Raw genomic sequence first — 227,547 nt, forward strand, 5'->3', positions numbered from 1 at the left:
ATCGGTGGACGCGCTGTTCCATTCCGCGGTCCCGTTCGCACCGCATATAACAGCTGCACTCCTCACTGGGATGGGCAGAGACGGCGCCGAAGGTATCACAGCACTACGCGCCGCGGGGGCGCGCACTTTTGGGCAGGATGAGGCGACCTGCGTGGTCTACGGCATGCCGCGCGTCGCCAAGGCATTAGGAGGTATCGAAACCGAACTACCGATCAACCAAATCGGCCCCGGCTTGCTGCGGACGGCTCTGCAAAGGCAGCGCGCATGACCGACCTAAACGCGACAGGCACCAAGATGTTAACCATCGTGCAGGGCGATTTCGCCGTATCGGCCGATCCGCAAGTGGTCATGTCCACAATTCTGGGGTCTTGCGTCGCCGTCTGCATCTTCGACTTGCCGGGAAAGGTTGGCGGCATGAACCATTTCTTGCTGGCAAGTGGCGGCGACACGAACACTTCGGACCTGAAATATGGCGTGAACGCGATGGAATTGCTGATCAACAAGATATTGCGTGCCGGTGGTGACCGGCGCAGACTACAGGCCAAGATTTTCGGAGGTGCACGTATGACGGTCCATGCCCGCGACATCGGCCAGTCAAATGGTACCTTTGCCCTTTCGTTTCTGGAACGTGAAGGCATCCCCTGCCTGTCCCAGAGCATCGGCGGAACCATGGCCCGACGGGTCCAGTTCACGCCCACGACAGGGGCGGCGCGGCAGATGCAGATCGCCGGCTCACCTCCACCAGAAGCACAGGTTGTGCGGCCGCGCCCCGCGCCAGAGATCACGCTGTTCTGATGCGGGGGCGCAATCGGTCAGCATACGGGCCTATTTGCCCTCCAAGTCCCAGGGAATGGTGTATGCACCAAGCGCTTTGCCGATCTTGTCAGAAAGCTCTGCATCGGCGTTGATGCGCGCGACAAGTCCACGCTTCTTGTCCTCGACGACGGCGCTGACTTCAGCGGCGATGTCAGCCAGCGCGGCGTTATAGACGCGCATAATCGCACGCTTGCGCAAGTCAGGCTTGAAAATCTTGCCAACGGCAGTCTTTGGCAGCTCGGCAAGTATCTCGAGGTGTTTTGGATGGGCCGCACGTTCGTGAATATGCTCTTTGGCGTATTCCAGAAGGGCTTCTTCGGTGACATCGGCACCGGCGACCAGTTCAAGGTAGACGCACGGGACCTCGCCCGCATGCGCGTCGGGTTGGCCGATCGCCCCCGCAAATGCGACAGCTGGGTGTCCGGCGAGGGCTTCTTCGATTTCGGCAGGGTCGATATTGTGCCCCCCCCGGATGATCAGGTCCTTTGCACGGCCCGTGATCCACAGATACCCGTCAGCATCGATGCGGCCCAGATCGCCGGTACGCAGGTGATCGACGTAGAACATGTCACGGTTCTTTTCGGCCTCGGTATAGGTCTGGCCACTGAAGACGCCCGGGCTGGCCACGCAGATTTCGCCGATTTCATCGACCCCGCATTCCATCCCCGTGGCTGCAGACACGATCTTCACATCTGTGTAGGGGAAGGGCATGCCAATGGAACCTACCCGCTTTTCCCCGTCAGGCGGGTTGATCGACACAAGGCAGGTCGCCTCGGTCAGGCCATAACCTTCGCAGATGGTGACGCCCGCCGCCGCCTCGAATTTCTTGTATAGTTCAAGCGGCAAAGGCGCGGACCCGCAAAACGCGAGGCGCAACGACGAGATATCGGCATCGACCTTGCGCTGCATCAGCGCCGACATCGCTGTCGGCACCGTGATCATGAAAGTGACCTTGTGCTTGGCGACCAGTTTCCAGAAATTGTCGAACACGCCTTCGCCGCGATACCCCTGCGGTGTAGGAAACACGACCTGCGCCCCCGACCCCAGAGAGGCGCCAAGCGACACGATCGTCGCAAACACATGGAACAACGGCAGGGGGCAGATCTGCACGTCTTGTTCCGTGAACAACAGCCGCGCGCCCAGCCAGGCGTTATAGACAATGCCGGAATAGCGATGCTGCACGACTTTGGGCATGCCCGTGGTGCCGCCGGTATGGAAATAGGCGGCAACCCTGTCCCTGTCCGAATCCGCGAACGTCAGCGTGGTAGGCCGCTTGGTAAGTTCCGCGTTGAAATCCAAGACCTTGGCCTTGTGCGCGACAGGATTTTTGGGCCGGATCAGCGGCACGATCAGCCGTTTCAGTCCTGTCAGATAGCGGAGCAAATCCACTTCGAGGACGGTGGTGACATTGGGCGCAAGGCGCACGGCCTCGGCGGTTTTTTGGGCAACGTCGGTCTTGGGAAAGGCGCGCAGGGTCACGACAACCTTGGCCTTGGTTTCACGCAGGATCGCACCGATTTGTTCTGCGTCCAGCAGCGGATTGATCGGGTTGACGATCCCCGCGACCTGCCCGCCCAAGTACGTCAGGATGGTCTCGGTCGCATTTGGCAGAACGAAGGCCACAACATCCTTTTCGCCGACACCGAGGTCGCGGAACAGGTTGGCCGCTTGTGCTGTCTTGGCTTGCAATTCCGCCCAAGTCAGCGTTTCGCAAAAGGCATCGGGGTCGGACAGTAGGCTGAAACTGACCGCCTTGCGCGGGCCATGCGCGGCAGCCGTCTGCGACAGAAGCGCAAAGGTCGTCACGGGCAGGCTGCGGTCGGCCCACGGCATTTCGTTATGAATCGCGTCGCGATCCGCCATCGTTGCAAATGCCATGCTGCATTCCTCCCCAGTAATTCCTTTCCGCGACTTGTCGACGCGGCCCCTCAGGGCGGCAGGTTGGTCAATCTGCCCAGGGCTTGCAAGACTGACGCTGCGAAAGTCGCGCTATTCGGCGGCCACACCTTCGGTGAACTGCAGGCGCGCCAGACGCGCGTAAAGCCCGCCTTGCGCGACCAACGCGTCATGCGTGCCCTGCGCCACGATGCGGCCTGCGTCGAAAACGACGATCCGGTCGGCCTTTTTGACCGTGGCCAGACGGTGCGCGACGATCAGGGTGGTGCGTGTCTTGGCGAGATCTTCGACGGCGCGCTGCACGGCATATTCGCTTTCGGCGTCAAGCGCGCTGGTCGCTTCGTCCAGCAACAGAACGGGTGCGTCTCGCAGGATGGCGCGCGCAATCGCGATGCGCTGCTTTTGCCCGCCTGACAGCATCACACCGCGTTCGCCAACATAGCTTTCATAGCCATCAGGCAAGGCCGTCAGGAAATCATGCGCGGCAGCGGCCTTGGCGGCGGCTTCAACCTCGGCGTCGGTGGCGTCGGGGCGACCAAAGCGGATGTTTTCGCGCGCGGTATCGGCAAAGATCACCGGGTCCTGCGGCACAAGCGCGATATGCTTGCGGAAATCGGCACGGGTCAGGTCGCGCAGGTCGATCCCGTCGAGTTTTACAGCCCCTTCCTGCGGGTCATAGAACCGCTGGACAAGCTGGATGATCGTGCTTTTGCCCGCACCGGACGGGCCGACCAACGCCACGGTTTCCCCCGGCGCGATGTGCAGGTCGATCCCGTCAAGCGCGGAAATCGACATCCGCGACGGATAGCTGAACCGCAGGTTTTCAAAGCGCAACTCGCCCCGGACGGGCGCAGGCAACTGGCGCGGCTGCGCGGGATCAGTCACGCTGTCCTCGATCGTCAGCAATTCGATCAGCCGTTCGGTGGCGCCAGCCGCGCGCTGCAATTCGCCCCAGACCTCGGACAAGGCGGCGACGGCGCCGCCGACCATGATCGTGTAAATCATGAACTGCACCAGCCCGCCTTCGGTGATCTCGCCCGCGACGACATCTTCCGACCCCATCTGCAAGAACAGGACGATGGCCGCAAAGACCATGAAGATCACGATGGCCGTCAGAAAGGCGCGTGTCAGGATGCGCCGCCGTGCCGAACGATAGCTCTGCTCGGTCACTTCATCGAACTTGGCGCGGCTCAGGTCCTCGTGGGTAAAGGCCTGCACGGTCTGCGCCGATGTCAAAAGCTCGGAGGCATCGCCGCTCGATTCCGCGATCAGGTCCTGATTTTCGCGCGACAGGCTGCGCACGCGGCGGCCCAGAAACATGATCGGAAACAGCACGACGGGGATCGGCCACAGCACCATGATGCTCATCTTGACAGAAGTCAGCAGCATCAGGATGACGCCGCCGATAAAGATCAGGATATTGCGCAGCGCGATTGATGCGGAACTGCCGATCACCGACAGGATCAGCGTGGTATCGGTGGTGATCCGGCTCAACACCTCGCCCGTCATGATCTTTTCATAGAACGCGGGGCTCATGCTGATCATGCGGTTGAACACGGCCTTGCGGATATCGGCCACGACCCGTTCGCCCAGACGCGTGACCAGATAATACCGCAGCGCCGTCCCGAAGGCGAGAAGCACAGCAACCGCCAGCAGCGATACAAAATGGCGCCGGATCTCGACACTGTCGAGCCCGAACGTATCGACGACCAGCCGCGCAACCAGCGGCAGGCTAAGCGCCACCATCGCCGTGAAGACAAGCGCAAAACCCGCGCCGATCAGGTTCCATTTATAGGGTTTGATAAAGGGCCAGAGCGCCTGCAGCGCGCCGATCTTTTTGCCGACTGGCCGGTCTTCTGCTTTGGTCTGCACAGTGTCGGCCATCGGGCGTCCTTTGTCTCTCAGGGCCTGATGTAAAGCGGGGCCGCCAGTTGCACAAGTCAGGACCCATCCGTGGTCCGCAATTGTCGCAGGAGTGGAGCGGGCGGCGGGAATCGAACCCGCGTCTCTTGCTTGGAAGGCAAGGGTCTTACCATTACACAACGCCCGCGCAGGAGTTGGATTAAGTCACGCGGCCCGCCCCGTCAAGGAACAGCCCGCATCTTCGAAGCATAAATATCCCCCGCGCGGGGCGGACCTGACATCACATTGCGCGCCGCCGCTGAGTGCGGCGCGCAACGCGTTTGCATCAGTTCACAGTGATCCGCCCGTCGGTATAGGGCGTCACGGGACCATTGGCCGCCATATACTCAGCCAGCACATCGGCCAGATCAGGTCCGAAGTCATAGGCATTGGCCGCATCCTCGAACATGGAATAGCCGTCACCGCCATTGCGGACATAGTTGTTGGACACGACACCATAGACCGCAGCAGGATCAAGCGGCGCATCGCCGACCATCACGTCGGAGATCCGCTCGCCCGCCGGGGCGGTGCTGTTGACGGTAAAGCTCATGCCCGCGACCTGCGGGAAACGGCCTGCGCCTTCCTCGATCTGGCCCACGCCGTTTTCAAGGGCGGCAAGGATGTCGGCACCTGTCACCTCGAAGGTGGACAGCGTGTTCTGGAACGGCAAAACGCTCAGGACTTCGCCCATCGTCACCTCGCCCGCGTCGATGCTGGCACGGATACCGCCCCCGTTCTGGATCGCGATCTGGATGCCCTGATCGCGCACACGGTCCAGCATCGCATCAGCGATCAGCGACCCCATCGGGCATTCCACCGCGCGGCAGACGGTCCGGTCGCCTTCGATTGCATCGGTCGTTTCGGCGACAACGCGGGTTTTCATCTCTTCGATCGGCCCGGCGAGTTCGGCGATCCGCGCAAGGGCGGCTTCATCTTCGGCCACGCTGGCATCCAGAAGCATCGTGTCGCCGGTGGCCGAGGTCACGTTGCCTTCATCATCAAAGACCAGCGTCAGGTGGCCCACATATTTGGAATAGGCATAGGCCTGCACGACCGGCACATCGCCCGCCATCTGCGGATAGGGCAGCGCGCCTTCTTCGGTATTGGACATCAGCGTGTGTGAATGGCCGCCCACGATGGCGTCAATCCCGTCAACGGCGGCGGCGATGTCCATGTCCTTGGAGAAACCGACATGGGTCAGCGCGATGATCTTGGTGACACCTTCTTCCTGCAACGCGGCGACATCGGCGCTCAGGCTTTCGATCTCGGGGGTGAAGATTACGGCATCCGACGGGCTGGAGGTTTCGACCGTATCACTGGCCAAGGCCGAGATGATGCCGATACGCTCTCCACCGATTTCAAGGACGATGTGGTTTTCAACCTGTCCGGCCAGCACGTTGGAACTGGACACGTCGATATTGCCGGAAATCACCGGGAAGGACACCAGATCGACCAGCTTGCGCAGCCCTTCGTCGCCATCGTCGAATTCGTGGTTGCCCACGGCCATGACGTCATAGCCGATCACGTTCATGAATTCGGCTTCGACCTCGCCCTTGTAGGTCGTGTACATCAGGCTGCCCTGATACTGGTCGCCCGCATCGACGACGATGACGTTCTGGCCCGCCAATTCCTCGCGCAGGGCGTTGATCTGGGTGATGACACGTGCGACGCCGCCAAAGCATTCGCCCGCGGCATTCGCCTCTGCGCCGCAAGTCGAATCGGACCCGCTGATCGGCTCGATCCGGCTGTGCAGGTCGTTGGTGTGGATGATGTGCAGGGTGTAATCGGCATAGGCCGACCCCGCGATCAGCGCCAGCGCGCAGCTTGTCGTCATCAATCGCAATGTCATGGCGTTTTCCCTTCAGGTTTCGCTGTGCAAGATTGGCCGCGACAGCGACACAGAGTCAAACACAACGGCCAGTTGTCGGCACCTTCCCGCAACGTCAACTGCCACAGCCAAGACACTTGACCATTTTTTGCGCAGGCCCCATGACGCTGCCCATGTTGATTTACAAGATATTCCGCGCCGATGAATGGGCCGACCTGCAACGCGATGGCGCGACGGCGGGCGCGCCTGTCGATCTGGCCGATGGCTATATCCATTTTTCGACCGCAGCGACCGTGGCCGAGACTGTAGCCAAATATTTCGCTGGCGAAACCGGCCTTGTTTTACTGGGGGTCGAGGCGGATGGTCTGGACCCGCTGAAATGGGAACCTGCCCGCGGTGGCGTGCTGTTTCCGCATCTGTACCGTGACCTGACGCTGGCCGATGTCGTCTGGGTCCGCGACCTGCCGCTGTCAGGCGGCGCGCATATCCTGCCGGAGCTTGCATGAAAGCGCTCGAGCGGGTCGGGCTGGCGGCGCTGCGCCGGATTGATCCCGAAACCGCGCATGGGCTGGCGATCACGGCCTTGCGCGCGGGGCTTGGCCCCAAGATCGCGCCGTTCACCTCACCGCGTCTGCGTTGCGATCTGGCGGGGCTGGCCTTGCCCAACCCTATCGGCCTTGCCGCCGGTTTCGACAAGAACGCGACCGCCCTTGCGCCGCTGGCGCGCGCGGGTTTCGGTTTTCTCGAGGTCGGTGCCGCGACCCCGCGCCCGCAACCCGGCAACCCCAAGCCGCGCCTGTTCCGGCTGGCACAGGACCGTGCCGCGATCAACCGGTTCGGGTTCAACAACGACGGGATGCAGGTGATTGGCGACCGGTTGGCGCAGCGCCCTGCGGGCGCCGCGATCGGGTTGAACCTTGGCGCGAACAAGGACAGCACCGACAAAGCCGCCGATTTCGCGACTGTACTCGCCCATTGCGGCCCGCATGTGGATTTCGCGACGGTCAATGTGTCGTCCCCCAACACCGAAAAACTGCGTGACCTGCAAGGCAAGGCGGCGCTGGCAGCTTTGCTCGCGGGTGTGATGGACACCCGCGCAGGGATGGCGCGGCCGATCCCCGTGTTTCTCAAGGTCGCACCCGATCTGACGGTGGAGGAAATCGCCGAGATTGCCGAGGTCGCGCAGGCGGCGGGGATTGCGGGCATCATCGCCACCAACACCACGCTGGACCGCAGCGGATTGCATGGCCCCCATGCGCAGGAAAAAGGCGGGCTGTCCGGCCAGCCCTTGTTCGAGAAATCGACGCGCGTGTTGGCGCAGCTGTCGGCCCTGACCGATCTGCCGATCATCGGGGTGGGCGGTGTCGCCTCGGCGGACCAAGCCTATCAGAAAATCCGCGCAGGCGCGTCAGCTGTGCAGCTTTACACCGCGCTGGTATATGGCGGCTTGTCCTTGGTCGATGAAATAGCGCGCGGTTTGGATGCGCTGTTGCTGCGCGACGGGTTTGCCACCCTTGGCGATGCCGTCGGATCAGGCCGCGCGGACTGGACCTGAGGCAGCAGCCTCGAGCGCCGGATACTTCAGCCCCAGTGTCACGCCACGCACCACAAAGCTGATCAGCATCCCCATCCACAGCCCGTGGTTGCCAAAAGCCGCCATCAGGGGAATGACGCTTGCGAAATAGACCGCAGCCGACACGATCATCATGTTGCGCATATCCGCTGTCCGCGTTGCGCCGATGAAGATACCGTCCAGCATCCATGCAGCGACACCCACCAAGGGGGCCGCGACCATATAGGGCAGATAGATGCGCGCGGCCTCGCGCACCTCGGGCGCGGTGGTCATGACGTCAATCACGACCCCGCCCAGCAGCGCGAAGCAGACCGCCATCAGCGCACAGGCCCCCAGCCCCCAAAGGCTGCTGATGATCGCCGCACGGCGCAGCACGCCGCGCGCGCGCGCCCCCATCGCCTTGCCGACCAGCGCCTCGGCGGCGAATGCGAAACCGTCCAGCGCATAGGCCGTGACGTGCAGAAACTGGATCAGGATCTGGTTTGCAGCCAAGGGTACGTCACCGAAGCCCGCGCCATAGAACAGGAAGCTGACAAAAATCGCCTGTACCAGCACCGACCGGATCATGATGTCGCTGTTCACGACCGCCATCCGCCGCAGGCGGATCAGGTCAAAGACCCGCGCCATCGACCGCCATGCCGTCCCGGCAAAGGCATCGCGGCAGTACCACAACCCCAGCGCAAGCCCCGCCCAAACAGCGATGAACGTGGCCCAGGCCACGCCGGCCACACCCCAGTCAAAGCCCAGCACGAAGACAAGGTCCAGACCGATGTTCAGACCGTTCATCAAAAGCTGGATCACCAGCACCGCGCCCGTGCGTTCCTGCGCGATCAGCCAGCCGGTGATGCCATATAGCGCGATGGCCGCAGGCGCAGACCAGATGCGGATCGCCATATACTCGCGGGCAAGGCTTTCGACCTGGGCGCTTGCGGGGGCAAGGCGGAACGCGCCGTCAAAAATCAGCCATTGCAGCGCGATCATCACCGCCCCCGCGCCGAAACCGATCAGCAGCGCGCGCGACAAAAGGGCCGCAACTTCGTCGGTGTCGCCCGCGCCGCTGGCCTGCGCTGCAAGGCCCGTGGTGCCCATCCGCAGAAAACCGAAAATCCAGAAAACGGCAGACAGGATCACCGCGCCAAGGCCGACCGCGCCAATCGGGGCCGCCTCGCCCAACTGCCCGACAACGCCGGTATCGACCAAGCCCAGCAGCGGCACCGTTGCATTGGCCAGCACGATCGGCAGCGCGATCCGCAGCACGCGCCGGTGCGTCAGTGCATCAGCCATCCCGCGGGGGCATCAGGAAATGCCCCGTAGCCTGTGCAAAGAGCCGCGCGCGGTTGTCCTGCCAAGTCTCCACATGCACGGAGGCATAGCGCCGACCGGACCTGTTCACGCGCGCCCGCGCATAGGCATCGCGCGGCAGACCGGTGCGCAGGTAATCCACGGTGAAATCAATTGTCTTGGGCAGGGTGATCGCGGGGGTATCACCGGTGATGCGGCCTGCCTCCATATCTTCCCAGATCATCGCCCATGTCAGTTCCATAATGGCTGTGACTTCAAGAAACGCCGCCGTCGCACCGCCATGCAATGCTGGCAGCATCGGGTTGCCGATCAGCCGATCCGCATAAGGCAGGATCGCGGTCAGCTCGTCCCCGCGCCGGTCGATCTGGATACCGAGGAATTGCATGTAGGGCACCCGCGCCACCAGTTTCTGCAACATCGCATCGCGGCGTTGCTTGATCACCTGTACGGGTTCGGGACGCTGGATCATTCTTGCGGCCTTTCGATGGTGAACGCACCTGTCGCCGATGCAACGGGCCGCGCGGGGTCACTGTCCACCGCTGTCGCCCGCACGAAAGCGACAGACCGCGTGACGTGATAACATTCCGCCGTGGCCGTGATCCGGTCGCCGGGGGTGGCGGGGCGCATATAGTCGATCCGCAGATCCAGCGTCGCCGTAGCGAGCGCCGCCGCCGGATGCGCCATCACCGCAGCCCCGGCGCAGGTATCCATCAGCGCGGACACTGCGCCGCCATGGATCACGCCTGTCTCGGGGTCGCCGATAAAGCGTGCGTCGTAGTCCATCGCGATGGTCGCGCGCCCGTCGCCCACCTCGGTCAGCACCATGCCCAGCGCCTGTGCATGCGGGATCGACGCAATGAACTGCGCGGCGATCTTGTCGCGGCGACGGGCCTGATCCTCGGACATGACGACTCCTGCAAAAGGGAACTCACCCTTTGCAGTAGCGTTACCCGATTGTCATTGCAAACGTGATTGATCCATATGTTGCCGCGTCACAATGTTGGCGATAGGCTGACGAGGAGGAGAAACCGATGACCGAAAAGCGCCTGTCGTTCAAAGAGATGTGTGCGAAGTACGACGTCACTCCGCGGACGTTGCGCTATTACGAATACATCGAGCTTTTGACGCCCGAAAAAGAAGGGCGGTCGCGGTTTTATGGCCCGCGCGAACTGGCGCGGATGACGCTGATCCTGCGCGGGCGGCGGTTCGGATTCGCGCTCGAAGACATCCGGCAATGGCTGTTGATCTACGAAAAGGAAGGCACCCATGCGCAGATGCGTGAATGGGTAGCGCTGGCGGATCGTCAGATGGAAGAGCTGCGCCAGCAGCGCGCGCAGCTGGATGAAACGATGGCGGAATTGCAACGACTGCGCGACGATACGGCGAAAACACTGGCCTGAGGCCGCTGCGCCAATACGCCCGACGCGTCAGAAAATTACACCAAAATCGCTGAAAATTTGCTGACCTTTCGTCACCCTGATTGTGACGCCACGTTCCGTTTACGTTAACGTCACCTTTGCTTGTAAGCTGGCCTTGTGATCCGCAATTGCGTGGCAACCGCCATCCGCATGAGGAAAAGCCATGACGACCGACACAATGAACATCCGCGATATGTGCGAGGCTTTCGATGTCACGCCGCGCACGTTGCGTTTCTATGAAGCCAAGGAACTGCTGTTCCCGATCCGGCAGGGCCAAAAGCGCCTGTTCACCAAGCGCGACCGCGCCCGCCTGAAGCTGATCCTGCGCGGCAAGCGCTTTGGCTTCTCGCTCGAGGAAATCCGGCAGTTGCTGGACCTCTATCACATGGACGACGGGCAAGAGACCCAGCTGTCCAAGACCTATGAGCTGGCCGAACGCCATCTGGCCGACATGGAAGCCCAGAAAGCCGAGCTTGATGAAGCGATCGGCGAATTGAAAGCCCAGATGGCCTGGGGCGCCGAAAAGCTCGCCGCCCTCGCCAAGAAGAAAACGGTCGCTGCCTGAGGCCGCGACGATCCACGACACGACCTTAGGGAGAGAGACCACATGCCAATCTACAACGCACCCGTCAAAGACATCCAGTTCGTCCTGCATGATCTGCTGAAAGTCAGCGAACAGGACATTCCGGGGTTCGAGGACCTAGACCGCGATTTCACCGGCGCGGTGGTTGAAGAGGCCGGCAAGGTCGCGACAGCTGTGCTGCACCCGTTGAACGCCGTCGGCGACCGCGAAGGCTGCGTGCTGGAAAACGGTGTCGTGCGCACGCCCACAGGTTTCAAGGAAGCCTTCGAGGCGATGAAAGACGGCGGCTGGACCGCGATGGATTGCGACCCCGCATACGGCGGTCAGGGCCTTCCTTACGTCATGCACACCGCAGCACAGGAACCTTTTGTATCGGCCAACATGGCCTTCAACATGTATCAGGGTCTGACGCATGGTGCCTATTCCGCGATCTATGCGCATGGCTCGGACGAGCAGAAGCAGAAATATCTGCCCAAGCTCACGACCTGCGAATGGACCGGCACGATGAACCTGACGGAACCGCATTGCGGCACCGATCTGGGCCTGATGCGCACCAAGGCCGTCCCGCAGGACGATGGCAGCTACAAAATCAGCGGCCAGAAGATCTTTATCTCGGCGGGCGATCACGATCTGGCCGATAACATCATCCATCTGGTGCTGGCGAAAATCCAGGGTGGCCCCGAAGGGATCAAGGGCGTGTCCTTGTTCATCGTCCCCAAGTTCATGGTCAATGACGATGGCAGCCTTGGCGCGCGCAACGGCGTCAGCGTCGGCAAGATCGAAGAGAAGATGGGAATCCACGGCAATTCGACCTGCGTGATGAACTATGACGAGGCGACAGGTTTCCTTGTGGGCGAAGAACACAAAGGCATGCGCGCCATGTTCACAATGATGAACGAGGCCCGTCTGGGTGTCGGTCTTCAAGGTTATGCCCAGGCCGAAAGCGCCTATCAGAACGCTGTCGCCTATGCCAACGACCGCCTGCAAGGGCGCGCCGTCACTGGTGCGGAAAACCCGAACGGCCCTGCCGACCCGCTGATCGTGCATCCCGATATCCGCCGCAACCTGATGGACCAGAAATCCTTTGTCGAAGGGGCGCGCGCCTTTACCTTTTGGGGTGCCTATCTGATCGACCGCGCGCATCGCAACAACGACAAAGACGCCGATGGCCTGATCTCCTTGATGACCCCCGTGGTCAAAGGTTTCCTGACCGACAAGGGCTTTGAATATGCCACGGCCGCGCAGCAGGTTTATGGCGGGCATGGTTATATCGAAGAATGGGGCATGTCCCAATATGCCCGCGACGCGCGCATCGCCATGATCTACGAAGGGGCCAACGGCATTCAGGCGCTGGACCTCGTGGGTCGCAAGCTGGCGCTGGACGGCGGCAAGCACGTCATGGCGTTTTTCGAGATGATTAAAACCTTCATCAAGGACAACGAAGGCAATGAGGCGCTGAACAAGGACTTCCTTGTCCCGCTGAAAGCCGCCAGCAAGGACCTGCAGGCGGCGGGGATGTATTTCATGCAGAACGGCATGAAGAACCCCAACAACGCGCTGTCGGGGTCTTATGACTTCATGCACATGATGGGCCATGTCTGTCTGGGTCTGATGTGGGCACGCATGGCAAAGGCCGCGATGGAAGCCTTGGACAGCGGTGCATCCGACACCGAATTCTATGAAACCAAGATCGCGACCGGCCGATACTACATGGCGCGCCAACTGCCCGCGACCGCGATGCATCTGGCCCGGATCAACACCGGGGCGGATACGGTCATGGCGCTGAAGGCCGCAAACTTCTAGGGTTCTTGTGGGTGCCGCGATCCTGCGGCGCCCACATTCGATTCCCCAGAGAATCCGACCAAAGGTTGGGAGGCCTGTACCATGCCCATGAAACTCCATTGTTTTGCCGAAAGCGGTAACGCCTACAAGGTCGCCCTGACCTTGACCCTGACCGATCAGGAATGGGACCCTGTCCATGTCGATTTCTTCAACGGTGCGACGCGCAGCGCCGAGTTCCGCGCGCTCAACGTCATGGGCGAAATTCCCGTGCTCGAAGACGGCGACCTGATCCTGACGCAGTCGGCGGTCATTCAGGATTACATTAGCTCCAAATCGGGCAAGCTCGGGGGGCGCTCTGCCGCCGAACGCCGCGAGGTTTTGCGCTGGATGTTCTTTGACACCCACAAGGTCAGCGGCGTGGCGGGCCCTTTGCGGTTCAACATGAACTTTCTGCCCGAAGCCAAGCGCAACGCCGATGTGAACGCCTTTATGGCGATGCGTCTGGCCTCGGCGCTCAAGGTGATGGAAACCCACCTGACGGGCCGCAACTGGCTGGCGGGCGAGGATATGACCATCGCCGATATCGCCTGTGCCGGTTACCTGTTCTACACCGAACCCTTTACCTTTGCGCGGGCCGACTACCCGCAGATCGACCGCTGGCTGGACGCAATCGCTGCCCGCCCCGGTTGGAAACACCCCTATGACTTGATGCCGCGTGCCTTACCTGACGCGGCCTGAACGGAGGAAACGATGACCGAAGCCTATATCTATGACGCGATCCGCACGCCGCGCGGCAAAGGCCGTGCCGACGGCAGCCTGCACGAGGTGACATCCGCCCGCCTGTCCGCCGGTGTGCTGAACGCGCTGAAAGAGCGCAACAACCTTGAAGGCCACGCGGTCGAGGATGTGATCTGGGGCAACGTCACCCAAGTCGGCGAACAGGGTGGCTGCCTTGCGCGCACGGCGGTGCTGGCATCCGATCTGGACCAGTCGATCCCCGGGCTTGCGATCAACCGTTTCTGCGCTTCGGGCATGGAAGCCGTGAACCTTGCCGCCAATCAGGTGCGCGGCGGGGCGGGTCAGGCCTATATCGCGGGCGGTGTGGAAATGATGGGCCGCGTTGCGATGGGCTCCGACGGCGCGGCGATTGCCGTCGATCCGTCGATTGCAATGGACAGCTATTTCGTCCCGCAGGGCATTTCCGCCGATATCATCGCGACCGAGTACGGCTTTACCCGCGACGATGCCGACCAGCTTGCCGTCGCCAGCCAGCAGCGCGCCAAGGCCGCGTGGGATGACAACCGCTTTGCCAAATCCGTCGTCACCGTGCGCGATATCAACGGCTTGGCCATTCTGGACCACGACGAATATATACGCCCAGAGACGAATATGCAGACTCTGGGGTCACTGAACCCCGCGTTTCAGGCCATGGGAGAGGTGATGCCCGGTTTCGACAAGATCGCGCTGATGAAATACCCCCATCTGGAACGGATCAACCACATCCACCACGCAGGCAATTCGTCGGGCATCGTGGATGGCGCCGCAGGTGTGCTGGTCGCGTCCAAAGAATGGGGCGAGGCGATGGGTCTCAAACCCCGCGCCGTGATCCGTGCCACCGCCAAAATCGGCACCGATCCGACCATCATGCTGACCGGCCCCGTGCCTGTGACCGAGAAAATTCTGCGCGATTCCGGCATGGCGATCAGCGACATTGACCTGTTCGAGGTGAACGAAGCCTTCGCATCCGTTGTGTTGCGTTTCATGCAGGCGTTCAACGTCGACCACGACCGCGTCAACGTGAACGGCGGGTCTATCGCCATGGGTCACCCCTTGGGTGCCACCGGTGCCATCATCATCGGCACCCTGCTGGATGAATTGGAACGCACGGGCAAATCCACCGGCCTGGCGACGCTGTGCATCGCATCCGGCATGGGTGCGGCAACTATTATCGAACGCGTGTAAGGGGGATCAACATGACTGATTTCACACTCAAAACCGATGCCGATGGCGTGGCCATCATCACATGGGACACGGTCGGCAAATCGATGAACGTGATGAACCAGCAAGGGTTCACCGATCTGGACGCGCTGATCGATCAGGCGCTGGCCGACGAGAGCGTCAAGGGCGTCATCATCACCTCGGGTAAGCCTGACAGTTTCGCAGGCGGCATGGACCTGAACATCATCGCCAAGATGAAGGACAGCGCCGGCGACGACCCCGCGCGCGGGCTGTTCGAAGGCGTGATGGCAATGCATGGCGTGCTGCGCAAGATCGAACGCGCGGGCATGGACCCCAAGACCAACAAAGGCGGCAAACCGATTGCCGCCGCCCTGCCCGGCACGGCGCTGGGCATCGGGCTGGAAATCCCGCTCGCCTGTCACCGCATCTTTGCCGCCGATAACCCCAAGGCGAAAATCGGCCTGCCCGAAATCATGGTCGGCATTTTCCCCGGTGCCGGTGGCACGACGCGTCTGGTGCGCAAGCTGGGTGCGATGGCCGCATCGCCGCTGCTGCTCGAAGGCAAGCTGAACGATCCGCAGGCCGCCAAGCGTGCAGGCGTGATAGACGAAGTTGTGGCTGACCCTGTCGCCGCCGCCAAGGAATGGATCCTGTCGAACCCTGCCATCGTCAAACCATGGGATGAAAAAGGCTACAAAATGCCCGGTGGCGCGCCGTATCACCCTGCCGGTTTCATGACCTTCGTCGGCGCATCCGCCATGGTCAATGGCAAGACGATGGGTGTCTATCCTGCCGCGAAAGCCCTGCTCTCGGCGGTCTATGAAGGTGCCTTGGTGCCTTTCGATACCGCGCTCAAGATCGAGGCGCGCTGGTTCACCAACATCCTGATGAACCCAAGCTCCTCGGCCATGATCCGCAGCCTGTTCATCAATAAGGAAGCCTTGGAAAAAGGCGCCAACCGCCCCGACGCGCCTGACCAGAAGGTCAAGCAGGTCGGTGTCATCGGCGCTGGCATGATGGGTGCTGGTATCGCGCTGGTGTCCGCCCTTGCAGGCATCAAGGTCGTGCTGATCGACGCGAAACAGGAAGCCGCCGACAAAGGCAAATCCTATACCGCGGATTACATGGACAAAGGCATCGCCCGCAAAAAGGTGACCGAGGACAAGAAAACCGCCGTGCTGGGGCTGATCAACGCCACGACCGATTACGCCGCGCTGAAAGACTGCGACCTGATCGTCGAGGCCGTGTTTGAGGATGTGGGCGTCAAGGCCGAGGTCACCAAGAAGGTGCAGGCGGTTACTGGCCCCGATTGCATCTTTGCCACCAACACATCGACCCTGCCGATCACCGAACTGGCCAAGGCCAGCAACGATCAGGCGAATTTCATCGGCATCCACTTCTTTTCCCCCGTGGACAAGATGATGCTGGTCGAGATCATCAAGGGCGAGGCGACAGGTGATGTCGCCGTGGCCAAAGCGCTCGACTTTGTGCGCCAAATCCGCAAGACGCCGATCGTGGTCAATGACGCGCGGTTCTTCTACGCCAACCGCTGCATCATTCCCTACATCAACGAAGGCATCCGTATGGTGAAGGAAGGGGTTTCCCCCGCCCTGATCGAAAACGCGGCCAAGCTGGTCGGCATGCCGCTGGGTCCGCTGCAACTGGTCGATGAGACCAGCATCGATCTGGGCGTGAAAATCGCCAAGGCCACCCGCGCCGCGATGGGCGATGCCTATCCCGATGGCGAAGTGGACGAGGTGTTGTTCTGGATGGCCGACCAGACCCGTCTGGGCCGCAAATCCAATTCCGGTTTCTATGCCTATGACGACAAGGGCAAGCGCCTTGGTCTGTGGGACGGTTTGGCCGCGCAATACCCTGTCGCGGATGAGCAGCCCGATCTGGTCACCGTCCAGCACCGTCTGCTGTTCGCGCAGGTTCTGGAAGCGGTTCGCGCATTGGAAGACGGCGTGCTGACCGACATCCGCGAAGGCGACGTGGGTGCCATCCTCGGCTGGGGCTTTGCGCCGTGGTCGGGCGGGCCGTTCAGCTGGCTTGACATCATCGGCGCGCCTTATGCCGCCGAACGCTGTGACCAGTTGACCGCACAGTTCGGGGACCGTTTCACCACACCCGACCTGCTGCGCGACATGGCCGGTAAAGGGCAAGAGTTCTACAAACGCTTTGGCACCGGCGCGAAAGCGGCCTAAACAACTTGGCGCATCCCTTCACAGGGGTGCGCCACCCCTTACGCGCTGCGGCGTGACACAATGATGATGCCCGCAAGCGCGATCAGCGCCATGCCCGCCATCGCCACGGGGCTGACAAGATCCCCCCACAGATACCACGCCCAGCCGCTGGCGAAGATCAGCAGCGAATATTCGTAGACGGCGACCTGACTGGCCTCTCCAATCTGATAGCCACGGAACAGGCAGAAGATGCCGACCAGCGCCAAGGCGGTCTGCACCGATATCCAGAACATCAGGTCAGCGGTCAGCGGCATCCAACCGCGCTGTGCGAAGCCTTCTGCCCCCGTCGCGGCGGCTGGCAGCAGCAGGCAACCCGCGGCGCCACAGACCGCCAGCATCGCAAAAAACCCCGCGCTCAGCGTCAGGGTGGTTTCGCCTTCGCACCACGCACGGGTGGCGATGGCTCCGATGGCGTAAAGCAGCCCCGCAAGGATCGGCAGGAACACCACCCAATCCAGCGCCGCCGGATCAGGCCGGATTACCAAGAGCGCACCCGCGAACCCTGTGACGATAGCAAGACTGCGGAGCCAGCCGACACGCTTGCCTTGGAAAATCACGGCAATCAGCAGCACGAAGATCGGCGATGTGAACAGCCCCGCAACAACGATCCCGATAGGCAGAATGGCCAGACAGCCGAAATAGATCAGCATCGAGGCGGCTTGAAAAAAGCTGCGCCCGAACACCGCCCACGGGCGTTTCGGCCGCAAGGTCCCCCAGCCCAGCAGCGCGATCAGGCACAATGCGCCCAGCGCCAGCGTGCCGCGCAGCAGGTGGAACTGCCAAAGCGATCCGTCCGGCGCAATATGGGGGATGAAATTGTCGTTCAGCCCCAAGGTCGCCATCCCCGCGACGATGTAAAGCGCGGCGCGCGGCGACGCGATCTGGACGGGCAAGGCGATCTGGGATGTCATCGGGCGGCTTTCGTCAGGATTCCGCTTTCAAACTCGCTGATGCACCGCAATACTCTGTCCAGATAGCGACCCAGAAAGCGGGAGGGCGACATGGGCTGGATGCGCGACGAGACGGGCCTTGGCAAACGGGCGGCCAATCATGTGCCGTTGACGCCCCTGTCCCACCTGCAACGCGCGGCACTGGTCTTTGCCAACCGCGACGCGCTGGTCTATGGCAGCCACCGGCTGACCTATGCGCAATATTACCGCCGCGTCACGCGGCTGGCCTCGGCGCTGGTCAAGGCAGGCGTGCAGCCCGGCGATGTGGTCGCCACAATCCTGCCCAATATCCCCGCCCAGTCCGAGGCGGCCTTCGGCGTGCCCGCCTGTGGCGCGGTCGTGAACACGATCAACATCCGGCTGGATGTAGACACCATCGCCTATATCCTCGACCACGGCGAGGCCAAGGTCTTGCTGGTCGACAGCCAGTTCTTGCCGCAGGCGATGGCGGCCATCGACCAGATGCAGGGGCCCGCGCCATTGGTGATTGAAGTGCCCGACGATCAGGCAGGCGTGCATGCCATCGGCACCCAGCAGAATTACGAGGATTTTCTGGTCACAGGCGATCCCGATTTCGCGTGGATCCTGCCGCTGGATGAATGGGAAAGCCTTGCGCTGAATTACACCTCTGGCACGACGGGGCGGCCCAAGGGGGTCGTCTATCACCATCGCGGATCGTATCTGATCACGCTCGGGAACGCGATCAAATGGAACATGCCGCTGTTCGCGCGCTATCTGCAAATCGTGCCGCTGTTTCACTGTAACGGTTGGAACCATACATGGATGCTGCCCGCCCTTGGCGGCACAGCGATCTGCTGCCGCGATATCACGGCACGCGCGATCTATGCCGCCATCGCCGATCACGGGGCCACGCATTTCGGCGGTGCGCCCATCGTGTTGAACATGCTGGTCAATGCGAAGTCCGAGGACAGGCGCAGCTTTGACCACATCGTGCACGTCTTCACCGCAGGCGCACCCCCTGCCCCTGCCACGCTTTCGGCAATCGGCAAACTGGGCTTTGATGTCAAACAGGTCTACGGCCTGACGGAAACCTATGGCCATGTCACCGAATGCATCTGGGATACGGCATGGGATGACCTGCCCGAAGACCAGCAAGCCGCGATCAAGGCGCGGCAAGGCGTGGGATCGCCGATCATGGAAGACGTGACCGTCGTCAACGAACACATGACCCCCGTGCCGTGGGACGGCAAAACGCAGGGCGAGATTGTCATGCGCGGCAATGCGGTGATGAAAGGCTATCTGAAAAACCCCGAAGCCACGGAAAAAGCCTTTGCAGGCGGCTATTTCCATTCCGAGGATCTGGCGATCCAGCATCCGGACGGGTCGATCCAGATTTCGGACCGCGCCAAGGACATCATTATTTCTGGCGGCGAAAACATCAGCTCGGTCGAGGTGGAGGCGGCGCTGATGAACCATCCGGCCGTCAACCTGTGCGCGGTCGTGGCGCAACCGGATGAAAAATGGGGCGAGACACCTTGCGCCTTTGTCGAGTTGAAAGACGGCGCCACCGCGACCGAGGCAGAGATCATCGCCTTTGCGCGCGAACGGCTCGCGGGCTTCAAATGCCCCAAGCACGTGGTGTTTCAGGACCTTCCCAAGACCTCGACCGGCAAGATCCAGAAATTCGAACTGCGTCTGATCGCCAAGGCATTCTGATCGCGGGGCGCAGGGCCCTTTCGGGCATGACAACTTGGGCCTGTGGGCGTAAGGTAGCTGCAAAAAAGGCAGTATGGGCAGATGACAGCGCTGGATCGATATGTGCGGCTGGAAAGCGACGGGCTCTGGCGGCCTGCGCCCGACCAGCAGCGACGGCAGGTCACGATCTCTTTTGGCGATGCGACGCTAGTCATTGCAGACGGGGCCGCACGCCCGCTGGCGCATTGGTCACTGCCGGCAGTCATCCGGCTGAACCCAGGTGATCATCCCGCTCTTTACAGCCCCGATATCGAGGCCAGCGAAGAGCTGGAAATCGCCGACGAGACGATGATCGACGCCATCGAAGAGGTGCGCAAGGCGCTGGCCAAGGCGCGCCCACAACCCGGCAAGCTGCGGCACTGGATCACCGCAGGGATCGTGGCCGCGACACTGGCGCTGGCTGTGTTCTGGCTGCCCGGCGCGCTGATGCGACAAACGCTGGCGGTGGTGCCCACGGCCAAACGGGTCGAGATCGGCGCGATCATCCTTGCCCATGTGCAGACCAAGACTGGCACGGTCTGTCGTGACGCAGCCGCACAGGCCGCGGCGGGCACGCTGGCCACACGGGTTTTCGGGGCGGGAACGCCACTGAACATCGTTGTTGTGCCAAAGCTCGCGCAAGGGGCGCTGGCGATGCCGGGGGGGTTGATCGTTCTGGATGCCGAATTGTTGCAGGCAGCGGATGATCCGGTCGCCGTGGCGGGATTCGTGCTGGCCAGCCGTGTGGCCATCGCGGGGCAGGACCCTCTTGAACCCGTGCTGCGCGAGGCAGGAATGGCCACGACCTTTGGCCTGCTTACCACCGGCGACATCCCGCGCGAGGTATTGCAGCGCCACGCCGACGACCGCCTTGCCGAACCGGCACCACAAGCAGCTAATGGCGATCTGCGCCGCGCCTTTGCGACAGCGAACCTGCCGCACCGGCCCTATCAGGTGCTGGCGGATGCCCGCACCGGCACGATGCCCGATCTGGGGCGCGACCCGCTGGACGGCCAGCCGACCCCGCCGATTATGACCGACAGCGAATGGATCAGCCTGCAGAACATCTGCAACCGCTGACGGCTATTTGGTGCCGAACATCCGGTCGCCCGCATCGCCCAGACCCGGCACAATATAGCCGTGCTCGTTCAGATGACTATCGATGGCAGCGGTGACGATGGGCACATCGGGATGCGCTTCCTTCATCCGCGCGATGCCTTCGGGAGCGGCGAGCAGGCAGAGGAAACGGATATTCGTCGCCCCTGCGTTTTTCAAAAGATCAATCGCCGCGACGGATGAATTGCCCGTCGCCAGCATCGGATCGACGGCGATGACCAGCCGGTCCTCGAGCTCAGTCGGGACCTTGAAATAGTATTGCACGGGTTGCAGCGTTTTTTCGTCGCGGTAAAGACCCACGAACCCCACGCGCGCCGAAGGGATCAGTTCCAGCACGCCATCAAGCAGCCCGTTACCGGCGCGCAGAATCGACACAAGCGCGAGTTTCTTGCCGTCGATCACCGGCGCATCCATCGGTTCCAGCGGCGTGTCGATCCGGCGGGTGGTCATCGGCAGGCCGCGCGTCACCTCATAGGCGAGCAGCTGGCTGATCTCACGCAGCAATTGGCGAAAGAGGGCTGTGGACGTTTCCTTTTGCCGCATCAGTGTCAGTTTGTGCTGCACCAAAGGATGGGTGACATGGGTGACATGGTCGTTCATCGGGCAGGCTCCAGTCGTTTGGCCACACGGGCGCGGGTCGCGTCATCGCAGAAAGCGGCGGCAAGGGCGGTCTGGTTCAGCGCCGCGAAATCGGTCTCGTCCCAGCCAAAGGTCTTGTGCAGCATGTCGCATTCGGCGGTCATCGTGGTGTGAAAGAACGGCGGATCATCGGTGGATACCGTGACCTTGACGCCCGCGTCGCGCAGGCGGGCGATGGGGTGGCTGGCCCAGTCGGTCACCGCCTTGAGCACGACGTTGGACCCCGGGCAGACCTCCAGCACGATGTCTTTTTCGACGATCTCGCGCAGCAAGGCGGGATCGTCGATGGCCCCGATCCCGTGGCCGATGCGGGACACCTTCAGATCGCGGATGGTCTCAGTCACCATCGCCGCCCCGCCCCATTCACCGGCATGACAGGTCAGCGGGATACCCGCCTCGCGCGCGATGTCGAAAGAATAGGCGTAATCGGCAGGCCGGCCTGCCATTTCGCCCCCTGCCATGCCGTAGCCCACGACAAAGCCGCCAAAGGTTTCCGCCGCACAGCGCGCAGCCGGCTTGCAGGCCTCTGGCCCGAAATGGCGGATGCCGGTGACGATCCCGCGCATGGTGATGCCGAACCGCGCCTCGCCTTCGTTGGCGGCGTCGGACATGGCGGCAAGGTAATCCTTCCACGCTGCCAGATCACCGCCACCGCAGAAATCGGGCGAGACGAAGGTTTCCATATAGACCACACCATGCGCTGCCGTTTCTTCCAGCACCGCCAGCGTCAGGCGGCGGAAATCATCGGGCGTTTGCAGGGTCGTGCAGGCAGCCTCGTAGACCTTCAGGAAATGGTCGAAGTCGCGGAAATCGTAGCCGCATTCGGGGGTGAAGATGCCGCTGATGTCGATCTTTTTCTCGGCCGCCAGCATGCGGATGAAATCGGGCGGCGCGCAGCCTTCCAGATGGGTGTGCAGTTCGACCTTGGGAAGTGACCCGAAATTCATAGAAAGCTCTTTCCTGCGCCGCGATAGGGCACTGACAAATGATCCGCGATGCTGGCCGCAACGTCCGAAAACGCGAGATGCCCCAAGGGTCCATCCCCGATTCCGTGCACCAGCACCGGCACCCGTTCGCGGGTATGGTCGGTGCCGGGCCATGTCGGGTCATTGCCATGGTCGGCGGTGACGATCAACAGGTCATCGGCGTCCAGACGCGGCAAAAGCGCGCCCAATGCTGCGTCGAACCACGCCAGATGCGCGGCATAGCCTGCGGCGTCGCGCCGGTGGCCATAGTCGCTGTCGAACTCGACCAGATTGACGAAAATGAAATCGCCATCGGTTGCTTCGTCCAGCAGATCGCGCAGATGATCCATCAGCACGGCATCCCTGCCCTTGCGCAAAGTGTCGATGCCCTGCATCGAAAAGATATCCCCGATCTTGCCCACGGCATGCACCCTGCCGCCCGCCGCCTGCACGTCGTCGCAGATCGAGGGGCCGGGCAGCGGGATCGCGTAATCCTTGCGGTTGGCGGTGCGGGAAAAGGCCCCCACCTCGCCCACGAATGGCCGCGCGATCACGCGCCCGACTTTCATTGCGTGCAGCATCGGCGCAAGTTCGGCGCAAAGCTGGTACAGCCGGTCCAGCCCGAAATGATCCTCGTGTGCGGCGATCTGCAAGACGCTGTCGGCAGAGGTATAGCAGATGGGCCAGCCAGTGCGGATATGCGCCGCGCCTTCGCGGTCGATGATCGCGGTGCCCGAGGCGTGGCAGTTGCCCAAGATGCCGTCGGTGCCTGCCGCCTTGCAGATAGCAGCGGTCAGATCGGCGGGAAAGGCAGGCGTCGCATCGGGGAAATGGTGCCAGTCCCACGGCACCGGCACACCGGCCAGTTCCCAATGTCCGGACGGTGTGTCCTTACCGCGCGAGACTTCGGTCGCGGCCCCCCATGCACCGGTTGGCACGGCACCCAACCCCGGCGCCTCCAGCCCCGAGGCCAGTTGCACCGCCGCCCCCAGCCCCAGCGCATCCAGATAGGGCAGATGCAGCGGCACGGCCTGCGCGATATGGCCCACGGTATTCGCGCCGGTATCGGGCAGATCGCCGTTGAAGTATTGCGCGGCATCTGGCGCGCCGCCGATACCCACACTGTCGATCACGATCAGGATTGCGCGCGGCATCAGCCGATCCTTTCCAGAACAAGCGGGCCGGGCACGGCCGCGTCGCCAATGGTGATCGCCGCCCGCACAGCGCGCGCGGCCTCGCCCGCGGCTTCTTCGGTTGCGGCATGAAGCGTGCAAAGCGGCTGGCCGCGCGTCACCGGCGCACCCAGCCCGATCATGTCGGTCAGCCCGACGGATGGGTCGATCCTGTCGGTTTCGACCCGCCGCCCGCCGCCCAAGCCCACGACAACCAGCCCCAGCGCTTCGCCATCAATGGCGGTGATATGGCCGCTGTCAGAGGCCATGACCTCGCCCACCACGGGGGCGGCGGGCAGATGCGTGCGCCAGTCCTCGGCCATGTCGGGTGGTCCGCCCATCGCGGCGATCATGCTGGCAAAGCGTTCCATCGCCTCGCCCGAGGACAGGGCAAGGGCGACCTGCGCGCTGGCCTCGGCCACGCTGCGGCCTTGCAAGGTCAGCAGATGCACGCAAAGCGCCTTGGACAGATCCGCAAGGCGGGGGGCGGCGGCGCTGTTGCCTTCAAGCACTTCCATGCAGACCGCAACCTCGACCGCATTGCCCAGCGCGGGTGCAAGTGGCGCGTTCATATCGGTGATCAGCGCCGCCGTGCGGCACCCCGCCCCATTGGCCGCACTGACCAGCGCCTGCGCCAATGCGCGCGCGTCATCCGGCGTTTTCATGAAAGCGCCCGACCCGCATTTGACGTCGAGCATCAGGCCATCGAGCCCCGCCGCCAGTTTCTTGGACAGGATCGACGCGGTAATCAGGTCGATGGATTCGACCGTCGCCGTCACATCGCGGATCGCATAAAGCCTGCGGTCGGCGGGTGCGATCTGGCCTGTCGCGCTGACGATGGCACAACCCACCTCGCGCGTGATCTGGCGCAGGCGCGATTCCGTGACTTGCGTGGACAGGCCGGGGATCGCTTCGAGCTTGTCGAGCGTGCCGCCCGTATGCCCCAAGCCCCGCCCCGAGATCATCGGCACATAGGCCCCACAAGCTGCGAGCACGGGTGCCGCGATCAGCGACACGCAATCGCCGACACCGCCTGTGGAATGTTTGTCCAGGACCGGCCCCGGCAGGTCCCATGCCAAAACGTCGCCGCTGTCGCGCATCGCTTCGGTCAGCGCGACGCGGCCTTGATCGGACAACCCGTTCAGACAGACCGCCATCGCAAAGGCCCCCGCCTGCGCGTCGCTGACGGCACCGCTGGCCAAGCCTTGCGCGAACCACGCGAGCGCGTCCGCATCAGGCGTCTGGCGATTGCGGATCGCGGCTATGATCGCGCGGGCATCCAAGGGTCAGACGCGGCTCATGTAATCGGCGTCAAAACTGCCGGGCAGCAGGTCCGCGACCGTGGTGTGGTGCTGGGTCCCGTCCATCGTGGCGAGCGTGACGACCACATCACCATCCGCGAATTCCGCGATTTTCTGGCGGCAGCCGCCGCAAGGGCTGACAGGCTTGGGGCTGTCGGCGATCACCGCAACCTCTGCAATGCGGGTGTCCCCGCCTGCAATCATCGCGGCGATGGCCCCCGCCTCGGCACAGGTGCCTTCGGGATAGGCCACGTTTTCGACGTTGCAGCCGGTGTAGATCGCGCCGGAGGCCGACCGGATCGCGGCGCCCACCTTGAACTTGGAATAGGGGGCATAGGCGTTTTCGCGCACGGCGCGGGCATCGTCGATCAGCGACATGGAAACCTCCGTTTGGGTCCGGTCAGATTGGTGCGGCCCGCGGCGCAATGCAAGACCCGTAGGCCGGGGGTCAGCCCGGCAACGTGACCTCGAGCAATTCCAGATCATCGCTTGGCTTGGTGTAGCGCGTCCGCATGCCGGGCGGGATCACAAAGGCATCGCCTGCGGTCAGAATGAACGGCTCTTTGCCCTCGCCTTCAAGCAGCATTTCGCCCGCCATGACAAAGGTGAAATGGATATCCGCGTCATGCGTCGTCCATTCCGGATCACCCGTCCCGCGCTGGATCACCTGCACACCGGCGACACCTTTGGTATTGGCGGCAATCGTGGTGTCGCGCGCGATATAGCCGGGCAAGCGCGCAGGCTGCCAATCGGCATCTGCCGCCTTGTTATAGACGAACCTTTGCCCCTGCCATTCACGGTCAGAGCGCATATGCGGTGTCGGCAAGGTCATGTCGTGGTCGATCTCGGTCACATGTTCGGCGGGCACGCCGATCTCGATCACCTCGATCCCGTCGGAGGCTTCGAGCACGCGGTGGCGGATTTCGGGCGGCTGGATGAAACAATCGCCCGCGGTCAGGCGGATCGGGCCGCCCTGATCCTCGTACACCACATCAACCCAGCCCTTGATGCAGAAAATCAGCTGAAACCCGACCTTGTGGAAATGCACCATGTCGGGGACAGGGCCGCCGTCGGGGATACGGATGTGGCTGGCGATGATCGACCCGCCCAGCCGTGTCGGGATCAGGTCGCGATAATGCATCCCCGCCCGCCCGATCACCCACGGGGCCTGATCCGCCAGACGCCGCACGACAAAGGCGTGATCGGTCTGCGGCAGCACCAAGGGCGGGTTCAGCGGATGCACGCTGACGGGCGTGCCACCGGGCGATGTCATCACGGTCTGGCCATCCGCAAAGGCGGGATTATCGGTCAGTATCCGCAGGCCGGGGTTCACCCCGTCCCCCTGTTCCAGCCGCACCCGCAGCCCGTGGCCGGAATAAACCGCAACGCTGGGGTCATCGGCGGGATAGATCATATCCAGCCGCATCCCCAGCACCTTGCCGAAGAACGCCAGATCGGCGCGCAGGTCCGTTGTCGGCAGGCGGATTTCAGCGCGGATTTCATGTGTCTGTGTCATGGATCGCAGATTGTGCCCGTCGCGAAAGATTTGCAAGATTGCGCAAAGCGTGATTAACCGCGCGGCAGGCTTTCCCTTGCGGCAGGAAGATGGTTTAATATTAAACCATATTGAACGGAGACTTCGATGGTTGATGAAACAGCGAACAGCCAGCGTCAGGCGGCACTTGATTACCACAAGTTTCCCAAGCCCGGAAAACTCGAAATCCGCGCGACCAAGCCACTGGCCAACGGCCGCGATCTGGCCCGCGCCTATTCGCCCGGCGTCGCCGAAGCCTGTCTGGAGATCAAGGCAGACCCAGACACCGCCCGCGATTACACCGCGCGCGGCAATCTGGTCGCCGTCGTCACCAACGGCACCGCCGTGCTGGGGCTGGGCAATATCGGCGCGCTCGCGTCCAAGCCCGTGATGGAAGGCAAGGCCGTCCTGTTCAAGAAATTCGCCAATATCGACTGCTTCGACATCGAATTGAACGAGGCCGACCCCTACAAGCTGGCCGATATCGTCTGCGCGCTGGAACCGACCTTTGGCGCGATCAATCTGGAAGATATCAAAGCCCCCGATTGTTTCATCGTCGAAAAACTGTGCCGCGAACGGATGAACATCCCCGTATTCCACGACGACCAGCACGGCACCGCGATTGTCGTCGGCGCGGCGGCGGTCAACGCGCTGCATGTGGCGGGCAAAAGGTTCGAGGATATCAAGATCGTCAGCACCGGCGGCGGGGCGGCGGGGATCGCCTGTCTCAATATGCTGCTGAAGCTGGGCGTGAAGCGCGAAAATGTGTGGTTATGTGATATCGAAGGTCTGGTCCATCATGGCCGCGAAAAGGACATGACCCCGCAAAAGGCGGAATATGCCCAAGGCACCACACCCGCAACGCTGGCCGATGTGATCGAAGGGGCGGACCTGTTTCTAGGCCTGTCCGGTCCGGGCGTGCTCAAGCCCGAGATGGTGGCGCGGATGGCGCAGCGCCCGATCATCTTTGCGCTGGCCAACCCCAATCCCGAAATCGACCCCGATGCCGCCCGTGCCGTGACGCCGGACGCAATCATCGCGACGGGGCGCAGCGATTACCCCAATCAAGTCAATAACGTCCTGTGCTTTCCGTTCATCTTTCGCGGCGCGCTGGATGCGGGCGCGACCGAGATCAACGACGAGATGAAGATCGCCTGTATCGAAGGCATCGCGGCCCTTGCCCGCGCCACCACCAGCGCCGAGGCAGCGGCGGCCTATAGCGGCGAGAAACTGACCTTCGGGGCGGATTACCTGATCCCCAAACCCTTCGATCCGCGTCTGATGGGTGTCGTCGCCTGCGCCGTGGCCAAGGCCGCGATGGAAACGGGTGTCGCCAAGCGCCCGATTGCGGATCTGAAGGCCTATAAGGAAAAACTCGACGGGTCGGTGTTCAAATCCGCGCTGATCATGCGTCCGGTGTTCGAGGCCGCGCGCACCGCATCCCGCCGCATCGTCTTTGCCGAAGGCGAGGATGAACGCGTCTTGCGTGCGGCGCAGGCCATCATGGAGGATACGACGGAAACCCCGATCCTGATCGGCCGCCCCGATGTCATCGAAAGCCGCTGCGAGCGCGCCGGTCTGAAAATCCGCCCCGGTGTGGATTTCAACGTCGTGAACCCCGAAAACGACCCCCGCTACCGCGATTATTGGGAAACCTATCACGGTCTGATGGCGCGGCGTGGCGTGACCCCCGACCTTGCCAAGGCGATCATGCGCACCAACACAACCGCCATCGGCGCAGTCATGGTCCAGCGCGACGAGGCCGACAGCCTGATCTGCGGCACCTTTGGCCAGTTCCTGTGGCATCTGAAATATGTGACAGAGATTCTTGGCACGCCTGCGCTGCACCCCGTGGGCGCATTGTCGCTGATGATCCTCGAGGATGGGCCATTGTTCATCGCCGATACGCAGGTCCACCCCGAACCCACACCCGAACAGATCGCGGAAACGGTGATCGGGGCGGCGCGCCATGTCCGCCGCTTTGGCCTTGAACCCAAGATCGCGCTGTGTTCGCACAGCCAGTTCGGCAATCTGGATTGCGACACGGGCCGGCGGATGCGCGCGGCGATGGCGATTCTTGACAGCGCACCGCGCGACTTCGCCTACGAGGGCGAGATGCATATCGACTCTGCGCTCGACGTGGACCTGCGCAGCCGGATCTTCCCCGGCGCGCATCTGCCGGGGCCTGCCAATACGCTGATCTTTGCCAATACCGATGCCGCAGGCGGCGTGCGCAACATCCTGAAGATGAAAGGTGGCGGGCTCGAGGTCGGGCCGATCCTGATGGGCATGGGCAACCGCTGCCATATCGTCACGCCCTCGATCACCGCGCGGGGCTTGCTCAACATGTCCGCCATCGCAGGCACGCCGGTGGCGCATTATGGGTGACGTGACCTGTTCAAAAAAGTAACTTCTGGCCTCCGGCGGGGATATTTGGGCCCGAACGATGGGACGGTCCACGGGTTTGTCAATTCATTGACTATTTGCCACGCGGTCCGTCCTGCCGTGTTGCCTGACATGCAGCCCGGGCGTAACAAGACCCTGTCATCGGTTTTGGGAGGAACGCGGGATGGGTTACGCAGAGGTTTACGCAGGCTGGCAACAGGACCCCGAGGGGTTCTGGATGGAACAGGCCAAGGCCATCGACTGGGTGACGCCGCCAGTCAGGGCGCTGGATTCCAGCAAGGCCCCGATCTACAGCTGGTTCGCAGATACGCAGGTCAACACCTGCTATAACGCGGTCGACCGCCATGTGGCGGCGGGACGTGGCGATCAGGCGGCGATCATCTATGACAGCCCCGTCACGGATACCAAGCGCACCATCACCTATGCGCAATTGCTCGACAACGTCTCGTCGCTGGCGGGGGCCTTGCGCGCCAAAGGCGTCGAAAAAGGCGACCGCGTCATCATCTACATGCCGATGGTGCCCGAAGCGCTGGAGGCGATGCTGGCCTGCGCGAGGCTGGGGGCGGTGCATTCGGTCGTCTTTGGCGGGTTCGCGGCGCATGAACTGGCGGTGCGGATCAATGACGCCACGCCCAAGGCGATTATCGCGGGGTCCTGCGGGATCGAACCGGGGCGGGTGGTAAAATACAAACCCTTGCTGGATGCCGCCATCGCGGAAGCCACGCACAAGCCCGATTTCTGCGTGATCCTGCAACGCGAACAGGGGCGTGCCGATCTGGTCGCAGGGCGCGACCATGACTGGCACGCGATGCAGAAAGGCGCCGTGCCCGCCGAATGTGTCCCCGTTGCGGGCGACCATCCGGCCTATATCCTCTATACTTCCGGCACAACGGGCGCGCCCAAAGGCGTTGTGCGCGCAACGGCTGGCCATCTGGTCGCGCTAAACTGGACGATGAAGGCGATCTATAACGTCGATCCGGGCGATGTGTTCTGGGCGGCCTCCGACGTGGGCTGGGTCGTGGGGCATTCCTATATCTGCTACGCGCCACTGATCCACGGCAACACCACCGTCGTGTTTGAAGGCAAGCCTATCGGCACGCCCGACGCGGGCACATTCTGGCGGGTGATCTCGGAGTATAATGTCCGGTCCTTCTTTACCGCCCCCACCGCATTCCGCGCGATCAAGCGCGAAGACCCCAAGGGCGAGATGATCAAGGACTACGACATCTCTTGCCTGCGCGCGCTGTATCTGGCGGGCGAACGCGCTGATCCGGACACGGTACAATGGGCGCAGCGCGTCATGAATGTGCCGGTGTTCGACCATTGGTGGCAGACCGAAACAGGCTGGCCTATCGCCGCAAACCCTGCAGGGATCGAGGCTCTGCCCGTCAAGATCGGGTCGCCCACCGTCGCGATGCCCGGCTATGACGTGCAGGTGCTGGACGAGGCGGGCCATCCTGTCGCCCCCGGCACACTGGGGGCTATCGCGATCAAGCTGCCGTTGCCGCCCGGCACGCTGCCCACGCTCTGGAATGCAGAGGAGCGTTTCAAGAAGGCCTATCTCGCCACCTTCCCCGGTTATTACGAGACCGGCGATGCGGGGATGATCGACGACGACGGCTATCTTTATATCATGGCGCGCACCGATGACGTCATCAACGTCGCGGGGCATCGGCTGTCCACGGGTGCGATGGAGGAAATCCTCGCCGGTCACGCGGATGTCGGCGAATGCGCCGTGATCGGCGTGGGGGATGAACTCAAAGGGCAGTTGCCGCTGGGTCTGGTCTGCCTGAACAAAGGCTGCGACCGGCCCCATGCGGATATCGTCAAGGAAGTCATCACCGCCGTGCGCGACACGATCGGCCCTGTCGCCGCGTTCAAGCTGGTTGCGGTTGTGGACCGCCTGCCCAAAACGCGGTCGGGCAAGATCCTGCGCGCCACCATGGTCAAAATCGCGGACGGGCAGGATTTCAAGATGCCTGCCACCATCGACGACCCCGCGATCCTTGATGAAATCCGCGCGGCGCTGCAACCGTTGGGCTACGCCAAAGGCTGACAGGGCTGCGACGGCGCGGCCTCTTGCCAATCACGCACGGCGCGGCCCATAACAGGGCGCGCCTCCCAACGGCGTGAAACCGGAGCCTGTGATGCCTATCGAAACCTTCGCCAAGTCGGGCGAGACGAAACACACGACCAGCTATTACGCCGCCAGCGCCAATCCGTCACCCGAACGGCCCAAGCTGAAAGGCGACCAGCTGATCGACATCTGCGTGGTCGGTGCGGGCTATAGCGGGCTGTCGGCGGCGCTGCATCTGGCGGAAAAAGGCTTCAAGGTCGCGATCATCGAAGGCGCGCGGGTCGGCTGGGGCGCATCGGGGCGCAACGGCGGGCAGATCGTGAACGGGCTGAACGCCAGCCTGCAGACGATCAAACGCCGCTACGGGCAGGACACCGCGAATTTCGTCGCCGGTCTGGTGCAGGAAGGCGGCGAGATCATCCGCGAACGTGTCGCCACCTATGACATCAAATGCGATCTCAAACATGGCAATATCTTCACCGGTCTGACGGCGGCCCATATGCGCGAGCTGGAAGAACGCCGCGCGCTCTGGGCCAGCTATGGCTTGCACAATCAGGACATGCTCAGCAAATCCGAACTGCGCGACCATATCGGGTCGGACGTTTACGCAGGCGGCATGATCGACCACACGGGCGGGCATATGCACCCGCTAAACCTGTGTCTGGGCGAGGCTGCGGCGTTCGAGAAACTGGGCGGCGTGATCTATGAACAATCCCCCGTCATCAGCTGCGATACCGAGGCTGACAAACCCGTCGTGCGCACCCGTGAAGGGACGATGACCTGCAACACGCTGCTGCTGTGTGGCAACGCCTACCTCGGCCATGTGGTCCCTGCCCTGACCGCGCGGGTGATGCCGGTATCGACGCAGATGATGGCGACCGTCCCCTTGGGCGACAAGGCGGATGAACTGCTGCCGACCGACAAATGTGTGGAGGATGTCCGCTATATCCTCGACTATTTCCGCCTGTCCGCCGACAAACGGCTGATCTTTGGCGGCGGCACCGTCTATGGCGGCACTGATCCGGCGGATGTGGTGGCCAAACTGCGCCCCGCGATGGAAAAGGTCTATCCGCAGCTCAAAGGCGTGAAGATCGACCACGCATGGAGCGGGAATTTCGCCCTGTCCTTCAGCCGCGTCCCGCAGATGGGGCGGCTGGGGAACAACACCTATTTCGCGCATGGCTATAGCGGGCACGGGGTGACGGGGTCGCACACCTTTGGCCGCATCCTGTCCGAAGCCGTCGCCGGCGACCGCGCCCGTTTCGACGTGTTTGCCAAAGTGCCGTGGTATCCGTTCCCGGGTGGCCGCATGTTCCGCGTGCCCTATTCGATGATGGGGTCGTGGTATTATGCGCTAAGGGATCGGTTGGGGGTTTGAGGGTTTAGCCGGAGACCCCTTCGCACATAATTTATTGAAGAAACATACTCAACAGAGCGAGAGCCTACTTCATAGGTAGAAAAAGATTTGACTAACCCATCTATCAGCGGCAGACTTTTTGCTTAAATGTAGTGGAAAGTTTTTAGTATGACTGACAATAACGAAGCGAGTTTCTTTTTTCTTCCTCCTGAAAATACTGTTTGTACTGAAACATTTTTTCTCTTCTTGTCTGACTACAAAATAACGATTGATTCATTTTTCTTTATGGTCAACTTGGCTCATAGGGCTGATACTGCGTCACTTGCTGTTTCGAAGGCACTATTGGCGTTTGCAGAGACTGATGAAGAACGAAGTGAACTCCAAGCGGGAATAGATAATCCAAATACACTTGCGTCAAAATTAAATAAGTTTAGTGAAGTTACGTCCAAAAATATTGTGCAAAACACCGTTGACGGTTTTCTCTGGTATGTTTCCAATATAGTACAACAGTCCATGCGGAGAAGGCCGGAAATGATCAAGTCTGGCGAGACCGTAAAAATTGAAGAAATTCTGGAGTTCTCAAGTAAGCGTGAGCTTACAAACTATTTGATTGACAAAAAAATCAACTCGCTTTCTTACGGCGGACTTAAACAGGTACAGAGGTACCTACAAGATACCCTTGGAATTAATCCGTTTCGCGAACAACTTGACAATGATTTGTTAAGAACCTTTGTGGAAGTGCGCAATATTCATTCACACAACAGGGGTATTGTAAATAAGGTGTTTCTTGATCGCGTAAGTGACATTTTAGGAAAAAACGGCATACGATTCAAAATAGGAAAGAAAGCGCATTTAGATTATGACGATCTAACAGATTTTACCAAATGCTGCATTGAGACGGCCCTTTATATTGATCAACAGGCATCAATAAAGTTCAAAGTAAAACGAAAGAAGCTTTCAACTTGGCGCGGCACTACAAAGGTCTAAGGTTCTGAATCGCTTTCGCCATCACCTAAGCAACATGTTCTGACACGCCCCCCTCACGCAAACTGCTCCCTGATCAACCGCTCCTCCAACCCATGCCCCGGATCGAACAGGATCCGATGCCTGATCCCCGGTTCCGACCGGATCTCCACGCTGACCACATCGCGCACGGATTTGCCGTCGGCATCCGCCATCACGGGCCGTTTCGCGGGGTCGATCACATCAAACCGCACCACCGCCTTTTTCGGCAACAGCGCCCCCCGCCAGCGTCGCGGGCGGAAGGCGGCCATCGCGGTCAGGGTCAGCACGTCGGACCCGATGGGCAGGATCGGGCCGTGGGCGGAATAGTTATAGGCCGTGGACCCCGCCGGTGTCGCCAGCAGCGCGCCGTCGCAGACCAGTTCGGGCATCCGCAGCTTGCCATCCACGGTGATGCGCAGCTTGGCGGCCTGCGGGCCTGCGCGCAGCAGGCTGACCTCGTTGATCGCCAGCGCTTCGTGCATCTTGCCGTCCACGGTCAGGGCGGTCATGTGCAGGGGGTTGATGACCTCTTCCTCGGCCACGGCCAGACGCGCCAGCAGGTCGGTGTCGTGGTATTCGTTCATCAGGAACCCCACCGTGCCGCGGTTCATCCCGTAAACCGGCACGTCGAGCCCTTGGGTCGCGTGCAGGGTCTGCAACATGAACCCGTCACCGCCCAAGGCCACGATCACATCGGCCTTGGCCTGCGGCACATCGCCATAAGCCTGCGCCAATGCGCGCATGGCGGATTGCGCGATGGGCACGGAACTGGCGACAAAGGCGATCTTGACGGCTGGCATGGGCATTTTCCCCCTAGTTTCCCCAAACTTGTGGGGCGATCACACCCGAAACGCAAGCCGCCGATACGAAACATGCATGACGCGCTCATAAAGATCATGGTCGTTTTGATGCTTCTGATGCTGGGGTTTCTGGGGTAAACGGGGCGCAATCACCCTGTCTGGCGCCAGCAAAGAGGATGCACCCCATGAATATCACGATCCGCGACCAAGGCTTTTTCACCGAAACGCTCGCCACGCGCGACCCTGTGCTGCACGCCGCGATGCAGGCCGAACTCAAGCGCCAGCGCAAGGAGATCGAGCTGATTGCATCCGAAAACATCGTCTCTGCCGCCGTGATGGAAGCGCAGGGCGGCGTGATGACGAACAAATACGCCGAAGGCTACCCGGGCCGCCGCTATTACGGTGGCTGCGAGCATGTGGACGTGGCCGAAAACCTTGCCATCGAACGTGCCTGCCAGCTGTTTGATTGCGGTTTCGTCAATGTGCAGCCCAATTCGGGAAGCCAGGCGAACCAGGGCGTGTTCCAAGCGCTATTGCAGCCCGGCGATACGATCCTTGGCATGTCGCTGGATGCGGGCGGCCACCTGACGCACGGGGCCAAGCCCAACCAGTCCGGCAAATGGTTCAACGCGATCCAGTATGGCGTGCGCCGTCAGGACAACCTGCTGGATTATGACGAGGTCGCGCGTCTGGCGACCGAACACCAGCCCAAGATGATTATCGCGGGCGGGTCCGCGATACCCCGCATCATCGATTTCGCCAAAATGCGCGAGATTGCGGATAGCGTCGGCGCCTATCTGCTGGTCGATATGGCGCATTTCGCGGGTCTGGTCGCGGCGGGGCTGTATCCCTCGCCCTTCCCGCATGCGCATGTCGCCACGACGACAACGCATAAAACCCTGCGCGGTCCGCGCGGCGGCATGATCCTGACCAATGACGAGGATCTGGCGAAGAAATTCAATTCCGCCATTTTCCCCGGCATTCAGGGCGGCCCCCTGATGCATGTGATCGCAGGCAAGGCCGTGGCCTTTGGCGAGGCGCTGCGGCCAGAGTTCAAGACCTATCAGGCGCAGGTCATCAAGAACGCACAGGCGCTGGCAGATCAGCTGATGAAAGGTGGTCTGGATATCGTGACCGGCGGCACCGATACGCATGTGATGCTGGTCGACCTGCGCCCCAAGGGTGTGAAGGGCAACGCGACCGAAAAGGCACTGGGCCGCGCCCATATCACCTGCAACAAGAACGGCATCCCCTTTGACCCCGAAAAACCGATGGTCACGTCCGGCATCCGTCTGGGCACACCAGCAGGCACGACGCGTGGCTTTGGCGAGGCCGAGTTCCGCCAGATCGGCGACTGGATCGTCGAAGTGACCGAAGGTCTGGCCGCGAATGGCGAGGACGGCAATGGCGAGGTCGAGGCGAAGGTCCGTGCCGAGGTCGAAGCACTTTGTGACCGGTTCCCGATCTATACCAACCTTTAGGAACTTTATATGGGGCGGGTCATTGACCCGCCCTGTTGCCTCAGATCAGGTCGCGCTGCACCAGCACGACCAGCACCAATATCCCCGTCACCAGCAGACCGAACGCGATCGACGCCGCAAGGTTGAGCGCGGCAGTCCTGCGGCGTTCCTTCACGTCGATCCGCTGCAGGTGATAGACAGCATTGCGATAGGCAGCGTCCAGCCGCTGGTGATCGATCATGCGCTGCAACTTGGGGTTATCGACAAGCGCCTGCGCCTGCGCGACATAGATCAGCTCCCGCCGCAGGCCGCGCGGCAGAAAGCGGCGGGCCTTGCGGACCTGCGCCTCGAAGGTGCGCGCGCGGACACCCAGCTTCTGGTCAATCAACGCACGGATTTCTTCGATCTGTATGTGTATGTCGGATCCCATGTCCCTGCGGTAAATCCTTATCGGGGGCGGCTCAATCCCTCTGGCCTCTGCGGGCGAGGAAGGATAGCAACAGATGCATGTTGAACACGGTCCTTCATGACGGCCCCGGCGCCGTTCCCCTTCTGATCGCCCACGGCCTGTTCGGGTCCGCGCGCAACTGGGGGGTGATCGCCAAACGGCTGTCCGAAACCCGCCCCGTCATTACGGTCGACATGCGCAACCACGCTGACAGCCCGTGGTTCGACAGCCACAGCTACCCCGAAATGGCCGCCGATCTGGTCGAGGTGATGGACCGCCCGATGGATGTGTTGGGCCATTCGATGGGAGGCAAGGCCGCGATGGTGCTGGCGGTGAAGCGGCCTGATCTGGTGCGCAAACTGATCGTCGCCGATATTGCGCCTGTCGCCTATACCCACGACCAGCATGGCCCGCTGGATGCGATGCGGCGGGTGCGGCTGGAGGAGATCACGAGCAGGGCCGAGGCCAAGGCACAGATGGGCGAACTGGGCGCGGGCGTGGCGGATTTCCTGCTGCAAAGTCTGGACATGAAGGACAGGTGCTGGCGGCTGAACCTTGATGTGCTGGCCGCCGAGATGGACACGATCATCGGCTTTCCACAGCTTGCGGGGCAGTTCGACGGGCCGGCCTTCTTTCTGTCGGGGGGCAAGTCGGATTACGTCACCGCCGCCCATCGCGCGCCGATCAAGGCGCTGTTTCCCAACGCGGTTTTCGCCAAGATCCCCGATGCGGGGCACTGGCTGCATGCGGAAAAACCGCGCGAATTCGTGGGCGCGGTCGCGGCCTTTCTGGGCTAGGGCGCAATCTTGCGCGCGGCGGGCCGGTCCATTAGGATTGCCGCATCAACAGCGAAAGAGTTTCCGATGATCCGTCTGCTTGCCCTCGTCGCCATCCTTGGCCTGACCGCCTGCAACACCGTGCAGGGCGTCGGGCGCGATATCACCAGCGCCGGACAAGCCGTCGAAAACGCCTTCTGATCTACCAGAGCTGGGCCGAGGTCCAGATCACGGCCAGACAGGCGCCGCCAAGAAAGACCGCAAAGCCGTGGGGCAGGTAATGCATCGTCACCTCCATCAGGTTGATGCATCCTTAACGCGCGAAGGTGACATTTTGATCGGGCCGCTCAGCGAATATTTTGCGTGATCGCGCGGGCGACGTACCAACTGGCGGGAATCCCCAGTATCGCACCCGCCGTCGCCGCGATGATGATCGGCCCCAGCGTGTCATATCCGGTCGCCAGCGCCGCGATCACGAAACTGCCCGCGAAACTGGTCCCGATGATGCTGTAGAGCATGGATGCAAGACGAAACATGAATGACCCCTCTGGAATGCACTGTCGCGAGAAGGGGTAGCCGAGGCGGCAGGGGTATGCCTTGATGTGGGTCAAGTGGGGGGGGTGTGCCTTTGGCGCACCGATGGAGCGCCGGGTGGATATGGTGCGCAGCAAGTGCGCACCCTACACTTGCTTATGGCAGATAAGGCGATCCTGCTATTGGCACAAGAAGTCGGCTAGCTGAGCAACGCCGCTAAGAAATTTGATAATTCCGTCATAGCCCCAGAAAAATGTGCTGTCATAACGATAAAAGCCGTTTTGCTGCCGATAGTTTTTCCGGCTTCTTTAGCGAATTCGGTTGCAAAGTTATTGGCCTGCCATGCTATCCAATCCATCGCGGTGCGAGCTAGAAACCTGACCTTTTCAATTGCTCGTTTTAGCTTAGTTTCGTCTTTTTCACCCGAACTGATAGTGTCTCGCGCGTCCTCTAGTGCTTTTTTTACCTCTTGGAGGTATTGAGGATCAATTGCAAACTCCAGAGGAGGCTGATTGTGACCAATCTGCGCTCTCCCCCTATCGTAATCCGCGACTTCACTAAAGTTATCAAGGTTGCGCAACCCTTCATCAATCGCCCGCAACGCAACTAGCGAAACTTGATCTAGACCGACTTCATCGTGAGGTTTCTCGACGCGCTTGAATAGCGTGCTGCGTCGAAGGTCATAGTACTTGAATGCAGCTTCTTTCAGGTAAAGCCTTAAGGCCTTAACTCCCTCAAAGTTTGTTTCTTCGTTGACAATGGTTTCAGTAAAATCACAACCTTCATCAATAGTGCTTCCACGAAAGTCTGCGAACTCAAGATTAGCTCTGTGAAATCTCGAAGATATAACAAAGCAGTCTATTCTGGTCGACTTCAGGCTCGCAAAGGAAAAATCTACGTCGGGCATCGCGTCCGTAAAATTACTTCCAGCGAGATTTGCAGCCCTAAACGAAGCGTACGCTAATTTTGCTTCCGCAAAGTTACAACCCTCAAGGTCGGAGCCAGAGAAATCTGCATTCTTTAGATTTGCACGCCCAAAGTCGCGGCCACGTAAATCGAAACCCCTTAGATCTGCGCCATCTAAGACACTCCCTACCAAGTCTCTAGCGCCCGATTTTAGGTCTGCTAAATCTTCAGTATCGGCCACGTTTCAACTATCCATCTTCAGCGCAGAAATAAACGCCTCCTGCGGGATGTCCACTTTCCCGAACTGCCGCATCTTCTTTTTCCCGGCCTTCTGCTTGTCCAGCAGCTTGCGTTTGCGCGTGGCATCGCCGCCATAGCATTTCGCGGTTACGTCCTTGCGCAGCGCGGACAGGGTTTCGCGGGCGATGACCTTGCCGCCGATGGCCGCCTGAATCGGGATCTTGAACATGTGGCGGGGGATCAGGTCTTTGAGCTTTTCCACCATCGCGCGGCCGCGCATCTCGGCCCGGTCGCGGTGCACCATCATCGACAGCGCGTCGACGGGTTCGTCGTTGACCAGCACGGACATCTTGACCAGATGATCCTCCTGATATCCGGTCAGGACATAGTCGAAGGACGCATAGCCCTTGGTCACGGATTTCAGGCGGTCGTAGAAGTCGAACACCACCTCGTTCAGCGGCAGATCGTACACCACCATCGCGCGGCTGCCCGCATAGGTCAGGTCCAGCTGCACGCCGCGGCGGTCTTGGCAGAGTTTCAGCACATCGCCGAGGTATTCGTCGGGCACCAGAATCGTCGCCTTGATGCGCGGTTCTTCCAGATGGTCGACATGGGTCAGGTCGGGCATGTCGGCGGGGTTGTGCAATTCGCGCATCTCGCCGTCGCGCATGTAAAGGTGGTACACCACCGACGGTGCGGTCGTGATGAGGTCGATGTCATATTCCCGCTCGATCCGGTCGCGGATGACTTCGAGGTGCAGCAGCCCAAGGAACCCGCAGCGGAAGCCAAAGCCGAGGGCGGCGGAGGTTTCCATCTCGAAGCTGAAAGAAGCATCGTTCAGCGCCAGTTTTTCGATCGCGTCGCGCAGATCCTCGAACTGCGAGGAATCGACGGGGAAGAGGCCGCAGAACACCACGGGCTGCGCGGGCTTGAAGCCCGGCAGCGCCTGATCGGTGCCCTTTTTCTCGGACGTGATCGTGTCGCCGACGCGGGTGTCGCGGACCTGTTTGATCGATGCGGTGATGAACCCGATTTCACCGGGGCCAAGGATTTCGACATCCTGCATCTTGGGCCGGAAGACGCCGATCTTGTCGATCTGGTGGACGGTGCCGTTGGACATGAACCGCACGCGGTCGTTTTTCTTCATCGTGCCGTCGATGATCCGCACCAGCACGACAACGCCCAGATAGCTGTCATACCAGCTGTCCACCAGCATCGCCTTGAGCGGCGCATCGCGGTCGCCCTGCGGGGCGGGCAGCAGGTTGACGATGGCTTCCAGCGTCTCGTGGATGCCAATGCCGGTTTTCGCCGACACGCGGATCGCGCCCGATGCGTCCAGCCCGATCACATCCTCGATCTGGGCTGCGACCTGATCGCATTCCGAGGCGGGCAGGTCGATCTTGTTCAGCACAGGCACAATTTCATGGCCCGCGTCCAGCGCGTGATACACGTTGGCCAGCGTCTGCGCCTCGACCCCTTGGGTGCTGTCAACGACCAGGAGCGAGCCTTCGACGGCGCGCATGGAGCGGGAGACCTCATAGGCGAAATCGACGTGGCCGGGGGTGTCGATCAGATTCAGGACGTATGCCTTGCCATTGTCGGCGGTATAATCGATCCGCACGGTGTTGGCCTTGATCGTGATGCCACGCTCACGCTCGATATCCATGCTGTCGAGCATCTGTTCTTTCATCTCGCGCGCGGACACGGTGTTGGTCGACTGGATCAGGCGGTCAGCCAGCGTCGATTTACCGTGGTCGATATGCGCCACGATCGAGAAATTGCGGATATGCGAAAGGTCTGTCATGGCTGGGATATGGTGCGGATTTCGGCTCCCGTCAATCTCGATGTTGCCGCAGGGAATGCGCCTCTGCGCGGGTCAGTTCGCCTTCGTGAATTGCAATGCGCGGACCAAGGCTGCATATTGCCGCAAAAGGCAAGATGCGGGCAGAGGACAGGCAGGATGCGGATTTTTCTGGTGATGGGTGCGGTCGCGACACTGGCCGCCTGTGGTGGCGGGCGCGTGTCCGGCGATATCAGTGCTGCATGCAACAGCGCGGGCCGTGTCGCGGCATCGCCGCAACTGTGTTCCTGCGTCCAGCAGGTCGCCAACCAGTCGCTGTCAAGCCGTGATCAGGCGCGTGCCGCGACCTTCTTTGCCGATCCGCAGCGCGCGCAGGACACCCGCCAGTCAAGCGACCCCAACGACCGTGCATTCTGGGGCCGCTACCGCGCCTTCACCGATCTTGCGACACAGGTCTGCCGTCCGGTCACGGCCTAGGCCCAACACACTGGACAGCGCCGCCCTGCCCGATATGAAGGCAGTATGACCCGGAACCCGCCCCCCGATGATCTGGCCCAGCGCATCCGTGCGGGCGACAGGCGTGCGCTGGCCAAGGGGATCACGCTGGTCGAAAGCGGGCGCGCTGATGACCGCGCCGCTGCCGTGGCCTTACTGAGCGCCCTTGGCACCGACCGGCAGGCGCTGCGCATCGGGCTATCGGGGACGCCCGGCGTGGGCAAATCGACCTTCATCGAAAGTTTCGGCCTGATGCTGACCGCGCAGGGCAAACGTGTCGCGGTGCTGGCGGTCGATCCGTCCTCGGCGCGCACAGGCGGGTCGATCTTGGGCGACAAGACGCGGATGGATCATCTGGCGCGCGATCCGATGGCGTTCATCCGCCCCTCCCCCAGCCAGACCCAGCTTGGCGGTGTTGCCCGCCGCACCCGCGAGGCTGTGGCCCTGTGCGAGGCGGCGGGGTTCGACATCGTGCTGATCGAGACCGTGGGCGTCGGCCAGTCCGAAACCGTGGTGGCGCAAATGGCCGATCTGTTCGTCCTACTGCTCGCCCCTGCGGGGGGTGATGAATTGCAGGGCGTCAAGCGCGGTATCATGGAAATGGCCGATCTGATTCTGGTGAACAAAGCCGACGGCGATCTGAAATCGCAGGCCACGCGCACCTGTGCTGATTATGCCGGTGCCCTGCGCCTGCTGCGCAAACGCCCGCAAGACCCCAAAGGTTTCCCGAAGGCCATAACGGTGTCCGCGCTGGAACAGCACGGGATCGCTGCCGCATGGGACGATATGCAACATCTGGCGGAATGGCGCCGCGCGCAGGGGCTTTGGGACCAGATCCGCAAGGATCAGGCCAACCACTGGTTCACCGAGGATCTGCGCCAAGGTCTGCTGCAACTGCAACTCGACGATCCCGCAACCCGCGCACGGATCGAGGCGGCGCAGGATGCCGTGGCATCGGGAGCCCTGTCACCGACCGCCGCCGCCGCCCAAGTGCTTGGCCCGCTGCGCCGCAACTGAATTGATGCGACGCCTTGGCAAAGCGGGTTGACGCTGTCGGGGAATCCGCCTATTTCGCGCTGATCTTATGCCGACCCTGCATTGCGGGGTTCCAACCCGTATGCAGGATGTCCCGCCAGTCTGGCCGGCGATATCCCTCAGAACAAGGAAAACGCCCATGTCGCGCCGTTGCGAATTGACTGGAAAAGGCCCGATGTCTGGCAACAACGTCAGCCACGCCAAGAACCACACCCGCCGCCGGTTCCTGCCGAACCTTCAGGACGTCACGCTGCAGTCCGACGTGCTGGGCCGTTCGTTCAAGCTGAAAATCTCGAACGCAGCACTGCGCACCGTCGATCACCGCGGTGGTCTGGACGCCTTTATGGCCAAGGCGAAAGAGGCAGAACTGTCGCCAGACGCGCTGAAGATCAAAAAAGAAATCGCCAAGGCGACTGCAGCGGCATAAGCCAGCAGCCCAAGGCGGATGCTTTGAACGCGGTCGTGCAAACGGCCGCGTTTTTCGTTCTGCAGCCGAGCTTGACCGCGCCTGCCGCCCGCGTCAGACCGTCACCATGACCGACCTGCCCATCGATACAATCCTGCCCGATCTGGTCGCAGCCCTTGGCCAGCACGGCCGTGCCGTTTTGCAGGCGCCCCCCGGTGCGGGCAAGACCACGCGCGTCCCGCTGGCCATGCTGGAGGCCGGGCTGACCACGGGCAAGATCGTCATGCTCGAACCCCGCCGCCTTGCCGCGCGGGCCGCCGCCGAACGGCTGGCAGAATCGCTGGGCGAGGTGCCGGGCCAGACCGTCGGCTACCGGATGCGCGGCGAAAGCCAGCCCGGTGACCGCATCGAGGTGGTGACCGAAGGCATCCTGACCCGCATGATCCAGTCCGACCCTGCGCTGACAGGCGTCGGTGCCGTGATCTTCGACGAATTCCACGAACGGTCGCTGAACGCCGATCTGGGGCTGGCGCTGGCCTGGGAATCCCGCGGCGTGCTGCGCCCAGATCTGATCTTGCTGGTGATGTCGGCCACATTGGACGCCGCCCCTGTCGCCGTGATGCTGGATGACGCGCCGATTATCACCTCGCAGGGGCAATCCTACCCCGTCACCGCGCATTTTCTGGACACCGCCCTGCCCAAAACCACCCGCCTGCCGCAAGCCACCGCCGATCTGGTGGTCCGTGCTGTGCAGGAAACCACTGGCGGCGTGCTGGTCTTTCTGCCCGGAGAAGGCGAGATCAGGGCGACCATGGCCGCCCTGTCAGGCCGCCTGCCCCATGACTGCGTGATCCGCCCGCTCTACGGCGCGCTACCGTTCAAAGACCAGCGCGCAGCGCTTGCACCTGTCACGTCGGGCCGCAAGGTCGTGCTATCCACATCCATCGCCGAAACCTCGCTGACGATCCCCGATATCCGCGTCGTCGTTGATGCAGGGCGCGCACGGCGCGCGCGGTTCGACCCCGGCTCCGGCATGTCGCGCCTTGTAACCGAACGGGTCAGCCGCGCCGAGGCCACCCAACGCGCAGGGCGCGCAGGCCGTGTCGCCCCCGGTGACGCCTACAAGCTTTGGACCAAGGGCGAGGATGGCGCGCTGCCCGCCTTTGCCCCTGCGGAAATCGAGGCCGCCGATCTGGCAAGCCTTGCGCTGGAACTCGCGGTCTGGGGCAGCGATGATCTGGGCTTTCTGACCCCGCCACCCCCCGCCGCCCTGGCCGAGGCGCGCGCCTTGCTGCAAAGCCTTGGCGCGCTGGATGCCAATCTGCGGATCACGGCACATGGGCGCGCGCTGGCGGCGCTGCCGCTGCATCCGCGCCTTGGGCATATGCTGCAAAAGGCAGGCGCACAGGCCGCCCCCCTGGCAGCCCTGCTGGCCGCGCGCGATCCCCTGCGCGGTGCCCCTGTCGATCTGGCGCTGCGGATACAGGCACTGCAAGGGCGCTACGACGGGCCGGGGCAGGTCAATCCTGCCGCCCTTGCCCAGATCAAGGCCGAAATCCCCCGCCTTGCCAAAGGCCTGCCCAAACGCCCGCCGATGACACTCGCCGAACAGGCCGCACTCGCCTATCCCGACCGGATCGGGCTGCGCCGCAAGGGCGACGCGCCACGCTATCTGCTGTCGGGCGGCAAAGGGGCGGTGATCGACATCGCCGATCCGCTGGCGGGGCAGCGGTTGATCGTGGCGACCGATCTCGATGGTGACAAGCTCGAAGCGCGCGTGCGGCAGGCGACAGCGATCACGGATGCCGCATTGCGCGGGCTCTTTGCCGACCGCATCTGTTGGCACGACCTCTGCCAATGGTCACGGCGCGACGGCAAGGTGCTGGCGCGCAGGCAGGAACGGTTCGGGGCGCTGGTGCTCGATGACCGCGTCTGGCCGGATGCGCCCGACGACACGGTCGCGCGGGCCATGCTCGACGGTGTGCGCCAGCTTGGGCTGCAATTCTCGCCCGCCGCACGGCGGTTTCAGGCGCGGGTCGCTTTGGTCGATGGTCTGCCCGCCATGGATGACGCAACGCTGATGGACACGCTCGACGACTGGCTGCTGCCCTATCTTGCGGGCGTGCGCAGCGCCGAGGACTGGAAACGCTTTGACGCCCTGCCCGCGCTGCGCGCCATGCTGGACTGGGACCAGATGCAACGGCTCGATGCTGCAGCCCCCGCCAGTTTCGAAACCCCTTTGGGCCGCAAGATCCCCATCGACTATGACGATGCGACACCCGCGATCACCCTGCGCCTGCAGGAAATGTTCGGCACCACACGCCACCCGATGGTGGGGCGCGTGCCGCTGCGGATCACGCTCCTGTCGCCGGGCCAGAAACCCGTGCAGGTGACACAGGATATCGTGGGCTTTTGGGCCACGTCCTACGCGGATGTGCGGCGCGACATGCGCGGCCGTTATCCGCGCCACCCCTGGCCCGAGGACCCGACAGAGGCCGACCCTACGCTGCGCGCCAAACCGCGCGGCACCTGAGCCCATCTTCCGGGCCCAAATATCCCCGCCGGAGGCATAAAATCTTTTCGGCTCAACGCCCCAGACAATACCGCATGATCGCCTTTTGCGCGTGCAGCCGGTTTTCCGCCTCGTCGAAGATCACCGAATTGGGGCCGTCCATGACGCTGCTGGTCGCCTCGTCCTCGCGGTGGGCGGGCAGGCAGTGCATGAAGAGCGCATCCGGTTTCGCCTTGGCCATCAGCGCGTCGTTGACCTGATAGCCGCGCAGCTGGTTGTGGCGGCGTTCGCGGGCAGATTGCGGGTCGTGCATCGACACCCATGTATCCGTGACCACCAGATCGGCGCCCTGCACGGCCTCGTTCGGATTGCGCACGATGGTGTAAAGCCCGTCCAGCGCCGGATCAGGGTCGAGCGGGGGCGGACCTGTGAACACGAGATCGAAGTCGAATTGCTTGGCGGCATGGGCGAAGCTGGCAAAGACGTTGTTGCCGTCGCCGGACCAGACAACCTTTTTACCTTTGATCGGGCCGTTATGTTCCTCGAAGGTCATGATATCGGCCATGATCTGGCAAGGATGCGTGCGGTTCGTCAGCCCGTTGATGACGGGCACAGAGGCATATTCCGCCATATCCAGCAGAGTCTGTTCCTCGAACGTGCGGATCATGATCAGGTCGACATAGCGCGACAACACGCGCGCGGTATCGGCGATGGTCTCGCCATGGCCCAGCTGCATGTCGGTGCCCGACAGCACCATGGTCTGCCCGCCCAACTGGCGCACGCCCACGTCGAAGGACACGCGCGTCCGCGTCGATGGCTTTTCAAAGATCAGCGCGACCATATGGCCCGCCAGCGGCTGTTCGGCATCGGGCGTGCCTTTGGGCAGCCCGTTGCGGGCGTCCTTCATCCGGCGCGCATTGGCGATGATCGCGGACAGATCGTCCGCAGGGGTGACATGGATATCAAGAAAATGATTCATACTATTCGCTTTTATTGGGCCGGTTCCTGCGGCCGGTGTTCAAAGGTGGGTCATGACCTGCACCAGTTTGCCGTCCTTGGTCGGGGCCAGTCGTCGCTTGAGAAATCCCGCTTTCGCATAGGTCGCGATGGCGCGGGTGTCGGTGGTGTTGGGGCCAACGGCGACAAGCGGGTATTGCAGACGCAACTGGCGCAGCCGTGCCGCGATATAGGACGGCGGATGGTCCTGCCCGCTAAAGTCGCTGTCGCCCACAAAGGTCGCCATGACCCGCGCGCCCGCTGGCAGGTCGCCATATTGCGGCATGGTAAAGGCCCGCGCGTCATGGTCGTGGATATAGGCGAACGGATGCCCGTTCAGCGTCACCAGCCGCATGTCGATCTGCGGATTGTCGAGGTCTTTTTCCATCATCGTCAACTGCTTTACTGTATCCGGCCACCAGACCCTGACATGCGCCAGCCGGAACCAGCGTTCCAGCAGCGGCAGATCAGCCGCGTTCAGCTTGGGGAATTCATAGTTACGCATGTTCCCTTTGCATCTGGACCGCGGCAGCATCGAGCTTTGCAACGGCCTGCCCGATCTCCTCGTCCGTGATGGTGAGCGGCGGCAGCAGGCGGATCACATTATCCGCCGCAGGAACCGTCAGGACGCCCTGCCCGTAACCCGCCCTGACGATATCGGTATTGGTCGCCTTGCATTTCAGCCCCAGCATCAGGCCCGACCCGCGCACTTTCTCGAACACATCGGGATGGGCGGCGACAAGCCCTTCCAGTTTCTGCCGTAGCAGTCCGGCCTTGCGGTTCACTTCCGCCAGAAAATCATCCGTTGCGACAATCTCCATGACCCGCAGACCGACAGCACAGGCCAGAGGATTGCCGCCATAGGTGGACCCATGCGTGCCCGCTGTCATGCCAGAGGCCGCGTTTTCCGTGGCAAGCACCGCCCCCAAGGGAAAGCCCCCGCCGATGCCTTTGGCGACCATCATGATATCAGGCGTGATCCCCGCCCATTCATGCGCGAACAATTTGCCTGTGCGACCCATGCCGCATTGCACCTCGTCCAAAATCATCAGGATGCCGTGTTCATCGCACAGATCGCGCAGCCCTTTGAGGCAGACATCAGGCAGCGGGCGGATACCACCTTCGCCCTGCACAGGTTCGACGATGATCGCGGCGATATGATCTCCGACAGCCGCCTGCAGCGCGTCATGATCGCCGAAATCCAGATGGGTGAAACCGGGCAGCAGAGGGCCGAAACCTTTTGTCATCTTTTCAGAGCCCGCCGCCGCGATCCCCGCGCTGGAGCGGCCATGGAACGATCCGGTAAAGGCGATGATCTCGGTCCGCTCGGGCTGGCCTTTGTCATACCAGTATTTGCGCGCCATCTTGACGGCCAGTTCGCAGGCTTCGGTGCCGGAATTGGTAAAGAAAACCGTATCGGCAAAGGTCTTTTCCACCAGCAGATCAGCCAGCTTTTGCTGAGCGGGAATGTTGTAAAGGTTCGAGACATGCCAGAGCGCATTGGCCTGCGTCGTCAGTGCCTCGACCAGTGCGGGATGCGCATGGCCCAGCGCATTGACCGCGATCCCTGCGCCAAGGTCCAGAAATCGGCGTCCGTCGGCCTCGGTCAACCACGACCCGGACCCTGACGTGAATGTCAAAGGCGCGCGCGAATAGGTCGGCAGAACAGATGCGATCATGGGATCATCCTTTTCAATACGCCAGATTGGTGCAGGACCAATGCAGCAGAGTCAATTTATTTGGGGGATAGGCAGACGTAACTCAGGCGCGCGCGAAATCGCGTCGGCGTCGAAGGCTCTGATGAAAGCGGTTCGTCATCCCTTGATCGTAGCGCGTCGTTTCGGCCAAGAGAAGCCGAAAATCCGCCCCTGCGTGAATTTCACTTTTTGCGCCGCGAAAAATGCTAATATCTGGCAAAACAGCGGGAGGTCCTGATGTCGCAAAACACCGTGACAGTGCTGGTCGGCACGACCAAGGGGACCATTTTGCTATCAAGCGACGCCACGCGCGCCGACTGGTCCTGCAGCACGCCCCTATGCGATGGCTGGCCGATCAACCATGTGATCGGTGATCCCGACAGCGGCATGCTCTGGGCTGGCGGAGGCGGCGACTGGCACGGCGCGGGTGTTTGGCGGTCGGCGGATCAGGGTCGGACGTGGGAACTGGCCAAGCTGACAAAAGGCCAGATGGACAACTGGGCCGCAAATGACCCCGACTTTGCCGCGATGATCGGCTGGACAGACGCACCGCTGCCGTTTGACGATGCGTTCACCCAGATATGGTCATTAGCCTATGCGGATGGTGTGCTTTACGCGGGAACCAAGCCTGCGATGCTGCTGAAAAGCACCGATCAGGGTGCGACTTGGGAAAAGGTGGGCGGGCTGACCGACCACCCGAGTGCTGCCGACTGGCACGGCGGCGCGGCGGGGCTGGTGCTGCACACGATCGTCAGCGATCCGGCCAATCCGCGCAAAATGTGGGTGGGTATCTCTGCCGCCGGTGTCTTTGCAACTGAGGATGGCGGCGCCACATGGGACCGCCGCAACCGCCTGTCCAACACCACGGACTGCGCCCATCACGACCACCCCGCCGCCCCGCGCGACGGCGAAACGGGGCATTGCGTCCACAACATGATGCGCGCACCGGGTGGAGGTGACGTGCTTTACCAGCAAAACCACCACGGTGTCTGGCGGTCTGCCGATGGCGGGCGCAGTTGGGATGATATCAACGCAGGGCTGCCCTCGACCTTCGGCTTTCCGATCCGCGTGCATCCGACCGACCCCGATACCGTCTGGACCCTGCCCCTGAACGGCGACAGCGCCGGACGCTATCCGCCCGATGCCGCCGCCGCCGTCTGGCGCACGCGCGATGGCGGGCAAAGCTGGCAGGCGATGCGTGACGGGCTTCCGCAGCAAAGCTGCTATTTCACCGTTCTGCGGCAGGCGATGGGCGGCGACAGGCGCGATCCGGCGGGTGTTTATTTCGGCACCAACAGCGGGTCGGTTTTTGCCAGCACCGACGAAGGCGATCATTGGCAGGAAATCGCCCGCCACCTGCCCACCGTCCTTGCGGTCGAGGTGCTGGACCGCGGCTGAGACGTTTGCCGATTGCCAATAGCAGGGCAGCGGATCACAACGCTGCGCATGACCCTGCGCGCACCCAACCCACCGCTTGCCATTGCCTTCATGCTGACCGCGACCGCGTTCATCGCAGGCACGATGATCCTTGCAAAACTGCTGGGCACAGGCACGCTGGGCGCGCCGTTCCACCCGCTGCAGGTCAGCCACGGGCGGTTCCTGTTCGCGTTTCTGGCGCTGGCAATGGTCGCCGCCGTTGTGCGCCCCACGATCAGGCAACCCGACCTGCGGCTGCATGTCGGGCGCACGGCCTTTGGCTGGGGCGGCGTGACGCTGATGTTCGCGGCTGTCGCCTTTATCCCGTTGTCAGACGCGACGGCGATCAGTTTCTTGAACCCCGTTTTCGGGATGCTGCTGGCGATCCCGTTTCTGGGCGAAAAAGTCGGCCCATGGCGCTGGGTCGCGGCGGCGACGGCGCTGATCGGGGCGCTGGTCCTGCTGCGCCCCGGACCAGACACGTTCCAGATCGCGGGGCTTTTGGCACTAGGCGCGGCGGTTTTGATGGGGATGGAGCTGATCTTTATCAAGAAACTGGCCAATCGCGAACCGCCGTTCCAGATCTTGCTGGTCAACAACGCGATCGGGCTGTGCATTGCAACCATGGCGGTCCTGCCGGTCTGGACAATGCCGACGCCCGGGCAATGGGCGGCGCTGGCAGGGATCGGCGTGCTGATGGCCGCAGCGCAGACCTGTTTCATCAACGCGATGGCGCGCGCTGACGCCAGTTTCGTCACCCCGTTCAGTTACTTGACCCTTGTCTTTGCCGCACTTTACGACGGCATCCTCTTTGATGTGATCCCCGATGGAATCAGCCTGCTGGGTGCGGCAATTATCCTCAGCGGCGCAACATTGCTCGCCTGGCGCGAGAGAAAGAGGCAGACTGCGCACTAATCAACCTGCGGCAGGACAAAATGCAGCCATGATGCCGTGCTAGAAAACAGTGTATGAACGACGTTTATGAGTATCGCCGCGCGCGCGGCAAAGCGGTGATCTGGCTCTGCGGCATGGGGGTTGTCCTTCTGCTCGCGGCGGTTTCTGTGACGGATGCGACCGAGCTGATGTGGCTTGTCTGGGTGCTGGCCGCGCTGACGCTGGCGCTGATGCTGGTGCCACGGCCCGTGACGGGCATCCGTGTCGATGATACCTATCTGGTGCTGTCCGCCTGGCACAAACCACGCGCGGTCGCGCTTGACGACATCGCCTTTCTGCGCGCAACGCAAGGCGATGCCGAAACCAGCATCGTCATCGTTTACAAGGACGGGACCGAGGAAAAGACATTTCGCCGCGATATGCCGGACCTTGAGACGATGGTCTCTGTCATGGCAGCGCGCGGCATTCCGGTGCGCGACATCTATTAAGCAGGTCAGGCTTTTAGCCGGTAGCCCGTTTTCATCCAGCGGTGACACACCGCCAGCACGACGATGCAGGTGCCCGTCACGACCCAAAGCCCCGTCCAGGGGCTGCTGTCGCTGACGCCGATCATGCCGAACCGGACCCCGTCGATGATGTAAAAGAACGGGTTGGCGTGGCTCAGCGTCTGCAGGAACGGCGGCAAGGCGTCGATGGAATAGAATGTCCCCGACAAAAAGGCGAGCGGCGTCACCAGAAAGTTGGTGATCGCTGACAACTGGTCGAACTTGTTGGCATAAATGCCCGCAATCATGCCCAGCCCGCCCATCAGCACCGACCCCAGCAGCACAAAGGTGACCGCCCAGCCTGCATGCACCAGCCCCACATCCAGAAATACGAACGACCCTGCAGCGATCACGACACCTACCAGCACACCGCGCGCGACAGCCCCGCCGATATAGCCGGTGACAAGCTCGCCCGCCGACAGGGGTGGCATCAGGGTATCGACGATATTGCCCTGCACCTTGGCCGAGGCAAGGCTGGACGAGGTGTTGGCAAAGGCGTTCTGGATCACCGTCATGGTCAGGATGCCAGGCACAAGGAAGGTCATGAAATCCACCCCCATCACATCGCCGCGCTGCGATCCGATGGCGATGGTGAAAATCATCAGGAACAGGCCCGCGTTGATCAGGGGCGCCATCACCGTCTGCAACCAGACATTCAGAAAGCGCCTGATTTCGCGGTTGGTCAGGGTCCATGCGCCCAGCCAGTTCACCCGCCCAAAGCGGCGCACACCCATTTCTGTCTTGGTTGTCATGCAATCGGTCCTTTGTCTTGGGGCCTGACATATCCTATCCTGTTCCGGTGGCCACCCCGATCTGGCCGGTCGAAAGGACAGATGATGCGATTGATCCTGTGTCTTGCGTTTGCGGTCTGGCCGCTGACCACCGCCGCCGACAGCGTGCCGCCGGTTCTGCCCGCGCTTTACGAGGTGGTGGGCGTCGCGTCCGACGACCAGCTCAACATCAGGGCCGCCCCCAACGCGCGGGCCGAGATCATCGGCGCGCTGGCCTTTGACCGCACGGCGGTCGAGGTCCTAGCCTTCAGCACCGCAGGCGGCTGGGCCATGGTCAACCATCAGGAACGCGCGGGCTGGGTCGCTGCGCGGTTCTTGCAGCGCAGCGCGCCCGTGGACGGGCCTTTGGGCTATGCGGCGCGCAATCTGACCTGCTTTGGCACCGAACCTTTCTGGTCGTTGGCGATCACCGACGCGCGGGTGGTGCTGTCCACCCCCGAAGGCGAGGCCGACTATCCCGTGACGGCGATCTATGGCAGCGGCGCAGGCGAATTCGTCGGCGCCAATACCGTGTTCTTCGACTGGTCGGCCGATGGTGTGCCTGTCCGGTCACATATCCTGCCCGGCATGTGCAACGACGGGATGAGCGATCTGGCCTTCGGACTGCATTATATCGACGATGCCTTCGGGCATCGGGGCTGTTGCAGCCTCTATTGAGGCCACACCCTACCGGAACTTGTGCAAAAGGCGCCGGAGCGCCTTCACATCACCCGCGCCAGTGACTAGTATGGGTGGTCAGACAAGGCGTGGCGCGACCCTGACGGGGTATCCGGCCAGCAAACCGAAGGAAGTCATATGTCCTGGACAGACGAGCGCGTCGAGACGCTCAAGAAGATGTGGGGCGACGGCCAGTCCGCCAGCCAGATCGCCAAGGAACTTGGCGGTGTGACCCGCAATGCCGTGATCGGCAAGGTCCACAGGCTGGGCTTGTCCAACCGCGCGGGCACGGGGGCAGCCGCCCCCGCCGCCAAACCCGCGCCCAAGGAAAAGCCTGCCGAGACGGTCGAAGCCCCCGCTGCGAAAGCCGCGCCGAAACCTGCGCCCAAGGCCAAGCCAAGCGTGGCCGTGGCCATCAAGGAAGAGCTGGAACTCGACGAGAACGGCATCCCGATTTCCGCCGCCCGCCGCGCGATCATTCCCGCAGGCCAGCCTCTGCCACCGCAACCTTCCGCCAACGAGATCAGCCCCGAGGCTTTGGCCAAGGTGAACGAGGTCGAAAAGACCGCCAAACGGCTGACGCTGATGGAATTGACCGAGAAAACCTGCAAATGGCCAGTGGGCGATCCCGCGACCGAAGATTTCTGGTTCTGCGGCCTGCCCGTCCAGCAAGGCAAACCCTATTGCGAGGCGCATGTGGGTGTGGCGTTCCAGCCGATGTCGGCACGGCGCGACCGGCGGCGTTAAAATCCCCGTAGGGTGGGTCAAGACCCACCTTACCAGCGCCCTTTGGACCGTCTATAGGGGGCTATGACACAGAATCCGCCCTCGCTCCGCCCCGATCTTGCCCGCGCGCAAGTCACCGACACCCGCCGCCCCGGCCAGCCGACCATCGGCATGGTCAGCCTTGGCTGCCCCAAGGCGCTGGTCGACAGCGAACGCATCCTGACCCGCCTGCGCGCCGAAGGCTACGCGATCAGCGCCGATTACGCAGGCGCCGAGGCGGTCATCGTCAACACCTGCGGATTTCTCGACAGTGCCAAGGCCGAAAGCCTTGATGCCATCGGTGAAGCCCTGCGCGAGAACGGCAAGGTCATCGTGACGGGCTGTCTGGGGGCCGAACCCGATTACATCCGCGAACATCATCCGCGGATCTTGGCGGTGACGGGACCCCATCAATACGAACAGGTGCTCGACGCCGTGCATCTGGCCGTCCCGCCCAGCCCCGACCCGTTCATCGACCTTTTGCCTGCGACAGGTGTCAGCCTGACACCGCGCCATTACAGCTATCTGAAGATTTCCGAAGGCTGCAATCACAAGTGCAAATTCTGCATCATCCCCGATATGCGCGGCAAACTCGCCAGCCGCCCCGCCCATGCAGTATTGCGCGAGGCGGAAAAGCTGGTGCAGGCAGGCGTGCGCGAATTGCTGGTCATTTCGCAGGATACGTCAGCTTACGGGCTTGACCGCAAATACGACCTGAACCCGTGGAAAGACGGCGAAGTGCGCAGCCATATCACCGACCTGACGCGCGAGCTGGGGCAGTTGGGGGCTTGGGTGCGGCTGCATTACGTCTATCCCTATCCGCATGTGCGCGACCTGATCCCGCTGATGGCGGACCCTGCCAACGGCGTGCTGCCCTATCTCGACATTCCGTTCCAGCATGCCCACCCCGATGTGCTGCGGCGCATGGCGCGGCCTGCGGCGGCGGCGAAAACGCTGGATGAAATCGCCGCATGGCGCAGCATTTGCCCCGATATCACCCTGCGCAGCACCTTTATCGTCGGCTACCCCGGCGAGACAGAGGCGGAATTCCAGCACCTGCTCGACTGGCTGGACGAGGCGCAACTCGACCGCGTGGGCTGTTTTCAGTATGAAAACGTCGCAGGCGCGCGGTCAAACGCCCTGCCCGACCATGTGCCGGCCGAGGTCAAACAGGACCGCTGGGACCGTTTCATGGAAAAGGCGCAGGCGATTTCCGCCGCCAAGCTGGCCTCCAAGGTCGGCAAGCGGCTGGAGGTCATCGTGGACGACATCGACGAGGACGGCATCGCGACCTGCCGCACATGGGCCGACGCACCCGAGATCGACGGCAACCTGTTCATCGACGAAGGGACAGAGGCGCTGTCCGTGGGTGATATCGTGCAAGTTGTGGTGGATGAGGCGGGGGAGTATGATTTGTGGGGTGGGGTGGTTTGAATACTGAGCCAAAGATAGACCGTCGTATTCGACAGAATATTTTCGATGGAATTGAACTTGAGGGTTTGTATTTTGGTGGAAAACTAGATGACGTGGCTTTCCTATCTAGGCTGTATAACCTAAATGAAATGAGGTCTTTTGATAGCAGACATTCAAATGCTGCTGGAGACATCTGGCAGCATCGCCTAAACAACGACGATTGGGAAAGAAACTGGGTTTTCTCGGATACTAGGTTCGGGTTACTTGATTGCTCAACACAGGATTTTCTCAAATTTGTTTGCGAGATGATACATCCACTTGTTCGGCCTGATAGGGATCAGCAAGAGAAATTGGCAGGACATATCAACGACCAGCTTAAAGGTGCAGGTTGGGAGTTGGTGGAGTCGGAAAGAATTGCTGGAAGAGCCAAATATATTGCTCAAACTATTGGTAGTTTTCATAGTAAAATTGATCGCGCATATACCGCAGCCGATGTTTTATCCTCAAACTGGATGCAGACTGAGATAGCTCGCATTCAAGATTCGATTGAACGAGACCCATCATTAGCCATAGGAACTGCAAAAGACTTGATCGAATCTTGCTGTAAAACTATTCTTGAGCAAGAAGGGGTTGAGATAGGAAAAACCGATGACCTGCCAACCTTAACAAAGAAACTGTGCAAGCAACTTGGACTGGTTCCCGAAGGCATACCAAACGAAGCAAGAGGCTATGATACAATAAAAGTCATTCTTAGCAATTTAGCGGCAATTACCAAGGGAATTTCCGAGCTAAGGGGCTTGTATGGGTCGGGACATGGTCGTGATGGAAAACACTTTGGCCTCGAACCGCGTCATGCAAGGCTCGCAGCTTCCTCCGCCATCGCGTTTGTGGATTTTGCAACAGAGACATATGTAAAGAAAAAGAAGGCTTAACAGCGCATTGTGTCTAACCTGCTACGCTGCGCGCTAACTCATTTTTCTCTGTCCGAGCATACCTCAACAAAAAAGCACACCGCTCTCGCGATGCGCTCTCTGGTTCCCTTCCAGCTGGCTTGGCTTACGACGTCACTTCCCTTGCGGCAGAGAAGCTGCAGCCATAGCCACCACTGGCGGCGGGCATCGGGGTGGTTGTTTCTGGCATGATGCCGCAGCTTTGCGTGGCGGCGTTGAAGGTCATCCCGACGGGGCAGCTTTGGGCCACAGGTTCGGCGGGGGTAGGCAGGGTCGTTTCCTGGGCAAAGGCCGCGGCGGGCAGCATGGCCAAGGCAAGTACGATCAAACGCATGTCGTCCTCCTATGTTGACACTAGGTCAAGCATAGGCCGGAACGTCTGTTTGGCAAACATTCCAGAACGTCGCACCCCGAAATCGGGCGTCAGACCGCCTGCAAGCCGCGCAATTGGGCGAATTCGTCGCGGTTTTCGCAATAGGCAGGCGCTTGCGGCAGGGCAGGCATCGTCGCCAGCAGCTTGTCGCATTTGCCGACTTCGCTGCAGCCGCGGCAGCGTGTGACCATATCGGCGTATTCGGGCGCGTCGATCTGGCGTTCGTCCAGCGCGGTCGACAGGTTGACCCCGCAGGCTTTGGACATCTTCACCACCCGCAGGAAATGTTCGCGCATGTCACCCAATGTTTGCATCTTGGACCTCCATTCATTGGACCCAAGGTGCCACGGGTGATTCCGGCGGTCCTTGCGCTGGATCAAATGGCCCTAGCGATAGGCGGTATCGGGCAGGGCGGCATGGCCACGCAGCGCCAGCATGGCACCCCGTGTTTCGATCGGACGCACGATGAACGGATAAAGCACGGCGAGGGGCAGATCGTGCGGCTTGCAATAGACCCCGAAGGCGCGGCGCAACAGCCGGTAATCGGACAGGATGTTTTTGCCGAACCGGCGCAGATACCATCCGATCCGGCGCGACAGGCTGCGGGGCGCCCGCGCCGAGGGCGGGTGCATGACCGCATCCTGAAAGCCCTTGTTCCTGCGCACATCGACGATGAACGGCCACCCGCCAAAGGCGTGAAACTGCGCTGCCTGCGTGACCAGACCAAACCGCACGCCTGCATCGCGCATCGCGTTCTGCCTGCGGTGCGCACTGACGAACGGGCTGGGGTCGGGCGCATAGGGGAAGCGCAGCAGCACGTCCTTCCTGTACAGCGCGCCATTGTTGGACACATGGACGACGCGGCCATCGGTCGTGCGGTCCAGCATGAACCCACGGTCAAAAAGCGACGACACCCGGCGCAGGGCAGAGGTGGGCTCGTAGAAGGTCAGCCCCGATACCGCATCAAGATCGGGTTGCGCGATCATTGCGCCATAGAGCGCCCCAAGCCAGCCGGGGGCGCAGAGGCAATCCGCCTCGACCACGGCGACGTAGTTTTCGCGCACATGCGCTGTCGCGCCGTTCTTGATCTGGGCGGATTCCTGGCTGTCGACAAAAACCACGCTGACGGGCACGGGCAGGCCCGACCAGTCTGGCACAGCGCTGTCCTGAAACTGGGCAGAGGCCGCGATGACGACATCGCTTGGTAGGCCGCCGGAGTCTGCCAGAAAGCTGCGCAGGCAGGTGTCTTCGTCCACCCATGATTTTGCGCCCGGTTCGAAATCGGACACGATGACCAAAGAGACGGGCAGGATCGTTGCCGCTGCCATGCCCGTCACCAGATCAGCCCCGCGACCACGCAGACCCACGCGACGCCTACTGCGATGCCCGTGACGGCGACAGCCGCCGACCCGCAATCCTTGGCGTATTTGGCCGCGTCCCGCCGCGCCATGCTGATATCGTCGACGATCCGCTCGATCGCGGTGTTCACGCATTCCGCCGCCAGCACGAAAAGGCCCCCCATCAGCAGCATCCCCCGTTCCGCCCCCGACAGGGGCAGCACAAAGGCCAGCACGCCAAAGACCGCGTTCAGTACGAGCCATTGCGCCATCGACCCTTCGGTGCGGCAGACATGCATGAACCCGTCCCACGACCAGATCGCCCTTTGCCGCACCCGCATCATCTGTTGCCACATGGCTGTTGCCTTTCATCGTTACGCTAAAGGCAAAATGCGGCACCCCGCGCTGTCTGCCAAGCCCCGGCTGTGACCCAACGGAACATTTGACGCGGGCGCGGCATCATCCAGATCATGAGACAAAGCCGGAGACCACCCATGTACCCCACCCCCGTCAAGTCCGAACGCATCGCCGATGGCACGGTCCACGCTATCGGTGTGATCGGCGCTGTGGCGGGTGCTGCGGTGCTGATGGTCTGGGCGGCTGGCACGGCGAGTGCGGCGCAAATGACCGCCCTTGCCGTCTATGGTGCGACGCTGATCGCGACCTTTGTCGCCTCGGCGGCCTATCACCTGATGCCGTGGCATGGCATCCGCCCCTTGCTGCGGCGGTTCGATCATGCCGCGATCTATCTGAAAATCGCAGGGACCTATACGCCGCTTGTCGTGATGATCGGCAGCGGTTTTGCCTATCTGGTGCTGGGCGTGGTCTGGGCGCTGGCGGTGATTGGCGTGGTGCTCAAGCTGTTTTTCTGGCGCGCGCCAGGGCGGTTCGGGCCTGCGCTTTACCTTGTCATGGGGTGGCTGAGCCTGGCGCTGATCTGGTCGCTCTGGCCCATCGTGCCGCTGTCCACCATGATCCTGATCGCGGTGGGCGGGTTGCTTTATACCGCTGGCGTGCCGTTCTATGCCGCCGAAAGGCTGCGCTATTCGACCGCGATCTGGCACGGGTTTGTCGTGGTCGCCTCGGCCTGTTTCTTTATCGCCATCGCGACAGGCGTGGCTGCACAGGGTTAAAGCGTCGCCGCGACCTCGCGCACCACGCGCAACCGGTCGGCATTGGCCGGATGCGTGCCAAGGAACCGGTTGCCCGGATCAGGAATACGGAAGAAGAATTCCGACCCCCGCAACGGGTTAAAGCCCGCCGCATGGGCAATGCGGGTGCCGGTAGCATCGGCCTCCAGCTCGAAATTGCGCGAATAGGCGCGCGCGGCAACCGTTGCTCCCAGTTGCTGGGCAGTCTGGACCGCATCGGGCGAATTGCCTCCCAAGGTCCCCGCCAAGCCGCCGATCAGCGTCGCCCCCAATACGGCGTTCTGCTGCTGGCGCGCGATATGGCCTTCAATGTGGTGGGCGGCTTCATGGGCCAGCACAAAGGCGATTTCATCAACATTGCGCGCATCCGCGATCAGCCTTTCGGTAAAGACGATGACAGGGCGGCCGTTGCGGTCGAGCGTCTGGTAGGCGTTCATCGGCGCACCGGGCCGGTCGTCCACAAGGATCAGGAAATCGCAGTTGCGGTTGTTGCCTCGCTGGCGGCACATCTGTTCGGCCACAGGTTCGATCCGCGCCACTGCCGTGCGGAAGTTCGCCATTGTCTGCCCGGCAGGCAGCCGCGCGCTGCTGTCGATCTGCGGCTGCACGACAGGTGTCGCGCGCGACGGGGGCGGGCTTGTGTCAAGCGGCGCACAGGCCGCCAGACCCAAGGCGAAAAGAACCGCGACAAGACGCATAGGATGCTCCGGGTGGTAAAGAGGTCAACGCAAACAATAGCATGTTGCCCTGACCCTGCCAGTCACGATTGCTTGGCCTGCGATGACCCGCTAGGCTGACGCTATGTTTAGCATAGAACACGATTATGACGCGACCGTGGTGACCCTTGTCGACGAAGGCAAGGCCCCCCTGCGCGAGGATGTGATCATCAACGCCTTTGATGATTGCGTAACGCTCACCCAATACGACGCCCGCAGCGACCGCGACGTGCAAATCACCATGTCGATGACCCAGTTGCGCGACCTGCAGGCAGCCCTTGATCTGCCCGAAGGCATCTACAGGCTGCGCAAGACATGACGACAGGCTTTTTCTGGGATGAAAGCTGTTTCTGGCATGGCGGCGGGAATTACGCAGGCATGTTGCCGGTGGGTGGGCTGGTGCAGCCTATGAACGGCGGGTTGCCCGAAAGCCCCGAAACCAAACGCCGGTTGAAAAACCTGATCGAGGTGACGGGGCTTGCGCGTGAACTGGTCATGCGCGGGGCGGCACCTGCCGACGCCGACGATCTGCTGCGCGTGCATCCCGCGCATTACCTCGACCGCTTTAAGGCGCTGTCGGATGCCGGTGGCGGCGAACTGGGCCGCCGCACGCCCTTCGGCCCCGGCGGATACGAGATTGCGGCGCTGTCAGCAGGGCTGGCCAAAGCCGCGCTCTTTGCCGTGCTCAAGGGCGAGATGGACAACGCCTATGCGCTGTCCCGCCCGCCCGGTCATCACTGTCTGCCGGATTTCCCCAACGGGTTCTGCCTGCTCAACAATATCGGCATCGCGATCGAGGCGGCGCGCGCGGCAGGGCTTGCGCAGCGGTTCGCGGTGCTGGACTGGGACGTGCATCACGGCAACGGGACCGAAGCCGTGTTTTACGACCGCGCCGATGTGCTGACCGTGTCGATCCATCAGGACCGCAATTACCCGATGGATACCGGCGCTTTTGCCGACCGTGGCGCAGGCGCGGGAACAGGGTTCAACCTCAATATCCCGCTGCCGCCCGGCACGGGGCACAAAGGGTATTTGGCCGCGATGGACAGGCTGGCCCTGCCTGCGATCCGCGATTTCGCGCCCGATGTGCTGATTATCGCTTGTGGCTATGACGCGGCCGCGAACGATCCTTTGGGGCGGATGCTGGCCACGGCGGACACGTTCGCGCAGATGACAGCACAGGTGATGGACCTTGCGCGCGACATCTGCGGCGGGCGGTTGGTGATGGTGCATGAAGGCGGCTATTCGGAAACCTATGTACCGTTCTGCGGCCATGCCGTGCTGCAAAAGATGTCGGGCAGCCCCGTTCACGCCCCCGACCCCTTTGCCGAGGTGTTCCCGCTACGTCAGCCCGACGCCGGTTTTGACGCCTATCTTAATCGCGTGATCAGCGACATGGAAACACAGTTGCAGTCATGAAAAAGGCGCGCCTTGTTGGCGCGCCTTGTCTGGTTTCACAGTGCGAAACCGAAGGGATTAACCTTCAGAAGATGCGCGGTTCGATGTGTCCAGCACTTCCACGACAGGCGCCGCGTCGTTGCCGGTGCAGAGCAGTTGGACATCAGCAATCGTGGTTTCCTGCAAGGACCCGCCGTCCGACAGGGCAACCAGCTCGCTGAGCATGGTTTCTTGCTCAAGCTGTGGCATTGCAAGGTATTCGGCACAGGTGACTTCGTCGGCACCGGTGATTGTCTGGGCAGATACGGCACCTGCAGCAAGGGTCAGGGCGAAGGCGGTTGTTGCGAAAATCTTGTTCATGTCTTTTCTCCGTCTCGTTTGGGTCTGCGTCATGCGCAGCTGACCACATAACGGCCCGCGCACCTGTCTGTTCCCCGCAGCATCATCACGAAAGTCACAAGCAAAGTTGATCGGCGACAGGGAACATTTCCCCCTTTGCGGCATGCCGCCGGCACAGTCCGGTGCGGCCCGTTGCCACCCGGCCGGCAACGCCTTATCACAAGCGCATCCATCCGCAGGAGCCGCCATGCCCGATCCCAATCCCGAAGCACTCGCCTTTTTGCTGTCGCGCCGGTCGCGCCCGGCCAAGACCCTGACGACACCGGTTCCCGATGCGCAAGCCCTGAATACGATCCTGACTGCCGCCGCCCGCACGCCTGACCACGGCAAGCTGGAACCTTGGCGGTTCATTGTGCTGACCAAGCCCGCGCTGGCGCGTCTGGCCTCTCTTGTGCCTGCGCGGGGCGCAGCGCTCGGGATCGACGCCGACCGGATCGCCAAGGCGCAGGACCAATATGCCATGGCCGATCTGGCCATTGCTGTCGTCAGCAGCCCCAAACCGTCCGACAAGATCCCGCAGATCGAACAGGTTTATTCGGCTGGCGCTGTCTGTCTGTCCTTGGTGAACGCGGCCTTGGCGGCGGGCTGGGGGGCGAACTGGTTGTCGGGCTGGGCCAGCCATGACCGCGATTTCATCCGCGACGGGTTGGGTCTGGCCGACCACGAAAGCATCGCCGGCCTGATCCATCTGGGCACCGAAACCAGCGCTCCGCCTGACCGCCCGCGACCGGACCTTACTGCGATCACCACTTGGATGACCACATGATCCTGTCATCCTTCCTGCTGGCGCTGTCGCAGATGGCCGACCCCCGCTTTCGCAGCGTTTTGTGGCGCGGCATCGGGCTGACCATCGCGCTGCTTGTAGGGATCTACGCAGGTCTGCTCTGGCTGATCGAGGCACTGACCGCCGAGCCGATCACTTTACCCGGGGTCGGTCAGATCACTTGGTTGGGCGATCTGCTCAGCTGGGGATCGCTTGGTGTGATGATCGTGCTGTCGGTGTTCCTGATGGTGCCGGTCGCCTCGGCCATCACATCGCTGTTTCTGGACGAGGTAGCACAGGCGGTCGAGGACAAACACTTCCCCGACCTGCCCGCCATGCCACCCGTGGGCTTTTTCGAGGGACTGCGCGATACCATCAGCTTTCTTGGCTTGCTGATCGCTGCCAACCTGCTGGCGTTCGGGGTCTATGCGATGCTGCCTTTCGCCGCGTTCTTTATCTTCTACGCGCTGAACGGCCTTTTGCTGGGGCGTGAATACTTCCAGCTGGCAGCAATGCGCCGGATCGGTCGGGCGGATGCCAAAGCACTGGCCAAACAGTATCAGGGCACGATCTGGGTAGCGGGCTGCCTGATGGCGGTGCCGCTGTCATTTCCCTTCGTCAACCTGATCATTCCGGTGCTGGGGGCTGCGACCTTTACCCACCTGTTTCACAGGCTCAATCGCTGACGGCAGCTGGCGCCATCCGGTCAAACATGTCGATATCACGGACCGAGATGACCCCTGACAGGATCACACCAGCCACCACGCACCAAATCGGCACCGCCCAATAAGTCGTGATCTTGGCCTTGCGGCCAACCTGCGCATCCGCGGGCGCCGAGGCATGCGTGCCCGGCACGATCTCGCCGGTGTCACCCTGACTGACCATGCGCAGCGGCAGGACGATGAAAAACACCATCGACCAGATGACCATGAACAGAACAATTCCCGATGTGATACCCACGATGTTTCCTTTCGTCGCTCCCCCTCAGATACGCCGTTTTCAGACCTGTTCAAGCTCGATCAGGCAACCGTTGAAATCCTTGGGGTGCAGGAACAGCACGGGTTTGCCATGCGCGCCGATCTTGGGCTCACCCCCGCCCAGCACGCGCGCACCCTGATCCAGCAGGTGATCGCGGGCGGTCAGGATATCGTCGACCTCGTAGCAGATATGATGAATGCCGCCTGACGGGTTCTTGTCCAGAAACCCCTGAATCGGTGACTGATCGCCCAAAGGATACAGCAGTTCAATCTTGGTATTGGGCAGCGTGATGAACACGACCGTGACCCCGTGATCCGGTTCGTCCTGTGGTGGCCCGACATCGGCACCCAGCATCTGGCGGTACTGGTCGCTTGCCGCCGTAAGATCAGGCACGGCGATAGCGACATGGTTCAGGCGTCCGATCATGGTGATCCTCCTTGTTGCAAGGCTGTTATGCCGCAGTGCGGCAGTCCGCGCAACGCGCGTCGGTATTAAGATTGCGTTCACCCTGACCTGCTCAAACTGTCTGGTAGCCAGTGAAAGGACGAATCGCCATGGACGCAACCGACAGCCTTTTGGTCACCCGCACACCAACCGCACAACGCCCCTTGTTGGGATTGACCGTGCTTTTGGTCGAGGACAGCCGCTTTGCAAGCGAGGCTATCCGCCTGCTGTGCCTGCGATCGGGCGCGCGCATCAGGCGGGCCGACAGCCTGCTGACGGCAGAGCGGCATCTTGCTGTCTACCGGCCTTCGGTCACGCTGGTCGATCTGGGGTTGCCGGACGGATCGGGGCTGGACCTGATCCGCAACCTCGCGCACATGACACCCCGCGTCCCGGTGATCATCGGCACCAGCGGGGATGAAACCGCGCGGGACGCAGTGATCCGGGCCGGAGCGGATGGCTTTCTGGCCAAGCCCATCGACAATCTGGCTGCGTTCCAGTCGGCGATCCTGCAACATCTGCCCGCAGACCGGCAACCCCCCGGCCCGCGCCCTCTGCCGGACGAACGGGTCGAACCGGACCGGATCGCCTTGCGCGACGATCTTTCGCAGGTTGCACAGTTGCTGGGCCAAGCCGACACGCTCCGCGCGTTGCCCTATGTCATGCAGTTTCTGGGCGGTGTGGCGCGCAGCGGGAAGGACGCGGATCTGTCACGTGCCGTCCGCGCAGTCGAAATCGCACGCAACCGGTCCCAGAATCCGCATGCACAGGTCGCAGCCCTGTCGCACCTCGTGCAACAGCGCCTTGCGGCGGGCGGGCCGCTTTAGCTTTCGGCTGGCACCACGCGCAGGCGCAATTCGCGCAGCTGTTCGTTCATCGGTTCCGACGGCGCGCCCATCATCAGGTCTTCGGCGCGCTGGTTCATCGGGAACATGATGACCTCGCGGATGTTGGACGCATCCGCCAGCAACATGACGATCCGGTCGATCCCCGCCGCACAGCCGCCGTGGGGCGGCGCGCCATACTGGAACGCGTTGACCATGCCGCCGAAGCGCTTGCGCACTTCTTCCTCGCCATAGCCCGCGATCTCGAAGGCCTTGAACATGATCTCGGGCTTGTGGTTGCGGATGGCCCCCGACACCAGCTCGTAGCCGTTGCAGGCCAGATCATACTGGTATCCGCGCACGGCCAATGGGTCGCCCTGCAACGCCTCCATCCCGCCTTGCGGCATGGAAAACGGGTTATGTTCGAAATCGATCTTGCCGGTCTCGGCATCCTGTTCATAGATCGGGAAATCCACGATCCAGGCAAAGGCGAAACGGTCCTTGTCGGTCAGGCCCAGTTCATCACCGATCACGGTGCGCGCACGGCCAGCGACGGCTTCAAACGTCTTGGGCTTGCCGCCAAGGAAAAACGCGGCATCGCCAAGGCCGAGGCCAAGCTGCTGGCGGATTGCCTCGGTCCGTTCGGGGCCGATGTTCTTGGCAAGCGGACCTGCGGCTTCCATCCCGTCCTCACCGTCGCGCCAGAAGATATAGCCCATCCCGGGTAGACCCTCTTTCTGGGCAAAGGCGTTCATGCGGTCGCAGAACTTGCGCGACCCGCCGGTGGGGGCGGGAATGGCGCGGATTTCGGTGCCGTCCTGCTCCAGAAGTTTGGCGAAGATCGCAAAACCGCTGTCGCGGAAATGGTCGGAAACCACCTGCATCTTGATCGGGTTGCGCAGGTCGGGCTTGTCGGTGCCGTACCACAGGGCGGCATCCTTGTAGGAAATCTGTTCCCACGTCTGGTCCACTTTGCGCCCGCCGCCGAATTCCTCGAAAATCCCGCCGATCACCGGCTGGATCGTGTCGAACACATCCTGCTGGGTCACAAACGACATCTCCAAATCGAGTTGGTAGAAATCGGTGGGCGAACGGTCCGCACGCGGGTCTTCATCGCGGAAACAGGGCGCGATCTGGAAATACTTGTCGTAACCGCTAACCATGATGAGCTGCTTGAACTGCTGCGGTGCCTGCGGCAGCGCATAGAACTTGCCCGGATGCAGGCGGCTTGGCACCAGAAAATCCCGCGCGCCTTCGGGGCTGGACGCGGTGATGATCGGTGTCTGGTATTCGCGGAACCCCTTGTCCCACATCCGCCGCCGCATGGAGGCCACGACATCCGACCGCAGTTTCATATTGGTCTGCATCGCCTCGCGGCGCAGGTCGAGATAGCGGTATTTCAGCCGCGTTTCCTCGGGGTATTCCTGATCGCCGAAGACCATCAGCGGCAGTTCCTTGGCCGCGCCCAGCACTTCGATCTCGCGTATGAACACCTCGATCTCGCCGGTGGGCAACTTGGGGTTCACCAGTGCCGCATCGCGCGCCTTCACCTCGCCGTCGATGCGGATGCAGTATTCGGACCGCACCTTTTCCACATCGGCAAAAGCCGCCGAGTCGGGGTCGCACAACACCTGCGTGATCCCGTAATGGTCGCGCAGGTCGATGAACAGGATACCGCCATGGTCGCGCACCCGATTGACCCAGCCGGACAGACGCACGGTCTTGCCCACATCGGCGGCGGTCAGATCGGCACAGGTATGGCTGCGATAGGCGTGCATGGGCGTGGTCCTTTGGCGAAAATACAGGCCCGCCCGATACACTCCTTTGGCTGCCCCGTGTCAACCACTGCTTCGTTCGAGCCCAAATATCCCCGCCGGAGGCCTCCTGATCCGCAGGATCGGGACCAGCTAGGCGCGTTCCAGCACGAAACGGCAGGCCGGATCGCCCGTCGCGCAACAGGCAACCTCGGCGCAGCGCAAGCGGTTATCAACCAGTGACCGGAACAGGGTCTCGAACACCGCGCGGTGCCAGTGGCACAGCGGCGCATCGCTGACCTCGCCGCGCACGATGGGATTGTCGGCGATCTCGAACACCAAAGGTGCCACAACGGCAAACCGCCCCGATCCCGCGAAGGTCCAGGCATGGCGCGCGATCGCTGCGGACAACAGCCGCGCGGCCAGCGGGCGCGGCACCACCCGCAGCACCACCTGCGCCGCGCGGGGAATCCGGTGCGCCATGATGTACTGCGCTGTCCGCACCCCTGCGGCCCATGCCAAGGCGGGCGCAAGCTCGGGGTCGATCATGCGCAAGGCCTGATGCAGGCGGGCGGCGGGGGCCTCGGGCATCAATCCCGCATCAGAGGGTGGCGCGAATAGCCCTGCCGCCGCCATCACGCGGTCACGCAAGGCCACACCGCCCGCCTGTTCCAGCACCGGAAGCATCTGCAACACCGCATTCGGCCCAATCAGGCCAAGCTTGGCATCCTCAGACCTCCTCCATTTGATCGGCACCACCGCCGCAAGCCTTGACCTGCGCGCCGTTGGGCATCTTGAAATCGGCGTTCCGCTGGAGGCTGCGTTCCTTGCCCTGGGCGCGCAGAGCCTCGCGGCGTTCGGCGGCGCGGGCGGCCTTGTCGGCGCTAGCGTCCCAATCCTCCATCTGCGCCTCGGCGATGGTGCGGGTCGCGTCGAACTGGAAATCAAGGTTGTTCTTGGACTGCGGCCCCGTATAGCCGACCTTGCCCAGATCATAGAAGGTGCGCGCAAACCCCGCCTTCATGAATGCCTTGAGACAGCCCAGCAGATACCGCCGCCGGAAGCCCGTGCCGCGCCACGGGTAATGGAACAGCGCCTTTTTCATATAGAAACGGCGGTAATTGTTCATCACCCCGTCCAGCAATTCGCCCCGCGTCATGGCGGCGGGTTTCATGATCGGGGTCACGAAATTATAGCGGCTGAAGTCGAACACCTCGACCTTGTCCTTCAGCTCTTGAAACAGCGGTGTGAAAGGCCAAGGCGTATACATCGCCCAGTTGGCAAGGTCCGGCTGCCAGTCCCATGCCATCTTGTAGGTCTCGTTCAGCGTCTCGGGCGTCTCGTTATCGAGCCCGACGATGAACTGCGCCTCGACCAGAATATCGGCCTCGCGCAGCAGGCGGATCGCGGTCTTGTTTTCCTCGACCTTGGTTTCCTTGTTGAACTGGTCGAGCTTCATCTGCGCGGCAGCTTCGGTCCCCAGACTGACATGGACCAGCCCTGCCTTGCGGTAGAATTTCAACAGATCGCGGTCGCGGTAAATGTCGGTCACACGCGTATTGATGCCCCATTTCACACGGTCCGGCAGGCCGCGCGCGATCAATTCCTCGCAGAACTGGATGAATTTCTTGCGGTTGATCGTCGGTTCCTCGTCGGCAAGGATGAAGAACCCCACGCCCTGATCGTTCACCAGCCGTTCGACTTCATCGACCACCTTCTTGGGGTCGCGGACGCGGTAATCGCGCCAGAATTTCCACTGGCTGCAGAAGGAACAGGTGAACGGACAGCCGCGCGCCATGTTCGGGATCGCGACGCGGGTGTTCAGCGGGATGTAGATGTATTTTTCCCATTCCAGAATCGTCCAGTCGGGGTCGATCCCGTCGAGATCCTTGACCGTGCTGGCGGCGGGGGTCGCGACGATGTCATCCCCGTCGATAAAGGCCAGCCCCTTGATCTGGCGCTTGTCCGCAGGCCAGCGCCCGTCGCGGACGGCCAGCATCAGTTCGGTGATGATCTCCTCGCCTTCGCCGCGCACGATGACATCGACCCACGGCGCCTCTGACAGGACCTGTTTATACATGAAGGTCGCGTGGATACCGCCCAACACGCGCAAGGCGTCTGGCACCTGTTCTTTCGCGATGCGCAAAACCTCCTCGGCGCGATAGATCGAGGGGGTGATCGCGGTCACACCCACCACATCGGGCTTGATCCCGGCGATACGGCCTGCCAGATCATCGTCCGAGATGTCGTTCGTCATCGCGTCGATGAAATGGATATCGTCAAACCCGACGCGGCGCAGCGACCCTGTCAGATAGGCGACCCAAGCCGGCGGCCAGGACCCGGCGATTTCCGCGCCACCAGAGCGGTAATTGGGGTGAATGAACAGAATCCGCATGGCCTTCTCCATAATGTGTCCACTTTGTGTTACACATTAGGTGTCAACTTTAATTGACATGGATCAATTAGCCCTGCGACAGGTCCCGACAGACCTTGCACATGTCCGCGTCATCCCTATAACCCACGACAATTTGCACATCAGGGGGCAGTACGATGCCAAAGCGGACCGACATCAAATCGATCATGATCATTGGCGCGGGTCCCATCATTATCGGGCAGGCCTGCGAATTTGACTATTCCGGCGCACAGGCCTGCAAGGCCCTGCGCGAGGAAGGGTATCGTGTCATCCTCGTCAATTCCAACCCTGCCACGATCATGACCGATCCGGGACTGGCGGATGCCACCTATATCGAACCGATCACCCCCGAAATCGTCGCCAAGATCATCGAAAAGGAACGCCCCGACGCGCTGTTGCCCACGATGGGCGGACAGACAGGGCTAAACACATCGCTGGCGCTGGCCGACATGGGTGTGCTGGAAAAATTCGGGGTCGAGATGATCGGCGCGAAACGCGAAGCCATCGAAATGGCCGAAGACCGCAAGCTGTTCCGCGACGCGATGGACCGTCTGGGGATTGAAAACCCCAAGGCGACGATCATCACAGCGCCCAAGATGGACAACGGCAAACGCGACATCAAGGCGGGGCTGCAACTGGCCATCGACGCCATTGAATATGTGGGCCTCCCCGCGATCATCCGCCCCGCCTTTACCCTTGGCGGCACGGGCGGGGGTGTCGCCTATAACCGCGAACAATATGAGTATTATTGCCGCACGGGGATGGAAGCATCCCCCGTCGGGCAGATTCTGGTCGATGAATCCCTGCTCGGCTGGAAAGAATTCGAGATGGAGGTCGTGCGCGACAAGGCCGACAACGCGATCATCGTTTGCGCCATCGAAAACGTCGATCCGATGGGCGTGCATACCGGCGACAGTATTACTGTCGCCCCTGCCCTGACCCTGACCGACAAGGAATACCAGATCATGCGCAACGGCAGCATCGCCGTGTTGCGCGAAATCGGGGTCGAAACCGGCGGGTCCAACGTGCAATGGGCGATCAACCCCGCCGACGGGCGCATGGTCGTGATCGAGATGAACCCGCGCGTGTCGCGGTCCTCGGCGCTGGCGTCCAAAGCCACGGGTTTCCCGATTGCAAAAATCGCGGCGAAGCTGGCGGTGGGCTATACACTCGATGAACTCGACAACGATATCACCGGCGTCACCCCTGCATCGTTCGAGCCGACCATCGATTATGTCGTCACGAAGATCCCGCGCTTCGCATTCGAGAAATTCGCAGGCTCCGAACCCCACCTGACCACCGCGATGAAATCCGTGGGCGAGGCGATGGCGATTGGCCGCACTTTCCACGAATCGATGCAAAAGGCGCTGGCGTCCTTGGAAACCGGCCTGACCGGTTTCGACGAAATCACCATCCCCGGCGCGCCCGATGCTGCCGCCATCACCAAGGCACTGGCGCAACAGACCCCCGACCGGATCCGCGTGATCGCACAGGCCATGCGCTATGGCATGTCCGATGATGACATCCACGCGGTCACGAAATTCGACCCTTGGTTTCTGGCCCGCATCCGCGAAATCATCGACGCCGAGGCCGAGATCCGCAAAAACGGCCTGCCCGTGACCGAAACCGGCCTGCGCAAGATCAAGATGATGGGCTTTACCGACGCCCGCCTTGCCAAGCTGACCGGCCGGACCGAAGATAACGTCCGCCGCGCGCGCCACAACCTTGGCGTAACAGCGGTGTTCAAACGGATCGACACCTGCGGCGCGGAATTCGAGGCGCAGACGCCTTACATGTATTCGACCTATGAAACCCCTGTCATGGGCGATGTCGAATGCGAGGCGCGCCCGTCGAACCGCAAAAAGGTCGTCATTCTGGGTGGCGGACCAAACCGGATCGGCCAAGGGATCGAATTCGATTATTGCTGCTGTCATGCCTGCTATGCCCTGACCGATCAGGGCTATGAGACGATCATGATCAACTGCAACCCCGAAACCGTGTCGACCGATTACGACACGTCGGACCGGCTCTATTTCGAACCGCTGACCTTTGAACACGTCATGGAAATCCTGCGCGTCGAACAGGAAAACGGCGTGCTGCACGGCGTGATCGTGCAATTCGGCGGCCAGACCCCGCTGAAGCTCGCCAATGCGCTGCATGACGCGGGCATCCCGATCCTTGGGACCACACCCGACGCCATCGATCTGGCCGAGGACCGCGAGAGGTTCCAGCAACTGGTGCAGAAACTGGGGCTGAAACAGCCCGTGAACGGCATCGCCCATTCCGACGCCGAAGCTTTCGAGATCGCCAAGACCATCGGTTTCCCTCTTGTGATCCGCCCGTCCTATGTGCTGGGTGGCCGCGCGATGGAAATCGTGCGCGATCAGGCGCAGTTGGAACGCTATATCTCCGAAGCTGTGGTCGTGTCCGGTGACAGCCCCGTGTTGCTTGACAGCTACCTGTCGGGCGCGGTCGAGGTGGATGTGGACTGCCTGTCCGACGGCACCGCCACCCATGTCGCGGGCATCATGCAGCATATCGAAGAGGCGGGCGTCCATTCTGGTGACAGCGCCTGTTCGTTGCCGCCCTATTCGCTGTCTGCCGCAATGATCGCCGAAATCCGCGTCCAGACCGAAAAACTGGCCAAGGCGCTGAATGTCGTAGGCCTGATGAACATCCAGTTCGCAGTGAAAAACGAAGAGGTCTACCTGATCGAGGTGAACCCCCGCGCATCGCGCACCGTGCCTTTCGTCGCCAAGGCGACTGATTCAGCTATCGCCTCTATCGCCGCACGGCTGATGGCGGGTGAACCTTTGTCCAACTTCCCGCTGCGCGCGCCTTATCCGGTCACGGAAAACCCGATGGATGTGCTGCCTTTGGGCGATGCCTTCACGCTAGCCGATCCCAACACGCCGTGGTTCTCGGTGAAAGAGGCCGTGCTGCCCTTTGCCCGTTTCCCCGGTGTGGATACGATCCTTGGGCCGGAAATGCGGTCAACAGGTGAGGTCATGGGCTGGGACAGGTCGTTCCCCCGTGCCTTCCTCAAGGCACAGATGGGCGCGGGCACCAACCTCCCCACCGAAGGGACCGTGTTCATTTCGATCCGTGACGAAGACAAGACAGCCGATATGGTCGAAGCGGGTAAAATCCTCCTCTCGCTCGGGTTTCAGATCGTGGCGACGCGCGGCACCGCCGCATGGCTGACTGAACACCAGATTGATTGCGAAATCGTCAACAAGGTCTACGAGGGCGGGCTGACCATCGTTGACCGCCTGAAAGACGGCCATATCGCACTGGTGTTCAACACGACCGAAGGCGCGCAGGCGGTCGAGGACAGTCGCGACATCCGCGCGGTCGCGCTTTACGACAAGATCCCCTATTTCACTACCGCCGCTGCCAGCCATGCCGCCGTGCTCGCCATGCAGGCGCGTGAAGAGGGCGACATCGGCGTGCGGGCGTTGCAAGGCTGACCGGACGCCGCGTCCCGATGGACAATCCGGCCAGCCTTGCCCTAGGGTAGCGCACGATTTACGGGAGCGGACATGCACAAGGCAGCCATCACCGGGACTGGGGTCTTCACCCCGTCCCAGGTCATCACCAATGACGAACTGGTCGCGGCCTTCAACGCCCATGCGGACCTGTGGAACGCGCAGAACGCCGATGCCATCACCGCGGGCGCGGTCGAGGCCAAGCCGCATTCCTCGGCCGATTTCATCCTTGCCGCCTCGGGGATCGAACAGCGCTATGTGCTGGACAAATCGGGTGTGATGGACCCCGCGCGCATGTTCCCGCGTCTGCCGCAGCGCCCCGATGACGCGCCCGGCTATATGGCCGAAATCGGCCTTGATGCCGCCCAAAAGGCGCTGGCAGCGGCGGGCGTCGATGCTGCGAACGTTGATCTGGTGATCTGTGCCGCGTCCAACATGGAACGCGCCTATCCGGCGATTGCCGTGGAAATCCAGCAGCTTCTGGGTGCGGGCGGCTTTGCCTTCGACATGAACGTCGCCTGTTCGAGCGCCACTTTCGGCATCCAGACCGCCGCCGACATGATCCGCGCGGGGTCAATCCGCCGCGCGCTGGTCGTCAACCCCGAGATTTGCAGCGCCCATCTGGAATGGCGCGACCGCGATTGCCATTTCATCTTTGGCGATGTGGCGACGGCGACCCTGCTGGAACGCGACGAAGGCTTGGACAAACCGCATTTCAAGGTCCTGTCCACCCGTTGCGCGACACAGTTCAGCAACAACATCCGCAACAACAACGGCTATCTGCGCCGCACCCATGACGCGATGGAGGACCGCCGCGACATGCAGTTCATGCAGAACGGCCGCAAGGTATTCAAAGAGGTGTTGCCACTGGTCAGCCAACACATCGCCGACCATCTGGATGCCGAAGGTGTGAGCGCCGACAGCCTGCGCAGGCTCTGGCTGCATCAGGCCAACAAGACGATGAACGATTACATTGGCCGCAAGGTGCTGGGCCGCGTGCCTGCGCCCGACGAGCAACCGAACATCCTGCAGGATTATGCCAATACGTCCTCCGCCGGATCGATCATCGCTTTTGCGCAGAACTCGGCCGATCTGTCGGCGGGTGACAAAGGGCTGATCTGTTCGTTTGGCGCAGGCTATTCGGTGGGATCGGTGATCGTGGAACGGGCCTGAGCCGGATCAGGTCTTGGTCCAGACCGCCATTGCCGTGCCGCCCGGTTCACGGAATTCGAAACGCCGCCCGCCGGGGAAATCGAAAATCTCTTGCGTGATCTCGGCACCAGCCGCGCTGATCCGGTCATAGGCTTCCTGCAGATCATCGGCATGCAGCACGACAAGCGGTGCTTTGGCGGGGGCGCGCTCGATGCCGCCACCGATGCCCGCACCCTGGATGTCGCGGTAATCGGGGCCGTAATTCACGAAATCCCAGCCGAAAGCCTTGGCGAAGAAGTCCTGCGTGACCTCCAGCCGCGCGCTGTAGAATTCCACGTAGTCGATCCGCAAATTTTGAGTCATGGAGCTATCCACTGCTATGATGGCGCGAATGTTCCCTATACGTTCACACCTGTCAACCACTGACCCGTTGATGCACATCCTGCAAGGATTCGACCCGTTCGGAATAGCGGTCCGTCAGCATCCTGTCGCGACTGCGGGTCATGAGGGTGAAGCGCGCGAGTTCCTCCATCACATCGACGATCCGGTTGTAGAGCGGGGACGGTTTCATGCGCCCGCCCTCGAACTCCTTCCACGCCATCGGGACGGATGACTGGTTAGGAATGGTGATCAGCCGCATCCATCGCCCCAGAATCCGCATCTGGTTGACGGTGTTGAACGACTGCGACCCGCCCGAGACCTGCATCAGCGCCAGCGTCTTGCCCTGCGTCGGGCGGATGCCGCCGATGGGCGACAGCGGCAGCCAGTCGATTTGGGTTTTCATGATGCCCGTCATCGCACCGTGCCGTTCGGGACTGGACCAGACCATACCTTCGGACCAAAGCGCGAGGTCGCGCAGTTCGGCGACCTTGGGGTGATCGGTACCGACCCCGTCAGCCGGCAACGGCAGGCCGGAGGGGTCGAAGAACCGCGTCTCGCAGCCCAGCGCGCGCAACACCCGCGCGCCTTCCTCGGCGCAGAGGCGCGAATAGCTGACGGGGCGCAATGATCCGTAAAGCAAAAGGATACGCGGCGGATGGCCCGCATCATCCGGCCCCGCAAGGGCGGCATGGTCCAGCGGCTGCAAGGCACCGGGGGTGATATTGGGCAGATCGGACAGGTCCATGGGCGTCCCTTTCGGATGTGGTCGGTGATGGACCTATCACAGATGGCGCGGGTGAACAGGCCTGCGGGTCTTGCCAAGCTTGCGCGGGCAAGGCAAATCAGCGGGATGGCAAAGCTATATTTCAACTATTCCACCATGAACGCGGGCAAATCGACCGTGCTTTTGCAGGCGTCGCACAACTATATCGAACGCGGGATGCAGACCTATCTGATGATCGCGCAGTTGGATAATCGCGCGGGCCACGGCAGGATCGGCAGCCGGATCGGGATTGGCGCGGATGCCGACACTTTCGCCCCCGGCGAGGACCTGTTCGCCAAGATAAAGGCGCGGCTGGACGCGGGCCCCTGCGCTTGCGTGTTCATCGACGAGGCACAATTTCTGGACCCCGCACAGGTCTGGCAACTGGCGCGCGCGGTCGATGATCTGGGCGTGCCGATCATGACCTTTGGCTTGCGCGTCGATTTTCTGGGGGCGCTGTTTCCGGGGTCTGCCGCGCTTCTGGCGCTGGCGGACGAGATGCGCGAGGTCCGCACGATCTGCCATTGCGGCAAGAAGGCGACGATGGTCGTGCGCAAGGATGCCGATGGTCGCGTGCTGAGCACCGGCGACCAGATCGTGATCGGCGGGAATGACCGCTATGTATCGCTGTGTCGCCGTCACTGGCGGCAGGAAATGGGCGAGGACGTGCCGGAGAAGAAAAACTTTTAGGCCTCCGGCGGGGATATTTGGGCTCGGAAGATCGGGTCAATAAAAGCTTTGTGGGTCAATGTCGATCGCAAGGCGCAGGTTCGCGGGCAAGCGGAACTGCGCGACCCAGTGCGCGAGGGCTGTTTGCAGCGGCGCGGATTTGTCGGCCTTGACCAGCAGGCGCACGCGGTGTTTGCCGCGTACGCGGGCGATGGGGGCGGGGGCGGGGCCGAACACTTGCGCACCGATCTGGCGCAAGGGCGCGTCGCGGCGGGCCATGTCGTTGCCGAGATCAAATACCGCCTTCAGGTCCGGCCCGCTGAGGATGATGCCTGCCATCCGCCCGTAGGGTGGCACGCCAGCCGCGCGGCGCTCAGTCGCCTCGGCTGACCAGAAACTTTCCTCGTCCCCGTTCAGGATCGCGCGGATCACGGGGTGATCGGGCTGGTAGGTCTGCAACAGGGCGACACCGGGGGTTGCAGCGCGCCCCGCGCGACCCGCGACCTGCCGCATTAGTTGGAACGTCCGTTCAGCGGCGCGCAGATCGGACCCTTGCAGGCCCAGATCAGCGTCGATCACGCCGACCAGCGTGAGATGCGGAAAGTTATGCCCTTTGGCGACCAGCTGTGTGCCGATGATGATATCGGTGCCGCCCGCAGCGATCTCGGCGATATGTGCCTTCATCGCGCGGGCCGATCCGTACAGGTCCGAGGACAGCACGGCGATACGGGCGTCGGGGAACAGCGCGGCGACTTCCTCGCCCATGCGTTCCACGCCGGGGCCGACAGCGGCGAGCTTGTCGGCAGCGCCACAGGACGGACAGATCACGGGGATCGGTTTCGTCTCGCCGCATTGGTGGCACATCAGCCGCTTTTGAAAGCGGTGTTCCACCATCCGCGCATCGCAATGGTCGCAGCCGATCTGGTGCCCGCAGGCCCGACACAGGGTAACGGGCGCATAGCCGCGGCGGTTGAGAAAGATCAGCGATTGTTCGCCTTTCTCCAGCCGGTCGGCGATGGCGTCGCGCAGGGTGGGTGACACCCAGCGTCCATGCGGCAAATCCTCGACCCGCATGTCGATGGCGGCCATGTCCGGCATGACAGCCGCGCCGAACCGCGATGTCAGGTCGAGCCGCGCGTATTTGCCCGCCTGCGCATTGGCCCAGCTTTCAAGACTTGGCGTGGCCGAGGCCAGCACCACCTGTGCCCCGCAAAGGGCCGCGCGCAGCACCGCCATGTCGCGGGCGTTATAGAGCACGCCGTCCTCTTGTTTGTAGGACGTGTCGTGTTCTTCATCGACTACGATCAGGCCAAGGTTCCGGAACGGCAGGAACAACGCCGAGCGTGCGCCAACCACCAGTTGCGCATCGCCCTGCCCGACCATCCGAAAGCAGCGCCGCCGTTCAGTCATCGTCACGCCCGAATGCCATTCGGCGGGGCGCATGCCGAACCGCGCCTCGACCCGTTCGATAAATTCGCCCGACAGCGCGATTTCGGGCAGCAGCACCAGCGCCTGTTTGCCCATGCGCAGGGCTTCGGCAACGGCCTCGAGGTACACCTCGGTTTTGCCGGAGCCGGTGACACCTTTCAGCAGGGTCGTGCCATAGCCGTCCTTGCGCAGGGCTGTGCGCAGCGCCGCGGCCCCAGCCGCCTGATCGGGGTTCAGCGTCTTGCCGCCGTGGTCGGGGTCCAGCGGCGGATAGGGGACATCACGCGGTGCGTCCTCTTCCAGAACCGCACCCTGGGCAACCAGCCCTTTGACGACCGAGGTGCCGACATCCGCAGCCTCGGCCAGTTCGCCAAGGGTAAAGGCCAGCCCGCCATAGTCGCGCAGCACGGCCAGCACCTTGTCGCGGGCGGCGGTCTTTCGGTCTGGTTCGCCGGTGCCAAGGCGGTAGACCTTGCGCATGGAGGGCGCATCACCCAAGCCCGGCGCACGGGTGCCAAGGCGCAGCATCGCGGGCATGGGTGTCAGCGTGTAATCGGCAGCGCGGGTCAGAAAATCACGCATCTCGTCGCGCATGGGTGCCACGTCCAGCACGCGGATCACCGACCGGATTTTCGCAAGATCATAATCCCCCTGCCCCGGCCCCCAGACGACACCCAACACCTTGCGCGGACCCAGCGGCACCTCGACAAAGGCACCCAGATGGCAGCCGCCTTCAGGGGCCTTGTAATCCAGAAGCCGGTCAAGCGGTTGTGTCGTCAGAACGCCGACCAGATCGCCTTGATGAAAGTAGCTCTGGGTCATAACCGCCTTTTGAGGGTTCACGCTGCCTGCGTCCTCAGGTAAACGCTGGACCAACAAACACCAACCCATCCCCGGAGGGAAGTTATGAAGTTTTTCGTCGATACGGCCGAGATTGACCAGATCAAGGAGCTTAACGACCTTGGCATGGTGGACGGGGTCACCACGAACCCGTCGCTGATCGCCAAATCGGGGCGTGACATCCTCGAAGTCACCAAGGAAATCTGTGATCTTGTAAAAGGTCCGGTGTCGGCCGAAGTCGTGGCGCTGGACGCCGAAACCATGCTGGCGGAAGGCCGCAAGCTGGCCAAGATTGCTGACAACATCGCCGTCAAGGTGCCGCTGACATGGGCGGGTCTCAAAACCTGCAAGACGCTGTCGGACGAAGGGATCATGGTTAACGTCACCCTGTGTTTCTCGGCCAATCAGGCGCTGCTCGCGGCCAAGGCGGGGGCGACCTTCATCAGCCCGTTCATCGGGCGGCTGGATGACATCAACCTCGACGGTCTGGAACTGATCGAGGATATCCGCACGATCTATGACAATTACGGCTTCAAGACGCAGATCCTTGCCGCCTCGATCCGCACCGCAAACCATATGTCCGATTGCGCCAAGATCGGGGCCGATGTGGCCACGGCTCCGCCTGCCGTGATCAAGGCGATGGCGAACCATATCCTGACGGACAAGGGTCTGGCTGGTTTCATGGCCGATGTGGAAAAGGCCGGAATCAAGATCCTCTGATGCAGAAGGCGTAAGGTGGGTCCGGACCCACCTTAGCTGCAGCCCTTGGCAAAAACGCCACGCCATGGCGCCGTGCTGAAAAAAGTTGCGGCATCCCGCACCCAGACCTGCTAGCTTGTGACAAAACAAAAGCAGAGCAGCCCTATGACCAAGACCTCACTGGCGGATGACCTTCGCGCGAAGATCATTGCGAATCCCGATTTCCTTTTGGACGACCACGACGTGATGCGCGCGCTGGTCGGTGCCAATGACGATGCGCGCGGCGGCAATATCGTCGACCTGCGCGCCATCGCGATGGAACGCCTAGAGGCGCGTTTCGATCGGCTGGAAGACACCCATCGCAATGTCATCGCCGCTGCCTATGACAATCTGGCAGGCACCAATCAGGTGCATCGCGCGATCCTGCGGATGATGGATGCCCAGACATTCGCGAGCTTTCTGCGCGATCTGACCGGCGATGTGGCCGATACGTTGCGTGTCGATGCGGTCCGGCTGGCGCTGGAAACGGACACGCCCGCAGAGCATCCCGACATGGACCCCGCTATCGTCGTGGTCGAGACCGGCTTTGTCGAAAGCTATATCACGCTGGGCCGGAACATGCCCGCCCGTCAGGTCACCCTGCGCAAGTTCCAGAACGTCGGCGCCAGCCTTTATGGCGACCGCGCGCCATTCATCCAGTCCGAAGCTTGCCTGAAACTGGATCTGGGCGAAGGACGCAGGCCCGCCATGCTGGTCATGGGCAGCGAGAACCCTACGCAATTCAGCCAACAGCAAGGCACCGACCTGCTGGCTTTCTTCACCGGCGTGCTGGAACGGGTGCTGCGCCGCTGGCTGGCCTGATGGCATTCATCTCGCCCGCGCTGACCGCAACGCTGGATCGCTGGCTGGACCAAGAACGCGCGCTGGCGGGTGTCGCGAACAACACGCTCAAGGCGTATCGCGCCGACGTGCTGGGCTTCATGGCGTTCCTGACGCAGCACAACGGCGATGCGCAGGGGCTGGCGCCGCTGGCGCGTGTGACCATGTCGGACATGCGTGCATGGATGGCGCATGAACGCGGGCGCGGTGTGGCGGCACGCTCGCTTGCGCGGTCGCTATCGGCGGTCAAGTCGTTCTATCGCTGGCTGGCCGCGCGCGAAGGGTTCGAGCCGACCGCCGTTTTGTCCACGCGCTCGCCCAAGTTCCAGCCCAAGCTGCCCCGCCCGCTGACGGCCCCTGCCGCCAGTGACATGATTGACCAGATCGGGTTGCAGGCCCGCGAGCCTTGGGTTGCGGCGCGCGATACCGCTGTCGTCACCCTACTTTATGGCTGCGGCCTGCGCATATCCGAGGCGCTGTCGCTGCAAGGCCGCGACGCGCCGCTGCCACCCGTGCTGCGGATCACCGGCAAGGGCGGCAAGGAACGGATCGTCCCGGTGCTCGAGATCGCGCGCGAGGCTGTCACGGGCTATCTGCGGCTGTGCCCTTACGCCCAGACCGCCGATGCGCCGCTGTTCCGCGCCGTGCGGGGCGGGCCGTTGGCCCCCCGTGCGATCCAGAAGGTTGTCGAACAGACGCGCCTGCAACTGGGTCTGCCCGCGACGGCGACGCCGCATGCCCTGCGCCATTCTTTTGCGACGCATCTGATGGCAGCGGGCGGTGATCTGCGCAGCATTCAGGAACTGCTTGGACATGCGTCATTGTCCACGACGCAAGCCTATACAGCCGTCGATGCCGCCCAACTGATGGCCGTCTACGACCGCGCCCATCCCAAAGCCTGAGTTTGGCGTTGCCCTATGATGAAAATTAGCTATGACGGTTTGATGACTTTACGCGCCAAGGCCCTTTCCGTTCACCTGCTGACAGCCTCTGGCGCCGTATTCGCAATGCTGGCGATGCTGGCGGCGGTAGATCAAAAATGGAACCTGATGTTCCTGTGGCTGGTCGTCGCGTTTTTCGTGGACGGGATCGACGGACCGCTGGCGCGCCGCTACGAGGTCAAGCGCAACGCGCCTGTGTTCGACGGCGTGCTGCTGGACCTGATCATCGACTATCTGACCTATGTCTTTGTGCCGGCCTATGCCTTGTTCAAATCCGGCCTGTTGCCGGGCTGGACGGGCTGGACCGCGATCATCGTGATCACTTTTGCCTCAGCGCTCTATTTCGCGGATACGCGGATGAAGACAAAGGATTATTCCTTTTCAGGCTTTCCAAGCTGCTGGAACATGGTGGTGCTGGTGATCTTCGCGCTCGAGCCGAATTTCTGGGTCTCACTGGTGCTGGTATCCGCACTGGCGGTGGGGATGTTCATCCCGCTGAAATTCGTCCATCCCGTGCGCACGCAACGCTGGCGGATGGTGACGTTGCCGATGGCTCTGGCATGGACGTTTTTCGCGGGTTGGGCAGCATGGGTCGGATTCCACCCCGACAGCCCCGCGCATTGGGGGTTGATCGTCACCTCGCTCTATCTGCTGTTCGCAGGCATCGCGCAGCAGATCATGTATGGCAAGGACGGCTGACAGGGCTTTTATGGCTCCGGCGAGGAATACGTTGAACTGTCAAAGACAATTCAACGGGCCCGGAAGATGATCGAAGGGCGGCAGTTGGTGCCGCCCTTTTTCGTTTCAGCCCAAGGCGTCGTTGCAGCGCCCGCAGACGCCCGGATGGGCATGGGTGCCGACATCGGGCAGGATTTTCCAGCAGCGTTCGCATTTGTCGCCTGTCGCATGGGCAAAAACCACGGCGATATCGGCCACATCATCCAGCCGGAATGCGCCTTCGGGGGCGGTATCGGTGCTGATGGTGATGCCCGACGTGATGCACAGATCGTCAAAGCTGGTGGTGTCCAGCACCTGTGCCACATCCACGCTGACATAGACAGTCGGTGCCGCCTCGAGCGATGCACCGATGACCTTGGCGGTGCGTTCCACCTCCAATGCGCCGGTGACAACACGGCGGGCGCGGCGGACAGTGGCCCATTTCGCGGCCAGCGCATCATCGCGCCAGTCGGCGGGGGTTTCGGCGAAGTCTTCCAGATGGACCGAGCTTTCATCGCCGGGGAAGCGTTCGAGCCAGACTTCCTCCATCGTGAAGCACAGCATGGGTGCCAACCAGCGGGTGATCCGGTGGAACAGGATGTCGAGCACACTGCGCGCGGCACGGCGGCGCGCGGTGTCACCGTCGCAATAGAGCGCATCCTTGCGCACGTCGAAATAGAAAGCCGAGAGATCGACCGTGGCGAAGGTAAAGATCGCCTGGAACACGCCTTGGAAATCGTAACGCGCATAGCCTTCGCGCACGGTCACGTCGAGTTCGGCCAGACGGTGCAGCACCCAGCGTTCGAGTTCGGGCATGTCGGCGGGGGCGGTGCGGTCAGCCTCCGAGAAGTCGGCCAGTGACCCCAGCATATACCGCATTGTGTTGCGCAGGCGGCGATAGCTGTCGGCGACACCTTTGAGGATTTCATCCCCGATCCGCAGGTCAGCGGTATAATCCGACTGCGCCACCCAAAGCCGCAGGATATCGGCACCATATTGTTGCACGACCTTTTCGGGCGCGATGGTGTTGCCGATGGATTTGGACATTTTCATGCCCTTCTGGTCCAGCGTGAACCCATGCGTCAGCACCCCGCGATAGGGGGCGTGGCCCATCGTGCCGCAGGCCTGCAACATCGACGAATGGAACCAGCCGCGATGCTGGTCGGTGCCTTCGAGATAAAGATCGGCCATGCCGTCGGTCGAGCCGTCCGCACGGTCGCGCAGCACGAAAGCATGGGTGGAACCGCTGTCGAACCACACGTCCAGAATGTCGAACACCTGATCGTAGGCATCAGGGTCCACGATGCCCGTCAGGAACCGTGCCTTCGCACCATCCTTGTACCAAGCATCTGCGCCTTCGGCCTCGAAGGCCTCCAGCACGCGGGCGTTGACATCGGCATTGCGCAGCAGGAAATCGGCATCGCTAGGCTGTGCACCCTTCTTGGTGAAACAGGTCAGCGGCACGCCCCAGGCGCGTTGACGGGACAGCACCCAGTCGGGGCGCGCCTCGATCATGGAATAGAGCCGGTTGCGGCCAGTCTTGGGCGTCCATGTCACCAATTCGTCGATCGAGCGCAAAGCACGTTCGCGGATCGTCTTGCCGTATTGGTCCTGCCCGTCGCCCACTGCCTTGTCGATGGCGGCAAACCACTGCGGGCGGTTCAGGCGGATCACGGGCGCTTTGGACCGCCAGCTATGCGCGTCGGAAATCGTGATGCGCTTGGTCGCGATCAGGGCGGCGACCTCTTTGAGCTTGTCGATGACGACCTTGTTGGCCCCACCGGGTTTGCCGTTGGGCTTGAGGATCGCCTCGCCACCGAAAAACGGCAGGTCCGCGCGGTAGGAACTGTCGTCGAGGATGTTGTAGGTCATCGGCAGGCCATGTTTGACCCCGATGGCGTAATCGTCATCGCCGTGGCTGGGCGCTGTGTGGACAAAGCCGGTGCCGGCACTGTCGGTCACATGTTCGCCCGGCAGCAAGGGCACGTCGAAATCCCATTCGCCCGCGCCGCCGTCCACCCCGCGCAGGGGATGGGCGCAGACCAAGGCTTCCAATTCGTCGATCTGCACGCTGCGGATGCGGCGGTACATCGTGTCGTCAAGACGTGCCGCGCCCAGCGCATCGGCGGCCAGCGCATCGGCCAGCAGATAGGTATCGCCAACCTTTGCCCAGCTTTCGTCAGGAACACCTGTGACCTCGTAAAGGCCGTAAGCGATGCCGGGTCCGAAACAGATCGCGCGGTTCTGCGGGATGGTCCAGGGCGTTGTCGTCCAGATCACCACCTTGGCGGCCAGCAGCTGCGCCTCGCGGGTCATGCCTGCGGCCATGATCGCGTGGCGGGCTTCGGGCGTTTCCTCTTCATTGGCAAGTGCGGCCATGTTGTCGCGCTCGGGCGAGGCGGCGGAGACAATGGGGAACTTGACCCAGATCGCGTCAGTCTGGCGGTCGTGGTATTCGACCTCGGCCTCGGCAAGTGCTGTCTTTTCCACCGGCGACCACATCACGGGCTTGGACCCTTGATACAGCGTGCCATTCATCAGGAATTTCTGGAATTCCTCGGCAATCACCCGTTCGGCGTGGAAGGCCATCGTCAGATAAGGGTCGTCCCAGTTGCCGGTGATGCCAAGGCGCTTGAATTCCTCGCGCTGGATATCGACCCAGCCTTCGGCAAACTTGCGGCATTCCTGCCGGAAATCGACGACATTGATGGCGTCCTTGTCCTGCCCCTTGGCGCGGTACTTTTCCTCGATCTTCCATTCGATGGGCAGGCCGTGGCAATCCCAGCCCGGCACATAGCGCGCGTCGCGGCCCATCATCTGCTGGCTGCGCACAACCATATCCTTGAGGATCTTGTTCAGCGCGTGGCCGATATGCAGGTTGCCGTTCGCATAAGGCGGGCCGTCATGCAGGGTGAAAGGCTTGCGCCCTTCGGCCTTGGCGCGGAGTTTGTCATAAACCCCGATCTGCGCCCAGCGGGCCAGCCATTCGGGTTCGCGCTGCGGCAGTCCGGCGCGCATCGGGAAATCGGTCTGCGGCAGGTTCAGTGTAGTCTTGTAGTCGGTGGTTTCGGCGCACATGGGTCGCGTCCTTTGGACAATCGGGAATGGAAGGAAAGATGAGGCGCGGTGCGCAATCGCTTGCACCATGGTCCCGGCCGGTTCAGACGCCTAAACCGCCGGGCAAATAATGCGTAGGATCATCATGCATGTCATGCCCGCGCTTATAGAACCCAAGTCCCGCAGGGTAAAGCCGTGTTGCGCGCAGACCCTTGCCAGAAACGTGCGGCTTTGCTATCCGCCTGCGCATGGCAATGATGATGACCAAAACCATGACCAAGATGACCACCGCGTCCGCGGGGGAATGTCTGGCATGGCTGCATCACAGCTGACCTAGCCGCACAAAGCCCCGCCGGACCGGACGGGGCTTTCGCAGCCAGGGCCCCGTCTTCCGATTTTCACGAAAGGAAGACAGATGAACGCCCATTCCCCTATCCCGCCCTTGCCCGTTGTGGCCATTATCGGCGCCACCGGCGCTGTCGGGCTTGCGCTGATCAAGACATTGGAACGCCGCGATTTTCCGGTTGGCGAGCTTCGGCTCTTTGCCTCGGCCCGCTCCGCGGGGAGCACCCTGCGGTATCAGGGCCGCGCCGTGCCGGTGCAAGAACTGGCCGAGGACAGTTTCACAGGCGTCGATATCGCCTTTTTCTCGGCCGGTGCCGCGACATCGCGGCGCTATGCGCCTCTGGCCGTGGCGGCAGGCGCGCAGGTGATCGACAATTCCTCGGCCTTCCGCATGGATGACAGCGTGCCGCTGGTCGTGCCAGAGGCGAACGCGCGCGCCCTCCAAGGCGCGCATGGCATCATCGCCAACCCCAACTGCATCGCGGCGATCCTGACGACCGCGCTTGCGCCGCTGCACCAGCGCTGGTCGATCACGCGGCTGTCGATGGCCACCTATCAGGCCGCATCGGGCGGCGGCGCTGCGATGATGGCCGAATTGCGCGACAGCACCCGCGCCCAGCTGGACGGCACGGATTTCGCGCCCAAAGTGCTGCCGCATCCCTATGCCTTCAACATCTTCAGCCACAATGCCGAGGTCGACCCTGACACCGGCTATAACGGCGAGGAGACAAAAGTCATCGCCGAAACGCGCCGGATCCTGAACCGCCCGCAGTTGCCGATCAGCGTGACCTGCATCCGCGTGCCAGTGCTGCGCGCGCACGGGATCGCGCTGACGGTCCGGTTTGACGCGCATGTCAGCATCGACAGCATCCGCCTTGCGCTGGCCGAGGCCCCCGGCGTGCGGCTGGTCGATGACCGCAGCGCCAATCACTTTCCGATGCCGGTCGAGGCGTCGGGCGCGGATGACGTGCTGGTCGGGCGCATCCGCACCGATCTGGGCGATCCCTCGGGCCGGTCGGTCGCGCTGTTCATCGTGGGCGACCAGCTGCTGAAGGGGGCAGCACTCAACGCGGTACAGATCGCGGAGCGGCTGCGCGCAATGGCGGCGTAGGGCGCATCAGCGGCAATAGGTGCCGCTGCGATATCGCGCCGTGTCGAAATGGAAATGGTCGTGGTGAAACCGGTTCGCTTCGGGGCCAAGCACGGTCCCGAAAGGCCCGCAAGCCGCGCGCCACATCTGCCGCAGGATGGGGCCGTGGGCCGGATGCCCCCATCCGCGCAGCACGGTGATATCAGACCCGTCGCGCAGGCGGACCGCGGCGATGTCGATGGCACGGCCCAGCGCATGTTCGGACAACCGCCCGCCCGATGCATTGTTGCGGTTGCGGCAAGCATAATGCGACCCGACCCGCAGGCTGGCGATGCCGCCGCCCAGATCACCGATCGCAGGCGTGGCGCCTTGTGTCACCCAGTCCTGCAAGGCTTCGGCCGTTTTGCAATCCATCGTCGCCTCGGGCACCAGCGTGATCCCTTCGACCGCGCGCACGCGCACCGCATCGGTGACACCGCAAGCCCCCGGCCCGTCGACGACACCCAGCACCTGCCCCTGAATAGCGACATTGCCACAAACCTGCCCGCGTTCCCGCGCAAGGCGCTGCTCGGTGGCCGCAGCTTCGATGCTGGAAGGGCGGGCCGTGGGGCGCAGGGATTGCGGGATCACGGCGGGTGGCGCGCTAACCTCGGGCCTTGCGACAGGGCGCAGGACGGGTCCGCCGTCATCGCCGTCCTGCGCCGCCAAAGGACCACCCAAAAAGGCAAGCCCGATGACAAGCGCGCGGATCATTCCGGCTTGGCCGCGGGCTTGCGACCGAAATCGGGGGCGTCGGTATCCTGCCCTGCATCGATGATCGACCGCCGGATCGCCCGCGTGCGGGTGAAATAGGCGTGCAGATGATCGCCATCACCGCGCCGGATCGCACGCTGCAAGGCGAACAATTCCTCGGTAAAGCGCCCGAGGATCTGCAAAGTCGCATCCTTGTTGTTCAGAAACACATCGCGCCACATCGTCGGATCGGACGCCGCAATGCGGGTGAAATCGCGAAAGCCTGCGGCGGAATATTTGATGACTTCGCTGTCGGTCACACGGCGCAGATCGTCGGCGACACCGACCATCGTATAGGCGATCAGGTGGGGCGTATGGCTGGTGACGGCCAGCACCAGATCATGGTGTTCGGCGTCCATCTCGTCGACATTGCTACCCATGCCGCGCCACAGTTCCGCCAGCCGCGCGACAGCGGCGGGGTTGGTGCCAGCGGCAGGCACCAGAATGCAGAACCGGTTGTCGAAAAGCTCCGCAAACCCGGACCGCGGACCAGAATGCTCGGTCCCTGCCAGCGGATGCGCAGGAATGAAATGCACGCCTTCGGGTACGAAAGGGGCGACCGCATCGATCACCGCCGATTTGACAGACCCTACATCGCTGAGCGTGGCACCGGGTTTCAGATGCGGCGCAATCTCGCGCGCGACAGATTCCATTGCGCCAACAGGCACGCAGAGGACAACCAGATCGGCCCCCGCGACAGCCTCGGCCGCCGTGTCAGACACGTGATCGCACAGCCCGATCTCGCGCGCGATGGCGCGGGTTTCGGCGGATCTTGCATAGCCTGCAATTTCGCGCGCAAGGCCTGCGCGCCTGATCGCATGGCACATGGACGACGCAATCAGGCCCAGCCCGATCAGCGCGACCTTGTCATAGATCACCGCCATCAGCGCGAGCCCTTGAACTGACCCACCGCATGCACGACCCGGCGACAGGCCGATTCGTCACCCACGGTGATCCGCAGGCAGTGCGGCAAACCGTATCCAGCCACCTGTCGCACGATGATCCCTTGCGAGCGCAGATAAGCGTCACACGCCTGCGCCTCGGCGGGGCTGCCGAAACGGGCAAGGATGAAATTGGCGCTGGAGGTGTCCGAAGGCACGCACAATTCGGCCAACCCCGCCGCCAGCCAGTCGCGCCAGCGGGCGTTCTCGACGCGGCAGCGCTCGGTGTGGGCGGTGTCGCGCATCGCGGCTTCGGCAGCGGCAAGTGCTGCAGCGGACAGGTTGAACGGCCCGCGAAGCCGGTTGAGCACATCGATCACCGCCTGCGGGCCGTAAGCCCAGCCGACGCGCATCCCGCCCAGCCCGTATATCTTGGAAAACGTGCGCGTCATGACGACATTGTCGCGCGCATCGACCAAGGCACGGCCAGCATCGAAATCCTCAACATATTCGGCATAGGCCCCGTCCAGCACCAAAAGCGCCTGCGGCGGCAGACCGGCAGCAAGGCGCGCGACCTCCGTCTCGGGGATCATCGTGCCGGTGGGGTTGGCGGGGTTCGCCAGATAGATCAGCCGCGTGCGGTCGGTGCAGGCGGCAAGGATCGCATCCACATCGACGACGCGGTCGCGTTCGGGCACGATGACGGGCGTCGCGCCGCAAGCATGGGCATAGATCGGATACATCGAAAAGCCGTGTTCGGTGAACACGACCTCGGTGCCGGGCCCGGCATAGGCTTCGGCCAGCAGCTTGAGGATTTCCCCCGACCCCACACCGCACACCACGCGTCCGGCATCGACGCCCCAGACCTCGGCGATGGCCGCACGCAGGTCGGCATGATCGGTCGAGGGATAGCGGTGCAGGTCATGGCCCGCGCGCGAAAATGCCTGCATTGCTGCAGGGCTCGCGCCTAATGGATTCTCGTTCGAGGACAGTTTGAGCACATTGCTCTGCCCCTCGATCCGGGACGCCCCGCCCACATAGAGAGCGATCTCCAGAATACCGGGTTGAGGTTGAATACCATTCGCCATGATCAGGTCTTCCGCGTGAAATTTGGCCCGTTCTACCCGTGCCACCACGCCGTGACCAGAGACAAGACAGCGCGATCATCTTCCGCGTAAAAATATCCCCGCGCAGAGCGCCTCTGGGTGTGCCAAAACCCGGATCAGGTCGCCAGTACGTTGCGGAATTGCCAGGGGTCGGTTTCGTCGATGTCCTCGGGGAAATGTTCCCAGCGGTCCTGCAAAGGCGTCCAGTCGGTGTAATGCGCCTCGACCGGGCCCAGATAGGGGCGCTGGATGTCCAGACAGCGCGCATGGTCCATCTCGTCGGTCTCCACGATCCCGGCTTGCGGGTTCTCAAGCGCCCAGACCATCCCCGCCAGCACGGCGGATGTCACCTGCATCCCCGTCGCGTTCTGGTAGGGGGCGAGCGTCTTGGTCTCTTCGTTCGACAGGCGCGATCCGAACCAGAGCGCGTTTTTCGCATGCCCGTAGATCAGCACACCCAATTCGTCGATTCCGGTGACAATCTCGTCCACGTCAAGGATTTCATGCGCCGTCTGTTGGCGGCCCGCGCCGAACATCTCGTGCAGCGACAGCACCGCGTCGTCGCAGGGGTGATAGGCATAATGGCAGGTCGGGCGAAACGCGGGCGCAGCCGGATCGCCGACGGTATAGTAATCCGAGATGCTGATCGCCTCGTTATGGGTGACCAGAAAGCCGAATTGCGGCCCCGGCGTCGGGCACCATGTATGCACGCGTGTGATGGCACCGGGCCGTTCGATCCAGATCCCCGCCTGACAGCCCGTCGCGTGGCGATGGCCATTGTCGGGAAACCATGTCTCATGCGTGCCCCAGCCCAGTTCGGCGGGCTGGAAGCCTTCGGCGATGAAACCCTCGACCGACCATGTGTTGACGAATACGTCGCGCGGGCGCGGTTGGGCGCGGGCCTGCGTGTCACGCTCGGCGATATGCACGCCCTTGACACCAAGGTCCTGCATCAGCCGCGCCCAGCCTGCACGGTCGGCGGGCACAGGGTCATCGCGGCCCAGATCGCGCGACAGGGTCATCAGCCCTTCTTTCACAAACCAGCTGACCATGCCGGGGTTGGCACCACAACAGGACACCGCCGTCGTGCCGCCCGGATTGGCGGCCTTTTCATCGCGCACCTTCTGGCGCAGGGCATAATTTGTGCGCTGTGCGTTGTCGGTGGTGTCGAAATAGAAACCCGCCCAAGGCTCGACCACGGTATCGATGTAAAGCACACCCAGTTCGCGGCAGAATTTCATCAGGTCGAGCGAGGATGTATCGACCGACAGGTTCACGCAAAAGCCGCGCCCGTCCGGGAACAGCCCGCCCAGCACGGCGCGGTAGTTGTCTTGCGTCAGCGCAAGCTGGTGATGCGTGATCCCTTGTTCGGCCAGCAAAGGGGCAGCGGCGGGGTTGGGCTCGATCACGCTTAACAGTGCCGGATCATGGTCGAAATGGCGCTGGATCAGCGGCAGCGTGCCTTTGCCGATAGAGCCGTAGCCGATCATCACGATCGGCCCGTCGATACGACCATGGATTGGGTGCGCCATCATCATCCCCTTGGTTTAACTCGCCCGTCGATAACGGATCATCCCGCAAAAGGAAACCTTGGCAGGCCGCCGTCCGAAACGAAAAAGCCGCCCCGAAGGACGGCTTTGCAATCGCGACGAAAGCGTCGGATCAGTTCTTGGCGTAGAATTCGACGACGAGGTTTGGTTCCATCGTCACCGGATAAGGCACATCGCCCAGTGTCGGGGTGCGTACGAAGGTCGCTGTCATCTTGTTGTGGTCGACTTCCATGTAGTCGGGCACGTCACGCTCTGGCAGTTGGGCGGCCACAAGGACGATTTCCAGCTGCTTGGATTTCTGGCGGACTTCGATCACGTCGCCTTCTTTCACGCGGTAGGACGGAATGTTCACGCGCTGGCCGTTCACGGTCACATGGCCGTGGTTCACGAACTGGCGGGCCGCAAACACGGTCGGCACGAACTTGGCGCGGTAGACCACAGCGTCCAGACGACGCTCCAGCAGGCCGATCAAGTTCTCGCCGGTGTCGCCCTTGACGCGTTCGGCTTCGGCATAGATGCGGCGGAACTGCTTTTCGGTCAGATCGCCGTAATAGCCTTTCAGCTTCTGCTTGGCGCGCAGCTGTGTGCCGAAGTCGGACAGTTTGCCCTTGCGGCGCTGACCGTGCTGGCCGGGGCCGTATTCACGACGGTTGACGGGGGATTTCGGACGGCCCCAGATGTTTTCACCCATCCGGCGGTCGATTTTATACTTGGCAGCGGTACGTTTGGTCATACGCTGATTTCCTTCTTTACGTTGCGAAGGGCGTTGTCCTTTGCGTGGATTGCGCCACGCCGACAGGGTTCCGCTTGCGCGGTCCACCAACACCAATGAAGTCGCGGCTTATAGACGGGAATCACGTGGTGTCAACGGCCCCTGTTTTGGCAGGGAACGCAGGAATGTAAAAGTTTTGCCAAATTGTCACCACAACTGCCCGCGATATAGGCAAAGGGACGGCAACAACGACCCAAGCGCCTTTGTTAATGAGTTTTCTGTTTGATCCGTCTGGCAGCCGTGTGGCCCGTGTTGCAGTCGTACAGGGTTTCGGCCCCGCACAATGCGCACTGGATTGCCCGCCGCTTGCCAGTCTGCGATTGCTGTCCCACCTGAAAGGAGGAGGCCCGTTGCGCGTCAGGAAATGACCGCTTCAAACGGCGCGTGAAACTCAGGGATGGTTTCAGATGCCAGGCGGGGCGTGCGGAGAGAGGCCGGATCAGGCACATCCAGCTCACAGCGCACAAAGCGATGGGCCTTGATCGCAATCTCGCGAAAGTCATGCCTGTCCAGACGGTCAACGGGATCGACCCGGACAATGATCCGTATATTCGGTTCGGCAACGTATTTTATGATGACGCTACAGCTCATCAACCCTCCGGGAATGCCGCCAGGCCCCCAATTGCAACTTAGAAAATACGCGCTGCTTTCTTCCGTAAAATACAGAAAAGCGTCAGTTTCCGTGGCCGTTGTGTAGTTGTCCGGACGAAAATGGTCAGGCAGATGCGCGAGGTCGTTTTGCAAGGCTCTGTCCGGCAGCCAAGGATAGAAAACACCCTCGCGCGGTTCGAGGTGCTGGATCAGAAAATCATGAACTGTGGCAAGTTCGGGAACGGACCGATACAGGTCGCGGATCCACGGCACTGTCCGTGCTACAAAAATGCGGTCATCCAGAACGGCGCTATCTGGATCGACCCGATGTCAAACACAGTGTTGCCATAGGTGAAGGTCGTGCCGTCGAGGGCAGTCTGCGCAGCCGCTCGTTCGGCACCAATAGCAAGGACGAGACCACACAAAGCGGCCTGTCGCAGCGGGCGTATCAGTTGATTGAACATATCCGCCCTGCACCCATTCCGTGTCTGCGGTAAACATCACATGACCTTCAGGGCGAGACAATCGCCAGTTTCTTTCGCCGCGCAAGACCAATTGCCTTCCCCCGCGGATCGGTCGATAGATCGCAGCATGTCCGATCTTGCCCCTGCCCCGCGTCTTTTGCATCTGGCGGCCGCTTTTGCGGCGGGATGCCTGTTGTCGCTGCTTGTCCTGTTAAACGGGACGCTGGCCAGCTATGGGTCGCTGCTGTTTTCGTCCTTTGTGCCGCATTTCACCGGAACGCTTGCGGCCATCGTGTTTCTGCTGGTCTTGCGGCCCAAGCGCGCGCAGACCGTGCGCCCGCCGCTCTGGGCCTATCTGGGCGGCATCGCGGGCGGCGTGACGGTCATGCTGACCTCTGCCACGATGAATTCGGCGCTGGCGCTGTCGGGCACGATCGCGCTGGGGCTGGCGGGGCAGATGGTGTTCAGCCTGTTTGCCGATATCCGCGGCCTCTTCGGCTTGCCGCAGCGAATGCCGAAATGGCGTGACTATCTGGCATTGGCGCTGATTGCGGCGGGCAGCATGATCCTGATTTTCTTTGGCGGTGCGGCATGATCGGATTTGCGGTTCTGGCCGTGATGGCCGGTGTGCTGGTGTCGTTCAGCCGCCAGATCAACGGGCGGCTGGCGCTGTCTACATCGGCGATGGAATCGTCGTTCTGGAACCACTTTATCGGGATGGTGTTCGTGGCGCTGATCGCCCTTGTTGCGGGCGGTCTGTTTGCGGGTGCGCCGTGGGATGCGCCGTGGTGGGCCTATCTGGGCGGGCCGCTGGGCGTGGTGTTCATCGCCGCAGGGTCATGGCTGATCGCGCGGATCGGGGCGGCGCAGACAGCACTGCTTATCATCGCGGGGCAGATGATTTCAGGTGTCGTGATCGACATCGTCATGGGCACGGCGGGCAATGCGCTGGCGCGGGTCGCAGGCGTTGCCCTGATCCTTGCGGGCATGTGGGTCGCGCGGTCGGCCAAGGACTGACCGCGCAGGGGCTCAGGTCGTTTTCTTGTCGTTGACCACGCCAAGGGCCGCGACGCCGGAATTGCCCAGTTCCACCGTGGCGAAAGGGCCGCCGATGCACAGGTTGGCAAGGTCCTTGTTATCCAGTGGCGGTGTCTTGGCGAAAACTTCCTTGGCGAATTGTTCGGCATTGTCCTTGGGTCGATAGCCCAGATGCCCCGCCTTGCTGTTATCCACTACCGCGCGGTCGTTGTTGGATATGCCCCAGACCTTGGTGAAGCCCACGACAGGGCTGTCGATGGACCGTTCCACCAGATGGATCAGATCATCATAGGACAGCCAAGTGCCGATGCTGCGGGCATTGGTCGCCTGCGCGCAGGAAAAAATGCGCATGCAGACAGATTCAATGCCCCGTTTGTCCCAGTAAAGGCTCGCCAGATCCTCTGCGAAACATTTTGCCAGACCGTAATAGGTGTCGGGCCTGTGCGGCGCGTCCAGACCGATAGTATCGGTTTTCAGATGCATCCCCACGGCATGGACGGAACTGGCGTAAACCACTCGCTTGACGCCCTTGCGATTGGCCGCTTCCCAGACGTTATAGGCGCCGATGATGTTGGATTGCAGGATATCGTCCCAAGGCGCCTCGTCCCCGATGGCACCGAAATGCACGACCATATCGGCACCTTCCAGCACCGCCTCCATCGCGGCGAGATCGGTCAGATCGGCCTGCACATAGGACTCGCCTTCGTATAGCTTGCCGATCTCCGCCACGATATCGGTCGAGACCAGTTCATCGCACATCCGCGTCAGCGGTTCGCGCAGGTAAGACCCAAGCCGGCCTGCGGCCCCTGTCAGGACAAGTTTCTTCATGGCACTTCCTTTCGTCGCGGTTCAGATCACCGCTTTTTCGATGAACTTCTCACCCTTTGCGATGCGGGTATAGCCGAACGGGGTCAAGTCCAGCGTGCGGTACTGGCCATAAGTGATCCATTCCGCAATGCCCCGCCCCATGGCGGGCGATTGCTGGAACCCATGCCCTGAAAACCCGTTCACAAAGATGAAATTGGCCACCTGCGTATGCGGCCCCGCAATCGCATTCTGGTCGAGCGTGTTGTAATCATAATGCCCCGCCCATGAATTGCGCAGCTTCACCGCCTCGAATTGCGGGATACGGGTGGCGATGGTGGGCCAGACATGGTCTTCCCAGATGCTGTGATCTTCGGTGAAATCGGTGGGATCGACGGGCTGGTCATCTTCGGGCGGGCAACCGGCCATGTAATATTGCCCGTCAGTGCGGACGTGCACGCCTGATGGGTCAATCGTCAGCGGCAGGTCACGGTCAAGCCTTTGGGCGGCCTCGAAGATAAAGGTATAGCGTTTGCGTGGCTCCACCGGAATGTCGATCCCCGCCATCGCCGCCACCTGCGCGCCGCGCGTGCCTGCGGCGTTCACGACATGGCCGCAGGCAATGGTGTCGCCCGTGGCCAAGGTCACACTTTGCACGCGGGTGCCGCTATCGTCACGGGTGATCGCGGTGACTTCGTTGGAAATGTACTCCACGCCGCGTTCGCGGGCGGACCGCCGCCACCAGTCGAACAGGGTGTTGCCGTCGAAATAGCCCTCATCCACCAGATTGTGGTTGCCCGCGATGATATCGTCCAGCTGGTAGAAAGGATAGGCGGCGGCAATTTCGTCACGGGTCATATGCTTGGTCGCAGCTCCGCAAGCGGCCTGCACCGCCTGCGCATCGCGCAAGGCCGTGGCGAATGCAGGCGTGTCGGCCAGATAGAGATAGCCGAAACTGTGCAAACGCGGCTGCGGCACGCGCGGGTCATTGCCCATGTAGCGGGGGAAATTCTTGACGAAATCCGCGCCGAATTGCGAGATCTGCACATTGATCGCAGCGCTGAATTGCTGGCGGATGCAGGAATTGGTCAGCGATGTGGCGGCCTGCGCGTAAGTCGGATCGCGTTCCACGACCAGCACAGACCCGTCGAAATCGGGATTGTCCGTCAGAAACCACGCCACCGCCGACCCCAGCATCGCGCCGCCGATGATGACCACGTCGTAGCTGGATTTGGCAGGGGTCTGCATCAGGCGGTTTCTCCCTTGGTTACTTGGGCCATGACTGCGGCGACATCGGCCTCGGTCAGGCCGTAATCGCGCATCGCAGCTTTCGCAGAAATATAGCCGCGCGCAAGATCGCGCTTGATGAGGGCAGGGTCGCGGTCAGTCGCAGGCCCGTAACCCGCCCCGCCCGGCAACCCCAGCATGACCCGTCGCCCTGCGGCGACGAATTGCTTGCCTTTGCCTTGCATCGTGCCGCCATTGTCGAGCGCAATCGTGGTCGCGGCACCATCGGCCCCACCCTGCCGCCCGCGCGCGGGATGATGCACACGGTCGAACATGGCGGAAAAGTCAGCCTCGAAGCCTTGCGCGGGCCCAACCTCCATGAACTGGCCCAACCCGCCACGGAACTGGCCCGCCCCACCGCTGTCGGGACGCAATTCCTTGCGCCAGATGATGACGGGGCCGGTGTGTTCGGTCGCCTCGACCGGCATGGTCATCACGCCGGATGGAAAGGCGGTGGCGTTCAGCCCATCAACGCCGGGCCGCGCGCCAGCCCCGCCGGAATTGAAGGTCAGCACCTCGGCCCTGCGCCCTTGGCCGGTGGCAGGGCGCAGACTGACCTGAAAATTGCACAGACACCCCGCCCCTTCGGCGGGCACAGTCGTAGGCAAGATCTTGTCCAGCGCGCCGAACACCACATCGGGGATCATATGCCCGATGATGTGGCGCAGGGCGACTGGCGCGGGATGCACCGCGTTGACGATGCTGCCTTCGGGGGCCGTGATTTCGAACGGCGCAAGCGATGCCGCGTTGTTGGGGATTTCGGGTGCTATCGCGCATTTGAGCGCATAGCAGGCATAGGCCTTGGTATAGACCAAGGGCACGTTGATGCCTTTCTTGTCGACGCCCGATGTGCCGCTGAAATCGCAGATGATCCGGTCTGCTTCGATCTTCAGGCTGACGCAGAGGTCGATGGGCACATCGAACCCGTCGATCCGCATCGCGCCCGTCGCGCTGTCGCGCGGCAAGGCGGCGATCCGTTCCAAGGTTGCGCGGCGCGAATTGGTCAGGATGAAGTCGCTGATCCCATCCAGATCGGCAAGGCCGAATTCCGCCAGCATTTCCGCCAGCCGCCGCTGGCCGATCTCGTTACAGGTCGCCAGCGCGTAAAGATCGCCCACCACCTGATCCGGTTCACGCACATTGCCACGGATGATCGCGATCAGGGTCTCGTCCACGCGGCCCGCATGAGCGAAGCGCATGATCGGAATGTGGATGCCTTCCTCATAGACACTCGCCGCATCCGCGCCGAACCCGCGCCCGCCGACATCGACGACATGGGCGGTGCAGGCGAAAAACCCAACATGGCGGCCTTGGTAAAAAGACGGCGTGACCACGGTGAAATCATGCAGATGGCCGGTGCCTTCCCAAGGGTCGTTGGTGATATAGACATCGCCTTCGCGCATCGTGTCGCGGCCAATCCGGCGGATGAAATGCGGCACGGCATCGGCCATCGCGTTGACATGGCCGGGTGTACCCGTGACCGCCTGCGCCAGCATCAGGCCCGCGGCGTCATAGACACCCGCCGACAGATCGCCTGCCTCGCGCACGGAGGTGGAAAAGGCGGTGCGCACCAGCGCCTGCGCCTGTTCCTCGACGATGGAAATCAGACGGTTCCACATGACTTGGTTGGCGACATTGCTCATGCGCTGATCTCCGTGATGTCGATGGTGCCGTCGGGTCGCGCCGTGGCCATGCGGCTGGCGGGGACGACGATGGTGGTTTCATCCTCGGTGATCAGCGCGGGACCGGTGACGGTATCGCCCGGCGCCAGCCGGGCACGCGGGACGATTTGCGCCTGCACGGTCTTTGCCAGTGCGGGGTCGAACAGGGGACGGGTGGCGTGGCCCGTGATCGCGCGGCCTGCGGGGGTGGCAGGCAGCGGGGTGGCTATGGCGCTGGCGGTCGTTGCATTGACCGCCCAGACGGTGATTTCGATATCCATGCCGGTGACGGTGCGACCGAACAGGGAGGTATAATCCGCCTCGAACAGCGCCTGAAAGGTAGCGGCGTCGGGGTTGGCCGCCTGATCCGCGCTCAGGCTGACGGGGATTTCCCAGCCTTGGCCGGAATAGCGCATATAGACCTTGGATTGCGCCTCGATCGGGGCGCTGGCGTCGCAGTTGCGTACGAAACCTGTCGCTTCCTCCGCCAAGGCGGCCAGGAGATCGCGCACGGTTGCTGCGTCAAAGGCCGACAGTTTCATATACACGCTGCGCGTCGCCTCGAAACTAAACGGCGCGCGCAGAAAGCCGATGGCCGAGCCCACGCCCGCGCCCGTCGGCACCAGCAAACGCGCGACGCCCAGCTTTTCGCACAAACGCCCTGCGTGCAGAGGCGCGGCCCCGCCAAAGGCGATCATCGTGTAACCGGCCAGATCCTCGCCATTTTCCACGGCATGGACACGGGCGGCGTTGGCCATGTTTTCATCCACGACCTCGGCCAGACCGTAAGCGGCGGTCAGGGCATCCATGTCCAGCGGGGCGCCAAGTGCGGTCAGCGCCGCGTCAGACGCAACCTTGTGCAGCCTGATCGACCCACCCGCAAAATTGTCGGGGTCGAGCTTGCCCAGTACCAGATCGGCATCCGTCACCGCCGGGCGCTGCCCGCCGCGCCCGTAGCAGGCGGGTCCCGGTTCGGACCCGGCACTTTCCGGCCCGACGCGGATTTGCCGCAGGCTGTCGACATGGGCGAGGCTACCGCCGCCTGCGCCGATTTCCACCATGTCGATCACGGGGATCGAAATCGGCATGCCGGAGCCTTTCTTGAAACGGTAACTGCGCGCCACCTCGAAGACGCGGGCGGTTTTCGGGGTCTGGTTCTTGATCAGGCAGATCTTGGCCGTGGTGCCGCCCATGTCAAAGGACAAGATCTTGTCCAAACCATAGCGCGCGGCGATATGGGCGGCGAACACGGCACCGCCCGCAGGCCCTGATTCCACCAGCCGCACCGGAAATTCCGCCGCATTTTCAAGGCTGATGATCCCGCCGCCCGAATGCATCAGGAAGACGGGACACTCCGCACCCTCATCTGCCAGCCGCGATTTCAGCCGTCCCAGATAGGATTTCATCAAGGGCTTGATATAGGCATTGGCGACGGTCGTGTTGAACCGTTCATATTCGCGCATCTGCGGTGAGACTTCAGACGACAGCGACACCATCACCCCCGGCAGGCGTTCGGCCAGCACATCGCGGATCATGCGTTCATGCGCGGGGTTCAGATAGGAATGAAGCAACCCCACGGCGATGCTGTCGAAATTGTAGCTGGCCATGTCCTCGGCCAGTGCGATGATTTCTTCGCGGTCCAGCGGGATCAGGACGGCACCCTGTGCATCGACACGCTCAAGCAGCGTGAACCGGTGCTGGCGAGGTAGCAAGGGTTCGGGCAGTTGCAGGTTGAGGTCGTATTGCTCGAACCGGCTTTCGGTGCGCATCTCGATCACGTCGCGGAACCCTTCCGTCGTGATCAGCGCCGTGCGCGCGCCGCGCCGTTCGATCAGCGCATTGGTGGCCAAGGTCGTGCCGTGGATGATCTGGCCGATCTGCGCAGGCGTGATGCCTGCCTTGGCGCAGACCTGATGCATCCCGTCGATAATCGCATCCTCGGGCGCGGCATAGGTGGTCAGCACCTTGGTCGAATGGCTGGCCCCCGCCAGTTCCAGCACCACATCGGTGAATGTGCCGCCGATATCGACGCCGAGCCGGATTGCGTGCTGCATGATCTGTCCTTCTGCTGTGGTGCCAGCCTAAGCGCGCGACAGCATCACATCCAATTATTTTATCGGATCAAGAGGATCAGTAATTTTGATCAAAGGCGGCCGAAACCCCGACCGCGACTTGGGCCGCATCCGCCACGATCCGCGCCGATCTTTCGGCGTCATAGCGGGCGAAGAAATGCAAAGGCGCAGGCGTCCAACCGTAATCGACCTGCACCAGTTGCCCCCGCGCCAAAGGGTCCGCGACCATCGCGGCAGGCATGGTAGCGACCCCCATCCCGTCGATCGTCATATGCAGGCAGGCGGCCAGATTGCTGGACGGCACCAGCCGCGCGGGCCGTTTCGCGGTCGCGAAATGGGCGGCAACCTGCGCGTAAAGATGGGTGTCGCGGGCATGGGTCAGGATCGGATGCGCGACCAGATCGGCCATGTCTGTCCGCCCCGCCAGCCCCAAGGCAGGGGACGCGACCCAGATCATGCCGTAAGCGCCCAGATCAATCTGCCCGCTGGTCAGCCGCGTGAACGGGCCGTTCTGGATCGCCAGATCAAGGCGGCGGTCGGCCAGCATCCGTTCCAGATTGACCGACAGATCGACGGTCAGTTCCACGCTGAGCTTGGGATAGGTGTCCTTCAGCCGCCGCAGATAGTCGCGCAGCCAGGTGTGGACGATCATCTCGGTCACGCCCAGCCGCAGGGTGCCGTCGATCAGCGCCTTCTGATCCGCCGCCGCGATCAGTGCGTCGGTCGCATCCAGCACGCGGCGGGCATGGGCCAGCAGGTCGCGCCCCTTGGCCGTCAGCACGACGGACCCCGCATCCCGCGTCATCAGCACCGTGCCCAGCGCCTGCTCCAGCCCCGCGATCCGCGCCGAGATATTGGGCTGCGTCGTGCCCAGCCGGTCGGCGGCACCGCGAAAGCTTTGCAGATCGGCGACCCAGACGAAGGCTTCGAGTTGCTTGAGATTAAGCCGCATGGCGGACCTTTCGCACCGGATGTCCAGCAGGGATACAGCCGATGAGCAATGCCGCGCAAGCATGCCGCTTGCATTTAGTTCGACATCGCATTACTTAGTTCGATATCGTATCACTTTGTCGAATCACAGGAGACCTGACATGAACCGTCGCAAATTCCTCGCCCTGTCCGGTGGCGGCATCATCCTTGCCGCGACCGCGACTGTCGGCACCATCGCCAGCCGGACCCCTGCCGCCGCCCTCGCGCCTTGGGACCGCGCAGGCAGCCTGTATGACGAGCCGCGCATGCGGGCGCTGTCCTATGCGATCCTTGCGCCCAATCCGCATAACCGCCAGCCATGGCTGGTCGATCTGTCCCAGCCGGACCGCGTGGTGCTGAAGGTTGATACCAACCGCCTTCTGCCCGACACCGACCCGTTCAACCGCCAGATCACCGTCGGGCTGGGATGTTTTCTGGAATTGCTGGTCATGGCGGCAGCGCAGGATGGTTTCGCCGTGGATCTCGATGTGTTTCCGCAAGGGTCCGACGACTTGGCACTGGACGACCGCCCTGTCGCCATCGCGACTTTCCGCGCCGGTGCAGGCACACCCGATCCGTTATTCGCCCATGTCATGACGCGGCGGTCGAACAAGGAACCGTTCGACACGACCCGCCCCGTCGCCCCCGACACCATCGCCCGGATCGCCAGTGCTGCGATCCACGGCAGCCGTGTGACGGGCGATGCGTCAGAGGCCAGCATCGCCGCCTTGCGTCAATTGACCAGCGATGCGCTGATCGTCGAGATCGAGACACCGCACACCTTTCAGGAAAGCGTGGACCTGTTCCGCATCGGCAAGGCCGAGGTCGAGGCGAACCCTGACGGCATCGACTTTTCCGGTCCCCTGTTCGAGACCTTGGGCGCCTTTGGCCTGATGACGCGCGAGGCGATGGCAGACCCCACGACCAGCATGTTCGCCCAAGGCAAGGCGGCCGTGCTCGCCAATACCGAAACCGCGATGGGCCATCTTTGGCAGGCGACCCGTGGCAACACCCGCGCCGACCAGATCATCGCGGGGCGCGACTGGCTGCGGCTGAACCTTGCGGCGACGGCAGCGGGCGTGGGTATGCAACCGCTGAGCCAGGCCTTGCAGGAGTTCCCCGAAATGGCCCCGCATTATGAAGCCGCGCACCAGATGCTGGCGCAGGACGGAGAGACCCTTCAGATGCTGTGCCGTCTGGGCTATGGTCCGACCATCGCCCCCAGCCCGCGTTGGCCGCTGGAGGCCAAGCTGATCTGAGGTCTACATGGACGAAGAAGGCAGACGCGTGTTCCGGTTCTTCAATGAAATCGGGATCATCAACCAGTTGGCCGGGGCGATTTTCGCGGCCCGGCTGCCTGACGGGTTGCACGTGTCGCATTTCGCCCTGCTGAACCATCTGGTCCGGTTGGGCGATGAAAAGACCCCGCTGGCGCTGGCTTCCGCCTTTCAGGTGCCCAAGACGACGATGACGCACACACTGGCCGTGCTGGAAAAGCGTGCCGCGATCCGGCTGGCCCCGCATCCCAGTGACGGGCGCAGCAAGATCGTGTTCCTGACGGATGCAGGCTGCAAACTGCACGCCGACGCGATCGCCAGCATGGCGGACCCGATCCGCAAGATCACCGACGATCTGGGGGATGGTACGATCAGCGACCTGATCCCGCAGCTGGAAAAGATCAGGGCTTATCTGGACCAGAACCGCGGCATCTGACCCTAGTGGAAATCCCGCGATTTGGGGATCACGCGCACATCGCGCGGATGATGCGCGCGCGGGTCACCCCCGATAGGGCGGCGCACCTCGTCGGCATGGGCAAGGGGCGGGTTCATGCGATCCTCGGACAGGCGTTCGAGCGCATCGCTGCGGTCGGTCAGTACATGGGCCACCACATGGATCACGTCGCCGTCGCGCTGGACCACGCCATGCACGTCGATCAGGCGGGCCTGCATCACGACCTTGCGGTTGGCCTCCATCACCTTGGGCCAGACGACCAGATTGGCAACACCGGTTTCATCCTCGAGCGTGATGAAACACACGCCCTTGGCGCTGCCGGGGCGCTGGCGGATCAGCACGACGCCCGCCAGCTTTACCGGCTGCCCGCTGCGCATCTGCGCAAGGTCCGCCGCCGGACGATAGCCTTGCCGCGTCATGCTGCGGCGCAGGAAGGACAAAGGATGCGCCTTCAGCGACAGGCGCAGGGTCTGGTAATCGGCGACCACCTGTTCGCAGACAGGCATCTGCGGCAGATCGAACCGGACCTCGGCCCCTTCGTCGCGGGTGTCGGCAAACAGCGGCAGGTCGGGCGCATCGCGCAAAGCGCGGGCCTCCCACAGGGCCTGCCGGCGGTCGAGCGTCATCGACCGCAGCGCATCCGCCGTCGCCAGCCTTTGCACCGTGCCGGCATCCAATTTCGCGCGGGTTTTCATATCCTTGAGATCATCAAAGGGCCGCCCCCGCGCACCCATGATCCGCTGCGCCATATCGCGGCGCATCCCGTCGATCTGGCGCAACCCCAGCCGGACGGCGAACACACCGGGGGCCAGCGGTTCAAGGCTGTTGTCCCAGTCGGAATAATTCACATCCGCTGCCCGCACGATCACGCCATGTTCACGGGCATCGCGCACGATCTGGGCGGGGGCGTAAAAGCCCATCGGTTGGGAATTCAGAAGTGCTGCGCAGAACACGTCGGGATAATGGCATTTGATCCAAGAGGAGATATAGACCAGCAGCGCGAAACTGGCGGCATGGCTTTCGGGGAAACCGTAATCGCCAAAGCCCTTGATCTGGTTGAAACAGCGCGCCGCGAATTCGGGATCATAGCCGCGCCGGATCATGCGGCCGACCATCTTTTCCTCGAGCGCGCCGATGGTGCCATGCGACCGGAAGGTCGCCATCGCCTTGCGCAGTTCGTTCGCCTCTTTCGTCGAAAACTCGGCGGCGAGCATCGCGATCTTCATTGCCTGTTCCTGAAAAATCGGCACACCGAGCGTGCGGCCCAGCACCTTTTTCAATTCGTCGGGGTCATGCTGCGGGCCGGGGGTGGGGTATTCCACCGCCTCGGCCCCGCTGCGACGGCGCAGGTAAGGATGCACCATATCGCCCTGAATAGGGCCGGGGCGGACGATGGCGACCTGAATGACCAGATCGTAAAACTTGCGCGGTTTCAGCCGTGGCAGCATGTTCATCTGCGCGCGGCTTTCGACCTGAAACGTGCCAAGGCTGTCGCCCTTGCACAGCATGTCATAGACGGCGGGGTCCTCCTGCGGGACGGTTGCCAGATCGAACCGCTTGCCGTGATGGGCGGCGATCAGGTCAAACGCCTTGCGGATGCAGGTCAGCATGCCCAGCGCCAGCACATCGACCTTCAAGATGCGCAATTCGTCGATATCATCCTTATCCCATTCGATGAAACTGCGCTCGGGCATCGCGCCATTGCCGATGGGCACCGTTTCGGTCAGCGCCTTTTCGGTCAGAATGAACCCGCCGACATGCTGGCCCAGATGACGCGGCATGCCGATCATCTGGTCGGCCAGCCGGATCGTGCGCGCCATCAGCGGATCACGCAGGTCGATCCCCGCCTCGGCGGCCTGCGCGGCCCCAATCTCGCGGCCCCACGACCCCCAGATCGTCTTGGCCAGTGCGGTTGTGACATCCTCGGACAGGCCCATGACGCGCCCCACCTCGCGCACGGCCATGCGCGGGCGGTAATGGATCACCGTGGCGCAGAGGGCGGCACGGTTGCGGCCATATTTGTCATAGATATGCTGGATCACCTCCTCGCGGCGTTCATGTTCGAAATCCACATCGATATCGGGGGGTTCCTTGCGTTCCTCGCTGATGAACCGCTCAAACAGCAGGTCGTTCTTGGCGGGGTCCACGGCGGTGATCCCCAGCACATAGCAGACGGCGGAATTGGCGGCAGACCCGCGCCCCTGACACAGGATCGGCGGCTTGCACTGGTTGCGGGCGAAATCGATGATCTCGTGGATGGTCAGGAAATATTGCGGGATATCAAGCTTGGCGATCAGCGCCAGTTCCTTGCGCAGCGTCGCCTGCAAGGCCGCAGGCACCCCGTCCGGATAGCGCGCCGCCGCGCCCCGCCATGTCAATTCCTCCAGATATTCCTGCGGGCTGCGCCCTGCGGGGACAGTTTCATGCGGATATTCATAGGCCAGATCGCGCAGATCAAAGGCGCAGGCATCCGCCACCTCGCGCGTCGCGCGGATCGCATGGGGCCAGTCCGCGAAAAGCCGCACCATCTGCGCGGGCGATTTCAGGTGCCGTTCGGCATTGGCATCCAGCAGAAACCCCGCCTTGGCGATCGTGGTCTTGTGCCGGATACAGGTCATCACATCCTGCAACGGGCGGCGGTCAGGCGCATGGTAATGCACGTCGTTGGTGGCCAGAATGGACAGCCCGTGCCTGCGCGCCAAAGCATCAAGGCGATTGATCCGCGCGCGGTCATCGCCACGATACAGACAGCTTGCCGCGATATGGCGCAGGCCCGGCAAAGCGCGCGCCAGACGCGGCAAACCCGCCGCAAAATGCCCCAGATCCGCCCCCGGTACGGCGATCAACTGCACGCCCGCGGCATGGGCGGCCAGATCATCAAGGCTGATGTCGCAGACCCCCTTGGCCTGCCAGTCACCGCCTGCATCCTGCATCTTGCCTTTGGACAACAACCGGCAAAGCCGCCCGTAAGCCGCGCGATCCCGCGGATAGGCCAGAAACACCTCGCCGGTGATCAATCCCAAGCGGCAGCCGATGACAGGGGTGATCCCCGCCCGTCGCGCCGCTGTATGCAGCCGCACGACACCGGCCATGGTATTGAGATCGGCACAGCCAAGCCTGTCATAGCCCAAGGCATGCGCCGTCGCCGCCAGATCCACCGCATCGGACGCGCCGCGCAGGAACGAAAAGCAGGTCGTCACCCCCAGTTCGACAAAATCCGCGCGCGGATTGGGCGCGAAACCGTCGCCTTCCAATTCCCGTCTGGGGTGCTGATGGTCATTCTGCGGCATGACACCCCGACTTCTTTTTTCCAAAAATACTCCCGCCGGAGGCAGCGCGACCCATCCCCATCACACGAACATCCCGTGGACAAACCAGCGCGGATCACCGCCGCGCCCGTCTGTGTGCAGCCCTTCGCGGTAAAGCCACAACCGCTGGCCCGCCTGATCCTCGACCTTGAAATAATCGCGCAGGCGGGTGCCGGGGCGGTCTTTCCACCATTCGGGCGCGATGCGTTCGGGACCTGCATAGCGGGCCACGCGGTGGGTCTGGCGGCGCCAGACGAATTGCGCGGGCGGACCTTCGGGGACGGCGTAAAGCACGCGCACCTCCTCGGGCTGATCGAGCAGCCGCAGCGGGCGTTCGTTGGCAGGCACAGGCATCAGCGCGGGCATATCGGCCATGGCAGGCAAGCGCGCCTCGGCCCGTTCGGGGATGTGGCTGGCGCGCAGGACGGGGCGGGTCACGGCACGATCCCCGAAACGCGCGGTCAGCCGGTCGAGCAGATGCGCCAATTGCAGATCATCGTCCGACCCGCCGTCAAGGTGGCTCTGGACGTTCTGCACCGCGCCCAGATCGGCGGCTTCGAGCGTGATCAGATCGAACCCATAGCCGGGATTGATGCGGTCCACCTTGTCGCGGAACAGCCCGTGCAGATGCACCGGATCGCGTGACAGGGCGGACATGGCCACCGACAGATGGCTGATGTCGCCATCCGTGCGATAGATGGTCAGATGCAGCCGCCGGCAGCCTTGGCCCGCCTGCTGCAACCTATCACACAGATCCTCGCAGAGCGCGGGCAGATAGGGGCTGGGGTCGAAAATCGGCTCTGCCAGACGGCTTTGCACGACAAACCGCGGTGCAGGATCGACGCTCGACACAGGTTCCGCGCGCTTGCCCAAAGCCTGATCCAGCCGCAGCAGCGGATTGGCCACCAGCTCCGCTTTGGCGAAACGGCGGGTCAGCGACAGGCGCGGCACATCCATCACCGCCCCGATGGTTTTCAGCCCCAGACGACGTAACAGCAGCACCGTCGCGCCATCCAGCCGCAATCCGGTCACAGGCAAAGCACCCAGTTTCACCGCCACCTCATCCGCGCCACAGATCGCGCGCACCGGACCAAACCGCGCAAGCGCCCAGGCCGCCCCCCAGGTGGGGGCCACGGCCACGCGCGCGGTGAGCCCGAGCAAGGACAATTGCGTCTCCATCTCGACCAGCATCGCGGCCTCGCCACCCAGCAGATGGTCGGACCCCGTGGTATCAAGGATCAGGCCGTCCTCGCCGTCGCGCACGGTCCACGGACACCAGCGCCGCGCCCAGAGCACCAGCCGGTCAAGCGCGGCAAGGTCCCCCGCCTGATCGGCATAGGCGACCTGCAGGTCAGGGCAGATCGCGCGCATATCCACCACGCGCGACCCCGCCATGATCCCCGCCAGCCGCGCGGCACGGTTGGCGGCATGCACGACAGGGCCGTGATGCCCTTCGCGCGCCAGCACCAGCGGGATATCATCCGGCGGCGCGTTGCCCTGCCGGTCCATCACCCGCGTCCAGCGTTCGATCGGAAACTGCGGCAACCAGATCGACACGATCCGCCGCCCGGTCATAGGTGGCCACCCATGCGCCCGGCTTGGCATGGCGCGACCGGAACAAATCGACCGCCCAGCGCGGCGCCCCCGGCGCTTGGCTGTCGTGCGGATGCGGGGCGGAGGGGCGCGCCCCGATCCGCCAGCGGTCGCGTGCCGCACTCAGGTTGGGATGCGCCGCGCGCCGGATCAGCCAGCAGGGCACACCCGCCGCCTCGGACCGCAAGGCAAGCCGCTTGGTCGCAGTGAAATCCAGCGCCGCCGGATCGCCCCAGATCTCGCCGATGACGCCCCCCAGACTGCGGCAGCGCAAACCTTCCTCCATCGCCCAGAGCACATCTGCGGCGCGCGACAGGTGCAGCGTGATCAGCGGCCGCGCGGCCCCAAGCCCCGCCAGCGAAGGATACCCGCTTTCCTTGCGCGACAGGCGGTCCTGCACCCAGAGCAAAGGCCGCTGCCCGCGCGGCAGGCGTGCCAGCGCAAAGCCCAAGGCAGCGGCATCGGCGGCGGTTTCGACAAAGGCCTCGGACAAGGTAAGCCGGGCCAGCCCCGGCTGAGGCGGCACGCCTTGCGGCGTTTTCTGCATACGAAGCAAACCCATACACGTCACACCTAATTTCGGATCAAAATGTTCATGCTTTGTTCTAGTCGATTGCACTGATTCTGACAATCCGCCAGCCGTCTCTGGCACGGGATGTCGCAGGCGAAAGCCATGGTGCGCAGGACAAAGAACAATCGGACCAGCCTGCAATTTCCGCTTGTTCTCGACGCTTCATTGCTGCTAGACCCCGCGGCGGAGATGTGGCCGAGTGGTCGAAGGCGCTCCCCTGCTAAGGGAGTAGGCGGGAAACCGTCTCGAGGGTTCGAATCCCTTCGTCTCCGCCACAGCGCCTTCGTAGGCGTTTGATGTAAATCAACTTTTTGTTTCCCATCACCGCAAGGTACATTTCAGGGTACATGTCCGCGTCATGGAACAAGCCCCCTCTTGCATTTGACTCGGGGCAGCATGCCGTTTGTCAAACCGGTCAACATTTTGATTTACAGGATGTCTAACTCTCGTTCCGCCAGTAACGCCTCCGTCACTTCCTCCAGCAACGCCCTGTTCTGGGTCAGCGTATGCACCGCCAGTACCTCGCCGGTTTCAGCCGTTCGTTGATCTTGTGCTGCTGCAGCGCGATCAGCATGTGGCGCTTGTCGCGACCGACAGGCGCATAGATCAGCCCGGTCTTGCCAGGGCCCCGTTGGCACCCCTCCGCGACGGCGAGGTCGGTGGCTTGATCTACGTCGCTGTGGGCGCTGGCCCCATCTCGAGTGACAGCGCCGCCCGATGGCGAGATCTGTGCGCGGACGGGCAGCGACATGTCCAGCATGGCTTCAAAGTCTCCGGTAGCGGCAAAGGTAGTTGTTATGACAATGCAACCGTCGCGACGTTCTTCAAAACCATCAAGGCCAAGCTGATCTGGCGGCGGTCATGGGCAACGACGCGGTAAGCCGGGATGGCAATCGTCGAATACACCGACGGGTACTATAATCCGCGACGACGCCACTCAACACTGGGCTGGACAAGCCCGGTCGCCTTCGAACGGAAAGTGGCTTCAACGGGCACTCGGGGCGGCAAAAACACGCGACAGGTCCAATACCGCGCCGCCCCATACAAAACAGCAGCGATGCTCACAGCTGCACCGTCACCCATCGGAGTTGCGTCATCGCCTCCATGTCGGCATCGGTTCCTTCACGACCGAAACCGGATTGGCCGTTACCACCGAAAGGAACATGCGCCTCGTCGTGAACCGTGGGACCATTCACGTGGCACATCCCCGCTTGTATGTTCTGGGCAAAGTGCAGGGCTTTGTTGATGTCCTTGGTAAAGATCGCCGACGACAGGCCAAATTCGGAATCGTTGGCCCGCCTGAGGCCTTCCTCGTAGCTGTCTATGGGATAGATCGCGGTGACCGGACCAAAGGTTTCGGTCCGGCAAACCGTCATGCTTTCATCGACTTGCGTCAGGATCGTCGGCATACATTTGTTTCCGTCAAACCAGCCACCAGCAGCAACGGTGGCACCTTTTGCGACCGCATCCGCGATATGCGCCTTGACGCGATCTCTTTGGCGTTCGGAAACGATAGGAGCGACCAAAGTGTCAGGATCGCGCAGATCACCAGCCTTTGCATTGTCTGCAAGGGCCACAAAGCGCGTGACGAAGTCATCAAAGATCGGTCGTTCGACGTAGAATCGGCTGGAGCCGATACAAAGCTGGCCTGCGAACAGGAAGATGGAACGCGCCGCCAGCGGCATGCAGGTATCAAGATCGGCATCGGCAAGAACAACCGTTGCGCTTTTACCGCCAAGCTCGAGCGTATGAGGCGTCCTGTTCCTGCTACAAACTTCGGCGATATGCTGACCGACGGCGGACGATCCGGTAAAGGTCAGAAAGTCGATGTCGGGGCTGCTGGTCAGATCATCGCCGATCTCGGCACCAAAGCCTGTGACAACATTGTAGGCACCGCCCGGCACGCCGGCATCCGCAAATATCCGCGCGATCAGAACCGTAAGATGCGGCGCCATTTCGGAAGGCAGATGCACAACCGTGTTGCCAAGGGCCAGCGCATTGGCAACAAGGCGCGTGGTCTTGATCAGCGGCACATTGAACGGGGTGATAACGCCGACCACGCCTCTCGGCTCGCGCAGCGTCATCGAGAACTTGCCAGGCACATCCGAGGGGATCGTTTCACCGCGCATGTTCCGGCACATGCCGGCTGCGGCGCGGATCATTGCCAATCCCTTTGTGTACTCGAACATCGCCTTGCCCAAGGGCGAGCCTATTTCGTCGATCAGACAATCCAGTATTTCGGCCTTGCGCTCTTCCAAAAGCTCGGCAGCCCGCAAGAGCCAGCGTTCCCTTTGGGTCGGTGTCGTGACCTTATAGGCCGGAAAGGCGGCTTTGGCGGCGGCGATCGCCTTGCGGATATCGCCGCCAGTCCCCTTTGCCGCAAGAGCGTAGACACTGTCGTCCAATGGGTTCAGGACTTCAAAGGTTTCGCCACCTTCGGCACCGCACCACTGGCCACCGATAAAGTGATGAAGCGTCTCAACCTTGGGTGCTACGTCCATTGTCAGCTCACTTTGCTATCGTCTTGCAAGGGTTTCAGGCAGGTAAAGTGCGATCTGCGGGAACATCACCATCAGCGCGATCATCACGGACATCGCAAACCAAAACGGCCAGATCCCGCGAAAGATGGTCCCCAACGGCACATTCGGCACCAGTGATTTCACGATGAACACGTTCATCCCGACCGGCGGCGATATCAGCCCTTTTTCCAGCGCCAGCACCACAATGATCCCGAACCAGATCAGGTCCCATTCCAACGCGACCGCAACCGGTATCACGACAGGGATCGTCAGCACCAGCATGGCGATGCTTTCAAGGAACATGCCCAACACGATATAGATCAGGACAATCACCAGCAGGATGCCGATTTCCCCGATCGGCAGCGCGGTCAGGATGGTGACAAGCTGGGCAGGCACCTCGGTCAGGGCGATGAACGGGATGAACACAAAGGCCGCGATGATGATCAGAAAGATCGTGGCTGTCGCATTCATCGTCTGCAGAATGATCGCCTGAATGGTCACCCAGTTCAGCGTCCGCCGCCAGAGCGCGATCACAAAGGTCAGAAACGCACCGGCGGCAGAGGCTTCGACCGGCGTGAAAAATCCGGTGTACATCCCCCCGATGGTGATCAGCACCACACCAAGGATCGGACCGGCCTGGCGCAGCCCGTCCATCCGTTCCGGCCATGACGATTTTTCGCCCGGTGGGCCCATTTCGGGGTTGCGCGCGACCACCAGTTTGATGGCAATCACGAACAGGATGGTCAGGATAATTCCGGGGATCACGCCCGCCATGAACAGGCGGAAAATGCTTTGTTCGGTCAGCACGGCATACAGGATCATGCCAGCCGACGGCGGGATCAGAAAGCCAAGCGTGCCGCCCGCAGCCACAGCACCGGTGGCAAGGCTATCGCCATAGCCATAGCGCTTCATCTCGGGCAAGGCGACGCGCCCCATCGTGACCGCACTGGCAAGCGAAGAGCCGGACAAGGCCGCAAATCCCGCGCAGGCCACGATGGTTGCAGAGGCAAGCCCGCCCTTGCGATGCCCCATCCACCGATAGGCGGCGGTAAACAGGTCTTTTGAGATCCCCGACGCCCCCGCAAGCGCGCCCATCAGCACGAACATCGGGATCACCAGAAGATTGTAATTCGACGCGGCCTGAAACGCCTCGCCCGCAAGATTGGAATAGCCGATGCGCAAGGCACGCGCCCACGCCAGATCGGACGCCATACCGTTGGCCAACAACAGGTTTGCATTGGCGATGATGGTGCCGACCAGACCCACACCCAGCATCGACAGCGCAACGGGCATCCGCAGCACCAGCAGCACCAGCAAGGACAACAGCCCCAGAATACCCAAAAGTGTCATGTCGATCATAGGTCATCTCCGGCGATTTTGAGTTTCTGGACCTTGCCCGACCGCAAGACCTGCCAGATGTCGAGCAACAGCACGACGGCATAGATCCCGATCGACACCGACAGCAGGTAATAAAACGGCCCGTAAGGGATCAGCAAAAGCTGTGTGGTTTCGCCGAAACGCGCAGCCGTGCCGCCCGAATGCCAAAGCCGCCATGACGTGATCGCCAGCAGAACAAAGCCTGCGCATTTGACGATGATCATCGACCAGCTGGCAAAGGCCGGTGACATGTAAGGTTCGACAAAGTCGATCTCGATATGCGCGCCGGTTCTGGCACCAAGCGGGATCGACAGCGCAACAATCGCCACCAGCATGACGATCAGAATATCCTCTGCCCCGATGATCGGCGCGTTCAGCGTTTTGCGCATGATCGCGGCATTGAACGCACAATAGACCGTCATGAATGCGAGGACGCCACCACCAAGGATCAGCGAGGTCCAGACGAGCAGCCGGTCAAGCAGACCGATTATTTTAGGCAAGGGGCGATCGGTATGTTCCATAAAATCGAAACCTTTGTCGGGGAATGGTGCCAGACCGGTGTAATCCGGTCTGGCAGGAAACAATGCTACTGGTTCAGCGCCTCATAGATTTCGCGGGCGTTATCGATGCCGTTCGCAGCATATTCGGCATAGATTTCGTCCAGCGAATTGGCGATCACGTCTTCCATCTTGGCGCGCTCTTCGTCGCTGGTGATGATCCATTCCACCCGCAGCTCACCCGCCTCGATCTGCTCGTCGATCCAGCCGAGTGCGAATTCGTCATGCTTGTCGAACGACCGTGACAGTTCAACCGACAGCGGCAGACCGGCAATGTCGTTCAGAACCTGCTGATGTTCCGGCGACAGGCTTTCGTAGCGTTCCTTGTTCATCACCACAAAGATCACAAGGAACGACGGCGGTGTGTTCATGATCGCGTAATTGGCCACCTCGTCCAGATTCCAAGGCGGCAACAGGTTGTTGATCGACGACACCGCGCCATCAATCGTGCCTGTGCTGAGCGCGGTGTAATGTTCTTCGGGTGGCATCTGGACCGGCACCATGCCCATGCCCTGCACAACCGGTGTGGTCATGGCGGCAAAGGGAACAATCTTGGCACCCTGCATGCCTTCAACGGTGGACAGGTCCCTGTTGGCGATCAGCATACGCCCAGCCGCCGTACCAAGCGCCAGCAGCTTCACGTCGCTCCACTCATCCGCCATATGTTCATCATAAACCGACCAGATGCGGCGGGTGGCATCCTCGCCATCAATGGCCCTGCCCGGCAGTGTCGCAAGCAGCGTTCTGGGGAACAGTGTCGGCGTGGATGCGGCCAGCCCGATGGTGATATCGGCCACACCTTCAATCGCGCGCTTGTATTGCTGGGTCGGGCCTGCGCCCAACTGGCCAGCCGGATACAGCGCCAGCGACAATGTCCCGCCCGAGCGTTCCTCGACCTCTTTCTCGAACCACGCGTACATACCGGTGATGGTTTCGTGATTATGCGGCAAGAAAGTCGCGAACGACAGTTCTTCGGCCATTGCTGCGGGTGCTGTGAGCGTCAAGGCTGCCGCGAAAGCAGTCGCCATACGTATCTTGGCAAATTTCATTATTTCCTCCTGGTCAATGGTTGAATGTTTCTGGATGTCACGGGCGCAGACCCGTGGTGGTGATAGAGGTCGTGCTGGAAATTTTCGTCGTTCGAATGATGGAGGTGGCCGCTGCCGCTGGCGTAATGGCTGCCAAGGGCTGTGGTGCTTGCACCGCATGGTCCAGATTATGTCTGGCCTTGCGTGCAACCAGCGTGATCTGTTCTGTAAGGAACCGTCCACCAGCGCGGGCGCCGTTAAACGCAAGACGCGCGCATCTGGTCGTGATCACTGCCCCTGCGCTGCGCAAAGACAGGGCACCGGACACTAGCGAGCGAAACAGACCATTCCTGATGGCCTGCCCCAAAGGGGACTTCCGCAGACGAAAAACCAGTGCTGGCCTGTGCATTCCGCCCCCTCTGCCCGCAGTGGCGGGCCTACTCGTAAAGCCGATTCCAGAGACCCCGTTTCGGCGCTCCTCCCAAGAGCAGTTAATTGATTGCATAGTAATATATTTTACACAACAAATAATTATACCTTACACCTATAATTACTTAAACAATTGTTTTAAATATATTTTTAAGTATGCCCGTAGCGAAACGTGAACCCAGCACCAGGTTCGTCAGTGACTCTGGTGCGCGCGTTCGATGAGGCACGGCATATTTCCCAACGCGACCGCAGGGCCGGGGAATAGTCTGGCGACTGCGCGGCATTTTGGTCTCACGCCCGACGGTGACGATCCGGGATGGTGGCGTGACAGGCAGACAGCGGGGGACGCCAAACGGTTTTCCCCTGCGGCCAACAAGGGCCGGTCCACATGCGCATCGACGGCAGGACACACGCCGCACAATCCCAAAATGGGAACCCAAATTTCAGAATTGGACTTGGCTGAAATCGAAGCCTTGCCAACTGATCTGTCGGCAACCGCCGCCCAGCCTGACACTCAGGCTGGAAAGACAAGGCCCTCGAACAATTTGCGCGCAGTGCGCAGGGTGCCGGCGGCCACCACCTGACCGTTCTGGATGTCCAGAATAACCTCGGCGGCGCCTTGGGGGTGTTCGATGCGGAACCTGCCGTCGCGTGGCACATCGGCGATCTGTCCCGCCGGACCGGCAGGCAGCAGGCAGGCGCTGGCCACGCTGACAGCGGCCAGCACACCGATACTGTCATGCACTTTATGCGGGATCAGGCTGCGCGTGCTGATGGCACCACCATGGATCGCGGGCGACACAAGTGTCATCTTAGGCACCGATTTCGCCGCCACATCGCCAAGGTTCATCAATGGCCCTGCTTGCAGGCGGATCGCCTCGATCAGGGTTTTCAGGCCGGTGTTCGATTGCAGATCGGCAGGGCTTTCCTGACCGGTCAGGCCAAAGGCACTGGCGGGCATCACCACAACGGGCATGCCGTTGTCGATCAGCGAACAGGGAATGCCGTTGATCACATCCACCGCGCGGCCGGTGGGCAAAAGCGCGCCACACATCGCACCCGCAATGCCGGTGAACATCAGCGGCACGGCGGCATGCTGGCCGGGCACACCATCGATGGCGGTGGTGCCACGATAGCTGACACGCCCATCCGGCGTGCTGACACGGGCCACGGCGATCTCGGCTGTGTTGCGCATGTGGATGCGGACTGCGGTGGTGTCACCGGTTGCGGCCACCAGCCCGCGTTCGATGGCCGCAGGGCCAACTGCGGCAAGGATATTGCCGCAGGGCTGCGCATCACTGATCAGCGCCTGGTCGACGAAAACCTGCAAGAACAGATAATCCACATCGGCATCCGCGCGCGTGGGTGCGGACAGGATCGCCACCTTGGACGTCAGCGGATTGGCACCGCCGATCCCGTCAATCTGGCGAGGATCGGGACTGCCCATCAGGCGCAGCAACAGCGCATCACGGCTGGCCGTATCGGCGGGCAGATCGCGGGCTAAAAAAACAGCCGCCTTTGACGTGCCCCCGCGCATCCACAGGCATGGGATGCCACCATCAGACATAGCGCAGACCCTTGGCCGCAAGGGCGGGGCGCATGTTGTACAGGTCAAGCCCCAGCACACCCGACGCCAGTTTTTCGCGCTTGGCCTCTTCCAGCGCCAGCCGCGCGGTGGCGGCGGCCAGAACCGCCTCGGCCTCGGCACGCTTGACGACCACCACGCCGTCATCATCGGCCACGATCACATCGCCCGCGTCGATCATCTGGCCCGCGCAAACGACGGGAATATTGACCGACCCCAGCGTTTCCTTCACCGTCCCTTGCGCCGAAACCGCCCGCGACCAGACAGGAAAGCCCATGGCGGTCAGGTCGCGGATATCGCGCACACCGGCATCAATCACCAACCCCCGACACCCGCGCGCCATGGCGCTGGTGGCCAGCAAATCGCCGAAATAGCCGTTGTCGCAAGGGCTGGTCGGGGCCAGCACAAGGATATCACCCGACTGCACCTGTTCGATCGCCACATGCAGCATCCAGTTGTCACCGGGTGGCGCGCTGATCGTGACGGCAGAGCCTGCAATTTGCGCGCCCGCCCAGATCGGGCGGATGCGCGCCTCAAGGCAGCCTTTGCGGCCCTGCGCCTCGTGGACGGTGGCGACACCGGCGCGGGCCAGACCGTCGATCACGGCAGCATCAGCGCGCGGCACGGATTGAATGACAATACCCATGGTTCACTCCTTGTTCACTGGCGGCGTGCCGTGGGTGTGGAAGGTATCGATGGTTTTCAGACCCCAGGCCTGCCCCTTTTTGCGCTCTGTCTCGGTCCAGATCACCGGCTCGTGGTCAGGCGCAAGGATGAGGCGCGCGCCCGCATTGGCCAGTTCGATGCGGTTGCCGGCGGGTTCCCATACATACAGGAAAAAGGTCCCCTGAATGGCATGTTTGTGCGGGCCGGTTTCGATATGGACGCCGTTTTCCAAAAAGATATCGGCGGCGCGCAGGATATCCTCGCGCGTGTCGGTGGCATAGGTCACGTGGTGCAGGCGGCCGTGGCCTTGCCCGTGATCTTCGGTGCAGGCTAGGTCGTAGGTTTTGTTGTTTACCGTGAACCAACAGCCGCCGATGCGCCCGTTATCAAGCTGGATCATCTCGGTTACCCGCGAGGCAAGGCAGGTCTGCATAAAGCGGCGAAACGCGGCCACATCGGTGGCCAACAGGTTCAGGTGATCAATCCGGCGCGGGGCGGCACCTTGGCCCGTGTAACGGCTGGACATATTCTTGAGCGCGGGGCGGTCGATGTCAGACGGCACGTACTTGACGGTTTCCCAATATATTTCAAATATATGGCCAAAGGGGTCCTCAAAACGAAAGGCCGGGCCGTGGCTATGGTCGCCGGCGGTCCAGCCATGCGTTTTGTAGCCCGACGCCTCGATCGCGGCCACCTGATCGGCCAAAGCCTGCGCCGAGGCAGCACGATACCCGATATGGCCCACGCCCGTGGTGGTATGGCGCGTCAGCTTGAGGGTGCAAAACTCGTAATCATCCCAAGCCCGCAAATAGGCACTTTCCGGATCGCGGCGTGAAAGCTTCAGCCCATAGACGCGGGTAAAGAAATCAAGACTTTCCTCGAACTGGTCAGTGTAGAGTTCGACATGCCCCAGATGCGCGACGGCGGCCATCACAGCACGTCCACGGTGCGGGGAAATGTCGATTGGAACGCTTCGGCATAAAGCGCCTGACGTCCACCGGACTGTCCGCCGGAATTGCGCTGGAAATGGTTGGCGCGGTTCTGGGCGACGCGGGTGTAGAACTCCCACAAATGTTCCTGCCCTGCCATGCATTCGATAGCAGCGCGCTTGGCGTCCCAGACCGGCGTGATGTCCAGAAACACATCCGGCTTCCAGCCCATCTGTTCGGTCTGGTGCGGCTCAAACAGATACAACTGCGGCGCACCCAGCACCTTTTGCCCCGGATTGTGCCCCCACGCCTGCGCTATCATCCGGCATTCCAGCGCCACTTGCGTGGTGTACATGTGGTCGGTGTTATAGGGGTCAAAGGCGCTGTGGCTCATCATAAAGGATGGCTGCACATCGCGGATGATATCGACCAGACGCATCTTGTCGTCATCGGTCAGCCGCAGGGGATAATCGCCCAGATCAAGGCAGATCAGGTCATGCACGCCAAGGGCTTTGGCTGCTGCCTCTGCCTCGGCGCGGCGGGCGGCCTTGACCACATCCAGCGTCATGCCGGGCTTTTTCCATAGCTTGGCGCTTTCGCCACGTTCACCGAACGACAGGCAAACCACCGTGACATGGTAGCCCATGGCGGCATGCAGCGCGATGGCACCGCCACAGCGCCAAACGAAATCGGCAGCATGGGCAGACAGGATAATGGCGGTTTTCGGCGCGGTCATGGCAGGGTTCCTTGCAGATTGATCCTGTGCAGGATGACCTGCGCGCTGCTGCATGGCCAATTCGGAAACCGGCGAATGCCATAGATTTATGCTATAGCATGTTGATCGCCAGCAGAAGATGCCGCAAGCTTTGCGTCGTAATGGCAAGGACGGCGGGTTGATGAAGAACATTGCTTTCATGGGTTTTGGCGAGGCGGCAGGTGCCTATGCCAGCGGATTGCGCGAGGTGACGGACCGGATCAGCGCCTATGACATCAAGCTTGACCGCCCGACAGACAGCGCCGCCTGCCTGCATCGCATGGCGGCATTGAACGTCGCCGCCTGCGATCTGGCGGGTCTGCGGGATGCAAGCCTGATCCTGTGCCTTGTGACCGCCGATCAGGCTTTGGTGGCAGCGCAGGCCGCAGCGCCGCATCTGGCGGCGGGCGCGCTGTGGTGCGACGGCAATTCCTGCGCGCCGGACACCAAACGGCAGGCAGCACAGGTGATCGCGGCGGCGGGTGCGCGCTATGTCGATCTGGCGATCATGGCTCCGGTCCATCCGCGCCTGCACCATACGCCGATGCTGGCCTCGGGTCCGGATGCCGCAACGGCGGTGGCGGCGCTGGCGGCTTTTGAGATGCAGGCTCGGGTTGTGGGGGACATGATCGGGCAGGCCTCAGCGATCAAGATGCTGCGGTCGGTCATCATCAAAGGGCTGGAGGCGCTGACCGCCGAAGCGTTTCTTGCCGCGCGGGCTGCGGGGGTCGAGATGGCGGTGATCGCGTCCTTGCAAGCCTCGGACCCCGGCATCGACTGGGAAAAACGCGGTGCCTACAACATCGAACGGATGCTGGTGCATGGCGCGCGGCGCGCGGCAGAAATGCAAGAGGTCGCTGCCACCTTGCGCGCCTTGGGCCTGCCCGACCGGATGGCGCAGGCGACATGCCAGTGGCAATCAGACCTTGCCGCGCTGGCGCTGGATCCGGGGGTTGATGATCTGGGCTTGCGCGCCGATCTGGTCTTGCAGGCCGTGCGGTGAAGGCCAGTTTGCGCCACCTGCGGCTGGTGCTGGCGGTCGCGGCGACAGGGTCCGTCACGCGCGCGGCGCAGCAATGCCATATCTCGCAACCAGCCGTGACCACAGCCATCGCGGGGATCGAGGCGACGCTGGGCGTGCCTATCTTTGACCGCCGTCCGGGCGGGTCCAGCCTGACAGCGGCAGGCCATGTGCTGTCGCTGCGCATCCGCAGGGCGCTGGCGGTTCTGGACCCCGCGCTGGCCGATCTTTCGCCGCGCCTGATCCGCACGGCCAGCATGGCGCAATTGAATGCGCTGATCGCAGTAGCCGAAACCGAAAGCTTTGCTGCGGCCGCGCGCAGGCTGGGGCTGGCACAACCCACCGTGCATCGCGCCGTCAGCCAGATCGAGCGCGAGGTCGGCCACCATCTGTTCGACCGCAAGCCGCATGGCGTGATCCCGACACGCGCCGTACGCCATCTGGCGATGGCCGCACGGCTGGCTTTTGTGGAGCTGGACCTTGCGCTGGCGGATGTGGCCGATCTGGCAGGACAAGAGGTCGGGCGTGTGGTGATCGGGGCGATGCCCTTGTCACGGTCGGTGCTGCTTGGCCCTGCGATTGCGCTGTTTCGCGCAGAATGGCGCACCCTGCCCGTGCGGGTGGTCGAAGGGCCCTACGCCGAACTGGTGCTGGGCCTGCGCCGTGGCGAGACAGACTTTCTTGTCGGTGCCTTGCGGCCGGAAACGGACGATCTGGCGCAAGAAATGCTGTTTCAGGATGAGATGGCGATTGTCGCGCGGCCCGGCCACCCTGCCCTGCGGGGTGGTCCGACGCTGGACGCGCTGGCAGGCTTTGCGTGGGTCATCGCCCCCGAAGGCACCCCTGCGCGCGACCATTTCACCGCCATGTTCAGCGCGGCGGATAGGGCCTTGCCGCTCAGCTTGGTCGAGACGGGGTCAATGGCGCTGCTGACTGACCTGGTGGGGCAGACCGATCACTTGGGCTTTGTGTCGGCGCGTCAGGTTGCGCGCGACATCAACGCAGGCCGGCTTGCCGCGGTCCCCTTCCAGCCACGGGGCACCTCGCGGCCCATCGGGCTGACGACACGGCGGGGGTGGTGCCCGACGCGAGCGCAGGCCGGTATGGTCGCGGCAATCCGTCTCGCCGCGGGTCAGGCCACTGCCGCTTGACGGAATTTTTTCAAGATGCGCTGCAGTTCATCGGTTTCGCTAGTGGTCAGGCAGGCAAAAAGATCACGTTCATGCGCTGCGACGTCACGCTGCGCCTCGGCGGCCAAGGCACGGCCAGCGGCTGTTGGCATCAGAGCGTGGCGCCGCCTGTCATGCGCAACCGGCGCGCGAATGATAAGCCCCCGCCCGGCAAGCTCGTCAATAATCGTCACCAGATTTGACCTTTCAATCTGGAGCGTATCGGCCAATTGTGTCTGGGTCAGCCCCGGTTCACCCACGATGATCGACAGAGCAGAGAACGACACTGCGCGCAGATCATAGTTTGCCAACACACGCGCAAGGTCGGCCGTTACGATCGATAGCGCCCGTTTCATGCTATAGCCAATGTAGCCTGACAGGTGCCGGTCGGTTTGCGGGGCCTGTGCGGTGCCTGCAACGTCGTCCTTTAACGTCTTTGCCAGATTCGATTGTTTTGCCATTGGAATTCTCAATTTGTTCATTCTCTTGCAGCATAACCGATCAAGTTGGATATGTAAGACCAATATAATTTCGTACCATCATCGGTGTCGATTGGCGCGATCAGACCAAAACCGGTCACTTCGGCGGCAGGCGCAGACCGCCGTCAAGCCGGATCACTTCGGCGTTCAGATAGCGGTTGGTCAAGCACATCAGCACCAGATCGGCAAACTCTGCCGGATCACCCAGACGGTGCGGAAACGGCACTGATGCGGCGATGCCGGCCTGTACATCATCCGGCAGTTCGGCCAGCAGCGGTGTCAGGAAAATACCCGGAGCCACAGTGTTGACCCTGATGCCAAAGCGGGCGAGTTCGCGCGCCGCAGGCAGGGCCAGTGCAACAATCCCGCCTTTCGATGCGGCATAGGCGGCCTGCCCGATCTGGCCGTCAAAGGCGGCAACCGACGCGGTGTTGACGATCGCACCGCGCCCGCCATCGGCGTCAGGCGCATTGTTCTGCATCCGTGCCGCCGCCAGACGCAGCATATTGAAAGTGCCGATCAGGTTCACGCGGATGGTGCGTTCAAACGCATCCAGCGCCATCGGCCCTTCGCGCCCGACGATGCGCGATGCACCACCGATACCGGCGCAATTCACCAACCCGCGCAACGGCCCTTGCGCCGCGATTGCGGTGTCAAGGGCGGCACCCGCAGCTTCATCCGTCACATCCAGTGTCAGGGCGAAACCGCCGGTTTCAGCCGCGACATGCGCGGCACTTTCGCCACTGCGGTCGATCACTGTCACCGTTGCGCCGCGTGCGGCCAAGGCGCGCGCCACCGCCGCGCCAAGACCGGACCCGCCGCCGGTGACGGCCACATGTGCACCCGATATTTGCATCAGCGTTTTCCTTTCCAGTCAGCCACGATCAATGCCGGATCGCCCGCCCACAGCGCCGCCGCCAGACCGGCCCGTTCGCGCAAGACTGCGCGCTGGTTGACGGAACCTTTGTCCGTCACCTCGCCTTTGTCGAAACTCAGCGGTGTTGCCAGCACCAAGGCGGCCACCACACGCGACGCGCTGCCGGTCGCGGCCTTGGCATGGGCGGTCAGGCGTGCGGCAAAGGCGCTGCTGACAGCCGGATGCGCCAGCACTTTGGCCGGATCGGTTTCGCCTGCCATATCGCACAAGGCCGCCCAGTTCGGCACCAGAAGCGCGCGCAGATCATCTCGGTTTTCGCCTGCGATCACCGCATCCGAAATCATCCCGCCCATCGCATTGACCAAGGCGGCACGCAAAGCGCCAACAGCGACCCATGTTCCGGTGGCCAGCTTGAAATTTTCCGCCAGCCGTCCGTCAAAGATAAACCCCGACGCCGGATCGCCAGCCACCGCATAGCGCAGCGCATCGCCCAGTTTGTAAAACCCTTCCTCGTCATATGCGGCCGCAGTCAGGGCCGGATTGCGCCAGTAACCGGGCGTGACCGAGGGGCTTTTGATGCGCGCTTCCAGCTTGTCCTCGTGCGGGACCAGCTTGAGCGTGACACCCGCTGCCGGAAAACCGATATTGCCGGGGCGGTCCTTTTTGTCGCTGTAATACAGCGCGAAAGGCCCTGTTTCCGTGGCCCCGAGGCCCGACACAATCGGCACCCCGCCCGCCACCTTGCGCGCGGCCAGCGCAGTCAGCCTGTCCCAGATCGGCTGACCCATGCCAGCACCGGCATACATCAGCATCCGCAGACGCGAAAAGAAAGTTTCGGCCAGCGCGTCATCCTGTTCCATCACATCCATCAGAAACTGATAGCCGATCGGCACGTTGAAATACCATGTCGGCGCCACCTCGCGCAGGGTCCGGATGGTGCGGGCGATGTCGTTGGGCGTGGGGCGGCCATCGTCAATGTAATAGCTGCCGCCAAAATAGATCGCCATGTTGAACACCTTGTTGCCGCTGGCAGTGTGGTTCCATGGCGCCCAATCGACCAGAACCGGCGGTTCATCGACCAGAAAATCATAGGCAGCTCCGATCATCGCCTGATTGGCGCACAGCATCCGCTGCGTCTGGATCACGGCCTTGGGGCTGCCTGTTGTGCCAGAGGTGAACAGGAACTTGGCCACAGTATCGGGCCCCACCGCTGCATGCGCGGCTTCGGCGTGTGGCGAAACCGGTGTCGCCAGCAGGCTGTCATAGGCCAGAATCGGGCGTGTTGCGCTGTTGCCAGTACGGCAGGCCAGCACCACATCCGGCCCGAAAACCGCGTCTATAGCGGGCATGAACCTGTCGGCATCATCGGCAAAGATCATACCCGGCGTCAGCTGCGCGGCAACCTGTGTCAGCTTGTTGCGATCTTCGCCCGACAGCGCATAAGCAGGCGACAGGGCGGCCGATGGAATACCCACATGCTGCGCGCCCAAGGCCATCAGCGCATGGGACAGGCTGTTGCCGGACAGGATGAGCAATGGCCGTTCCACCGACAGCCCCTGCGCCAATAACGCCGCACCAATCGATCTGATCGCCGCCGCCCCCGCCCCGTAGGTGACACGCGCCCATGCACCATCCGCACCGCGTTCGGCCATCCACAGCCGGTCGGGATCGGTGCTGGCCCAATGCATGAACCGTTCGGTCATGCACCGGGGATAAGGGGCAAGTGCGGCCTCTTGCCAGATCAGGGTGGTGCCGTCGGCGCGTGTTTGGCTCAGCAGTCTGATCGACTGGCCAGCATGTGTTGCGTTGCCTTTCATGGCCCCTCCGTTGACAAAAACATGTTGCCATCACCGGATGGACAATAGTTATTGGTCATAACAGTACTGCACCAAACAAATTTTGCAAGAGATGTTTACAACATAATATTTATGACACATAACTATAGTGAAAGAGCGTCGCACCGCGGCGAAGATCCCGAAAAGGAGCGCAAGATGGATGGACAGATGAACCAGTTGGTCACGTATGAATTGCGCGGGGAAATCGCGTTGATCGGGTTGAACCGCCCCGCCAAACGCAATGCCATCAGTGACCGCTTTGTCGAAACATTGCATGATGCGGTCGAGCAAGCGCAGCGCGAGGCGAAAGCCGCTGTGATCTTTGGCGAAGGCCAGCACTTTTGCGCGGGTCTCGATCTGGCCGAACATGTCGAAAAGCCGCTGATCGCCGCCGTGCAAGGGTCACGTCGCTGGCACCGCGTCTTTGATGGGATCGAACGGGGTGAAATCCCGTTTATCGTCGCGTTGCAGGGTGCAGTTGTTGGTGGCGGCTTTGAACTGGCCGCAGCGGCGCATATCCGCGTTGCCGATGAAACCGCGTTTTTTGGCCTGCCCGAAGGCACCCGGGGCATCTTTGTGGGCGGCGGTGGATCGGTGCGGATCGCGCGGCTGATCGGCGCGCAACGCATGGGCGACATGATGCTGACCGGACGCACCGTGTCCCCCCAGCAGATGGAGCAATGGGGTGGCGTATCCTATGTCGTGCCGGCAGGAGACGCATTGACCAAAGCCATCGCACTGGCGCAGGCGGCCGCACAAAACGCGCCGATGTCCAACTACGCCATTATCAACGCCCTGCCCCGCATCCGTGACATGTCATCCGAAGACGGGCTGTTCGTGGAATCGCTGATGTCGTCGCTGACCTCGGCCACACCAGAGGCGACCGAACGCCTGCGCGCCTTTCTGGAAAAACGCACGGCCAAGCTTGCAGCCCCCAAGGACTGACCGCCATGAACCTTGATGACATCATCGCCATTGATTTCCACACCCATGCCGAAGAACCGTGCAATTGCCACCGCGATGACGGCTATAACGAATTTCAGGCTGGCATGGCCGCCTATTTCCGCAATCCCGCAGGCATCGACGGGATGCTGCCCACCGTGCCGCAGACCGCCGCCTATTACCGCGAACGCAAGATTGCGGCGGTGATCTTTGGTGTGGATGCCGAACGCGAGACGGGTTTTTACCGCCACAACAACGAAGAAATCGCACAGCTCGCCGCAGAAAACAGCGATATCCTGATCCCTTTCGCCAGCATCGACCCCGCCAAAGGCAAGCTGGGCGCACGTGAAGCCCGCCGTCTGGTGCGGGATTTCGGCGTCAAAGGGTTCAAATTCCACCCCACCATGCAGGGGTTTTACCCCAATGACCGCATGGCCTATCCGCTATATGAAGCGATTGCCGAAGAAGGCGCGATCGCGCTGTTCCACACCGGCCAGACCGGCGTTGGCTCTGGTATGCGCGGCGGTATGGGGATGCGGCTGAAATATTCCAACCCGATCCATATCGACGATGTGGCGGTGGATTTCCCCGATATGACCATCGTGCTGGCACATCCGTCCTTTCCGTGGACCGAAGAAGGGCTGGCCATCGCGCAGCACAAACCCAATGTCTATATCGACATGTCGGGCTGGTCGCCGAAATACTTTCCGCAGATCTTTGTCCATTACGCCAACACGATCCTGAAAAACAAAATGCTGTTCGGCTCTGACTGGCCCGCGATCACGCCCGACCGCTGGTTGAAGGATTTCGCCGACCTGCCGATCCGCGACGAGGTGCGGCCACTGATCCTGAAAGAGAACGCGCGGCGCATTCTGAAGCTTTAGCAATGTATACATGACGACCAACCATGCTATCCTACAGTTGTATGCATGGAGACGTCAGTCATGGCCGCAGAACGCAGCTCTACACACGCGCATCGCGCACTGATCACGCTGCGCCAGCGCATCCTGAATGGTGAACTGCCCGGCGGCACGCGGCTTTACGAAGTCGCACTGGCAGAGGCGCTTGGCATCTCGCGCACACCGGTTCGGGCAGCATTGTCACGCTTGGCCGAAGAGGCGTTGCTGGACCGCAACGCCGGTGGCGGTTTCATCGTGCGCAGCTTTGCCGTCGCTGATGTGGTTGACACGATCGAGTTGCGGGGCGTGCTGGAAGGCACCGCCGCGCGGCTGGCGGCCGAACGCGGCGCACCACCTGAACTCTTGGCAGAAACGGGCGCGATCCTGCGCGGCATCGACACCCTTTTTCAGATAGAAACTATTGATATGGAAGGGTATTCGCACCTCAATTCCAGATTTCATGACCTGCTCGCGCGGATGTCGCAAAGTGAAGTGCTGATCCGCGAGATCGCGCGCATCATCGCCCTTCCATTTGCTTCCCCTTCGGCGTTTTTGGACGACCAGTCGCGGCAGACTGACCTGGTCAAGACGCTGGCCGCAGCACAGGATCAGCACCGCGCCGTCATCGAGGCAATCACCCACCGCGAAGGATCGCGCGCCGAATCACTTGCCCGCGAACACGCCCGCGCAGCGCGGCGGAACGTCGAATTCCTGCTTTCACGCGAAGCAACCCCGAAGGATGGTGCACCGAGTCTTGCAATTCTGTCGGCCTGACCCGTCAATGTATACATTTTTTGCCAACTAGCCCCCTGGAAGACATCATAACCCTTGCCTAACGCGCGCCACCTCCCGCATGATGTATACATTTACTGCACATCCGATCGGGGGGAATTCGATGACACAAAGCTTGGCAACAGTCATGGCGGGGGCCGGTAATCCGGTCACGCTGCTGCGCAACTCGCGCGCGGGCATGTATGTTTACCCCGTCGTAGCGCCGGAATTTCAGAACTGGCGCAACGAACAGGTGGCGTGGCGGCAATCGGCGGTGCTGTTCGACCAGTCGCATCACATGGACGAATTGATCGTCGAAGGCCCGGACGCAACCGCCTTTCTGTCACACCATGGCATCAATTCTTTCGCAAATTTCGATCTCAACCGCGCCAAGCATTTCGTGCCGGTGACGCCGGCGGGCCATGTCATCGGGGATCACATCATCTTTCGCGAACGTGAGGACAAATACATTCTGGTCGGGCGTGCGCCGACATCGAACTGGCTGATGTTTTGCGCGGCTTACGGAAAGTGGAATGTGCGCCTGCGCTATGACCCGCGCAGCCCTAGTCGCCCCGAAGGCGAACGCGTGCTGCGCGAACATTACCGCTTCCAGATCCAAGGACCGGATGCGCCTGCGATCTTTGAAAAGCTTCACGGCGGCCCGGTGCCAGAGATCAAGTTCTTCCATGTCGACCGGATCAAAATCGGGTCAAAAACGGTGCAGGCCTTGCGCCATGGCATGTCCGGTGCGCCGGGTCTGGAAATCTGGGGGCCTTACAAGGACAAAGATTATATCCACTCGACCATTTTGCAGGCCGCCCGCGATGCAGGTGTGAACCTTGTCCAATGCGGCAGCCGCGCCTATTCGACAAACACGCTTGAATCGGGATGGATCCCCTCGCCCCTGCCTGGCATCTACACCGGTGACGGCATGCTCAAGGACTACCGCGATTGGTTGGGGGCCGACAGCTATGAGGCGGCAGGCGCCATCGGCGGCAGCTTTGTGTCGGACAATATCGAAGACTATTACGTCAACCCGTTCGAGCTTGGGTATGATTTCTATATCGGTTGGAAAAAGGACGATTTCGTCGGTAAGGCTGCGCTGGCCGCGATGAAAGGCAGCACGGACAACCGCAAGAAGGTGACGTTCGAATGGAACCGTGACGATGTGCTAAAGGTCATCGCCTCAAACTTTGAACCTGGTGTGCCGTTCAAATGGATCGACTTCCCGCAGCCGAACTATGCCTCTTCCTCTGCCGACAGGATCGAGCGCGACGGCAAGATGGTGGGTATGAGCATGTTCAACGGCTATTCCTATAACGAACGCAGTATGTTGTCGCTTGGGGTCGTGTCGCAGGACGTGCAGGAAAACGACATCCTGACGCTGAAATGGGGCGAGCCTGAAACCACCGGCAAGACCTCGACCGAGCCGCATCGCCAAACCGAAATCCGTGTGCGGGTGGCCGCTACGCCCTATGCTGCCGAGGCGCGGACAAACTACGCCGACAGCTGGCGCAGCAAGCCACGGTGATGCTGCGGGTCCCTGCACCCGCAACAATGGGGCGATCCGTGCAGTCTTTGCCTGAAAGTCAAGGACATCCGCGGATCAGCCCTATGCCATTTTGCCGATAGTCTTGCCGACCAACACGATCTGCGGAGTGTATTGATGACGACACTTGTCTTTATTCCAGGTCTTGTCAGCGACGCCTTTGTCTGGCGCGCGGCAATTGCGGCAGTGGGCGACCTGCCATGCGTGGTGGCCGATGTCACAACGCAACCCGGCATCCCCGACATGGCACGCGATCTGTTGGCGCGGCATCAGGGGCGGCTGGTTTTGGTGGGCCATTCGATGGGCGGGCGGGTTGCGATGGAAATGGCGCGCATGGCCCCCGGGCGCATCGCGGGCATGGCGCTGCTGAACACGGGTACACATCCGCCGCGCGCAGGCGAAGCGGACAAGCGGCAGGCGATGATCGATCTGGCACATACTGCCGGCATGGCGGCTATGGCGGCGGTCTGGTTGCCCGGCATGATGCGGCCAGACGCCGACCCTGATCTGGCGGCCGAACTGACAGCGATGGTCTGCCGCGCCACCCCCGAAATCCACGAACGCCAGTTGCGTGCCTTGTTGTCGCGGCCCGATGCGGCGGCCAGCCTGACCTACAAAGGGCCGATGCTGCTGGTCACCGGCCGGCAGGATGCCTGGAGCCCGATTGCCCAGCATCAGGATATCGCACGGATTTGCCCGCAAGCGCGGCTGGAGGTGGTCGAGAACGCAGGCCATTTCGCCCCCGTTGAACAGGCAGCGACCGTGGCCGCATTGCTTGGCGCATGGGCGCGCGATGTTGCGGTGGTCGATGCAGGGCTGGACCGGATTCCGCAAACCCCGCTGTTCGACCGTCCCCGCAGCACCGCAGGCTATGCGTTGAACAAAATGGCGATGGGCCTTGCCACCCCCGAAGGCCGCGCCGCGTTTCGCGCGGATGAACAGGCGTATCTTGACCGTTTTGCCCTGACCGCCGAACAGCGCGCCGCCGTTCTGGCCCGCGACTGGGCCGAAATGGTGCGGCTGGGTGGCAATCTTTTCTACATCCTCAAGATTTCTGCCGTGGACCCGACGCCAATCCGCGACATCGGTGCCGCGCAGGCGGGGCTAAGCCTTGATACATTTCTGGAAACGCGGCTGGGAAAGGTGACAAATGGCTAGACTGATTGCAGGTGTGGGCACCAGCCATGTGCCGTCGATCGCGGCGGCGCTGGACAAGGGGTTGCGCGACAGCGACGAATGGAAACCATTCTTTGACGGCTATACTCCGGCGCAAGACTGGGTTGCGGCACAAAAACCCGACATCGCGGTGGTGATCTTTAACGATCACGGCAATGCGTTCTTTCTGGACCGCGTGCCGACACTGGCGCTTGGGGTGGCCGACACCTATGACCCGATCGACGAAGGCTGGGGGCCGCGACCCGTGCCAGCCTTTGAAGGGGCTGCCGATTTCGCGTGGCATCTGGCCGACCAAATGGTGACCAGCCATTTCGACCCGCTGATCTGCCGCGAATTGCAGGTCGATCACGGGATGCAGGTGCCGATGGAGCTGGTGTTCGGCCGCCCTGCCGCATGGCCGGTCAAGGTGGTGCCGATCCTTGTCAACACGATCCAGTACCCGATCCCCACGCCGCAGCGCATGTGGGATCTGGGGCGCGTGCTGCGCCACGCCATCGAAAGCTGGCCCACCGATGAAAAGGTGGTGGTGCTGGGCACCGGCGGGCTGTCGCATCAGTTGCAGGGGGCGCGGGCAGGCTACATCAACCCTGACGCGGACCGTGAATGGATCGCCGATATCGGCCCCAATCCGCAACGCTATCGCGACATGACACGCGAGGATTATGTCGAGGTTTTCGGCTCGGAAGGGGCAGAACTGATCATGTGGCTGGTGATGCGCGGCTGTATGGATGCACAGGTCAACACGCTGTGCCGCCATTATTTCGCGCCTGCGTCGATGACAGGTGCGGGCATGGTACTGCTGGAAAACGCCTGATGTATTTCCTGATGATCTGCCTGCATCATGACGGCCCCGACATCGCCGCGCTGCGCGACCGGTTGCGCCCAGCGCACCGCGCATGGGTCGCGTCCGGTGGCAATGGCGTGGCACGGGTGCTGACCGGATCGGCGCTATGGAACGATGCAGGCGACGGGATCGGCAATTTCGGCATTATCGAAGCCGCGGACGAGGCTGCCGCCCGCGCCTTTGCCACAGGCGATCCTTTTGCCACGGGGGGCGTGGTCAGGCAGGTCGAACTGACGCGCATGGCCGACACGTTTCAGGCCGCGCGCATTCAGCCACTGACGCAGGCAGGCTAAGTCTCTGCCTGCGATGTGGCGGCGTCATGCAGGCGTGATGTAAAATGTCGGGGCCGCGAATATAGCAGGGCTTTGGTCGCGCTGCACATTTGCGGTACGGTGCGGCCGGTCGCGCGGGCTGGTGTCAAGATAGTGCTGTGTCACCAGCGGGCGGAACCCTTCTGCCGTGATCCGGTAATGGATATGCGGCGGGCGCGGCCAGTATTCTTTCGGAAACAACGACATGACCGCGAACCGGCCTTCGGCATCCGCGATCACAGTGCCGCGCATATCCAGCGCGTCATCGGGAAAGTCGGCATAATCACCGTTTTGCTGCGGATGATAGCGCCCGCTGCCGTCGGTCTGCCACAGTTCCAGCCTAGCACCCGAGACAGGCGTTTCGGGGTCTGCGGCATTCATCACCTGCCCCGTGATCTGCATCACCTCGCCCTGTTTGCCAAAGCGGTTCAGGTCGGCCACCACCGGCATGTTGCTGATGTAATACGGCCCTTCCATATCGCTTGCGGTGGGGATCATCGCCTGCTGGGCGGCTGCACGGCCAGCGGACAGACCAAGCGCGGCTGGCACCATGGCGGCGAATTGCAAGAACCGGCGACGGGCGGGCTGGCGTGTGTGATCGGACAAGACTTTCTCCTTCAGGCGAGGCTGACGCTCTGCGGCAGACATCGGGTGGGCAAAAGCGGTTTCCAACCCCGCTTTCTGATTTGTGATCGCGCCGGCCGTTACAGACCCAGCCGCTTGCGCATCGACAGTGGTTCGGCGCGTCCACGGTCGAGCCACAGCCCGACGATGCCATTGGGCAGATACAGCGCGAACAGGATCGCCAGAATCCCCACACCCGCCATATACCAAGCGCCAAAATCGCCAAAAATTTCTTGCAAGGCAAAGAACAGCAGCGCCCCAAGGATCGGGCCGATAAACGTGCCGATGCCGCCCACCAGCACCATGAACAGCATGAACACCGACCATTGCACCCCGAACGCCGTGCGCGGCTGGAACGTGATCGCAGAAGCAAGCCACAACGTCCCCGCCACCGCGCAACCGATCGAGGCAAGGATGTAAATGCGCTGCTTGACCTGAAACGTGGAAATCCCGACCGAAGCAGCGGCTTCTTCATCATCACGGATCGCCTGGGCCTGCGCGCCGGTGCGCCCTTGCAGCAGTTTCCAGCTGCCCCACAGCATCAGCGACATCGTGGCCAGCCCCAGCAGATAGATCGTCAAGCGCCGCACTTCGGGTGCATAGGCGTTCAGCGCAGTGACAGATGTTCCGGTATCACCCTGAATCATCGGGTCAAAGGACACGACTGACCGGATCGCCTCGGCGATGACCCAAGTGGCGATGGCGAACTCGCCCGCTTTCATCCGCAAAACGAACCACGACAAACCCCATGCCACCACACCGGTGCAAAGCGCGCCGATGAAGATCGCTGGAAACGGCGGCAGGCCCGCGTCCACCATGCGCACCATCGCATAGCCGCCAAGCCCGACAAACGCCTGCTGGCCCACCGACACCAGACCGGCATAACCGGCAAGAAGGTTCCACATCGTGGCGAACATGATCAGGATAAACAGATAGGTCAGCTTGTCCACCACCAGCGCCGAACCCGCCAGCGGCAAAAGCGCCAGCGCGATGCCCAGCCCCAGCGCCAGCCAGATCAGCCGCCGGTCGGGTGCCGACATCGGCAAAATGCTGTTGGGGGTCATGTCTTTCTCCGTATCATATCGCGCTTGTGGAACATCACGGCCAGTGCGGCACGCCAGCCGCCCCGTTCGGCGGCGGCACCTTGTGTCATCCGCCACGCCAGCACAGCCAGAAATACGCAATGGCCCGCAAGGATCGAAAACTGCGGTGAAATCAGCCCCCCAACAGATTGCGCAAGGCCAAGGGCGATGCCACCGATCAAAGTGCCGCGCAGTGAGCCGATCCCGCCGATCACCACCGCCTCGAACGCGAAGATCAACAGCATCGGCCCTGAAAACGGCGTCACCTGTGCACGCAGGGCAAGGAATATCCCCGCCAGCCCCGCCAGCGCCACGGCGATGGCCGCCGCCTTGCGATGCACGCGCCGGGGGTCCACGCCCGACAATGCCGCCGCTTCGGCATCGGTCGATGTGGCCCGCACCGCGCGGCCAAAGGCGGTGCGCGTCAGCAGCAGATGCAGCGCCCCCAGCACCAGCACTGCCGTCAGGAACATATAAACCGGCAGTTGCCCCAGAAAGATACCGCCCGGTAACTGCCAGCTTGCCCATGACAGGTTGCCGATATAGGCCCCCAGCGATTTCGTGTCCGACCCGAACAGCCCGAACATCCCGTTCTGCAACGCCGCGCCAAGGCCGATGGTGGTCAGGATCGGGATCAGAAAACCACCACGCAGCGCGCGTTCAAAGATAAACCGCTGCATCAGCCAGCCAAGTGCGGCCATCACCGGCAGCGTCACCGCAATCGCCGGACCAACGCCCAGCCCCAGCCCCTGCACCAGCCACAGCGCGATCATCGCCCCCAGCACGGCCATATCGCCATGCGCAAGATTGATGAAACGCACCACCCCGAACATCAGCGACAGGCCCGCCGCCAGCATTGCGTAATATCCGCCCAAAAGGATGCCTTGGATCACGGCCTCAAGCATGTGACGTCTCCGTTGCCTTGTGGATGCCGAAATAGGCATCGGTAATCTGGGCGCGGGTCAGATTGGCAGGCGCGCCGTCGAGTTCCAGCACCCCTTCGGCCATGCAGATAAGCCGGGAGGCGAAATCCATCGCGCGGGTCAGATCCTGTTCGACCACGATCATCGTCATCCGCCCCCTGATCGCGGCCAGCGACTGGTAAACCCCTTCGACCGCTGCGGGCGACAGGCCTAGCGACACCTCGTCCAGCAGCAACACCTTGGGGTTGGCGACCAGCGCGCGCGCAATCGCCACCGCCTGCCGCTGTCCGCCCGACAGCCCGCCTGCGGGACGGTCCAGCAGCGGTTTGATCTGTGCGAACGCATCGCAGACGGTAGGCAGGGTCCAGTCGCCACGGCGGCCATTTTCGGCAGCGATCTGCAGGTTTTCCCGCACGGTCATGTCTCCGAACAGCCGGCGGCCTTCGGGTGACAGGGCAATGCCTGCCTTGACGCGGGCATAGGCGGGCATGGTGGTGACAGGCGTGCCAAACAGGCTGATCGCGCCTTCGGCCACCGGATGCAGGCCCGCGATCATCCGCATCAGCGTGGTTTTACCCGCGCCATTGGCACCGATCACCGCCAGCACTTCGCCTTCGGCAATGGTCAGCGACAGACCCTTGATCGCTTGCAACTGGCCGTGACGGCCGATGACATCTGATAATTGCAGGGCATGTGTCATTCGGGGCTGCTTCCTAGATAGGCGCGCTGGACATCGGGGTGGGCCATCACATCGCGCGGGTCGCCCATCGCCAGTATCCGGCCTTCGGCCATGCAGACCAGCCGTGTGACCACGCGCAGCAGCGCATGCAGGATATGTTCGATCCAGACCACGGTCATGCCATCGGCCTGCAACTGCCGGATCAGTTCAACCAGTTCGACCAGTTCCGCCTCGGTCAGACCGCCGCCGATCTCGTCCAGCAGGATCACGGCGGGCTTGGTGGCCAGCGCGCGCGCCACCTCCAGCCGCTTGCGGTCCAGCAGGCCAAGCGCCGCTGCCGGACGGTTGGCATAAGCCAAAAGCCCTGTGCGCCGCAGGATATCGGCACCATGGGCGGTCGCGTCTGACGGTGACAGACCGGCACCGGACATCCCCGCCACATGCACGTTTTCAAACACGGTCATGCCCAGAAACGGGCGCGGCACCTGATAGGTGCGCGACAATCCCATCCGGCACCGCTCGGATGCGGACGTGCCTTTCAGGTCTTGCCCTTGCAGGCTGATCGCACCGCTTGTGATCGGAAACGACCCCGCCATCGCCCCGAACAGCGTGGTTTTGCCCGCGCCATTGGGGCCGACAATGCCCACCGCTTCACCTTGCATCACCGCGAAATCCACATCGTGCAACACTTTCAGCGCGCCGTAGGATTTGTTGACTCCGGTGGCGCGCAGCATGGGTTCGGGGTTCACCGACGCAATCATCACAAGTTTCGTCCTTTTTGGATGGGGTGGTCCGGATGCGCCGCACAGCGCATCCGGACCTTGTGCAACATCAGCCGAAAGCCAACGGTTTGAACTCGGCTGTCAGGTCGATCTGCGGGAAATCCGCGTTGGACACGAGGTCAAGCTGGAACGGGAACGGACCTTCCGACTTGTTCCACTGGCCACCGGCCAGACCGCTGACCGCGCAATTGGCCATAGGTCCGGTCGAGAAATCGACAGTCCCCACAGCGGTTTCCGCCTTGAGCATGGGCAGGGTCGCGGCCATAGCTTCCTTGTCCTTGGGGTTGCCGGATTGTTGCGCCAGCGCCAGTGCCGCATCAAACAGCGATGCCGAAGCGCCAAGCGCCTGCGCCCATTGCCGGCCTGTTGCCGCCTCGTAGCCTGCGCCAAGTTCGGCATTGGTCATGCCAGTGGCTGTCGACGAGAACGGGAAAGCAGGATGCCAGTACACGCCGGTGCAAAGCCCCTGACCCAGATCGCCCAACGCCTCCATCTCGGCGGCGAACAGACCGGCCTTGGCCATCTGCATCACCTTAAGCTGCTGGGCCAGACCGCGCTGTGCTGCCTGCCGCCAGAATACGGGGAAATCGGGCGGGAACGGGAAACAAACCACAATCTCGACACCGGCGGATTTGAACGCCTCGATCTGGGTGGTGAAATCCTGGCTCATGTTTTCATAGGGGCCGGGATCGACCACCTCCCAGCCTTGTTCGACCAGCTTGGGCAGCAGGCCCGCGCGGATCGCATTGCCGTCGGCATCGGACGGGATCAGGGTCCCGACCTTTTTGTTCGTCTCAAGCAGCGACCACTGGCCGTTGTAAAGGTTGACGAAATTGCCGGTACCGAATGAAAAATGGAATGTCCATTTGAACGATTGTTCGCCCGGCTTGCCGCCGCGACCGAAATAGAACGCTTCCCACGGTGCAACGGTTGACAGGCAAGGTGTGGCCCCTGCCTCGCAGGCGTCCGACACAGGATTAACGGTTTCCGGCGCGGAATGGGTCAGGATCAGGTCAGGCGCTTGCGCGTTGATCATGTCGCGGGTGATCTGGCTGGCGCGGACCGGATCGGACTGGGTATCGGCGGTGATGATCTCGACGTTCATCATCTGCCCGCCGACGTCGATGCCGCCTGCCAGATTGGCGCGGATCGTGTCGATCAGATAGCCGTCAGCGCCGCCAAAGATGCCCAAAGGCCCCGATTGCGGGCCGATATAGCCGATCTTGAACGTCGCCGCGTCCTGCCCGAAGGCGCGCGTGCCGATCATCGGCGCGGCAAGGGCCGAACCCGCGATCAGGCGGTTGAAATGGCGGCGGCTCATGCCCGCTGCGGTCAGGATAGTGGATGTTTTGGTCACGTCATTCTCCCTTTTGTGGTGGTGGAAAGCCAGATCGCTGGCTGGCGCAGTGGCATGGGCCGCCGTGGGGCGACCCTGTTGATGTCAAACGTAAAGTGCGTCGATCCCGCCATCGACGGGCAGGTTGATACCCGTCACCCAGCGTGCGGCGTCCGAACACAAGAACAGGACCGGCGGCGCGATTTCATCTGCAATGGCGGGGCGTTTGATATTGGCGGCATCGGCCTGCACACGCTCTTCACCCAGCATCTGGACAAATTCGCCAAGGATCGGGGTGAACACAGGGCCGGGGGCAACCGCGTTCATGCGGATGTCGCGCTGCATGAACAAATCATAGCCGCGTTTTTTCGTCCACACGATCAGTGCTTCCTTGAAATACTGATAGCAGGTGTCCTGCGGCACCGGATGGGCGGCAAGCCACGCGGCCCCGTCGTCCCATGTGGTGGTGGCTGCCAGCGCCTTGTGCGCGTCCAGCCGCTTTGGCCATTCCGCCCCAAGGATCGAGGTCAGGTTGACCACCGCACCGCCGCCTGACAGATGCGGCACCAGACTTTCGGTCAGATGGCGCAGCCCCAGATAGTTGACACGCGCCACCACATCGGGGTCGGCCATGCCGGATACACCGGCAGCGTTGACCAGCGCGTCAATCCGCGATGGCAGTGCGCCGACAGCGGCGTCGATGGATCCGGCGTCACCCATGTCGATCTTGATGAAGCTGTCCAGCGTGATCATCGGATCGTTGCGGTCCAGCCCGATGACATGGGCCCCCTGAAACCGCGCAAGGCGGGCAATCTCGGCCCCGATCCCCGAAGAGGCGCCAGTGATGGCGATGGTTTTTCCGTGCAAATTCATGGTCTTTTTCCGTTTGATGCGCGCACCTGCCAGCCGCCCCCGAAGGGGCGCCTGACCGGCTTTGCTGGTTTGCAATGGATTAGAAGGGGTACATCACCGCATCGGGGCGGGATGTGATCCAGACCCATTGGGTGAATTCTTCCCAGATCGCGGGGCCGGAAATGCGGCTGCCGTTGCCTGATTTGCCACGCCCGCCAAATGGCGCGTTCGGGCTGGCCATCACGGTCTGGTCGTTGATGTGCAAATGGCCGACCTTCAGGCGCATCCCTGTGCGCATCGCGCGCTCCGTGTCTTTGGCGATGATGCCACCGGCAAGTCCGAATTCGGACATATTGGCCAGTTCGACCGCATGGTCATCATTGTCATAGGCCACCACGACCGCGACAGGGCCAAAGATTTCTTCCTCGAAGGCGCGCATGCCGGGTTTGACACCGGACAGCACGGTTGCGGGGAACATCCGGCCAGTGGGCGTGCCGCCTGCCAGCAGTTTGGCACCCTTGGCAACCGCATCGTCCACAATCGCCTTGACCAGCGCCACCTGCGCGTCCGAAATCAGCGGCCCAAGGGCGCATTGTTCGGTCGCAGGGTTGCCTACCGGCAGACGGCTTGCCTTGACGGCCAGTTCTGCGGCCAGATCATCGGCCATGGCGGCAGGTGCCAGAATAAGGCCGGTCGCCATGCAAATCTGGCCCTGATGCAACCATGTGCCCCATGCCGCATTGGCAGCGGCCAGCGCAAGATCGGCATCGTCCTGAATGATCAGGGCGTTCTTGCCGCCCAGTTCCAGCTGCACTTTTTTCAAGTTACGCCCGCAAGCCTCGCCCACGCGCGCGCCGACATCGGGCGAGCCGGTAAACGACACCATCGCAATATTGCGGTCCTCGCAGATGGCGGCACCCACTTCGGCACCACCCGGAATGATGTGCAGCAAATCGGCAGGCAGACCGGCTGCCTCGAACACGCGGGCGATCATGATGCCGCCGCTGATCGGGGTGCGCGGATCGGGTTTGTGGACCACCGCATTGCCGGTTGCCAGTGCGGCCACAATCGCGCGCATCGACAAAATCAGCGGAAAGTTGAACGGCGAAATCACGCCAACCACGCCATGTGCGACGCGGATCACCTCTTCATGGCGGCCATCAAGCGATTGCAGGCTGCGGCGTGTCGGTTCCATGCCAGTGGCAGCCGCGGCGCGCATGAAGCCTGCCGAATGTTCGATCTCGATTCCGGCCTTGGGATAGATCGAGCCGGTTTCGCGGATGATCCACGGGATCAGTTCTTCGCGGTGCTGTTCCAGCAGATCGGCGGCAGCGTTCAGAATAACGGCCCGTGCGGCTGGATCGGTGGCTTCCCATGCCGGTTGCGCAGCGGCGGCAGCGGCAGCGGCAGCGGTTACATCGGCCTTGTTGCCATTGCCGACCTGCGCGACAAGACTGCCATCTGCCGGTGCGTTGACGTCATAAACGCCACCCAGCGCCTTGCCCCATCCGCCGGAAAAAATCATCCCTGCCCATGCATCTTGTGCCAAGAAATTTGGTGCTGACCCGTCCATGTCGATCCTCCCTGTTATGACTGTCGCTTTTGGGCGCCGGCTGTTGTGACCAGCCTTGGTGCCGCAAAGCGGCGCTCCTCCCCAGAACGCTTGGGTATGAGTACGACCATCGTTAATATATTTTGCAACAAATCATTATACCTTACCTCAATATCTCGTTAAGCATCTGTTTATATGCATTTTATCAGCCCATCTTGTGCTACGCATGTTTTCGTGAAATATTTCATCAAGCCCGTTTTTTCATGAAATGATGAAAATGACCGAACGCATCACCCTGGCCGAAGCCTCCCGTCGCGCACCGCGAATCACCGAACGTGGCGACAGCCGGCTGTTGGATGAAGGGGCTGCGCCGACCCTTGGCGATCTGGCAGGCGCCTTGCAATTCGCGCTTGGCGACGGGCGCATCTGGCTGAGCGATGAACGCATGGTGATGATGCAGACGCAGGTGCTGGGCAATCTGCGCCGAGAAGTGATCAAAGCCGTTGGCATCGATGCCGCGCGCACGTTGTTCTATCGCACCGGCTGGTTACAGGGGCAGCTTTACGCCGATCTGGTCCGCAAGCGGTTCCATCAGGATGACCTGACCGCCGCACTGGCCGCAGGGCCGCGCCTGCATACGATGGAAGGCTTCGTCAAAGTCACTACCAAACGCTTTGAATTCGACATCAAGCGCGGCCATTACCATGGCGAATTCCACTGGCACGACAGCACCGAAGCGGTGGAGCATCTGAACGCCTTTGGCGTGTCCGATTGTCCGACCTGCTGGATGCAGGTGGGCGCGCCCGCAGGCTTTACCACCGCCCTTCTGGGCCAGCCCGTCATCTTCCGCGAGGTCGAATGTATGGGCCAAGGCGCAGAGCGTTGCGTTGTCATCGGGCGAAATGCCGCCGCTTGGGGCGACGCCTTGCCCGAGCTTGACCAATCGCCACCTTCGTCAGCGCGCCCGCGTGCCAAACCGTGGAACCCCGCAACAGGCGCGCCACCCGTGCAACAGGCTGACACCCCGCCCGCGATCATCGGCAAAACCGCCGTCATCGAACGCGCCCGCCGACTGCTGGAACGTGTGGCAGGCTATGACGAACCGGTGATCTTCCTTGGCGAACCCGGCACCGGAAAGGAATTCTTTGCCCGCCGCCTGCACGACATCGGCCGCACACCCAAAGGGCCGTTCATCATGGTAAACTGCGATGCGCTGGCCAACGGGCAGACCGACCTGCACCTGTTCGGCCCCGGCGGTGCGGTGGAACGGGCGCAGGGCGGCACGCTGTTTCTGAACGATCTGCCGTCGCTGCCCCGCGCGCTGCAATCGCAATTGTCGGCCTATCTGGGCGATGGTGCCGCATCGGTCAGGACATTGCGGGTGATGTCTGCCAGCGGGGCCGCCCTGCGCGAGGCGGTCGCCGCAGGCGCATTTCGGGCCGATCTCTATTTCCGGTTGTCGCTGTTGCCGATCGTGGTGCCGCCGTTGCGCGACCGGCGCGACGATCTGCCGATGCTGATCGAACATTTCCTGCGCCGTTTCAGCGGGCTGCATCGCAAGCCGCTGCGCCAGATCACCGCCGCCGCGCGCGATCTGCTGCTACGCTATGATTTTCCGGGCAATATGCGGGAATTGTCCAACATGATCGAACGCGGCGTGATCTATGCCGAACCGGGCGGCGATCTGGAGATATCACATATCTTCAGCGGCATCGAACAGATGCCCGAATTCGTCGAAGGGCTGCATATCTCGGGCCGGATCGTGCGGCGCAGCACACAATCTCCACCCGGCGCCACCTCTCACACAGGGACTTTTGACGAGCTAGAGCAGGACACCTATCGCATGGCACTTGCGGCAGCCAAGGGGAATGTCTCGGCTGCGGCGCGCGCGCTTGGGCTGAGTCGTGCAAAGCTGGATTACCGGCTGTCAAAACTTGGACTCGGAAAGCAATCGTGACCCGGTAAGCAGCCCGTCATGCGCCCCCAAACGTGATCCCGGTCGTTTGCTGACCCGATCAACAGGAACGACACAAGGCCGACACTGGCCTCTTTTTTTAAAGTCAGCCGTGTTCGCCCGTTTTGATGTGTCATCTGTTATCTGAAGGCCGATCCTTGCAGCGACTGTTGAGAAGCTTCGAAAAGGTACGGACGGCAACTGATGGGACTTCCTCAGCGCGGCTCATAACGCCAACGGCACCAAGGGTAGAGGACAGATCAATTTCAAGCGCCTTCAACCGTCCCTGTGCAATGTCATCGGCAACGACGCCCTTGCTAATGATCCAGACAGTGTCGGGGTCTGCCAGAATGACGGCGCGCGCAAAGGCTGGTGATGCCGTTTCAATCCGGTTTGCGAACAATGGCACCCCCTGTGCGATCAGTGACCGAGCGACGAGTGGCCGGATTGCTGAGTCTTTCGGTGGATAAAGCACACGAAAAGAGGCCAGATCTGCGAGCTCACGAATACCTTCGGTCCGGCTTTGCGGGCTGACGACAATGACGACTTTCTCGGAGTAAAGCTGCTGGAACGTCAGACCAACCATCGTATCAGGCTTGCCCAACCGCCCGACAACCAGATCAAGACCCCCGCTCCGTAGGCGCGTGGTCAGGTCAAGATGGGGTCCTTCGTGGATTTCCACCAGAATATCGGGATGGTTTAGGGTAAACTCCAGCACAGCCGCAGGCAGTACCGATGAAACCACGCTGGGTAGCGCACCCAGCCTCAACTGTCCCGCTGCCCCACCGTCGCCCTGAATACTGCGCAACCCGTGACGCAGCGCTGCGGTGCTTTGCTCTGCGAATTGCAAAAACACCTCGCCTTGCGGCGTCAGCGCCACGCCCGACCGGCTGCGTTCCAGGACGACGACGCCAAGGATGTCCTCCAACTCCTTGAGGGTTTTTGAAATCGCCGGCTGCGTCAGGTTCAACTGCTCTGCCGCAACCTTGAAGCTGCGCGCGCGGGCGATTGCACTAAAGGCATCCAGATGGCGAAACTTGATGCGTCGATCCATACTCTTTCCTTTTTTGGAAACTAAACTGTTCAATACATCATTTTGATTGTCGATATAAATATGCGATGAGATGGCTAGTCTGTGCGGAGGGGTGAAATGAGGACGCAGGTCGCTATCATTGGCGGTGGTCCATCCGGACTTTTGCTGTCGCAACTTCTATACACACGCGGCATCGATAGCGTGGTGCTGGAGCGCAAGACCAAAGATTATGTGCTAGGCCGGATCCGCGCCGGTGTTCTGGAACAGGGCCTTGTCAAACTGATGGAAGAGGCAGGCTGTGCTGCACGCCTGCATGCCGAGGGCATCCCCCACGACGGCACATTGATTTCTTATGGCGACGAAATCTTCCGCATCGACTTCACCGAACACACTGGCACAAAAGTCATGGTCTATGGCCAGACCGAGGTGACGCGCGACCTCTTCGAGGCGCGCGAAAAAGCGGGTGGCAAGATTGAATTCAACGTCGAAGATGTGGTCATCCACGGGGCAGACACCGATACGCCCCACGTGTGCTATACGGTTGATGGCAACCCACAACGCCTTGATTGCGATTTCGTGGCCGGATGTGACGGATTTCATGGTGTCAGCCGTCAGACGATCCCGCTTGATGTGCGCAAGGAATACGAAAAAATCTATCCGTTCGGCTGGCTTGGCATCCTGTCGAAAACACCGCCCGTCAACCACGAATTGATCTATGCCAATTCACCGCGCGGCTTTGCGCTTTGTTCCATGCGCAATGAAAACCTCAGCCGCTATTACATCCAGTGTTCTCTGAGCGACAAACCCGAGGACTGGACGGATGACGCGTTCTGGCAGGAACTCAAACGCCGTATCCCCGCAGATCAGGCCGCAAATCTTGTCACCGGCCCGAGCATCGAAAAGTCCATCGCACCCTTGCGGTCTTTTGTGACCGAACCGATGCGTTGGGGGCGGCTGTTTCTATGCGGTGACGCCGCACATATCGTGCCGCCGACCGGTGCCAAAGGGCTGAACACCGCCGCGTCCGACGTTCATTACCTTTATAACGGTCTGCGCGATTTTTACGAAAACAACAGCACCGCTGGCATCGACGGCTACTCCGACAAGGCGCTTGCCCGCGTCTGGAAGGCCGAGCGGTTCAGTTGGTGGTTCTCGTCGTTGATGCATACCTACCCCGACCAATCCGCCTTCGATCTGAAAATGCAAATCGCCGAGATCGCCTTCCTGCGCACCAACAAGGCAGCACAGAAATCGATGGCCGAAAACTATATCGGACTGCCCTATTGATGCGGGTGGTGGACGCAAACGGCGTTGCCTTGCACGTGCAGGAGGATGGCGATCCAATAGGCATTCCGGTGCTGTTTGCAAATTCACTGGGCACCGATCTGCGCCTTTGGGATGCGCTGATCCCGCTCTTGCCCCAAGGGCTGCGCCTGATCCGCTATGACAAACGCGGGCACGGCCTGTCGGCCTGCCCCGCCGGGCCATATACGATGGATGATCTTGCAGCCGATGCCATAGCCCTTATCGCGGCCTTGGTATTGCAACCGGTCATTTTTGTCGGACTCTCGATCGGCGGGATGATTGGCCAGACCCTTGCCGCGACACGCCCCGATCTGGTGCGTGCGCTGGTGCTGTCGAACACAGCCGCCAAGATGGGCGATCCGGCCACATGGGCCGACCGGATCGCCACAATCAACGCAAATGGCATCGCCGCCATGGAAGCAGCCATTCTGGACCGCTGGTTCGGCCCTGCCTTTCGCGCCAGCCCGCAGGCCGCACTTTGGGGGGCAATGCTGTCACGCACACCACAGGCAGGATATGTTGCATGTTGCGCTGCAATCGCAGCGGCCGATCTGACGCAAAGCACCCGCAGCTTGCGCCTGCCCGCTCTTGCCATTGCAGGCAGCCATGATGGTGCCAGCCCGCCAAATCTGGTCGCCGCAACCGCAGCCCTGATAAACGGGGCGCATTGTCATATCATCAACGGGGCGGGCCACCTGCCCTGCGTTGAAAAGCCTGCAGCGTTTGCAGCAATCCTGAACCCGTTTCTGAAGGAACACGCCCATGTCTGATCGCTTTGAAAAAGGCATGGCCACCCGCCGGTCCGTGCTGGGTGACGCCCATGTCGATCAGGCCGAAGCCATGAAAGGCGACTTTGACACGCCATTTCAGACACTGATCACCGAAGGCGCTTGGGGGACGCTCTGGTCTGACGATACGATCACCAGACGTGAACGGTCGATGCTGACGCTTTCGCTGCTGGCTGCAACCGGGAACTTCGAGGAGATACCGATGCATATCCGCGCCACCGCCAATACCGGCGCGTCACCGCAAGACGTGATGCAAGCTTTCCTGCATGTCGCGATCTATGCAGGGGTGCCAAAAGCCAACCATGCGATCAAACTTGCCAAACAAACCTATAAAGAAATGGGGGTAGACCTATGAGCCATGCGAATACGCCGCCAAAGCCGGGCGGCTTTATCCCCCGCGACCGCACCTGGCAGCCAGAAGCCCTGACGCCCGCCTATAAGACCAGCATCAAGCGCAGCCCGCAGGCGGCCTTGCTGTCGTTTCCCACGACACTGAGCGAAGAAACATCGCCGGTGTTCGGCCATCACCTGATCGGCCCTTTGGATAACGACCTGATCCTGAACTATGCCCAACCGGGCCAAAGCGCGATTGGCCCGCGCATTATCGTACATGGCCGCGTTCTGGATGAAACGGGCCGCGGTGTGCCAGGTGCATTGCTGGAATTCTGGCAAGCCAATGCAGGCGGTCGCTACCGCCACAAAAAAGAAAGCTATCTGGCAGCGCTGGACCCCAACTTTGGTGGCTGCGGGCGGACAATCACCGCCGCCGACGGATCATATGAATTCCGCACGGTCCAGCCCGGGCCCTATCCTTGGCCCAACGGGATGAACGACTGGCGCCCTGCACATATCCACTTTTCGCTGTTCGGCTACGGCTTTGCGCAGCGGCTGATCACGCAGATGTACTTCGAAGGCGACCCGCTGATCAAACGCTGCCCCATCGTTGGCGTGTTGAAGTCACAAGAGGCAATAGATGCGCTGACCGCGCCATTGGACATGCACCGGACAGTCCCCATGGATTGTCTGGCATACAAGTTCGACGTGGTCCTGCGCGGTCGGCGCCAGACCTATTTCGAAAACCGCAAGGAGGGGCTGTAACCATGGTCCAGAAGCTGCATGATTATCTGCGCGAAAGCCCCAGCCAGACCGCTGGCCCCTATGTCCACATCGGATGCACGCCCAATTTTACCGGCATCGACATCTATGGCGGCGATCTGGGCACCACGATGAAAACCGGCCCCGTCCAAGGCACTGAAATTACAATCAAGGGCATCGTTTATGACGGTATGGGCACCGCGCTGCGCGATGCCATGATCGAGATCTGGCAACCCGATGCAGCGGGCCTGTTTCCATCGGCCAACGAAACACGCGGGACAGCCGACCCCAACTTTACCGGATGGGGCAGATCGCCCGGCGACATGGAAACAGGCGAATTCACCTTTGACACTGTCAAACCCGGTGCTGTCCCCTTTCCCGATGGCCGTATGCAGGCCCCGCATATCACCGCATGGATCGTCGCACGCGGCATCAATCTCGGCCTGCACACGCGGATCTACTTTGAAGACGAAGAGGCGGCCAATGCCGCCGACCCCATACTGACACGGATCGAACATCAAAGCCGCATCCCGACCCTGCTGGCAAAAAAGCAGGCCGACGGCCTGTATCGTTTCGACATCCACCTGCAAGGGCCGGATGAAACCATCTTTTTTGATATCTGAGGTCGCGATGGAAAACCCCTGCATCATCTGCGTGGCGATCACAGGATCACTGCCCACCAAAGACAACAACCCCGCCGTGCCGATCACCATCGCCGAACAGATTGAAAGCACGCAGGAAGCCTTCGAGGCGGGCGCCACCATCGCCCACTGCCATGTGCGTGATGAGGCGGGGAAACCGACATCGGACCCTGCACGGTTCGCACAGCTCAAGGAAGGGCTGGAAAAGCACTGCCCCGGGATGATCATACAGCTATCCACCGGCGGACGCTCCGGGTCGGGGCGCGAACGTGGCGGGATGTTGCCGCTTGCGCCCGATATGGCGTCGCTGTCTGTCGGGTCCAACAACTTTCCCACGCGGGTCTATGAAAACAGCCCCGATCTTGTGGATTGGCTGGCGTCCGAAATGATCGCGCATGATGTGAAACCCGAGATCGAAGCTTTTGATCTGGGCCACATCGTCCAAGCCACGCGCATGGCGGCCGATGGCCGTCTGAAAGGCCCGCTTTATGTCCAGTTCGTAATGGGGGTGAAAAACGCTATGCCTGCGGACGAGGTGATTTTCGATTTCTATATCGAAACGCTCAAACGCCTTGCGCCTGATGCGCAATGGTGCGCCGCTGGCATCGGCCCTGCGCAATTCATCATCAACGAATGGGCAATTGCCAAGGGCGGGCACACCCGCACGGGGCTGGAAGACAACGTGCGCCTTGACCGCGACACGCTTGCGCCATCGAACGCGGCACTGGTGAAACGCGCGGTTGATCTGTGCGCAAAATATGACCGCCCCGTCGCGACATGGCAGCAGGCACGCGATATTCTGGGTCTGCAAAAGGTGCCAGCGTCACAATGACAGGATTGCGCGCGGCGACGCGGGCGGTGATCGTCTGATTTACAGGCCGTCGGCCTGCCCGATCAGTCCGGCGCACCAATCCTTTCGATGGCCGTAATCAGGCTTTCAGCGTGGTTCAGCGCAGCGCCTGTCGCCTCTGCCATTGCAGGCAATGTCAGCCATTCCAACGCCCATGCCGCACCAGAGCGTTCTTGCTCGTGGATCATGGCCTGCCCCAGCATCCCCTGCTGTCCGGCAACATAACGCGCCAGTGCCACCATCAGTTCGGCCCCGATAGGGTTCTGTTTATGCGCCATCGCAGACGACCCGCCACCGCCCGACAGGGACATTTCATCCACGCCTTGCTGGACCATCAAGGTCACATCCTGCCCGATCTTGCCAAGTGATCCGGCCACCAGCGCCAGCCAGTGCCCCAAGGCAACGATCCGGCTACGATCTGCATGCCAGACGGGACCAAGCGACAGACCCAGCGTTTCAGCGACCTTGGCCGCACAATCCGCGACATGTTCCTGCGGCGCTTCCCGGGTGCCGATAGGTCCACCGATTTGCACAAAGGCAAGCTGCGCTCTGACATCAGCCGCCCGCGCCAGATGGTCCACCAAAGGCCGCCGCCACGCATCAACCCGCAAGGCAACTGTGGCGGGCAAAGCCGCCTGCATCCTTGTGCGGGCCGTCATGGGCGCGTCGCCAAAGCGGCCCAGCACAGCTTCAAGCGCAGCGATCACGCGGTGCACACGGTCAGTCAAGCGGTCCAGCACAGCAAGGCACGTCAGAACCATCGCCGTATCGATCACATCCTGACTGGTCGCACCCGTATGCACTGCGCGGGCTGCACCATCGGGCAGGCCGGATTTCAGCGCGCCCACCAATGCTGGGACAGGCAGACCGTCTTGGTCACTGCCTTGACCGAGGGTATCGCAGGAAAAGGCCTTGATCGCCGTCAACGCCATCTCTGCATCATCTGCCTTAACGACACCACAGGCACAAAGCGCCTGCGTCCACGCGGCCTCGAATGCCAGCATCCGCGCAGTAAAGGCTGGTGCGTCGAATTCCCGGGCAATCGCCTGATCGCACAGCAACCCGCCAAACAATCCCGATGTCGTAAAGGCATTCGTCATCGCTGCATCCCGTTCTGCTTTGCGCTATCAGGCAAGCGTCCCTGAACCGTTGGTAATCCTTTGGCGGCCCTGAAACTGTGTCACACCTTCATACTCAATATTCCGGCCAATGCCAGATGACGCGTTCCCCTTAACGACAAGACGGGACGCTTCGGCGGCCCATTTGTTCCGAAAGTCTTACCCACAAGCAAAAGGCGATTGAGCCAACAACATGACTTTAATGGGTTTCTCTGCCTGTCGCGTTGCTTGTTCGGCGTTCAATTCCGACTGGAATGACAAGAAACCGGGATCGGAAATCATAGGGTTACGCCCTGGCCCAGCCCAGCGCGTCCAGTCCGCTACAGGTCGCGTTCAGGACAAGGAAACCGGCATCGCGCCGCACCTTGTATGGCGGTAGATATTGCCGGATACAAAGTCGCCACGCCATCAGCCACGTGTTTCGACGCGGCCTTGATAGGCTTGCAGATCACCCAGCAATTTTTGTCCCACAGGCACATCGGCGCGGGTGCAATGTTCGGCCCAGATCGCGGCGAAGGGCAGATCGCGGGCTTCTTCGGTCAGCACCAGACGGCCGGTAAAGTCCAACTCACCTTCCATCGCTTTCAACCTGTCCTGCGGCAGAAGCAAAGCCCGCAGCAGCGCCTTTTGCATGTTGCGCACCCCGATTACCCAAGCCGCGGTCCGGCTGATCGTGGCATCGAAGAAATCGAGGCCAATGCGCGTGCGCCCCAACAGACCCGCAAAAACCAGTTCCTGCGCCATCGCCAGCAGATCGTCGTTCAGCAGCACCACATGGTCGCTGTCCCAGCGTACCGGGCGCGATACATGTAGCAAAATATCCTGTACCGACATGGCAACGGATGACAATTTGTCGGCAACGCTCTCGGTCGGGTGGAAATGGCCCATGTCGAGGCACAAGGCGGTCCCTTTGCGGATCGCATAGCCAAGGTAGAATTCATGGCTGCCTACGGTCATCGATTCCACGCCGATGCCGAACAATTTGGATTCCACCGCGTCGATCAGTGCCGTTTTTGGGTAATCATCGGCGAACATGGCATCGAGCGAGGACTCCAGCCTGCGCCGCGCGGCCATCCGGTCGACGGGCGTATCCTTGGACCCGTCGGGCACCCAGATGTTGTTGACCGCGGCAGCGCCCAGTTCGGTGCCCATCTGTGCCGCGATGTCACGGCAACGGCGGCCATGTTCGATCCAGAAATCGCGGATGCCCTGATCAGGGTGGGACAGGGTCAGGTTGTCGTCGGCCTTGGCATGGGCAAAGAAGGTGGGGTTGAAATCAAGCCCCAGCCTCTGATCCTTGGCCCAATCCACCCAAGAGGCGAAATGTTTGTATTCAATCGCATCGCGGTCGGGGGACTCGTCCGTGTCCAGATAGCAGGCGTGCAGGTTCAGCCGGTGCTTGCCTGGAATCTGCGCAAAGGCGAATTCCAGATCGGCGCGCAGTTCCGCAGGATTGCGCGCGCGCCCCGGATGGTTGCCGGTCGCCTGAATACCGCCACCCGATGTGCCTGATTTCTTCTCGAACCCGCGCACATCGTCGCCTTGCCAGCAATGCACCGAAATCGGGATCGTGGACAGGGTAGCGAGCGCTGCTTCGGTATCGACGCCCCAATCGGCGAATTGGGCCCGCGCGCTGTCGTAATCTTTGCTCATCATCATCCCCTAGCGCGTGAACGCTTCTTTGTTGCCGGCATCGACGTTCAGGATATTGCCGGTGGATTTGGCCGACAGGTCAGAGGCAAGGAAATAGACGCCTTCGGCGATATCTTCGGGCAGGACCGCGCGTTTGAGCAAGGACCGCTGGCGGTACATTTCCTCCAGCCCGTCCTTGTCGGTCTGGTAGGTGCTGGCGCGCTGGTCGAGCCATTCGCCCGACCAGATTTTCGACCCGCGCAGCACGGCATCGGGGTTGACGGTATTCACACGGATGCCCGCATCGGCCCCTTCCAGCGCCAGACAGCGGGCAAGGTGGATTTCGGCGGCCTTGGCGGTGCAATAGGCACTGGCATTGGGGCTGGCGGCCAGCCCGTTCTTGGACGCCACAAAGACCACTGACCCGCCGATCCCTTGGGTGCGCAGCAGCTTGAACGCCTCGCGGCTGACAAGGAAATAGCCGGTGGACAGGATATCCATGTTCTTGTTCCACAGGGCGAGCGTCGTCTCCTCGACCGGGGCGGAGGACGCGATACCGGCGTTGGACACAAGGATATCGACCCCACCAAAGGCCAGTGCCGTCTGGGTATAGGCGGCGATCACCTGTGCTTCGTCGGTGACATCCATTGCGACGGCGGCCACGACATCGGCACCAAAGGTCTTGGCCATGCCTTTGGCCACATCCTGCACCGCCGCGCCGTCGATATCGGCGAGCATGACGCAGGCACCTTCGCATAGCAGCCGTTCGGCGGTGGCCGATCCGATGCCACCCGCGCCGCCAGTGACCAATGCGATACGGCCAGCCAGCGCTTTGGGCTTGGGCAGGCGTTGCAGTTTCGCTTCTTCCAGCAGCCAGTATTCGATGTCGAAGGCTTCCTGTTCGGGCAGGCCCTGATAGGTGGACACGGCCGAGGCCCCGCGCATCACGTTGATCGCGTTGACATAGAATTCGCCTGACACCCGCGCTGTCGCCTTGTCGAGTGCGAATGTGATCATGCCGACACCGGGGACCAGATAGACCACGGCATTGGGGTCGCGCAGGGCGGGGCTGTCGGGCTTTTTGCAGCGGTCATAGTAAGCGGCGTAATCGGCGCGGTAATCCGCGATGGCGGGCGCGAGGCTCGCAATCGTGGCCGCCAGATCGGGATTGGCAGGGTCGAAATCGACCACCAAAGGCCTGATTTTCGTGCGCAGGAAATGGTCAGGGCAGGATGTGCCCATCGGGGCAAGCCTGTCCAGCATGGCAGAGCCCACAAATTCCAGCACGGCGGGGCTGTCGTCGAAATGGCCGACCTTGTGACGGTCGCCCGAAATCAGGCCCCGGATCACCGGCATCAGCTGCGCGGCGATGGCGCGGCGCTGATCGCCGGGCAAATCGGTATGTTTGGCACCGCCAAAGGCGGGCTTGCCAGCGGACCGTTCATCCAGCCAGTCGGCGGCTGTGTTGATAATCTCCAGCGTGGTCAGATAGCAGTCCTTGGCATCATCGGCCCATGTGAACAGCCCGTGGCTTTCCAGCACGGCGCCGCGCATCCGCGGATTTTCGACCGCCAGCTTTTCCAGCCACAGTCCCAGCTCATAGCCGGGCTTTTTCCACGGCAGCCAGCCGATATCGTCGCCGAACACCTCGGCCGTCAGGTCGCGCGAATTGACCGAGGCCGCGATGGCGATGATCGCATCCGAATGCACGTGATCGACATGTTTGCGCGGCACATAGGCATGCAGCGGGGTGTCGATACTGGCCGCGCGCGGGTTGAGGTTGAAGGTGCAATGCGGCAGGTAGCCAACCATTTCATCTTCATGCGCCACGCCGCGATAAAGACCCTTCAGCGCGTGCAGTTTATCCATGTAAAGCGTGGAAAACCCGTCCATCCTGATGGACCCGATATCGCCGCCCGATCCTTTGACCCACAGAACCTCGACCATGTCCCCGGTCAGGGGATCGCGTTCCATCACCTTGGCGCTGGTATTGCCGCCGCCGTAATTGGTGACGCGCTTGTCGGACCCCAGCAGATTCGAGCGGTAAAGCAGCTTTTCCGATTCGGACATGTTGGCCGCAACGGCATCATCCCACAGGTTTTTCAGGTGGTTGGCAGGTGTGGTCATCATGTCCTCCGCTGGGTGTTGCAGGAAAAATGGGGGTAAATCCGGTGCGAAGTCAATCAATAACAATCAACTTCAATCATGCTGCATCGCAAAAACGTATATCGTGATTGAAAATGATTGACAGTGATTGTTTCTGGTGGAAACCTGCGACCGAGGGAGACTGCCATGCATGAAAGCGAACGCCACCGGATCATCCTGTCGTCCATCGAGGGCCGCCCCGTGGCGACCGTGGCCGATCTGGTCACGCTGACCGGCGCGTCAGAGGCGACGATCCGGCGCGATATCGCCGCACTGCACCTGCAAAAGAAACTGCGCCGCGTGCGGGGCGGGGCGGAATCCGTCTCGCCTTCGCAATTCGTCAGCATCAATGCGCGGCCTTTCAGCGTCAACGAAACCATCCGTCTGGCGCAGAAACGCGCGATTGCACGCGCGGCCGTCGATCTGTGCAAGGATGGCGAGGCGATCATCATCAACGGCGGCACCACGACGTTCCAGATGGTGCATCCCTTGACCGCGCGGCGCTGTCAGGTGTTCACCAACAGCTTTCCCATCGCCGAACATCTGCTCAAGCATTCCAAGAACACGGTCCTTTTGCCTGCGGGTGCGATCTACCGCGAACAGAACATCATCCTGTCCCCCTTCGACGAGGACGGCAGCCGCAATTTCTATGCCAGCCGCATGTTTATGGGCTGTCGCGGCTTGGGTGCGTTGGGGCTGATGGAAGGTGACCCGATGCTGGTGCAGGCCGAACAAAAGCTGATCAATCAGGCCGATGAACTGGTGGTTCTGGCCGATAGTACGAAATTTTCCGCCCGTTCCAGCCTGCTGCTGTGCGCGCTGTCGCGGATCCATACCGTCATTACCGACGAAGGGATCACCGACCGCGATGCCGCCATGCTGGATGCGGCGGATATCAGGCTGATCGTGGCCCGCACAGGGGCCGCTGACAGGACGGAGGACCGCGCAGGCGACGCCTGAGCGACATCATTTAGGGAGGAACGAAATGTCTATTCTGAAGAAAGCACTCGCCACTGCGGCGATGAGCACGGTGATGCTGGCGCAACCCGCCTTAGCCGAGGACATGCGCATCGCGCTGGTGGTCAAGGCGCTGGGCATCGGCTTTTTCGAAGCCGCAGCCCAAGGCGCCGAAGAAGCCGCCGCTGAACTGGGCGGGGTCGAGATTATCTATACCGGTCCCACCAGCACCACCGCCGAAGGCCAGATCGAGGTGATCAACGCCCTGATCGCCCAAGGCGTGGATGCCATCGCGATTTCCGCCAACGACCCCGATGCCGTAGCACCCGCGCTGCGCCGCGCGATGGACCGTGGCATCACGGTGATTTCATGGGACAGCGGCGTTGCCCCTGAAGGACGCCAGATGCATCTGAACCCGTCGTCGCCGTCGCTGATCGGCAATACGATCATCCGTCTGGCCGCCGACCATCTGCCTGACGGCGGTGATGTGGCGATCCTGTCGGCGACATCGACATCCACCAACCAGAATATCTGGATCGAGGAAGCCACCAAGGCGTTGCCCAACTTCCCCGGTATCAATCTGGTGGCGACCGTCTATGGCGACGATCTGGCCGACAAATCCTACCGCGAAGCACAGGGCCTGATGCAGACCTACCCCGATCTGCGCGCGATCATCGCGCCGACCACGGTGGGTATTCTGGCGGCATCGCAGGCCGTGACCGACGCCGGCAAGATCGGTGAAATCAACGTCACCGGTCTGGGCCTGCCATCGGAAATGGCGGGGGCTGTTGAATCCGGGGCCACGCTCAGCTTTGCGATCTGGAACCCGATTGATCTGGGCTATGCCGCAACAATGATCGCGCATGGTCTTGCCTCTGGCACGGCCACGGCGGAACCGGGTGCTACCATTTCGATGGGCCGGATCGGTGAGGCCGTGCTGGACGACAACAACGAAGCCGCGATGTCGGACCCGTTCACCTATGACGCGTCCAACATCGAGGAATTCAAGTCGATCTTCTGATCGCCTGTGCCCCGGCGGGCCTGCCTGCCGGGGACCACTTTTCCCAAGGACCAGTCTGATGCAACCGATCCTGTCGCTGCGCGGCATTTCCAAGTCATTTCCGGGCGTTAAGGCGTTGCAGGACGTATCGCTTGATCTTTACCCCGGTCAGGTCACCGCGCTGATCGGTGAAAACGGGGCTGGCAAATCGACCATCGTCAAGGTGCTGACCGGCATCTACCAGCCCGAGGACGGCACGATCACGCTGGACGGACAGGTCGTGCATTTCGCCAATGCGCAGGATGCGTCAAAGGCGGGTGTCACCGCGATCCATCAGGAAACGGTGCTGTTTGACGAATTGTCCGTGGCCGAAAACATCTGGCTTGGCCATGCGCCGCGCACGCGGTTTGGCCTGATCGACAAGCGGGCCATGCGCGACGGTGCGCGGACTCTTTTGGAAGGCATTGGATCGGCGCTTGATCCAGACCAGCGGCTGGGCGATCTGGGCATCGCGTCGAAACATCTGGTGGCGATCGCGCGGGCCTTGTCCACGGATGCCCGTGTTGTCGTGCTGGATGAACCCACAGCCGCGCTGAGCCACAAGGAAATCCACGAGCTTTACGATCTGGTTGCCACGCTGAAGGCGCAGGGCAAGGCGATCCTGTTCATCAGCCACAAGTTCGATGAAATCTTCCACATCGCCGACCGCTACACCGTGTTCCGCGACGGGCAATTCGTGGGTGCGGGGATAATGGCGGATGTGACCGAAGGGGCCTTGGTGCAGATGATGGTGGGCCGCAGTGTCGACCAGATTTTCCCGACCCGCACACCCAAGATCGGCCCAGCCGTGCTGACGGTGGCGGGCTATGACCATCCGACCGAATTTGCGGATATCCGCTTCACCCTGCATCAGGGCGAGATCCTGGGCTTTTACGGCCTCGTCGGCGCGGGAAGGTCCGAGGTGATGCAGGCCCTGTTCGGCATCACCACCCCGTCCAAAGGGGCTGTGCGGATCGACGAAAAGGTGCGCGTGATCCGGTCAACCCATGACGCGATTGCCGCCGGTATCGTCTATGTCCCCGAGGATCGCGGGCGGCAGGGGGCGATCCGTGGCCTGCCGATTTTCCAGAATGTGACCCTGCCGTCGCTGGCGCAGGTCGGGCGGCACGGCTTTCTGCGCATGGCCGAGGAATTCAAGCTGGCGCGCGATTACACCCAGCGCCTTGATCTGCGCGCCGCCAGTCTGGATCAGGAACTGGGGCTGTTGTCGGGGGGCAACCAGCAAAAGGTGGTGATCGCCAAATGGCTGGCCACGAAACCGCGCGTGATCATTCTGGATGAACCGACCAAGGGCATCGATATCGGGTCCAAGGCGGCGGTGCATGATTTCATGGCCGAGCTTGCCGCCGAAGGGTTGGCGGTGATCATGGTCAGTTCCGAAATCCCCGAGGTGCTGGGCATGTCCGACCGCGTGATCGTGATGCGCGAAGGCCGGATCGTGGACGAAGTGACAGGCGACGCGATGACCCCCGAACGGTTGGTCCGCGCCGCCGCAGGGATTTCGGAGGCTGCATGAACATTCTCAAGAACCGCGATGTGTTGCTCGCCTTTGCCATCGTCCTGCTGATCGGCGGGGTGGCCATGCGCTTTCCGGCCTTTGTGCGGCCCGGCAATCTGGTCAATGTGTTCAACGACACATCGCCGCTGATCCTGCTGGCGATTGGCCAGATGATCGTGATCCTGACCAAATGCATCGATCTGTCGGTCGCAGCGAACCTTGCGCTGTGTGGTATGGCGGCGGCCTTGATGAACGGGATGGGCGTGCCCTTGCCGCTGGTCCTGCTGGCGGTGGTGGTGCTGGGCGGTGCCTTGGGGGCCGTGAACGGACTTCTGGTCTGGAAGCTCGGCATTCCGTCGATTGTCGTCACCCTTGGCACGATGACCATCTATCGCGGCACGATCTTTCTGATGACGGGCGGCGCATGGGTGAACGCCCACCAGATGAGCGACGGGTTCAAAGCTCTGCCACGCATGGTGTTTCTGGGCCTGCCTGTGATGAGCTGGATCGCGCTGGCCGCGATTGCACTGTTTTTCGTGGTGCTGACACGCACGCCTTTGGGCCGGTCGTTCTATGCAGTGGGGGGCAATCCGCATGCCGCCGTCTATACCGGTATCGATGTGGGGCGCACGCAATGTATCGCGTTTATCATTTCAGGCGCTTTGGCGGGGCTGACGGGCTATTTGTGGGTCGCGCGCTTTGCGGTGGCCTATGTCGATATCGCGGCGGGGTTTGAATTGCAGGTCGTCGCCGCCTGCGTGATCGGCGGCATTGCCATAGTCGGCGGCGCAGGCAGTGTCATTGGTGCAGTGCTGGGGGCCTTGTTTCTGGGGATTATCAACAACGCCCTGCCGGTGATCGGGATTTCGCCATTCTGGCAGATGGCGATTTCCGGCAGCGCCATCGTGATCGCGGTGACGCTAAACGCCACGCAGAACCGGCCCAAAGGGCGCATCATCCTCAAACAGGGAGAGCCGACATGACCGACACCGCCCCGATCCGCACCGGCCGTGCCATCCCTGACCGGTTGCAATCGCCCGCTGCACGCGCGTTACGGTCGTGGGAATCCATTCTTGTCGCAGTGGCGATTGCGATTTTCATCACCAATTCTTTCACATCGCCATTTTTCCTGAACGCGTGGAACCTGTCAGACGCGACCTTCAATTTTACCGAAAAAGCGATGATCGCGCTGGCGATGGCGCTGCTCATTATCTCGGGCGAGATTGACCTGTCGGTCGCCTCGATCATCGCGCTGGCATCAACCGCGATGGGGCTGGCGATGCAGGCAGGGGCCGGTGTGCCGGTGCTGGTGCTGGTAGGCATCGGCACGGGGGTTCTGTGCGGGGCGTTCAACGGATTTCTGGTGGCGGGTCTGGGCCTGCCGTCCATCGTCGTGACCATCGGCACCATGAGCCTGTTTCGCGGCATCGCATTCATCGTGCTGGGGGATAAGGCCTTTAACGGCTATCCGCCGGGCTTTGCCTATTTCGGACAGGGCTATGTCTGGTGGGTGTTCAGCTTCGAGCTGGTGCTGTTCACGGTGCTGGCGGTGATCTATTGGGCGCTGCTGCATCGCACCGCATTCGGGCGCGCGGTCTATGCCATCGGCAACAATGCGACGGCAGCGCAGTTTTCGGGCATCCGCGTGGCACGGGTGAAATTCATCCTGTTCCTGTTGACGGGCCTGATGTCCGGTATCGCCGCAGTTTGCCTGACTTCAAGGCTGGGATCGACGCGACCCTCCATCGCCACGGGGTTCGAGCTGGAAGTTGTGACCATGGTCGTCCTTGGCGGGGTGTCGATCCTTGGCGGATCAGGATCGATCCTTGGGGTGGTGCTGGCGGCGCTGATCATGGGGATGGTGACCTTCGGCTTTGGCCTGCTGAACGTGCCGGGGATCGTGATGAGCATCTTTCTGGGCGTGCTGCTGATCAGCGTCATCGCCCTGCCGCGTCTGTTTGGGAAAAGATGATGGAAAAATACGCGTTCAAGATGCAGCTGAACCAAGGCATGGCTGCAGAATACAAACGCCGCCATGATGCGATCTGGCCCGAACTGGTCGATCTTTTGCATGCCGCAGGCGTCAGCGACTATTCGATTCATCTGGACCCTGACACGCATATCCTGTTCGGCGTGCTCTGGCGGCGCGAAGGTCACGCGATGGCAGCGCTGCCCGATCATCCGGTGATGCAGCGCTGGTGGGCGCATATGGCCGATATCATGCAGACAGGGCCTGACAATGCGCCGGTCAGTGTGCCGCTGATCCCTGTCTTTCACATGCCATGACCCATGTCGCAGTGATCGATCTGGGCAAGACCAACGCCAAACTGGCGCTGGTCGATGCGGGCACATTGCGCGAGATCGCCGTCGTGACGCGGCCCAATACGGTGCGGCCCGGCCCGCCCTGGCCGCATTTCGATCTGGAGGGACATTGGGAGTTCTTCCTGCATCACCTGAACGCCTTTCACGCCAGTTGGGGCGTGGATGCGATTTCGGTCACCACTCACGGTGCGGCGGCAGTACTGCTGGACCGGCATGGCCAACTGGCCGCGCCGATGCTGGATTACGAACATAAAGGCCCTGATGATCTGGCAGCAGCCTATGACGCGCTGCGCCCTGATTTCGCGATGACCGGATCGCCGCGGCTGCCGATGGGGCTGAACCTTGGGGCGCAACTGCACTGGATGCTGGCGACAGACCCCGGTTTGCAGGATCGGATCGCCCATGTGCTGACCTATCCACAATACTGGGGCTGGCGCCTGACAGGAGAGATGGCGTGCGATGTGACATCGCTTGGCTGCCATACCGATCTTTGGTTGCCCGATGAGGGGCGATTTTCCCCGTTGGTGGACAAGCTGGGACTGACCGGCAAGATCGCTGGCCCCCGACGCCCCAATGACGTGCTGGGCCATTTGCGGCCCGAGATTGCATCGGTGACCGGCCTGCCGCGCGAAACGCCGGTCACGGTGGGTATCCACGATTCCAACGCCTCGCTTTACCCTTACCTCGCAGCGCGGCAGGCCCCTTTTGCAGTCGTGTCGACCGGCACTTGGGTTATCTGCATGGCCGTTGGAGGCGATGCTGTCTCACCCGATCCCACACGCGATGTGCTGGTGAATGTGAACGCTCTGGGCGCTCCGGTGCCGTCGGCGCGGTTCATGGGCGGGCGTGAGTATGACCTGATCCGGCAAGGCGCATCAGAGCCAAAGGCCCAAGACCGCGCGGCGGTACTGGCGGGGCGGGCGATGATCCTGCCGAGTGTCGTGCCAGAGTCAGGGCCATATCAGGGCCGCACTATGCGCTGGACCAACGCGCCCGAGGATGCCTGCCAGAATGATGTTGCGCTGGCGTTTTATCTGGCGCTGATGACGCGGACCTGCCTTGATCTGACAGGCGCGCGCGGACCCGTGATCGTAGAAGGGCCATTTGCACGCAACACCGCCTATCTGGCAATGCTCGCGGCAATTTCACCGGACGGGGTGGAAACGGCGACCTCTGCCACCGGCACTTCGGCGGGGGCGGCTTTGCTGGCGGTGGGGTCAGTTGCCAAGCCGGAAACGCAGGCCGTGCCGGTCCCGTCCGATGCCCGTGCCCTGCGCGCCTATGCGCAAGACTGGGATACCGAAGTCCAAGCCGGCAGCTAGGCTTTGGCAAAGGCTTCGATCTGCCTTGCAAGGCCTGCATCGAGAATCCGAGCGCCCGGGCGTTGTGGTCTCTTACCTCTGGAACCGGCCCACCTTTAGACCGGATCCGGCGCGACCATCTCGGGAGGACGTTTGCGGCGGGACTGGCGGACCAGCGAAACGGTGTAGATCACAAGCGCAGCCCAGATCATCGGAAAGGCGATCATCCGCGCTGTCCCGAAAGGTTCGTCAAAGACGAAGACGGCGGTCAGGAAGATCATCGTCGGCGCGATGTATTGCAGGATGCCGATCGTCGAAAGCCGCAGCAGCTTGGCCCCGGTGGCGTATATGATCAGCGGCACCGCCGTCACCACCCCCGCAAACAGTAGTAGCCATGTATCCTGCGCCGAGCCCGCCGCGAAATGGCTTTGACCGTTCATGCTCGCCCACGCGATGATCGCCAGCGCGATCGGGGTCAGCAGCAGCACCTCGAGAAAGAAACCCTGCGCCGGACCTACGGGGAGGCTTTTCTTGAAATAGGCGTAGAACCCCCAGCTGAACGTCAGCCCCAGTGCCGCGACAGGCACCTGCCCCGCCGCGACCGTCAGCACCACGACCGCCACCGCCGCCAGCGCGATGGCGAAAAGCTGCGCACCACGCGGCCTTTCGCCCAGTAGCAAGGCGCCAAGTGCGACGCTGAAAAGCGGGTTGATGTAATAGCCGAGTGCGGCGTCAAGCGCATGCCCCGACCCGATCGCCCAGACGTAAATCCCCCAGTTGATCGAAATCAGCGCCGCGGTCACCGCCGCCATGCCCATGGTGCGCGGGCTGGAAATAGCTGCGCGGATATCTGCCGTGCGCCGCATCGCAAGCAGGATCACCGCCGCAATCGGAACCGACCAGATCACGCGGTGCGCAATCACTTCGGTCGGCGGCACATGCGCCAGCGCTTTCATGTAAAGCGGCAAGAACCCCCACATGACATAGGCCGTGACGGCAAGAGCGAGGCCGCGCGGGCTGTCTTCGTTTGTCGCCGTCATGATTTTCCTCCGCCTGCGCCGGTCGTCGCCGCAGCCATAGCTGGCCAAGGCAGAACAAACCACAGAAGAAGGCGAAATGAGAACCCCTGCCGCAATGCCCCAACGCGCCTCAGCTTGCGACGCAATCAAGGCCCGCGTTTCGTGGTCTGCACTGTCTTTGCCATCGGTGTCACGATCAAGTCCGGGCCTGACTTGAACGGTGAAACTTGAGACGAGCAGGCGCGCTATTGTGCAGCCGGTGTCGTCGATGGCAGGCCCAGAGGCAAGGGCTGCCCCTGCAGAGCTTTCCTCCAGCTGACCGGTCGCGAGGGTATCGCTCACCGCGCGGGCACTTTGTGGCTGCGCGATACCGTGAAGTTCCCGCTTTCGGCCCCGGCCGGAAACAGCGCCCCGAACACAGCATATCGACCATCACTGCAGGTCGAGGATGGGAACAGGCTGCGCGGGCAAGGCAAATGGCCATGTCGCCGTGCCAAAGGGTGCAAGGTCGGGGAACTGGACCGCCAAATCGTAGCCGCCATTCGACATCAGATCGGTCACCTGCATGATCACGCGCTGATGTCCTGACCCTTGCGCGATCAGGCTGGCCGGACCTGCTCTTTCCTCCAGTACAGCGCGCAGGGCGTCTTGGGTCACATCGGTGACCAAAGTGATGTCGGCCTCCACGATCAGACCGTACTCAGCCAGATCCCTGCTCAGCCCGCCCCACAACAGCCTGAAGCGTTCACTGCGTCCGGCAAAGGCAGACCCCGGCAGCCCGTACCAACCCATCGCCGCAGGCAAGGCGTTGATGGCCCAAAAACGTCCGGTCCATGCCAGATACCTGCGGCCATCGACATCGGGCTGGTTGTAAATCAGCCTGTATTCCTGCGCGACGTGTTCGCCGAACTGGCGGCTTTCGCCTGTCGCGGTGATCCGGGTCGGGACATCGTGCCAATGCATGAATTCATGCAGATATTGGCCATAGGGCAAAATCGGCAGAGCCACTTGACCGTCGCGGGCAAACACCTGCCCGCCGACGGTATCCAACCCGATGTATAGCCAGTGATCGGACAGATAGGTCGCCACACCTGCGTTCATATGGACGCCGTAAATCAGCGGCGCATCGGTTCCGGAATCAAACGCGATGGTCATGCGCCATGCAGGCACCTGCTCGACAGGGACATGTGTCCAGACCGTGTCGCCAGCATCAAACCCGTCAGGCAGGGTCCAGTCAGGTTCGCCCGCCGTCCGCGACGTTCTGGTCCAACCCCAGAACGGCGGCAGGCTTGCCACCTGACGACGCACGATCCAGTCGGACGACACTTCGTCAGATGTGAACCTGTTATAGCGGATGATGCCGTTTACTGTATCATCTTGCCCGACGACACGCGCGGATATGACCATCTCGTAATCGCGACGCACGTCACCTGCGGCATGCAAAAGATCGGCAACGCGGGCGGGGACGGTCATGCCGGAGGAGTCCGTATCGGGATAGGCAGGCGGATCGATGGTTTCGTCGACGCTGATGTCGTCCCATTGCCAGCCGTCGCCCAAAGGATCCGTCAGGGCAAGACAAGGCAGCGCAAAGCACATCGCCTCGGCTGCTTCCTGTTCTGTCAGGATGCGGCGTCCGACAACGACCGGTCCAGCGCCCATGAATTTGTCGGTCGTGAACACAAAGCGCCATGTGACATGCGGGGCGGGCTCGGGGGTGACGGGGGTGAATATGCCTTCGTAAGCCTCGGCGATGCTGGCCACCAGCGTGGGCGCAAGGTCGAAGCGCGTGACCTCGACCAGACGAAAGGGCATCATCCAGTCCTCTTCTCGTGGAAGGTCACGGCTGCTGATCCGGTAGCGGACATGCGGCAACGGCCCGTCCAGCGCGTCGATGGCGATGATCGCCTTTTCGGCATCATAGACGGACACGTCGGCATGGAAGATGCTGCTGCGGTCGTAGTTCGGAAAGCGGTGTTCGCCGTTCCACTGCTCTGACCAGAAGTAATCGGTGTCGATCGGCAGGAAACCGTCAGCCCAGGCGAATGAGGCGATCTCGTTGGCACTGTCTTGCGCGCGTGACCCGACCGGAAAACAAAGCGTCACTGCCAGCCACAGCAGGACGAAAGGGTGCAACACGCGCGTCACACCCTTTCGCTGTGCACAGAGGCATCGCGGGATAAAGGCGGCTAGCTGCCCAAGCGGCAAGTACCGCCACATCACCCCTGCCACTGATATCTGGTCGTCGTCACCACGCGACAGGATTCGCCCATGCCGATCATCTGTGCGATCCCGGGAGACAACACGAATGTCGTGTATTGCGTGCCCGTGATCTCGGTGTCCGAGATGACGCGCATCGTGACCGTCACACGTCCCAGCGCAAAATCGTTGGACTGGTTGTCGATATAGCCGCGCCAGCGCGACAGCCCGGTCTGTCGCCAAGTTCCATGTCCGCCCATTAAGGGCGCTGGCGAAAACGGCGTCGGCCAGACGATCTGCGTTGTATTGGATGCACCGGCCGCACCGATCGCGCTGCTGACGGCGGGCGGGCAGCCTTCCATCGTTATGTCGGCGATTTCGGCCCGCCATGTCCCGTTGCGCGCCCGATCAGGTCCAAAGAGGTCAAGGATTGGCTCGCCCTCGCCGCCGCATGTCGCGTGGATCGAGCGCGCATCGTCGTAGGACCAGACAGGCGGACCATTATCGCGCATGATAAGGATCGCATCGGGGAACGGTGGCGGTGCCAGCTCGCGCCCGATGGTAAAGCCGATCTCGTGAGGCTCGACCGAGACCGTATGGAACACGGCCCCATCCCAATCCGGCGAACAGCGCGCCAGTGTCGTGTCGGCCTTTGCACTGACCGGCAAGGCGAAAAGCAGCGCCACCGCAGCGCTGAGTGCATGTAGGCGGGTCATTCGCCAGCCCCGATCAGATCAAAGATCGCGGCGTCGATTTCCTCGGGGGTCATCGGGCTGCCAGCCTCGACTTCGTTCCGGGCTGCTTCGGTTGCGCCCTGCATGATCGCATCGGCCATGGTGCCTGCACCATCCCCGATTTGCATCGGCGCAAAGGCAACCGGTGCAGGACAATCGCGCGTAACGATGCCGTCGCCTTCACGGAAGGCGCATTGCGGCGGCGCAAAATCAAGCGTGATCGCCTCGCAGGGGGCCAAGAGCATCAGGTCGGCGGTGCTCTGTCCGGTGCTGCCGAAAGAATAAATCTCCAGCACCAGGGGCGCCTCTGGGTCAAGCAGGGCGCGAATCTCCTGCCCGTTTGCGGTGGCTGTCACGGGGGCGACCATCGTGTAATCGCCGCCTTCGGGACCCGTCAGCGCGGCAGAGATAAAGCAGCCTGTCCCGAATTGCGACACACCTGTCGGTGTCACGGTGATCTGGCCTGCGGGGGTGTCACCTGCCACAGCCTCGAAATCCACGCCACCGAACATCTCGCCGTTCAGGTCGAGAAAGAGGATTTCGTAAAATCCCGGCTTTTCAGGGACCGGCAGCACCGGATCGGTGCTGTCCATCAACACGGCGCCTTCGATCGTGAAAATCGCAGGCGCATCGCGGTCATCGGCGTCATGCAGCGCGATGAACCCCTGAAAATCCGCAGGTGCGACCAGCGTGACAGGAAAGAATGCGCCAGCGCCTGCGACGATCGGTTCATCGGGCAGTGCCAACGTGACCTCATCGAAGTTGTAGACAGGTGCCAGCACCACCTCTTGCACCGTATTGCCCGGCGTGATGGTGACGTTGCGGTTGCGGTATTCGCGGAACAGTGTCTCGGCGCGGATGTCATAGACATTGCCCACACCCAGCGTGTGTTCTCTCACCGCCATCTCGCTGATATGGACCTGCCCGTCCTGATAGGTCGCATCCTCGCCCGCAACCAGTTGGATACCCACCTGACGCATATCGGAACGATCCGCACCGGCAATGGAGACGCTGACAGCCCGCGTCTGCGCGCCCGCCACAGGCTCTGCGCGGGCGATCATCGGCGCGATCATCAGGGCGGTCATCTGGGCCACGATATCGGCGTCCTTAAAATGGCACAGGCGGCCCAGATCGGGGGTGTCATGGCAGATGCCGTCGCTGTCGATCCACATACGCGGGTTCAGGCGCAATTCCTGCCCTTCGGGGCCAAAGATCGACATGCTGGGCAGGTCCATCTCGCTTGGCGTGGCCGAGGCGGTCTGGAATTCCGGCGCTGTCACGCTCCATCCTTGGGGCAAGGGCACGGTCACGCCGCTGGCGGGATCGGTCCATGAACAGACAGACTCCGCGCAGGCAAAAACGGTGCCGCCATCCAGCTGCAATGATCCTTCCTCCAGCGATGCAGGACCGTAGAGTTCGTCTTGCAAGGCCGAGAGCGGCGGCAAGGCTGCATCATTGCGCCAGAAGATCACCGGCACTGCATTCGGCCCTGATTCCATCTGCCCGCTATAGCCATCGCCGAACGGCAATGGCTGGACCGCCAAGATAAACGGTTCGGGCGAGGCTGCAGGCACCGAGAATTGCAGCACCAGATACGCCTCTTCCTCGAACACGCTATCAAGCGCGCTCTCGGTCCCCGGCCTGCCTGTCATCAAAGGCGACGGTGTGAAGCGTCCGACATAGCCGGTGCCTGCCTCATTCGCGGCGATGGTCACATCCATCATCGTCAAAGGCTCGGTCGGCGCACCTGCGGGTGCATCGCGCGGCGGCACCGCCAGCACGCGCCACTGCCCTTCAAAGTACAGCGGTTCGGCATCGGCGTCACTGCTGGCGTTGATTTGCACGGTAAAATCATTGGCCTGCCCGGGGAAGATCGCGACATCGGCCGACAGTGTGACCTCGCCCGGTGCGTAGGCGGTGACGCGCCAGTTGCCGGGCTCGAAACTGCCGGTGATGATGGGGCCGGTGTCCATCGGGGCCCAGGCCTCGGGCGACATGTCGGCGTCAAGCGGCACGCCGTCCCACGTCACATCCGATTGTGGCACATCAGGCGGCAGGCGGAAGGTCGCGGTGACCAGCGCCAGATCGTCCTGCGCCGCATCGCCCCGCGTTGCTGCCGCCGCTTGCGCGGCAAGCTCGGCGCTCGTGGTCAGGTCGGCATCGTCAAACGGAATACCGACACCAAAGCGGCGCGAGAACATAACTTCGGTCGCGCCCGCATTCAGATAGCGCAATTCGTATTCGCCGGGCGTTGTCGGCACCGACAGCGTCGTCGCGCCGTTCTTGGCCATGGCATTGTCCCAGCCGTGGCGCTGATGTTCGTTGACCGGCTGGTCAAGGTCTGCAATCACGATCCGTTCGCCCAATTGTTCCGGCCCGCGAAAGACAAACCGCACACGGCTGCCGGGTTCGACCGACCCGATGGGATCAAAACCCATCGCGGGGGCGACAACTTCGACGGGCTGCCGCGCGATCACGCCGTCCCGCGCGGTGACCAGGATCAGGTCATACATGCCAGGCGTCGTCGGGGCAGTCCGCGTGGCCGGATTGTTCGGTGCGGCCCCTGTGCCACCAATGGTGCGGTAGCTAGGCGACGCAGGCGCGCGGCTTTCGCCTTGGGGCACAAAGCCCATGAAATCGACATTGGTCGCCTGACCGTTCCAGCGGATGCTGTAGTCGAAACCGGCTTCGGCCTTGTCGCCGATATCAAAGGCGGCGGCAGGGGGTGCAGGTTCCACCGGTGCGGGTGCCACCGCGCTGACCTGCTGGAGCGCATCCGCCAGTTCCGCGCCGGAATTGGTCTGGAACAGCATCCCGCCGGTCTGGTCGGTGATACAGGACAAAGCCTCGACCTCGACCGCGCTTAGCCCGAACCCCACGACATGGGCGCGGATATCGATGCCTTCGGCGGCAAGGCTTGCGGCCAGCGCGCAAGGATCGCCTTCGCAATTCTCCAAGCCATCGGTGACGAGGATGATGTCGGCGGATTCTGCTGTTGGCGGTATCTGGTCGCGCGCCAGCGCAAGGCTGTCGGTCAAGGGCGTCATGCCGCGTGGCATTAACCCGCGCAGGCGGCTTTCCAGCGATCCGGCATCGCCATGCCCCATCTGCGTGACCACCTCGATATCGCGGCAATCGCCGCGCCGGTTGTGGCCGTAAGCAATGACCGACAGCGGCACCGCACCGTCGCGGCTGGCGAAATAATCGCCCATCACGTCGCGGGCGACCTCGATCCTTGTCAGATCACCTTCGACACGGTTCCACATAGACCCCGAGGCATCGAAAACAAGCACCGCGACACGGTCCGCCATGGCAGGGGCGGCGGTCAGCATCAGCGCGGCGGCGACAGGGATCAGACGGGTCATGTGATATCTCCAAGCGGTAACGAAAGGGCGGCGTTGATATAGCCGTTGAGGATGGCAAGATCGGATGCAAAGGCGGGGATCAGCGCGTCGGGGTCGAGCGGTTGCCAATAGGGGGGCGGTTCGAACGCGCCGTCGAACATCGTCAGCGGCGTCAGCACGACCAGTTTGCCGGGCAGGATCACCACCCAAGGGCGCAAACCGGTGCCTGCGGGCACCTCGGTCAGGCCGGTCCGCCCGCAACGCGCCTCTGCCTCGAGCTGCGCGAAACCGGCGCGCAGGTCTGGCGTCATGCGGGTGACATCACCGGTCACGCTGTAGCGGCCGTCGAAATCGGCATCCCCCGTCGGCACCGCGCGGTTACGATGCATCAGCTTTTGCGCCACCTTCAGCACGGCAGAGGCGTCTTTCGCCATCACGGTGGTCATGCGGTCCGATGACGCGGTTTCAGGCAAGGCCACCTCGACCATGACAAAGGTCAGGCCGCCTGCGTTCTTTTCCTTATAGTTCCGCTTGGCCCCGAACATCAGCCCGATCCGGCTTGCCACAACGGGGCGACCGTCGCGCACACCCGTCAGGCACAAATCCACGGTGACCTTGCGGACGCGCGAAAACAGCCGGAGTTCGTCGATCTCCTCGGTCCCCATCACGGGGGCGGGGTCAACGCGAAAGCCCATCAGGTGCTGCGCCAGCGCATCGGTGATGTCGTTGCGGGTGACCGCGCGGGGTTCTTTCGTCGCCTCGCCGAACAGCACGAACAGCGCAAACACGCCGAAAAGCGCCGCCAGAAACAGGCCCAGCCGAATATCGCCCGATATGCCCCAACCCAGCACCAGCCCGACCAGCGCAGCCCCCGGCACCGCGCGTTTGAGAAAGTTATCCGCACGCTCCACATGCGCGGCGCGGTCACGGTCGAGCGCAGCGATCACCGGCGTCAGTCGCGCCTTGAGCGCGGCCTGATCGGCTGGCGGCAGTTCTGCGGCGACAGGACGGGGTTCATAGGCTTCGCCGAACTGCAACCCGCGCTGCAGAAAGGTGTACCGACCCATCGTGCGAACGATGCTGAACCCGCTTGATTGCGGCGCGGTGGTCATGCACGCATGCCAAGATCTTGCCCGACAGGGGCCGTGGGGGCACCCTTCCATCCCATCGCCCCAGCGCCCATCTTGCGGAACTTGTCGGACACGCCATCAAGTTTGGTTTCCCACGCGGGGTTCGGCACCTGTCCGTCCGTCACCTTGAAAAACGCCTGCATCATGCAGGCCACTGCGAAAGGCTCGATCAGCGCGGCCTTGACCGCCCAGGCGAAAATCAGTGCGAAGACCACGCCGCCTGCGGACCACGCCCCGGGGATGAGGTAAACGACCGCTGCCGCAGGGGCGAGCATCACGACAAAGACCAGCAAGGACAAACCCCACACGATCAGCGTCAGCACTGCGGCATTGCGCATCATCCGCCCCGCATTCTGTCCGTAAAGCACCAGCGCCGTGCGGGCAGAATCCCACGGATTGGTGCTGCGGGTGCGAATGGCATGCGCAAGGATCACTTCGTCCACCAGCCCCACGGCGATGCGCAGAAAAGCCCGCACGATGCCCATGATCTGCTGCACGCCGGGGATCGGCAGGAAATTCGCGACACCCTGCAACAGCCCTGTGATCGCGGCCAGCACACCCTTGACCAACTGGTCGATTGCAAACAGCACGCTGGTCTCGGCGAAACGCTCTTTCACGACGGTAGTGGCATGGGCGATCTGGCCGCGTCCTTCGGGCAGGGGGCGTCCGTCGATCATTTCGACCATCACGGCGATATGGCCCGCCTTGACGGTGTAAAGGATGTATTCGCGCAACAGATAGATGACGCCCGCCGTCAGCCCGAACCCTGCAGCACCCCCCCAGAAGGTGGCTCCGGCGCGGAAATCATCGTCGCCAAACCCGCCGATCCCCCAGCCGATCCCCGCGCCTGTGCCGGTCACGATCACATAGGCGCAGGCGATGCCGAAATAGACCGCCATCCGGAATACCAGAAAGGGCGTTGTGCGGGCCATCAGGCCAAAGGATTTTTGTAGGCTGAAATCTGTCATCTGTGCGTCCAGGTTGTTTTGAACGCCAGTCATTCGCGATCGCGCGACCAAGACCACTACCAAATGGTAGCAAACCTACGCCTTGCTAGAAAACTCCGTGATCCAGCCCCGCAAGACCCGCCCGCATCCCCGCTGCAAAAGCATAGCGCAAGACCAGCGCGGGATGGCTGAGCGGCAAGCTGTGCCCTGCATCGGCGACCAGCCGGAAATGACCGTTCGGGACCGATTGCGCCAGCTTTTCAACAGCCTTGCGCGACACGGTCAGGCTGTGTTCACCATGCAAGGCGATGACGGGCATTGCCAGATGTGGCAATTCACCGGACCAGTCTTCGTTGGTGATATGCATGTCACTGCAAAACCCCCTGCCCTGCTGGCGCATGACCAAGGCGGTCAGCTCTTTCAGAACGGCGCGGTGTTCGTCCTGTCCCATCACCGCCTGATCGAAATCGCAGCCGGCAAAGACAAGCTGCGGAATAGTCGCGCCGCCTTTCTGCGCGACCTGCGAAAGGCCCAGCAGCACCAGCTTGTCCATCAGCCCGGGAAAGTTCTGGGACGCCCAGGCATTCGCCCTGTGGCGCAATGGCATGTCGCTCGTCTGGTGCCAGCCTTGCATCGGCGGCGTCGTGGGCGCCGCGACCAGCGCCACGACACGGTCGGGGTGATCACGCGCCAGACGCACCGCAAAGCGCGTGCCGACATCATGCGCCACCACGACGACCTGCCGCAGATCGCAGTGATTCAGAACCGTGCAGGCATGCCGGACCGTCAGATCTACGGCATCGGCCTCGTCAGGCAGAGGACAATCGCCATAACCCGGACGGATCGGCACGATGATGTCCAGCCCCAGCGATTGCGCTGCCACATGCAGTTCAGGCAAGGCTGAAACACCAAACAGCGCCCCATGCAAGAGCAAGACCGGCATACCCCCCGCAAGTCCGAAACGGGCATAGGGCACGTCACCTTTTGGACCGGCCTGCAGAACAGCACTCGCCAGGGTATGGTTGATCGTGACGGGCGGTTTGGTCGTGCGATCCGCAGCAAGGGACAAGGCATAGGCAATAGATACCAGTTGCACCTGCGAACTGACCCCCGCCTTGCTGAGCACCGCCTTGACCTGCTGACGGATGGTGCCTTCGGTCTTGTTCAGGGCGGTAGCAATGTCCTTGATCGGCTGGCCTTCCAAAAGCCGGAAATAGACCTGGCTTTCCCCCGGCGACAACCCGATCGTCTGTGCCAGCCTGTCCTGAACGTCATCGTTCAGCCCGCGTCGCACCTCGTACAGGGCGATGTGATCGTGTTGCGCGCTTGTCGTGCTCAAAAACAGGGCGACATCACCGTCCAGCGTCAGAACCGACAGCGGCAAGGGATCGGATGTCAGGGCTCTGCTCGTCAGGAAATCACGCGCTGTCTGCGGGGTGTCCGTGATCGCGGTCACCGGATCTCCGATCTGCAACCCCAGCAGCCGCGCCGCATCGGAGTTTTGCTGGACAATCAATCCGCGCCGGTCGATCAGCAGCGACATGGCCCGCCGGGTGTAACTGTCATACGCCGGAAGTATCGCCGTGGATGACAGTGCTGCCGTGCTGTCAAGCAAGGCGCCATCGGACCGTCCGGTCATAACGGACGCGATTTCATCGACAATGATGTCGAAATCATGCTTGTGAGCGGCGTTTTTCAAACAGAAGCCTCGGGTGAAACGGACTCTTTTTACAGGTAATCAAGCACTTCACAACGAGACGATAAGCGCCAGACCATCTTGGGCAAGTGAGGGCTGTTGATCCAGCATTAATTTTGTGATCAGGCCGCCTGCGCACCACCCAACCAGCAAAAGCACGAAAATCGCCCTATCGCCAGCAGAACGGTCTTTTGTCGATGCTTGCACGGGCAAAGCGCGCAACAGCACCGCCCGGATGACCGGGAAGCGTGCGCAAGGCGTGCTGCCGTTCTCAGTGAGAGAGACTGCGATCCGCCAAAAGTATGGAGATGCTAGCCGAGTGCATATCCGGCACCACGCACGGTGCGGATCAGATCCTCGCCGCCGTGACTGCCCAGCACCTTACGCAGGCGGCCGACATGGACATCGACGGTGCGGGTATCGACATAGATGTCGCGCCCCCAGACCCGGTCGAGCAGCTGGTCACGGCTCCAGACGCGGCCTGGCTTTTCCATGAAGGTCGTCAGCAGGCGGAATTCGGTAGGCCCAAGCTTGAGTTCCTTTTCGCCGCGAAACACTTTGTGCGTTTCGGAATCGAGAAGGATATCGTTATAGATCAGCCGCTCGCCCATGGTCGCGGGGCGCGACCGGCGCAGATGCGCCTTCACACGCGCCAGAAGTTCGATGATCGAATAGGGCTTGCTGATGTAGTCATCGGCACCGGTTTCCAGACCACGCACCTTGTCCACCTCTTCGGACCGCGCGGACAGCATGATGACGGGCGTCATGCGGAATGCGGGGCGGCTTTTGATCTGGCGGCAGATTTCGATGCCCGATGTGCCGGGCAACATCCAGTCCAGCAGGATCAGGTCGGGCTGTTCTTCCTCGATCAGAAGCAGGGCCTCGTTGCCGTCAGCGGCCTTGATGACGCGAAAGCCTTCGCTTTCGAGGTTGTAGGCCAGCACTTCGCGCTGTGCGGGTTCATCCTCGACCACCAAAACGGACGGTTGCAGATCGGCCATCAGACATCACTTTCCTGAAGCGCAAAGGCGGTGCGGTCGTGCTTGGGCCGGTCATCTTCGGGCAGAGCGCCGGTGACGGCATAGATCGTCTGTTCGGCGATCCCTGTCGCATGGTCCCCCACACGTTCGATGTTCTTGGCAATGAAATGCAGATGCATACCCACGGCGATATTCTTGTGGTCTTCCATCATATGGGTCAGGAACGACCGGAACAGCGTGTTGTAGATCTGGTCGGCTTCGGCGTCGCGTTCGATGATCTCGGCGGCCTTGACCGGATCGCGCTGGATAAAGGCATCCAGCGAATCCCTGACCATGGTTTCCACAAAGGCCGACATGCGCGCCAGATCCGACAGCGTGCCGGTGATCGCGCCGGCACCTGATATGGCCTTGGTGCGCTTGGCGATGTTCTTGGCGTAGTCGCCGCAGCGTTCCAGATGCGAGCTGATCTCCATCACCGCCAGCACAAGGCGCAGGTCACGCGCGGTCGGCCCGCGCAAGGCCAGCAGGCGGGCGGCATCGGACTTGAGCAGAAGGTCAAGATCATCGACCACCTTGTCGCCAACGCGGACTTTCTCGGCCAGTTCGGCGTCGCGCGTGCGCAGCGCTTCGGCGGCGTCCGACAGCGCCTGTTCGACAAGGCCGCCCATCTTGATCATGGTGGCCTGAATGCTTTCAAGGTCGCGGTCGAAGGATGCGACGATGTGGTTATCGTTGATTGCCATTTGTCTTATCCGATCCGGCCGGTGATGTAGCTTTCGGTGCGGCTGTCCTGCGGGTTGGTGAAAATCTGGTCGGTGTCGTTGAATTCGACCAGATTGCCCAAATGGAAGAACGCGGTTTTCTGGCTGACGCGCGCCGCCTGCTGCATGGAATGGGTCACGATCACGACAGAAAACTGCTGGCGCAATTCGTCGATCAATTCCTCGATCTGGGCAGTGGCGATCGGGTCGAGCGCGGAACAGGGTTCGTCCATCAGCAAGACTTCGGGGGCAGTGGCGACAGCGCGCGCGATGCACAGGCGCTGCTGCTGGCCACCCGACAGGCCGGTGCCGGCGGAATCAAGACGGTCTTTCACCTCGTTCCACAAGGCAGCACGCCGCAGGGAGGCTTCGACGATTCCGTCCATATCGGCCTTGGTGCGCGCCATGCCGTGGATCTTCGGGCCATAGGCCACATTGTCATAGATCGACTTGGGGAACGGGTTGGGTTTCTGGAACACCATGCCGACCTTGGCACGCAGTTGCACCGGATCGACGCGCGGATCATAGATGTCCTGCCCGTCCATCGTGATGCTGCCCTGCACGCGGCAGATGTCGATCGTGTCGTTCATCCGGTTCAGACACCGCAGGAACGTTGATTTGCCGCAGCCCGACGGCCCGATGAAGGCGGTGACAGTCTTGTCGCCGATCTCGACGCTGACGTCCTTGATGGCATGCGTGTCGCCATAGAAGACCTGCACGCCTTTGGCGGAAATTTTCGTGTCACTCATCTCGGCGGTTCTTTCAATGCGTCTAAGGTCATCCATGGGTGCGGTCCTTTACCAACGGCGTTCAAATTTGCTGCGCAGATAGATGGCCAGACCGTTCATGAAAATCAGGAAGGTCAGCAAAACCAGAATGGCAGCAGAGGTCCGGCTGACAAAGCCGCGTTCGGGGCTGTCGGCCCAGATAAAGATCTGGGTTGGCAAGGCGGTCGCAGCGTCGAAAGGCGAAGACGCGGCAGAGGTGATAAAGGCGTTCATCCCGATCAGCAGCAGCGGGGCGGTTTCCCCCAAGGCTTGCGCCAGACCGATGATCGTGCCGGTCAGGATGCCGGGCATGGCCAGCGGCAGCACATGCTGGAAAACCACCTGCTGTTTGGACGCGCCCACGCCCAGCGCCGCTTCGCGGATCGACGACGGCACGGCCTTGAGCGCCGCACGGGTGGCGATGATGATCGTCGGCATCGTCATCAGCGCCAGCGTCAGACCACCTACGAAGGGGGCAGATCGCGGCATCCCGAGATAATTCAGGAACACCGCCAGTGCGAGCAGGCCAAAAACGACCGAAGGCACGGCGGCAAGGTTGTTGATGTTGACCTCGATGAAATCGGACACCTTGTTCTTGGGGGCGAATTCCTCAAGGTAGATTGCCGCGCCGATCCCCGCGGGAAACGCGATGATAAAGCAGATCAGCAGCACCCAGAATGACCCCACCAGCGCGCCCCGCAGGCCCGCCAGTTCAGGGAAACGGGAATCGGCGTTGGTAAGTAGCGCAAAGTTCAACGGCTTGGTGATCGCACCCGCCGCGATCAGCTCGTCCAGCCATGCCACACCCTGATCGTTGACGCGGCGCAGCGCTTCTGGCGTTTCGCGGCTGATCGACCCTTTGTGCAGCTGGTCATAGGCGTCCGCCAGCGGCACTGTCAGGCTGATGGTCTGCCCGATCAGCGACGGGTCAGCGACGACCAGATCACGCAGATAGAACTGCGCACCGTTCGAGATGATGTTGCGCACTTCGCGCCGCTCGGAGGCCTCGTCCGCGCTGGGCAGTTTGGCGATCAGCGCGTTGGTAACCACGTCCTGAAAACCGCCACGGGGCAGGGTCTCGACCGAGATCTCGGCAGGATCGACAAATACATCAAGCGTCACATGCGTCTGCACAAAGGCCGTATGGCCGGTGCGGATCAATGAGGCGAACAGCAGGAACATCACGCCGAAGGCGATGGCGATCGCGATCAGGCCGAATGCTTGCAGCACATAGTCCTTGCGCTTGCGCCGCGCGATGGCGGGCGAACGTTCGATCAGCGAAATCCGGTGAGGTGCGGGTGTACTGGCGGTGGTGGTGTCAGCCATTGGTCAAAGCCTTAATCATAGATTTCGCGGTATTTGCGCACGATGCGCAAGGCCAGCACGTTGATGCCCAGCGTGATGATGAACAGCATCATCCCCAGCGCAAAGGCCGACAGGGTCTTGGGGTTGTCAAAGGCGCTGTCACCGATCAGCAGGGTCACGATCTGCACCGTCACAGCAGTGACGCTGTCGAGCGGGTTGATTGTAAGACGCGCGATCAGACCTGCGGCCATGACCACAATCATCGTCTCGCCGATAGCACGGCTAACGGCCAGCAGAATGCCGCCCATAATGCCGGGGATCGCTGCGGGGAACAGCACGTTCAGCATGGTTTCCGACCGTGTCGCACCCAGCGCCAGCGCCCCGTCGCGCAGGCTTTGCGGGACCGAGGACAGCGCGTCATCGGCAAAGGACGAAATGAACGGGATCAGCATGATCCCCATGACGCTGCCCGCGGCAAGCGCCGTGTTCGAAGCCACATCCAATCCCAGCGTAGCCCCCGTGCTGCGGAGCCAGGGTGCGATGACAAGGATCGCGAAAAAGCCGTAGACGACCGTGGGCACACCCGCGAGGATTTCAAGAAACGGCTTGATCACCGACCGCGCACGGCGCGATGCGAATTCGTTCAGATAGATCGCGGTCATCAGCCCGACCGGAATGGCGACGGTCAAGGCGACGGTCGCAATGACCAGCGTGCCCAGAAAGACGGGGACCACACCGAATGCGCCTTCGGCGGCGATCTGGTCTTCGCGGATCGGAATCTGCGGTTCCCAGTTCAGCCCGAACAGGAAGTCGGTGATAGGCACCATCGCAAAGAACTTGCTGGTCTCGTAAACCAGCGCAGAGATGATCGCCACGGTGACGAAAATCGCGAAAATCGCGCAAGACGCCATCAGGCGCAGCATGATCCCTTCGCTGCCCTGACGGGCGCGGAATTCCGTGGTCACGGTGCGGCGTGCGAAGATAACGAGCGCGACAACGGCGATCAGCACGACGACAACCAACGCCAGATCGGCGTTGCGTTCGTAGGCGACCAGCCGTTCGGCGGCGTCGATCTTCCATTGTTCGGGTGTACCGAATACGCGACCACCGGCCAAAGAGTTGATTTCGGCCATGATCAACTGGATCGCGCCGGTGCCAAGGCCGTCAAACGTGCCTTCGGGCAGGCTGGCGGCGACCAGTCGCTGGATCAGCGGGTCGGCAAGGGCCAGCCAGACAAGAATAAGAACAAAAACCGGCACCAGAACGACAAGCGCCGAAAACATACCGTGAAAACCGGCCAGCGAATGCAAGGCTGAGCCACCGTCACGGATGGCCCGCGCGGCGCGAAGGTTCATCACATACCCAATGGCAGCGGCAACAAACAAGATGATGAAAGCGAGCAGGGTCATTCAGGTGGCCAATCTCATGAAAAAACCCGCCCCGCGCAAAATACGCGGGGCAGGCTGGTCGTTTGTATTACTGCTTGGCAGGCATGTTTTCGCCGGCGATCACGGCTGCCTGAGTGGCGGCACGGACGTCGTCAACCAAAGGCACCATGCCACGCTCGGACAGGTAGCCACCGGGGGCCAGTGCGTCCTCGGACATGTATTCTTCGATGAATTCCTGCATGTTCGGGATCACACCGCGGTGCGCGTTCTTGATGTAGAAGTACAAGGGACGTGCAACAGGGTAGGACCGGTCGGCAACCGTTTCGAAGTTTGGCTCGACGCCGTTCAGGCTGACGCCCTGCAACGTGTCCAGGTTTTCGAAAACATACGAATAGCCGAAGATACCCAGCGCGTTCGAGTCAGTCTGCAGACGCTGCACGATCAGGTTGTCGTTTTCACCGGCTTCGATGAACGGTCCGTCGGTGCGCATGCGCGAGCAGTTTTCTTCGATCCAGTCACCGTCGAAACCGCCGTCTGCGACATAGTCCAGTTCTTCGCAACCAGCATGCATGGCCAGTTCGACCCATGCGTCACGGGTGCCGGATGTCGGTGGGGGGCCGATGACGATGATTTCGACGTCGGGCAGGCTCGGGTCGATGTCAGACCAACGGGTATATGGGTTATCCACCCATTCGCCGTCGACAGGAACCTGAGCTGCCAGTGCCTGATACATTTCGCCAAGCGTCATATCCCAGTCATGGGGGGTGTTGACGCTGACGGCCATCGACAGACCGTCATAGCCGATCAGGGCTTCGGAGATGTCAGTGACGCCATTGGTCTGGCAAAGCTGATATTCGCTCGCCGTCATGGCACGCGATGCGCCGGTCAGGTCAGGGTGTGCTTCGCCGATGCCGCCGCAGAAAATCTGCATGCCGCCGCCGGTACCGGTCGATTCAACGATCGGCGATGGTGCGCCGGTGTTGTTTGCGAACTGCTCGGACACAGCCTGGCTGTATGGGAACACGGTGGACGAACCGACGAGACGGATTTCATCGCGCGCGGTCGCTGCGGTGGCGGACACGGCGGCAAGCGCCAGCGCCGACACGGAAAGCTTTGTGAAAGTCATGGTAACTCCTAATTGTCGTTTCGGGCCGTATCAGCCGACCTCGACGAAGGGCTAGACTGATTCCATGACCCTTATGCAAAAATTATATGACAGTTTTGTAACAGCCCTGGCAGATAGTCTGCGAACTGTCAGGCAGATCGGGTTTGCTTCAGCGCCCCGAAAAGTCGCACCAGCACAGACCTAGGCACGCCGGAACAGGACCCCTATTGTCATCAGGGCCCAAGCGGCTGTCATCAGCCAGAAACTGGAAACGGGCAAAGCGATTGCAACGACACCAAAAACGCGCAGCAGGGCGATCACGCCACAGATCAACGACACGAGAAAGATTGCAAAAGACGGCTGGCTGAGGCGCAAGTGAGGCTCCAATTCTGAGGTTGTCGTGGGCGCCGGACCTCGCATATTTCGCGAGGCCCGGAAAGGGCCAACCGGAAAACAAGCACGACGCTTCGGGTGCGTTTCAGCAGCAGCCTTGCGCACCCGCTTTGGCCGTCACCCCACGCGCAGGCCGCTGGCCTTGTCAAAAGGGTGCAGGGCATCGACTGGCGCGAACAGCGTGATCCGCGCGCCTTCTTGCACATCAGGCAAGCGCGGCACACGCACGGTGACCGGTTGGGCACTGTCGGCCAGTGCCACATAAATATGGCTTTCAGCGCCCGCAGGTTCCAGCAAAACGACATCGCCCTGCACGGCCAGATGCGGCGCGGGCGGGGCTGCCAGCAACAGATCATCAGGGCGCACACCGATCAGGTCGCTCCCCACCGGCAAGCCGGACAAACCGTCCGCCCCGCCCTTTTCGCGCAGATAGCTGGCGTCGATCATGTTCATCGCAGGCGAACCGATAAAGCCTGCGACAAAGACCGAAGCGGGCTTGCTGTAAACCTCCATCGGGGTGCCGACCTGTTCGATCCGGCCACCGTTCAGCACGACCAGACGGTCCGCCATGGTCAGCGCCTCGAGCTGGTCATGGGTGACGTAAAGCGAGGTGGTTTTCAGCCGTTTCTGCAACTGGCGGATTTCGACGCGCATCTGTACGCGCAGTTTCGCATCAAGGTTCGACAGAGGTTCGTCGAACAAAAACGCCGCTGGTTCGCGCACCAGCGCACGGCCCATCGCGACGCGCTGGCGTTGCCCGCCCGACAGGTTGCGCGGCTTGCGATCCAGATAAGGCGCGATTTCCAGCATCTCGGCGGCTTCGCGTACGCGGCGGTCGATCTCGTCCTTGGGCAGTTTGCGGTTGCGCAACCCGTAGGCCAGATTGTTGAACACCGTCATATGCGGATAGAGCGCGTAATTCTGGAACACCATCGCGATATCGCGTTCGGCGGGTTCCAGTTTGTTCACCACCCGGTCGCCGATATGCAGCGTGCCATCCGAAATCGTCTCGAGCCCTGCCACCATACGCAGCAAGGTGGATTTGCCGCAGCCGGACGGCCCGACCAGCACGATCATTTCGCCATCCGCGATGTCGAGGCTGATGCCCGTGACCGCTTTGACGCCGCCTGCATAGACCTTGTGCAGGTCGTCCATCACAATCGTCGCCATCGTTACTTCTCCGTCTCTGTCAGGCCTTTTACGAACAGCCTTTGCATGAATAAAATCACAAGGATCGGCGGCAGCGCCGCCAGCGTCACAGTCGCCATCACCAGATGCCACAGGGGTTCGCTGTCGCCCCCCGTCACCATCCGCTGGATGCCCATAACGATGGTGTAGTACTCGGGGTCTGTCGTAATCAGCAGCGGCCAGAGATACTGGTTCCAGCCGTAGATGAACATGATCACGAACAGCGCCGCGATATTGGTGACCGACAAGGGCAGCAGGATATCCTTGAAGAATTTCATCGGCCCCGCGCCGTCAACGCGGGCGGCTTCCATCAATTCCTCTGGCACGGTCATAAAAAACTGCCGGAACAGGAATGTCGCCGTCGCCGATGCGATCAGCGGGATCGACAGACCCGCAAAGCTGTTGAGCATGCCCAGATTTGCCACCACCTGGAAGGTCGGGACGATGCGGACCTCGACCGGCAGCATCAGGGTCAGGAAGATGATCCAGAAGAAAAACATCCGGAACGGGAACCGGAAATAGACGATGGCAAAGGCCGACAGGATCGAGATAGACAGCTTGCCCACCGTGATCGCCATCGCCATGACAAAGCTGTTCCACAGCATCCCCCCGATGGGCGGCGTGCCCGCCTGCGAGCGGCCTTCGAAGATCACCGTGCGGTAGTTTTCTAGCGCGTTCGGCCCAGGCAACAGCGGCATGACCCCCCGCACAAAGGTCCCCGGCGGATGGGTCGAGGCGATGACGGCCACGTAAACGGGAAACACCACCAAGGCTACGCCAAGGATCAGCACGAGATGGGCAAAGAACGTGCCCCAGCGGTCATTTTCTACCATGACTTGCGATCCTTCAGTAATTCACGCGCCGCTCGATATAGCGGAACTGGATGACGGTCAGCACGATCACGATCCCCATCAGGATCACCGATTGTGCGGCCGACGACCCCATGTTGAGATTGACGAAACCGTCGCGGAACACCTTGTAGACAAGGATATTCGTCGCCTGCGACGGCCCGCCTTCGGTGGTGGCATGGATCACGCCGAACGTGTCGAACATCGCATAGACGATATTCACGACCAGCAGAAAGAACGTGACCGGCGACAACAGCGGGAAAACGATGGTCCAGAACCGCTTGAACCGGCTAGCCCCGTCGATGGCCGCCGCTTCCAGCAGGGATTGCGGGATGGATTGCAGCCCCGCGAGGAAGAACAGGAAGTTGTAGGAAATCTGTTTCCACGCCGCCGCCACGATGACAAGGATCATCGCGTCGCTGCTGCTGGACCGGTGGTTCCAGTCATAGCCGATCCCGTCCAGCACATAGGGCAGGATGCCAATATTGGGGTTGAAGATGAACCACCACAGAACGCCCGCAATCGCGGGGGCGATGGCATAGGGCCAGACCAGAAAGGTCGTGTAGGTTTCGCGCGACCGGATCATCTTGTTCACCATCACGGCGAACAACAGCGCCAGTCCCATCGACAGCACCGTCGTGCCGACCGAGAAGTAAAGCGTGACCTTCAGCGAGTTCAGGTAAAGTGAATCGTCGAATAACTGCGTGAAATTGTGAAAGCCCACAAAGGTCGGCGGGCGCACACCAAAGGCGTCGCCTTGCCGATAGGCTGATTGCATCAGCGCCTGACTGGCGGGCCAGACAAAAAAGATCAGCGTGATGATGATCTGCGGGGCCAGCAGCGCATAGGGCAGCCAGCTGTTGGAAAATGTGGATCGTTTGGTCTGCATCTGTGCCTGTCCCGCGCGTCTAAAAACAGCAAAACCCACCCCCGCACTGGCAGGGGTGGGTCATGTCCGATCGAAGGTTTAGTTCATCGAGGCTTCGAATTCGCGCAGCAGGACGTTGCCACGGCGCACCGCTTCGTCAGCGGCTTGCTGGCCGGTCTTGTTGCCCGACATCACCGCTTCCATTTCCTCGGAGATGATGTCGCGGATCTGGACGAAGTTGCCGAAACGCAGACCGCTGGAATTCGGGGTCGGCGGGTTCAGCGTCATCTGGCGGATCGAAATGTCGGAACCGGGGTTCGCGTCATAATAGCCCTGTTCGGCGGTCAGATCGAATGCGGCCTGAGTGATCGGCAGATAACCGGTGTCCTGATGCCATTTCGCCTGCACTTCGGGCTGGGACAGGTATTCGAAGAAACGGGCGATGCCCTGATATTCTTCGCTTTCATGTCCGGTCAGCACCCACAGCGTTGCCCCACCGATGATGGTGTTCTGCGGCGCACCTTCGACGGTGTCGTAATAGGGCTGCATACCGAAACCGACTTCGAATTCGGCATTGTTCAGAACGCCCGCACGGCTGGCGGAGGACCCGAAGAACATCGCGCATTCACCGGCGTAGAACAGCGGTGCGGCATCTGGGCCTGGGCCGGGGCCACCCCAACGGAACGCCCCGGCGTCTGCCCATGCTTTGAGGTTGTCCCAATGTGTCGCGACCAGTTCGCTGTTGAACACGAATTCGGCGTCAAAGCCTTCAAACCCGTTGGACTGGGTCGCCAGCGGCACGTTGTGCCATGCGGTGAAGTTTTCCAGCATCACCCAGCTTGGCCACGAGGTGGTGAAACCGCAGGGTGCAGCACCGCTTTCAATGATCTGCAAGGATGCGGCTTCCATCTCGGCCCATGTGGCGGGCGGGGTGTCAGCGTCCAGACCGGCTGCCGCAAAGATATCGCGGTTGTAATACATGATCGGCGTGGAGGAGTTGAACGGGAACGACAGCATGTTGCCATCAGAGTCGGTGTAGTAGCTGACGATGGTGTCCAGATAGGCGCTTGGGTCGAACGGCACGTTGTTGTCGGCCATCAGCTGGTAAATCGGATAGATCGCACCTTCGGCGCCCATCATGGTGCCGGTGCCGACTTCGAAGACCTGCAGGATATGTGGCTGCTCGTTCGCGCGGAAGGCAGCAATCGCACCAGTCATCGCCTCGGCATAGGTGCCGCGAAAGCTGGCGACGACCTGATAGTCGGACTGGCTTTCGTTGAAACCCTGCGCCACACCTTCAAGCAATTCACCAAGCTCGCCACCCATAGCGTGCCACCAGTCGATCTGCGTCTGCGATTGCGCGGCAAGCGGGGCCACCAGTGTCAGCGTCAGCGCCGACGCGAAGAATCTGTGTTTCATTGATCTTTTCCTCATTTGCTAAAGGGCATGCGCGCCGAACTTTGACATCGCGCCGCAACGCGCTGCTCCCGACGTCGCACTGACTACTGGTACTGTGTAACGGTTGAATGACTTACGTGCATTTTTCACCTTGAAAATGACCGCGCAACCAGGCGGATAGCCTTTGTGGTCCTGCAGGGCCCTGTGACGGCAAGGCCATTTGTCAAAACGCGTATCATCGGCAAATCTTCGCCGCTTGCCGAATGTTTCGCAAGCTTATTTTTCAACACATGAAAACTACAGAAAACCCCTTTTTTCTATAACATTATTCCAGCAAAATCCCCTGCGCCGCCACGATCGGCGTAAAGTAGCCTGCACTTGGCTGACCTGCCGCGACGGCACTGCGGCACCGCTCTTGTCATTCCGGAATTTGCACCCGACAGTTGCGTGTCGGGCGATGATGCGTCGGACGCAACCGATCTGCGCAAGCCGTCAACACCCCTTGCGCCAGTGGTAACAGGGAGAATTCCATGACACTCAAAACTCTACTCAAGGCCAGCAGCGCCATTGTCCTGCTGTCCGCCATCGCCGCGAACGCGCAGGCGACGCACCCCGAAACAGGCGAGGCGCTGGCCGAGGTGCAAAGCTTTACCTACCGCGTGCTGGATGAACATTCTTCCGTCGATCCGCAGGTGGTCGAGGATGTGACCGGCTCCGAAATCGTGCGCGACCTGTTCGAAGGTCTGATGAATCAGGATGCCGCAGGCGAACTGGTCCCAGGTGTGGCCACAGGGTTCGAGGTGTCCGAGGACGGGCTGACCTATACGTTCACGCTGCGCGACAATGCCCGCTGGTCCAACGGTGACCCCGTTGTCGCAAGCGATTTCGTCTTTGCTTGGAAGCGTGCGGTCGATCCTGAACTGGCGTCCGAATACGCATGGTTCATGGAACTGATGTCGATCGAGAATGCCGCCGCCATCATCGCGGGCGAGATGGACAAGGAAGACCTGGGCGTCACCGCCCCTGACGACCAGACCTTCGTCGTGACCCTGTCGCAGCCCCTGCCCTATTTCGCGCAGATGACCACGCATGCCACCACCTTCCCCGTGCATCCGGCGACCGTGGAGGAATTCGGGGACAGATGGACACGCCCTGAAAACATCGTGTCCAACGGGGCCTATGTGCTGCGCGAACACGTCCCGCAGGAACGTCTGGTGCGCGTGCGCAACGAAATGTACTGGGACAACGAGAACACGATCATTGACGAGGTGACCGCCTTGGTCATCAACGACGTCAATCAGGGCCTGACCCGCTATCTGGCAGGCGAGCTTGACCGCACCGAAGTGCCACCGGGCCAGTTCCAGCGGCTGTCCGCCGAATACCCCGATCAGGCGATCAGCATTCCGCGCCTGTGTTCGTATTACTACAACTTCAACCTTTCCGAAGGCGGGCCAGAGGCGTTGCAGGATGTCCGTGTGCGTCAGGCGATGAACCTTGCCGTGAACCGCGACGTGATCGTGAATAACGTGCTGGGTGCGGGCCAGACGGCGGCCTACAACTTTACCCCCGTGCGCACTGCGGGTTTCACCCTGCCCGATCTGCCGATTGCCAATATGACGCAGGAAGAACGCAACGCGATGGCGGTCGAACTGATGACCGAAGCCGGTTACGGCATTGGTGGTCAGCCGCTGAGCATCGAACTGCTATACAACACGGACGAGGCGCACCGGAACATCGCCGTCGCCCTTGGCCAGATGTGGCAGCAGACGCTGGGGATCCAGACGACGCTGGCCAATCAGGAATGGCAGACGTTCCTCCAGACACGCGGCAACCAGAACTATGAAATGGCCCGCGGCGCATGGTGCGGCGACTATAACGAGGCGTCCACCTTCCTTGATCTGGTCACCACCAATTCGGGCTATAACGATGCGGCCTATTCCAACGCCGAGGTCGATCAGCTGATGGCTGACGCCAAAACCGCCGAAGACCCGCAGCCGAACTATACCCGCGTGGAAGAGATCATCGCCGAAGAGGTGCCGATCATCCCGATCTATCACTATGCCGATGGCTATATGTTCAACCCCGAACTGCGGGGCTGGCCAGTCGATAACGTCGAGCAGAATTGGTACAGCCGCGAGCTATACTTCGTCGCAGGCGAATAACCGCTGTTGACCTTACAGACCTGCGCCCTGTGACGGGGCGCAGGTATTCTCTTTTCCGACCGCAAGGATCGTCATGTTCAATTTCGTGCTCAAGCGCATCCTGATCGCCGTGCCGACGATCCTGATCCTGATCGTCTTGTCCTTCATGCTGATGTTCGCGGCCCCCGGCGGGCCGTTCAACAGCGAACGCCCGCTGCCGCCGCAGGTGCTGGCCAATCTCGAGGCGCGCTACGGGCTGGACCAGCCTTACTGGAAGCAGATGTATGACTACGTCGTCAACGTGGTCACGCGGTTCGATTTCGGCCCGTCGTTCCAATACCGCGACCGGACGGTGACCGATGTCATCATGCAAGGCTTTCCGGTCACGCTGACCTACGGGTTCTGGTCCTTTTTCGTGGCGGTGATCGTCGGCGTGTCGCTGGGTGTGGTCGCTGCGATCCGGCACAACACATGGCTTGATTACTTTGCCGTCGGCGTGACGGTCGGTGCGCAGGTGCTGCCGAACTTCGTCATGGCACCGATCCTTGTGCTGGTCTTTACGCTCTGGCTGGGCTGGCTGCCGGGGGGCGGCTGGCAAGGCGGGCAGTGGCAATACCTGATCCTGCCCGTGATCGCGCTGTCGACCAGCTACATGGCGTCGATTGCGCGGATCACGCGGTCCTCCATGCTGGAGGTGCTGAACGCCGGTTTCATCCGCACCGCCCGCGCCAAGGGCCTGCCGACATGGCGGATCATTCTGGGCCATGCGCTGAAGCCCGCGATGCTGCCGGTGCTGTCCTATCTGGGGCCTGCCTTTGTGCTGATGATCACGGGGTCGGTCGTGATCGACGTCTATTTCTCGACCGGCGGGATCGGCCAGTTTTTCGTCAATTCGGCCTTCAGCCGCGATTATGCGGTCATCATGGGGATCACCATTCTGGTGGGCGTGCTGACCATCCTGTTCAACCTTGTGGTCGACGTGCTTTACGCATGGATCGACCCCAAGATCCGCTACTGAGGGGCGCGCGATGTATCCCGACAAGACAACCGCCGACACATTGGTCGGTGCCGCCCATCTGGCCGAGGTACAGGGCCGGTCGCTCTGGAAAGATGCGCGCCAGCGGTTCATGCGCAACAAGGCCGCTGTCGCGGGGATGATCGCGTTGATCCTTGTCACGCTTTTTGCCTTCTTCGGCGGATTTCTGGCGCAGTGGAGCGCGCAGGAAATCAACTGGGCGATGATGGGCAATGTCGCGCAGGCCGGCGGGCCAAGCATCGCCAACGGCCATTATTTCGGTGTCGATGAACTGGGGCGCGATCTTTATGCGCGCACGGTGCAGGGCACACGCATTTCGCTGCTGGTCGGTTTCGTCGGAGCGGCCATCGCGGTGATCGTCGGCACGCTTTATGGGGCGATTGCGGGCTATTTCGGCGGGCGCACCGACGGGATCATGATGCGGATCGTGGATATCCTGATGGCGATCCCCTTCATGTTCGTGCTGATCCTGATGCTAGTGATCTTTGGCCGGTCGATCCTGATGCTGTTCATCGGGATCGGGCTGATTTCATGGCTGGATATGTCGCGCATCGCGCGGGGCCAGACGCTGACGCTGAAAAACAAGGAATTCGTCGAAGCCGCCGTCGCCATCGGTGTGCGCCCGATGACGATCATCCTGCGCCATATCGTGCCGAACCTGCTGGGGCTGGTCATCGTCTATGCCACCCTTCTGGTGCCGACCATGATCATCACCGAAAGCTTCATCAGCTTTCTGGGCCTTGGCGTGCAGGAACCCGCGACATCGCTGGGCGCACTGATTTCGGCGGGCGCAGGACAGATGCAATACGGCGTGATCTGGCAACTGGCATTCCCGCTGTTTTTCTTCATCGTGACGCTTTTCGCGTTCTTCTTCGTGGGCGACGGGCTGCGCGACGCGCTCGACCCCAAGGACCGCTGACATGACCCTGCTGCAAACCAAAGACCTGACCGTCACCTTCCAGACGGCCGATGGCCCCGTAAACGCCGTCAATGGCGTGAATTTCAGTATCGACAAAGGCGAAACGCTGGCCATCGTCGGCGAAAGCGGGTCGGGCAAAAGCCAGACCGCCTTTGCCATCATGGGCCTGCTGGCGCGCAACGGCCGCGCCTCCGGGCAGGCTTTGTTTGACGGGCAGGACCTGCTGGCGATGCCGCAAAAGGCGCTTAACAAGATCCGCGCCAATGATGTCGCGATGATCTTTCAGGACCCGATGACATCGCTGAACCCCTATATCCGCATTTCCGACCAGATGGCCGAGGTGCTGACGCTGCACAAAGGGATCAGCAAACGCGACGCCATCACGCAATCGGTGCGGATGCTGGATGCGGTCGGCATTCCCGATGCCAAAGCGCGGATCAGCAGTTTCCCGCATGAATTTTCCGGCGGTATGCGCCAGCGGATCATGATCGCGATGGCGCTGCTCTGCGAACCGCGCCTGTTGATCGCGGATGAACCGACCACAGCACTTGACGTGACGGTGCAGGCGCAGATCATGCGGGTGCTGGCCGATATCCGGCGTGATTTCGGCACGGCGATCATTCTGATCACCCATGATCTGGGGATCGTGGCCGATGCCTGCGACCGGACACTGGTGCTTTATGGCGGGCAAATCATGGAAGACGGGCCGACGGATGATGTCTTTGCGCGCCCGTCGCATCCCTATACCGCCGGATTGCTGCGCGCCGTGCCGCGCCTTGACCGCGACGACGACGAATTGCTGACCATCGCGGGCGATCCGCCCGACATGTCGCGCCTGCCTGCGGGCTGCCCGTTCTCGCCGCGCTGTGCTGCCGTGATGCCGCATTGCCCGACCGTGAAACCAAGGCTGGAAAGCTTCGACGGCACCCGCCGCCGCGCCTGCCATCTGCAAATCGACGAGGTCGCATGATGGAACCGATCCTATCCGTTCAAGACCTGAGCGTCACCTTCGATATCCACCCGCAAGGGGCTTGGCCCTGGACCAAGCCGCAGAAACTGCATGCCGTGAACGGGATCAGTTTTGATTTGGCCCCCGGTCAATGCCTTGGTGTCGTCGGCGAAAGCGGGTCGGGCAAATCGACGCTTGCGCGCGCCATTGTCGGCACGGTGCCGTCAAGCCACGGACGCATCATGTTCGAAGGCCAGGATCTGGCGTCCATGTCCCCATCGGCGCGTCGCGTGCATCGCAAGGATGTGCAGATGATCTTTCAGGACCCGCTGGCCGCGCTCAACCCACGTATGACCGTGGGTGATATCATCGCCGAACCGCTGATCACGCATGAACCCAAAGTCCCCCGCGCCGAAGTCCGCAAACGCGTGCAGGCGCTGATGGAACGTGTGGGCTTGCTGCCCAATCTGGTGAACCGCTATCCGCATGAATTTTCGGGTGGCCAGTGCCAGCGGATCGGGATCGCGCGGGCGCTGATCCTGAAACCCAAGCTTCTGATCTGCGATGAACCTGTCTCGGCGCTCGATGTGTCAGTGCAGGCGCAGGTGGTCAACCTGCTCCGCGAATTGCAACGCGACATGGGGCTGTCGATGATCTTTATCGCCCATGACCTGAGCGTGGTGAAACATGTCTCTGACAAGGTGATGGTCATGTATCTGGGCCGCACGATGGAAATGGCCGCCAGCAAACCGCTGACCACCGGACCGCGCCATCCTTACAGTCAGGCGTTGATCGCCTCTGTCCCGATCCCCGATCCGGTGCTGGAACGCGCGCGCAAACGGCCCGTGCTGGAAGGCGAATTGCCCTCGCCCCTGCGCCCGCCCTCGGGCTGCGTGTTCCGCACGCGCTGCCCCAAGGCGCAAGCCATCTGCGCCGAGATCCGCCCGCCGATGACCGATGCCGAGAACGACCATTTCGTTGCCTGTCACTTTGAAGAAAGACAGGAAATGCTGGTTTTCGCGCGGTAATTCCGGTCTGATACCGCTACGGCGCTAGCGCGCACCCTTGCCTTGGGGCCTTGGTGACACGGAATGAAACGGATGGAGAACGTGACCCGCAGAGGCTTGGTTGCCGGTGGTGCAGCCAGTCTGGTGTTGGCGGCAGCGGTCGCGCCCCGCCCGTTGCGTGCCGACGTCCGGCGCGAGATTGTCGTGATCGGCGCAGGTTTGGCAGGTCTGGCGGCAGCCCGCGACCTGCAAAACGCAGGCCATAGTGTGCGGGTGATCGAGGCGCGCGACCGCATCGGCGGGCGGGTCTGGACAGAGCGGCAATGGCAGGGTCTGCCCATGGATATGGGGGCCAGCTGGATTCACGGCACAGCGGGCAATCCTTTGACCAGCTTGGCGCAGGCCGCAGGGGCGCGGACGGTTGCCACCAGCTATGACGCCGCGATCCTTTTGGGGCCTGATGGCGCACCCATCACCCCCGATCTTCGCGCTGCCGCGCGGATTTTATCCGCAGCCTTGGCTCAGTCCGAGGCGCGCGAGACAGACCAATCCGTGCAAGACGCACTTGCATCCTACGACGGCTGGCGCAGTGCGACCCCCGCGCTGCGCCGCTTGGTGCACTATCTGGTCAACAGTACGCTGGAGCAGGAATTCGCAGGCTCCGCGCGGCATATGTCGGCTTGGTATGGTCAGGAAGCCGATGGCTTTGACGGCCCTGACGTGCTGTTCGCGCAAGGATTCGACCAGATCACCGGCTATCTGGCGCGGGGGGTCGATGTGCAGCTCTCCAGCCCCGTCAGCGCGATTGCCCCCGGTCATGTCGATCTTGCCGATGGCAGGCGGATCGTGGCGGATGCGGTGCTTTGCACCCTGCCCTTGGGGGTCTTGCAGGCGGGAAGCGTCCGGTTTGCGCAACCCTTGGCCACGGCTCGCGCAGGCGCGATAGACCGGCTTGGCATGGGGGTGCTGAACAAATGCTGGTTGCGCTTTGACCGCGTGGTCTGGCCCGCGGATGTCGACTGGATCGGCTGGCTGGGCGACGTGCCGGGGGCTTGGGGTGAATGGGTGTCTCTGGCGCGCGCACTGGGCGCACCCGTCTTGTTGGGCTTTCACGCCGGAGACGCGGCTTTGGACCTATCCGCGCGAACGGACACCGACACCATCGCCCACGCGCATGACGCATTGCGCGCGATGTTCGGCACCGCCTTTCCCGCGCCGCGCGCGGCCCTCGTCACCCGCTGGGACCGCGACCCGTTTTCGTTTGGCAGTTACAGCTACCACGCCGTCGGCAGCAGCCCCGCAGACAGACGCACCTTGGCAGGCGCGGATTGGGACGGCCGGTTATGGTTCGCAGGCGAAGCGGCATCAATGCGCCACTACGGTACCGCACATGGGGCCCTGATGTCAGGGCGCGACATTGCCGAACAGATGCGCGCTACCCTTTAGGCGCGTCAGATCGACACCCGTTGCAGGATCGCGTCCCGCGTGACGGCGCTGGCGGGTTGCGACAGCACCACCTCGCCCCGGTTCAGCACGCAGAACTGGTCAGCGAGGCTGTAGGCAAAGTCGAAATACTGTTCGACCAGCACGATGGCGATCTCGCCTTCGTCGCGGAGCAGCTCGATCACCTTGCCGATCTGCTTGATGATGTTGGGCTGGATGCCTTCGGTCGGTTCGTCCAGCAACAGGACCTTTGGCCGCGCGATCAGCGCGCGCGCGATGGCGAGTTGCTGTTGCTGGCCGCCCGACAGATCACCCCCGCGCCGGTCGCGCATCTGGTGCAAGACGGGGAACAGATCATAGATCCGGTCGGGGATCTTGTGGTCGCTGCGCGGCAGGCAGGCAAAGCCGGTTTGCAGGTTTTCCGTCACCGTCAACAGCGGAAACACTTCGCGCCCTTGGGGGACATAGGCGATGCCCGCCTGTGCGGCCTGTGCCGCGCGCGGGTGGTGCAGCACCTGCCCGTCCAGCGTGATGGAGCCGCCTAATAGGGGTGTCGTCCCGCGATCGCGCGCAGCAGGCTCGTTTTGCCCACGCCATTGGTGCCCATCACGGCGGTGACCGCACCCGCCCGCGCGTCCAGCGACACGCCCCAGAGGATCTGCGAGGCACCATAATGCAGCGTCAGGTTTTCGACTTTCAGCATGGTTCAGCGCCCCAGATAGACATCAATCACCTGCTGGTTCTTGGTCACGTGATCTAATGATCCTTCGGCCAGCACCGACCCTTCGTGCAACACGGTCACACGGCAATCCAATCGGCGGATGAATTCCATGTCATGTTCGATCACGACCACCGCCCGCGTCTGTGCCGCACGTTTCAAAAGGTCAGTGGTGTGTTCGCGTTCTGCAGGGGTCATGCCCGCGGCGGGTTCATCGACCAGCAAAAGCCGCGGGTCCTGCGCCAGCAGCATCCCGATTTCGAGCCATTGTTTCTGCCCGTGGCTCAGATCGCCTGCGCGGTGGTCAAGGCGGTCGGCCAGCCCGACCTCCTCGGCCAGTTCGACGATCCGGGCTTTGTCGGCGGCTGTCGCTTTCCATGACAGGACCGCAAAGGGGCCGCGCTTGTTTTTCAGCGCCATCGACAGGTTGGCACGGACGGTCTGATCCTCGAACACGGTGGGTTTCTGGAACTTGCGCCCGATCCCGGCCTTGGCGATCTGGCTTTCGGACAGTTTGACCAGATCGGTGGACAGCTCGCCCCACAGCACGCGGCCCGTATCGGGCCGCGTCTTGCCGGTGACGATATCCATGAATGTCGTCTTGCCTGCGCCATTCGGCCCGATCACGGCACGCAATTCAGGCTCACCAATGGCAATCGACAGGTTGTTGATCGCGCGGAACCCGTCGAAAGTGACCGAAACGCCCGAGACTTCCAGCAGGGTCATGGTTTCTTCCTCACCAGATAGTCGAACAGCCCGCCGATGCCTTTGGGAAAGAACAGCGTGACGGCGACGAACCCGAGGCCCAAGAGCACCAGCCACCAATCTGTCCAGATGATGCGGATCGGTCCGAGATTGATGTTCGGCGCGCCGCCGCCCGTCAGCCAACTGGACAAGAGCGACACGAAAGCCGCACCGATGACCGCGCCATAAAGCCGCCCGCGTCCACCAATCGCGACCCAGACCGCCAGATAGATCGAGGCGATGGGCGCGATTTCGGCGGGATTGATGATGCCCGCCTGCGGATAGTAGAGCGCGCCTGCGATGCCTGCCACAACGGCGGTGATGGTGAAAACAAAGAGCTTGTAGCTTTCGACGTTGTAGCCAAGAAAGCGCACCCGCGCCTCGTTATCGCGGATCGCGCGGATGACGGACCCGAACTTGCCCGACACCACCCAAGCGAACAGCAGATAGCCAAGGCCCAGCGCCAGCGCCGATGCCCAGAAGAACCAGACAGAGATCACCGCCTGCGGCACATCCAGCGCACCGGGGATGTTCTGCAACCCCGACAGACCGTTGTTACCGCGCAGGCCCGTGTCGTTCTGAAACAGGTAGAGCGACAGCGCCAGCGTCATCGCCTGTGTGAGGATCGACAGGTAAACCCCCGTCACGCGGCTGCGGAACGCGAGCCAGCCAAACACCAGCGCCAGCAACCCCGGCACCAGCACGACCAGCGCCAGTTGCGCGGGCAGCGATCCGGCGAATGTCCAGATCAGCGGTAACTCGGAACTGCCGACAACGCCGAAAATCTGCGACGCCACGCCTTCGGCCACCTCGCGTTCGGTGGGCGGGATCGTGCCGCGGCCAAGGCTGTCGCGGATCACGATTTCAGTGCGGGCATACATCAGCCACATGCCAATGGCGTAACCACCCAGCCCGAAGAAGGCGAAATGCCCAAGGCTCAGGATACCGCAATAACCCCAGACCACATCCATCGCGATGGCGATCAGGCACAGGCACAGGGTCATGCCGAGGATTTTCACAAGGTTGGTCGAGATCACGCCCGCGCCCATGCCTTCGGACAGGACCGTGACGATCACGGTGAACAGACCGAGCAGCCCCATGAACCACAGGACCGACGGGTTATCGCGCAGAAAGCTGCGGTTTGGCGTGGCGGCTTGTGATGCGGCAGCGGTGTCCATGGTCATCGGATCAATCCCCCGCCGCGCGACCCTTGAGGGCGACGATGCCCTTGGGCCGGAACTGGATGAACAGGATGATGAACAGCACCATATAGGTCTGCGCGGCCAGCGTATTGGCAGGGTTGAACCATTCGATCCCCTTTTGCAGCGACCCGATCAGCGCGGCCCCCGCCAGCGTGCCGAACACCGACCCCACGCCGCCCACGACCACGGTCATGAAGCTTTGCACGATGTAATTGGCCCCCATCTCGGACGTGACTTGGGCCACCAGCCCGATGGCGACACCCGCCACACCGGCGATGCCCGAGCCAAGGCCAAAGGTCAGCATGTTGATCCGGTCCGGGTTGATGCCCATGCTCGCCGCCATGCCGGGGTTCTGGGTGACGGCGCGCACCTCCAGCCCCAGCCGCGTGCGGTTCAGAATGTAAAGAAGCAGCAGCAGGAACATGCCCGCCATCACAAAAATCCCGACGCGCACGGCGGCGACCGACACCAGATCGTTGACCTGTATCGCACCAGCCAGCCAATCGGGGGCCGTCAGCGGGCGGGCCTGTGTGCCAAAGATGTTCTTGGCCAGTTGTTGCAAGGCAATCGAAATCCCGAAAGTCGCCAGCAGCGTCTCCAGAGGCCGCGTGTACAGATGCCGGATCACCAGCCGTTCCATCACCACACCGGCAAGGAACGTCACCGCAAAGGCCAAGGGCAGCGCCACGGCCAGCGAGGCGGTGTAATTGGGAATGATCGTTTGCACGACATAGCCGGTGTAGGCCCCCATCATGATGAATTCGCCATGCGCCATGTTGATGACCCGCATCACGCCAAAGGTGATGGCAAGCCCGATGGCGGCAAGGAAAAAGATCGAGCCAAGCGACAGTGCATCGAAACTCAGGCTCAGGAACTGGAACAGCGCGACCTTGGTCGTCGTGGCCGCCCGCGCATCGGCGGCGGCGGTGGTCACGGCAGCGTCGGGTTCCAGATAGGCGTCGAAGAATACGTATTGCGCGACAGTCCCGGCCATGTCCGCCTCGGTCACCAAAGGCGGCACGGTACCCGCATCCTCCAACGCCTGATAGGCGATGATCCGGCTTGCGTCATTGTCGAGCTGATGGACAGGCACACCGCCCACAGCCCCATCGACGACATTGGCGCGGAGCGCGTCACGGATCGCATTGCGCCCCGGTGCGGCAGGGGCAAGACCCGCAGAGACCAGCGCGTCATAGGCAGCGGCCAGAGGCATATCCTCGCCCGGGGTCTTGATGCGGGCAAGGTTGATATCCTCTGGCAGGGATTCTGCAAAATCCGTGCGGGTCTGCAAAAGCTGGTTCAGCACCGACCGCGCAGGCGTGCTCACGTCACCGCGCAGCGCGGTGATCGCCTCGACACGCAAAGTGCTGTCTTGCGCGAACCTTGCATTCAGCAGGGCGATCAGCCGGTCCATGCGGGCGGCGATGGCCGGGTCGTCCTCTTCGGCGCGGGCGGCTTCGATGGCGGTGATCTGATCGGGGTCAGGGCTGCGCGCAGCAGCATCAAGGGCCGCGATGCGGCGGTCGGGGTCAGGGTGGGACAGCTCGAACGCCACAAGCGCCGCGCCGATTTCACGGCGCACACCGGCATTGGGGCGGATCTGGTTGACGTCACGCGTGCCGACCTCGCCCGCCTCTGCGCCAGAGTCGATGTCGATCAGGGTCAACGCTCCACCCGCAGGTTGCGCATAAAAGAATAGCCCGTCAGCGGGGCGTTCATACACCTCGCGGTCCGACCACGCGCGCATGAAATCCACGGTGCCGGGGGCGTCTGCGGCCAGCAAGGCGCGCAACACGACCGGCACTGTGGCGCGCGACGGGTTGGCGACCTCGGCCTGCACGGTCTGCAACACATCCTGCAATGGCGTCTCTGACTGGTCTTGTCCGAACGCGGGACCAAGGATCAGCGGCCAGATCAAGGCTAGGGCGCAAAGCTGTCGCAGCATCAGGCAGGCTTTCTTGTGGGGAAAAGTCAGGGTGGGGGATGCGGGACCGAGGCCCCGTATCCCGCAATGCTTAGTAGTTCGACGTCAGCTGGACACAGGTGTCCGTGGCTGTGTCGAACATGCCGCAACCGAGTTCCTTCCAGTCGCTGGTCCAGGTGGCGCTTTCGGCAAGGAAAGGCGACCACGCCTCGCCGGGGACTTCCGGTGTCTGGCTGATGATGTCAAATTGACCATCGGCGCGGATTTCACCGATCAGGACAGGCTTGGACAGGTGGTGGTTGGTGTTCATCACCGCCATGCCGCCGGTCAGGTTCGGGAATTCCTGCCCCCACATCGCTTCGCGCACGGCGTCCACATCGGTGGTGCCGGCCGCTTCGACCGCATTCACCCACATGTTGAAGCCGATGTAATGCGCTTCCATCGGGTCGTTGGTCACGCGGTCGGTGCTGCCGATGAACTCATGCCAGGCCGTGATGAAGGCTTCGTTTTCAGGCGTGTCGGCGGACATGAAATAGTTCCAAGCTGCCAGATGGCCGACCAGACGGGATGTATCGAGACCCGACAACTCCTCTTCCCCGACCGAGAAGGCGACAACGGGGATATCATCGGCGCTGACGCCTTGGGCGGCCAGTTCGGTGTAAAAGCCCACGTTCGCATCACCGTTGATCGTCGAGATCACGCCGACCTGCTTGCCACCGGCACCCAGACCCACAACGTCAGAAACGATCGTGGACCAGTCAGCGTGACCGAAGGGGGTGTAGTTGACGAAGATATCCTCTGGCGCGATGCCTTTCGACAAAAGGTATGATTCCAGAATGGCGTTCGTCGTGCGCGGATAGACGTAGTCGGTGCCGAGCAGTGCAAAGCTTTCGACGCCCAATTCGTCGATGAAGTAATCGACGGCGGGAATGGCTTGCTGGTTTGGCGCGGCCCCCGTGTAGAACACGTTGCGCGAGCTTTCCTGCCCTTCATATTGCACCGGATAGAAGAACAGACCGTTCAGTTCTTCCAGCACTGGCAGCAGCGCCTTGCGGCTGACCGATGTCCATGCGCCGAAGATCACGTCGACCTCGTCCACGGTCAGCAACTGGCGGGTCAGTTCAGCGAACAAGGGCCAGTCGGAGGCAGGGTCCACGACCACGGCTTCCAGTTCGCAGCCCAGCACACCGCCTTTGGCGTTCTGTTCGGCGACCAGCATCTGCATCACGTCGCGCAGCGTGGTTTCGGAAATCGCCATGCTGCCCGAAAGCGAGTGCAGCACACCCACCTTGATCGGGCATGCGGCCTGTGCGTGGGCCGCGGTGGACAGCGCGGTAACGGCAACTGCGGATAATAAAGTGTTTTTAATCATGAAGAGGGCTCCAGCGTTTGTGCTCTGGCCCGCAGGAAGGGTCGTGTTGATAATTGGTCCATTCAAACCATATCCTCGGTCAGCAGCAGTGATGTTGCGCATGTCCGGCATCGGGTCTGGGAGGATCGTGTTGCCGGACATGCTTTGTAAACGTTAAGTAACGCCAACATTCTCTGGCACCTGCGCGCGTGCAATCGCGGCCTGCCTTAGCGGCAGTCGCGCGATGCATCTGCCGCTTTATCAACCGTCAATTGCGGCACCTGCACAATTATTGGGCTGCTCTGGTGCTGCATCGCAGCATTCATCCCATCCACCGCCCGAGTCGGAACGTTGACCCTGTGCCAGCGAAGGACTAGGCCTGACGCAACCAGTGAAAGGGCTTCTGCCATGCCGGTATTCGAACGCTATCTGTCCATCTGGGTTGCGCTGGCGATCATTGCGGGGCTGGGTCTGGGCCAGATTGCGCCTGAAATGGTCCGTTTCCTTGCATCGCTTGAATACGGATCGGTCAATTTCGTGGTCGCGGTGCTGATCTGGGCGATGGTCTATCCGATGATGGTGGCGGTCGATTTCGCGTCGCTCGCGCGGGTGCATGAACGGCCCAAGGGCATGATTATCACGCTGGCGGTGAACTGGCTCATCAAGCCTTTCACGATGGCCCTGCTGGGGGTCGTGTTTTTCGACTATGTGTTTGCGCCCTTCATCGAACCCGGCACATCAGGCCAGTACATCGCGGGGCTGATCCTGCTGGGGGCGGCGCCTTGCACGGCAATGGTGTTCGTCTGGTCGCAACTGACCAAGGGCGATCCGAACTATACGCTGGCCCAAGTGTCGCTGAACGACGCGATCATGGTCTTTGCCTATGCGCCCATCGTGGCGCTGCTGCTGGGGGTGACGGATATCACCGTGCCATGGGAAACGCTGGTGCTGTCAGTCGTCCTTTACGTCGTGATCCCGCTGACTGCGGGTATCCTGACGCGGGTCTGGCTGACGCGCGGGCGCGGTGACGCGGCCAGTATCGTCGCGGGCTTCACCGCAAAGGTGAAACCCTTTTCGATCATCGGCCTATTGGCGACGGTCGTGCTGCTGTTCGGGTTTCAGGGCGAGGTGATCCTGTCCCAGCCTTTCATCATTCTGCTGATCGCGGTGCCTTTGCTGATCCAGTCCTATGGCATGTTCGCACTGGCCTATTGGGCGGCCAAGGCGTGGCGGGTGCCGCATAATGTGGCGGCCCCTTGCGCGTTGATCGGCACGTCGAATTTCTTTGAACTGGCGGTTGCGGTGGCCATCGGGCTGTTCGGGCTGAATTCCATCGCCGCCCTTGTCACCGTCGTCGGTGTGCTGGTCGAAGTGCCGGTGATGCTGACCCTTGTCTGGTTCGCCAACCGCACGCGGCACTGGTTTCCTGCCTAGCGCGGTGCGCCACCGATAGCGGCTGTCAAACGCGCCGCGGCCTCGGTCACGGCCTGCGCCAGCGGGGCGATCTTGTCGTCGGTGATACGGCTGGTGGGGCCGGACACGGACAGACCCGCCACCGCATCGCCCGACACATCATGGACGGTCGCGGCGATGCAGCGCATGCCCAGATTGCGTTCCTCGCCATCAAAAGCATAGCCGCGCGCGCGGGCGGCATGCAGATCGGCGATCATCGCGTCAGGCGTGGTCAGCGTATGCGGCGTGAATTGCTCCAACTTGCCCGCCGCCAGAACCCGCCGCTGGCGAGCGTCGTCCATATGCGCAAGCAGCGCCTTGCCGATGCCCGAGGCATGCATCGCCGAAACCGTGCCGGGCGGAAAGAACGCGCGGATCGTGGCATGCGTTTCCACCTGCCCCAGAAACAGCACCTTGCCGTCGCGTTCGATGCCAAGATTGGCGGTCTCTCCGGTCGCCTCCATCAGGTCGCGCATGATGGGCCGCGCACGTTCGACCAAGGACGTGCGCCGCAGGAATTGCGATCCGGTCAGGAATGCCGCCGCCCCGATAGACCAGACCTGCGCCTGCCGGTCGAAATCGACGAAACCGCGCCCCTGAAACGTTGTCAGCACGCGATAGACGGTTGCGGGCGACTGGCGCAGGTGGCTTGCGATTTCGGACAGGGTGCTGCCCTGCATCTCGCCCAGCGCGACCAATACCTCGAGCGCGCGGTCCAGCGATTTGACCGTGTTCTGGGCTGCCTTGTCGTCCCACGCCTTGGGGCGACCACGGGTTTTGCGGGTGTCATGCTGCAAGTGCGAAACTTTCTGAAATCTATTTTCACCATATGAAAAACGTAACCACATGGCAACGCTTGTTTTTCTACGGAACAGGCGACCAGGCAGCCGTTTTTCAAAAAAATTGAGCCGCAGCGCAGGCTCTGCGACAACACTGGCAACCCTAATGGAGGATAGGCGATGAGTTTCCAGAATCCGGTCTTTATCCCCGGCCCGACGAACATCCCCGAGGTGATCCGCAAAGCGTGCGACATGCCGACGATCGACCACCGGTCGCCCTTGTTCGGCCAGATCCTGCACCCTGCCCGCGCCAATGTGCAAAAGGTGCTGAAATCGGACAGTGCTGATGTGTTCATCTTTCCGTCCACCGGCACCGGCGGCTGGGAAACCGCGATCACCAACACGCTGTCCGCCGGTGACACCGTGCTGGCCGCGCGCAACGGCATGTTCAGCCACCGCTGGATCGACATGTGCCAGCGCCACGGGCTGGACGTGCAGATCGTGGAAACACCGTGGGGCCACGGCCTGCCTGCCGACCGCTACGCCGAAGCGCTGGCGGCTGACAAAGCCCACAAGATCAAGGCGGTGCTCGCCACGCATAACGAAACCGCCACGGGCGTGAAATCCGACATTGCCGCCGTGCGTGCCGCGCTGGATGCCGCGGATCACCCCGCGCTGTTGTTCGTCGATGGGGTCAGTTCCATCGGGTCGATGGATTTCCGTTTTGACGACTGGGGCGTCGATATCGCCGTGACCGGATCGCAAAAGGGGTTCATGCTGCCTGCGGGTCTGGCGATCCTTGGGTTCAGCGCCAAGGCGCGGGCGGCGACGAAAACGGCCGGGCTGCCGCGCACCTTTTTCGACGTGAACGATATGGCGAAAGGCTATGACAACAGCGCCTTTCCCTATACGCCGCCTGTGGGGTTGATGAACGGCTTGCTCTTGGCCTCCGACATGCTGCTGCGCGAAGGGTTGGAGAACGTCTTCGCCCGCCACACCCGTATCGCCAGCGGCATCCGTGCGGCGGTGCATGCTTGGGGGCTGGAATTGTGCGCCGCAAGCCCGGACCTTTATTCCGACACCGTCAGCGCGATCAAGACGCCTGCAGGCTTTAACGCGACCCAGATCGTGAACCATGCGGCCAGCGCCTATGGCGTGGCCTTTGGGACCGGCTTGGGCGAGGTTGCGGGCAAGGTGTTCCGCATCGGCCATCTGGGCAGCATGACAGATGTCATGGCCCTGTCCGGCATTGCCACGGCGGAAATGTGCATGGTCGATCTGGGGCTGGATATCAAACTCGGGTCCGGCGTGGCAGCGGCGCAGGAGCATTACCGACGCACAACCGGACAGGCATTGAAGGACGCAGCGTGATGAAAGACCTCGACATGTATATCCCGACCTATGACGACGTGATCGCCGCCCACGACCGGATCAAACCCTATATCCATCGCACGCCGGTCCTGACGTCCAGCTATCTGGACGATTTGATCGGCGCGCAACTGTTCTTCAAATGCGAGAACTTTCAAAAAGCGGGTGCTTTCAAGGTGCGCGGGGCGTCGAACGCCGTATTCGGCCTGTCGGATGCGGAAGCCGCCAAAGGTGTGTGCACCCATTCGTCCGGCAACCACGCGCTGTCGCTGTCCTATGCGGCGGGACGCAGGGGTATTCCCTGCAACGTCGTTATGCCGCGCACCGCACCTGACGCGAAAAAGGCCGCCGTGCGCGGCTATGGCGGGATCATCACGGAATGCGAACCCTCGACCACATCGCGCGAGGAGGTTTTCGCGCAGGTGCAGGCCCGCACGGGTGGCGATTTCGTGCATCCCTATAACGACCCCCGGGTGATCGCGGGCCAAGGCACCTGCAGCCGCGAATTCATGGAACAGACGGACGGTCTGGACATGATGGTCGCGCCCATCGGCGGGGGCGGCATGATTTCCGGCACCTGCCTGACCCTGTCGCATATCGCACCCGAGGTGCAGATCATCGCATCCGAGCCGGAACAGGCCGATGACGCCTATCGCAGTTTCAAGGCGGGCCATATCATCGCCGATGACGCGCCGGTGACGATAGCCGATGGGCTGAAAGTGCCGCTGAAAGACCTGACATGGCATTTCGTCAGCAACCATGTGACCGATATTTTCACCGCGTCAGAGGTGGAAATCATCGCTGCAATGAAACTGACATGGGAACGCATGAAGATCGTGATGGAGCCAAGCTGCGCCGTGCCACTGGCCACGATCATCAAGAACCGCGAATTTTTCAAAGGCAAGCGTGTCGGTGTCATCATCACCGGCGGCAATGTCGATCTTGATAAACTGCCTTGGATGTAAGGCATAGGGAGGACAAAATGAACGATATGAGCAACCTGAAGAACCTCGAGGTCGGCTACGACATCCCCGCCCTGCCGGGCATGGACGAGGCCGATATCCAGACCCCCTGTCTGGTGCTGGATTTGGACGCGCTGGAACGCAACATCAAGAAAATGGGCGATTTTGCCAAATCCCACGGCATGCGCCACCGCGTGCATGGCAAGATGCACAAATCCGTCGATGTGGCCTTGTTGCAGGAAAAACTGGGCGGGTCGGTCGGTGTTTGCTGCCAGAAAGTGAGCGAGGCCGAGGTCTTCGCCCGTGGCGGCATCAAGGACGTGCTGGTCAGCAATCAGGTCCGCCATCCGGCCAAGATCGACCGTCTGGCGCGTATCCCCAAGCTCGGCGCGCGGGCGATCTGCTGTGTCGATGACATCGCCAATGTCGCCGACCTGTCGGCGGCGGCGGTCAAGCACGGCACCCAGATCGAATGTCTGGTCGAAATCGACGTGGGTGCCGGCCGTTGCGGGGTGCAATATGGCGCGCCGGTGGTGGAACTCGCCAAGGCGATCAACGCCGCACCGGGGCTGAAATATGCAGGCATTCAGGCCTATCAGGGGGCGATGCAGCATCTGGACTCTTACGCTGAACGGCAGGCAAAGACGCAGATCGCCATCGACCAAGTGCGCGAAACGCTGGACCTGCTAAAGGCCGAAGGGATCGAGAGCGATATCGTCGGCGGTGGCGGCACCGGGTCCTATTATTTCGAAAGCGCGTCAGGCGTGTTCAACGAATTGCAGTGCGGGTCCTATGCCTTCATGGATGCCGATTATGGCCGCATCCTCGACAAGGACGGCAAGCGGATCGACAAGGGCGAATGGGAAAACGCGCTGTTCATCCTGACATCCGTGATGAGCCACGCCAAGGCAGACAAGGCCATCGTCGATGCGGGACTGAAAGTGCAGTCGGTCGATAGCGGCCTGCCGCTGATCTATGGCCGCGATGATGTGACTTACGTCAAATGTTCGGACGAGCACGGCGTTGTCGCGGACCCCCATGGCGTGCTGAAGGTCAATGACCGGCTGAAACTGGTCCCCGGCCATTGCGACCCGACCTGCAATGTCCACGACTGGTATGTCGGTGTGCGCGGCGGCAAGGTCGAAGTGGTCTGGCCGGTCTCTGCGCGGGGGAAGGCCTACTGACGTAGGCCGCCTCCCGGCGGGGAGTATTTTTGGAAAAAAGAAGTTGGGGGCGTCATGATCATTGTGCCGGAACGCGAGATTGCGGGGCTGTTGGGGCGCGCGGATGCTTATACGGCGGTCGAGGCGGTTTTTGCCGCGATGGCAAAGGGGGAGGCGCGCAATTTCCCCGTGATCCGCGAGGCGATCGGCCATGCCGATGCGCTTTACGGGTTCAAATCGGGGTTTGACCGCGCGGGGCTGGCGCTGGGGTTGAAATCGGGCGGCTATTGGCCCGGCAATGCGGCCAAGGGGCTGACCAACCACCAGTCCAGCGTGTTCCTGTTTGATGCCGATACGGGCAAATGCCGTGCTGTCGTGGGCGGCAATCTGTTGACAGCCCTGCGCACGGCGGCGGCGGCGGCGGTGTCGATCAGCCATCTGGCGCGGGCGGATGCGCGGGTGCTGGGGATCGTGGGCGCAGGCCATCAGTCGGTGTTCCAGCTGCGCGCGGCATTGGAGCAGCGCGATTTCGCGCGCGTTGTGGCGTGGAACCGCGATCCCGCGAAACTGGGGCGGCTGGCGGATGTGGCGGCGGAGCATGGGTTGCCGTTTGCGGCGGTCAGCATTGCGGAACTCGGGGCGGCGGCGGATGTGATCATCACCATCGTCTCGGCCCATGAACCTTTGCTGATGGATGCCCATATCCGGCCCGGCACGCATATCGCCTGTATGGGAACCGACACCAAAGGCAAGCAGGAGATCGACCCCGCGATCTTTGCCCGCGCGACCGTCTTCACCGACGAGGTCGCCCAATCCACCAGCATCGGCGAAGCGCAGCATGCGGTGACGGCGGGGATCATTTCTGCGGACCGGATCACGCCTTTGGGGGCGGTGATCAATGGCACCCATCCAGGGCGGACCAGCGCAGACGAGATCACGGTTTTCGACGGCACAGGCGTCGGCTTGCAGGATCTGGCGGTCGCCTCTGCCGTGGTGGATCTGGCAGTGGCCAAGGGCGTGGCGACCATCGTCGATTTCTAGGGAATGATCCGGTAAGGCACGGCAAAGTGGTGTTCTTCCAGATTGGCCCCTGCGCCGATCCGGTCGATCACCGCGAACAGCCCCGGCCCCGCAAGCGGTGTCAGCACGCCATGCCATGTGCCACGGTGGAAATTGATCCCTTCGCCCGGTGCGGTGACAAAGGCCTGCGGCACCAGATCGTCGCCCGCGACGACGACGAGGAACCCGTCCATGCTCATCGGGATGAAGGCCTGCGACCCCAAAGGGTGCCGTTCGATCAGGTCGAGCTGATAGGGCAAGGCGCGCAGTTCGGACCGGAACAGGCTGATTCCCACCCGCCCGTCGCCTACATCCACCTGCGCGCGGTCGTGAAACCGCCCGCAAAGCCCCGCGTTGATGATCCGGTCAGGCGCGCCGTCGCAATTCAGCACATCGCCAAACGGCGCAAAGGCGGCGGCGGTCAGCGGCTGGATACGGATATCCGTCATCGTGGCAGCAGCGCACGCAGGCGGTGCAGCGCGATCCGTTCGACCTGACGGCAAGCCTCGGCCAGTTCGGAGGCGCGGTCGTTCTGCAACCGCGCGGCAAAGGCCGCCATGATCCCCGCCTTGTGATGGTCACGCACGGCGATGATGAAGGGAAAGCCAAACCTTTCCAGATAGGCCGCGTTCTGCGCCTGAAACGCCGCGCGTTCGTCGTCGGTCAGCGCGTCCAGACCGGCGCTCGCCTGTTCTGCCGTGCTGTCGGGCGTCAGGCGTTTGGCGGCGGCGAGCTTGCCCGCAAGATCGGGATGCGCGTTCAGCACGCCCAGCCGCGCATCATCCCCTGCCGATCGGAACACACGGCAAAGCGCGTTGTGCAAGCCAAGGGCCGTGTCATGCGCAGGCCCCAGTTCCAGCCCATGTGCGCCTGCGGCGATCCATGGCGAATGTTCGAAGATACCACCGTAAGCGGCGACAAAGCCATCACGGTCCATCTGCGACGGACGGGTAAACCGCTGATGCGGATGCTGCGCCGCCCAATGATCCGCGATCTCTGCGCGGGTGGCGAACCAGACGCCTTCGTGGGCCTGTGCGTATTCGATAAACTGGCGCAATGCCTCGGCCCGCCCCGGTCTGCCGATCAGGCGGCAATGCAACCCGATGGACATCATCCGCCCGCCTTCGCGGTAGAGCGTGTCGAAACTGGCCTTAAGGTAATCGAGAAACTGCGCACCCGCGTTGAACCCCTGCGGCGTGGCAAAGCGCATGTCGTTTGCATCTAGCGTGTAAGGCACGATCAACTGGTCATGCCGCCCGATTTCCACAAAGTAGGGCAGATCATCGGCATAGCTGTCAGCGACATAGGCGAATTGCCCGGTCTCGGCGGCAAGGCGCACAGTGTTGACCGAACAGCGCCCAGTATACCAGCCGCGCGGCGGGGTGCCAGTCACCTCGGCGTGCAGGCGGATCGCCTCCAGCAAATCGGCGCGTTCGATATCCTCAGGAGCGTCCTTGTAGTCGATCCATTTCAGCCCGTGGCTCGCGATTTCCCAACCAGCATCCTGCATCGCGGCGACCTGTTCGGGGGCGCGTGCCAGCGCCGTCGCCACGCCGTAAACCGTGACCGGCAGGTCCGCCAGCATCCGGTGCATGCGCCAGAACCCCGCGCGTGCACCGTATTCATAGATGCTTTCCATGTTCCAGTGCCGCTGGCCGGGCCAGGCAGCGGCACCAACGATTTCGGACAGGAACGCTTCGGACGCGGCATCGCCGTGCAGGATGTTGTTCTCGCCGCCTTCCTCGTAATTGAGCACGATCTGCACGGCGATGCGCGCGCCACCGGGCCAGTTGGCGGCGGGCGGTTCGGCACCATGGCCGGTCATGTCGCGGGGATAGCGTTGCACCTGTGGTCTCCTGCGGATCATCCACAGGCTTTGTGCCGGAGCTTTGGGCAGTTTTGCAAGCCCGCATCGCCGCAACGCCCGCCCCGCGATTTTCCGCTGGCGCGCGACCTTGCAAGACGACAAGATCGGGTGCTGACGCGAAGAAGGAACCAAACGATGTACGATGTGGCGATCTTGTGGGAATGGCTGGCCTTTGCCGTGCGCTGGCTGCATGTCATCACGGCCATCGCATGGATCGGATCGTCGTTCTATTTCATCGCACTCGATCTGGGTCTGAACCGCAATATACAAGGCCCCGCCGACGGCGAGGAATGGCAGGTCCACGGCGGCGGCTTCTATCATATCCAGAAATATCTGGTGGCCCCCGAGGCGATGCCCGACCACCTGACCTGGTTCAAATGGGAAAGCTATGCGACATGGCTGTCAGGGGCCGCCCTTCTGGCCGTGGTCTATTGGGTCGGGGCAGAGCTTTACCTGATCGATCCTGCCAAGGCGGATCTGGCGATCTGGCAAGGCATCCTGATTTCCGCCGCCTCGCTGGGCATCGGCTGGGTGATCTATGACCAATTGTGCAAATCCCCCTTGGGCGACAAGCCCACAGTGCTGATGCTGCTGCTGTTTGCGCTGCTGGTGGTGATGTCCTGGGGCTATAACCAGATCTTCACAGGCCGCGCCGCGCTGCTGCATCTGGGGGCCTTCACGGCGACGATCATGACGGCCAATGTCTTCTTCATCATCATGCCCAACCAGCGGATCGTGGTGGCCGATCTCAAGGCCGGGCGCAAACCCGACCCGAAATACGGCAAGATCGCGAAATTGCGCTCCACCCACAACAACTACCTGACGCTGCCCGTGATCTTCCTGATGCTGTCAAACCATTATCCGCTGGCCTTTGGCACGCAATACGCCTGGATCATCGCCGCACTGGTGTTCCTGATGGGCGTCACCATCCGGCATTATTTCAATTCCATGCATGCGCGCAAAGGCAAGCCCACATGGACATGGGCGGTCACCGTTATCATCTTCATCATGATCGCATGGTTGTCGACCTTCCCCGGCCACGACACCTATGACGAGGCCGAGGCGCGCGCGCTGACGCCGTCAGAGCAGCGCTTCGCCAGTGCCGCAGGCTTCGAGGAGGCGCATGACATCGTGATCGGGCGCTGTTCGATGTGCCATGCGCGCGAACCGGTCTGGGGCAATATGCACTGGGCGCCGAAAGGCGTGTTTCTGGAAACCGAAGCTGATATCGCCCACCACGCCCGCGCGATCTATCTGCAATCGGGGATCAGCCACGCGATGCCGCCTGCGAATATCACCCAATTGGCGGACGAAGACCGCGCCACGCTCGCCGCATGGTACCGCGCCGCAACAGACTGATCATCGTTCGAGTCCGTCAATTCGCGCTAAGCGCGATTTGACGTAAATCCGCGGGGGAGCCCGCAGGGCGGGGGCGGCAGCCCCCTACTTCGCTTGCGCCGCGTCACGAATGGCGCGGATATTGGCACCATAAGGGGCCGGATCGCTCACCGACCCACCACGAAACACCGCCGATCCGGCCACCAGCACATCCGCTCCGGCCGCCGCGACCAATGGCGCAGTCGTCGGATCAACGCCGCCATCGATCTCGATATGGATGGGTCGGTCGCCGATCATCGCGCGCAGCTGGCGGACCTTGTCCACCTGACTATGGATGAACTTCTGTCCGCCGAAACCGGGGTTCACCGTCATAACGCAGACCAGATCGACCATATCGAGCAGATATTCCACCGCAGCGGCGGGTGTGGCGGGGTTCAGGGCCACTCCGGCCTTGGCCCCGGCAGCGCGGATCGCCTGTATGGTCCGGTGGATATGCGGCCCCGCCTCGACATGGGCGGTGATGATATCGGCACCGGCCTTGGCGAAGGCCTCGATATAGGGGTCGACGGGGGCGATCATCAGATGCACGTCCATCACGCCCTTGATATGGGGGCGGATCGCGGCACAGGTCGCAGGGCCAAAGGTGATATTGGGCACAAAATGCCCGTCCATCACATCGACATGGACCCAATCGGCCCCCTGCGCCTCGATTGCGCGGCATTCGGCGCCGAAATTGGCGAAATCAGCCGACAGGATCGACGGCGCGATCTTGATGGAACGGTCGAAAGTCATCGGAAATCCCCCAATACAGTTCGTCTGCGGCATAAACCGCACAGATGTCGTTGTCACGCCAAGATCGGATCACGAATAAATGCTGCATCGCAGCAATTCCTGTGCTAGTTTGCCCCCATGACACAGACCCTGCGCCATTCCGACATTCTGCGCCCCGATGCGCAAGTCCATCTGACAAGGGCCACCTTGACGGCAGAGCGTCCGCGCGCACTGCACGGGCATGATTTTTACGAATTGTTCTGGGTGCAAAACGGCAAGGTCCGCCACCACCTGCCCGAGGGCGCGCAAACACTGGCCGAAGGCAGCGTTGTGTTTCTCAGCCCCGGCCAGACCCATGCGCTGCAAGGGCGCGGCGAACATGCGCTGGTTGTCTCGCTCTGCCTGCATCCCGCATTGGTCAAGGCGCTGGTGAAACGGCACCCCTCGCTTGCGGGACACCTGTTCTGGTCCACAAAGGGAATTGCGCAGCACCACCGCGATATCCGCGAACTGGCCGCGCTGAACCATGCCGCCGTGCTGCTGGAACGCAGCCGCTGCGACACGATCGCAGCCGAGGCGTTCCTGCTGCCGCTCTGCGCCGAACTGACTGGCGACAGCTATCCGGCCGATGCACCCGACTGGTTGGTCCGCGCCTGCCGTGCCGCCCGTGACCCCGCCGTCTTTCAAGGCGGCGCGGCAGGGCTCGTGGCGCTGACCGGCAAGGCGCATCCGCATGTCAGCCGCAGCATGCGCAAGCATTTCGGCATGACCCCGTCTGATTACATCAACCGCATCCGCATGGATCACGCCGCCCGCGCCCTGACCACCGACGCCGATTCCGTGGGCCAGATCGCCGCCGATTGCGGGATCCCGAACATGTCGCATTTCCACAAGCTGTTCCGCGCCGCCTATGGCGACACACCGCTGCAATACCGCCAGAAACGGCAACGTCAGGTCGTGCAGCCGTCATAGTGTTTGACCATTTGGTCAAAACTTGCCAAGTCATCCGCAAAGTGCCACGTTTCACGGGCAATGCAGGAGGCCAACTTGCAAACAACCACGACCCCGCCCGCGGTGGCGCATCTGCCGCAACTGCACCTTGCCCGCAACGAAGGCACGCCGCTTGACCTTGATTGGGTGATGGCGGTGCAGGCCAATACATCGGCCATCGAACGGCGCGCAGCAAGCCTGCCGGGGCGGCGCAGCGTGAAAAAGGATTATCAGGCGGCGTGGTTGTGCAAGGCGATCAGCCTGATGGACCTGACGACGCTATCGGGCGATGACAGCGCGGGCCGCGTGCGCCGCCTGTGCGCCAAGGCGCGCCAGCCGGTGCGCGCGGATATTCTGGACGCGCTGGGCATGCAGGGTCTGACCACGGGGGCGGTCTGCGTCTATCACGACATGGTCGCCACGGCTGTTGATGCGCTGGCAGGCTCGGGCATTCCGGTTGCGGCTGTCAGCACGGGCTTTCCGGCGGGCCTGTCGCCGTTTCACCTGCGCATTGCGGAAATCGGGGAAAGCGTCGCCGCAGGCGCGCAGGAAATCGACATCGTCATCAGCCGCCGCCATGTGCTGACCGGCAACTGGCAAGCGCTTTATGATGAAATGCGCGAGATGCGTGCGGCCTGCGGCGATGCCCATGTCAAGGCGATCCTTGCCACGGGCGAGCTTGGGACCCTGCGCAATGTCGCGCGCGCCAGTCTGGTCTGCATGATGGCAGGGGCGGATTTCATCAAGACCTCGACTGGCAAGGAACCCGTCAACGCCACCCTGCCCGTCACCCTGACGATGATCCGCGCGATCCGCGATTACCACGACCGCACCGGCGTGATGGTCGGCTACAAGCCCGCAGGCGGCATTGCCAAGGCCAAGGATGCGCTGGTCTATCTATCGATGATCAAGGACGAATTGGGCGACCGCTGGTTGCAGCCTGATCTGTTCCGCTTTGGCGCGTCCAGCCTTTTGGGCGATATCGAACGGCAACTCGAACATCACGTCACAGGCGGCTATTCCGCCCAGTGGCGGCACGCGATTGGATAGACCCGTATGAAAAATCTTAAGAGCAATCGTGTTGACGCAATTGCGATGATGGTCTGCTTTTTTGTAATTCCCGCGATAGTATTCATTCCACTTTGGGGTTTGCTGACTGAAATGGTTTTCGCGGAACTGCTATACATCATAGTGTTTGGATTTCAGATGTTCTGCGTCGCGAAGCTTCAGCCGCTGGTGGCGAAAAAAATCACACAGTTTTTGACTGATGGAGAAGATCAGTGACGATCAAGAAAATCTTCAACACGATGGATTATGGCCCCGCCCCCGAGAGCAAGGCAGAGGCGCTGGCGTGGCTGGCCCAACACAACAACCTTGTCGGCCATTTCATCGCTGGCAAATGGACAGCCGCGCGCGATGACTTCGCCACCTCCAACCCCGCGACGGGCGAAAAGCTGGCCGGTGTCACCAAAGGCACCACTGCCGATATCGCCGCTGCCGTGACTGCGGCGCGCAAGGCGCAACCGGCTTGGGCCAAATCGGGGCACAAACGCGCCCGCGTGCTTTATGCTATCGCGCGGCTGATGCAGAAACATGCGCGCCTGCTGGCGGTGATGGAAACGCTCGACAACGGCAAGCCGATCCGCGAGGCGCGCGATATCGACGTGCCGCTGGCGATCCGGCATTTCTATCATCACGCGGGCTTTGCGCAGTTGATGAACGACGAACTGCCCGACCGCGAAGCGCTCGGCGTCTGCGGCCAGATCATCCCGTGGAATTTCCCGCTGCTGATGCTGGCGTGGAAAATCGCGCCCGCGCTGGCGATGGGCAATACGGTGGTGCTGAAACCTGCCGAATACACACCGCTGACCGCGATGGTGTTTGCCGATATCTGCACGCAGGCGGGGGTGCCTGCGGGTGTCGTCAACATCGTCATGGGCGACGGTGAAACAGGGGCGGCGCTGGTCGCGGGGGATGTGGACAAGATCGCCTTTACCGGATCGACCGAAGTGGGCCGCAAGATCCGCGAAGCCACGGCAGGAACGGGCAAGGCGCTGTCGCTCGAACTCGGGGGCAAGTCGCCTTATATCGTGTTCGACGATGCGGATATGGATTCAGCCGTCGAAGGACTGGTCGACGCCATCTGGTTCAATCAGGGCCAGGTTTGCTGCGCCGGTTCGCGCCTGTTGGTGCAGGAAGGCATCGCAGAGCGGTTCTATACCAAGCTGAAAGCGCGGATGGACGGGCTGCGCATCGGTGATCCTTTGGACAAATGCATCGACATCGGCGCGATCGTCGATCCGGTGCAACTGGCGCAGATCACCAAGATGGTCAGCGACAATACCGAAGGCGAGACCTATCAGACCAAAGCACCGGAGGGGTGTTTCTATCCCCCGACCCTGATCACCGGATTGTCGCCTGCGTCGCATCTGATGCAGGAAGAAATCTTTGGCCCCGTGCTGGTCGCCACCACCTTCCGCACCCCTGTCGAGGCGGTCGAGATCGCCAATAACACGCGCTATGGCCTCGCGGCCTCGGTCTGGTCGGAGAATATCAACCTCGCCCTCGATATCGCGCCGAAACTGGCGGCGGGGATCGTCTGGATCAACGGGACCAATATGATGGATGCCGCTGCCGGTTTCGGCGGTGTGCGCGAGAGCGGGTTCGGGCGTGAAGGCGGCTGGGAAGGGCTGGCAGGCTATACGCGGCCCAAAGCCAGCGCCAAGCCGATCAAGCGCATTGCGGCCTATACCACAACGGACGGCACGCCTGCCGACCCGCTGGACCGCACGGCGAAGCTTTATATCGGTGGCAAACAGGCGCGGCCTGATGGCGGCTATTCGCGTGCGGTCTTCAACCCGCGCGGCAAGCTTTTGGGCCATGTGTCCGAGGCAAACCGCAAGGACCTGCGCAACGCGGTCGAGGCGATGAACGCGGGCAAAGGCTGGTCGAAATCCTCCGGCCATCTGCGCGCGCAAATTCTGTACTACATCGCCGAAAACCTGTCGGCGCGGGGCGACGAACTGGCCAAGCGCATCAAGGACCTGACCGGCAAATCCGGCACGGACGAGGTTGAATCCACCATCCGCGCCCTGTTCACCTTTGCCGCTTGGGCCGACAAATACGACGGCAAGGTCCACGGCGTGCCGATCCGCGGTGTGGCACTGGCCATGCACGAGGCGGTCGGCAATATCGCGGTGTTCTGCGAGGATGCATCGCCGCTGCTGGGGCTGGTGACACCGATGGCCGCAGCGATCAGCATGGGCAACCGCGTGACGCTGGTGGCGTCAGAACCCTTCCCGCTGATGGTCGCGGAAATCTATCAGATACTCGAGACATCAGACATGCCCGGCGGGGTCGTCAATATCCTGACCGGCGATCATGCCGATCTGGCGGGCCATGCCGCCAAGCATCAGGATATCGATGCGGTCTGGTCGTTCTCGGGCGCGGATATTTCGACCGCGATCGAAAAAGCCAGCGCCAGCAATCTCAAGCGCACGTGGGTCAACAACGGCACCGCCGTCATCCCCACCCCGCGCGACTGGCTGGCCGCCGCGACCGAGGTCAAGAATATCTGGATTCCCTACGGCGAATAGCTATTTGCGCCCGAACCAGCGGCTGCGGCGTTCGGCGATACCGGCCTGCGCCGCGTCGATCCGGTGCGTCGCGGAATCGAGCACCGGATCGACCGCGCGTTCCCACAACTGCCGCCACATGGCGCGCAGGAACAGCAGGGCAATCAGCAGGAACACGAAAAAGGCGATGTTGAACCAAGGGATGATCGTCACATCAGGGCTGTCGACCACGCGCAGGCCCACGGCGTTCGGATAAATGCTAAGCCAGCGGTTGCGCCAGCCGTAATGCGTGACAACGACCCAAGCGTCACCGCGCGCCAGATTTGCGGCCACGGCCTGCAGGTCGGCGGAATTGAACTTGAAATAGGGCGGCCAGATCCAACCTGTATCCTCGTTGCGGTAGACCATCACGCGCGAACTGTCGCGCTGGATGAACCCCAGCAGAAAGGTGTTCTGTTTCTGGGTATTGATCAGCCGCAGGTCGCGGGTGTCGGGTGTCGCAGACCCGCTGTCGCCACTGGCAAAGAAGATGCGGTTGAAAGACCCCAGATCGGTGCGGATGACCTCGGTCGAGGTGACCTTGACGATATCGTGCTGCGGCAGGACATAGTGAAAGAACATGGCCACAACTGCCAGAACCAGCAGGCGGAAGACGAATTTGACGCGGGCCATGGCAAACCTCAGTTCATGTTGATCGTGTAAACGATGGACCCGATCACAATTGTCGGCACCACATAGACCAGCCCAAGCAGTTTGGGCCGGATCGACGCGTTATAGGCCTGCATGCCCGCGCTGACAAACGCATCCCGCGCGGCACGGTCGGTGCTGCCCGGATTGGCGGCGTCAAAGGATTTTTCAAGGTTTTCCTTGCGTACCGACCGCGCATAAAGCGCGATCGACCAATAGATCACCGTCATCGCGATGAAGCCGAAAATCACCAGCTTGATGAATGCCATGTCCCGTTCTCCCTTGGTCGTGCCCTGCGGCCTAAGGTAATATCACATCCACCGATGCCAAGGTGGCGCAGAGCCGCTACCACGTCTTGTGGACCCATTTGCGCGGCAGAGCCGCGACCGACAGCACCATGATCGGTGCCCAGATGATCCCCGCGATCACGCCCAACCCACCGAAAGACACCACGTTTTGCCGCAATCCATGGGCCAGCAAGTCCCGCGCGGGAACACCTTGCCAGACATACAGGCCGAAAAAGAAAACCGCGCTCAGGATGCACATCGCCAGCGCGGACAAAACCGCATTCGCCATCAGGGCGGGCACGCCTTCGGGCAGCAGCCGCGCGATCAGACGGGGGACGGCAAAGCCCAGCAGCGCAAGGATCAAAGCGGGCAGGAACAACCCGTCGGAAATCATGTTAGCCATGCCGTTTGCACCTTTGCCAGATCGCCGCGTCTGCCCGTGGTTTACCAGTTCTTGACACGACCCGCCAATCCCACCCAATGCTGGGTCAGTTTTTCCATAAAAGGACCGCAACATGCCAGCCACCATCATGCAAGTGACAAAGGATGGCGTCACGCCCGAGGTCAGCCGCCCCACGCCCGAAAAGCTGATTGCGGGGGATCCGGTATTTACGACATGGAATCTGGAAGAAACAGACGGGCTCTATGCCGGCATCTGGCAATCGACGCCCGGCAAATGGCGGATCAGCTATGACGAATGGGAATATTTCACCCTCACAGCAGGCAAATCCATTATCACACCGGACGGCGGCGATCCCGTTGTGATGACCACAGGCGACAGCTATGTGATCCGCCCCGGCTTTGCCGGGACGTGGGAAGTCGTCGAGACGACCGTCAAGGATTACGTCATCCGCCTTTAGATCATACCCGGCGACAGCGCGTCGAAATCAGGCGGGCGATCCATGGATTGTGCACCTTCGCCCAAAAGGACGTCTGCGGAAATCACGGTAGGCGGCAGTTCGATGCCCCGGTCGTAATTCTCGGGATCGACGCGACGTGATTCTTCGGGCGTCCGGATCAGAACACGCATCGGTGCTTCGATCTGGTTGTAGAGGTGGATGATGTCCTGATTGAACAGACGGATACAGCCCGCAGACCCCGAATTGCCGATGGACGGCAGGTCGTTTGTGCCGTGGATACGGTAGAACGTGTCACGCCCGTTGCGGAACAGATAGAGCGCACGCGCACCAAGCGGGCTGCGCAGGCCACCGGGGATACCCGCACGGAAATCACCGTAAACCTCGGGTTCGGTGCGCAGCATGTTCTGCGTCGGCGTCCAGCTTGGCCATGCGCGCTTGAACTGCATCGTCGCCCGCCCACGGATCGACCGGCCGGCACGGCCCACGCCCACGGGATAACGTGTCGCGGTGCCATCGGCCTTCACATGGTAAAGGAACTTGGCATAGGGATCGACATCAAGCGAATTTGGCGGCGCCTCGCCCTGATAGATCCCCGACATGCGGCGGTTCACGCCCTGCAGGAATTCGCTGGGGATACCCGGCAGGTTGTAACCGGCGTCGAAGATCGGCCCGTAGCCTTCGACCCAGTCTTCCTGTGTCGGCAGCTCGGGCTCGGGCAGCGTGTCGTCGATTTGCGGCGCGCAAGCGGCGGCGGTGCTGCCCAGCAACATCGCGCCAAAAGCGCGCCGACTGATATCATTCGGTAAAATCATGCGGCGTTCCTTCTTTGTCAGGGTGGGTGTTAGCACCACCTCTGCTGGAAGCGGAACGCATGATGCGCTAAATCGTGCCGATGATCGACAAATTGTGACTTTGAGTGACAGTTTGGACGCTGAAACTGGTGCATTGGGCCGGTTTCAGCCGATGATATTGAACTCCGGACCATAGGGATAACCGGTAACGTCCTGATTCCCGTCATCCGTGATGAACAGGATGTCATGTTCACGGTATCCGCCCGCACCCGGCTGGCCTGCGGGAATCGTCAGCATCGGCTCCATCGAGATGACCATGCCGGGTTCCAGCACGGTCGGAATATCCTCGCGCAGTTCCAGCCCCGCCTCGCGGCCGTAATAATGCGACAGCACGCCAAAGGAATGGCCATAGCCGAAGGTGCGGTATTGCAGCAGGTCGCGGTCAGAGAGGAAGGTGTTGATCTTGGCGGTGATCTCGGAACAGACGGCCCCTGGCACCAGCAAGGACATGCCGTATTCATGGGCAGCGACGTTCGCTTCCCAGATGGCAAGGCTGGCCGGATCAGCCTCGCCCACGAACATCGTGCGTTCAAGCGCCGTATAATAGCCGCTAATCATCGGAAAGGTGTTCAGCGACAGGATATCGCCGTGTTCCAGCTTGCGCGATGTTACGGGGTTATGCGCGCCATCGGTGTTGATCCCCGACTGGAACCAGACCCAGGTGTCACGGTATTCAGCCTGCGGAAACCGTGCAGCGATTTCCAGTTCCATCGCGTCGCGGCCCGCCATGGCCACGTCAATTTCGCGCACGCCCGGTTTGATCGCATCGCGGATCGCGTAGCCACCCACATCGGCCACGGCAGCACCGGCGCGGATCAGGTCCAGCTCGGCAGGCGATTTGCGCATCCGCTGCGCCATCGTCTGCGCTGCCAGATCGACCAGCCGCGCGGGTTGTAGATTGTCGCGCAGCGCCAGCCGGATGGCTACGGTCAAATGGTCCGATTCGTAGCCAAGCACCTTGCCCAAGCCTGTCACCGACCGCACGGCGCGCCAGTAATTGCTGCGGTCCCAATCGGTATAAGTGATCGCATCACCATAGGACCGCCGCCAAGGCTGGCCCGCGTCGATGCCCGCGCTGATCGTCACGCAATCGGTCGGTGTCACGACCAGCCCGTATTGGCGGCCAAAGCTGCAATAGAGAAAGCCGGAATAATAGGCGATGTTCTGCATCGAAGTGAAAAGCACCGCCTCGACCCCGGCCTTTTCCATGATCGCGCGCAGGCCCGTCAGCCGTGCCTCGTATTCGGCAGGGGCAAATGGCAGGGATTTTTCACCTTGGTGGAATTTGTAGAATTGCGGACGCGCTGTCATGGCGGACCCTTTCCTCAAAGGTCCCGGCGTTCAGGACGGACAAAGCCAGAGGCAGCGACGCCATCGCCACGATATAGTGCTAGCGCAGCCTTTGCGGCCGATCAAGCCAGTCTGTCACCCAAGGCCAGCCCGCGCAGCACCTCGGTCGCGGGCATGGCGCGTTTGCCTTCGCGTTGGGCGGTGGTAACCGTCACCGCCCCTGTCACGCAGGCGATGGTGAACCCGTCCAGCACCGTGCCGGGGGCAGCATCGCCCTGTCCCACGACAGCGCCCAAGAGCTTGACCCGTTCGCCCGCCACATCGCACCACGCGCCCGGAAACGGTGACAGCCCGTTGATGTGGCGCGCGACGGATGCGGCGGGCTGCGCCCAATCCACCCGCGCCTCGGCCTTGTCGATCTTGGTGGCATAGGTGACGCCATCCTCGGGCTGCGGCACAGGTATCAGATCAGGCAGACGGCGCAACGCTTCGACCACTAAACGCGCGCCCATCGCGGACAGGCGGTCGTGCAGGGCACCTGTCGTGTCATCGGGCGCAATGTCGGTCGCTTCGCGCAGCAGGACAGGACCGGTGTCCAGCCCCGCCTCCATCTGCATGATGCAGACGCCGGTCTGCGCATCGCCCGCCATGATCGCGCGGTGGATCGGGGCCGCACCCCGCCAGCGTGGAAGAAGCGAGGCATGGATATTCAGGCACCCCAGACGCGGCGCATCCAGCACCGCCTGCGGCAGGATCAACCCGTAGGCGACGACAACGGCGATATCGGCGTTCAGCGCGGCAAACTCTGCCTGCGCCTGCGGGTTGCGCAACGACACAGGGTGGCGGACAGGCAGCCCCAGTACCAACGCGCGCAGATGCACCGCCTGCGGTCGGTCCTTTTTCCCGCGACCCGCCGGACGCGGTGGCTGGGTATAGACAGCGGCGATGTCATGCCCCGCCGCAACCAGCGCATCCAGCACCGGAACCGAAAACTCCGGCGTTCCCATGAAGATAATGCGCATGGTGTTTCCTTTGGATCAGATCGCAGCTTTAGCGGCGATTTTATGTGCTTTCTTGATCAGCATATCACGGCGCACCTTGGTCATCCGGTCAAAAAACATCCGCCCCGCCAGATGGTCGATCTGGTGCTGGACCGAGGTCGCCCAGAGACCGACGAAATCCCGCTCCTCAACCGCGCCTTCGGCGTTCAGAAACCGCACCGTCACCGCGCGCGGGCGGCTGATGCGCGCCCAGACGCCGGGCAGGTTGGGCGACCCTTCCTCGTGGTCACGAAATTCCACCGAACTGTGCAGGATCTCGGGGTTCGCCATGCGCACCGCCTGCCCCCGCGCAGAGGAAGCATCGACAACCGCCAAGGCCAGCCCGACACCCAGTTGGGGTGCGGCGAGCCCGACACCGGGCATCGTATCCATCGCCTCGATCATCTCGTCCCACAGCGCGCGGATGTCATCCGTGATCGCGGCAACCGGCGCTGCAGGCGTGCGCAACACCGGATGCGGCCAAGGCACATAAGCGCGATGCGTCATTGCGCGACCCCGATATCGGTGATCAACACGCCATCCAGATGGTCGTATTCATGGCAGATGCAGATCGCCTCGACCCCGTCGAACCGGCCTTGCTGCACCTCGCCCGCGATATCCTGCCAGCGCATCTCGACCCAAGTCGGACGGGCGACGGCAAAGCTGCGCCCGGGGATCGACAAACACGCCTCGACGCCCGTGGCGGTGGAGTCGGCCCGCGCGACGATCTGCGGATTGACGAAGGCCTGCGGCGTGGGGTCGCCTTCTTTCCATGTCGTATCAATAACAAACACCCGCTGCGACACACCCACCTGCGGTGCGGCAAGCCCCCGACCGGGGGCGGCATACATGGTCGCCAGCATCTCGGCGACCAACAGTTCCAACTCATCGTCAAAAGCTGTCACAGGGGCTGCCACGGCACGCAGCACCGGATCGCCGTCAAACCGCAAATCCAGTGCCATAACGTTACCCCCGGGCCATTTCGCGTTTCAGTTTCTGCATCTTGCGCGTGATCATCTGGCGTTTCAGCGGACCCAGATGGTCGATGAACAGCTTGCCATCCAGATGGTCGATCTCGTGCTGCACGCAAGTCGCCCACAACCCGTCAAAGCGTGCGCGCTGCGGCTTGCCGTCCAACCCCAGCCACGCCACCTCGACCTCCGCCGGACGTGTGACTTCGGCATATTGTTCGGGGATCGACAAACAGCCTTCGTCATAGACGGATGTCGCCTCCGAGGTCCAGACGATCTCGGGGTTGATCAGGACCATGGGTTCGGGTGTCGCCTCGGCATCTTTCTGGCAATCCATCACGATAACCCGGCGCATCACCGCGACCTGCGGGGCAGCCAGCCCGATACCGGGTGCGTCATACATGGTTTCGAGCATGTCATCGGCCAGCCGCCGCAGGTCGTCGTCAAAGGACGCGACGGGCGTTGTCACCTTTTTCAGGCGCGGATCGGGATGAATCAGGATGGGGCGAATGGTCATGCCAGCGCATTTAGGCCGCGGCGCGCAGAAATGCAACGCGGACCGCTTGCACCCGCCTGATACAGGGATAGGCTGCGCGCAAACATAAGGATCCGCCCATGTCATTCAACACGCCCATCGACCGCCGCAACACCAACAGTTCCAAATGGGACAAGATGGAACAGCTGTTCGGCGTGTCGCCAAAGGACGGGCTGGCGATGTGGACCGCCGACAGCGATTACCAGACCGCGCCCTGCGTTCTGGCCGCCATCGACCGGGCGCGCGCGCATGGTGTGTTCGGCTACGGGATCGACGGGACGGATTACACCGATGCGATCACATGGTGGATGCAGAACCGGCATGGCTGGACAGTGGACCCCGACTGGATCCTCTCGACCCAAGGGCTGGGCAATGCCATCGCGCTGTCGCTGCAACTGTGGTCGGAACCCGGCGATGCCGCAGCGATCTTTACCCCCGTTTACCATGAATTCGCGCACAAGATCACCCGTGCGGGCCGTGTCGTGACCACCTGCCCGCTGGTGCGCGACGGCGATACCTATGTGCTTGACCTTGACGACGCCAAGGCGCGGCTGACCGGCCGCGAAAAGCTCCTGATCTGGTGTTCGCCGCAAAACCCGTCGGGCCGGGTCTGGACCACCGCCGAACTGCGCGCCGTCGCCGCCTTTGCGCGCGACAACGGGATGCTGCTGATCAGCGACGAGATTCACCACGATCTGGTCTACCGCGACCATGATTTCGTGCCGATGGCCGTGGCCGCCCCCGATTTTGCGGACAATACCGTCTATCTGACGGCGGCGTCCAAGACCTTCAACATCGCAGGCCAGCGCACAGGCAACATGATTATCCCCAACGCAAGTCTCCGTGGTCAGGTGCAGGCCTGGCAGGCGATGATGGATTACAAACCCGGCAGCCTTGCCATTGCGATGATCACTGCCGCCTATTCCCCCGAAGGCGCAGCATGGGCCGATGCGCAGATGGACCATCTGCAGGCCAACCGCGACCTGTTGCAGGACGGTCTGCGCGCCATCCCCGGTGTCTGGTCGATGCCGCTGCAATCGACATATCTGGCATGGGTGGATTTTTCAGGCACCGGCATGGACCATGCCGAGATCGCGGCGCGCATCAGGGATGAGGCGAAAATCGCCGTCTCGCCCGGTCCGGCCTTTGGCACGGGCGGCGAAAGCTTCATGCGAATCAATTTCGCCACGCAGCGCCATGTGGTCGAAGACGCGGTCGCCCGTCTGCAACACGCGTTCCGCGACCTGCAATAGAGCGGTCAGTTGCGGTTTTCGATCAGACCCGCTGGCACGAAATCAGGATGCACGAAATCAGCGGCGGGCCGGTCGGCGACAGGCGTCAGCCATTTGAATTCAAACACACGCTCGTCGTCATCCTCGACTGCGGAGACCACTAGGCATTGATACAGATGCCGCGGGCCGTCATAGATATCGACATGGCCGCGCAGTTTGTCAGACCCTTTCAGGTCCAGCGCGAACCCGCCATCCCAGAGCCGCCTGATCCGGTAGGTCGCATCGCCGTCCCGCACCGACAGCCGGTCCTTGCGGCGCAAGGCGGCCTTGCGGGCATCTTCCAATCCCTTGCGAACAGCTTCCGGTAAAAACGTATACATGCGAATCCCCCCACTACTGCGCTAAGTGTGGACCCACAAAGGTAAAAATCAAGTAACGCTAACCGCCGCGCCGCAGCGTGATGCTGGCGCGCGCCAGTCAGTCCGCCTTGACGCGCGGACGCAGCACATGCGGTTTGGCCGCATCATAAAGCGCGGAGTCAGGGAATCCGTGGTTTTCCGACAGCGCCGGCCCGACCAGAATTAACGCCGTGCGGGTGATCTTCGCGGCCCTGACCTGCGCATGAATATCGCTCAGCGTGCCGCGCAGGATCAACTGATCCGGCCAGCCCACGCGGTAGATCACCGCCACCGGACAATCAGCCCCATAGAACGGCACCAACTGCCGCTCGATCTCGCGCAGGGCGCGGATGCCCAGATGGATCGCGAGCGTCGCACCGCTGCGCGCAAAATTCTCCAACGTCTCGCCCGCCGGCATGCCGGTCGATTTCATCGACATCCGCGTCAGGATGATGGATTGCGCGACTTCCGGCACGGTCAGTTCGGTCCCCAGCGCCGCCGCAGCCGCGGCATAGGCAGGCACGCCGGGAATGATCTGGTAATCGATCCCGTCCGCCTTCAGCCGCCGGATCTGTTCGGCGATGGCCCCGTAAAGCGACGGGTCACCCGAATGCACCCGCGCCACATCCTGTCCCTTGGCATGGGCGGCCATAATCACGCCATGCGTGTCATCCAGCGTCATGGGGGCGGTATCCATCACCAGCGCATCCGCTGGCGCACAGGCCACAACAGCCTCGGGCACAAGCGATCCGGCATAAAGGCAAACCGGACATTCCCCGATCACCCGCGCCGCCTTGAGCGTCAGCAATTCCGGATCGCCGGGGCCCGCCCCAATGAAATAGACCGTCATCTTCTTTTTTCCCCAAATACTCCCGCCGGCAGGCGGAATATGTCATCCTGCCGCCAGATCACCATCAATCTTGCGGGCATAGCCGCGTGGCGTATACATCCGCGGCCCTGTCCCTAACTGCGCCAGCCGTGAGTGCGACGACCCCACCAGCACCACCGTCAGCATATCGACCTCGTCCACATCCAACTGATCCAGACGGCGATAGCGGATATGCTCCTCCGGCCGCCCCAGCGACGAGGCCAGCATCACCGGCGTATCCGCAGGGCGGTGGCGCAACAGGATCTCGCGCGCCTCGGCCAACAGGGTGCGGCGGCGCAGGGATACCGGATTGTAGAAGGCGATGACAAAATCGCCCTCCGCTGCCGCCTGCAACCGTTTGACGATATCACCACGCGGCGTCAGCAGATCCGACAGCGAGATCGCGCAGAAATCATGCCCCAAAGGTGCACCCGCCCGTGCCGCCGCCCCTTGCAAGGCACTCACACCGGGCGAACAGACCACCTCGACCCGGCGCGCGGCGTCCGACACGCCCATCTGGTCAGGGCTGCGGTCCAAAAGCTCGAACACCAGCGCCCCCATCGCGTAAATCCCCGCATCGCCCGAACAGACCAGCGCGACATTCTTGCCCAGCCCCGCCTGTTCCAGCGCATAGCGACAGCGGTCCTCCTCGCCGCCCAGCGGGAAATCCGACCGTTCCTTGCCCACGGCCAAAGGCCCCAACAGATCGATGTAAAGCCCGTAGCCCACCAGCTCCTCAGCCTCGGCCACCAGCCGCGACACTTCGGACGTGCGCCACGCGGCCTGCCCCGGGCCGATCCCCACAACGGACAAACGCCCGCGGGCGCGGCCCGAAAGTGTCGTGATCGGTGCCGGTGCAATCGCCAGCGCACAGGTGGCATTGGCCGTCTTGCGCTTGGCCACCAGCAAGGTCGCCTCCGGCCCCGCCTGCGCCAAGGCTGCTGCTTCGGCCACGCCATGCGTGCCGACCTCGGCAAAGACCACGTCGGACGGATTAACCAGACGCGGTGTCAGCGCCTCAAGCTCTGCCGCTTCGAACAGGCGCAGCGACACATCCAGCGCGCGCGCCAGATCGATGATCGCAGGTTCATCGGCCTTCAGCGTGATCGTGTTGACGGATTGCACGGCTTGCGGCGCGACACCGGCCTCGGCGAGCACCTCGGCCACCAGCGCGGCCATTTCCGCAGGATCGCAATCGCGCGCACAACCCAGACCCAAGGTCAGGCGCTGCGGTGCGAATTGCAGATGCGCCGCACCCAGATCGGGCTGCGCCTCCATCGTGCAGGACAGCCGGACCGCATCGCCTTTGGGCAAGTCCTCCAGCCAGGGTGCATCGCCCGCCACCTGCGCACCGCCCCCCGCCAACAGCGCCGCCATCGCCCCCTTGGCATCACCGCGATTGACCAAACGCCAGCCCGCAGGGGGTTCGTCTAGCGCCACACCCAGCGCCACATCCCCCGCCGTGGTCACCGCCGCCACGGCGCCCAGCGCTTCGGCAATCCGCGCTGCCAGCCGGTTCGCCCCGCGATGCCCCCCCAGCAAAGGCACAACGACTGCGCCATCATCGGAGACTGCAATCACCGGCGGTTCCGCCGTCTTGTCAGCCAACAATGGGGCGACAGCGCGGATCAGAATGCCCGCAGCACAGACCCCCACCACCGGCACACCGGCAGCGAACAGACCGCGCGCATGATCCAGCGCATTGGGAAAGAACGCATCCGCCTGCGCCACACGCCCTTCGCGCCCATGCACCTGCGCGCCCAGAACAGCGGCCACACGATGCGCCACCTCTTCGCCCGAGGCGGACAGCGCCAGAACAACCGGTTTCACAGCCATGGATCAGCCCCTTTGGTCAGCAGGATCATCGAAAAATAGGGTGCGCGCTCGGGCGCATCCGCCAAAGGCAGTACCACCTCGTCAGGCAGGGTCGCGCGTTCGACATAGACCGCCATTTCCGTCAGCCCCAGATCCGCGATCACGGCGCGGATCTTGGCCAGATGGCGGCCTACCTTCATGATGACGACGCTTTCGGCACCCGCGATCCGCGCACGCAGTTCATCCTCGGGCAAGGGGCCGGGCAGTACGGTCAACCGCTCGTTGCGCGCCACCAGCGGCTTTCCCGCGCGGGCGGCACAGGCGGTGACCGACGTCACCCCCGGCACCACCTCGACGCGGTAACGCTCCGAAAGCCGCGCAAACAGATACATGAACGACCCGTAAAAGAACGGGTCCCCCTCACACAGGCAGACCACATCCTGCCCCGCATCCAGCGCCGCCGCAATTTGCACCGCCCCCGCATCATAGGCCGCCTGCGCCGGTGCACGTTCCACGCTCATCGGCACATCCATCACGATCTCGCGGGCGTCCGGCGAGATCAGGTCGGCTGCAATCGCGCGCGCGAAACTCGCCGCCCCCGCCAGCGTCGGATAGGCGACAACCGCCGCCCCTTCGATCAGGCGCGCAGCGCGCAGGGTCATCAGATCGGGCGCACCGGGGCCCACGCCCACGCCATATAGAACACCCGTCATTCCGCCCATCTTCCGAGCCCAAATATCCCCGCCGGAGGCATAAAAGTCATCTTTTCACAAGGCTCCACTGCGTCACCGGCATCAGCGGTCGCCAGCCGGTCAGCCGCCCCACGGGTTCGGCGCGGTGCACCGAGAGTTTCACCAGATCGCCGCCATGCGCCTTGTGCAGCGCGATCAGTTCCGCCTCGCTTTCCAATGTGACGGCATTGGCCACCAACCGCCCCAGGGGGCGCAACGCCGCCCATGCCGCATCAAAGGTTTCACGGCTAAGGCCCCCGCCGATGAAAATCGCATCGGGGGCATCAAGGCCCTGCAAAGCATCCGGCACCATCCCGTCGATCAGTTCCAGCTTCGGCGCACCCAATGCCAGCGCATTGGCCGCGGCAAAGGCGCGCCTGTCCGCGCGCGGTTCGATCCCGATGGCGCGGGCATAGCGCGCGGCGCGCATCCATTCGATTGCGACCGACCCGCAGCCGCAGCCGATATCCCACAATAGCGCGCCGCGCATCGGCATCAGCTTGGCAAGGGTCGCGGCACGGACTTCCTGCTTGGTCATGGTGCCGTCGGACTGGAACAGCTCATCCGCCAGCCCCGGCACGCGCGGTAGCAAGGCCGCATCGGGCGCGGCGATACAATCGACCGCCAGTGTGTTGAAGGCCGGAACCTCGTGCGCCCAATCCTGCGCAAGCCCGTCGAACCGCGCCTCGTCCTTGCCGCCCATCGCCGCCAGCACCGTCATGCGCGACTGCCCAAAACCCCGCGCGGTCAGAAACGCGGCAATCTGGGCGGGCGTTTCCGCCCCTGTCGTCAGGATCAAAAGCCGCGCGTCGGGCTGGATAAAGGCGATCATCTGTTCGACGGGGCGGCCGTGCACCGTCAGCGTTTCGACATCCGCAAGCGACCAGCCCATCCGCGCCGCCGCCAGCTGGAACGCCGACAATTGCGGGTGATAGACGATCTGCGCGGGATCAATCGCGCGGCCGATCCGTGCGCCGACGGAAAACCACAAAGGGTCCCCTGTTGCCAGCACGACCACCCGCCGTCCGCGCAGTCCTTCAATCGTGGAAATCAGCGCATCAAACGGGTGTGGCCATGCGAGCCGTTCCGCCGTCAGATTTTCCGCCAGCACATGATGGCGGTCGCCGCCGATGATGACCTCGGCGGCCTCGACCACGGCACGGGTCGCGGGGACCAGACCCGCCATCCCGTCTTCGCCGATGCCGACGATATGCAGCCATGCATCAGACATCTTCCGGCAACCCCGCAGCCAAGGCATTCACTGCCGCCGAGGCCATCGCAGACCCGCCGCGTCGTCCTCGCAGCGCGATGTAATCGCAGCCGCGCGGATCACGGGCGAGTTCCGCCTTGCTTTCGGCGGCCCCCACGAACCCCACCGGAAAGCCAAGGATGACCGCCGGTTTCGGCCAGCCTGCGTCGAGCAGTTCCAGCAGGTGAAACAGCGCCGTCGGCGCGTTGCCAATGGCGACGACTGCCCCCTCGATCCGGTCGCGCCACAGCTCGACCGCTGCGGCAGAGCGGGTGTTGCCGATCTGCGCGGCAAGCGCGGGCACCGCAGGCTCGTTCAGCGTCACGATCACCTCGTTGCCCGCTGGCAGATAGCGCCGGATGATCCCTGCGCCGACCATTTCGCAGTCACAGAGCACGGGCGCGCCCGCACGCAACGCGGCTTGCCCTGCCTCGGCGACCTGGGCGGAATAGGCGAGCCTGTCGACAATCTCGACCATCCCGCAGGCATGGATCAGCCGCGTCATCAGCGGATGCAGCGCAGGCGCGAAACGGTCCAGCCGCGCCTCGGCCCGCACGGTGGCGAAGCTTTGCGCATAGATCGCCTTGGGGTCGGTCTCGTAAGGGCGCAAGGCGATACCTTTCCCGCTCAAGACTTCAGCGTCTTGCGCGCGCTTTCGGGTCCATGCGGGTGTTTGGCATGGGGGTAAGGCGCGTGGTGATGGTCATGGTGGTGATGGTCGTGATCATGCGGATGGTCGTGGTCATGATGGTGGTGATCGTGGTGATGCTCCTGCGCGATCAGACGGCACATGCCGGTGCAGAACGTGTCGCAGAGCGCGCAATCGGCCACATTCGACCCCGGTGCGCTGGCGCCCTGGCCTTCGACGTGGTGGTGGTGGCTTTCCTGCACGGCGCCGACCTCACCCTCGAACCCCAGCACCTGCGTGCGGTATTTGCACAAAACGCAGGTCGCGGGCGGCACGGCACCAAAGGCGGGATGGCTGCGGTCAGCGGCGCTGATCGTGTGGCTATGTCCGTCCTCCAGCGCCAGAACCTGCGCACGATAGCCGCAGATGCCGCAATTGGGCGGCGGCGTGGCGCTGTCCTGTTCCAGGATCCGTTCGGCAAAGGTCTCGAGCACCTTGGGATGATCGCCAAGGTATCCGGCCTTCACGAACTGGATGTCGGGATGTTCGGCGGCGACCTGATCGGTGAACCCGTAAATCCGGTCGATCAGGATGCCCGAGAACAGGAAATACGGAAACACGATGATCCGCTTGTAAGGCAGGCGCGCGGCATGTTGCAGGCAAGGTTCGACAAGCGGGAAGGTCACGCCGGAATAGCCGACCTCGCACCAGCCAAAACCCATGCCCTCCTGGATCATCCGCGCGATTTTCGCGACATTGCCGTTGGCGTCAGGGTCGGAGGCCCCGCGCCCGATCACGACAAGGCAGGTGTCCGTCAGCGCGACCTTGCCATGTTTGACATTGGCACGGTCCACGGCTTCCTGCACGCGGCCCGCGGCGGCGGCGATCATTTTGGGATCGATGCCCAGTTCGCGACCGTAATTCACGCTGATGCCGTGCTTGGCGGCATAGGTGTTCAGCACGGTGGGAATGTCGTTCTTGGCATGCATCGCGGCAAACAGCATGCCCGGCACCGCCAAAATCCGGTCGCAACCCGCCTCGCGCAGGCGGTCCAGCCCGTCGCGGATCACGGGGTTGGCGAATTCCAGATAGCCGTAGTCGGTCAGCCAGTCGTCCGGCAGATAGGCAGGCAGTTTTTCCGCCAAGGTCGCGAATTCGTCGACAGCGGACTGGCTGCGCGAGCCGTGCCCGCAAATCATCACACCTGTTTTCATGCTGTTTCCCCTCGCCGCTGGCACGGTTGGTCATGGCCACGTTTCATTTCGCCCGACATGACCAAAGACCCGCTATCCACGGATACGACGATGCGACACGCTGGTCCCCGCTTGGGTCGACCGTCCTGTCTCCAACCGTTCTGGCCCTGCACGGGCTTCGTCTGTAGGGCGGTATAGCCGTGCAACACAGGCGGGGCAAACGGTTAAGCGACGCAAATGATGCAGGCCACGACCTGTGCAGCCCTGTGCGTTTGCGCACCATCGCTGCGCCGTCATCGGCCTTGGTTCATTGCCGCCAAGCCTTTAGGTCAGATGCAACATAAAGGAGTTTCATCATGGGCCAACTGGTTGACGGCGTCTGGCATGACGTCTGGTACGACACCAAGAAATCCGGCGGCAAGTTCGAGCGCAGCGAAGCCTCGTTCCGTAACTGGATCACCGCAGACGGGTCCGCCGGACCATCAGGAGAAGGTGGTTTCGCTGCGGAATCAGGGCGTTACCACCTCTATGTCTCTTATGCCTGCCCTTGGGCGCATCGCGCGCTGATCTTTCGGGCGCTGAAGGGGCTTGAGGATCACATCAGCATTTCCGCCGTGCATCCCGACATGCTGGGCGAGGGCTGGACGTTCAAGACGGACGACAAGGGCGCCACCGGCGATACATTGTTCGGTTATGACTATGCCCGCGAGGTGTACCTGCGCGCCCTGCCCGACATGACCGGTCGCGTCACCGTGCCGATCCTGTGGGACAAGAAGCGCGAAACCATCGTATCGAACGAATCGTCCGAGATCATCCGCATGTTCAATTCGGCCTTTGACGGCATCACCGGCAATACCGATGACTATTGGCCCGAAGAATTGCGCGACGCCATCGCCCCCGTGAACGACCGGATCTACGACACGGTCAACAACGGCGTCTACAAATCGGGCTTTGCCACGACGCAAGCGGCCTATGAGGATGCGGTCTATCCACTGTTCGACAGTCTGGACTGGCTGGAGGACCGGCTGGGCACGTCGCGCTATCTGATGGGCGACAAACTGACCGAGGCGGATTGGCGGCTGTGGACGACATTGCTGCGGTTCGATCCCGTCTATCACCTGCATTTCAAATGCAATCGCAAACGGATCGCGGATTACCCGAACCTGTCAGGTTTCCTGCGCGAGCTTTATCAGGTGCCCGGTGTCGCGGCGACGGTGAACATGGACCATATCGTGCGGCACTATCATTACAGCCACGACACGATCAATCCGAACCGGATCATCCCGATCAATCCGGTCATCGATCTGTCAGCCCCGCACGGTCGGCAGTAACGCTGCCGTAATGATGCACGATCGCGGCCAGGTCTTTCGGCGGGGTCGCGGTCTGAATGAAAGCGCGGGCATTGGCGCTGTAGCCAAAGATCGATCCGTCCGAAAAAATCGTGGTGTCGGTGACGAAAACGATATTCGTGCGCGGATGGCGGACCTGCGCCAGATCGGCGATCGCCAGCGCGCTACCGCCATCCAGCATGACGTCAAGTACGATCACATCGTAGGTGGTCTTCTCGAGCGCGCCAAGCGCGCCCGCCCCCGAGCCGACACGCTGGACCTGCGCGCCAAGCCTCTCGAGGTGCTCCTGCCAGAGTGCGCCCAATCCGGCGTCCGCCTGCACGATCAGAACCTGCATCTGCGATTTCCCATCTGGTGGACCCCTGTCGTCATGCCGCAACTGGCTTGCTACACCGACACACGAGTCCAACGCGCTATCGAAGCCCGGAACGCCTATCAAAAGAAAGTGCGCATTTCGTGATCTTGCGGAGCGGGCGATAATCCGCTTGAACGGCAGTGACACCGAAAGGCTGCAACATGACCACTTGGATCACGATCTGCGACACCTGCAAGCGCGAAGGCTGGGACACCGGCCCGATGGCGCAGACCGATGGCGAGGCTCTGGCCGCCTTGATCGAAACGGCGGCGACAGGCATCGCGGAAATCAGAACGCGGCGCGTATCCTGCCTGATGGGCTGCAAGACAGGCTGCAACGTCGCGATTCAGGCGCAGGGCAAGCTGAACTATACCTTGGGCAACTTCGAACCCGATACCGATGCGGCTTCCGGCATCGTGACCTATGCGCTTGCGCATGCCCAAAGCCCCACAGGACAGGTGCCCTACCGCGACTGGCCGCAAAGCATCAAAGGCCATTTCGTGACCCGCCACCCGCCATTGCCCGACACCGAATGACGGTCGTGCGCGATCACGGCGGCGGGCTTGATGCCGCGATTGCGCGCTACGGCGGCAACCGTGCATCATGGCTCGACCTGTCCACGGGGATCAATCCCGTGCCCTATCCGCTGCCGCAATTTGCCGCCGATGCATGGACCGCCCTGCCGGACAAAGCGGCCTTTGCGCGCCTGCACGATCTGGCGCGCGGATTCTGGGGCGTGCCTGCGGGGGCGGGTATCATTGCGGCAACGGGCGCCTCTGCCATCATCGCCGCCTTGCCGCGCGTGTTTCCGGCAGGCGAGGTCTGTATCCCCGGCCCCACCTATAACGAACACGAAGCCGCCTTTCGCGCCGCTGGCTGGACCATTGGCAAGGTGCCCCGTCAGGCGCTGGTGGCCGTGCATCCCAACAACCCGGACGGAGCGGTCTGGTCCGCACCCGATTTCACCACGCCGATCACGATCATCGACGAAAGTTTCTGCGATGTGATGCCGGACCAGTCGCTGGTCCATCTTGCCAGCCGCCCGAACACGGTGATCCTGAAAAGCTTTGGCAAGTTCTGGGGGCTGGCGGGCCTGCGCCTTGGCTTTGCCATCGGCGACCCTGCGGTGATCGCGCGGCTGGCGGATATCTTGGGCCCGTGGCAAGTCTCCGGTCCCGCGCTGAATATCGGGGCAGAGGCCTTGGCTGATCCGCAATGGGCCGATGCGACACGGGCAAGGCTGGCGCAGGACGCGGATAGGCTCGACCAATGCGTGACCGCCAAAGGGGCAGAGCTGTTGGGCGGCACCTCCCTGTTCCGGCTTTACCGCGTGGATGACGCTACGCGCTGGCAGGACCGTCTGGCCCAAGGTCATGTCTGGTCCCGCGTCTTTCCCTATGCGCGCGACTGGCTGCGCCTTGGCCTGCCCGCCCCCGACCGCTGGGCGCAGTTGGAGGCGGCACTTTGACCTTGTTTTTCGGCATGATCCTCGATGCGCTATTCGGAGAACCGAAATGGCTCTGGTCGCGCTACCCGCATCCGGCGGTCCTGATGGGGCGGCTGATCGGCTGGTGTGACCAGCGTTTTAACGCAGGGCATGCGCGGCAGGCCAAAGGCATCGCCGTGCTGGCGGGGCTGGTTATCGGCGCAGGGCTTCTGGGCCTGATCCTTGATGCGCTGCCGGGCAAGATCATCGACATTCTGGTCATCGCCGTGCTGCTTGCGCAAAAATCGCTGGCCGATCATGTGCGCGCCGTCGCTGATGCGCTGCGGCTGTCGCTGGGCGATGGCAAACGCGCGGTGGCGATGATCGTGGGGCGTGACACGCGCGACATGGACCGGCCCGCCGTCGCACGTTCTGCCATCGAAAGCGCCGCCGAGAACCTGTCCGACGGGGTGATCGCGCCCGCCTTCTGGTTCCTGATCGCGGGGCTGCCGGGGCTGTTGATCTACAAAATCGTCAATACCGCCGACAGCATGATCGGCTACCGCACGCCGCGCCACGCCGATTTCGGCTGGGCTGCCGCACGGTTCGACGACCTGCTCAACCTGATCCCCGCGCGCCTGACCGCCCTGATGATCTGGGCCGTGACCCGCCGCCCCGACCCGCGCGGCATTCTGGCTGACGCGCCCTTGCACCGCTCTCCCAACGCAGGCTGGCCCGAGGCGGCGATGGCCCACGGCCTTGACATCGCGCTCAGCGGGCCGCGCAGCTATGACGGGGAGTTGCGCGATTATCCTTTCGTGAATGCAGGCGGCGAACATGACCTGACCCCCGTCGACATCGACCGCGCGGTCAGTGTCCTGTGGAAAACATGGGCGCTGATGCTGGTTCTCGCACTTGTCACCGCCATCTGACCCGTTTCCGCCGATCTCTCACCCTGCATCTTGCACCATGCGCCTGCCCTGCTAGGGTCGGGCCGAACCAGAAACGGAGCCTGCCCCATGCGCCTTGCCCTTGCCACCGCCCTGACCCTGCTGACGGGTGCCGCGACAGCCCAAACCTGCGGCGGCGATGTCGGCAGCTTCATCGCAGGCGTCAAGGCCGAGGCTGTGGCCACCGGCATCCCCCCCGCCACAGCGGACGCGTTTTTCGCAGGCGCGCAGATCGACCCCGCCGTGCTGCGCGCCGACCGCTCGCAAGGCGTTTTCCAGCAGGATTTCATCCAGTTCTCGCGCAACCTCATCAGCCAGAACCGCGTCGACAACGGCGCGCGCAACAGCCAGCGGTTCGATGCGACCTTCCGCGAAATCGAAAGCCGCTTCGGCATCCCGCGCGGCGTGCTGCTGGCCTTCTGGGCGTTCGAGACAGATTACGGCGCAGTGCAGGGCAACTTCAACACCCGCAACGCCCTGCTGACACTGGCGCATGACTGCCGCCGGCCAGAGCTGTTCCGCCCGCAACTGATCGCCGCGATCGAGCTTTATCGGCGCGGCGGCATGGACCCCGCGACCACCCAAGGGGCTTGGGCCGGTGAAATTGGCCAGTTGCAGAAACTCCCGCGCGAGATCGTCGAAAAAGGTCTGGACGGCGACGGCGACGGCGTTGTCGACCTGAAAAACTCCGCCCCCGACGCGCTGATGACGGGCGCAAACGTGCTGTCCTCGCTCGGCTGGCGACCGAACGAGCCGTGGATGCATGAAATCGTTGTGCCCGCCAACCTCGACTGGTCGCAGACAGGCCTGACCAACAAACGCCCTGTCAGCGACTGGGCCGCGATGGGCGTGACCGCGCGCCAAGGCAGCCTTGGCCCGTCGAACCTGCCCGCAGCAGTCCTGCTGCCGATGGGACGCAACGGGCCGGCCTTCATGACCTACCCCAATTTCGACGTCTATTTCGAATGGAACCGCAGCTTTGTCTATGTGACGACCGCCGCCTATTTCGCAACCCGCCTCAGCGGCGCGCCGGTCTACAACGCGGGCAATCCATCACCTGCACTAACAGGCGACCAGATGCGCCAATTGCAGGAACGGCTGACAGCGCGGGGCCATAACGTAGGCGGCATCGACGGCATCCTCGGTGCAATGACCCGCAACGCAGTGCAGGCCGAACAATCCCGCCTCGGCCTTCCGGCAGATGCATGGCCAACGCTCGATCTGCTCAATCGCCTCTGATCATCGTTGGAGCCCAAATATCCCCGCCGGAGGCCTGAAAGTTCTTAGGCCACCATCGCCGCCGCCCGCTTGAGATCGACCGACACCAGCTGCGACACGCCCTGTTCGCCCATGGTCACGCCGAACAGCCGGTCCATCCGGCTCATCGTGACCGCATGGTGGGTGATAATCAGGAACCGCGTGTCGGTGCGGCGGCACATCTCGTCCAGAAGGTCGCAGAACCGCGTGACGTTGGCATCATCCAGCGGCGCATCCACCTCGTCGAGCACACAGATCGGCGCGGGGTTGGCAAGGAACACCGCAAAGATCAGCGCCAGCGCCGTTAGCGTCTGTTCGCCCCCCGACAAGAGCGACAGCGTGCTCAGCTTCTTGCCTGGCGGCTGGCACATGATCTCCAGCCCCGCCTCAAGCGGGTCATCGGATTCAACCAGCACCAGCTTGGCCTCGCCGCCGCCGAAGAGATGTGTAAACAGCAGCCCGAAACTGTCGTTGACCTGCTCGAAAGCGGTCAGCAGGCGCTCACGGCCCTCTTTGTTCAGGCTGGCAATGCCGGTGCGCAGGGCCGCGATGGCGGCAAGAAGGTCCGCCTTTTCGCCCACCAGCGCGTCATGTTCGACCTGCACTTCCTTGGCGTCTTCTTCCGCGCGCAGGTTGACCGCCCCCAGCGCGTCGCGCTGACGCTTGAGCGCATTGACCTCGGCCTCGACTGTGGCGACAGGCGGCATGTCATCGACCGGCACGCCCAAGGCGTCCAGCAATTGCGCGGGTGTTACCTCTTGCGCTTCCATGATCCGCTCGGCGGCATAGGCGATGGTTTCGCGCGCGGCGTCAGCGCGGGCCTCGGCACGGGCGCGGGCCTCGCGCGCTTCTGACGCCAGACGTTCGGCATCGCGCTCGGCATGGCCTGCATCGCGCAGCACCGTCTCGGCCTCGGCCAGCCTGTCAGCGGCGGCACGGCGGCGGGTTTCGGCGGTGGCAATGGCATCGGCCAGTTCCGCGCGCTTGGCGGCAATCTCCTCGGGCGCGGCAGAGGCTTCGGCCAGCTCCGCTTCGGACGCGGCCTTGCGCTCGGCCAGTTCCGCGCTGCGCTTGGTCGCGGTTTCCAGCCGGTGTTTCCAGCCGCTGATTTCCTTGGTGATCTCCTGCGCGCGGCGCAGGCGGGCATCCCCCTCGCGGCGCAATTCCTCGGATGCGGACCGGCGCGACATCATCGTGATGCGCGCGGCCTCGACCGTCATTTTGACATCCTCGACCGACGCCCGCGCCGCCGCCAGATCGCCCAGCGCCAGTGCCGCCTTTTCCGCCTCGGCCAGCGCCTTGCGCGCGCCCATCGCCTCTTCTTCGTGGCGACGAACGGCAAGCCCAAGGCTCTCCAGTCGCCCTTGCGACAGGTTCCGGTCCGCCTCGGCGCGGCTGGCGGCACGGTTGGCATCGGCCACGGCGCGGTCGGCATCGCGGCGGGCCGCGCGGGCGGCCTGATCGACGGCGGTGCAATCCTGCAAGGCACGGGTCAGCGCGTCATGCGCCGCTGCCGCCTGCTGTGCCTTGGCCGCCGCGGCATCCAGATCGCGCTGCAATTCGGCCAGCCGGTTGAGTTGCTGCAACCGCAGCGCCGCCGCCGAAGGCGCATCCTCGGCCCCAGACCGGAACCCGTCCCAGCGCCACAGATCACCGGCCAAGGACACAAGCCGCTGCCCGGGCTGCAACGCCGCCTGCAAACGCGCCCCATTGGCAGCATCGACCAAGCCGATCTGCGCGATCCGACGCGCAAGCACCGCAGGCACAGTCACGAAATCCGCCAACGGCGCCACACCGGCGGGCAAGGCCTGCGCCTGCGCATAATCGGGCAGGCTTGCCCAGCCGGTCGGCGCATCCGCCCCCACTGCAGGCGCGCGCAGATCATCGGCCAAGGCCGCGCCCAGCGCCTTTTCATAGCCCTTTTGCACCGACAGAAGGTCCAGCACCTGCCCGCCCTCGGCACGGTCGCGGTCCACAAGGCGCGACAGCGCAGTCACCTCGGCACGCAGGGCATTGGCACCGCCTTCAGCCTCGGACCGCAGGGCACGCGCCTCGCTTTCCTGTGTCTGGGTCGCGGCACGGGCGGCTTCGGCGGCGGCCAGCGCCTGTTCTGCGGCATCGGCGGATGCCAGCGCCGCAGCCTCGGCCAGACCGGCAGCAGCGAAATCCGCCTCGGCCTTGGCCAAGGCGGTCGCGGCCTCCTGCGAGGCCGCCTTTGATTTGACAGCCTCGGCCTCGTTCTTGGCCAAGGTCGCG

213 protein-coding genes, 2 tRNA genes and 2 pseudogenes (2 of these 217 only partly in view) are annotated in these 227,547 nt (G+C 62.1%); 96 read left to right on the forward strand and 121 right to left on the reverse strand.

Features of this window, described 5'->3' with window-relative positions; all coding sequences use genetic code 11:
* Both VCK47_RS07350 and VCK47_RS07355 read left to right on the forward strand, forming a co-directional pair.
* Window positions 1-268: the 3' portion of a CheB methylesterase domain-containing protein gene (locus VCK47_RS07350; RefSeq protein ID WP_322891755.1), read on the forward strand. Its footprint begins 719 nt before the window's first position; 268 of the gene's 987 nt are visible here — the last part of the coding sequence; its start codon lies beyond the left edge, outside the window; the stop codon is at window positions 266-268.
* Window positions 265-795, forward strand: a complete 531-nt coding sequence (locus tag VCK47_RS07355; RefSeq protein WP_322891756.1) for a chemotaxis protein CheD — start codon at window positions 265-267, stop codon at window positions 793-795. Before VCK47_RS07350 ends, VCK47_RS07355 begins: the two co-directional genes overlap by 4 nt.
* Window positions 796-825: 30 nt before the next feature.
* Here the strand turns inward: VCK47_RS07355 and VCK47_RS07360 are convergent, their stop codons facing one another.
* The 4 genes from VCK47_RS07360 to VCK47_RS07375 form a co-directional block, all read right to left on the reverse strand.
* The gene (locus VCK47_RS07360; RefSeq protein ID WP_322891757.1) at window positions 826-2,694 is read right to left on the reverse strand and encodes an acyl-CoA synthetase; all 1,869 of its coding nucleotides are present in this window, start codon (window positions 2,692-2,694) and stop codon (window positions 826-828) included.
* Between the two features lie 111 nt (window positions 2,695-2,805).
* Window positions 2,806-4,596 carry an ABC transporter transmembrane domain-containing protein gene (locus VCK47_RS07365; protein WP_322891758.1) on the reverse strand — a complete coding sequence of 597 codons (1,791 nt, stop codon included), beginning with the start codon at window positions 4,594-4,596 and terminating at the stop codon, window positions 2,806-2,808.
* 92 nt (window positions 4,597-4,688) lie between these two features.
* Window positions 4,689-4,762 (reverse strand) — tRNA-Gly (locus VCK47_RS07370).
* A 138-nt stretch (window positions 4,763-4,900) separates the two neighbouring features.
* On the reverse strand, window positions 4,901-6,463 hold the full coding sequence (locus VCK47_RS07375) for a bifunctional metallophosphatase/5'-nucleotidase (protein WP_322891759.1): 1,563 nt from the start codon (window positions 6,461-6,463) through the stop codon (window positions 4,901-4,903).
* A gap of 152 nt (window positions 6,464-6,615) precedes the next feature.
* Here VCK47_RS07375 and VCK47_RS07380 point away from each other — a divergent pair, with 152 nt between their 5' ends.
* Complete coding sequence (locus VCK47_RS07380) at window positions 6,616-6,948, forward strand: DUF952 domain-containing protein (protein ID WP_322891760.1); 333 nt, start codon at window positions 6,616-6,618, stop codon at window positions 6,946-6,948.
* Window positions 6,945-7,997 carry a quinone-dependent dihydroorotate dehydrogenase gene (locus tag VCK47_RS07385; RefSeq protein WP_322891761.1) on the forward strand — a complete coding sequence of 351 codons (1,053 nt, stop codon included), beginning with the start codon at window positions 6,945-6,947 and terminating at the stop codon, window positions 7,995-7,997. The genes VCK47_RS07380 and VCK47_RS07385 overlap by 4 nt, the downstream gene beginning before the upstream one ends.
* On the opposite strand, the gene VCK47_RS07390 is transcribed toward VCK47_RS07385, so the two are convergent.
* From VCK47_RS07390 to VCK47_RS07400, 3 genes are read right to left on the reverse strand one after another with little or no spacing between them, the layout of a single operon-like run.
* Window positions 7,974-9,299, reverse strand: a complete 1,326-nt coding sequence (locus VCK47_RS07390; protein WP_322891762.1) for an MATE family efflux transporter — start codon at window positions 9,297-9,299, stop codon at window positions 7,974-7,976. The genes VCK47_RS07385 and VCK47_RS07390 overlap by 24 nt on opposite strands.
* On the reverse strand, window positions 9,292-9,786 hold the full coding sequence (locus VCK47_RS07395) for a PaaI family thioesterase (protein WP_322891763.1): 495 nt from the start codon (window positions 9,784-9,786) through the stop codon (window positions 9,292-9,294). Before VCK47_RS07395 ends, VCK47_RS07390 begins: the two co-directional genes overlap by 8 nt.
* A complete protein-coding gene (locus tag VCK47_RS07400) occupies window positions 9,783-10,223 on the reverse strand; it encodes a PaaI family thioesterase (protein ID WP_322891764.1) in 441 nt (146 codons plus the stop codon). The genes VCK47_RS07395 and VCK47_RS07400 overlap by 4 nt, the downstream gene beginning before the upstream one ends.
* A 125-nt stretch (window positions 10,224-10,348) precedes the next feature.
* Between VCK47_RS07400 and VCK47_RS07405 the strand changes: the two genes are divergently transcribed.
* The 6 genes from VCK47_RS07405 (at window position 10,349) to VCK47_RS07430 (ending at window position 17,266) form a co-directional block, all read left to right on the forward strand.
* Entirely contained in the window at window positions 10,349-10,717 is a 369-nt protein-coding gene (locus VCK47_RS07405; protein WP_322891765.1) for a MerR family DNA-binding transcriptional regulator, read from the forward strand.
* A gap of 181 nt (window positions 10,718-10,898) precedes the next feature.
* The gene (locus VCK47_RS07410; protein WP_322891766.1) at window positions 10,899-11,300 is read left to right on the forward strand and encodes a MerR family DNA-binding transcriptional regulator; all 402 of its coding nucleotides are present in this window, start codon (window positions 10,899-10,901) and stop codon (window positions 11,298-11,300) included.
* A gap of 42 nt (window positions 11,301-11,342) precedes the next feature.
* A complete protein-coding gene (locus tag VCK47_RS07415) occupies window positions 11,343-13,121 on the forward strand; it encodes an acyl-CoA dehydrogenase C-terminal domain-containing protein (RefSeq protein ID WP_322891767.1) in 1,779 nt (592 codons plus the stop codon).
* Between the two features lie 87 nt (window positions 13,122-13,208).
* Window positions 13,209-13,838: a glutathione S-transferase family protein gene (locus VCK47_RS07420; protein ID WP_416236664.1), complete on the forward strand. Its 630-nt coding sequence runs from the start codon at window positions 13,209-13,211 to the stop codon at window positions 13,836-13,838.
* Between the two features lie 12 nt (window positions 13,839-13,850).
* Entirely contained in the window at window positions 13,851-15,062 is a 1,212-nt protein-coding gene (locus VCK47_RS07425) for an acetyl-CoA C-acetyltransferase (RefSeq protein WP_322891769.1), read from the forward strand.
* 11 nt (window positions 15,063-15,073) lie between these two features.
* On the forward strand, window positions 15,074-17,266 hold the full coding sequence (locus VCK47_RS07430; RefSeq protein ID WP_322891770.1) for a 3-hydroxyacyl-CoA dehydrogenase NAD-binding domain-containing protein: 2,193 nt from the start codon (window positions 15,074-15,076) through the stop codon (window positions 17,264-17,266).
* A gap of 38 nt (window positions 17,267-17,304) precedes the next feature.
* Here the strand turns inward: VCK47_RS07430 and VCK47_RS07435 are convergent, their stop codons facing one another.
* Window positions 17,305-18,216, reverse strand: coding sequence for a DMT family transporter (locus VCK47_RS07435; protein WP_322891771.1), 912 nt, complete (start codon window positions 18,214-18,216; stop codon window positions 17,305-17,307).
* Window positions 18,217-18,306: 90 nt separating this feature from the next.
* Here VCK47_RS07435 and VCK47_RS07440 point away from each other — a divergent pair, with 90 nt between their 5' ends.
* Window positions 18,307-19,932, forward strand: coding sequence for an AMP-binding protein (locus VCK47_RS07440; protein WP_322891772.1), 1,626 nt, complete (start codon window positions 18,307-18,309; stop codon window positions 19,930-19,932).
* Window positions 19,933-20,013: 81 nt separating this feature from the next.
* Window positions 20,014-21,030 carry a hypothetical protein gene (locus VCK47_RS07445; protein ID WP_322891773.1) on the forward strand — a complete coding sequence of 339 codons (1,017 nt, stop codon included), beginning with the start codon at window positions 20,014-20,016 and terminating at the stop codon, window positions 21,028-21,030.
* 3 nt (window positions 21,031-21,033) lie between these two features.
* On the opposite strand, the gene upp is transcribed toward VCK47_RS07445, so the two are convergent.
* Genes upp through VCK47_RS07475 form a run of 6 tightly spaced genes read right to left on the reverse strand, consistent with a single transcriptional unit; the run spans window position 21,034 to window position 26,659 of the window.
* Window positions 21,034-21,666: a uracil phosphoribosyltransferase gene (upp, locus tag VCK47_RS07450; RefSeq protein ID WP_322891774.1), complete on the reverse strand. Its 633-nt coding sequence runs from the start codon at window positions 21,664-21,666 to the stop codon at window positions 21,034-21,036.
* The gene (locus VCK47_RS07455) at window positions 21,663-22,652 is read right to left on the reverse strand and encodes an adenosine deaminase (RefSeq protein ID WP_322891775.1); all 990 of its coding nucleotides are present in this window, start codon (window positions 22,650-22,652) and stop codon (window positions 21,663-21,665) included. The genes upp and VCK47_RS07455 overlap by 4 nt, the downstream gene beginning before the upstream one ends.
* Window positions 22,649-23,824, reverse strand: coding sequence for a phosphopentomutase (locus VCK47_RS07460; RefSeq protein ID WP_322891776.1), 1,176 nt, complete (start codon window positions 23,822-23,824; stop codon window positions 22,649-22,651). The genes VCK47_RS07455 and VCK47_RS07460 overlap by 4 nt, the downstream gene beginning before the upstream one ends.
* Window positions 23,824-25,125: a thymidine phosphorylase gene (locus tag VCK47_RS07465; protein ID WP_322891777.1), complete on the reverse strand. Its 1,302-nt coding sequence runs from the start codon at window positions 25,123-25,125 to the stop codon at window positions 23,824-23,826. Before VCK47_RS07465 ends, VCK47_RS07460 begins: the two co-directional genes overlap by 1 nt.
* A 3-nt stretch (window positions 25,126-25,128) precedes the next feature.
* A complete protein-coding gene (locus VCK47_RS07470) occupies window positions 25,129-25,569 on the reverse strand; it encodes a cytidine deaminase (RefSeq protein WP_416236654.1) in 441 nt (146 codons plus the stop codon).
* Window positions 25,570-25,591: 22 nt separating this feature from the next.
* Complete coding sequence (locus VCK47_RS07475; protein ID WP_322891779.1) at window positions 25,592-26,659, reverse strand: cupin domain-containing protein; 1,068 nt, start codon at window positions 26,657-26,659, stop codon at window positions 25,592-25,594.
* Window positions 26,660-26,785: 126 nt separating this feature from the next.
* Here VCK47_RS07475 and VCK47_RS07480 point away from each other — a divergent pair, with 126 nt between their 5' ends.
* From VCK47_RS07480 to VCK47_RS07495, 4 genes are all read left to right on the forward strand, one after another.
* Window positions 26,786-29,065, forward strand: coding sequence for an NADP-dependent malic enzyme (locus tag VCK47_RS07480; protein WP_322891780.1), 2,280 nt, complete (start codon window positions 26,786-26,788; stop codon window positions 29,063-29,065).
* Window positions 29,066-29,246: 181 nt separating this feature from the next.
* Entirely contained in the window at window positions 29,247-31,139 is a 1,893-nt protein-coding gene (locus VCK47_RS07485; RefSeq protein WP_322891781.1) for a propionyl-CoA synthetase, read from the forward strand.
* 91 nt (window positions 31,140-31,230) lie between these two features.
* Window positions 31,231-32,538: an FAD-binding oxidoreductase gene (locus tag VCK47_RS07490; protein WP_322891782.1), complete on the forward strand. Its 1,308-nt coding sequence runs from the start codon at window positions 31,231-31,233 to the stop codon at window positions 32,536-32,538.
* Window positions 32,539-32,685: 147 nt separating this feature from the next.
* The gene (locus VCK47_RS07495) at window positions 32,686-33,504 is read left to right on the forward strand and encodes a hypothetical protein (RefSeq protein ID WP_322891783.1); all 819 of its coding nucleotides are present in this window, start codon (window positions 32,686-32,688) and stop codon (window positions 33,502-33,504) included.
* 53 nt (window positions 33,505-33,557) lie between these two features.
* Here the strand turns inward: VCK47_RS07495 and VCK47_RS07500 are convergent, their stop codons facing one another.
* Window positions 33,558-34,322, reverse strand: a complete 765-nt coding sequence (locus VCK47_RS07500; RefSeq protein WP_322891784.1) for an NAD kinase — start codon at window positions 34,320-34,322, stop codon at window positions 33,558-33,560.
* 185 nt (window positions 34,323-34,507) lie between these two features.
* On the opposite strand from VCK47_RS07500, the gene glyA reads away from it, so the two are divergent.
* On the forward strand, window positions 34,508-35,803 hold the full coding sequence (gene glyA / locus VCK47_RS07505) for a serine hydroxymethyltransferase (RefSeq protein WP_322891785.1): 1,296 nt from the start codon (window positions 34,508-34,510) through the stop codon (window positions 35,801-35,803).
* Between the two features lie 40 nt (window positions 35,804-35,843).
* Here the strand turns inward: glyA and VCK47_RS07510 are convergent, their stop codons facing one another.
* Window positions 35,844-36,212 (reverse strand): hypothetical protein, encoded by a 369-nt coding sequence (locus tag VCK47_RS07510; protein ID WP_322891786.1) that lies wholly within the window; start codon window positions 36,210-36,212, stop codon window positions 35,844-35,846.
* Window positions 36,213-36,289: 77 nt separating this feature from the next.
* On the opposite strand from VCK47_RS07510, the gene VCK47_RS07515 reads away from it, so the two are divergent.
* Both VCK47_RS07515 and VCK47_RS07520 read left to right on the forward strand, forming a co-directional pair.
* Window positions 36,290-37,027 (forward strand): alpha/beta fold hydrolase, encoded by a 738-nt coding sequence (locus VCK47_RS07515; RefSeq protein ID WP_322891787.1) that lies wholly within the window; start codon window positions 36,290-36,292, stop codon window positions 37,025-37,027.
* 66 nt (window positions 37,028-37,093) lie between these two features.
* Window positions 37,094-37,207, forward strand: coding sequence for an entericidin A/B family lipoprotein (locus VCK47_RS07520; RefSeq protein WP_322891788.1), 114 nt, complete (start codon window positions 37,094-37,096; stop codon window positions 37,205-37,207).
* Window positions 37,208-37,353: 146 nt separating this feature from the next.
* Here the strand turns inward: VCK47_RS07520 and VCK47_RS07525 are convergent, their stop codons facing one another.
* The 3 genes from VCK47_RS07525 to lepA form a co-directional block, all read right to left on the reverse strand.
* Entirely contained in the window at window positions 37,354-37,542 is a 189-nt protein-coding gene (locus tag VCK47_RS07525) for a CTP synthetase (protein ID WP_322891789.1), read from the reverse strand.
* A 197-nt stretch (window positions 37,543-37,739) separates the two neighbouring features.
* On the reverse strand, window positions 37,740-38,687 hold the full coding sequence (locus VCK47_RS07530) for a pentapeptide repeat-containing protein (RefSeq protein WP_322891790.1): 948 nt from the start codon (window positions 38,685-38,687) through the stop codon (window positions 37,740-37,742).
* A 3-nt stretch (window positions 38,688-38,690) separates the two neighbouring features.
* Window positions 38,691-40,490: a translation elongation factor 4 gene (gene lepA, locus VCK47_RS07535; protein WP_322891791.1), complete on the reverse strand. Its 1,800-nt coding sequence runs from the start codon at window positions 40,488-40,490 to the stop codon at window positions 38,691-38,693.
* A gap of 156 nt (window positions 40,491-40,646) precedes the next feature.
* On the opposite strand from lepA, the gene VCK47_RS07540 reads away from it, so the two are divergent.
* From VCK47_RS07540 to hrpB, 4 genes are all read left to right on the forward strand, one after another.
* A complete protein-coding gene (locus VCK47_RS07540) occupies window positions 40,647-40,964 on the forward strand; it encodes an arginine transporter (protein WP_322891792.1) in 318 nt (105 codons plus the stop codon).
* Window positions 40,965-41,009: 45 nt separating this feature from the next.
* Entirely contained in the window at window positions 41,010-41,999 is a 990-nt protein-coding gene (gene meaB, locus VCK47_RS07545) for a methylmalonyl Co-A mutase-associated GTPase MeaB (protein WP_322891793.1), read from the forward strand.
* A 157-nt stretch (window positions 42,000-42,156) separates the two neighbouring features.
* Entirely contained in the window at window positions 42,157-42,444 is a 288-nt protein-coding gene (gene rpmB, locus VCK47_RS07550; protein ID WP_007205845.1) for a 50S ribosomal protein L28, read from the forward strand.
* A gap of 106 nt (window positions 42,445-42,550) precedes the next feature.
* A complete protein-coding gene (gene hrpB, locus VCK47_RS07555; RefSeq protein ID WP_322891794.1) occupies window positions 42,551-44,956 on the forward strand; it encodes an ATP-dependent helicase HrpB in 2,406 nt (801 codons plus the stop codon).
* 52 nt (window positions 44,957-45,008) lie between these two features.
* Here the strand turns inward: hrpB and argF are convergent, their stop codons facing one another.
* The 3 genes from argF to VCK47_RS07570 are packed head-to-tail and all read right to left on the reverse strand — an operon-like array spanning window position 45,009 to window position 47,610.
* On the reverse strand, window positions 45,009-45,914 hold the full coding sequence (gene argF / locus VCK47_RS07560) for an ornithine carbamoyltransferase (protein WP_322891795.1): 906 nt from the start codon (window positions 45,912-45,914) through the stop codon (window positions 45,009-45,011).
* Window positions 45,915-45,953: 39 nt separating this feature from the next.
* Window positions 45,954-46,436, reverse strand: a complete 483-nt coding sequence (locus VCK47_RS07565; RefSeq protein ID WP_322891796.1) for a GNAT family N-acetyltransferase — start codon at window positions 46,434-46,436, stop codon at window positions 45,954-45,956.
* Window positions 46,429-47,610 (reverse strand): aspartate aminotransferase family protein, encoded by a 1,182-nt coding sequence (locus tag VCK47_RS07570; RefSeq protein ID WP_322891797.1) that lies wholly within the window; start codon window positions 47,608-47,610, stop codon window positions 46,429-46,431. The genes VCK47_RS07565 and VCK47_RS07570 overlap by 8 nt, the downstream gene beginning before the upstream one ends.
* 255 nt (window positions 47,611-47,865) lie before the next feature.
* Between VCK47_RS07570 and VCK47_RS07575 the strand changes: the two genes are divergently transcribed.
* Genes VCK47_RS07575 through VCK47_RS07585 form a run of 3 tightly spaced genes read left to right on the forward strand, consistent with a single transcriptional unit; the run spans window position 47,866 to window position 50,426 of the window.
* Window positions 47,866-49,026, forward strand: a complete 1,161-nt coding sequence (locus VCK47_RS07575) for an exo-alpha-sialidase (RefSeq protein WP_322891798.1) — start codon at window positions 47,866-47,868, stop codon at window positions 49,024-49,026.
* 48 nt (window positions 49,027-49,074) lie between these two features.
* Window positions 49,075-49,959, forward strand: coding sequence for a DMT family transporter (locus VCK47_RS07580; RefSeq protein ID WP_322891799.1), 885 nt, complete (start codon window positions 49,075-49,077; stop codon window positions 49,957-49,959).
* 53 nt (window positions 49,960-50,012) lie between these two features.
* On the forward strand, window positions 50,013-50,426 hold the full coding sequence (locus VCK47_RS07585; RefSeq protein WP_322891800.1) for a hypothetical protein: 414 nt from the start codon (window positions 50,013-50,015) through the stop codon (window positions 50,424-50,426).
* Between the two features lie 5 nt (window positions 50,427-50,431).
* Here the strand turns inward: VCK47_RS07585 and VCK47_RS07590 are convergent, their stop codons facing one another.
* Window positions 50,432-51,235, reverse strand: coding sequence for an ABC transporter permease (locus VCK47_RS07590; RefSeq protein WP_322891801.1), 804 nt, complete (start codon window positions 51,233-51,235; stop codon window positions 50,432-50,434).
* Window positions 51,236-51,319: 84 nt separating this feature from the next.
* Here VCK47_RS07590 and VCK47_RS07595 point away from each other — a divergent pair, with 84 nt between their 5' ends.
* From VCK47_RS07595 to VCK47_RS07610, 4 genes are all read left to right on the forward strand, one after another.
* Window positions 51,320-51,931, forward strand: a complete 612-nt coding sequence (locus VCK47_RS07595) for an SH3 domain-containing protein (RefSeq protein WP_322891802.1) — start codon at window positions 51,320-51,322, stop codon at window positions 51,929-51,931.
* A 138-nt stretch (window positions 51,932-52,069) separates the two neighbouring features.
* The gene (locus tag VCK47_RS07600) at window positions 52,070-52,678 is read left to right on the forward strand and encodes a GcrA family cell cycle regulator (protein ID WP_322891803.1); all 609 of its coding nucleotides are present in this window, start codon (window positions 52,070-52,072) and stop codon (window positions 52,676-52,678) included.
* Window positions 52,679-52,741: 63 nt separating this feature from the next.
* Window positions 52,742-54,130, forward strand: a complete 1,389-nt coding sequence (rimO, locus tag VCK47_RS07605; protein ID WP_322891804.1) for a 30S ribosomal protein S12 methylthiotransferase RimO — start codon at window positions 52,742-52,744, stop codon at window positions 54,128-54,130.
* Window positions 54,127-55,041, forward strand: a complete 915-nt coding sequence (locus tag VCK47_RS07610) for an abortive infection family protein (protein WP_322891805.1) — start codon at window positions 54,127-54,129, stop codon at window positions 55,039-55,041. The genes rimO and VCK47_RS07610 overlap by 4 nt, the downstream gene beginning before the upstream one ends.
* Window positions 55,042-55,165: 124 nt before the next feature.
* Here the strand turns inward: VCK47_RS07610 and VCK47_RS07615 are convergent, their stop codons facing one another.
* The 4 genes from VCK47_RS07615 to VCK47_RS07630 all read right to left on the reverse strand — a co-directional run bounded on the left by VCK47_RS07615 (window position 55,166) and on the right by VCK47_RS07630 (window position 57,125).
* On the reverse strand, window positions 55,166-55,393 hold the full coding sequence (locus tag VCK47_RS07615; RefSeq protein ID WP_322891806.1) for a hypothetical protein: 228 nt from the start codon (window positions 55,391-55,393) through the stop codon (window positions 55,166-55,168).
* An 89-nt stretch (window positions 55,394-55,482) separates the two neighbouring features.
* Window positions 55,483-55,746 carry a DUF6455 family protein gene (locus VCK47_RS07620; RefSeq protein ID WP_322891807.1) on the reverse strand — a complete coding sequence of 88 codons (264 nt, stop codon included), beginning with the start codon at window positions 55,744-55,746 and terminating at the stop codon, window positions 55,483-55,485.
* Window positions 55,747-55,818: 72 nt separating this feature from the next.
* On the reverse strand, window positions 55,819-56,799 hold the full coding sequence (locus VCK47_RS07625) for a glycosyltransferase family A protein (protein WP_322891808.1): 981 nt from the start codon (window positions 56,797-56,799) through the stop codon (window positions 55,819-55,821).
* Window positions 56,766-57,125: a diacylglycerol kinase gene (locus VCK47_RS07630; protein WP_322891809.1), complete on the reverse strand. Its 360-nt coding sequence runs from the start codon at window positions 57,123-57,125 to the stop codon at window positions 56,766-56,768. The genes VCK47_RS07625 and VCK47_RS07630 overlap by 34 nt, the downstream gene beginning before the upstream one ends.
* A 138-nt stretch (window positions 57,126-57,263) precedes the next feature.
* On the opposite strand from VCK47_RS07630, the gene trhA reads away from it, so the two are divergent.
* Window positions 57,264-57,902 carry a PAQR family membrane homeostasis protein TrhA gene (gene trhA, locus VCK47_RS07635; RefSeq protein ID WP_322891810.1) on the forward strand — a complete coding sequence of 213 codons (639 nt, stop codon included), beginning with the start codon at window positions 57,264-57,266 and terminating at the stop codon, window positions 57,900-57,902.
* On the opposite strand, the gene VCK47_RS07640 is transcribed toward trhA, so the two are convergent.
* Window positions 57,899-58,618, reverse strand: a complete 720-nt coding sequence (locus VCK47_RS07640) for a M48 family metalloprotease (RefSeq protein WP_322891811.1) — start codon at window positions 58,616-58,618, stop codon at window positions 57,899-57,901. The two genes, trhA and VCK47_RS07640, sit on opposite strands and share 4 nt — an antisense overlap.
* Window positions 58,619-58,721: 103 nt before the next feature.
* Between VCK47_RS07640 and VCK47_RS07645 the strand changes: the two genes are divergently transcribed.
* Window positions 58,722-58,955: a hypothetical protein gene (locus VCK47_RS07645; protein WP_322891812.1), complete on the forward strand. Its 234-nt coding sequence runs from the start codon at window positions 58,722-58,724 to the stop codon at window positions 58,953-58,955.
* Entirely contained in the window at window positions 58,952-60,055 is a 1,104-nt protein-coding gene (locus VCK47_RS07650; protein WP_322891813.1) for a class II histone deacetylase, read from the forward strand. The genes VCK47_RS07645 and VCK47_RS07650 overlap by 4 nt, the downstream gene beginning before the upstream one ends.
* A gap of 57 nt (window positions 60,056-60,112) precedes the next feature.
* On the opposite strand, the gene VCK47_RS07655 is transcribed toward VCK47_RS07650, so the two are convergent.
* Complete coding sequence (locus VCK47_RS07655; protein WP_322891814.1) at window positions 60,113-60,394, reverse strand: hypothetical protein; 282 nt, start codon at window positions 60,392-60,394, stop codon at window positions 60,113-60,115.
* A gap of 226 nt (window positions 60,395-60,620) precedes the next feature.
* Here VCK47_RS07655 and VCK47_RS07660 point away from each other — a divergent pair, with 226 nt between their 5' ends.
* On the forward strand, window positions 60,621-61,199 hold the full coding sequence (locus VCK47_RS07660; RefSeq protein WP_322891815.1) for a nitroreductase: 579 nt from the start codon (window positions 60,621-60,623) through the stop codon (window positions 61,197-61,199).
* Window positions 61,196-61,882 carry an EI24 domain-containing protein gene (locus VCK47_RS07665; protein WP_322891816.1) on the forward strand — a complete coding sequence of 229 codons (687 nt, stop codon included), beginning with the start codon at window positions 61,196-61,198 and terminating at the stop codon, window positions 61,880-61,882. The genes VCK47_RS07660 and VCK47_RS07665 overlap by 4 nt, the downstream gene beginning before the upstream one ends.
* On the opposite strand, the gene VCK47_RS07670 is transcribed toward VCK47_RS07665, so the two are convergent.
* Both VCK47_RS07670 and mce read right to left on the reverse strand, forming a co-directional pair.
* Window positions 61,872-62,156 carry a DUF1467 family protein gene (locus VCK47_RS07670; RefSeq protein ID WP_322891817.1) on the reverse strand — a complete coding sequence of 95 codons (285 nt, stop codon included), beginning with the start codon at window positions 62,154-62,156 and terminating at the stop codon, window positions 61,872-61,874. The two genes, VCK47_RS07665 and VCK47_RS07670, sit on opposite strands and share 11 nt — an antisense overlap.
* A 39-nt stretch (window positions 62,157-62,195) precedes the next feature.
* A complete protein-coding gene (gene mce, locus VCK47_RS07675) occupies window positions 62,196-62,600 on the reverse strand; it encodes a methylmalonyl-CoA epimerase (RefSeq protein WP_322891818.1) in 405 nt (134 codons plus the stop codon).
* A gap of 128 nt (window positions 62,601-62,728) precedes the next feature.
* On the opposite strand from mce, the gene VCK47_RS07680 reads away from it, so the two are divergent.
* Window positions 62,729-63,445, forward strand: coding sequence for a response regulator (locus tag VCK47_RS07680; RefSeq protein WP_322891819.1), 717 nt, complete (start codon window positions 62,729-62,731; stop codon window positions 63,443-63,445).
* Here the strand turns inward: VCK47_RS07680 and aspS are convergent.
* The 3 genes from aspS to bchE form a co-directional block, all read right to left on the reverse strand.
* Window positions 63,442-65,220 (reverse strand): aspartate--tRNA ligase, encoded by a 1,779-nt coding sequence (gene aspS, locus VCK47_RS07685; RefSeq protein WP_322891820.1) that lies wholly within the window; start codon window positions 65,218-65,220, stop codon window positions 63,442-63,444. The genes VCK47_RS07680 and aspS overlap by 4 nt on opposite strands.
* 129 nt (window positions 65,221-65,349) lie before the next feature.
* Complete coding sequence (bchJ, locus tag VCK47_RS07690) at window positions 65,350-65,955, reverse strand: bacteriochlorophyll 4-vinyl reductase (protein WP_322891821.1); 606 nt, start codon at window positions 65,953-65,955, stop codon at window positions 65,350-65,352.
* Window positions 65,927-67,591, reverse strand: a complete 1,665-nt coding sequence (gene bchE, locus VCK47_RS07695) for a magnesium-protoporphyrin IX monomethyl ester anaerobic oxidative cyclase (RefSeq protein WP_322891822.1) — start codon at window positions 67,589-67,591, stop codon at window positions 65,927-65,929. The genes bchJ and bchE overlap by 29 nt, the downstream gene beginning before the upstream one ends.
* Window positions 67,592-67,746: 155 nt before the next feature.
* On the opposite strand from bchE, the gene carB reads away from it, so the two are divergent.
* Together carB and VCK47_RS07705 are read left to right on the forward strand one after the other, a co-directional pair.
* The gene (carB, locus tag VCK47_RS07700) at window positions 67,747-71,079 is read left to right on the forward strand and encodes a carbamoyl-phosphate synthase large subunit (protein WP_322891823.1); all 3,333 of its coding nucleotides are present in this window, start codon (window positions 67,747-67,749) and stop codon (window positions 71,077-71,079) included.
* A gap of 72 nt (window positions 71,080-71,151) precedes the next feature.
* Entirely contained in the window at window positions 71,152-72,270 is a 1,119-nt protein-coding gene (locus VCK47_RS07705; protein WP_322891824.1) for a beta-ketoacyl-ACP synthase III, read from the forward strand.
* 6 nt (window positions 72,271-72,276) lie between these two features.
* Here VCK47_RS07705 and VCK47_RS07710 read toward each other — a convergent pair whose 3' ends face one another.
* Both VCK47_RS07710 and arsH read right to left on the reverse strand, forming a co-directional pair.
* Complete coding sequence (locus VCK47_RS07710) at window positions 72,277-72,612, reverse strand: VOC family protein (protein WP_322891825.1); 336 nt, start codon at window positions 72,610-72,612, stop codon at window positions 72,277-72,279.
* A 52-nt stretch (window positions 72,613-72,664) separates the two neighbouring features.
* Entirely contained in the window at window positions 72,665-73,375 is a 711-nt protein-coding gene (gene arsH / locus VCK47_RS07715) for an arsenical resistance protein ArsH (protein WP_322891826.1), read from the reverse strand.
* Window positions 73,376-73,480: 105 nt separating this feature from the next.
* Between arsH and VCK47_RS07720 the strand changes: the two genes are divergently transcribed.
* Window positions 73,481-74,083 carry a thymidine kinase gene (locus VCK47_RS07720; RefSeq protein ID WP_322892020.1) on the forward strand — a complete coding sequence of 201 codons (603 nt, stop codon included), beginning with the start codon at window positions 73,481-73,483 and terminating at the stop codon, window positions 74,081-74,083.
* A 36-nt stretch (window positions 74,084-74,119) separates the two neighbouring features.
* On the opposite strand, the gene VCK47_RS07725 is transcribed toward VCK47_RS07720, so the two are convergent.
* Window positions 74,120-76,312 carry a primosomal protein N' gene (locus VCK47_RS07725; protein WP_322891827.1) on the reverse strand — a complete coding sequence of 731 codons (2,193 nt, stop codon included), beginning with the start codon at window positions 76,310-76,312 and terminating at the stop codon, window positions 74,120-74,122.
* 84 nt (window positions 76,313-76,396) lie between these two features.
* On the opposite strand from VCK47_RS07725, the gene fsa reads away from it, so the two are divergent.
* From fsa to VCK47_RS07745, 4 genes are all read left to right on the forward strand, one after another.
* Window positions 76,397-77,050: a fructose-6-phosphate aldolase gene (gene fsa / locus VCK47_RS07730; RefSeq protein WP_322891828.1), complete on the forward strand. Its 654-nt coding sequence runs from the start codon at window positions 76,397-76,399 to the stop codon at window positions 77,048-77,050.
* 144 nt (window positions 77,051-77,194) lie between these two features.
* Complete coding sequence (locus VCK47_RS07735; protein ID WP_322891829.1) at window positions 77,195-77,890, forward strand: DUF484 family protein; 696 nt, start codon at window positions 77,195-77,197, stop codon at window positions 77,888-77,890.
* Window positions 77,890-78,810, forward strand: a complete 921-nt coding sequence (locus tag VCK47_RS07740; RefSeq protein ID WP_322891830.1) for a tyrosine recombinase XerC — start codon at window positions 77,890-77,892, stop codon at window positions 78,808-78,810. The genes VCK47_RS07735 and VCK47_RS07740 overlap by 1 nt, the downstream gene beginning before the upstream one ends.
* Before the next feature lie 42 nt (window positions 78,811-78,852).
* Window positions 78,853-79,548: a CDP-alcohol phosphatidyltransferase family protein gene (locus VCK47_RS07745; protein ID WP_322891831.1), complete on the forward strand. Its 696-nt coding sequence runs from the start codon at window positions 78,853-78,855 to the stop codon at window positions 79,546-79,548.
* A gap of 105 nt (window positions 79,549-79,653) precedes the next feature.
* Here VCK47_RS07745 and ileS read toward each other — a convergent pair whose 3' ends face one another.
* Window positions 79,654-82,644: an isoleucine--tRNA ligase gene (gene ileS / locus VCK47_RS07750; RefSeq protein ID WP_322891832.1), complete on the reverse strand. Its 2,991-nt coding sequence runs from the start codon at window positions 82,642-82,644 to the stop codon at window positions 79,654-79,656.
* A 394-nt stretch (window positions 82,645-83,038) separates the two neighbouring features.
* Here ileS and VCK47_RS07755 point away from each other — a divergent pair, with 394 nt between their 5' ends.
* Window positions 83,039-84,079, forward strand: coding sequence for an aspartate-semialdehyde dehydrogenase (locus VCK47_RS07755; RefSeq protein ID WP_322891833.1), 1,041 nt, complete (start codon window positions 83,039-83,041; stop codon window positions 84,077-84,079).
* Between the two features lie 6 nt (window positions 84,080-84,085).
* Here VCK47_RS07755 and VCK47_RS07760 read toward each other — a convergent pair whose 3' ends face one another.
* The 7 genes from VCK47_RS07760 to VCK47_RS07790 form a co-directional block, all read right to left on the reverse strand.
* Window positions 84,086-84,811 carry an extensin family protein gene (locus VCK47_RS07760; protein ID WP_322891834.1) on the reverse strand — a complete coding sequence of 242 codons (726 nt, stop codon included), beginning with the start codon at window positions 84,809-84,811 and terminating at the stop codon, window positions 84,086-84,088.
* On the reverse strand, window positions 84,808-85,734 hold the full coding sequence (locus tag VCK47_RS07765; RefSeq protein WP_322891835.1) for a prephenate/arogenate dehydrogenase family protein: 927 nt from the start codon (window positions 85,732-85,734) through the stop codon (window positions 84,808-84,810). The genes VCK47_RS07760 and VCK47_RS07765 overlap by 4 nt, the downstream gene beginning before the upstream one ends.
* The gene (hisC, locus tag VCK47_RS07770; RefSeq protein ID WP_322891836.1) at window positions 85,734-86,819 is read right to left on the reverse strand and encodes a histidinol-phosphate transaminase; all 1,086 of its coding nucleotides are present in this window, start codon (window positions 86,817-86,819) and stop codon (window positions 85,734-85,736) included. Before hisC ends, VCK47_RS07765 begins: the two co-directional genes overlap by 1 nt.
* Window positions 86,820-86,953: 134 nt before the next feature.
* Entirely contained in the window at window positions 86,954-88,375 is a 1,422-nt protein-coding gene (locus VCK47_RS07775) for a homospermidine synthase (protein ID WP_322891837.1), read from the reverse strand.
* Between the two features lie 124 nt (window positions 88,376-88,499).
* Window positions 88,500-89,120 (reverse strand): 30S ribosomal protein S4, encoded by a 621-nt coding sequence (gene rpsD, locus VCK47_RS07780; RefSeq protein ID WP_322891838.1) that lies wholly within the window; start codon window positions 89,118-89,120, stop codon window positions 88,500-88,502.
* A gap of 396 nt (window positions 89,121-89,516) precedes the next feature.
* Window positions 89,517-90,023, reverse strand: coding sequence for a hypothetical protein (locus VCK47_RS07785; RefSeq protein ID WP_322891839.1), 507 nt, complete (start codon window positions 90,021-90,023; stop codon window positions 89,517-89,519).
* 8 nt (window positions 90,024-90,031) lie between these two features.
* Entirely contained in the window at window positions 90,032-90,214 is a 183-nt protein-coding gene (locus tag VCK47_RS07790; protein WP_322891840.1) for a hypothetical protein, read from the reverse strand.
* Between the two features lie 127 nt (window positions 90,215-90,341).
* Here VCK47_RS07790 and VCK47_RS07795 point away from each other — a divergent pair, with 127 nt between their 5' ends.
* Together VCK47_RS07795 and VCK47_RS07800 are read left to right on the forward strand one after the other, a co-directional pair.
* The gene (locus tag VCK47_RS07795; protein ID WP_322891841.1) at window positions 90,342-90,809 is read left to right on the forward strand and encodes a DMT family transporter; all 468 of its coding nucleotides are present in this window, start codon (window positions 90,342-90,344) and stop codon (window positions 90,807-90,809) included.
* Window positions 90,806-91,231: a DMT family transporter gene (locus VCK47_RS07800; protein WP_322891842.1), complete on the forward strand. Its 426-nt coding sequence runs from the start codon at window positions 90,806-90,808 to the stop codon at window positions 91,229-91,231. The genes VCK47_RS07795 and VCK47_RS07800 overlap by 4 nt, the downstream gene beginning before the upstream one ends.
* A gap of 12 nt (window positions 91,232-91,243) precedes the next feature.
* Here the strand turns inward: VCK47_RS07800 and VCK47_RS07805 are convergent, their stop codons facing one another.
* The 5 genes from VCK47_RS07805 to VCK47_RS07825 all read right to left on the reverse strand — a co-directional run bounded on the left by VCK47_RS07805 (window position 91,244) and on the right by VCK47_RS07825 (window position 98,028).
* Window positions 91,244-92,080 (reverse strand): NAD(P)-dependent oxidoreductase, encoded by an 837-nt coding sequence (locus VCK47_RS07805; protein ID WP_322891843.1) that lies wholly within the window; start codon window positions 92,078-92,080, stop codon window positions 91,244-91,246.
* A 21-nt stretch (window positions 92,081-92,101) separates the two neighbouring features.
* Entirely contained in the window at window positions 92,102-93,304 is a 1,203-nt protein-coding gene (locus VCK47_RS07810) for an FAD-binding oxidoreductase (protein WP_322891844.1), read from the reverse strand.
* The gene (locus VCK47_RS07815) at window positions 93,304-94,986 is read right to left on the reverse strand and encodes a hydantoinase B/oxoprolinase family protein (RefSeq protein ID WP_322891845.1); all 1,683 of its coding nucleotides are present in this window, start codon (window positions 94,984-94,986) and stop codon (window positions 93,304-93,306) included. The genes VCK47_RS07810 and VCK47_RS07815 overlap by 1 nt, the downstream gene beginning before the upstream one ends.
* Entirely contained in the window at window positions 94,983-97,058 is a 2,076-nt protein-coding gene (locus VCK47_RS07820; protein WP_322891846.1) for a hydantoinase/oxoprolinase family protein, read from the reverse strand. Before VCK47_RS07820 ends, VCK47_RS07815 begins: the two co-directional genes overlap by 4 nt.
* Before the next feature lie 76 nt (window positions 97,059-97,134).
* The gene (locus VCK47_RS07825) at window positions 97,135-98,028 is read right to left on the reverse strand and encodes a LysR family transcriptional regulator (protein WP_322891847.1); all 894 of its coding nucleotides are present in this window, start codon (window positions 98,026-98,028) and stop codon (window positions 97,135-97,137) included.
* Window positions 98,029-98,167: 139 nt separating this feature from the next.
* Here VCK47_RS07825 and VCK47_RS07830 point away from each other — a divergent pair, with 139 nt between their 5' ends.
* A complete protein-coding gene (locus VCK47_RS07830; protein WP_322891848.1) occupies window positions 98,168-99,304 on the forward strand; it encodes an Acg family FMN-binding oxidoreductase in 1,137 nt (378 codons plus the stop codon).
* A 7-nt stretch (window positions 99,305-99,311) separates the two neighbouring features.
* Complete coding sequence (locus VCK47_RS07835; RefSeq protein ID WP_322891849.1) at window positions 99,312-99,758, forward strand: MarR family winged helix-turn-helix transcriptional regulator; 447 nt, start codon at window positions 99,312-99,314, stop codon at window positions 99,756-99,758.
* Window positions 99,759-99,760: 2 nt separating this feature from the next.
* On the opposite strand, the gene VCK47_RS07840 is transcribed toward VCK47_RS07835, so the two are convergent.
* The 3 genes from VCK47_RS07840 to VCK47_RS07850 are packed head-to-tail and all read right to left on the reverse strand — an operon-like array spanning window position 99,761 to window position 105,239.
* Window positions 99,761-103,066 carry an error-prone DNA polymerase gene (locus tag VCK47_RS07840; protein WP_322891850.1) on the reverse strand — a complete coding sequence of 1,102 codons (3,306 nt, stop codon included), beginning with the start codon at window positions 103,064-103,066 and terminating at the stop codon, window positions 99,761-99,763.
* A 60-nt stretch (window positions 103,067-103,126) separates the two neighbouring features.
* A complete protein-coding gene (locus tag VCK47_RS07845) occupies window positions 103,127-104,593 on the reverse strand; it encodes a DNA polymerase Y family protein (RefSeq protein ID WP_322892021.1) in 1,467 nt (488 codons plus the stop codon).
* Window positions 104,562-105,239 (reverse strand): hypothetical protein, encoded by a 678-nt coding sequence (locus VCK47_RS07850; protein ID WP_322891851.1) that lies wholly within the window; start codon window positions 105,237-105,239, stop codon window positions 104,562-104,564. The genes VCK47_RS07845 and VCK47_RS07850 overlap by 32 nt, the downstream gene beginning before the upstream one ends.
* A gap of 194 nt (window positions 105,240-105,433) precedes the next feature.
* Between VCK47_RS07850 and VCK47_RS07855 the strand changes: the two genes are divergently transcribed.
* Window positions 105,434-105,523 (forward strand) — tRNA-Ser (locus tag VCK47_RS07855).
* 224 nt (window positions 105,524-105,747) lie between these two features.
* On the opposite strand, the gene VCK47_RS07860 is transcribed toward VCK47_RS07855, so the two are convergent.
* Window positions 105,748-106,008, reverse strand: coding sequence for a hypothetical protein (locus VCK47_RS07860; RefSeq protein ID WP_322892030.1), 261 nt, complete (start codon window positions 106,006-106,008; stop codon window positions 105,748-105,750).
* On the opposite strand from VCK47_RS07860, the pseudogene VCK47_RS07865 reads away from it, so the two are divergent.
* A pseudogene (locus VCK47_RS07865) lies at window positions 106,003-106,233 on the forward strand (IS3 family transposase); the annotation flags it as partial. The gene VCK47_RS07860 and the pseudogene VCK47_RS07865 overlap by 6 nt on opposite strands.
* Window positions 106,234-106,309: 76 nt before the next feature.
* Here VCK47_RS07865 and VCK47_RS07870 read toward each other — a convergent pair.
* The 8 genes from VCK47_RS07870 to VCK47_RS07905 form a co-directional block, all read right to left on the reverse strand.
* Window positions 106,310-107,749: an aldehyde dehydrogenase family protein gene (locus tag VCK47_RS07870; RefSeq protein WP_322891852.1), complete on the reverse strand. Its 1,440-nt coding sequence runs from the start codon at window positions 107,747-107,749 to the stop codon at window positions 106,310-106,312.
* A gap of 15 nt (window positions 107,750-107,764) precedes the next feature.
* Window positions 107,765-109,126, reverse strand: coding sequence for a TRAP transporter large permease (locus VCK47_RS07875; protein ID WP_322891853.1), 1,362 nt, complete (start codon window positions 109,124-109,126; stop codon window positions 107,765-107,767).
* Window positions 109,123-109,665, reverse strand: a complete 543-nt coding sequence (locus tag VCK47_RS07880) for a TRAP transporter small permease (protein WP_322891854.1) — start codon at window positions 109,663-109,665, stop codon at window positions 109,123-109,125. The genes VCK47_RS07875 and VCK47_RS07880 overlap by 4 nt, the downstream gene beginning before the upstream one ends.
* A 65-nt stretch (window positions 109,666-109,730) precedes the next feature.
* A complete protein-coding gene (locus tag VCK47_RS07885) occupies window positions 109,731-110,750 on the reverse strand; it encodes a TRAP transporter substrate-binding protein (RefSeq protein WP_322891855.1) in 1,020 nt (339 codons plus the stop codon).
* A gap of 922 nt (window positions 110,751-111,672) precedes the next feature.
* Entirely contained in the window at window positions 111,673-112,725 is a 1,053-nt protein-coding gene (locus VCK47_RS07890) for a 4-oxalomesaconate tautomerase (protein ID WP_322891856.1), read from the reverse strand.
* Complete coding sequence (locus tag VCK47_RS07895; RefSeq protein WP_322891857.1) at window positions 112,718-113,389, reverse strand: 4-carboxy-4-hydroxy-2-oxoadipate aldolase/oxaloacetate decarboxylase; 672 nt, start codon at window positions 113,387-113,389, stop codon at window positions 112,718-112,720. The genes VCK47_RS07890 and VCK47_RS07895 overlap by 8 nt, the downstream gene beginning before the upstream one ends.
* 3 nt (window positions 113,390-113,392) lie before the next feature.
* Window positions 113,393-114,340, reverse strand: a complete 948-nt coding sequence (locus VCK47_RS07900) for a VOC family protein (RefSeq protein ID WP_322891858.1) — start codon at window positions 114,338-114,340, stop codon at window positions 113,393-113,395.
* Entirely contained in the window at window positions 114,340-115,074 is a 735-nt protein-coding gene (locus tag VCK47_RS07905; RefSeq protein WP_322891859.1) for a PIG-L deacetylase family protein, read from the reverse strand. The genes VCK47_RS07900 and VCK47_RS07905 overlap by 1 nt, the downstream gene beginning before the upstream one ends.
* A gap of 160 nt (window positions 115,075-115,234) precedes the next feature.
* Between VCK47_RS07905 and VCK47_RS07910 the strand changes: the two genes are divergently transcribed.
* Entirely contained in the window at window positions 115,235-116,095 is an 861-nt protein-coding gene (locus VCK47_RS07910; protein ID WP_322891860.1) for a DUF1932 domain-containing protein, read from the forward strand.
* Complete coding sequence (locus VCK47_RS07915; RefSeq protein ID WP_322891861.1) at window positions 116,092-117,264, forward strand: LysR family transcriptional regulator; 1,173 nt, start codon at window positions 116,092-116,094, stop codon at window positions 117,262-117,264. The genes VCK47_RS07910 and VCK47_RS07915 overlap by 4 nt, the downstream gene beginning before the upstream one ends.
* On the opposite strand, the gene VCK47_RS07920 is transcribed toward VCK47_RS07915, so the two are convergent.
* The 3 genes from VCK47_RS07920 to VCK47_RS07930 are packed head-to-tail and all read right to left on the reverse strand — an operon-like array spanning window position 117,246 to window position 120,455.
* A complete protein-coding gene (locus VCK47_RS07920; protein WP_322891862.1) occupies window positions 117,246-117,806 on the reverse strand; it encodes a MarR family winged helix-turn-helix transcriptional regulator in 561 nt (186 codons plus the stop codon). The genes VCK47_RS07915 and VCK47_RS07920 overlap by 19 nt on opposite strands.
* 52 nt (window positions 117,807-117,858) lie before the next feature.
* On the reverse strand, window positions 117,859-118,617 hold the full coding sequence (locus VCK47_RS07925) for an SDR family NAD(P)-dependent oxidoreductase (protein ID WP_322891863.1): 759 nt from the start codon (window positions 118,615-118,617) through the stop codon (window positions 117,859-117,861).
* Window positions 118,617-120,455: a feruloyl-CoA synthase gene (locus VCK47_RS07930; RefSeq protein WP_322891864.1), complete on the reverse strand. Its 1,839-nt coding sequence runs from the start codon at window positions 120,453-120,455 to the stop codon at window positions 118,617-118,619. The genes VCK47_RS07925 and VCK47_RS07930 overlap by 1 nt, the downstream gene beginning before the upstream one ends.
* Window positions 120,456-120,629: 174 nt before the next feature.
* On the opposite strand from VCK47_RS07930, the gene VCK47_RS07935 reads away from it, so the two are divergent.
* The 7 genes from VCK47_RS07935 to VCK47_RS07965 all read left to right on the forward strand — a co-directional run bounded on the left by VCK47_RS07935 (window position 120,630) and on the right by VCK47_RS07965 (window position 126,947).
* Window positions 120,630-121,418, forward strand: coding sequence for a crotonase/enoyl-CoA hydratase family protein (locus VCK47_RS07935; protein WP_322891865.1), 789 nt, complete (start codon window positions 120,630-120,632; stop codon window positions 121,416-121,418).
* A gap of 5 nt (window positions 121,419-121,423) precedes the next feature.
* On the forward strand, window positions 121,424-122,299 hold the full coding sequence (locus tag VCK47_RS07940; protein ID WP_322891866.1) for an amidohydrolase family protein: 876 nt from the start codon (window positions 121,424-121,426) through the stop codon (window positions 122,297-122,299).
* Window positions 122,300-122,359: 60 nt separating this feature from the next.
* Window positions 122,360-123,088, forward strand: coding sequence for a GntR family transcriptional regulator (locus VCK47_RS07945; protein WP_322892273.1), 729 nt, complete (start codon window positions 122,360-122,362; stop codon window positions 123,086-123,088).
* A 121-nt stretch (window positions 123,089-123,209) separates the two neighbouring features.
* The gene (ligM, locus tag VCK47_RS07950; RefSeq protein ID WP_322891868.1) at window positions 123,210-124,616 is read left to right on the forward strand and encodes a vanillate/3-O-methylgallate O-demethylase; all 1,407 of its coding nucleotides are present in this window, start codon (window positions 123,210-123,212) and stop codon (window positions 124,614-124,616) included.
* A 135-nt stretch (window positions 124,617-124,751) separates the two neighbouring features.
* A complete protein-coding gene (locus VCK47_RS07955) occupies window positions 124,752-125,792 on the forward strand; it encodes an alpha/beta fold hydrolase (RefSeq protein ID WP_322891869.1) in 1,041 nt (346 codons plus the stop codon).
* Window positions 125,785-126,624 (forward strand): class III extradiol dioxygenase family protein, encoded by an 840-nt coding sequence (locus tag VCK47_RS07960; RefSeq protein WP_322891870.1) that lies wholly within the window; start codon window positions 125,785-125,787, stop codon window positions 126,622-126,624. The genes VCK47_RS07955 and VCK47_RS07960 overlap by 8 nt, the downstream gene beginning before the upstream one ends.
* Window positions 126,624-126,947 carry a YciI family protein gene (locus VCK47_RS07965; protein WP_322891871.1) on the forward strand — a complete coding sequence of 108 codons (324 nt, stop codon included), beginning with the start codon at window positions 126,624-126,626 and terminating at the stop codon, window positions 126,945-126,947. Before VCK47_RS07960 ends, VCK47_RS07965 begins: the two co-directional genes overlap by 1 nt.
* 24 nt (window positions 126,948-126,971) lie before the next feature.
* Here the strand turns inward: VCK47_RS07965 and VCK47_RS07970 are convergent, their stop codons facing one another.
* From VCK47_RS07970 to VCK47_RS08005, 8 genes are all read right to left on the reverse strand, one after another.
* A complete protein-coding gene (locus tag VCK47_RS07970; protein ID WP_322891872.1) occupies window positions 126,972-127,571 on the reverse strand; it encodes a hypothetical protein in 600 nt (199 codons plus the stop codon).
* Between the two features lie 98 nt (window positions 127,572-127,669).
* Complete coding sequence (locus VCK47_RS07975; RefSeq protein WP_322891873.1) at window positions 127,670-128,653, reverse strand: branched-chain amino acid ABC transporter permease; 984 nt, start codon at window positions 128,651-128,653, stop codon at window positions 127,670-127,672.
* Window positions 128,650-129,576: a branched-chain amino acid ABC transporter permease gene (locus VCK47_RS07980; protein ID WP_322891874.1), complete on the reverse strand. Its 927-nt coding sequence runs from the start codon at window positions 129,574-129,576 to the stop codon at window positions 128,650-128,652. The genes VCK47_RS07975 and VCK47_RS07980 overlap by 4 nt, the downstream gene beginning before the upstream one ends.
* On the reverse strand, window positions 129,569-130,294 hold the full coding sequence (locus VCK47_RS07985; RefSeq protein WP_322891875.1) for an ABC transporter ATP-binding protein: 726 nt from the start codon (window positions 130,292-130,294) through the stop codon (window positions 129,569-129,571). Before VCK47_RS07985 ends, VCK47_RS07980 begins: the two co-directional genes overlap by 8 nt.
* Window positions 130,291-131,034 (reverse strand): ABC transporter ATP-binding protein, encoded by a 744-nt coding sequence (locus VCK47_RS07990; protein WP_322892022.1) that lies wholly within the window; start codon window positions 131,032-131,034, stop codon window positions 130,291-130,293. The genes VCK47_RS07985 and VCK47_RS07990 overlap by 4 nt, the downstream gene beginning before the upstream one ends.
* Before the next feature lie 70 nt (window positions 131,035-131,104).
* Window positions 131,105-132,412: an ABC transporter substrate-binding protein gene (locus VCK47_RS07995; protein ID WP_322891876.1), complete on the reverse strand. Its 1,308-nt coding sequence runs from the start codon at window positions 132,410-132,412 to the stop codon at window positions 131,105-131,107.
* A gap of 84 nt (window positions 132,413-132,496) precedes the next feature.
* Window positions 132,497-133,264: a coniferyl-alcohol dehydrogenase gene (locus tag VCK47_RS08000; protein ID WP_322891877.1), complete on the reverse strand. Its 768-nt coding sequence runs from the start codon at window positions 133,262-133,264 to the stop codon at window positions 132,497-132,499.
* Window positions 133,265-133,343: 79 nt separating this feature from the next.
* Window positions 133,344-134,768, reverse strand: coding sequence for an aldehyde dehydrogenase family protein (locus VCK47_RS08005; protein WP_322891878.1), 1,425 nt, complete (start codon window positions 134,766-134,768; stop codon window positions 133,344-133,346).
* Between the two features lie 304 nt (window positions 134,769-135,072).
* Between VCK47_RS08005 and VCK47_RS08010 the strand changes: the two genes are divergently transcribed.
* A complete protein-coding gene (locus VCK47_RS08010; RefSeq protein WP_322891879.1) occupies window positions 135,073-136,752 on the forward strand; it encodes a sigma-54-dependent Fis family transcriptional regulator in 1,680 nt (559 codons plus the stop codon).
* Between the two features lie 130 nt (window positions 136,753-136,882).
* Here the strand turns inward: VCK47_RS08010 and pcaQ are convergent, their stop codons facing one another.
* Window positions 136,883-137,836 carry a pca operon transcription factor PcaQ gene (gene pcaQ / locus VCK47_RS08015; protein ID WP_322891880.1) on the reverse strand — a complete coding sequence of 318 codons (954 nt, stop codon included), beginning with the start codon at window positions 137,834-137,836 and terminating at the stop codon, window positions 136,883-136,885.
* Between the two features lie 63 nt (window positions 137,837-137,899).
* Here pcaQ and pobA point away from each other — a divergent pair, with 63 nt between their 5' ends.
* From pobA to VCK47_RS08045, 6 genes are read left to right on the forward strand one after another with little or no spacing between them, the layout of a single operon-like run.
* Entirely contained in the window at window positions 137,900-139,069 is a 1,170-nt protein-coding gene (pobA, locus tag VCK47_RS08020; RefSeq protein WP_322891881.1) for a 4-hydroxybenzoate 3-monooxygenase, read from the forward strand.
* The gene (pcaD, locus tag VCK47_RS08025) at window positions 139,069-139,857 is read left to right on the forward strand and encodes a 3-oxoadipate enol-lactonase (RefSeq protein ID WP_322891882.1); all 789 of its coding nucleotides are present in this window, start codon (window positions 139,069-139,071) and stop codon (window positions 139,855-139,857) included. Before pobA ends, pcaD begins: the two co-directional genes overlap by 1 nt.
* Window positions 139,850-140,230, forward strand: a complete 381-nt coding sequence (gene pcaC, locus VCK47_RS08030) for a 4-carboxymuconolactone decarboxylase (protein ID WP_322891883.1) — start codon at window positions 139,850-139,852, stop codon at window positions 140,228-140,230. Before pcaD ends, pcaC begins: the two co-directional genes overlap by 8 nt.
* Window positions 140,227-140,973 carry a protocatechuate 3,4-dioxygenase subunit beta gene (pcaH, locus tag VCK47_RS08035; protein ID WP_322891885.1) on the forward strand — a complete coding sequence of 249 codons (747 nt, stop codon included), beginning with the start codon at window positions 140,227-140,229 and terminating at the stop codon, window positions 140,971-140,973. Before pcaC ends, pcaH begins: the two co-directional genes overlap by 4 nt.
* A gap of 2 nt (window positions 140,974-140,975) precedes the next feature.
* Complete coding sequence (gene pcaG / locus VCK47_RS08040; protein WP_322891886.1) at window positions 140,976-141,593, forward strand: protocatechuate 3,4-dioxygenase subunit alpha; 618 nt, start codon at window positions 140,976-140,978, stop codon at window positions 141,591-141,593.
* Between the two features lie 7 nt (window positions 141,594-141,600).
* Window positions 141,601-142,443 carry a 3-keto-5-aminohexanoate cleavage protein gene (locus tag VCK47_RS08045; protein ID WP_322891887.1) on the forward strand — a complete coding sequence of 281 codons (843 nt, stop codon included), beginning with the start codon at window positions 141,601-141,603 and terminating at the stop codon, window positions 142,441-142,443.
* Window positions 142,444-142,505: 62 nt separating this feature from the next.
* On the opposite strand, the gene VCK47_RS08050 is transcribed toward VCK47_RS08045, so the two are convergent.
* From VCK47_RS08050 to VCK47_RS08060, 3 genes are all read right to left on the reverse strand, one after another.
* On the reverse strand, window positions 142,506-143,561 hold the full coding sequence (locus VCK47_RS08050; protein WP_322891888.1) for a 3-carboxy-cis,cis-muconate cycloisomerase: 1,056 nt from the start codon (window positions 143,559-143,561) through the stop codon (window positions 142,506-142,508).
* Window positions 143,562-143,987: 426 nt separating this feature from the next.
* Complete coding sequence (locus VCK47_RS08055; protein ID WP_322891889.1) at window positions 143,988-145,232, reverse strand: L-rhamnose isomerase; 1,245 nt, start codon at window positions 145,230-145,232, stop codon at window positions 143,988-143,990.
* 9 nt (window positions 145,233-145,241) lie between these two features.
* Window positions 145,242-147,338, reverse strand: coding sequence for a bifunctional rhamnulose-1-phosphate aldolase/short-chain dehydrogenase (locus tag VCK47_RS08060; RefSeq protein ID WP_322891890.1), 2,097 nt, complete (start codon window positions 147,336-147,338; stop codon window positions 145,242-145,244).
* Window positions 147,339-147,503: 165 nt separating this feature from the next.
* On the opposite strand from VCK47_RS08060, the gene VCK47_RS08065 reads away from it, so the two are divergent.
* Genes VCK47_RS08065 through VCK47_RS08095 form a run of 7 tightly spaced genes read left to right on the forward strand, consistent with a single transcriptional unit; the run spans window position 147,504 to window position 154,515 of the window.
* On the forward strand, window positions 147,504-148,316 hold the full coding sequence (locus tag VCK47_RS08065) for a DeoR/GlpR family DNA-binding transcription regulator (RefSeq protein WP_322891891.1): 813 nt from the start codon (window positions 147,504-147,506) through the stop codon (window positions 148,314-148,316).
* Between the two features lie 25 nt (window positions 148,317-148,341).
* The gene (gene rhaS, locus VCK47_RS08070) at window positions 148,342-149,334 is read left to right on the forward strand and encodes a rhamnose ABC transporter substrate-binding protein (RefSeq protein ID WP_322891892.1); all 993 of its coding nucleotides are present in this window, start codon (window positions 148,342-148,344) and stop codon (window positions 149,332-149,334) included.
* 58 nt (window positions 149,335-149,392) lie between these two features.
* Window positions 149,393-150,889 carry a sugar ABC transporter ATP-binding protein gene (locus VCK47_RS08075; RefSeq protein WP_322891893.1) on the forward strand — a complete coding sequence of 499 codons (1,497 nt, stop codon included), beginning with the start codon at window positions 149,393-149,395 and terminating at the stop codon, window positions 150,887-150,889.
* Window positions 150,886-151,854: an ABC transporter permease gene (locus tag VCK47_RS08080; RefSeq protein WP_322891894.1), complete on the forward strand. Its 969-nt coding sequence runs from the start codon at window positions 150,886-150,888 to the stop codon at window positions 151,852-151,854. The genes VCK47_RS08075 and VCK47_RS08080 overlap by 4 nt, the downstream gene beginning before the upstream one ends.
* Window positions 151,851-152,843, forward strand: a complete 993-nt coding sequence (locus VCK47_RS08085; RefSeq protein ID WP_322891895.1) for an ABC transporter permease — start codon at window positions 151,851-151,853, stop codon at window positions 152,841-152,843. Before VCK47_RS08080 ends, VCK47_RS08085 begins: the two co-directional genes overlap by 4 nt.
* Complete coding sequence (locus tag VCK47_RS08090) at window positions 152,840-153,157, forward strand: L-rhamnose mutarotase (protein WP_322891896.1); 318 nt, start codon at window positions 152,840-152,842, stop codon at window positions 153,155-153,157. Before VCK47_RS08085 ends, VCK47_RS08090 begins: the two co-directional genes overlap by 4 nt.
* Entirely contained in the window at window positions 153,154-154,515 is a 1,362-nt protein-coding gene (locus VCK47_RS08095) for an FGGY-family carbohydrate kinase (protein WP_322891897.1), read from the forward strand. The genes VCK47_RS08090 and VCK47_RS08095 overlap by 4 nt, the downstream gene beginning before the upstream one ends.
* A gap of 95 nt (window positions 154,516-154,610) precedes the next feature.
* Here the strand turns inward: VCK47_RS08095 and rarD are convergent, their stop codons facing one another.
* From rarD to ugpB, 17 genes are all read right to left on the reverse strand, one after another.
* Complete coding sequence (gene rarD, locus VCK47_RS08100; protein ID WP_322891898.1) at window positions 154,611-155,534, reverse strand: EamA family transporter RarD; 924 nt, start codon at window positions 155,532-155,534, stop codon at window positions 154,611-154,613.
* 411 nt (window positions 155,535-155,945) lie between these two features.
* Window positions 155,946-157,649, reverse strand: coding sequence for a hypothetical protein (locus VCK47_RS08105; protein ID WP_322891899.1), 1,704 nt, complete (start codon window positions 157,647-157,649; stop codon window positions 155,946-155,948).
* Window positions 157,650-157,729: 80 nt separating this feature from the next.
* The gene (locus VCK47_RS08110) at window positions 157,730-158,425 is read right to left on the reverse strand and encodes a hypothetical protein (RefSeq protein ID WP_322891900.1); all 696 of its coding nucleotides are present in this window, start codon (window positions 158,423-158,425) and stop codon (window positions 157,730-157,732) included.
* The gene (locus tag VCK47_RS08115) at window positions 158,422-161,808 is read right to left on the reverse strand and encodes a hypothetical protein (protein ID WP_322891901.1); all 3,387 of its coding nucleotides are present in this window, start codon (window positions 161,806-161,808) and stop codon (window positions 158,422-158,424) included. The genes VCK47_RS08110 and VCK47_RS08115 overlap by 4 nt, the downstream gene beginning before the upstream one ends.
* Window positions 161,805-162,899 (reverse strand): hypothetical protein, encoded by a 1,095-nt coding sequence (locus VCK47_RS08120; RefSeq protein ID WP_322891902.1) that lies wholly within the window; start codon window positions 162,897-162,899, stop codon window positions 161,805-161,807. The genes VCK47_RS08115 and VCK47_RS08120 overlap by 4 nt, the downstream gene beginning before the upstream one ends.
* Complete coding sequence (locus VCK47_RS08125) at window positions 162,896-163,885, reverse strand: hypothetical protein (protein ID WP_322891903.1); 990 nt, start codon at window positions 163,883-163,885, stop codon at window positions 162,896-162,898. The genes VCK47_RS08120 and VCK47_RS08125 overlap by 4 nt, the downstream gene beginning before the upstream one ends.
* Before the next feature lie 85 nt (window positions 163,886-163,970).
* The gene (locus VCK47_RS08130; protein WP_322891904.1) at window positions 163,971-165,563 is read right to left on the reverse strand and encodes an alpha/beta fold hydrolase; all 1,593 of its coding nucleotides are present in this window, start codon (window positions 165,561-165,563) and stop codon (window positions 163,971-163,973) included.
* 308 nt (window positions 165,564-165,871) lie between these two features.
* Window positions 165,872-166,561, reverse strand: a complete 690-nt coding sequence (phoB, locus tag VCK47_RS08135) for a phosphate regulon transcriptional regulator PhoB (RefSeq protein ID WP_322891905.1) — start codon at window positions 166,559-166,561, stop codon at window positions 165,872-165,874.
* On the reverse strand, window positions 166,561-167,283 hold the full coding sequence (gene phoU, locus VCK47_RS08140; protein WP_322891906.1) for a phosphate signaling complex protein PhoU: 723 nt from the start codon (window positions 167,281-167,283) through the stop codon (window positions 166,561-166,563). The genes phoB and phoU overlap by 1 nt, the downstream gene beginning before the upstream one ends.
* A gap of 5 nt (window positions 167,284-167,288) precedes the next feature.
* Window positions 167,289-168,050: a phosphate ABC transporter ATP-binding protein PstB gene (gene pstB, locus VCK47_RS08145; RefSeq protein ID WP_416236655.1), complete on the reverse strand. Its 762-nt coding sequence runs from the start codon at window positions 168,048-168,050 to the stop codon at window positions 167,289-167,291.
* 48 nt (window positions 168,051-168,098) lie between these two features.
* Window positions 168,099-169,394, reverse strand: a complete 1,296-nt coding sequence (gene pstA / locus VCK47_RS08150) for a phosphate ABC transporter permease PstA (protein WP_322891908.1) — start codon at window positions 169,392-169,394, stop codon at window positions 168,099-168,101.
* An 11-nt stretch (window positions 169,395-169,405) separates the two neighbouring features.
* On the reverse strand, window positions 169,406-170,782 hold the full coding sequence (pstC, locus tag VCK47_RS08155; RefSeq protein ID WP_322891909.1) for a phosphate ABC transporter permease subunit PstC: 1,377 nt from the start codon (window positions 170,780-170,782) through the stop codon (window positions 169,406-169,408).
* A gap of 67 nt (window positions 170,783-170,849) precedes the next feature.
* Window positions 170,850-171,866 carry a substrate-binding domain-containing protein gene (locus VCK47_RS08160; protein WP_322891910.1) on the reverse strand — a complete coding sequence of 339 codons (1,017 nt, stop codon included), beginning with the start codon at window positions 171,864-171,866 and terminating at the stop codon, window positions 170,850-170,852.
* Window positions 171,867-172,376: 510 nt separating this feature from the next.
* Complete coding sequence (ugpC, locus tag VCK47_RS08165; protein WP_322891911.1) at window positions 172,377-173,429, reverse strand: sn-glycerol-3-phosphate ABC transporter ATP-binding protein UgpC; 1,053 nt, start codon at window positions 173,427-173,429, stop codon at window positions 172,377-172,379.
* Between the two features lie 2 nt (window positions 173,430-173,431).
* Window positions 173,432-174,280: a sn-glycerol-3-phosphate ABC transporter permease UgpE gene (gene ugpE, locus VCK47_RS08170; protein WP_322891912.1), complete on the reverse strand. Its 849-nt coding sequence runs from the start codon at window positions 174,278-174,280 to the stop codon at window positions 173,432-173,434.
* A 13-nt stretch (window positions 174,281-174,293) separates the two neighbouring features.
* Complete coding sequence (gene ugpA / locus VCK47_RS08175) at window positions 174,294-175,184, reverse strand: sn-glycerol-3-phosphate ABC transporter permease UgpA (RefSeq protein WP_322891913.1); 891 nt, start codon at window positions 175,182-175,184, stop codon at window positions 174,294-174,296.
* Window positions 175,185-175,262: 78 nt separating this feature from the next.
* A complete protein-coding gene (ugpB, locus tag VCK47_RS08180) occupies window positions 175,263-176,582 on the reverse strand; it encodes a sn-glycerol-3-phosphate ABC transporter substrate-binding protein UgpB (protein WP_322891914.1) in 1,320 nt (439 codons plus the stop codon).
* Between the two features lie 509 nt (window positions 176,583-177,091).
* On the opposite strand from ugpB, the gene VCK47_RS08185 reads away from it, so the two are divergent.
* The 6 genes from VCK47_RS08185 to VCK47_RS08210 all read left to right on the forward strand — a co-directional run bounded on the left by VCK47_RS08185 (window position 177,092) and on the right by VCK47_RS08210 (window position 184,059).
* Complete coding sequence (locus VCK47_RS08185) at window positions 177,092-178,723, forward strand: peptide ABC transporter substrate-binding protein (protein WP_322891915.1); 1,632 nt, start codon at window positions 177,092-177,094, stop codon at window positions 178,721-178,723.
* A gap of 73 nt (window positions 178,724-178,796) precedes the next feature.
* Entirely contained in the window at window positions 178,797-179,720 is a 924-nt protein-coding gene (gene oppB / locus VCK47_RS08190; RefSeq protein WP_322891916.1) for an oligopeptide ABC transporter permease OppB, read from the forward strand.
* 10 nt (window positions 179,721-179,730) lie between these two features.
* A complete protein-coding gene (locus VCK47_RS08195; RefSeq protein WP_322891917.1) occupies window positions 179,731-180,657 on the forward strand; it encodes an ABC transporter permease subunit in 927 nt (308 codons plus the stop codon).
* A 1-nt stretch (window position 180,658) separates the two neighbouring features.
* Window positions 180,659-181,627, forward strand: coding sequence for an oligopeptide/dipeptide ABC transporter ATP-binding protein (locus tag VCK47_RS08200; RefSeq protein ID WP_322891918.1), 969 nt, complete (start codon window positions 180,659-180,661; stop codon window positions 181,625-181,627).
* Complete coding sequence (locus tag VCK47_RS08205; protein WP_322892023.1) at window positions 181,627-182,634, forward strand: oligopeptide/dipeptide ABC transporter ATP-binding protein; 1,008 nt, start codon at window positions 181,627-181,629, stop codon at window positions 182,632-182,634. The genes VCK47_RS08200 and VCK47_RS08205 overlap by 1 nt, the downstream gene beginning before the upstream one ends.
* A gap of 72 nt (window positions 182,635-182,706) precedes the next feature.
* Window positions 182,707-184,059, forward strand: a complete 1,353-nt coding sequence (locus VCK47_RS08210) for a flavin monoamine oxidase family protein (protein WP_416236656.1) — start codon at window positions 182,707-182,709, stop codon at window positions 184,057-184,059.
* A gap of 5 nt (window positions 184,060-184,064) precedes the next feature.
* On the opposite strand, the pseudogene urtE reads toward VCK47_RS08210, so the two are convergent.
* From urtE to urtA, 5 genes and pseudogenes are all read right to left on the reverse strand, one after another.
* Window positions 184,065-184,759 (reverse strand): annotated as a pseudogene (urtE, locus tag VCK47_RS08215) (urea ABC transporter ATP-binding subunit UrtE).
* A 3-nt stretch (window positions 184,760-184,762) separates the two neighbouring features.
* Window positions 184,763-185,500, reverse strand: coding sequence for an urea ABC transporter ATP-binding protein UrtD (urtD, locus tag VCK47_RS08220; RefSeq protein WP_322891920.1), 738 nt, complete (start codon window positions 185,498-185,500; stop codon window positions 184,763-184,765).
* Window positions 185,497-186,696, reverse strand: coding sequence for an urea ABC transporter permease subunit UrtC (gene urtC / locus VCK47_RS08225; protein WP_322892024.1), 1,200 nt, complete (start codon window positions 186,694-186,696; stop codon window positions 185,497-185,499). The genes urtD and urtC overlap by 4 nt, the downstream gene beginning before the upstream one ends.
* Before the next feature lie 10 nt (window positions 186,697-186,706).
* Window positions 186,707-188,665, reverse strand: a complete 1,959-nt coding sequence (gene urtB / locus VCK47_RS08230) for an urea ABC transporter permease subunit UrtB (RefSeq protein ID WP_322891921.1) — start codon at window positions 188,663-188,665, stop codon at window positions 186,707-186,709.
* A gap of 70 nt (window positions 188,666-188,735) precedes the next feature.
* Entirely contained in the window at window positions 188,736-190,016 is a 1,281-nt protein-coding gene (gene urtA / locus VCK47_RS08235) for an urea ABC transporter substrate-binding protein (protein WP_322891922.1), read from the reverse strand.
* A 387-nt stretch (window positions 190,017-190,403) separates the two neighbouring features.
* Between urtA and arsB the strand changes: the two genes are divergently transcribed.
* Window positions 190,404-191,429 (forward strand): ACR3 family arsenite efflux transporter, encoded by a 1,026-nt coding sequence (gene arsB / locus VCK47_RS08240; RefSeq protein ID WP_322891923.1) that lies wholly within the window; start codon window positions 190,404-190,406, stop codon window positions 191,427-191,429.
* Here arsB and bhcR read toward each other — a convergent pair.
* Window positions 191,426-192,244 carry an HTH-type transcriptional regulator BhcR gene (gene bhcR / locus VCK47_RS08245; protein WP_322891924.1) on the reverse strand — a complete coding sequence of 273 codons (819 nt, stop codon included), beginning with the start codon at window positions 192,242-192,244 and terminating at the stop codon, window positions 191,426-191,428. The genes arsB and bhcR overlap by 4 nt on opposite strands.
* A gap of 162 nt (window positions 192,245-192,406) precedes the next feature.
* On the opposite strand from bhcR, the gene bhcA reads away from it, so the two are divergent.
* The 4 genes from bhcA to bhcD are packed head-to-tail and all read left to right on the forward strand — an operon-like array spanning window position 192,407 to window position 196,760.
* Window positions 192,407-193,597, forward strand: a complete 1,191-nt coding sequence (gene bhcA / locus VCK47_RS08250; protein WP_322891925.1) for an L-aspartate--glyoxylate aminotransferase BhcA — start codon at window positions 192,407-192,409, stop codon at window positions 193,595-193,597.
* Window positions 193,597-194,559 (forward strand): beta-hydroxyaspartate dehydratase BhcB, encoded by a 963-nt coding sequence (gene bhcB / locus VCK47_RS08255; protein WP_322891926.1) that lies wholly within the window; start codon window positions 193,597-193,599, stop codon window positions 194,557-194,559. Before bhcA ends, bhcB begins: the two co-directional genes overlap by 1 nt.
* A gap of 17 nt (window positions 194,560-194,576) precedes the next feature.
* Complete coding sequence (gene bhcC, locus VCK47_RS08260; RefSeq protein WP_322891927.1) at window positions 194,577-195,740, forward strand: 3-hydroxy-D-aspartate aldolase BhcC; 1,164 nt, start codon at window positions 194,577-194,579, stop codon at window positions 195,738-195,740.
* A 54-nt stretch (window positions 195,741-195,794) separates the two neighbouring features.
* A complete protein-coding gene (gene bhcD / locus VCK47_RS08265; protein WP_322891928.1) occupies window positions 195,795-196,760 on the forward strand; it encodes an iminosuccinate reductase BhcD in 966 nt (321 codons plus the stop codon).
* Here bhcD and VCK47_RS08270 read toward each other — a convergent pair.
* Window positions 196,757-197,227, reverse strand: coding sequence for an ureidoglycolate lyase (locus VCK47_RS08270; protein ID WP_322891929.1), 471 nt, complete (start codon window positions 197,225-197,227; stop codon window positions 196,757-196,759). The two genes, bhcD and VCK47_RS08270, sit on opposite strands and share 4 nt — an antisense overlap.
* Window positions 197,224-198,645, reverse strand: coding sequence for an allantoinase PuuE (puuE, locus tag VCK47_RS08275; protein ID WP_416236657.1), 1,422 nt, complete (start codon window positions 198,643-198,645; stop codon window positions 197,224-197,226). Before puuE ends, VCK47_RS08270 begins: the two co-directional genes overlap by 4 nt.
* 135 nt (window positions 198,646-198,780) lie before the next feature.
* Between puuE and VCK47_RS08280 the strand changes: the two genes are divergently transcribed.
* Entirely contained in the window at window positions 198,781-200,004 is a 1,224-nt protein-coding gene (locus VCK47_RS08280) for a urate hydroxylase PuuD (RefSeq protein ID WP_322891930.1), read from the forward strand.
* 84 nt (window positions 200,005-200,088) lie between these two features.
* Here the strand turns inward: VCK47_RS08280 and rpe are convergent, their stop codons facing one another.
* Window positions 200,089-200,775 carry a ribulose-phosphate 3-epimerase gene (rpe, locus tag VCK47_RS08285; RefSeq protein ID WP_322891931.1) on the reverse strand — a complete coding sequence of 229 codons (687 nt, stop codon included), beginning with the start codon at window positions 200,773-200,775 and terminating at the stop codon, window positions 200,089-200,091.
* A gap of 117 nt (window positions 200,776-200,892) precedes the next feature.
* On the opposite strand from rpe, the gene VCK47_RS08290 reads away from it, so the two are divergent.
* The 4 genes from VCK47_RS08290 to VCK47_RS08305 are packed head-to-tail and all read left to right on the forward strand — an operon-like array spanning window position 200,893 to window position 205,340.
* Window positions 200,893-201,726, forward strand: coding sequence for an AraC family transcriptional regulator (locus VCK47_RS08290; protein ID WP_322891932.1), 834 nt, complete (start codon window positions 200,893-200,895; stop codon window positions 201,724-201,726).
* Window positions 201,727-201,786: 60 nt separating this feature from the next.
* Window positions 201,787-202,794, forward strand: a complete 1,008-nt coding sequence (gene deoC, locus VCK47_RS08295; RefSeq protein ID WP_322891933.1) for a deoxyribose-phosphate aldolase — start codon at window positions 201,787-201,789, stop codon at window positions 202,792-202,794.
* Between the two features lie 6 nt (window positions 202,795-202,800).
* Window positions 202,801-203,028 (forward strand): hypothetical protein, encoded by a 228-nt coding sequence (locus VCK47_RS08300; protein WP_322891934.1) that lies wholly within the window; start codon window positions 202,801-202,803, stop codon window positions 203,026-203,028.
* On the forward strand, window positions 203,025-205,340 hold the full coding sequence (locus tag VCK47_RS08305) for an aldehyde dehydrogenase family protein (RefSeq protein ID WP_322891935.1): 2,316 nt from the start codon (window positions 203,025-203,027) through the stop codon (window positions 205,338-205,340). Before VCK47_RS08300 ends, VCK47_RS08305 begins: the two co-directional genes overlap by 4 nt.
* Here VCK47_RS08305 and VCK47_RS08310 read toward each other — a convergent pair whose 3' ends face one another.
* From VCK47_RS08310 to VCK47_RS08320, 3 genes are all read right to left on the reverse strand, one after another.
* Window positions 205,341-205,991, reverse strand: a complete 651-nt coding sequence (locus tag VCK47_RS08310) for a DUF1523 family protein (RefSeq protein WP_322891936.1) — start codon at window positions 205,989-205,991, stop codon at window positions 205,341-205,343.
* Between the two features lie 8 nt (window positions 205,992-205,999).
* Window positions 206,000-206,275: a hypothetical protein gene (locus VCK47_RS08315; protein ID WP_322891937.1), complete on the reverse strand. Its 276-nt coding sequence runs from the start codon at window positions 206,273-206,275 to the stop codon at window positions 206,000-206,002.
* Window positions 206,276-206,351: 76 nt separating this feature from the next.
* Window positions 206,352-206,696: a hypothetical protein gene (locus tag VCK47_RS08320; protein WP_322891938.1), complete on the reverse strand. Its 345-nt coding sequence runs from the start codon at window positions 206,694-206,696 to the stop codon at window positions 206,352-206,354.
* 112 nt (window positions 206,697-206,808) lie between these two features.
* On the opposite strand from VCK47_RS08320, the gene VCK47_RS08325 reads away from it, so the two are divergent.
* On the forward strand, window positions 206,809-207,153 hold the full coding sequence (locus VCK47_RS08325; RefSeq protein WP_322891939.1) for a cupin domain-containing protein: 345 nt from the start codon (window positions 206,809-206,811) through the stop codon (window positions 207,151-207,153).
* Here VCK47_RS08325 and VCK47_RS08330 read toward each other — a convergent pair.
* From VCK47_RS08330 to def (VCK47_RS08355), 6 genes are all read right to left on the reverse strand, one after another.
* Window positions 207,150-207,965, reverse strand: a complete 816-nt coding sequence (locus VCK47_RS08330; protein ID WP_322891940.1) for a L,D-transpeptidase — start codon at window positions 207,963-207,965, stop codon at window positions 207,150-207,152. The two genes, VCK47_RS08325 and VCK47_RS08330, sit on opposite strands and share 4 nt — an antisense overlap.
* Window positions 207,966-208,109: 144 nt before the next feature.
* The gene (locus VCK47_RS08335) at window positions 208,110-209,315 is read right to left on the reverse strand and encodes an aminopeptidase P family protein (protein WP_322891941.1); all 1,206 of its coding nucleotides are present in this window, start codon (window positions 209,313-209,315) and stop codon (window positions 208,110-208,112) included.
* A 101-nt stretch (window positions 209,316-209,416) separates the two neighbouring features.
* Window positions 209,417-210,316 (reverse strand): methionyl-tRNA formyltransferase, encoded by a 900-nt coding sequence (gene fmt / locus VCK47_RS08340; RefSeq protein ID WP_322891942.1) that lies wholly within the window; start codon window positions 210,314-210,316, stop codon window positions 209,417-209,419.
* A gap of 15 nt (window positions 210,317-210,331) precedes the next feature.
* Window positions 210,332-210,841 (reverse strand): peptide deformylase, encoded by a 510-nt coding sequence (gene def / locus VCK47_RS08345; RefSeq protein ID WP_322891943.1) that lies wholly within the window; start codon window positions 210,839-210,841, stop codon window positions 210,332-210,334.
* Window positions 210,838-211,296: a peptide deformylase gene (gene def / locus VCK47_RS08350; RefSeq protein WP_322891944.1), complete on the reverse strand. Its 459-nt coding sequence runs from the start codon at window positions 211,294-211,296 to the stop codon at window positions 210,838-210,840. The genes def (VCK47_RS08345) and def (VCK47_RS08350) overlap by 4 nt, the downstream gene beginning before the upstream one ends.
* A gap of 4 nt (window positions 211,297-211,300) precedes the next feature.
* A complete protein-coding gene (gene def, locus VCK47_RS08355; protein WP_322891945.1) occupies window positions 211,301-211,822 on the reverse strand; it encodes a peptide deformylase in 522 nt (173 codons plus the stop codon).
* Window positions 211,823-211,920: 98 nt separating this feature from the next.
* Between def (VCK47_RS08355) and VCK47_RS08360 the strand changes: the two genes are divergently transcribed.
* Window positions 211,921-213,093, forward strand: coding sequence for a PatB family C-S lyase (locus tag VCK47_RS08360; RefSeq protein WP_322891946.1), 1,173 nt, complete (start codon window positions 211,921-211,923; stop codon window positions 213,091-213,093).
* A gap of 5 nt (window positions 213,094-213,098) precedes the next feature.
* On the opposite strand, the gene VCK47_RS08365 is transcribed toward VCK47_RS08360, so the two are convergent.
* From VCK47_RS08365 to VCK47_RS08395, 7 genes are all read right to left on the reverse strand, one after another.
* A complete protein-coding gene (locus VCK47_RS08365; RefSeq protein ID WP_322891947.1) occupies window positions 213,099-213,452 on the reverse strand; it encodes a hypothetical protein in 354 nt (117 codons plus the stop codon).
* Window positions 213,453-213,549: 97 nt separating this feature from the next.
* Window positions 213,550-214,320: a precorrin-4 C(11)-methyltransferase gene (gene cobM, locus VCK47_RS08370; protein WP_322891948.1), complete on the reverse strand. Its 771-nt coding sequence runs from the start codon at window positions 214,318-214,320 to the stop codon at window positions 213,550-213,552.
* Between the two features lie 42 nt (window positions 214,321-214,362).
* Window positions 214,363-216,174 carry a precorrin-3B C(17)-methyltransferase gene (gene cobJ, locus VCK47_RS08375; protein WP_322891949.1) on the reverse strand — a complete coding sequence of 604 codons (1,812 nt, stop codon included), beginning with the start codon at window positions 216,172-216,174 and terminating at the stop codon, window positions 214,363-214,365.
* Window positions 216,165-216,866, reverse strand: coding sequence for a precorrin-2 C(20)-methyltransferase (gene cobI, locus VCK47_RS08380; RefSeq protein ID WP_322891950.1), 702 nt, complete (start codon window positions 216,864-216,866; stop codon window positions 216,165-216,167). Before cobI ends, cobJ begins: the two co-directional genes overlap by 10 nt.
* Before the next feature lie 46 nt (window positions 216,867-216,912).
* Window positions 216,913-218,115, reverse strand: coding sequence for a precorrin-6y C5,15-methyltransferase (decarboxylating) subunit CbiE (gene cbiE, locus VCK47_RS08385; RefSeq protein WP_322891951.1), 1,203 nt, complete (start codon window positions 218,113-218,115; stop codon window positions 216,913-216,915).
* The gene (locus tag VCK47_RS08390; protein WP_322892026.1) at window positions 218,108-218,743 is read right to left on the reverse strand and encodes a precorrin-8X methylmutase; all 636 of its coding nucleotides are present in this window, start codon (window positions 218,741-218,743) and stop codon (window positions 218,108-218,110) included. The genes cbiE and VCK47_RS08390 overlap by 8 nt, the downstream gene beginning before the upstream one ends.
* 17 nt (window positions 218,744-218,760) lie before the next feature.
* Complete coding sequence (locus tag VCK47_RS08395) at window positions 218,761-219,975, reverse strand: sirohydrochlorin chelatase (RefSeq protein ID WP_322891952.1); 1,215 nt, start codon at window positions 219,973-219,975, stop codon at window positions 218,761-218,763.
* 335 nt (window positions 219,976-220,310) lie between these two features.
* On the opposite strand from VCK47_RS08395, the gene VCK47_RS08400 reads away from it, so the two are divergent.
* Window positions 220,311-221,285, forward strand: a complete 975-nt coding sequence (locus VCK47_RS08400; RefSeq protein WP_322891953.1) for a glutathione S-transferase family protein — start codon at window positions 220,311-220,313, stop codon at window positions 221,283-221,285.
* Here the strand turns inward: VCK47_RS08400 and VCK47_RS08405 are convergent.
* Window positions 221,251-221,640 carry a response regulator gene (locus tag VCK47_RS08405; RefSeq protein ID WP_322891954.1) on the reverse strand — a complete coding sequence of 130 codons (390 nt, stop codon included), beginning with the start codon at window positions 221,638-221,640 and terminating at the stop codon, window positions 221,251-221,253. The two genes, VCK47_RS08400 and VCK47_RS08405, sit on opposite strands and share 35 nt — an antisense overlap.
* A gap of 179 nt (window positions 221,641-221,819) precedes the next feature.
* Here VCK47_RS08405 and VCK47_RS08410 point away from each other — a divergent pair, with 179 nt between their 5' ends.
* The 4 genes from VCK47_RS08410 to VCK47_RS08425 all read left to right on the forward strand — a co-directional run bounded on the left by VCK47_RS08410 (window position 221,820) and on the right by VCK47_RS08425 (window position 225,273).
* Window positions 221,820-222,194 (forward strand): DUF1636 domain-containing protein, encoded by a 375-nt coding sequence (locus VCK47_RS08410; protein WP_322891955.1) that lies wholly within the window; start codon window positions 221,820-221,822, stop codon window positions 222,192-222,194.
* Window positions 222,191-223,126 (forward strand): threonine-phosphate decarboxylase, encoded by a 936-nt coding sequence (locus tag VCK47_RS08415; RefSeq protein ID WP_322891956.1) that lies wholly within the window; start codon window positions 222,191-222,193, stop codon window positions 223,124-223,126. The genes VCK47_RS08410 and VCK47_RS08415 overlap by 4 nt, the downstream gene beginning before the upstream one ends.
* Complete coding sequence (gene cbiB, locus VCK47_RS08420; RefSeq protein ID WP_322891957.1) at window positions 223,123-224,016, forward strand: adenosylcobinamide-phosphate synthase CbiB; 894 nt, start codon at window positions 223,123-223,125, stop codon at window positions 224,014-224,016. Before VCK47_RS08415 ends, cbiB begins: the two co-directional genes overlap by 4 nt.
* An 87-nt stretch (window positions 224,017-224,103) precedes the next feature.
* Complete coding sequence (locus VCK47_RS08425) at window positions 224,104-225,273, forward strand: lytic murein transglycosylase (RefSeq protein WP_322891958.1); 1,170 nt, start codon at window positions 224,104-224,106, stop codon at window positions 225,271-225,273.
* A gap of 44 nt (window positions 225,274-225,317) precedes the next feature.
* On the opposite strand, the gene smc is transcribed toward VCK47_RS08425, so the two are convergent.
* A protein-coding gene (gene smc, locus VCK47_RS08430; RefSeq protein ID WP_322891959.1) for a chromosome segregation protein SMC crosses the window boundary here: on the reverse strand, window positions 225,318-227,547 show its 3' portion. 1,226 nt of this gene lie beyond the right edge of the window; only the last 2,230 of its 3,456 coding nucleotides appear in the window; its start codon lies beyond the right edge, outside the window — the gene reads right to left on this strand; its stop codon occupies window positions 225,318-225,320.

Source organism: Yoonia sp. 72, assembly GCF_034652275.1.
Lineage (GTDB): Bacteria > Pseudomonadota > Alphaproteobacteria > Rhodobacterales > Rhodobacteraceae > Yoonia.

What these genes read in the sequence shown, in the direction of transcription:
- VCK47_RS07355 (WP_322891756.1), top strand. Translation starts at nt 265, where the DNA reads ATGACCGACCTAAACGCGACAGGCACCAAGATGTTAACCATCGTGCAG.
- VCK47_RS07360 (WP_322891757.1), bottom strand. Translation starts at nt 2,694, where the DNA reads ATGGCATTTGCAACGATGGCGGATCGCGACGCGATTCATAACGAAATG.
- VCK47_RS07365 (WP_322891758.1), bottom strand. Translation starts at nt 4,596, where the DNA reads ATGGCCGACACTGTGCAGACCAAAGCAGAAGACCGGCCAGTCGGCAAA.
- VCK47_RS07375 (WP_322891759.1), bottom strand. Translation starts at nt 6,463, where the DNA reads ATGACATTGCGATTGATGACGACAAGCTGCGCGCTGGCGCTGATCGCG.
- VCK47_RS07380 (WP_322891760.1), top strand. Translation starts at nt 6,616, where the DNA reads ATGTTGATTTACAAGATATTCCGCGCCGATGAATGGGCCGACCTGCAA.
- VCK47_RS07385 (WP_322891761.1), top strand. Translation starts at nt 6,945, where the DNA reads ATGAAAGCGCTCGAGCGGGTCGGGCTGGCGGCGCTGCGCCGGATTGAT.
- VCK47_RS07390 (WP_322891762.1), bottom strand. Translation starts at nt 9,299, where the DNA reads ATGGCTGATGCACTGACGCACCGGCGCGTGCTGCGGATCGCGCTGCCG.
- VCK47_RS07395 (WP_322891763.1), bottom strand. Translation starts at nt 9,786, where the DNA reads ATGATCCAGCGTCCCGAACCCGTACAGGTGATCAAGCAACGCCGCGAT.
- VCK47_RS07400 (WP_322891764.1), bottom strand. Translation starts at nt 10,223, where the DNA reads ATGTCCGAGGATCAGGCCCGTCGCCGCGACAAGATCGCCGCGCAGTTC.
- VCK47_RS07405 (WP_322891765.1), top strand. Translation starts at nt 10,349, where the DNA reads ATGACCGAAAAGCGCCTGTCGTTCAAAGAGATGTGTGCGAAGTACGAC.
- VCK47_RS07410 (WP_322891766.1), top strand. Translation starts at nt 10,899, where the DNA reads ATGACGACCGACACAATGAACATCCGCGATATGTGCGAGGCTTTCGAT.
- VCK47_RS07415 (WP_322891767.1), top strand. Translation starts at nt 11,343, where the DNA reads ATGCCAATCTACAACGCACCCGTCAAAGACATCCAGTTCGTCCTGCAT.
- VCK47_RS07420 (WP_416236664.1), top strand. Translation starts at nt 13,209, where the DNA reads ATGAAACTCCATTGTTTTGCCGAAAGCGGTAACGCCTACAAGGTCGCC.
- VCK47_RS07425 (WP_322891769.1), top strand. Translation starts at nt 13,851, where the DNA reads ATGACCGAAGCCTATATCTATGACGCGATCCGCACGCCGCGCGGCAAA.
- VCK47_RS07430 (WP_322891770.1), top strand. Translation starts at nt 15,074, where the DNA reads ATGACTGATTTCACACTCAAAACCGATGCCGATGGCGTGGCCATCATC.
- VCK47_RS07435 (WP_322891771.1), bottom strand. Translation starts at nt 18,216, where the DNA reads ATGACATCCCAGATCGCCTTGCCCGTCCAGATCGCGTCGCCGCGCGCC.
- VCK47_RS07440 (WP_322891772.1), top strand. Translation starts at nt 18,307, where the DNA reads ATGGGCTGGATGCGCGACGAGACGGGCCTTGGCAAACGGGCGGCCAAT.
- VCK47_RS07445 (WP_322891773.1), top strand. Translation starts at nt 20,014, where the DNA reads ATGACAGCGCTGGATCGATATGTGCGGCTGGAAAGCGACGGGCTCTGG.
- upp (WP_322891774.1), bottom strand. Translation starts at nt 21,666, where the DNA reads ATGAACGACCATGTCACCCATGTCACCCATCCTTTGGTGCAGCACAAA.
- VCK47_RS07455 (WP_322891775.1), bottom strand. Translation starts at nt 22,652, where the DNA reads ATGAATTTCGGGTCACTTCCCAAGGTCGAACTGCACACCCATCTGGAA.
- VCK47_RS07460 (WP_322891776.1), bottom strand. Translation starts at nt 23,824, where the DNA reads ATGCCGCGCGCAATCCTGATCGTGATCGACAGTGTGGGTATCGGCGGC.
- VCK47_RS07475 (WP_322891779.1), bottom strand. Translation starts at nt 26,659, where the DNA reads ATGACACAGACACATGAAATCCGCGCTGAAATCCGCCTGCCGACAACG.
- VCK47_RS07480 (WP_322891780.1), top strand. Translation starts at nt 26,786, where the DNA reads ATGGTTGATGAAACAGCGAACAGCCAGCGTCAGGCGGCACTTGATTAC.
- VCK47_RS07485 (WP_322891781.1), top strand. Translation starts at nt 29,247, where the DNA reads ATGGGTTACGCAGAGGTTTACGCAGGCTGGCAACAGGACCCCGAGGGG.
- VCK47_RS07490 (WP_322891782.1), top strand. Translation starts at nt 31,231, where the DNA reads ATGCCTATCGAAACCTTCGCCAAGTCGGGCGAGACGAAACACACGACC.
- VCK47_RS07495 (WP_322891783.1), top strand. Translation starts at nt 32,686, where the DNA reads ATGACTGACAATAACGAAGCGAGTTTCTTTTTTCTTCCTCCTGAAAAT.
- VCK47_RS07500 (WP_322891784.1), bottom strand. Translation starts at nt 34,322, where the DNA reads ATGCCAGCCGTCAAGATCGCCTTTGTCGCCAGTTCCGTGCCCATCGCG.
- glyA (WP_322891785.1), top strand. Translation starts at nt 34,508, where the DNA reads ATGAATATCACGATCCGCGACCAAGGCTTTTTCACCGAAACGCTCGCC.
- VCK47_RS07510 (WP_322891786.1), bottom strand. Translation starts at nt 36,212, where the DNA reads ATGGGATCCGACATACACATACAGATCGAAGAAATCCGTGCGTTGATT.
- VCK47_RS07515 (WP_322891787.1), top strand. Translation starts at nt 36,290, where the DNA reads ATGTTGAACACGGTCCTTCATGACGGCCCCGGCGCCGTTCCCCTTCTG.
- VCK47_RS07520 (WP_322891788.1), top strand. Translation starts at nt 37,094, where the DNA reads ATGATCCGTCTGCTTGCCCTCGTCGCCATCCTTGGCCTGACCGCCTGC.
- VCK47_RS07525 (WP_322891789.1), bottom strand. Translation starts at nt 37,542, where the DNA reads ATGTTTCGTCTTGCATCCATGCTCTACAGCATCATCGGGACCAGTTTC.
- lepA (WP_322891791.1), bottom strand. Translation starts at nt 40,490, where the DNA reads ATGACAGACCTTTCGCATATCCGCAATTTCTCGATCGTGGCGCATATC.
- VCK47_RS07540 (WP_322891792.1), top strand. Translation starts at nt 40,647, where the DNA reads ATGCGGATTTTTCTGGTGATGGGTGCGGTCGCGACACTGGCCGCCTGT.
- meaB (WP_322891793.1), top strand. Translation starts at nt 41,010, where the DNA reads ATGACCCGGAACCCGCCCCCCGATGATCTGGCCCAGCGCATCCGTGCG.
- rpmB (WP_007205845.1), top strand. Translation starts at nt 42,157, where the DNA reads ATGTCGCGCCGTTGCGAATTGACTGGAAAAGGCCCGATGTCTGGCAAC.
- hrpB (WP_322891794.1), top strand. Translation starts at nt 42,551, where the DNA reads ATGACCGACCTGCCCATCGATACAATCCTGCCCGATCTGGTCGCAGCC.
- argF (WP_322891795.1), bottom strand. Translation starts at nt 45,914, where the DNA reads ATGAATCATTTTCTTGATATCCATGTCACCCCTGCGGACGATCTGTCC.
- VCK47_RS07565 (WP_322891796.1), bottom strand. Translation starts at nt 46,436, where the DNA reads ATGCGTAACTATGAATTCCCCAAGCTGAACGCGGCTGATCTGCCGCTG.
- VCK47_RS07570 (WP_322891797.1), bottom strand. Translation starts at nt 47,610, where the DNA reads ATGATCGCATCTGTTCTGCCGACCTATTCGCGCGCGCCTTTGACATTC.
- VCK47_RS07575 (WP_322891798.1), top strand. Translation starts at nt 47,866, where the DNA reads ATGTCGCAAAACACCGTGACAGTGCTGGTCGGCACGACCAAGGGGACC.
- VCK47_RS07580 (WP_322891799.1), top strand. Translation starts at nt 49,075, where the DNA reads ATGACCCTGCGCGCACCCAACCCACCGCTTGCCATTGCCTTCATGCTG.
- VCK47_RS07585 (WP_322891800.1), top strand. Translation starts at nt 50,013, where the DNA reads ATGAACGACGTTTATGAGTATCGCCGCGCGCGCGGCAAAGCGGTGATC.
- VCK47_RS07590 (WP_322891801.1), bottom strand. Translation starts at nt 51,235, where the DNA reads ATGACAACCAAGACAGAAATGGGTGTGCGCCGCTTTGGGCGGGTGAAC.
- VCK47_RS07595 (WP_322891802.1), top strand. Translation starts at nt 51,320, where the DNA reads ATGCGATTGATCCTGTGTCTTGCGTTTGCGGTCTGGCCGCTGACCACC.
- VCK47_RS07600 (WP_322891803.1), top strand. Translation starts at nt 52,070, where the DNA reads ATGTCCTGGACAGACGAGCGCGTCGAGACGCTCAAGAAGATGTGGGGC.
- rimO (WP_322891804.1), top strand. Translation starts at nt 52,742, where the DNA reads ATGACACAGAATCCGCCCTCGCTCCGCCCCGATCTTGCCCGCGCGCAA.
- VCK47_RS07615 (WP_322891806.1), bottom strand. Translation starts at nt 55,393, where the DNA reads ATGCGTTTGATCGTACTTGCCTTGGCCATGCTGCCCGCCGCGGCCTTT.
- VCK47_RS07620 (WP_322891807.1), bottom strand. Translation starts at nt 55,746, where the DNA reads ATGCAAACATTGGGTGACATGCGCGAACATTTCCTGCGGGTGGTGAAG.
- VCK47_RS07630 (WP_322891809.1), bottom strand. Translation starts at nt 57,125, where the DNA reads ATGTGGCAACAGATGATGCGGGTGCGGCAAAGGGCGATCTGGTCGTGG.
- trhA (WP_322891810.1), top strand. Translation starts at nt 57,264, where the DNA reads ATGTACCCCACCCCCGTCAAGTCCGAACGCATCGCCGATGGCACGGTC.
- VCK47_RS07640 (WP_322891811.1), bottom strand. Translation starts at nt 58,618, where the DNA reads ATGCGTCTTGTCGCGGTTCTTTTCGCCTTGGGTCTGGCGGCCTGTGCG.
- VCK47_RS07645 (WP_322891812.1), top strand. Translation starts at nt 58,722, where the DNA reads ATGTTTAGCATAGAACACGATTATGACGCGACCGTGGTGACCCTTGTC.
- VCK47_RS07650 (WP_322891813.1), top strand. Translation starts at nt 58,952, where the DNA reads ATGACGACAGGCTTTTTCTGGGATGAAAGCTGTTTCTGGCATGGCGGC.
- VCK47_RS07655 (WP_322891814.1), bottom strand. Translation starts at nt 60,394, where the DNA reads ATGAACAAGATTTTCGCAACAACCGCCTTCGCCCTGACCCTTGCTGCA.
- VCK47_RS07660 (WP_322891815.1), top strand. Translation starts at nt 60,621, where the DNA reads ATGCCCGATCCCAATCCCGAAGCACTCGCCTTTTTGCTGTCGCGCCGG.
- VCK47_RS07665 (WP_322891816.1), top strand. Translation starts at nt 61,196, where the DNA reads ATGATCCTGTCATCCTTCCTGCTGGCGCTGTCGCAGATGGCCGACCCC.
- mce (WP_322891818.1), bottom strand. Translation starts at nt 62,600, where the DNA reads ATGATCGGACGCCTGAACCATGTCGCTATCGCCGTGCCTGATCTTACG.
- VCK47_RS07680 (WP_322891819.1), top strand. Translation starts at nt 62,729, where the DNA reads ATGGACGCAACCGACAGCCTTTTGGTCACCCGCACACCAACCGCACAA.
- aspS (WP_322891820.1), bottom strand. Translation starts at nt 65,220, where the DNA reads ATGCACGCCTATCGCAGCCATACCTGTGCCGATCTGACCGCCGCCGAT.
- bchE (WP_322891822.1), bottom strand. Translation starts at nt 67,591, where the DNA reads ATGCGGATTCTGTTCATTCACCCCAATTACCGCTCTGGTGGCGCGGAA.
- carB (WP_322891823.1), top strand. Translation starts at nt 67,747, where the DNA reads ATGCCAAAGCGGACCGACATCAAATCGATCATGATCATTGGCGCGGGT.
- VCK47_RS07705 (WP_322891824.1), top strand. Translation starts at nt 71,152, where the DNA reads ATGCACAAGGCAGCCATCACCGGGACTGGGGTCTTCACCCCGTCCCAG.
- VCK47_RS07710 (WP_322891825.1), bottom strand. Translation starts at nt 72,612, where the DNA reads ATGACTCAAAATTTGCGGATCGACTACGTGGAATTCTACAGCGCGCGG.
- arsH (WP_322891826.1), bottom strand. Translation starts at nt 73,375, where the DNA reads ATGGACCTGTCCGATCTGCCCAATATCACCCCCGGTGCCTTGCAGCCG.
- VCK47_RS07720 (WP_322892020.1), top strand. Translation starts at nt 73,481, where the DNA reads ATGGCAAAGCTATATTTCAACTATTCCACCATGAACGCGGGCAAATCG.
- VCK47_RS07725 (WP_322891827.1), bottom strand. Translation starts at nt 76,312, where the DNA reads ATGACCCAGAGCTACTTTCATCAAGGCGATCTGGTCGGCGTTCTGACG.
- fsa (WP_322891828.1), top strand. Translation starts at nt 76,397, where the DNA reads ATGAAGTTTTTCGTCGATACGGCCGAGATTGACCAGATCAAGGAGCTT.
- VCK47_RS07735 (WP_322891829.1), top strand. Translation starts at nt 77,195, where the DNA reads ATGACCAAGACCTCACTGGCGGATGACCTTCGCGCGAAGATCATTGCG.
- VCK47_RS07740 (WP_322891830.1), top strand. Translation starts at nt 77,890, where the DNA reads ATGGCATTCATCTCGCCCGCGCTGACCGCAACGCTGGATCGCTGGCTG.
- VCK47_RS07745 (WP_322891831.1), top strand. Translation starts at nt 78,853, where the DNA reads ATGACTTTACGCGCCAAGGCCCTTTCCGTTCACCTGCTGACAGCCTCT.
- ileS (WP_322891832.1), bottom strand. Translation starts at nt 82,644, where the DNA reads ATGTGCGCCGAAACCACCGACTACAAGACTACACTGAACCTGCCGCAG.
- VCK47_RS07755 (WP_322891833.1), top strand. Translation starts at nt 83,039, where the DNA reads ATGAACGCCCATTCCCCTATCCCGCCCTTGCCCGTTGTGGCCATTATC.
- VCK47_RS07760 (WP_322891834.1), bottom strand. Translation starts at nt 84,811, where the DNA reads ATGATCCGCGCGCTTGTCATCGGGCTTGCCTTTTTGGGTGGTCCTTTG.
- VCK47_RS07765 (WP_322891835.1), bottom strand. Translation starts at nt 85,734, where the DNA reads ATGGCGGTGATCTATGACAAGGTCGCGCTGATCGGGCTGGGCCTGATT.
- hisC (WP_322891836.1), bottom strand. Translation starts at nt 86,819, where the DNA reads ATGGCGAATGGTATTCAACCTCAACCCGGTATTCTGGAGATCGCTCTC.
- VCK47_RS07775 (WP_322891837.1), bottom strand. Translation starts at nt 88,375, where the DNA reads ATGATGATGGCGCACCCAATCCATGGTCGTATCGACGGGCCGATCGTG.
- rpsD (WP_322891838.1), bottom strand. Translation starts at nt 89,120, where the DNA reads ATGACCAAACGTACCGCTGCCAAGTATAAAATCGACCGCCGGATGGGT.
- VCK47_RS07790 (WP_322891840.1), bottom strand. Translation starts at nt 90,214, where the DNA reads ATGTTCAATCAACTGATACGCCCGCTGCGACAGGCCGCTTTGTGTGGT.
- VCK47_RS07795 (WP_322891841.1), top strand. Translation starts at nt 90,342, where the DNA reads ATGTCCGATCTTGCCCCTGCCCCGCGTCTTTTGCATCTGGCGGCCGCT.
- VCK47_RS07800 (WP_322891842.1), top strand. Translation starts at nt 90,806, where the DNA reads ATGATCGGATTTGCGGTTCTGGCCGTGATGGCCGGTGTGCTGGTGTCG.
- VCK47_RS07805 (WP_322891843.1), bottom strand. Translation starts at nt 92,080, where the DNA reads ATGAAGAAACTTGTCCTGACAGGGGCCGCAGGCCGGCTTGGGTCTTAC.
- VCK47_RS07810 (WP_322891844.1), bottom strand. Translation starts at nt 93,304, where the DNA reads ATGCAGACCCCTGCCAAATCCAGCTACGACGTGGTCATCATCGGCGGC.
- VCK47_RS07815 (WP_322891845.1), bottom strand. Translation starts at nt 94,986, where the DNA reads ATGAGCAATGTCGCCAACCAAGTCATGTGGAACCGTCTGATTTCCATC.
- VCK47_RS07820 (WP_322891846.1), bottom strand. Translation starts at nt 97,058, where the DNA reads ATGCAGCACGCAATCCGGCTCGGCGTCGATATCGGCGGCACATTCACC.
- VCK47_RS07825 (WP_322891847.1), bottom strand. Translation starts at nt 98,028, where the DNA reads ATGCGGCTTAATCTCAAGCAACTCGAAGCCTTCGTCTGGGTCGCCGAT.
- VCK47_RS07830 (WP_322891848.1), top strand. Translation starts at nt 98,168, where the DNA reads ATGAACCGTCGCAAATTCCTCGCCCTGTCCGGTGGCGGCATCATCCTT.
- VCK47_RS07835 (WP_322891849.1), top strand. Translation starts at nt 99,312, where the DNA reads ATGGACGAAGAAGGCAGACGCGTGTTCCGGTTCTTCAATGAAATCGGG.
- VCK47_RS07840 (WP_322891850.1), bottom strand. Translation starts at nt 103,066, where the DNA reads ATGCCGCAGAATGACCATCAGCACCCCAGACGGGAATTGGAAGGCGAC.
- VCK47_RS07845 (WP_322892021.1), bottom strand. Translation starts at nt 104,593, where the DNA reads ATGGACCGGCAGGGCAACGCGCCGCCGGATGATATCCCGCTGGTGCTG.
- VCK47_RS07850 (WP_322891851.1), bottom strand. Translation starts at nt 105,239, where the DNA reads ATGGGTTTGCTTCGTATGCAGAAAACGCCGCAAGGCGTGCCGCCTCAG.
- VCK47_RS07860 (WP_322892030.1), bottom strand. Translation starts at nt 106,008, where the DNA reads ATGCTGGACATGTCGCTGCCCGTCCGCGCACAGATCTCGCCATCGGGC.
- VCK47_RS07870 (WP_322891852.1), bottom strand. Translation starts at nt 107,749, where the DNA reads ATGGACGTAGCACCCAAGGTTGAGACGCTTCATCACTTTATCGGTGGC.
- VCK47_RS07875 (WP_322891853.1), bottom strand. Translation starts at nt 109,126, where the DNA reads ATGATCGACATGACACTTTTGGGTATTCTGGGGCTGTTGTCCTTGCTG.
- VCK47_RS07880 (WP_322891854.1), bottom strand. Translation starts at nt 109,665, where the DNA reads ATGGAACATACCGATCGCCCCTTGCCTAAAATAATCGGTCTGCTTGAC.
- VCK47_RS07885 (WP_322891855.1), bottom strand. Translation starts at nt 110,750, where the DNA reads ATGAAATTTGCCAAGATACGTATGGCGACTGCTTTCGCGGCAGCCTTG.
- VCK47_RS07890 (WP_322891856.1), bottom strand. Translation starts at nt 112,725, where the DNA reads ATGTCTGATGGTGGCATCCCATGCCTGTGGATGCGCGGGGGCACGTCA.
- VCK47_RS07895 (WP_322891857.1), bottom strand. Translation starts at nt 113,389, where the DNA reads ATGGGTATTGTCATTCAATCCGTGCCGCGCGCTGATGCTGCCGTGATC.
- VCK47_RS07900 (WP_322891858.1), bottom strand. Translation starts at nt 114,340, where the DNA reads ATGGCCGCCGTCGCGCATCTGGGGCATGTCGAACTCTACACTGACCAG.
- VCK47_RS07905 (WP_322891859.1), bottom strand. Translation starts at nt 115,074, where the DNA reads ATGACCGCGCCGAAAACCGCCATTATCCTGTCTGCCCATGCTGCCGAT.
- VCK47_RS07910 (WP_322891860.1), top strand. Translation starts at nt 115,235, where the DNA reads ATGAAGAACATTGCTTTCATGGGTTTTGGCGAGGCGGCAGGTGCCTAT.
- VCK47_RS07925 (WP_322891863.1), bottom strand. Translation starts at nt 118,617, where the DNA reads ATGCAAATATCGGGTGCACATGTGGCCGTCACCGGCGGCGGGTCCGGT.
- VCK47_RS07930 (WP_322891864.1), bottom strand. Translation starts at nt 120,455, where the DNA reads ATGAAAGGCAACGCAACACATGCTGGCCAGTCGATCAGACTGCTGAGC.
- VCK47_RS07935 (WP_322891865.1), top strand. Translation starts at nt 120,630, where the DNA reads ATGGATGGACAGATGAACCAGTTGGTCACGTATGAATTGCGCGGGGAA.
- VCK47_RS07940 (WP_322891866.1), top strand. Translation starts at nt 121,424, where the DNA reads ATGAACCTTGATGACATCATCGCCATTGATTTCCACACCCATGCCGAA.
- VCK47_RS07945 (WP_322892273.1), top strand. Translation starts at nt 122,360, where the DNA reads ATGGCCGCAGAACGCAGCTCTACACACGCGCATCGCGCACTGATCACG.
- ligM (WP_322891868.1), top strand. Translation starts at nt 123,210, where the DNA reads ATGACACAAAGCTTGGCAACAGTCATGGCGGGGGCCGGTAATCCGGTC.
- VCK47_RS07955 (WP_322891869.1), top strand. Translation starts at nt 124,752, where the DNA reads ATGACGACACTTGTCTTTATTCCAGGTCTTGTCAGCGACGCCTTTGTC.
- VCK47_RS07960 (WP_322891870.1), top strand. Translation starts at nt 125,785, where the DNA reads ATGGCTAGACTGATTGCAGGTGTGGGCACCAGCCATGTGCCGTCGATC.
- VCK47_RS07965 (WP_322891871.1), top strand. Translation starts at nt 126,624, where the DNA reads ATGTATTTCCTGATGATCTGCCTGCATCATGACGGCCCCGACATCGCC.
- VCK47_RS07975 (WP_322891873.1), bottom strand. Translation starts at nt 128,653, where the DNA reads ATGACCCCCAACAGCATTTTGCCGATGTCGGCACCCGACCGGCGGCTG.
- VCK47_RS07980 (WP_322891874.1), bottom strand. Translation starts at nt 129,576, where the DNA reads ATGCTTGAGGCCGTGATCCAAGGCATCCTTTTGGGCGGATATTACGCA.
- VCK47_RS07985 (WP_322891875.1), bottom strand. Translation starts at nt 130,294, where the DNA reads ATGACACATGCCCTGCAATTATCAGATGTCATCGGCCGTCACGGCCAG.
- VCK47_RS07990 (WP_322892022.1), bottom strand. Translation starts at nt 131,034, where the DNA reads ATGATTGCGTCGGTGAACCCCGAACCCATGCTGCGCGCCACCGGAGTC.
- VCK47_RS08000 (WP_322891877.1), bottom strand. Translation starts at nt 133,264, where the DNA reads ATGAATTTGCACGGAAAAACCATCGCCATCACTGGCGCCTCTTCGGGG.
- VCK47_RS08005 (WP_322891878.1), bottom strand. Translation starts at nt 134,768, where the DNA reads ATGATTTTTTCCGGCGGATGGGGCAAGGCGCTGGGTGGCGTTTATGAC.
- VCK47_RS08010 (WP_322891879.1), top strand. Translation starts at nt 135,073, where the DNA reads ATGACCGAACGCATCACCCTGGCCGAAGCCTCCCGTCGCGCACCGCGA.
- pobA (WP_322891881.1), top strand. Translation starts at nt 137,900, where the DNA reads ATGAGGACGCAGGTCGCTATCATTGGCGGTGGTCCATCCGGACTTTTG.
- pcaD (WP_322891882.1), top strand. Translation starts at nt 139,069, where the DNA reads ATGCGGGTGGTGGACGCAAACGGCGTTGCCTTGCACGTGCAGGAGGAT.
- pcaC (WP_322891883.1), top strand. Translation starts at nt 139,850, where the DNA reads ATGTCTGATCGCTTTGAAAAAGGCATGGCCACCCGCCGGTCCGTGCTG.
- pcaH (WP_322891885.1), top strand. Translation starts at nt 140,227, where the DNA reads ATGAGCCATGCGAATACGCCGCCAAAGCCGGGCGGCTTTATCCCCCGC.
- pcaG (WP_322891886.1), top strand. Translation starts at nt 140,976, where the DNA reads ATGGTCCAGAAGCTGCATGATTATCTGCGCGAAAGCCCCAGCCAGACC.
- VCK47_RS08045 (WP_322891887.1), top strand. Translation starts at nt 141,601, where the DNA reads ATGGAAAACCCCTGCATCATCTGCGTGGCGATCACAGGATCACTGCCC.
- VCK47_RS08050 (WP_322891888.1), bottom strand. Translation starts at nt 143,561, where the DNA reads ATGACGAATGCCTTTACGACATCGGGATTGTTTGGCGGGTTGCTGTGC.
- VCK47_RS08055 (WP_322891889.1), bottom strand. Translation starts at nt 145,232, where the DNA reads ATGAGCAAAGATTACGACAGCGCGCGGGCCCAATTCGCCGATTGGGGC.
- VCK47_RS08060 (WP_322891890.1), bottom strand. Translation starts at nt 147,338, where the DNA reads ATGACCACACCTGCCAACCACCTGAAAAACCTGTGGGATGATGCCGTT.
- VCK47_RS08065 (WP_322891891.1), top strand. Translation starts at nt 147,504, where the DNA reads ATGCATGAAAGCGAACGCCACCGGATCATCCTGTCGTCCATCGAGGGC.
- rhaS (WP_322891892.1), top strand. Translation starts at nt 148,342, where the DNA reads ATGTCTATTCTGAAGAAAGCACTCGCCACTGCGGCGATGAGCACGGTG.
- VCK47_RS08075 (WP_322891893.1), top strand. Translation starts at nt 149,393, where the DNA reads ATGCAACCGATCCTGTCGCTGCGCGGCATTTCCAAGTCATTTCCGGGC.
- VCK47_RS08080 (WP_322891894.1), top strand. Translation starts at nt 150,886, where the DNA reads ATGAACATTCTCAAGAACCGCGATGTGTTGCTCGCCTTTGCCATCGTC.
- VCK47_RS08085 (WP_322891895.1), top strand. Translation starts at nt 151,851, where the DNA reads ATGACCGACACCGCCCCGATCCGCACCGGCCGTGCCATCCCTGACCGG.
- VCK47_RS08090 (WP_322891896.1), top strand. Translation starts at nt 152,840, where the DNA reads ATGATGGAAAAATACGCGTTCAAGATGCAGCTGAACCAAGGCATGGCT.
- VCK47_RS08095 (WP_322891897.1), top strand. Translation starts at nt 153,154, where the DNA reads ATGACCCATGTCGCAGTGATCGATCTGGGCAAGACCAACGCCAAACTG.
- rarD (WP_322891898.1), bottom strand. Translation starts at nt 155,534, where the DNA reads ATGACGGCGACAAACGAAGACAGCCCGCGCGGCCTCGCTCTTGCCGTC.
- VCK47_RS08110 (WP_322891900.1), bottom strand. Translation starts at nt 158,425, where the DNA reads ATGACCCGCCTACATGCACTCAGCGCTGCGGTGGCGCTGCTTTTCGCC.
- VCK47_RS08115 (WP_322891901.1), bottom strand. Translation starts at nt 161,808, where the DNA reads ATGACCCGTCTGATCCCTGTCGCCGCCGCGCTGATGCTGACCGCCGCC.
- VCK47_RS08120 (WP_322891902.1), bottom strand. Translation starts at nt 162,899, where the DNA reads ATGACCACCGCGCCGCAATCAAGCGGGTTCAGCATCGTTCGCACGATG.
- VCK47_RS08125 (WP_322891903.1), bottom strand. Translation starts at nt 163,885, where the DNA reads ATGACAGATTTCAGCCTACAAAAATCCTTTGGCCTGATGGCCCGCACA.
- phoB (WP_322891905.1), bottom strand. Translation starts at nt 166,561, where the DNA reads ATGGCCGATCTGCAACCGTCCGTTTTGGTGGTCGAGGATGAACCCGCA.
- phoU (WP_322891906.1), bottom strand. Translation starts at nt 167,283, where the DNA reads ATGGCAATCAACGATAACCACATCGTCGCATCCTTCGACCGCGACCTT.
- pstB (WP_416236655.1), bottom strand. Translation starts at nt 168,050, where the DNA reads ATGAGTGACACGAAAATTTCCGCCAAAGGCGTGCAGGTCTTCTATGGC.
- pstA (WP_322891908.1), bottom strand. Translation starts at nt 169,394, where the DNA reads ATGGCTGACACCACCACCGCCAGTACACCCGCACCTCACCGGATTTCG.
- pstC (WP_322891909.1), bottom strand. Translation starts at nt 170,782, where the DNA reads ATGACCCTGCTCGCTTTCATCATCTTGTTTGTTGCCGCTGCCATTGGG.
- ugpC (WP_322891911.1), bottom strand. Translation starts at nt 173,429, where the DNA reads ATGGCGACGATTGTGATGGACGACCTGCACAAGGTCTATGCAGGCGGC.
- ugpE (WP_322891912.1), bottom strand. Translation starts at nt 174,280, where the DNA reads ATGGTAGAAAATGACCGCTGGGGCACGTTCTTTGCCCATCTCGTGCTG.
- ugpA (WP_322891913.1), bottom strand. Translation starts at nt 175,184, where the DNA reads ATGCAGACCAAACGATCCACATTTTCCAACAGCTGGCTGCCCTATGCG.
- ugpB (WP_322891914.1), bottom strand. Translation starts at nt 176,582, where the DNA reads ATGAAACACAGATTCTTCGCGTCGGCGCTGACGCTGACACTGGTGGCC.
- VCK47_RS08185 (WP_322891915.1), top strand. Translation starts at nt 177,092, where the DNA reads ATGACACTCAAAACTCTACTCAAGGCCAGCAGCGCCATTGTCCTGCTG.
- oppB (WP_322891916.1), top strand. Translation starts at nt 178,797, where the DNA reads ATGTTCAATTTCGTGCTCAAGCGCATCCTGATCGCCGTGCCGACGATC.
- VCK47_RS08195 (WP_322891917.1), top strand. Translation starts at nt 179,731, where the DNA reads ATGTATCCCGACAAGACAACCGCCGACACATTGGTCGGTGCCGCCCAT.
- VCK47_RS08200 (WP_322891918.1), top strand. Translation starts at nt 180,659, where the DNA reads ATGACCCTGCTGCAAACCAAAGACCTGACCGTCACCTTCCAGACGGCC.
- VCK47_RS08205 (WP_322892023.1), top strand. Translation starts at nt 181,627, where the DNA reads ATGGAACCGATCCTATCCGTTCAAGACCTGAGCGTCACCTTCGATATC.
- VCK47_RS08210 (WP_416236656.1), top strand. Translation starts at nt 182,707, where the DNA reads ATGGAGAACGTGACCCGCAGAGGCTTGGTTGCCGGTGGTGCAGCCAGT.
- urtD (WP_322891920.1), bottom strand. Translation starts at nt 185,500, where the DNA reads ATGACCCTGCTGGAAGTCTCGGGCGTTTCGGTCACTTTCGACGGGTTC.
- urtC (WP_322892024.1), bottom strand. Translation starts at nt 186,696, where the DNA reads ATGGACACCGCTGCCGCATCACAAGCCGCCACGCCAAACCGCAGCTTT.
- urtB (WP_322891921.1), bottom strand. Translation starts at nt 188,665, where the DNA reads ATGCTGCGACAGCTTTGCGCCCTAGCCTTGATCTGGCCGCTGATCCTT.
- urtA (WP_322891922.1), bottom strand. Translation starts at nt 190,016, where the DNA reads ATGATTAAAAACACTTTATTATCCGCAGTTGCCGTTACCGCGCTGTCC.
- arsB (WP_322891923.1), top strand. Translation starts at nt 190,404, where the DNA reads ATGCCGGTATTCGAACGCTATCTGTCCATCTGGGTTGCGCTGGCGATC.
- bhcA (WP_322891925.1), top strand. Translation starts at nt 192,407, where the DNA reads ATGAGTTTCCAGAATCCGGTCTTTATCCCCGGCCCGACGAACATCCCC.
- bhcB (WP_322891926.1), top strand. Translation starts at nt 193,597, where the DNA reads ATGAAAGACCTCGACATGTATATCCCGACCTATGACGACGTGATCGCC.
- bhcC (WP_322891927.1), top strand. Translation starts at nt 194,577, where the DNA reads ATGAACGATATGAGCAACCTGAAGAACCTCGAGGTCGGCTACGACATC.
- bhcD (WP_322891928.1), top strand. Translation starts at nt 195,795, where the DNA reads ATGATCATTGTGCCGGAACGCGAGATTGCGGGGCTGTTGGGGCGCGCG.
- VCK47_RS08270 (WP_322891929.1), bottom strand. Translation starts at nt 197,227, where the DNA reads ATGACGGATATCCGTATCCAGCCGCTGACCGCCGCCGCCTTTGCGCCG.
- puuE (WP_416236657.1), bottom strand. Translation starts at nt 198,645, where the DNA reads ATGATCCGCAGGAGACCACAGGTGCAACGCTATCCCCGCGACATGACC.
- VCK47_RS08280 (WP_322891930.1), top strand. Translation starts at nt 198,781, where the DNA reads ATGTACGATGTGGCGATCTTGTGGGAATGGCTGGCCTTTGCCGTGCGC.
- rpe (WP_322891931.1), bottom strand. Translation starts at nt 200,775, where the DNA reads ATGACTTTCGACCGTTCCATCAAGATCGCGCCGTCGATCCTGTCGGCT.
- VCK47_RS08290 (WP_322891932.1), top strand. Translation starts at nt 200,893, where the DNA reads ATGACACAGACCCTGCGCCATTCCGACATTCTGCGCCCCGATGCGCAA.
- deoC (WP_322891933.1), top strand. Translation starts at nt 201,787, where the DNA reads ATGCAGGAGGCCAACTTGCAAACAACCACGACCCCGCCCGCGGTGGCG.
- VCK47_RS08300 (WP_322891934.1), top strand. Translation starts at nt 202,801, where the DNA reads ATGAAAAATCTTAAGAGCAATCGTGTTGACGCAATTGCGATGATGGTC.
- VCK47_RS08310 (WP_322891936.1), bottom strand. Translation starts at nt 205,991, where the DNA reads ATGGCCCGCGTCAAATTCGTCTTCCGCCTGCTGGTTCTGGCAGTTGTG.
- VCK47_RS08315 (WP_322891937.1), bottom strand. Translation starts at nt 206,275, where the DNA reads ATGGCATTCATCAAGCTGGTGATTTTCGGCTTCATCGCGATGACGGTG.
- VCK47_RS08320 (WP_322891938.1), bottom strand. Translation starts at nt 206,696, where the DNA reads ATGGCTAACATGATTTCCGACGGGTTGTTCCTGCCCGCTTTGATCCTT.
- VCK47_RS08325 (WP_322891939.1), top strand. Translation starts at nt 206,809, where the DNA reads ATGCCAGCCACCATCATGCAAGTGACAAAGGATGGCGTCACGCCCGAG.
- VCK47_RS08330 (WP_322891940.1), bottom strand. Translation starts at nt 207,965, where the DNA reads ATGATTTTACCGAATGATATCAGTCGGCGCGCTTTTGGCGCGATGTTG.
- VCK47_RS08335 (WP_322891941.1), bottom strand. Translation starts at nt 209,315, where the DNA reads ATGACAGCGCGTCCGCAATTCTACAAATTCCACCAAGGTGAAAAATCC.
- fmt (WP_322891942.1), bottom strand. Translation starts at nt 210,316, where the DNA reads ATGCGCATTATCTTCATGGGAACGCCGGAGTTTTCGGTTCCGGTGCTG.
- def (WP_322891943.1), bottom strand. Translation starts at nt 210,841, where the DNA reads ATGACGCATCGCGCTTATGTGCCTTGGCCGCATCCGGTGTTGCGCACG.
- def (WP_322891944.1), bottom strand. Translation starts at nt 211,296, where the DNA reads ATGGCACTGGATTTGCGGTTTGACGGCGATCCGGTGCTGCGTGCCGTG.
- def (WP_322891945.1), bottom strand. Translation starts at nt 211,822, where the DNA reads ATGACCATTCGCCCCATCCTGATTCATCCCGATCCGCGCCTGAAAAAG.
- VCK47_RS08360 (WP_322891946.1), top strand. Translation starts at nt 211,921, where the DNA reads ATGTCATTCAACACGCCCATCGACCGCCGCAACACCAACAGTTCCAAA.
- VCK47_RS08365 (WP_322891947.1), bottom strand. Translation starts at nt 213,452, where the DNA reads ATGTATACGTTTTTACCGGAAGCTGTTCGCAAGGGATTGGAAGATGCC.
- cobM (WP_322891948.1), bottom strand. Translation starts at nt 214,320, where the DNA reads ATGACGGTCTATTTCATTGGGGCGGGCCCCGGCGATCCGGAATTGCTG.
- cobJ (WP_322891949.1), bottom strand. Translation starts at nt 216,174, where the DNA reads ATGGCTGTGAAACCGGTTGTTCTGGCGCTGTCCGCCTCGGGCGAAGAG.
- cobI (WP_322891950.1), bottom strand. Translation starts at nt 216,866, where the DNA reads ATGACGGGTGTTCTATATGGCGTGGGCGTGGGCCCCGGTGCGCCCGAT.
- cbiE (WP_322891951.1), bottom strand. Translation starts at nt 218,115, where the DNA reads ATGTCTGATGCATGGCTGCATATCGTCGGCATCGGCGAAGACGGGATG.
- VCK47_RS08395 (WP_322891952.1), bottom strand. Translation starts at nt 219,975, where the DNA reads ATGAAAACAGGTGTGATGATTTGCGGGCACGGCTCGCGCAGCCAGTCC.
- VCK47_RS08400 (WP_322891953.1), top strand. Translation starts at nt 220,311, where the DNA reads ATGGGCCAACTGGTTGACGGCGTCTGGCATGACGTCTGGTACGACACC.
- VCK47_RS08405 (WP_322891954.1), bottom strand. Translation starts at nt 221,640, where the DNA reads ATGCAGGTTCTGATCGTGCAGGCGGACGCCGGATTGGGCGCACTCTGG.
- VCK47_RS08410 (WP_322891955.1), top strand. Translation starts at nt 221,820, where the DNA reads ATGACCACTTGGATCACGATCTGCGACACCTGCAAGCGCGAAGGCTGG.
- VCK47_RS08415 (WP_322891956.1), top strand. Translation starts at nt 222,191, where the DNA reads ATGACGGTCGTGCGCGATCACGGCGGCGGGCTTGATGCCGCGATTGCG.
- VCK47_RS08425 (WP_322891958.1), top strand. Translation starts at nt 224,104, where the DNA reads ATGCGCCTTGCCCTTGCCACCGCCCTGACCCTGCTGACGGGTGCCGCG.